The sequence below is a fragment of the Burkholderia arboris genome (assembly GCF_038723655.1).
In the GTDB taxonomy this organism is placed as follows: domain Bacteria; phylum Pseudomonadota; class Gammaproteobacteria; order Burkholderiales; family Burkholderiaceae; genus Burkholderia; species Burkholderia arboris.
The window spans coordinates 2496088-2725735 of sequence record NZ_CP109821.1; the positions used below are offsets into that span (position 1 = coordinate 2496088).

The 229648-nt window shown below is 65.4% G+C and carries 206 protein-coding genes, 5 tRNA genes, 3 rRNA genes and 2 pseudogenes (2 of these 216 running past the window's edge); 90 read left to right on the forward strand and 126 right to left on the reverse strand.

From position 1 onward, the window contains the following. A protein-coding gene (locus tag OHZ10_RS11695) for a CaiB/BaiF CoA transferase family protein (protein WP_256085067.1) crosses the window boundary here: on the reverse strand, positions 1 to 533 show its 5' portion. It extends 685 nt beyond the left edge of the window; the window shows 533 of its 1218 coding nt (coding positions 1-533); it begins with the start codon at positions 531 to 533; its stop codon lies off the left edge, out of view. Next, a complete protein-coding gene (locus OHZ10_RS11700; protein ID WP_342702521.1) occupies positions 530 to 2281 on the reverse strand; it encodes an acyl-CoA dehydrogenase family protein in 1752 nt (583 codons plus the stop codon). The genes OHZ10_RS11695 and OHZ10_RS11700 overlap by 4 nt, the downstream gene beginning before the upstream one ends. Before the next feature lie 173 nt (positions 2282 to 2454). Between OHZ10_RS11700 and OHZ10_RS11705 the strand changes: the two genes are divergently transcribed. From OHZ10_RS11705 to OHZ10_RS11740, 8 genes are all read left to right on the forward strand, one after another. Further along, positions 2455 to 3357: a LysR family transcriptional regulator gene (locus tag OHZ10_RS11705; protein WP_342702522.1), complete on the forward strand. Its 903-nt coding sequence runs from the start codon at positions 2455 to 2457 to the stop codon at positions 3355 to 3357. 98 nt (positions 3358 to 3455) lie between these two features. Then, positions 3456 to 3530, forward strand: a tRNA-Val gene (locus OHZ10_RS11710). 134 nt (positions 3531 to 3664) lie between these two features. After that, complete coding sequence (locus OHZ10_RS11715) at positions 3665 to 4708, forward strand: site-specific integrase (protein ID WP_342702523.1); 1044 nt, start codon at positions 3665 to 3667, stop codon at positions 4706 to 4708. Positions 4709 to 4786: 78 nt separating this feature from the next. Next, positions 4787 to 5008, forward strand: coding sequence for a hypothetical protein (locus tag OHZ10_RS11720; protein ID WP_342702524.1), 222 nt, complete (start codon positions 4787 to 4789; stop codon positions 5006 to 5008). Further along, positions 5005 to 5238 (forward strand): hypothetical protein, encoded by a 234-nt coding sequence (locus tag OHZ10_RS11725; protein WP_175784135.1) that lies wholly within the window; start codon positions 5005 to 5007, stop codon positions 5236 to 5238. Before OHZ10_RS11720 ends, OHZ10_RS11725 begins: the two co-directional genes overlap by 4 nt. A gap of 96 nt (positions 5239 to 5334) precedes the next feature. Continuing rightward, positions 5335 to 6741 carry a hypothetical protein gene (locus tag OHZ10_RS11730; RefSeq protein ID WP_342702526.1) on the forward strand — a complete coding sequence of 469 codons (1407 nt, stop codon included), beginning with the start codon at positions 5335 to 5337 and terminating at the stop codon, positions 6739 to 6741. Between the two features lie 10 nt (positions 6742 to 6751). After that, a complete protein-coding gene (locus OHZ10_RS11735; RefSeq protein ID WP_342702528.1) occupies positions 6752 to 7069 on the forward strand; it encodes a hypothetical protein in 318 nt (105 codons plus the stop codon). Continuing rightward, positions 7066 to 9357 (forward strand): DotA/TraY family protein, encoded by a 2292-nt coding sequence (locus OHZ10_RS11740; protein WP_342702530.1) that lies wholly within the window; start codon positions 7066 to 7068, stop codon positions 9355 to 9357. The genes OHZ10_RS11735 and OHZ10_RS11740 overlap by 4 nt, the downstream gene beginning before the upstream one ends. 35 nt (positions 9358 to 9392) lie before the next feature. Here OHZ10_RS11740 and OHZ10_RS11745 read toward each other — a convergent pair whose 3' ends face one another. Next, on the reverse strand, positions 9393 to 9656 hold the full coding sequence (locus tag OHZ10_RS11745; RefSeq protein WP_041493856.1) for a hypothetical protein: 264 nt from the start codon (positions 9654 to 9656) through the stop codon (positions 9393 to 9395). After that, a complete protein-coding gene (locus OHZ10_RS11750) occupies positions 9653 to 9892 on the reverse strand; it encodes a hypothetical protein (protein ID WP_080422238.1) in 240 nt (79 codons plus the stop codon). Before OHZ10_RS11750 ends, OHZ10_RS11745 begins: the two co-directional genes overlap by 4 nt. A gap of 149 nt (positions 9893 to 10041) precedes the next feature. Here OHZ10_RS11750 and OHZ10_RS11755 point away from each other — a divergent pair, with 149 nt between their 5' ends. Together OHZ10_RS11755 and OHZ10_RS11760 are read left to right on the forward strand one after the other, a co-directional pair. After that, positions 10042 to 10302, forward strand: coding sequence for a hypothetical protein (locus tag OHZ10_RS11755; protein WP_342702533.1), 261 nt, complete (start codon positions 10042 to 10044; stop codon positions 10300 to 10302). Positions 10303 to 10687: 385 nt separating this feature from the next. Then, positions 10688 to 11590 carry a hypothetical protein gene (locus OHZ10_RS11760; RefSeq protein WP_342702534.1) on the forward strand — a complete coding sequence of 301 codons (903 nt, stop codon included), beginning with the start codon at positions 10688 to 10690 and terminating at the stop codon, positions 11588 to 11590. Positions 11591 to 11735: 145 nt separating this feature from the next. On the opposite strand, the gene OHZ10_RS11765 is transcribed toward OHZ10_RS11760, so the two are convergent. Continuing rightward, positions 11736 to 12302, reverse strand: coding sequence for a hypothetical protein (locus tag OHZ10_RS11765; protein WP_175784141.1), 567 nt, complete (start codon positions 12300 to 12302; stop codon positions 11736 to 11738). Positions 12303 to 12399: 97 nt separating this feature from the next. Between OHZ10_RS11765 and drt3a the strand changes: the two genes are divergently transcribed. Beyond that, a complete protein-coding gene (gene drt3a, locus OHZ10_RS11770; protein WP_342702537.1) occupies positions 12400 to 13764 on the forward strand; it encodes an antiviral reverse transcriptase Drt3a in 1365 nt (454 codons plus the stop codon). After that, positions 13757 to 15730, forward strand: a complete 1974-nt coding sequence (gene drt3b / locus OHZ10_RS11775) for an antiviral reverse transcriptase Drt3b (RefSeq protein WP_342702539.1) — start codon at positions 13757 to 13759, stop codon at positions 15728 to 15730. The genes drt3a and drt3b overlap by 8 nt, the downstream gene beginning before the upstream one ends. Before the next feature lie 2631 nt (positions 15731 to 18361). Here the strand turns inward: drt3b and OHZ10_RS11780 are convergent. Next, complete coding sequence (locus OHZ10_RS11780) at positions 18362 to 19279, reverse strand: plasmid-related transcriptional repressor protein (protein WP_342702541.1); 918 nt, start codon at positions 19277 to 19279, stop codon at positions 18362 to 18364. Positions 19280 to 19770: 491 nt separating this feature from the next. Between OHZ10_RS11780 and OHZ10_RS11785 the strand changes: the two genes are divergently transcribed. Beyond that, complete coding sequence (locus OHZ10_RS11785; RefSeq protein ID WP_342702542.1) at positions 19771 to 20445, forward strand: hypothetical protein; 675 nt, start codon at positions 19771 to 19773, stop codon at positions 20443 to 20445. Positions 20446 to 20845: 400 nt separating this feature from the next. Here the strand turns inward: OHZ10_RS11785 and OHZ10_RS11790 are convergent, their stop codons facing one another. The 4 genes from OHZ10_RS11790 to OHZ10_RS11805 all read right to left on the reverse strand — a co-directional run bounded on the left by OHZ10_RS11790 (position 20846) and on the right by OHZ10_RS11805 (position 23433). Beyond that, a complete protein-coding gene (locus tag OHZ10_RS11790) occupies positions 20846 to 21283 on the reverse strand; it encodes a DUF4279 domain-containing protein (RefSeq protein WP_340624613.1) in 438 nt (145 codons plus the stop codon). Next, positions 21273 to 22025 (reverse strand): hypothetical protein, encoded by a 753-nt coding sequence (locus OHZ10_RS11795; protein WP_340624281.1) that lies wholly within the window; start codon positions 22023 to 22025, stop codon positions 21273 to 21275. The genes OHZ10_RS11790 and OHZ10_RS11795 overlap by 11 nt, the downstream gene beginning before the upstream one ends. A gap of 108 nt (positions 22026 to 22133) precedes the next feature. After that, positions 22134 to 22556: a hypothetical protein gene (locus OHZ10_RS11800; RefSeq protein WP_342702545.1), complete on the reverse strand. Its 423-nt coding sequence runs from the start codon at positions 22554 to 22556 to the stop codon at positions 22134 to 22136. Between the two features lie 16 nt (positions 22557 to 22572). Beyond that, on the reverse strand, positions 22573 to 23433 hold the full coding sequence (locus OHZ10_RS11805) for a hypothetical protein (RefSeq protein ID WP_342702547.1): 861 nt from the start codon (positions 23431 to 23433) through the stop codon (positions 22573 to 22575). 829 nt (positions 23434 to 24262) lie between these two features. Here OHZ10_RS11805 and cysC point away from each other — a divergent pair. Further along, positions 24263 to 24805 (forward strand): adenylyl-sulfate kinase, encoded by a 543-nt coding sequence (gene cysC, locus OHZ10_RS11810; protein ID WP_059233686.1) that lies wholly within the window; start codon positions 24263 to 24265, stop codon positions 24803 to 24805. A gap of 163 nt (positions 24806 to 24968) precedes the next feature. On the opposite strand, the gene OHZ10_RS11815 is transcribed toward cysC, so the two are convergent. The 10 genes from OHZ10_RS11815 to hutH all read right to left on the reverse strand — a co-directional run bounded on the left by OHZ10_RS11815 (position 24969) and on the right by hutH (position 37512). Further along, the gene (locus tag OHZ10_RS11815) at positions 24969 to 26354 is read right to left on the reverse strand and encodes an aspartate aminotransferase family protein (RefSeq protein ID WP_342702550.1); all 1386 of its coding nucleotides are present in this window, start codon (positions 26352 to 26354) and stop codon (positions 24969 to 24971) included. Positions 26355 to 26382: 28 nt separating this feature from the next. Further along, the gene (locus OHZ10_RS11820; protein WP_059233684.1) at positions 26383 to 27720 is read right to left on the reverse strand and encodes a glutamine synthetase family protein; all 1338 of its coding nucleotides are present in this window, start codon (positions 27718 to 27720) and stop codon (positions 26383 to 26385) included. A gap of 12 nt (positions 27721 to 27732) precedes the next feature. Next, entirely contained in the window at positions 27733 to 28539 is an 807-nt protein-coding gene (locus OHZ10_RS11825; protein WP_059233683.1) for a gamma-glutamyl-gamma-aminobutyrate hydrolase family protein, read from the reverse strand. A 740-nt stretch (positions 28540 to 29279) separates the two neighbouring features. Continuing rightward, the gene (gene hutG / locus OHZ10_RS11830; RefSeq protein WP_059233682.1) at positions 29280 to 30077 is read right to left on the reverse strand and encodes an N-formylglutamate deformylase; all 798 of its coding nucleotides are present in this window, start codon (positions 30075 to 30077) and stop codon (positions 29280 to 29282) included. A gap of 59 nt (positions 30078 to 30136) precedes the next feature. After that, positions 30137 to 31513: a formimidoylglutamate deiminase gene (locus tag OHZ10_RS11835; RefSeq protein ID WP_342702552.1), complete on the reverse strand. Its 1377-nt coding sequence runs from the start codon at positions 31511 to 31513 to the stop codon at positions 30137 to 30139. Positions 31514 to 31718: 205 nt separating this feature from the next. Continuing rightward, entirely contained in the window at positions 31719 to 32942 is a 1224-nt protein-coding gene (gene hutI, locus OHZ10_RS11840) for an imidazolonepropionase (protein WP_059233680.1), read from the reverse strand. A 4-nt stretch (positions 32943 to 32946) separates the two neighbouring features. Continuing rightward, complete coding sequence (locus OHZ10_RS11845) at positions 32947 to 33558, reverse strand: HutD family protein (RefSeq protein WP_342702554.1); 612 nt, start codon at positions 33556 to 33558, stop codon at positions 32947 to 32949. Positions 33559 to 33560: 2 nt separating this feature from the next. After that, on the reverse strand, positions 33561 to 35249 hold the full coding sequence (gene hutU / locus OHZ10_RS11850) for a urocanate hydratase (RefSeq protein WP_059233678.1): 1689 nt from the start codon (positions 35247 to 35249) through the stop codon (positions 33561 to 33563). Positions 35250 to 35288: 39 nt separating this feature from the next. After that, positions 35289 to 35984, reverse strand: coding sequence for a histidine utilization repressor (gene hutC / locus OHZ10_RS11855; protein WP_011352609.1), 696 nt, complete (start codon positions 35982 to 35984; stop codon positions 35289 to 35291). A 4-nt stretch (positions 35985 to 35988) separates the two neighbouring features. After that, the gene (gene hutH, locus OHZ10_RS11860; RefSeq protein ID WP_059233677.1) at positions 35989 to 37512 is read right to left on the reverse strand and encodes a histidine ammonia-lyase; all 1524 of its coding nucleotides are present in this window, start codon (positions 37510 to 37512) and stop codon (positions 35989 to 35991) included. Positions 37513 to 37725: 213 nt separating this feature from the next. Between hutH and OHZ10_RS11865 the strand changes: the two genes are divergently transcribed. Beyond that, the gene (locus tag OHZ10_RS11865) at positions 37726 to 38646 is read left to right on the forward strand and encodes a glutamate/aspartate ABC transporter substrate-binding protein (RefSeq protein WP_342702556.1); all 921 of its coding nucleotides are present in this window, start codon (positions 37726 to 37728) and stop codon (positions 38644 to 38646) included. Positions 38647 to 38668: 22 nt separating this feature from the next. On the opposite strand, the gene OHZ10_RS11870 is transcribed toward OHZ10_RS11865, so the two are convergent. Both OHZ10_RS11870 and OHZ10_RS11875 read right to left on the reverse strand, forming a co-directional pair. Next, positions 38669 to 39424, reverse strand: a complete 756-nt coding sequence (locus OHZ10_RS11870; protein WP_342702558.1) for a 4'-phosphopantetheinyl transferase family protein — start codon at positions 39422 to 39424, stop codon at positions 38669 to 38671. A gap of 126 nt (positions 39425 to 39550) precedes the next feature. After that, positions 39551 to 40588 carry an alpha/beta hydrolase family protein gene (locus tag OHZ10_RS11875; protein ID WP_342702559.1) on the reverse strand — a complete coding sequence of 346 codons (1038 nt, stop codon included), beginning with the start codon at positions 40586 to 40588 and terminating at the stop codon, positions 39551 to 39553. A gap of 352 nt (positions 40589 to 40940) precedes the next feature. Between OHZ10_RS11875 and OHZ10_RS11880 the strand changes: the two genes are divergently transcribed. The 3 genes from OHZ10_RS11880 to OHZ10_RS11890 all read left to right on the forward strand — a co-directional run bounded on the left by OHZ10_RS11880 (position 40941) and on the right by OHZ10_RS11890 (position 43393). After that, positions 40941 to 41882 (forward strand): LysR substrate-binding domain-containing protein, encoded by a 942-nt coding sequence (locus OHZ10_RS11880; RefSeq protein WP_342702561.1) that lies wholly within the window; start codon positions 40941 to 40943, stop codon positions 41880 to 41882. 165 nt (positions 41883 to 42047) lie between these two features. After that, positions 42048 to 43280, forward strand: coding sequence for an MFS transporter (locus OHZ10_RS11885; protein ID WP_342702563.1), 1233 nt, complete (start codon positions 42048 to 42050; stop codon positions 43278 to 43280). Further along, positions 43271 to 43393, forward strand: coding sequence for a hypothetical protein (locus OHZ10_RS11890; protein WP_059233671.1), 123 nt, complete (start codon positions 43271 to 43273; stop codon positions 43391 to 43393). The genes OHZ10_RS11885 and OHZ10_RS11890 overlap by 10 nt, the downstream gene beginning before the upstream one ends. A gap of 22 nt (positions 43394 to 43415) precedes the next feature. Here OHZ10_RS11890 and OHZ10_RS11895 read toward each other — a convergent pair whose 3' ends face one another. Continuing rightward, on the reverse strand, positions 43416 to 44894 hold the full coding sequence (locus OHZ10_RS11895) for a cryptochrome/photolyase family protein (RefSeq protein ID WP_059233670.1): 1479 nt from the start codon (positions 44892 to 44894) through the stop codon (positions 43416 to 43418). 326 nt (positions 44895 to 45220) lie between these two features. Between OHZ10_RS11895 and OHZ10_RS11900 the strand changes: the two genes are divergently transcribed. After that, complete coding sequence (locus OHZ10_RS11900) at positions 45221 to 45700, forward strand: SRPBCC domain-containing protein (RefSeq protein ID WP_059236682.1); 480 nt, start codon at positions 45221 to 45223, stop codon at positions 45698 to 45700. Between the two features lie 13 nt (positions 45701 to 45713). Then, complete coding sequence (locus OHZ10_RS11905; protein ID WP_174994628.1) at positions 45714 to 46166, forward strand: nuclear transport factor 2 family protein; 453 nt, start codon at positions 45714 to 45716, stop codon at positions 46164 to 46166. Between the two features lie 60 nt (positions 46167 to 46226). Here OHZ10_RS11905 and OHZ10_RS11910 read toward each other — a convergent pair whose 3' ends face one another. Genes OHZ10_RS11910 through OHZ10_RS11925 form a run of 4 tightly spaced genes read right to left on the reverse strand, consistent with a single transcriptional unit; the run spans position 46227 to position 50357 of the window. Continuing rightward, entirely contained in the window at positions 46227 to 47207 is a 981-nt protein-coding gene (locus OHZ10_RS11910) for a hypothetical protein (RefSeq protein WP_059236680.1), read from the reverse strand. Between the two features lie 17 nt (positions 47208 to 47224). After that, complete coding sequence (locus tag OHZ10_RS11915; RefSeq protein WP_174994629.1) at positions 47225 to 48016, reverse strand: SDR family oxidoreductase; 792 nt, start codon at positions 48014 to 48016, stop codon at positions 47225 to 47227. A 41-nt stretch (positions 48017 to 48057) separates the two neighbouring features. Beyond that, positions 48058 to 49251 carry a sulfotransferase family protein gene (locus OHZ10_RS11920; RefSeq protein WP_059233667.1) on the reverse strand — a complete coding sequence of 398 codons (1194 nt, stop codon included), beginning with the start codon at positions 49249 to 49251 and terminating at the stop codon, positions 48058 to 48060. Further along, a complete protein-coding gene (locus OHZ10_RS11925; protein WP_059233666.1) occupies positions 49248 to 50357 on the reverse strand; it encodes a DUF1214 domain-containing protein in 1110 nt (369 codons plus the stop codon). Before OHZ10_RS11925 ends, OHZ10_RS11920 begins: the two co-directional genes overlap by 4 nt. Before the next feature lie 214 nt (positions 50358 to 50571). Here OHZ10_RS11925 and cysD point away from each other — a divergent pair, with 214 nt between their 5' ends. The 5 genes from cysD to OHZ10_RS11950 all read left to right on the forward strand — a co-directional run bounded on the left by cysD (position 50572) and on the right by OHZ10_RS11950 (position 57416). After that, entirely contained in the window at positions 50572 to 51468 is an 897-nt protein-coding gene (gene cysD, locus OHZ10_RS11930) for a sulfate adenylyltransferase subunit CysD (protein WP_256085076.1), read from the forward strand. Further along, positions 51468 to 53390: a sulfate adenylyltransferase subunit CysN gene (cysN, locus tag OHZ10_RS11935; RefSeq protein WP_174994632.1), complete on the forward strand. Its 1923-nt coding sequence runs from the start codon at positions 51468 to 51470 to the stop codon at positions 53388 to 53390. Before cysD ends, cysN begins: the two co-directional genes overlap by 1 nt. A gap of 129 nt (positions 53391 to 53519) precedes the next feature. Continuing rightward, positions 53520 to 54707 (forward strand): helix-turn-helix transcriptional regulator, encoded by a 1188-nt coding sequence (locus OHZ10_RS11940; RefSeq protein WP_059233663.1) that lies wholly within the window; start codon positions 53520 to 53522, stop codon positions 54705 to 54707. Positions 54708 to 55012: 305 nt separating this feature from the next. Further along, a complete protein-coding gene (locus OHZ10_RS11945) occupies positions 55013 to 56380 on the forward strand; it encodes an MFS transporter (RefSeq protein ID WP_256085077.1) in 1368 nt (455 codons plus the stop codon). After that, positions 56367 to 57416, forward strand: coding sequence for a lactonase family protein (locus OHZ10_RS11950; protein WP_342702569.1), 1050 nt, complete (start codon positions 56367 to 56369; stop codon positions 57414 to 57416). The genes OHZ10_RS11945 and OHZ10_RS11950 overlap by 14 nt, the downstream gene beginning before the upstream one ends. Positions 57417 to 57437: 21 nt before the next feature. On the opposite strand, the gene OHZ10_RS11955 is transcribed toward OHZ10_RS11950, so the two are convergent. Further along, positions 57438 to 58475, reverse strand: coding sequence for an AraC family transcriptional regulator (locus tag OHZ10_RS11955; protein ID WP_059233660.1), 1038 nt, complete (start codon positions 58473 to 58475; stop codon positions 57438 to 57440). Between the two features lie 200 nt (positions 58476 to 58675). On the opposite strand from OHZ10_RS11955, the gene OHZ10_RS11960 reads away from it, so the two are divergent. Further along, entirely contained in the window at positions 58676 to 59785 is a 1110-nt protein-coding gene (locus OHZ10_RS11960; protein WP_342702571.1) for a fatty acid desaturase, read from the forward strand. 15 nt (positions 59786 to 59800) lie between these two features. Here OHZ10_RS11960 and OHZ10_RS11965 read toward each other — a convergent pair whose 3' ends face one another. The 14 genes from OHZ10_RS11965 to OHZ10_RS12030 all read right to left on the reverse strand — a co-directional run bounded on the left by OHZ10_RS11965 (position 59801) and on the right by OHZ10_RS12030 (position 75118). Further along, entirely contained in the window at positions 59801 to 60421 is a 621-nt protein-coding gene (locus tag OHZ10_RS11965) for an HAD family hydrolase (protein WP_059233658.1), read from the reverse strand. A gap of 136 nt (positions 60422 to 60557) precedes the next feature. After that, positions 60558 to 61430, reverse strand: coding sequence for a hypothetical protein (locus tag OHZ10_RS11970; RefSeq protein WP_340624297.1), 873 nt, complete (start codon positions 61428 to 61430; stop codon positions 60558 to 60560). Positions 61431 to 61481: 51 nt separating this feature from the next. Continuing rightward, positions 61482 to 62138 carry a TerD family protein gene (locus tag OHZ10_RS11975; RefSeq protein WP_059233656.1) on the reverse strand — a complete coding sequence of 219 codons (657 nt, stop codon included), beginning with the start codon at positions 62136 to 62138 and terminating at the stop codon, positions 61482 to 61484. A 100-nt stretch (positions 62139 to 62238) separates the two neighbouring features. After that, entirely contained in the window at positions 62239 to 63255 is a 1017-nt protein-coding gene (locus OHZ10_RS11980) for a DUF475 domain-containing protein (RefSeq protein ID WP_059233655.1), read from the reverse strand. A gap of 43 nt (positions 63256 to 63298) precedes the next feature. Then, positions 63299 to 64039: a VWA domain-containing protein gene (locus OHZ10_RS11985; RefSeq protein WP_059233654.1), complete on the reverse strand. Its 741-nt coding sequence runs from the start codon at positions 64037 to 64039 to the stop codon at positions 63299 to 63301. 20 nt (positions 64040 to 64059) lie between these two features. After that, on the reverse strand, positions 64060 to 65163 hold the full coding sequence (locus OHZ10_RS11990) for a toxic anion resistance protein (RefSeq protein WP_342702573.1): 1104 nt from the start codon (positions 65161 to 65163) through the stop codon (positions 64060 to 64062). Positions 65164 to 65250: 87 nt separating this feature from the next. Further along, positions 65251 to 65559: a hypothetical protein gene (locus tag OHZ10_RS11995; RefSeq protein ID WP_342702575.1), complete on the reverse strand. Its 309-nt coding sequence runs from the start codon at positions 65557 to 65559 to the stop codon at positions 65251 to 65253. A gap of 33 nt (positions 65560 to 65592) precedes the next feature. Next, a complete protein-coding gene (locus OHZ10_RS12000; RefSeq protein WP_342702577.1) occupies positions 65593 to 66930 on the reverse strand; it encodes a virulence factor in 1338 nt (445 codons plus the stop codon). A 47-nt stretch (positions 66931 to 66977) separates the two neighbouring features. Next, positions 66978 to 67241: a PAAR domain-containing protein gene (locus OHZ10_RS12005; protein ID WP_081051805.1), complete on the reverse strand. Its 264-nt coding sequence runs from the start codon at positions 67239 to 67241 to the stop codon at positions 66978 to 66980. 9 nt (positions 67242 to 67250) lie between these two features. Then, positions 67251 to 68732, reverse strand: a complete 1482-nt coding sequence (locus OHZ10_RS12010; protein ID WP_256085084.1) for a virulence factor — start codon at positions 68730 to 68732, stop codon at positions 67251 to 67253. Then, positions 68729 to 70990, reverse strand: coding sequence for a T6SS effector phospholipase Tle3 domain-containing protein (locus OHZ10_RS12015; protein ID WP_059233650.1), 2262 nt, complete (start codon positions 70988 to 70990; stop codon positions 68729 to 68731). The genes OHZ10_RS12010 and OHZ10_RS12015 overlap by 4 nt, the downstream gene beginning before the upstream one ends. Positions 70991 to 71013: 23 nt before the next feature. After that, on the reverse strand, positions 71014 to 73791 hold the full coding sequence (locus OHZ10_RS12020; RefSeq protein WP_342702579.1) for a type VI secretion system Vgr family protein: 2778 nt from the start codon (positions 73789 to 73791) through the stop codon (positions 71014 to 71016). 238 nt (positions 73792 to 74029) lie between these two features. Next, the gene (locus tag OHZ10_RS12025; protein WP_059233648.1) at positions 74030 to 74443 is read right to left on the reverse strand and encodes a hypothetical protein; all 414 of its coding nucleotides are present in this window, start codon (positions 74441 to 74443) and stop codon (positions 74030 to 74032) included. 45 nt (positions 74444 to 74488) lie between these two features. After that, entirely contained in the window at positions 74489 to 75118 is a 630-nt protein-coding gene (locus tag OHZ10_RS12030) for a LysE family translocator (RefSeq protein ID WP_342702581.1), read from the reverse strand. A 349-nt stretch (positions 75119 to 75467) separates the two neighbouring features. Between OHZ10_RS12030 and OHZ10_RS12035 the strand changes: the two genes are divergently transcribed. Together OHZ10_RS12035 and OHZ10_RS12040 are read left to right on the forward strand one after the other, a co-directional pair. Beyond that, on the forward strand, positions 75468 to 77648 hold the full coding sequence (locus OHZ10_RS12035; protein ID WP_342702582.1) for a TonB-dependent siderophore receptor: 2181 nt from the start codon (positions 75468 to 75470) through the stop codon (positions 77646 to 77648). Between the two features lie 57 nt (positions 77649 to 77705). Further along, a tRNA-Ser gene (locus OHZ10_RS12040) sits at positions 77706 to 77796 on the forward strand. 241 nt (positions 77797 to 78037) lie between these two features. Here OHZ10_RS12040 and OHZ10_RS12045 read toward each other — a convergent pair. Further along, positions 78038 to 78250, reverse strand: coding sequence for a hypothetical protein (locus OHZ10_RS12045; RefSeq protein ID WP_256085085.1), 213 nt, complete (start codon positions 78248 to 78250; stop codon positions 78038 to 78040). Positions 78251 to 78461: 211 nt separating this feature from the next. On the opposite strand from OHZ10_RS12045, the gene OHZ10_RS12050 reads away from it, so the two are divergent. Both OHZ10_RS12050 and OHZ10_RS12055 read left to right on the forward strand, forming a co-directional pair. Then, the gene (locus OHZ10_RS12050; protein ID WP_059233645.1) at positions 78462 to 79082 is read left to right on the forward strand and encodes a DUF2939 domain-containing protein; all 621 of its coding nucleotides are present in this window, start codon (positions 78462 to 78464) and stop codon (positions 79080 to 79082) included. A gap of 99 nt (positions 79083 to 79181) precedes the next feature. After that, positions 79182 to 79784 carry a hypothetical protein gene (locus OHZ10_RS12055; protein ID WP_059233644.1) on the forward strand — a complete coding sequence of 201 codons (603 nt, stop codon included), beginning with the start codon at positions 79182 to 79184 and terminating at the stop codon, positions 79782 to 79784. Between the two features lie 28 nt (positions 79785 to 79812). On the opposite strand, the gene OHZ10_RS12060 is transcribed toward OHZ10_RS12055, so the two are convergent. The 3 genes from OHZ10_RS12060 to acs form a co-directional block, all read right to left on the reverse strand. Next, positions 79813 to 81828 (reverse strand): sodium:solute symporter family protein, encoded by a 2016-nt coding sequence (locus tag OHZ10_RS12060; protein WP_059233643.1) that lies wholly within the window; start codon positions 81826 to 81828, stop codon positions 79813 to 79815. Positions 81829 to 81831: 3 nt separating this feature from the next. After that, positions 81832 to 82176: a DUF4212 domain-containing protein gene (locus OHZ10_RS12065; protein WP_342702584.1), complete on the reverse strand. Its 345-nt coding sequence runs from the start codon at positions 82174 to 82176 to the stop codon at positions 81832 to 81834. An 83-nt stretch (positions 82177 to 82259) separates the two neighbouring features. After that, entirely contained in the window at positions 82260 to 84242 is a 1983-nt protein-coding gene (acs, locus tag OHZ10_RS12070) for an acetate--CoA ligase (protein WP_174994536.1), read from the reverse strand. 318 nt (positions 84243 to 84560) lie between these two features. Between acs and OHZ10_RS12075 the strand changes: the two genes are divergently transcribed. From OHZ10_RS12075 to OHZ10_RS12115, 9 genes are all read left to right on the forward strand, one after another. Beyond that, a complete protein-coding gene (locus tag OHZ10_RS12075; protein ID WP_174994537.1) occupies positions 84561 to 85469 on the forward strand; it encodes a DMT family transporter in 909 nt (302 codons plus the stop codon). A gap of 113 nt (positions 85470 to 85582) precedes the next feature. After that, entirely contained in the window at positions 85583 to 86191 is a 609-nt protein-coding gene (locus OHZ10_RS12080; RefSeq protein ID WP_059233639.1) for a TIGR00645 family protein, read from the forward strand. Between the two features lie 34 nt (positions 86192 to 86225). Beyond that, the gene (locus OHZ10_RS12085; RefSeq protein ID WP_006762441.1) at positions 86226 to 87749 is read left to right on the forward strand and encodes a fumarate hydratase; all 1524 of its coding nucleotides are present in this window, start codon (positions 86226 to 86228) and stop codon (positions 87747 to 87749) included. A gap of 193 nt (positions 87750 to 87942) precedes the next feature. After that, positions 87943 to 88419: a bacterioferritin gene (gene bfr / locus OHZ10_RS12090; protein WP_043188739.1), complete on the forward strand. Its 477-nt coding sequence runs from the start codon at positions 87943 to 87945 to the stop codon at positions 88417 to 88419. 28 nt (positions 88420 to 88447) lie between these two features. Further along, the gene (murI, locus tag OHZ10_RS12095) at positions 88448 to 89311 is read left to right on the forward strand and encodes a glutamate racemase (RefSeq protein WP_059233638.1); all 864 of its coding nucleotides are present in this window, start codon (positions 88448 to 88450) and stop codon (positions 89309 to 89311) included. Between the two features lie 151 nt (positions 89312 to 89462). Further along, positions 89463 to 89699, forward strand: coding sequence for a (2Fe-2S)-binding protein (locus OHZ10_RS12100; protein WP_039370093.1), 237 nt, complete (start codon positions 89463 to 89465; stop codon positions 89697 to 89699). Positions 89700 to 89917: 218 nt separating this feature from the next. Then, complete coding sequence (locus OHZ10_RS12105; protein ID WP_342702593.1) at positions 89918 to 90646, forward strand: TonB family protein; 729 nt, start codon at positions 89918 to 89920, stop codon at positions 90644 to 90646. 36 nt (positions 90647 to 90682) lie between these two features. Continuing rightward, positions 90683 to 91414 carry a MotA/TolQ/ExbB proton channel family protein gene (locus tag OHZ10_RS12110; RefSeq protein WP_059233636.1) on the forward strand — a complete coding sequence of 244 codons (732 nt, stop codon included), beginning with the start codon at positions 90683 to 90685 and terminating at the stop codon, positions 91412 to 91414. A gap of 13 nt (positions 91415 to 91427) precedes the next feature. After that, positions 91428 to 91856 carry an ExbD/TolR family protein gene (locus OHZ10_RS12115; RefSeq protein WP_006478310.1) on the forward strand — a complete coding sequence of 143 codons (429 nt, stop codon included), beginning with the start codon at positions 91428 to 91430 and terminating at the stop codon, positions 91854 to 91856. Positions 91857 to 92288: 432 nt separating this feature from the next. Here OHZ10_RS12115 and OHZ10_RS12120 read toward each other — a convergent pair whose 3' ends face one another. Beyond that, positions 92289 to 93263 (reverse strand): LysR family transcriptional regulator, encoded by a 975-nt coding sequence (locus tag OHZ10_RS12120; RefSeq protein ID WP_342702597.1) that lies wholly within the window; start codon positions 93261 to 93263, stop codon positions 92289 to 92291. 122 nt (positions 93264 to 93385) lie between these two features. Between OHZ10_RS12120 and OHZ10_RS12125 the strand changes: the two genes are divergently transcribed. From OHZ10_RS12125 to hemP, 3 genes are all read left to right on the forward strand, one after another. Continuing rightward, positions 93386 to 94258: a pirin family protein gene (locus OHZ10_RS12125; RefSeq protein WP_059233634.1), complete on the forward strand. Its 873-nt coding sequence runs from the start codon at positions 93386 to 93388 to the stop codon at positions 94256 to 94258. Between the two features lie 100 nt (positions 94259 to 94358). Next, the gene (locus OHZ10_RS12130) at positions 94359 to 94841 is read left to right on the forward strand and encodes an SRPBCC family protein (protein ID WP_059236679.1); all 483 of its coding nucleotides are present in this window, start codon (positions 94359 to 94361) and stop codon (positions 94839 to 94841) included. 139 nt (positions 94842 to 94980) lie between these two features. Next, positions 94981 to 95226: a hemin uptake protein HemP gene (hemP, locus tag OHZ10_RS12135; RefSeq protein WP_034190354.1), complete on the forward strand. Its 246-nt coding sequence runs from the start codon at positions 94981 to 94983 to the stop codon at positions 95224 to 95226. A gap of 274 nt (positions 95227 to 95500) precedes the next feature. Here hemP and OHZ10_RS12140 read toward each other — a convergent pair whose 3' ends face one another. From OHZ10_RS12140 to uvrB, 5 genes are all read right to left on the reverse strand, one after another. Beyond that, complete coding sequence (locus OHZ10_RS12140) at positions 95501 to 96898, reverse strand: 4Fe-4S binding protein (protein ID WP_342702599.1); 1398 nt, start codon at positions 96896 to 96898, stop codon at positions 95501 to 95503. Then, positions 96895 to 97737, reverse strand: coding sequence for an FTR1 family iron permease (locus OHZ10_RS12145; RefSeq protein ID WP_059233632.1), 843 nt, complete (start codon positions 97735 to 97737; stop codon positions 96895 to 96897). Before OHZ10_RS12145 ends, OHZ10_RS12140 begins: the two co-directional genes overlap by 4 nt. A 58-nt stretch (positions 97738 to 97795) precedes the next feature. Beyond that, complete coding sequence (locus OHZ10_RS12150; RefSeq protein ID WP_034190351.1) at positions 97796 to 98128, reverse strand: cupredoxin domain-containing protein; 333 nt, start codon at positions 98126 to 98128, stop codon at positions 97796 to 97798. A 55-nt stretch (positions 98129 to 98183) separates the two neighbouring features. Beyond that, on the reverse strand, positions 98184 to 98735 hold the full coding sequence (locus tag OHZ10_RS12155) for an iron transporter (protein WP_059233631.1): 552 nt from the start codon (positions 98733 to 98735) through the stop codon (positions 98184 to 98186). Between the two features lie 227 nt (positions 98736 to 98962). After that, positions 98963 to 101053: an excinuclease ABC subunit UvrB gene (gene uvrB, locus OHZ10_RS12160; RefSeq protein ID WP_340624307.1), complete on the reverse strand. Its 2091-nt coding sequence runs from the start codon at positions 101051 to 101053 to the stop codon at positions 98963 to 98965. 260 nt (positions 101054 to 101313) lie between these two features. Between uvrB and OHZ10_RS12165 the strand changes: the two genes are divergently transcribed. Further along, positions 101314 to 102513 (forward strand): amino acid aminotransferase, encoded by a 1200-nt coding sequence (locus OHZ10_RS12165; protein ID WP_059233629.1) that lies wholly within the window; start codon positions 101314 to 101316, stop codon positions 102511 to 102513. Positions 102514 to 102630: 117 nt separating this feature from the next. Here the strand turns inward: OHZ10_RS12165 and OHZ10_RS12170 are convergent, their stop codons facing one another. Continuing rightward, positions 102631 to 103419 carry a 3-hydroxybutyrate dehydrogenase gene (locus tag OHZ10_RS12170; protein WP_256085088.1) on the reverse strand — a complete coding sequence of 263 codons (789 nt, stop codon included), beginning with the start codon at positions 103417 to 103419 and terminating at the stop codon, positions 102631 to 102633. 165 nt (positions 103420 to 103584) lie between these two features. Here OHZ10_RS12170 and OHZ10_RS12175 point away from each other — a divergent pair, with 165 nt between their 5' ends. Both OHZ10_RS12175 and OHZ10_RS12180 read left to right on the forward strand, forming a co-directional pair. Next, positions 103585 to 104556 (forward strand): potassium channel beta subunit family protein, encoded by a 972-nt coding sequence (locus OHZ10_RS12175; protein WP_059233627.1) that lies wholly within the window; start codon positions 103585 to 103587, stop codon positions 104554 to 104556. Positions 104557 to 104667: 111 nt separating this feature from the next. After that, complete coding sequence (locus OHZ10_RS12180) at positions 104668 to 105513, forward strand: 23S rRNA (adenine(2030)-N(6))-methyltransferase RlmJ (RefSeq protein ID WP_059233626.1); 846 nt, start codon at positions 104668 to 104670, stop codon at positions 105511 to 105513. A gap of 15 nt (positions 105514 to 105528) precedes the next feature. Here the strand turns inward: OHZ10_RS12180 and OHZ10_RS12185 are convergent, their stop codons facing one another. The 8 genes from OHZ10_RS12185 to OHZ10_RS12220 all read right to left on the reverse strand — a co-directional run bounded on the left by OHZ10_RS12185 (position 105529) and on the right by OHZ10_RS12220 (position 112371). Next, on the reverse strand, positions 105529 to 105894 hold the full coding sequence (locus OHZ10_RS12185; protein ID WP_174994544.1) for a hypothetical protein: 366 nt from the start codon (positions 105892 to 105894) through the stop codon (positions 105529 to 105531). Between the two features lie 115 nt (positions 105895 to 106009). Then, entirely contained in the window at positions 106010 to 106156 is a 147-nt protein-coding gene (locus tag OHZ10_RS12190) for a DUF3563 family protein (RefSeq protein ID WP_006478295.1), read from the reverse strand. Between the two features lie 215 nt (positions 106157 to 106371). After that, positions 106372 to 106776, reverse strand: a complete 405-nt coding sequence (gene cueR, locus OHZ10_RS12195; protein WP_059233625.1) for a Cu(I)-responsive transcriptional regulator — start codon at positions 106774 to 106776, stop codon at positions 106372 to 106374. A gap of 286 nt (positions 106777 to 107062) precedes the next feature. Next, positions 107063 to 107175 (reverse strand): 5S ribosomal RNA (rrf, locus tag OHZ10_RS12200). Between the two features lie 228 nt (positions 107176 to 107403). Beyond that, a 23S ribosomal RNA gene (locus tag OHZ10_RS12205) occupies positions 107404 to 110285 on the reverse strand. Positions 110286 to 110580: 295 nt separating this feature from the next. Then, positions 110581 to 110656: transfer RNA gene (locus OHZ10_RS12210), tRNA-Ala, on the reverse strand. Between the two features lie 41 nt (positions 110657 to 110697). Next, a tRNA-Ile gene (locus OHZ10_RS12215) sits at positions 110698 to 110774 on the reverse strand. A gap of 64 nt (positions 110775 to 110838) precedes the next feature. Then, positions 110839 to 112371 (reverse strand): 16S ribosomal RNA (locus OHZ10_RS12220). Together the 16S, 23S and 5S rRNA genes with 2 tRNA genes alongside form the textbook arrangement of a ribosomal RNA operon. Before the next feature lie 568 nt (positions 112372 to 112939). Between OHZ10_RS12220 and OHZ10_RS12225 the strand changes: the two genes are divergently transcribed. From OHZ10_RS12225 to OHZ10_RS12240, 4 genes are all read left to right on the forward strand, one after another. Further along, on the forward strand, positions 112940 to 114157 hold the full coding sequence (locus OHZ10_RS12225) for a DUF2863 family protein (RefSeq protein ID WP_342702604.1): 1218 nt from the start codon (positions 112940 to 112942) through the stop codon (positions 114155 to 114157). A 211-nt stretch (positions 114158 to 114368) separates the two neighbouring features. Beyond that, positions 114369 to 115205, forward strand: a complete 837-nt coding sequence (locus tag OHZ10_RS12230) for a response regulator transcription factor (protein WP_059233623.1) — start codon at positions 114369 to 114371, stop codon at positions 115203 to 115205. Between the two features lie 75 nt (positions 115206 to 115280). Then, positions 115281 to 115955 carry an energy-coupling factor ABC transporter permease gene (locus OHZ10_RS12235; RefSeq protein ID WP_059233622.1) on the forward strand — a complete coding sequence of 225 codons (675 nt, stop codon included), beginning with the start codon at positions 115281 to 115283 and terminating at the stop codon, positions 115953 to 115955. A 142-nt stretch (positions 115956 to 116097) separates the two neighbouring features. Further along, positions 116098 to 116748, forward strand: a complete 651-nt coding sequence (locus tag OHZ10_RS12240; protein ID WP_174993831.1) for a BspC domain-containing protein — start codon at positions 116098 to 116100, stop codon at positions 116746 to 116748. Between the two features lie 89 nt (positions 116749 to 116837). Here OHZ10_RS12240 and OHZ10_RS12245 read toward each other — a convergent pair whose 3' ends face one another. Beyond that, positions 116838 to 117992 carry a M14 family metallopeptidase gene (locus OHZ10_RS12245; protein WP_342702607.1) on the reverse strand — a complete coding sequence of 385 codons (1155 nt, stop codon included), beginning with the start codon at positions 117990 to 117992 and terminating at the stop codon, positions 116838 to 116840. Positions 117993 to 118080: 88 nt separating this feature from the next. Beyond that, complete coding sequence (yaaA, locus tag OHZ10_RS12250; protein ID WP_342702608.1) at positions 118081 to 118863, reverse strand: peroxide stress protein YaaA; 783 nt, start codon at positions 118861 to 118863, stop codon at positions 118081 to 118083. 57 nt (positions 118864 to 118920) lie between these two features. Here yaaA and OHZ10_RS12255 point away from each other — a divergent pair, with 57 nt between their 5' ends. Both OHZ10_RS12255 and OHZ10_RS12260 read left to right on the forward strand, forming a co-directional pair. Continuing rightward, on the forward strand, positions 118921 to 119400 hold the full coding sequence (locus OHZ10_RS12255) for a putative toxin-antitoxin system toxin component, PIN family (protein ID WP_342702609.1): 480 nt from the start codon (positions 118921 to 118923) through the stop codon (positions 119398 to 119400). A gap of 28 nt (positions 119401 to 119428) precedes the next feature. After that, positions 119429 to 120601: a pyridoxal phosphate-dependent aminotransferase gene (locus tag OHZ10_RS12260; RefSeq protein ID WP_174993829.1), complete on the forward strand. Its 1173-nt coding sequence runs from the start codon at positions 119429 to 119431 to the stop codon at positions 120599 to 120601. A gap of 42 nt (positions 120602 to 120643) precedes the next feature. On the opposite strand, the gene OHZ10_RS12265 is transcribed toward OHZ10_RS12260, so the two are convergent. Next, entirely contained in the window at positions 120644 to 121300 is a 657-nt protein-coding gene (locus OHZ10_RS12265) for a glutathione S-transferase (protein ID WP_174993828.1), read from the reverse strand. A 202-nt stretch (positions 121301 to 121502) separates the two neighbouring features. Here OHZ10_RS12265 and OHZ10_RS12270 point away from each other — a divergent pair, with 202 nt between their 5' ends. Continuing rightward, positions 121503 to 122294 carry an oxepin-CoA hydrolase, alternative type gene (locus tag OHZ10_RS12270; protein WP_342702611.1) on the forward strand — a complete coding sequence of 264 codons (792 nt, stop codon included), beginning with the start codon at positions 121503 to 121505 and terminating at the stop codon, positions 122292 to 122294. Between the two features lie 208 nt (positions 122295 to 122502). Next, positions 122503 to 123195, forward strand: coding sequence for a glutathione binding-like protein (locus tag OHZ10_RS12275; protein ID WP_256085095.1), 693 nt, complete (start codon positions 122503 to 122505; stop codon positions 123193 to 123195). Between the two features lie 47 nt (positions 123196 to 123242). Here OHZ10_RS12275 and OHZ10_RS12280 read toward each other — a convergent pair whose 3' ends face one another. The 28 genes from OHZ10_RS12280 to OHZ10_RS12415 form a co-directional block, all read right to left on the reverse strand. Further along, the gene (locus OHZ10_RS12280) at positions 123243 to 123719 is read right to left on the reverse strand and encodes a MaoC family dehydratase (RefSeq protein ID WP_059233614.1); all 477 of its coding nucleotides are present in this window, start codon (positions 123717 to 123719) and stop codon (positions 123243 to 123245) included. Next, positions 123716 to 124177 carry a MaoC family dehydratase gene (locus tag OHZ10_RS12285; protein WP_059236673.1) on the reverse strand — a complete coding sequence of 154 codons (462 nt, stop codon included), beginning with the start codon at positions 124175 to 124177 and terminating at the stop codon, positions 123716 to 123718. Before OHZ10_RS12285 ends, OHZ10_RS12280 begins: the two co-directional genes overlap by 4 nt. Before the next feature lie 38 nt (positions 124178 to 124215). Then, positions 124216 to 125349: an acyl-CoA dehydrogenase family protein gene (locus OHZ10_RS12290; protein WP_342702615.1), complete on the reverse strand. Its 1134-nt coding sequence runs from the start codon at positions 125347 to 125349 to the stop codon at positions 124216 to 124218. Positions 125350 to 125368: 19 nt separating this feature from the next. After that, complete coding sequence (locus tag OHZ10_RS12295) at positions 125369 to 126565, reverse strand: acyl-CoA dehydrogenase family protein (protein WP_342702617.1); 1197 nt, start codon at positions 126563 to 126565, stop codon at positions 125369 to 125371. Positions 126566 to 126669: 104 nt separating this feature from the next. Next, a complete protein-coding gene (locus OHZ10_RS12300; protein WP_059233611.1) occupies positions 126670 to 127092 on the reverse strand; it encodes a DUF1178 family protein in 423 nt (140 codons plus the stop codon). A 136-nt stretch (positions 127093 to 127228) separates the two neighbouring features. Next, positions 127229 to 127819, reverse strand: coding sequence for an NUDIX domain-containing protein (locus OHZ10_RS12305; RefSeq protein WP_174993824.1), 591 nt, complete (start codon positions 127817 to 127819; stop codon positions 127229 to 127231). Between the two features lie 321 nt (positions 127820 to 128140). Further along, positions 128141 to 128437 carry a DUF2818 family protein gene (locus OHZ10_RS12310; protein WP_047898602.1) on the reverse strand — a complete coding sequence of 99 codons (297 nt, stop codon included), beginning with the start codon at positions 128435 to 128437 and terminating at the stop codon, positions 128141 to 128143. Next, the gene (nuoN, locus tag OHZ10_RS12315; protein ID WP_174993833.1) at positions 128437 to 129891 is read right to left on the reverse strand and encodes an NADH-quinone oxidoreductase subunit NuoN; all 1455 of its coding nucleotides are present in this window, start codon (positions 129889 to 129891) and stop codon (positions 128437 to 128439) included. Before nuoN ends, OHZ10_RS12310 begins: the two co-directional genes overlap by 1 nt. Positions 129892 to 129927: 36 nt before the next feature. After that, on the reverse strand, positions 129928 to 131418 hold the full coding sequence (locus tag OHZ10_RS12320) for an NADH-quinone oxidoreductase subunit M (protein WP_059233608.1): 1491 nt from the start codon (positions 131416 to 131418) through the stop codon (positions 129928 to 129930). Positions 131419 to 131433: 15 nt separating this feature from the next. Beyond that, the gene (nuoL, locus tag OHZ10_RS12325) at positions 131434 to 133488 is read right to left on the reverse strand and encodes an NADH-quinone oxidoreductase subunit L (RefSeq protein ID WP_011352693.1); all 2055 of its coding nucleotides are present in this window, start codon (positions 133486 to 133488) and stop codon (positions 131434 to 131436) included. Positions 133489 to 133505: 17 nt separating this feature from the next. Continuing rightward, complete coding sequence (gene nuoK, locus OHZ10_RS12330) at positions 133506 to 133811, reverse strand: NADH-quinone oxidoreductase subunit NuoK (protein ID WP_059233607.1); 306 nt, start codon at positions 133809 to 133811, stop codon at positions 133506 to 133508. An 18-nt stretch (positions 133812 to 133829) separates the two neighbouring features. Next, the gene (locus OHZ10_RS12335; protein WP_059233606.1) at positions 133830 to 134480 is read right to left on the reverse strand and encodes an NADH-quinone oxidoreductase subunit J; all 651 of its coding nucleotides are present in this window, start codon (positions 134478 to 134480) and stop codon (positions 133830 to 133832) included. Positions 134481 to 134592: 112 nt separating this feature from the next. Beyond that, positions 134593 to 135081 (reverse strand): NADH-quinone oxidoreductase subunit NuoI, encoded by a 489-nt coding sequence (gene nuoI, locus OHZ10_RS12340; RefSeq protein ID WP_014896508.1) that lies wholly within the window; start codon positions 135079 to 135081, stop codon positions 134593 to 134595. 10 nt (positions 135082 to 135091) lie between these two features. Then, positions 135092 to 136159, reverse strand: a complete 1068-nt coding sequence (gene nuoH / locus OHZ10_RS12345) for an NADH-quinone oxidoreductase subunit NuoH (RefSeq protein ID WP_059233605.1) — start codon at positions 136157 to 136159, stop codon at positions 135092 to 135094. Next, the gene (gene nuoG / locus OHZ10_RS12350; protein WP_059233604.1) at positions 136160 to 138490 is read right to left on the reverse strand and encodes an NADH-quinone oxidoreductase subunit NuoG; all 2331 of its coding nucleotides are present in this window, start codon (positions 138488 to 138490) and stop codon (positions 136160 to 136162) included. A gap of 82 nt (positions 138491 to 138572) precedes the next feature. After that, on the reverse strand, positions 138573 to 139883 hold the full coding sequence (gene nuoF, locus OHZ10_RS12355; protein ID WP_006478267.1) for an NADH-quinone oxidoreductase subunit NuoF: 1311 nt from the start codon (positions 139881 to 139883) through the stop codon (positions 138573 to 138575). Continuing rightward, positions 139880 to 140365 carry an NADH-quinone oxidoreductase subunit NuoE gene (gene nuoE, locus OHZ10_RS12360; protein ID WP_006756903.1) on the reverse strand — a complete coding sequence of 162 codons (486 nt, stop codon included), beginning with the start codon at positions 140363 to 140365 and terminating at the stop codon, positions 139880 to 139882. Before nuoE ends, nuoF begins: the two co-directional genes overlap by 4 nt. 172 nt (positions 140366 to 140537) lie before the next feature. After that, positions 140538 to 141791: an NADH-quinone oxidoreductase subunit D gene (locus OHZ10_RS12365; RefSeq protein ID WP_043188847.1), complete on the reverse strand. Its 1254-nt coding sequence runs from the start codon at positions 141789 to 141791 to the stop codon at positions 140538 to 140540. Between the two features lie 9 nt (positions 141792 to 141800). Beyond that, on the reverse strand, positions 141801 to 142403 hold the full coding sequence (locus OHZ10_RS12370; RefSeq protein WP_059233603.1) for an NADH-quinone oxidoreductase subunit C: 603 nt from the start codon (positions 142401 to 142403) through the stop codon (positions 141801 to 141803). Between the two features lie 21 nt (positions 142404 to 142424). Next, complete coding sequence (locus OHZ10_RS12375) at positions 142425 to 142904, reverse strand: NuoB/complex I 20 kDa subunit family protein (RefSeq protein WP_006398799.1); 480 nt, start codon at positions 142902 to 142904, stop codon at positions 142425 to 142427. Positions 142905 to 142966: 62 nt separating this feature from the next. Further along, positions 142967 to 143326 carry an NADH-quinone oxidoreductase subunit A gene (locus OHZ10_RS12380; RefSeq protein ID WP_006398798.1) on the reverse strand — a complete coding sequence of 120 codons (360 nt, stop codon included), beginning with the start codon at positions 143324 to 143326 and terminating at the stop codon, positions 142967 to 142969. Between the two features lie 154 nt (positions 143327 to 143480). Next, positions 143481 to 143565: transfer RNA gene (locus tag OHZ10_RS12385), tRNA-Leu, on the reverse strand. A gap of 111 nt (positions 143566 to 143676) precedes the next feature. After that, on the reverse strand, positions 143677 to 144057 hold the full coding sequence (gene secG / locus OHZ10_RS12390) for a preprotein translocase subunit SecG (RefSeq protein WP_342702623.1): 381 nt from the start codon (positions 144055 to 144057) through the stop codon (positions 143677 to 143679). A 72-nt stretch (positions 144058 to 144129) separates the two neighbouring features. Beyond that, positions 144130 to 144885, reverse strand: coding sequence for a triose-phosphate isomerase (gene tpiA / locus OHZ10_RS12395; protein ID WP_342702625.1), 756 nt, complete (start codon positions 144883 to 144885; stop codon positions 144130 to 144132). A 141-nt stretch (positions 144886 to 145026) separates the two neighbouring features. Continuing rightward, positions 145027 to 146046 (reverse strand): NAD(P)H-quinone oxidoreductase, encoded by a 1020-nt coding sequence (locus tag OHZ10_RS12400; protein ID WP_059233600.1) that lies wholly within the window; start codon positions 146044 to 146046, stop codon positions 145027 to 145029. Positions 146047 to 146194: 148 nt separating this feature from the next. After that, a complete protein-coding gene (gene pnp / locus OHZ10_RS12405; protein WP_059236671.1) occupies positions 146195 to 148342 on the reverse strand; it encodes a polyribonucleotide nucleotidyltransferase in 2148 nt (715 codons plus the stop codon). 290 nt (positions 148343 to 148632) lie between these two features. Further along, positions 148633 to 148902, reverse strand: a complete 270-nt coding sequence (gene rpsO, locus OHZ10_RS12410; RefSeq protein WP_043188860.1) for a 30S ribosomal protein S15 — start codon at positions 148900 to 148902, stop codon at positions 148633 to 148635. Between the two features lie 107 nt (positions 148903 to 149009). Further along, the gene (locus tag OHZ10_RS12415) at positions 149010 to 150269 is read right to left on the reverse strand and encodes a branched-chain amino acid ABC transporter substrate-binding protein (protein WP_059233599.1); all 1260 of its coding nucleotides are present in this window, start codon (positions 150267 to 150269) and stop codon (positions 149010 to 149012) included. A 169-nt stretch (positions 150270 to 150438) separates the two neighbouring features. Between OHZ10_RS12415 and OHZ10_RS12420 the strand changes: the two genes are divergently transcribed. From OHZ10_RS12420 to OHZ10_RS12430, 3 genes are all read left to right on the forward strand, one after another. Continuing rightward, positions 150439 to 150951 (forward strand): hypothetical protein, encoded by a 513-nt coding sequence (locus OHZ10_RS12420; RefSeq protein ID WP_174993819.1) that lies wholly within the window; start codon positions 150439 to 150441, stop codon positions 150949 to 150951. 383 nt (positions 150952 to 151334) lie between these two features. Then, complete coding sequence (locus tag OHZ10_RS12425) at positions 151335 to 151970, forward strand: carbonic anhydrase (RefSeq protein WP_059233597.1); 636 nt, start codon at positions 151335 to 151337, stop codon at positions 151968 to 151970. A gap of 39 nt (positions 151971 to 152009) precedes the next feature. Further along, positions 152010 to 153560 (forward strand): SulP family inorganic anion transporter, encoded by a 1551-nt coding sequence (locus OHZ10_RS12430; RefSeq protein WP_059233596.1) that lies wholly within the window; start codon positions 152010 to 152012, stop codon positions 153558 to 153560. 72 nt (positions 153561 to 153632) lie between these two features. Here the strand turns inward: OHZ10_RS12430 and OHZ10_RS12435 are convergent, their stop codons facing one another. The 6 genes from OHZ10_RS12435 to OHZ10_RS12460 all read right to left on the reverse strand — a co-directional run bounded on the left by OHZ10_RS12435 (position 153633) and on the right by OHZ10_RS12460 (position 160632). After that, positions 153633 to 155177: a 2-isopropylmalate synthase gene (locus tag OHZ10_RS12435; protein ID WP_059233595.1), complete on the reverse strand. Its 1545-nt coding sequence runs from the start codon at positions 155175 to 155177 to the stop codon at positions 153633 to 153635. A gap of 315 nt (positions 155178 to 155492) precedes the next feature. Beyond that, a complete protein-coding gene (gene pssA, locus OHZ10_RS12440; protein WP_059233594.1) occupies positions 155493 to 156365 on the reverse strand; it encodes a CDP-diacylglycerol--serine O-phosphatidyltransferase in 873 nt (290 codons plus the stop codon). A gap of 15 nt (positions 156366 to 156380) precedes the next feature. After that, complete coding sequence (locus tag OHZ10_RS12445) at positions 156381 to 157025, reverse strand: phosphatidylserine decarboxylase (protein WP_031401923.1); 645 nt, start codon at positions 157023 to 157025, stop codon at positions 156381 to 156383. Positions 157026 to 157152: 127 nt separating this feature from the next. Beyond that, the gene (gene ilvC, locus OHZ10_RS12450) at positions 157153 to 158169 is read right to left on the reverse strand and encodes a ketol-acid reductoisomerase (protein WP_014896490.1); all 1017 of its coding nucleotides are present in this window, start codon (positions 158167 to 158169) and stop codon (positions 157153 to 157155) included. A gap of 94 nt (positions 158170 to 158263) precedes the next feature. Continuing rightward, positions 158264 to 158755: an acetolactate synthase small subunit gene (ilvN, locus tag OHZ10_RS12455; RefSeq protein WP_006398781.1), complete on the reverse strand. Its 492-nt coding sequence runs from the start codon at positions 158753 to 158755 to the stop codon at positions 158264 to 158266. 113 nt (positions 158756 to 158868) lie between these two features. Then, entirely contained in the window at positions 158869 to 160632 is a 1764-nt protein-coding gene (locus OHZ10_RS12460) for an acetolactate synthase 3 catalytic subunit (RefSeq protein WP_059233593.1), read from the reverse strand. A gap of 355 nt (positions 160633 to 160987) precedes the next feature. On the opposite strand from OHZ10_RS12460, the gene OHZ10_RS12465 reads away from it, so the two are divergent. The 11 genes from OHZ10_RS12465 to OHZ10_RS12515 all read left to right on the forward strand — a co-directional run bounded on the left by OHZ10_RS12465 (position 160988) and on the right by OHZ10_RS12515 (position 170487). Then, complete coding sequence (locus OHZ10_RS12465) at positions 160988 to 161551, forward strand: RNA polymerase sigma factor (RefSeq protein ID WP_048249338.1); 564 nt, start codon at positions 160988 to 160990, stop codon at positions 161549 to 161551. Further along, positions 161548 to 161973 carry a DUF3619 family protein gene (locus OHZ10_RS12470; RefSeq protein ID WP_059233592.1) on the forward strand — a complete coding sequence of 142 codons (426 nt, stop codon included), beginning with the start codon at positions 161548 to 161550 and terminating at the stop codon, positions 161971 to 161973. Before OHZ10_RS12465 ends, OHZ10_RS12470 begins: the two co-directional genes overlap by 4 nt. A 26-nt stretch (positions 161974 to 161999) precedes the next feature. Continuing rightward, positions 162000 to 162761, forward strand: a complete 762-nt coding sequence (locus OHZ10_RS12475) for a DUF3106 domain-containing protein (RefSeq protein WP_059233591.1) — start codon at positions 162000 to 162002, stop codon at positions 162759 to 162761. 6 nt (positions 162762 to 162767) lie between these two features. After that, a complete protein-coding gene (locus OHZ10_RS12480; protein WP_342702635.1) occupies positions 162768 to 163274 on the forward strand; it encodes an RDD family protein in 507 nt (168 codons plus the stop codon). A gap of 225 nt (positions 163275 to 163499) precedes the next feature. Then, entirely contained in the window at positions 163500 to 164438 is a 939-nt protein-coding gene (locus tag OHZ10_RS12485) for a UDP-2,3-diacylglucosamine diphosphatase (RefSeq protein ID WP_059233589.1), read from the forward strand. A 30-nt stretch (positions 164439 to 164468) separates the two neighbouring features. Continuing rightward, positions 164469 to 165503 carry a glycosyltransferase family 4 protein gene (locus OHZ10_RS12490; RefSeq protein ID WP_059233588.1) on the forward strand — a complete coding sequence of 345 codons (1035 nt, stop codon included), beginning with the start codon at positions 164469 to 164471 and terminating at the stop codon, positions 165501 to 165503. Then, entirely contained in the window at positions 165500 to 166036 is a 537-nt protein-coding gene (locus tag OHZ10_RS12495; RefSeq protein ID WP_059233587.1) for a diacylglycerol kinase, read from the forward strand. The genes OHZ10_RS12490 and OHZ10_RS12495 overlap by 4 nt, the downstream gene beginning before the upstream one ends. Positions 166037 to 166245: 209 nt before the next feature. Continuing rightward, on the forward strand, positions 166246 to 167004 hold the full coding sequence (locus OHZ10_RS12500) for a TetR/AcrR family transcriptional regulator (protein WP_059233586.1): 759 nt from the start codon (positions 166246 to 166248) through the stop codon (positions 167002 to 167004). Further along, positions 167001 to 167582: a TIGR00730 family Rossman fold protein gene (locus tag OHZ10_RS12505; protein WP_059233585.1), complete on the forward strand. Its 582-nt coding sequence runs from the start codon at positions 167001 to 167003 to the stop codon at positions 167580 to 167582. The genes OHZ10_RS12500 and OHZ10_RS12505 overlap by 4 nt, the downstream gene beginning before the upstream one ends. 22 nt (positions 167583 to 167604) lie before the next feature. Then, positions 167605 to 168366: an SDR family oxidoreductase gene (locus OHZ10_RS12510; protein WP_340624323.1), complete on the forward strand. Its 762-nt coding sequence runs from the start codon at positions 167605 to 167607 to the stop codon at positions 168364 to 168366. A gap of 228 nt (positions 168367 to 168594) precedes the next feature. Continuing rightward, the gene (locus OHZ10_RS12515; RefSeq protein WP_342702638.1) at positions 168595 to 170487 is read left to right on the forward strand and encodes a glycosyl transferase; all 1893 of its coding nucleotides are present in this window, start codon (positions 168595 to 168597) and stop codon (positions 170485 to 170487) included. A 158-nt stretch (positions 170488 to 170645) separates the two neighbouring features. Here the strand turns inward: OHZ10_RS12515 and OHZ10_RS12520 are convergent, their stop codons facing one another. The 16 genes from OHZ10_RS12520 to OHZ10_RS12595 form a co-directional block, all read right to left on the reverse strand. Continuing rightward, positions 170646 to 171263 carry a DUF924 family protein gene (locus OHZ10_RS12520; protein WP_059233582.1) on the reverse strand — a complete coding sequence of 206 codons (618 nt, stop codon included), beginning with the start codon at positions 171261 to 171263 and terminating at the stop codon, positions 170646 to 170648. Beyond that, positions 171260 to 171991 (reverse strand): alanyl-tRNA editing protein, encoded by a 732-nt coding sequence (locus OHZ10_RS12525; RefSeq protein ID WP_174993816.1) that lies wholly within the window; start codon positions 171989 to 171991, stop codon positions 171260 to 171262. The genes OHZ10_RS12520 and OHZ10_RS12525 overlap by 4 nt, the downstream gene beginning before the upstream one ends. A gap of 105 nt (positions 171992 to 172096) precedes the next feature. Then, positions 172097 to 172507, reverse strand: a complete 411-nt coding sequence (locus OHZ10_RS12530) for a group II truncated hemoglobin (RefSeq protein WP_174993815.1) — start codon at positions 172505 to 172507, stop codon at positions 172097 to 172099. A 43-nt stretch (positions 172508 to 172550) separates the two neighbouring features. Continuing rightward, positions 172551 to 175166 carry an ABC transporter permease gene (locus OHZ10_RS12535; protein ID WP_342702640.1) on the reverse strand — a complete coding sequence of 872 codons (2616 nt, stop codon included), beginning with the start codon at positions 175164 to 175166 and terminating at the stop codon, positions 172551 to 172553. Next, complete coding sequence (locus OHZ10_RS12540; RefSeq protein WP_034190778.1) at positions 175163 to 175780, reverse strand: DUF4126 domain-containing protein; 618 nt, start codon at positions 175778 to 175780, stop codon at positions 175163 to 175165. The genes OHZ10_RS12535 and OHZ10_RS12540 overlap by 4 nt, the downstream gene beginning before the upstream one ends. A gap of 227 nt (positions 175781 to 176007) precedes the next feature. Further along, positions 176008 to 176328, reverse strand: a complete 321-nt coding sequence (gene sugE, locus OHZ10_RS12545) for a quaternary ammonium compound efflux SMR transporter SugE (protein WP_027786846.1) — start codon at positions 176326 to 176328, stop codon at positions 176008 to 176010. 153 nt (positions 176329 to 176481) lie between these two features. Next, positions 176482 to 176763, reverse strand: a complete 282-nt coding sequence (locus tag OHZ10_RS12550; RefSeq protein ID WP_059233578.1) for a putative hemolysin — start codon at positions 176761 to 176763, stop codon at positions 176482 to 176484. Between the two features lie 158 nt (positions 176764 to 176921). Continuing rightward, positions 176922 to 177620 (reverse strand): two-component system response regulator KdpE, encoded by a 699-nt coding sequence (kdpE, locus tag OHZ10_RS12555; RefSeq protein WP_059233577.1) that lies wholly within the window; start codon positions 177618 to 177620, stop codon positions 176922 to 176924. After that, positions 177613 to 180456 (reverse strand): DUF4118 domain-containing protein, encoded by a 2844-nt coding sequence (locus OHZ10_RS12560; RefSeq protein ID WP_342702645.1) that lies wholly within the window; start codon positions 180454 to 180456, stop codon positions 177613 to 177615. The genes kdpE and OHZ10_RS12560 overlap by 8 nt, the downstream gene beginning before the upstream one ends. Before the next feature lie 163 nt (positions 180457 to 180619). Continuing rightward, the gene (gene kdpC / locus OHZ10_RS12565; RefSeq protein ID WP_059233575.1) at positions 180620 to 181201 is read right to left on the reverse strand and encodes a potassium-transporting ATPase subunit KdpC; all 582 of its coding nucleotides are present in this window, start codon (positions 181199 to 181201) and stop codon (positions 180620 to 180622) included. A gap of 25 nt (positions 181202 to 181226) precedes the next feature. Beyond that, entirely contained in the window at positions 181227 to 183311 is a 2085-nt protein-coding gene (kdpB, locus tag OHZ10_RS12570; protein ID WP_059233574.1) for a potassium-transporting ATPase subunit KdpB, read from the reverse strand. A gap of 54 nt (positions 183312 to 183365) precedes the next feature. Continuing rightward, entirely contained in the window at positions 183366 to 185171 is a 1806-nt protein-coding gene (kdpA, locus tag OHZ10_RS12575) for a potassium-transporting ATPase subunit KdpA (protein ID WP_342702648.1), read from the reverse strand. Beyond that, positions 185168 to 185260 carry a K(+)-transporting ATPase subunit F gene (kdpF, locus tag OHZ10_RS12580; RefSeq protein ID WP_006752209.1) on the reverse strand — a complete coding sequence of 31 codons (93 nt, stop codon included), beginning with the start codon at positions 185258 to 185260 and terminating at the stop codon, positions 185168 to 185170. Before kdpF ends, kdpA begins: the two co-directional genes overlap by 4 nt. A 300-nt stretch (positions 185261 to 185560) precedes the next feature. Next, positions 185561 to 186535, reverse strand: a complete 975-nt coding sequence (locus OHZ10_RS12585) for a quinone oxidoreductase family protein (RefSeq protein WP_059233572.1) — start codon at positions 186533 to 186535, stop codon at positions 185561 to 185563. A 177-nt stretch (positions 186536 to 186712) separates the two neighbouring features. Next, positions 186713 to 187105 carry a methylglyoxal synthase gene (locus OHZ10_RS12590; RefSeq protein WP_059233571.1) on the reverse strand — a complete coding sequence of 131 codons (393 nt, stop codon included), beginning with the start codon at positions 187103 to 187105 and terminating at the stop codon, positions 186713 to 186715. A gap of 55 nt (positions 187106 to 187160) precedes the next feature. Then, a complete protein-coding gene (locus OHZ10_RS12595) occupies positions 187161 to 187940 on the reverse strand; it encodes an SDR family oxidoreductase (RefSeq protein ID WP_059233570.1) in 780 nt (259 codons plus the stop codon). A 209-nt stretch (positions 187941 to 188149) separates the two neighbouring features. Here OHZ10_RS12595 and upp point away from each other — a divergent pair, with 209 nt between their 5' ends. The 9 genes from upp (at position 188150) to rng (ending at position 196016) form a co-directional block, all read left to right on the forward strand. Further along, positions 188150 to 188800: a uracil phosphoribosyltransferase gene (upp, locus tag OHZ10_RS12600; protein WP_006481871.1), complete on the forward strand. Its 651-nt coding sequence runs from the start codon at positions 188150 to 188152 to the stop codon at positions 188798 to 188800. A 217-nt stretch (positions 188801 to 189017) separates the two neighbouring features. Then, positions 189018 to 189746: a YebC/PmpR family DNA-binding transcriptional regulator gene (locus OHZ10_RS12605; protein WP_059233569.1), complete on the forward strand. Its 729-nt coding sequence runs from the start codon at positions 189018 to 189020 to the stop codon at positions 189744 to 189746. A gap of 104 nt (positions 189747 to 189850) precedes the next feature. Continuing rightward, positions 189851 to 191131: a phosphoribosylamine--glycine ligase gene (gene purD / locus OHZ10_RS12610; protein ID WP_059233568.1), complete on the forward strand. Its 1281-nt coding sequence runs from the start codon at positions 189851 to 189853 to the stop codon at positions 191129 to 191131. A 118-nt stretch (positions 191132 to 191249) separates the two neighbouring features. After that, entirely contained in the window at positions 191250 to 192173 is a 924-nt protein-coding gene (gene hemF / locus OHZ10_RS12615; protein WP_342702655.1) for an oxygen-dependent coproporphyrinogen oxidase, read from the forward strand. Beyond that, on the forward strand, positions 192164 to 192913 hold the full coding sequence (locus OHZ10_RS12620; protein WP_404823587.1) for a nicotinate-nucleotide adenylyltransferase: 750 nt from the start codon (positions 192164 to 192166) through the stop codon (positions 192911 to 192913). The genes hemF and OHZ10_RS12620 overlap by 10 nt, the downstream gene beginning before the upstream one ends. A 4-nt stretch (positions 192914 to 192917) precedes the next feature. After that, complete coding sequence (gene rsfS, locus OHZ10_RS12625; protein ID WP_059233565.1) at positions 192918 to 193364, forward strand: ribosome silencing factor; 447 nt, start codon at positions 192918 to 192920, stop codon at positions 193362 to 193364. Between the two features lie 18 nt (positions 193365 to 193382). Beyond that, positions 193383 to 193853: a 23S rRNA (pseudouridine(1915)-N(3))-methyltransferase RlmH gene (gene rlmH, locus OHZ10_RS12630; protein ID WP_006484265.1), complete on the forward strand. Its 471-nt coding sequence runs from the start codon at positions 193383 to 193385 to the stop codon at positions 193851 to 193853. Positions 193854 to 193904: 51 nt separating this feature from the next. Further along, a complete protein-coding gene (locus OHZ10_RS12635) occupies positions 193905 to 194537 on the forward strand; it encodes a Maf family protein (RefSeq protein ID WP_059233564.1) in 633 nt (210 codons plus the stop codon). 9 nt (positions 194538 to 194546) lie between these two features. Next, positions 194547 to 196016, forward strand: coding sequence for a ribonuclease G (rng, locus tag OHZ10_RS12640; protein WP_059233563.1), 1470 nt, complete (start codon positions 194547 to 194549; stop codon positions 196014 to 196016). 77 nt (positions 196017 to 196093) lie between these two features. On the opposite strand, the gene OHZ10_RS12645 is transcribed toward rng, so the two are convergent. Then, the gene (locus OHZ10_RS12645) at positions 196094 to 196474 is read right to left on the reverse strand and encodes a DUF1493 family protein (RefSeq protein WP_059233562.1); all 381 of its coding nucleotides are present in this window, start codon (positions 196472 to 196474) and stop codon (positions 196094 to 196096) included. A 1-nt stretch (position 196475) separates the two neighbouring features. Continuing rightward, positions 196476 to 196906, reverse strand: a pseudogene (locus tag OHZ10_RS12650) (STM2901 family protein). A 295-nt stretch (positions 196907 to 197201) separates the two neighbouring features. On the opposite strand from OHZ10_RS12650, the gene OHZ10_RS12655 reads away from it, so the two are divergent. The 5 genes from OHZ10_RS12655 (at position 197202) to OHZ10_RS12675 (ending at position 202217) form a co-directional block, all read left to right on the forward strand. After that, a complete protein-coding gene (locus OHZ10_RS12655) occupies positions 197202 to 197537 on the forward strand; it encodes a YggL family protein (RefSeq protein WP_059233561.1) in 336 nt (111 codons plus the stop codon). A gap of 445 nt (positions 197538 to 197982) precedes the next feature. Next, a complete protein-coding gene (locus OHZ10_RS12660; protein WP_059233560.1) occupies positions 197983 to 199131 on the forward strand; it encodes a collagen-like triple helix repeat-containing protein in 1149 nt (382 codons plus the stop codon). A gap of 256 nt (positions 199132 to 199387) precedes the next feature. After that, a complete protein-coding gene (locus OHZ10_RS12665) occupies positions 199388 to 200350 on the forward strand; it encodes a PRC-barrel domain-containing protein (RefSeq protein ID WP_059233559.1) in 963 nt (320 codons plus the stop codon). Further along, positions 200347 to 201609, forward strand: a complete 1263-nt coding sequence (locus OHZ10_RS12670; protein WP_059233558.1) for an MFS transporter — start codon at positions 200347 to 200349, stop codon at positions 201607 to 201609. The genes OHZ10_RS12665 and OHZ10_RS12670 overlap by 4 nt, the downstream gene beginning before the upstream one ends. Before the next feature lie 41 nt (positions 201610 to 201650). After that, the gene (locus OHZ10_RS12675) at positions 201651 to 202217 is read left to right on the forward strand and encodes an FUSC family protein (RefSeq protein ID WP_059233557.1); all 567 of its coding nucleotides are present in this window, start codon (positions 201651 to 201653) and stop codon (positions 202215 to 202217) included. 64 nt (positions 202218 to 202281) lie between these two features. Here OHZ10_RS12675 and OHZ10_RS12680 read toward each other — a convergent pair whose 3' ends face one another. Further along, positions 202282 to 202662 (reverse strand): RcnB family protein, encoded by a 381-nt coding sequence (locus OHZ10_RS12680; RefSeq protein WP_059233556.1) that lies wholly within the window; start codon positions 202660 to 202662, stop codon positions 202282 to 202284. Positions 202663 to 202756: 94 nt separating this feature from the next. Beyond that, on the reverse strand, positions 202757 to 204538 hold the full coding sequence (gene msbA, locus OHZ10_RS12685; protein WP_059233555.1) for a lipid A export permease/ATP-binding protein MsbA: 1782 nt from the start codon (positions 204536 to 204538) through the stop codon (positions 202757 to 202759). Positions 204539 to 204732: 194 nt separating this feature from the next. Between msbA and OHZ10_RS12690 the strand changes: the two genes are divergently transcribed. From OHZ10_RS12690 to OHZ10_RS12700, 3 genes are all read left to right on the forward strand, one after another. Further along, complete coding sequence (locus tag OHZ10_RS12690; RefSeq protein ID WP_059233554.1) at positions 204733 to 205485, forward strand: glycosyltransferase family 2 protein; 753 nt, start codon at positions 204733 to 204735, stop codon at positions 205483 to 205485. Between the two features lie 120 nt (positions 205486 to 205605). After that, complete coding sequence (locus tag OHZ10_RS12695; RefSeq protein WP_256085109.1) at positions 205606 to 206448, forward strand: glycosyltransferase family 2 protein; 843 nt, start codon at positions 205606 to 205608, stop codon at positions 206446 to 206448. Between the two features lie 133 nt (positions 206449 to 206581). After that, on the forward strand, positions 206582 to 207862 hold the full coding sequence (locus tag OHZ10_RS12700) for an O-antigen ligase family protein (RefSeq protein ID WP_174993809.1): 1281 nt from the start codon (positions 206582 to 206584) through the stop codon (positions 207860 to 207862). A gap of 134 nt (positions 207863 to 207996) precedes the next feature. Here the strand turns inward: OHZ10_RS12700 and OHZ10_RS12705 are convergent, their stop codons facing one another. From OHZ10_RS12705 to dnaE, 3 genes are all read right to left on the reverse strand, one after another. Next, positions 207997 to 209175 (reverse strand): glycosyltransferase family 9 protein, encoded by a 1179-nt coding sequence (locus tag OHZ10_RS12705; RefSeq protein ID WP_340624330.1) that lies wholly within the window; start codon positions 209173 to 209175, stop codon positions 207997 to 207999. Positions 209176 to 209347: 172 nt separating this feature from the next. Continuing rightward, a complete protein-coding gene (locus OHZ10_RS12710) occupies positions 209348 to 210433 on the reverse strand; it encodes a glycosyltransferase family 9 protein (RefSeq protein WP_174993832.1) in 1086 nt (361 codons plus the stop codon). A gap of 308 nt (positions 210434 to 210741) precedes the next feature. After that, positions 210742 to 214272, reverse strand: a complete 3531-nt coding sequence (dnaE, locus tag OHZ10_RS12715) for a DNA polymerase III subunit alpha (RefSeq protein ID WP_059233551.1) — start codon at positions 214270 to 214272, stop codon at positions 210742 to 210744. 216 nt (positions 214273 to 214488) lie between these two features. Between dnaE and OHZ10_RS12720 the strand changes: the two genes are divergently transcribed. Further along, the gene (locus OHZ10_RS12720; protein ID WP_174993807.1) at positions 214489 to 215343 is read left to right on the forward strand and encodes a sulfurtransferase; all 855 of its coding nucleotides are present in this window, start codon (positions 214489 to 214491) and stop codon (positions 215341 to 215343) included. A 19-nt stretch (positions 215344 to 215362) separates the two neighbouring features. After that, a complete protein-coding gene (gene gluQRS, locus OHZ10_RS12725; RefSeq protein ID WP_174993806.1) occupies positions 215363 to 216256 on the forward strand; it encodes a tRNA glutamyl-Q(34) synthetase GluQRS in 894 nt (297 codons plus the stop codon). 267 nt (positions 216257 to 216523) lie between these two features. On the opposite strand, the gene OHZ10_RS12730 is transcribed toward gluQRS, so the two are convergent. From OHZ10_RS12730 to purT, 4 genes are all read right to left on the reverse strand, one after another. Next, complete coding sequence (locus OHZ10_RS12730) at positions 216524 to 218107, reverse strand: DEAD/DEAH box helicase (protein WP_059233548.1); 1584 nt, start codon at positions 218105 to 218107, stop codon at positions 216524 to 216526. 387 nt (positions 218108 to 218494) lie between these two features. Further along, positions 218495 to 218875 carry an MliC family protein gene (locus OHZ10_RS12735; protein ID WP_059233547.1) on the reverse strand — a complete coding sequence of 127 codons (381 nt, stop codon included), beginning with the start codon at positions 218873 to 218875 and terminating at the stop codon, positions 218495 to 218497. Positions 218876 to 218960: 85 nt separating this feature from the next. Continuing rightward, positions 218961 to 219146, reverse strand: a complete 186-nt coding sequence (locus OHZ10_RS12740) for a DUF6726 family protein (RefSeq protein WP_059233546.1) — start codon at positions 219144 to 219146, stop codon at positions 218961 to 218963. Between the two features lie 18 nt (positions 219147 to 219164). Beyond that, complete coding sequence (purT, locus tag OHZ10_RS12745; protein WP_342702664.1) at positions 219165 to 220379, reverse strand: formate-dependent phosphoribosylglycinamide formyltransferase; 1215 nt, start codon at positions 220377 to 220379, stop codon at positions 219165 to 219167. A gap of 213 nt (positions 220380 to 220592) precedes the next feature. On the opposite strand from purT, the gene OHZ10_RS12750 reads away from it, so the two are divergent. Together OHZ10_RS12750 and OHZ10_RS38630 are read left to right on the forward strand one after the other, a co-directional pair. Continuing rightward, positions 220593 to 221138 carry an META domain-containing protein gene (locus OHZ10_RS12750; protein WP_059233544.1) on the forward strand — a complete coding sequence of 182 codons (546 nt, stop codon included), beginning with the start codon at positions 220593 to 220595 and terminating at the stop codon, positions 221136 to 221138. A gap of 2960 nt (positions 221139 to 224098) precedes the next feature. Further along, positions 224099 to 225871, forward strand: a pseudogene (locus OHZ10_RS38630) (DNA translocase FtsK); the annotation flags it as partial. A 103-nt stretch (positions 225872 to 225974) separates the two neighbouring features. Here OHZ10_RS38630 and OHZ10_RS12760 read toward each other — a convergent pair. Continuing rightward, complete coding sequence (locus OHZ10_RS12760; protein ID WP_155627119.1) at positions 225975 to 227219, reverse strand: lactonase family protein; 1245 nt, start codon at positions 227217 to 227219, stop codon at positions 225975 to 225977. A gap of 165 nt (positions 227220 to 227384) precedes the next feature. On the opposite strand from OHZ10_RS12760, the gene OHZ10_RS12765 reads away from it, so the two are divergent. Together OHZ10_RS12765 and OHZ10_RS12770 are read left to right on the forward strand one after the other, a co-directional pair. Then, the gene (locus OHZ10_RS12765) at positions 227385 to 229214 is read left to right on the forward strand and encodes a glycoside hydrolase family 15 protein (RefSeq protein WP_174992917.1); all 1830 of its coding nucleotides are present in this window, start codon (positions 227385 to 227387) and stop codon (positions 229212 to 229214) included. Between the two features lie 223 nt (positions 229215 to 229437). Then, on the forward strand, positions 229438 to 229648 hold the start of the coding sequence (locus OHZ10_RS12770) for a polyhydroxyalkanoate depolymerase (protein ID WP_256085114.1). 1271 nt of this gene lie beyond the right edge of the window; only the first 211 of its 1482 coding nucleotides appear in the window; the start codon lies at positions 229438 to 229440; the stop codon falls past the right edge of the window.

A 229648-nucleotide genomic window follows, 5' to 3' on the forward strand; every position in this document is an offset into this window, starting at 1 on the left:
GTGACCATGTCGACGATCGGCAGGCCGATGCGCGTCGCGTCGCCATCGCGTTCGCCGTTCACGCTCATCAGCCCGGCCATCGCCTGGATCACGGCATCATAGCCCGGCAATCCGCCGAGCGGGCCGTCTTCGCCGAAGCCCGTCACCGCGCAGTGGATCAGGCGCGGGAAGCGCGGCTGCAGGTCGCGTGCGTAGTCCATCCCCCAGCGTGAAAGCGTGCCGGGTTTGAAGTTCTCGACGAGCACGTCGGCCTCTTCGAGCAGGCGCCACAGGATCGCGCGCCCTTCGTCGCGCGACAGGTCGAGCGCGAGCCCCTCCTTGTTGCGGTTGACGCCCATGAAATACCAGGCCGTATCGCCGAGGAACGGCGGCCCCCAGCCGCGCGTTTCGTCGCCGGCAGGCGGCTCGATCTTGACCACGGTCGCGCCGTGATCGGCGAGCGCCTGCGTGCAGTACGGCCCGCCGAGCACACGGCTCAGGTCGACGACTTTCAGGCCGTCCAGCGCGCCGCGGGTCGCGTTCGTCGTGCTCATCGCTCGACCTCCGGCAGCAGGTCGAGCGCCGTGTCGAGTGCGACCGGCAGGCCACGCAGCAACGCGTCGGACGCGGCCGATTCGTCGTCGCCCGACACCGGCGCGAACGGATCGACCGGCAGCAGCTTGTGGCGCACGATCAGGTGCGCAAGCGCGAGGCGCCTGAAATCCGGCGCGAGCCGCGCGCCCTCGCAGGCCATCAGCACGGCCGCGCTCGCGTAATACAACGCGGACGCGGCCTGCCGCACGCGCGCGTCGTCGCCTTCCGCCGCAACCCGCGCAAGCGCATCGCATGCGCGCCCGAGCACCCGCCGCAGCGCCGTGCGGCTCGCATCGGGCAGCGGCGCCGCACCCAGACGATCGCCAAGGAACGTGCGCAACGCATCGAGCGCATGCTCGCGCTGGGCCGCCCGCGCGACGTCGAGCGCGACGATGTTGCTCGTGCCTTCCCAGATCGAACCGAGATGCGCATCGCGCACGAGCCGCGCGTCGCTCCATTCCTCGATGTAGCCGGTGCCGCCGCGCACTTCCATCGCATCGCCCGTCACGCGACGCGCGTCGCGGCATGCGCGGAACTTGATCAGCGGCGTCAGGATCCGCACGCAGCGCGCGGCCTGCTCGTCACCGGCGTCGGCCTGCGGCAGCAGCAACGCAATCTGCATGAACATCGCGCGCGCCGCCTCGGCCGGCAGCAGCATCTTCATCAACTGGCGCTGCATCAGCGGCATCGAGATCAACTTGCGGCCGAACGCCTCGCGATGCGCGGCGACGTGCAGCGCCTCGTTCAGCGCGCGCCGCATCAGCCCCGCCGCGCGCACGCCGTTCGACAGCCGCGACATGTTGATCATGTCGGCCATCTGGTGAAAACCGCGGCCGATCTCGCCGATCAGCCAGGCCTGCGCACCTTCGAGCGCGATCTCGCCGCTCGCCATCGACCGGCTGCCGAGCTTGTCCTTCAGGCGCACGATCCGGTAGCGGTTGCGCGTGCCGTCCGGCAGCGTCTTCGGCAGCAGGAACAGCGCGAGGCCCTTGATGCCGTCCGGCGCACCGTCGGGCCGCGCAAGCACCATCGCGAGATCGGCGTCCGCGTTCGAGCAGAACCACTTGTCGCCGGTCAGGCGCCAGACGGTCTCGCCGCGCGCATCCGTCTCGCACGTCGCACGCGTCGCGATGCGCGCGACGTCGGAGCCGGCCGCCTGCTCGGTCATGAACATCGCGCCCTGGTACAGCGTGTCGAAATCACGCGACGCGAGCATCGGCAGGTAGCGCGCGACGAGCGCCGGATCGCCAAAGCGGCGCAGCGTGCGCGTCAGCGAATCGGTCATGCTGACCGGGCAGCACAGCCCGAATTCCGCCTGTACGAACAGGAACGTCAGCGCGTACTTGACGAGCGGCGGCACGGTTTCGGACCCGTGGCTGAGCGACGCGAGCCCGAGCTCCGCATAGGCGACGCGCTCGAGCGCGACATACGCGGGATCCTTGTCGATCCGCTGCACGGCCTCGCCGCGCCGGTTGCGATGCTCGAGCACGGGCGGATGCTTGTCCGCGCGCGACGCCCATTCGTCGAGTTCGCCCGACACGCGCGTACCGAGCGCGCGCAGCCGCGGTTCGAGTTCGGCATAGTTCGCGTCGCCGAGATGCAGCTTCAGCAACGCGCCGAGATCGGGATCGGCGGTAAAGAAATCGATCCCCCGGCTGTCGGGGATGTTGGATGCGCCGGCGTCCGGCGTGCGAGCGGTGTCGTTCATGCGTGCGTCTCCTGGGTTGCCTGCACGTCGGCTGGAGGCGCCGCTGCGGCGCCCGGCCAGTCCCGCGCAAAGCCTTCCGCAGAGCGTAGGCGCGCGATCGATAAGCGTCCAATACAGGATTTATCCGGTACGATAGATATCGCTTATCGATGCCGACGCCGGGAGGAGACATCGTGGAACTGAGGCAGTTGCGCTACTTCGTCGCGGTCGCCGAGGAGCTGCATTTCGGGCGCGCGGCGAAGCGCCTGTTCATCTCGCAGCCGGCGCTGAGTTTCGACATCCGCAAGTTCGAGGACGCGCTCGGCGTGCAGCTTTTCTCGCGCACCAACAAGACCGTCGCGCTGACCAACGCGGGCGAGGTACTGCTCGGCGAAGCCCGCCGGCTGCTGCTGCAGGCCGCCGAGGCTGAGCGCCTGACGGTGCGCTCCGCGTCGGGCCTCGCGGGCCGGCTGCGGATCGGCTTCGTTCATTCGATGCTGTATCGCGGGCTGCCCGACGCCGTGCGGCGCTTCGAGGCCGACTATCCGGGCGTCGAGGTCGTGCTGAGCGAGATGAACACGCACGCGCAGGTGCAGGCGATCCAGCGCGGCCAGATCGATCTCGGCTATGCGCACTGGGGCCACTTCCCGCCCGAGGTCGAGTCGGTGCCGGTCTATGCCGAGCCGTTCGTGTGCTGCCTGCCGGCCACGCATCCGCTCGCGCGGCGCAAACAAGTCGCGCTCGCCGCGCTCGCGGCGGAACCGTTCATCCTGTTTCCGCGCGAAGCCGCGCCGCACTATCACGACCTGATCATCGCGCAGTGCGTGAACGCGGGATTCAGTCCGCTGATCCGCCATGAGGCGCGGCTGTGGCAGACGATCCTGTCGATGGTCGAGTTCGGGATGGGCATCGCGTTGGTGCCACGCGTGCTGCAGCAGGCGAAAAGCGACCGCCTCGCGTTCCTGCCGCTGAAGGATGCGTCGCTCGAATCGCGCACGCTCGCGCTGAAACGCAGCGGCGCCGCCGAACCAGTTGCGCTGCGCTTTGCCGACTACGTGCGTGCGTCGATCGACGCGCTGCCCGCGCTCGCGGGGTGAGCCGGCGGACGCCGGACAGGTTCTTGCGCGTACCTGAAAAAAATTTGCAGAAAGGGCTTTACGAACCCCAAAAGCTCTGACATAATTTCAGCTTCTTTGGGCGGTTAGCTCAGCGGTAGAGCACTGCCTTCACACGGCAGGGGTCACTGGTTCGATCCCAGTACCGCCCACCAAAGATTCGAAGGGCCGGCAATCGCCGGCCCTTCTTGCTTTCCGGGTCAGCACTTGGCGAATTGTTCGTTAAGTGTCCTCTCGCCCAACCGGATTGTTGGCACATTCTTGTCACACTTCTTCTTCGAGGTGTCTGGTGCCAACCATTCGCAAACGCGGCGACTTCCAATTCCAAGCGATCGTCCGTCGCCAGGGCTTTCCCCCGCACTCCAAGACCTTTACTACCCGGAAAGATGCCGAGGCCTGGGCGGCCCGCATCGAATCGGAGATGCTTGCCGGTTCATTCTCAGACCTCACCGAAGCAAAGCGGACGTCCTTCGGCGATCTGCTTGCCAGGTATGGGCGCGAAATTTCGCCCCAGAAAAAAGGCGGCGCACTCGAACAACTTCGGATCCGAAAGCTCTTAGCCGACCCGATCGCGCAACTGAAGGTGTCTGCGCTCAGTGGCGTCACGTTAGCTCATTACCGCGATAGACGCCTCTCTGGTAGCTCGACGCAGAAAGCCGTCTCCGGATCGACCGTCAACCGGGAATTGACGCTACTGAGTCACGTTATAAGCGTGGCCAGCAAAGAATGGGGAATCCACGTCCCAATCAATCCCGTTTCCATGATCCGCCGGCCAAAGGAAAACCGAGCCCGAACCCGTCGGCTGTCGCGCGAAGAAGAACAGCGACTGCTCGCAGAATTGGCACCCAGTCCACGCGACGAAAGCGGCCGCTTTGAACGCGGCGGCAGCCGAAACGACTGGGTAAGACCGATTGTCATCATCGCGGTCGAGACCGCGATGCGGCGAAGCGAGATCCTGTCACTGCGCTGGCCAGATGTGTTTCTGAAGGATCAGTACGTCCGGCTGCACGATACGAAGAACGGTGAATCGAGGGACGTCCCACTATCGAGCCGCGCTGTTGCCACGTTGTCCGCCCTACCTCGCCACACCACCGACCGTGTTTTCCCTATCTCCGTCGACGCGCTGAAGAAAGCGTTTGTGCGCGCTTGCGATCGCGCTCAGTTGAACGACCTTCACTTCCATGATCTTCGTCGCGAGGCCACCACACGCATGGCTGATCTTGTGGGCAGCGTCCTGGACCTGGCCGCAATCACCGGACACCGCACCCTCAACGTACTGCACCGGGTCTACTACAAGCCGCGCGCCAGTGATTTGGCGCGAAAACTGGGCTGATCGCATCAAAAGCGGCGCGCCGGCCGGCTGCTACCGGCCAGCACGCCTGACCACAACCGATCTGATAGGAGATCGATCATGGCTGCTGCCATTGTCGCCGCTCGTCGGCACCCTCTGCAAACGCTCTCGATGAACAGTGACCTCGCGTTTGTGCTCGAGCTTGAAGACCCGCTGCTCATGACCGAGGAGCGACTCCAGTATTTGTTACAGGCGTCCAGAATAGGCGAAAACGTCAAGCCCGCAGTGTGGGGTTACCTCGTGGCCCTACTCGATCAGAAAATCTACGGGAGGCGCGCATGAAAGTCCACATTGCGTTCGTCATGCTGGTCGCTGCGTCACCGCTGACAGTGGCCCAGACGTCGCCGTCCGACCCACTCGCCGTCGAGCCGCCCGGTACGCCTCCAGACATCGTGGCTGTCTGGGAGCAGTACTACAACGAGCAGACCATGGAGGTGCAGGTCGTCAACGGCATCTGCGTGGAAACTCCCATGACACGGCGACAGTGGCTGACGCTGCATCGCGCGAGGTAATCAATGAGCCCCAACCACTTGCTGGACACAACCACGCGGCCGGCACACGGCATGCACCAAACATGCTGCGCACGAAGGAAAGGCCTGCTCACCAGAATGCTGATCGGCTCTCGCGGTCGGCAACGGGGATATTACGACCTGTTGTCGCTCGGCATTGGAGCAAGCATAGCAATCGCGTTCGCGACCGTTGGCCTGTGGCAGAAGCGCGAAGAGATGCTGTCACAGCAAATGGCCGCGCAAGGCGATGTACTTGCCGAAATCGGCAACAGCATTAACGGCAAATACCTGTCCATCTACTACTCGAATCTGGTCAATGGCACAGCCATTCCCGGCGTTGCGAACGAGTACGCACCGACGATGGCTGAGCTTGAAGCAATCAATGTCATCCCCGCCGGCTATTCAACGACGAGCGTGTATGGGGCTCCGTACGTCATATCCCTTGCGAAAACTCCTGCCGGGTGCGTCGCCCCCCGTTGTGACATCGCAGGCATGGTGTATATCGACGGCGCCCTTACTGATCCCTCGACCGGCCGCCCATTGACTCTCGATGACGGGGCGGCCGCGATCGGTGGTGACGGCGGCTATTCCGATATCGTGACGCCCGACATCATTGCGGGCCCAGATGGCGCCTGGTCACTGCCAAATCCGAAAGGCAACGTCGCAGGTGTACTTGCGATGCGTGTCGGTTACGGGTCGAGCGGATGGTCCGCCTTTGTTCGTCGGGATGGTTCGCTTCCGATGGAAGGCGACCTGAACTTCAAAGGCACGACCGGAACGCTGCACAACATCACCAACGGGAACTCGATTACGTCCCAGAGCCTGCAGACTCTCGCGGACGGTGCGTTCGGTGCGCCGTCCGTGTCTTTGGCCAATGGCAAAGTGATCGCCTTCAACCAAGTTCCGGAGGGCGGAGTGCTCGGCCTCGTAGGTGCCAATGGCCAAGCCGTTTATTTGCAGAGTTCCAACGGCAGATTCCGTCTGGTAAACAGCTCGTGGAACGGAGAGCTGTTTTCCGTTGATCAGGCAGGCAACGTGATTGCCAACGGGAACGTACAGATCAACGGCAACACTACGATGGGTGCCAACACCCAAATCTACAACCCCGGCACTCAGTACATTGAGACAGGCGGCGGCAACCTGTACCTGAAGCCATGGAACAGCTCGGGAGCGACGATTGTCGGCGGCGGTGGCGGAAGCGGCCAACTGATCACAACGGGGCGGTTTACCTCGAACGAATATATCCAGCCGAACGGCTGGGCGGCACCGGGTGGAGCCTGTTCTCCCAACGGGTTGATCGCCAATTCTGGAACCGGCCCACTGTTTTGCCAATCCGGTGTCTGGATAACGGCGGGCGACGGCGTGGCTTGGAGATGCGTTCAATACGATTCGTTCTGGGCTTCAGGCATCTTGCAAAACCACTACTTCAACGTCTTCAACTCCCCTTCCGATGTTTCGGGCGGCAGCGAGGGCAATGGGTGGGTCACTGTTTGCCGACAAAGCTAGAAGCGATGCCATGAAACGCAACCTCCGTCATTTCACACACGTGATCGCGGCCATTCCCGGTGCGATCCGCCGTCGCCGAGCACGGGGCCGCCTGACCCGCGAGCAACTCAAAGACGCGTGCCTGATCGTCCAGATCTGCGTACTCGTGCATTGCTTCGCGCTCGCCTCTTTATGGTGGGCGCGCAGCCACGACGGTGAGGCCGGAAGCTGGATGAATTGGGTCGGTGTCGCGATGGCCACCGCGTGGGTCGTCTATTTCTGGGGATTCCTCTTGAAACAGGCGCACATAGCGGCCGAGAACGCAGTCAAGCGAGAGATCCAACGATGAGCACCACATCGAAGAAAACATTGACCGGTCGCCGCTTGGCTCGGACCGGAATGTGCTACGACGATGCCATTTCGCACAGCCGAAGCAAGCAAGCCGCCGTCGCACTGGCGATCTTGCTTGCTTCGGCAACGTCGTTTGCACAGTCGCCCGTGTCCATGGGGGACATTCAAAACGCAGCGAACCGCGGCGGCGACAAGTCCATGTCGTTGCTGGAACTCGTCTACGGGTCCGTGGTACACAACCCGCTCGCAGCCGGCGGTGGATCGGGCGGCATGATCGCGCAACTGTTCCTGATAGTGAACGCGTGCATGCTCGCTGTCGGTGCGATATGGGCCATGTATCACTTTGGCTCCGCAATGATCGCAACCGGGCAGGATGGCGAGTTCATGGGACAAAAAAAATCCTCGCCGTGGTTCATCATACGCATGAGTGTCGGCTTCGCCGGCCTCGTTCCTGTCTTCGGCGGTTACTGTGGCGCGCAGATGGCGATGCTCTGGGGAACGATGCTCGGCGTGGGAATTGCGAACCTGTCGCTCGACGCTGCGGTGTCCGTGCTCAACAGCGGCGGATCGATGATCGCAACGCCAGCCTCGCCGCAGGCGACCACACTCGCGAAGGCTCTCTTTGAAGCGAACCTCTGCGCGCAAGCAGCTAACACGGCGATAGCCAACATGCCGAACGAAAGCGGCGTGTCTGTTGATGCAGGCGAAAATTTCAACGCGATCACGACGAGCAACAAGGTCGTGCTCATGAACCAGCGAGGGCTTTCGTGCGGCGGAGCGGAGATCAACATTACGCAACCGCCGACACTACCGTCGTATGACGGTATGGCCGTCTATTCGCTTGACCCCGGATCGATCTACTCGCAGATGCTTGGCGCGCACCAGAGCGCGCTGACCACGCTTCAGTCCACGTTGTCGTCCGCTGCGCAGGCTTACGTGTCGTCCGTGAATGGGCAGGCTCAGCCGGCAGATCCTCAGAACACGATCAATCGGGCCGCGCTCCAGTACGAGAAGACCGTTTCAGATGCGATCTCGAATTCCTCGAACGCGATCAACGGATTGGCAAGCGTAATACAGTCGAACCTGCAACGCGACGGCTGGATCATGATGGGGGCGTGGTATCAAACTTTTGCTCAGGCGAACTCGCAGGTAACGAGCCTCGCCAACGCGACGGCCGCCGCGGTACCAGGTACCGATCCCGACTACATGCCCTACCCGCAGCTATACCGAAGAGTAAGTGCGGCGTATTTGCAGCAAAACCAGCAGGATGCGTCGGTGTCCACTGCACAAAATGCCAACGGTATGTTCGGAAGCGGCGTTAGCGGCCTGACGGATGCGAAGAGCATTCTTGGGAAGATCTTCAACGGCCAGGGCATAGTGAAATGGGCGGTCAACCTCAACTCCGGCCAAGGCCCTGGAGGCACGACCAATCCACTGATCGGCATGAAGAATCTGGGCGACTATATCCTTGACGCCGGTTGGGTCGGTCTCGCCGGGTATGCAGCGTTGGAAGGGATAGCTGAGGCGAAGGAGACCACTGCAGGCAAGATCGCGTCGGCCGCTGCCGATGTCGCCACCTTGGGCATGTCCGATGTCATTGCAGGTGCAGCGAAAGGGATTCTAAAAGCGCTCGCGCCGTTCGTGGTTATCACGATCATCTCGCTATTCTTCTTCGGCGCGATGCTGTCGATCTACATCCCGATGCTTCCGTTCATCATTTGGTTCAGCGGCGTCGTGTCCTGGTACGCCGTCGTCGGGGAATCGATGGTCGCTTCGCCGTTATGGGCGATGACACACCTTGATGGCGAAGGTGAAGGGTTGGGACAACGACCTACACATGGCTACATCTTTCTGCTGAACGTCATGTTCCGACCGGTCTTCATGGAAATCGGTTTCGTCCTAGCGGGAGCGGGCATTGTGGTGCTCGGGACGCTGCTCAACTCGATGTTCGGTGTTGCCATGCAAAACGCCCAATACGACTCCACGACAGGCCTCGTGAGCATCATTGGCTACATCGTTCTCTACGTCGGTATGTGCCAAACGCTATGCAACAGCACGTTCAGCTTGATACACATCGTGCCTGACCAGGTGTTCTCATGGGTAGGCGGTCAGATGGCGTCGCGCATGCCGGAATTAGAGGATCGTGTGAATCGCCTGTTCGGCGCGGGTATCGGGCATGGCGGCAACACCGGTCGGAGCCAAGTTCCCTCTGTACTCGGGCGCGGAGATGGAGACCCGCCGAGGTCTATCGGTCCATCAGGGGTCGTGGGCCGAGACTTAGGCTGATTGAGAGCCGGTTTGAAAGCGCCTTTTCGTATGCGCTACGCGGCGCGACGATTGCCAGAGATCACAGCATCGAACTGCTCATCAAACAGCCGTTGTCGGTTATGTTGAGCCGTCAAAAAATGGGAGGGGTCAGCCTTGGCCAGTTCACGAATTGCGATTTCCTTGAGCACTTTGTGACCGGCAAGGTTGGCCTGGGCAACCAAAAGTTGCTGTTCAAGTTTTTTCGCATACGACTTCCAGTCTGCCGCATTCCGCTCGGCAGCAAACGCTCTGCCAAGCGCAGCTCCGTTGTCGCTCATTCTCCGCCCTCCTTTGAGTTTGCTTCGCGCTTCAATATATCGGTAACGCATCGCCCCTCGCAAGAGCCGTTTTTGCGCGATGCGTCTGCACCGACAATACGCCCGGCGTTTCGATCGACATACGCGGGCTGGATACCTTTCATTTCCAGTTCGCGCACAGACTTCGCGATAGCAGCGTTTGCGCGCGCCAGAAACTCGGGGCTTGTCATGAAACGACCTAGCTTGTCAGCGGACATCGCGTGCTCTCCTTTGCTGTGAGCATACGCCGACTGGCGGGCCCTCGAAAGGGCACTTTCACCGCATGTTTCGCTCAGGCGCGACCAAATAACCTCACGAGTGTCGCGCAGGCGGCTGGACATCCTTTCCATACAGCGACGGTCATCCTATGAGCACCAAGGCATCAATCAAATATCACCACGGCGAGGCCGGAGAGCCGTCCTGGCATCTTTATGCGGAAGCGTTCGAGAAAGACGACGTCGTCTATCTCGAACTGGAAGGTGTGCTGGCCGACGTAGTAATGATCGACAGCGCATGGACAAAGGCGGGCACGGTGGTTCTGCGCTTGCCAACCACCACGGCCAAGCAGCTTGGGCTGCTGCCGGCTGGCGATCCGGCAAACACGTGTAATCAGTCTATCCACCCATAGCGATCTTCTCGACGGCAGGTCCCTTGCTCGCCGCGAGGCGATTAGCGCGACCAGATAACCTCGCCTCCTCTGCCGTCAGCCGGGTTACGCGTCGGCACGTGTAGTAGTCCCTGTGAGTCGGCTTGGCCAGACGTTGCAACTGGTGACTACGTACAACGTCATGTTTATGACGATGGTGCGCCGTAGTCTGACATAAGCGCTATTATGTCTGGCTGCAGTTACTAGCGCTCGGGCCTGTTTTCACATTCGTGTGAAACCGTCGCAATAAGGCGCGTCAGCCACTTTTCTGCCGGCGATGTCGCCGGAATCTGCGTGAAACGTTGCTCGAGCTCGACTTGGCCGCGCCAAACCAATCACAATCATTCGCCCGCATGGGGAGCTGCTCATGTACTTGGGAATCGATCGGCAGTCTGGTCTCGTGTATGAAGGTCTGGGTGGTGCTGAGCTGCCGGCTGTGCCAACGCCCAACGTAACTCAAGCCAAGCTGATCGAGGCACCCAGCGATTGGGACAACCTGCCCTCTGGATTGACCTCGTCTCCGTTCTCCTGGATCTTCCGCGAAGATACCTTCGACGCAGTTTCGCGCACACGGCGCGGAAGGCTATATGAACCGATGGGTCATACACAACCGAGCTCGCAGCGCGTGGCGCCACATCCCTACGAAGACCCGCTAACACGTGCCTTCGGGCAAGGGGGGCGACTGCACAAGGATCTCTACATGTATACGACATGTAGCTCACTGCTATCCAAACCTCAGAAAGGGATGGGCTCGACCCTCGCGCTCGGAACACCCCGTGCTGCATCGGCATGGCGGATTGTTCAGACCGAAGTCTTAGCAAGCGGCTGCACCATGGTGACCCTCAAGTCACTGTCCGCCTTCGGTATTCTTCCCACCATCGACGGGGAAAAGGTTCCACCAGAATTCAAAGAATCGATTGCCCAAGCGATGGCTCGTGCGCTCGATTCCGCGTTTCGCGAAACGCCTATCTCTGTCGTAGACCATTGTCGCAATGCGCTTACGATCGTATTGTCGCGATGGCTGGTCGCAAACGGTCACGAACGCGACGTTCTCGCGAAGGATCTCCGGGACGTCGCCTTAGCAGTTGCAAAACCGCCCTACAAGAAGGAGTGTGTCAGTTGGCAGGCTCTGCTCGTCGCGCGACTTCACGTCCGCGGAAAAGGCAACGAGGTCCACTCACGCAGTCTGAGAGAGCCCATTGAGGAGGATGCGGAAGCCGCACTCCACGCGCTAGGTTTCGCTCTCCGTGATCTCGGCTGGGCAGCATGAAGACATCTGGAGCCTCACCATAGCTAGCTCGCCGAAAGCCTGCGGATAATTTGTCGCGACCGCGAACGTCTACATTGCAAAATAGTTTTCTCGGTGCGCCAGCCAGATCGCGCGCCCGAGCCATGCCGCGGTTCGCGAAGCCTTTCTAAAAGGACACCACACGCAACTCGGTCAGCAAGCCAGTCTTGCGCAGAAAGTCATCTCCTACAAGCATCGGCTTATATGCCATCCCCTTGAGCTCACCGGCGTAGCGAGTGATGGCTCCGCCGAGCATTTCCGGCCTTTTCTGCACCACTCCCATCGTAGTGGGCAGCGACATGTCAACGATTTCCATGCTCGGAAGTGTCAGCCAAGCATGCAGCTTGACTGTACCGCCTACGTAGCCAGTGCGTAGCATCTCGGCAATAAACGCCTCGTCAAAACGAAACATGCCCTCCTCTGTTTCGTCATCGATCCAACCAATCGTAAAGAAGACAGAACAACCAAGCCATGCGTTGAGCGCGGGTAACAATCGATAGTGGATAGCCATGCACTGTCCCACGACGTCTTCGAAATCGAGTTCACCCAGAGCATCCCTTACCACAAAGGGAAAGCGTGTGAGATTGTCCGCGTCAAACCATCTCTGTTTACTACTCACCGTAAATGCTGGAGGGACCAGACCGAAGCCCTTTGTCCTCTCTATTGCTGCCAGAAATTCTTGCTCGTACGTCATTTGCACTCCGCTCGCATGATTCAGCAACATTGGATACTATTGTTATCGGCAACCTGAAGGCCAACTTGATATCGGAAGCAGGGTTGGAGCGCCTCGATTGGGCAGCGAGTTGTACCTCCTCCCTCCGGCACTCGATCGGCCTCAGCAGTCCGAGGTCCGGAGTCGGCCGCGCAAAACAACGACGTTAATGGGGAAAGCCTTGTACGACCAATCATTTAGCTACTCTGCCGTCCGCAGTGTGCTGCGGAAGAGCGACTTCTCTACGCGAAAATATCTACGCAACCCGACTGAAAAAGATAAGGCTATTCGCGAGGCAATCCAGGCCGCATCATCAAACTTCAGCAATGCAAATCCGCTGACATTCATTCTATCCGGCGGAAAAAAGATTAATCGCATCGCCGAATTTAATGACCTCCTGGTGGTTCGAAAGATAAATCAGAATCTGCGATTTCATGCAAAAACATCGTTTCCGAGCAGAGCAATAATCACCTCAAACGTTCGCCCCATTTTAAGCGAGGGGGTTCCATACAAAGTATATCGCCTCGACATAAAATCTTTTTTTGAGTCATTCACGGATCAGCAAATATCATCCTGCCTCAATAAAATACCTCTCTTAGGCACACGAACCGTTGACCTAATCCATCACATTTTGACTCAAAATGGAACCGGCCTACCCCGTGGCCTATCCATCAGCTCCACGATTTCAGAGATGCTGATGGTCGACTTCGATCACAAAATACGCTCGCTACCACAGGTTTTCTATTATGCGCGCTTTGTCGATGACATTTTAATAGTAACCAGCGCAACAGAATCAGAAAAAGACTTCCTCGCGCTAATAGAGGAATTGCTTTATCCACACACTCTAAATCCACGAAAGCTCGAGAAACCGCCCGCACTCGCCTCTGTGAAACCCATAGACAAATCCAAAACGCCGGCCACTCAAAGCAGCTTACTAACGATCGAGTATTTGGGCTACAATTTCTCAGTCTTTGACCCCTGGCTCGACAAGGGAATAAAGAACAGCAATCACTTCCGTGATGTTCGCGTAGACATTGCAGAAGCAAAGGTCAAAAAGATAAAGACAAGAATTGTTGCATCATTGCGCAGCTACTGTAGCAATCTGAATTTTGATTTACTCGCGTCACGATTAAAGTTCCTTACCTGCAATTTCAGCGTCATCGATAAAAATCGCGATCAAAAACGATTGGCAGGCATCTACTACAACTATCATATGGTTACGCCTTCCGATAGCGATGCGCTCGTTGAGCTTGACAAATTTCTGCGCGCGGCAATTTTATCAGCACGCGGCTCAGTGTTCTCCGACTTCTTCTCAAAAACCACAAAATCGCAACGCAGGCAACTATTAAGAATTAGCTTTTCAAAAAATTTCCACAAGGAAGCGTTCGTCTACACCTCGCCAAAGATTCTCAATCAAATTCAAGAGTGCTGGTCGTATGCCTAACACCACAACCCGAAAGATAAAGCGCTCTGATTATGAGCGAGTTCTTGTTACCGAGACACTCCCCAACGAGGTCCCGATTATCGTTTCAAACGACGGTTTATACAAAAACAGCAAGTCTCTCGATACAGCCTCCATCATCTCCAAATTTATTTTTGAATATTTGGTGATTGGAATTGGCCGCCCCAAAGGCGCTGCGTACACGATCCCGTACTCGTACAAAATCAGGAAAAGCACCGACAGCTTTCGAAACCTGAGCCTCCCCCACCCCATTTCTCAGTGGGAGATGAAGAAATTTTATGAAAAGAATGACAAGCTGATTTGCCATTTTTGTGGAATAAGCCCCTGCACACTAAGAGCCCCCAAAAAAATTGCAAGCTCATATTTTTACAGCAATCCGCTGGAAAACCTAAATAAATTCAAACATTCGCCAGTTGAGGAAGAGAATCTCGATGAGCTGATGCGCTATAGCTCGTCGTACTTCAGCTACCAAGGATATGACAGACTATACAAATTTTTCAGATCAAGTCTTTTCTTGAAGCTCGAGAAAGATTTTCAGATATTAAAAACCCTCGACGTAACAAAATGCTTTGAGAGCATCTACACACATTCTATTTCGTGGGCAACAAAGGAAAAAACGTTTACGAAACATAATGTCGGCACTGGCTCGACGTTCGGGCAATCGTTCGACTCCCTGATGCAGCGATCCAACTACAATGAGACAAATGGAATTCTCATCGGCCCGGAGATCTCTCGAATATTTGCGGAGGTAATTTTCCAAAAAATCGATTGCAATGCGATTGAGAGCATCCGTGGAAAATACAAACTGCGACTTGGCCAGGAGTATGCGATCTTCAGATACGTTGACGACGTATATATTTTCGCCAAAACTGAAGACATCGCAACGAAAGCACTCGAGATATACACGGACGAGCTAGCCAAATTCAATTTGCACGCAAACAAACTGAAAGAAAAATACTATAAACGCCCATTTTTCACACAAAAATCGAGAGTGATCAAGGGCATCAATGCGATCATCAACGGGTTCATCGATAAATTCCTAGAGCGCCCATCTCCCGACACTCCCTCACTGATCCCCAAGGAAATATTTTTCCCGAACCGGTTAATCCGAAGCTTTATCGACGAGATCAAACTCGTCTGCTCGACGGAAAATCTACCTTACGATGAGATCTCCCCTTATGTCATCTCTTCTCTTTACAATAGAGCTCGATGGCTCATAAATTTAGACGCCGATAAAATAAGCGACAACAACTCTAGCAACATCAAAGATGCCTGCGTTGTTCTCATCGAGTTAATATTCTTCTTCTATGCCGTCGCGCCGACAGTGAGCGCGTCCTACAAATTGTGCTCGGCGATAATATTCGTGTCAAGGTTTGCAGAAACGACAATCAAGGTCCACGAGCATACTGTTAAACAAAGAATATTTGAGTTGTCGCTCGAGCTACTGTCAGGCGATATTGCAGCACTCCAAGCAGGGGTAGACAGATTCGTCTTACTCGAAGCTATTAATGTTCTACTGGCAACTCGTGATCTCGGGCCTGATTACCTTATGCCTGAGGCGATAATTGAAAAACTATGCAACACTGACGCCTCTTACTTTCACTTAGTCAGCTATCTTTTTTACATAAAGGATCACAGTCGATACGCCGCACTAAGATTACGAGTTATCGGCGCCATTGATGCCGCCCTTTCTAAGCTTGACGACGTTCACGTCGATTCGGAAAAAGCGTGCCTTTTGCTCGACGCTCTTGCCTGTCGCTTTATTCCTGAAAAGCAGAAGAAAAAATGGGTCGCCGGTTTATGCGCGGCGGCATCAAAGCCTCGACCGTCCACCGCCGACTTCGATGCCTTTTTTCTCGAAACAAACAATCGGCATTGGTTTGTCAATTGGGATCAGGTCGATCTGCTAAGCGCCCTTGAGAAGAAGGAGTTGAAGCGCGCGTATTGATCTGCTAGCATCTCAGCGGGGATAGTCGATATGCTCTCCACAGAGCTGTTCGAGTAATACTGTCATACGCCTCGGGCGCGATTGATGTTGGCCTTACAGCCTATCGGATTGAGCAAACGGGGCGAGCGTTGCTGTTCGGGCGCACACACTTAGAGATGAGGCTATTCCCACCCATCAATTGCCGCCACCGGCGAACCGCAAGCGTGATACTTACGTGGTAACCGGTCGCGATGTTGCTGCCAGCACCACTTGACGCACGCCTGTCGTCCATCCTGATCTGTCCGTGATGTTTAGCCGCGCCACGCCCAGCAGACGCATGGCCGCCTACCGGTGCCCAACTTTTCACTTCGCCTCCATCTGAACCAATTCAGGATGATTCGATGGCTCCTCCGCTACGCGGAGTCCAGCACGTCATCGTTCTTCGCTCAAACCCTGCACGTTGGACCGTGATGCTCACGGCCCAGGCAGAAGCAGCAATGCGTTGGCACGAAACCTCGGGCACGAGCATGGTTGTGATCCAGTCGGTCGCGCACGCAGCTCTACCGGACCTCGACCTTTTCGCGCTCCCAGGGCGCACTGGGTTGAACGGCACGCGGGCGCGGTCGCACCGGCTAGCGCTCCTCTCGCGGCCTGCGTGCACAGGCGAAGGGCCCCCCCCTCTGTTGCAGATACTGCGACCGAATCTACGAGGGTTGTCTGGTGGCCGCCTTGGCAGTCCGCCTTTCGTTTCCAGACGCCTACCCGAATTCTTCCTCTTGGACCATGGGGTGATTTGGTCGCGCGCACGGACGCGTCGAAAACGACGCAATATCGACGCAAGGACATGAACGCGACCTGCCCTCCTCGTCCGACGCATCGAAAACGACGCACTTTTGCGTCATGCCGGTTTCATTGTGCGTCGTTTCGCACTTGCCTTTTTGAATCGGGCAAGGCGATCGACTTTCGGCGAGTGCTTGATCGGACGTGCGGCGCTCACAAAGGGGGCTTTAACGCGCCCGACACGGCCTTTTCGTCCGTGGGCAGCATGTCCGTAAGAGCCTATTGAGTAATCACTCAGGTGACCCATGAATTTGGCAGCGTCCTCAAGGGTTATGTCGTCGTCAGACGTAGCGGCTTTCAAATCTGACGCCACTTGATGACGGAAACAGTACGGACTGATTCGCGTCCGCAACTTTGGGAATGCGCTTCTGCCGAGGGCCACTACGCTGTTGTACAAGTAATCTTTGTTATGCGTGATCGTGTGCTTGCCATCCCCGTTCACGGCGTTTCGGCCCACCAAGGCATGCAGAAAGAGCAATGCTGGGTTGGCGTTGGCGTCTATGCTAAACCCGATGTGCCTCGTCGGTTGGCCGCGCTGTCGGCCACCCGCGTCTATGCATTTCGCGCCCTTGATCTTCACTGCAAGTCGACTGGGCCCAGCGATAAGATCGATGCCCTGCTCAAGTTCGGCTGGCCGGCATCCAGTGATCCAGAGCACAGCAAGCGCAGGCATTAGCTGCGGCCGTGATTGCTGCCATTCCGGTGTCGATGCCGTCGCCCATACGGTTTCGCGCCAGTCTGGCGGAAGCAGCCTAAGTGCAGATTTCTTCGCCTTTCCCATCGTTCACGTCTCAATCGAATTTCTGACCACGTTTTGATTTCGGTGTTTGCCGAGGCCAGTGCGGTGAGATTTCGGCTAACCGATATCGACCTAACACCACCCCCGAGTCGCTACGCGCCTCGACCCCTGAGGGGTTGGGGCTCGTGCTGTTTCAGCCACAACTCGCCATGTCTCCGCATGTCGTTGTTGTGGCTGAAACAGCACGAGCCCCCTCTTGTCCGACATGCCGTCCGGACAAGAGACCGACACGATTTCGGCACGTTGGAAATCAGGATCAGTATGTGTTCAGTTGAGAAGAATTCGCACGAATCGTGGCCTCCGCGGTTGGGTCCCGTGCGTGCCGTTCGCTGCCCACAACCCGATGTTGTGCTGCTTCTATCGTCGTTCCCGCGCCCGCCCGTGGACGGCTGCACTGCCCACACCACGAGGGTATGGACAGCGCCGGCTCGTTGGCCGGCGTTCCGCAGCCGACCACCGGCTCCCCGCGACGCTTTGCCTTCGGCCTGACGCGCCCCAATGGGGCTTGCCCTAGCGATAACGACAATCCGACCGCAGCCCCATCCCTGCAAGCTATAGCGATTGGTGATCCAATCACGCACCTTGCGAGCACCGCGAGCCCGGATCGAGCCGCACGGGGACCCGCGCCGTAGGCGTGGGGAGAGCGGCGGCCCGGAGGGACGATCCGGCTGAGCGCTAATTCGACCGGCGAGGGGGCCCTCAAGGCGCGAAGCGCCGTTTCCGCCCCCGCTTGCGGGGGCGCGTTCAAAACATACACACGCGGGCATGCTGGTATCTCCTCGTTGGCATATTGGGGCGAGTCCGCAGAACGCCCCCAAGGCTCCCGACTTGTCCACAAGGGGCCGAGGTAGAAAAAAGGTAGAAGAAAGGTAGAGGGCGAAAGCGCGTCGGAAAATCCAATCGCAACAATGGGTTGCAAACGTGGTGTGCGACGTAACCCCGAAAAAGCGCGATGTAACCCCGATGAGCCACGACGTAACCCCGACGATGAAGCGATGTAACCCCGATGGTTTTCATAGCCTTGTCCACACCGTCTGAGGGCGCCCCTTCGTGCTCGTCTCGATCCGACCGCCGACGATAATTTCTAAGCGCTCAAGCTCGCGCATGGCGCGATCAAGCGCGTCAACAAAATCACGCATCCTCCCTGTGTATTCCAGCTTGCGTTTTAGCCACTCCACGGGGTTCCTTTGCACCGAGTCATTGGACGTGGCAACAAGCCGTTGAAGCGCCTTCGCCATATCCTGTCTCGGCCCGAACCGCAGCCGCTTATCCCAATCGATCAAAGCGAACTCGCGATTCTCGAACATCAACCGCCAACGTGGATCGACTCGCAGCGTGTACGATTCGGTTTCTTCGTCGTAGTCGAATCCATCAATCAGATGCAAAGCGCGCTTCTTGCCGATCTCGTATTTCGGTCTGCCGTCTTTTGTCACGTCGATCACGAGCATGGCGAACGTCAGCGCCTCGAATGTGCGAAGTAGCCATTTGTACTCGTAGTTCCCAACGTGTCGCCCGATGGAGCGCAGGAACCGGGCGCGCTTGACAATCACTGGGGCGCCTAACTGGTGGCTGCTCGCCTCGTGGATTGCCTGCATCCAAACGTCAGCCTGCGCCTCGTCCAACTGTTCACCCCAAAACTTGATGACGGCGTCGGCACGGCTGACGAGCACGGCGTCCTTGAGTATCTTTTTGCGACCTCGTGCCACGGGTGCGAACAGACTAGACCGGGCAATATGATTCGGCATCGCGCGCATGAATTCGTCTATGCCTGGCAGGAAAAGCTGCGTCGGCCCCTCCTGCGCACGTCGCACCTCTGTACGCGCCAGCGCCTCCGCCTCACGTTGCCGAAGGAGGTCGAGCGTGCTGATCGGCACACAACGGTCCGCGCGGGGCGTATTGCCAAATTCATCGGCGAGGAGCGGCTCAGCCATAGTCGGCGATCAAGACTGCGGCGCACGACCAAGTCGCGCCATTTCTTCCGCCTTTGTCGGCCGACCGCGCCGCGTGGGTCTAGCGGTTGCATTTGAATCGGCGCTGTCGGCAGCCGGACCGCGCATCCACCGCCTGATATCGCCGAGTCGCCACCGCAACCGGCGTACGCCCGGCATCGGCGAAGGCATGGACGCCACCTTGCGCTTACCAATGGTCGCCGGGCTCAGGCCAGACAGTGCGGCGACTTCCTCAGGTCCCACCAACAAATCGTCACCAGCTTTGCTCAACTTGGCTGCAAGGTCGTAGTTTCGCTCTTCCATGTTTCGGTTCCCCCGAAGTTCCTGTTGTGACCTGATCATCCTTCTCAGGCCGCCAGACAGGTGAGGACACTTAGCGCGCAGTTCCGTGGTTTTCAAATCGCTCTTGCGAGGTGGAGTACGGACTCCGTATCATCAATAGGGGGAACCAAAACGCAGATAGGGGAAGAAGGATGGCTCTCGACTACGCGAAAATGCCCGAACACGCGCTAGCAATGCTTTTTACGGCCGCACTACGCGATATCCGGAAAGACGAACTGAGAAAGGTCGATGAGGAAAGCCCGTGCGAGCGAATTCGCGATTTGCCGCTGCATGTATCTCAGGAACTAGCCGTACGACTGTGGCTCATCGCGGGAACACAGAAAGAAGTCGAACGACTGTTCTACGGTTACGAGGATACGGGCGACACCGCGGCGGAAGGACGAAAACAGCGCGAGTACGAATATTCGCGCCCAATGCCCATGCGGCGAGCGAGAAGCGCCATATCCTCTTGGGCGTGGGGCGCACTCCTCACTGATAACGACGACTGGTGGCGTGAGATCGGTAACTGGCGCACCCGCCTCGACGCAATCGAGGCCGCGAGACCCATCCTAAAGGGGCTAAAGAGGCGTACGGTCCCGTTGACACATGAGAGCGTAGAGAAAGTCTCGACGAAAGTCTTGGCCACGTTCCGTGCAACGCTGGAACGCGCTGCCGAAATTGAGGATGCAGAGAACCAGCTCAGACTGGCCCGCTTCATCGCAAGTGATCGCTGCCGCATCCAACGTCACCTCAAGCAGTTCAATCTTACGGTCACGGATCTGGAACGCGCCACGGGTCTCTCCCATGGCACAAATCTGGCACACTGAGCACGGGAGCCACGGTTACCGACAGGGAACTCAAGGGTGCAGCGGTCTTGAGTTTTCAAGGGAAGCCAAGTACAGTCCAGCGTAGTTAGTGCCAACTTTCCGATTCACACGGCAGGGGTCACTGGTTCGATCCCAGTACCGCCCACCAAAGAATTCAATGACTCACGGCCGATATGACGCGTCTCGTAACCTAAGCGTACGGAACGTCATACGGAAATTGTACGTGAGCTTCTCAGGCCAGTCCCGGCCGCAGCAAGCCCTTCCCTAGTTTTACATCGAACTTCGCGGCAGTCCGGTGGGCTTTCGCGCGCTCGTGCCTCTCGGCTCATCGTGCCGCAAATCAGAGGCGCGCCACCCTTTCAAGCACCGCGCCTCCCGGCCTGCTCACACGCCAGCACGTCTACCGATACTCATCGATTTCAACTACACCGCCAATCGATTCGATGAGCTTGCGGGTGTCCTCTGACACATACGGGACACGATCACCAGCTTCGTTGTCCCAGTAGCAGAAGAACCGCATCCGCGCGGCAGACTTTTCGATTCGCTCCCGGAGGCCATCGCGCGGCAACGAAAGGCGATCGATCAGGTAACGCAGGTGTGGCTCCAGCCTATCACTTTGAACAGCAGCCTTGCTTTCCAACGCCCAAAGATTGAGCTTGCCCGGCCGGGTGCTGAGGCGACCAGACGGCAGCAGATAGGGCTTTCCTCGCGTAATCGTCCGAGTTGGGAACACGCCAAAGAATGCAGTCCACACATCCGGGTGCGTGTCCTCCGACGAGATGATGAACGTCGCGTGTGCCAGCGCGCTTTCGGGAGGCGTAGGTGAGTCAGGGTGCATAGTCATGGATGTTGTCAATAATTACGCCTTTGAACTCGACATCTCCGCTGTCATGGAAGATGACATTGTCGGCAGGCCCTAAGCCGTTTGCTGGCTTCAGGATGTGCAGCATCTGCCCGAATGTCTTGCGATCGTACCCAAGCATCTTGGCCGCAAAGTTCGGGTTGTTGGTCGCGGCAGCGAGCGATTCGATGCTATCGCTGACTTGGCCTCCGATGTAATCGAACGGTTGCGCGTCGCCAAGCAAGGAGGATGCGCCGCCCGGCAAGGCCGATGCACCTCCCGCCCCCGCACCTGCGACGCCCTCCAGATAGCTCATCAACCCGCCTGCCGACACGTCACTAGGTGTCGCCCAACTCGGCATGGGCTTGTCGACCGGCAGCGCGGCCATTCCCGGCACGCTGGCGAATCTGTTGGCTTTTGGGAAAGGCGGTGTTGTGGGAGAGCCTCCGGCAGAGCCGCCACCGCCGCCACCCACCGGTCGATCTATGGACACAGACACTCGCCCGTCTTCTATGGCTGACTTTAGCGCGGCAACCGGATCGCTACTATGAAAGCCCAGGCCTAGCTCTCGAACGTAGTCGGAAGCTCCGCCCGTAAGGCCCGCGTACTTCGGCCAGTGCAGCATCAAGTCAGACACATCGCTGCGTTGGCTGGCCGTCCGATTCGCACTGCCAGAACCCGCCGCGCGCGTCAGCGTAGCGCGTTTTCCAAAACCCAGATCAATTGTCACTGAAGCCATGAATCTCGTTCTCCGTATCGGCTTCGCAGGACATAACGTTGCTCTCTCAACGTTAGGCCAAGCACTTCAAAGCCGATACTTTAGCAGGAGTGTCCGGACGGCTTCGCTTCAATGCCTCGTTCGATTCTTCTCGATGTGAGCCGCACCGACCTGACCGAACTGGCCCACCAGTTGGAGTTCCTTCATGGCCTTTAGGCGCTGGCTGGCTGGTGCAGTGTGATCTTGGGCGATCTCAGCCAAATTCTGCGTGGCCTTGTGTTCGTTCCACATACTCGAAACCGGCGCGAGACGGATCGCGGCATCCACTTCGTTGTACAAGGCGCAGTCGGCCAGGTGCGCGGCCCACCCAATCGGCATCCCGCAGAACTCAAACAAGCTTCCAAAGGCGATGTCGAACGCCGCGCGAGCGCCCTTGCCCTCTACTCGAAGGCGGATGTATTGATCGAAGTGGGCGCGGTGTTGCTCACGAAACTGCGTGTCGCGAAAGATGGTGTCGTGGTTGACGCGCTTGTCCGTGGATTTAAGCTTCATGTTTCGTACTCCATAGTTAAGTTGATAAATGCTTGTTGTTATATGGTCTTGTTCTGGCGCACAGCTGCGAATCGATCCAGAGTGCGGAAGACAACTGCAACGTGCCTTGCCGCTCGTTGAAGTCCGACGCACGAACCTTGATCAACTCGCCGGGTCGCGATGCCGTGTGCAGCAGCCCCTTGATGAATGTTGCGAGATCAGTCGCGCACGCCACGATGAGCGAGCGCCTTTGGTCGACAGTCAAATAGCCTTGCCTGCCCTTCCCTACGCCACGGAACGCGCTGACCCTGCGCCACGCTGCGTCGCTCGCGTAGAGGCCGTCCTTGAACGCGAGATTCATCGCTGCTTTGAATGAGGACAGGTGGCGGTTGGCTGTGTCCTTGGCTCGGCGGATCGCTTCCAGATCGTCCGATTTGGCCCTCTTAATCAGCCCGTCGCGCCAGTCGCTTATGTGAACGCTAGTGAGTTTGTCCAGAGCCACCTTAGCCACCGGCGCTTTGTACACGTGCGTTTCGAATCGTGCCTCAGCATCGTCCGCAGTCTTATCGCGCTTGTTTGCTCTCAGACGGGCGACATATCGCTTACATGCTTGCTCAACGTTCACCGATTCGAGCAGCACCACGCCGCGAGCCTCCGTGTCGGCCCACTCCCGCGCGGCGGTTGCCGCGTCTTCGAATGTCTCGACATGCCCTAACGACTGGTATTGCTGGCGGCCCGTGGACTCGTCGCGCTGGCGGGCGATCCATGTTCCCTCCCCCTCGGAAACCCGCCTGTACCCTACGGCCAGACCCTTACGAAGAACACACCAATACGGCTCGCGACGGACGGCCAAACGCGCCCTTGCGTCAGCGCTGATGATTGAAATTTGCTTGCTCATGACTACGGATTCCGTACGGAAAGAGCACGGAAAATCGCCTAAAGAGGCAGATCACCGTGCTCGATGGAAATTCGTAAGTCATTGATTCATTGTGATTCTCACTTCTTCGCGCATGGCTTTTCGGTCATCCACGCGCCTTCACACGGCAGGGGTCACTGGTTCGATCCCAGTACCGCCCACCAAAGAATTCAAGGGCCTGCGTCTCACGACGCAGGCCCTTTTCGTTTTGGCTCGCCGCCCTTTCACGACTGCCTACTTCGGAGCCTATGCCCCGATTGCGGAATCTCACCGCCGACTCCCTTCCCGTACAACCGCGGTAAATTCATCGCCTTTGCCGGCAACCATATTTCCGATCCAACCAGGCACCGGCATCACCCCGGCAAGCCCGTCCGGCGCCCTGAAGTTTTCCGGCCGCCATTCAATCCCTCACATCGGCACACTTCGCCGAAGTGCACTTTCTCAAACGCTTGTCCACCGACGCCACGCAATTCGCCCAACATTGGCAATTCGCATTGGCGAACAATCAGACGAATAAGACATTCACCATCTGATCGATTCCCTTTTCGCCAATCGGAAGCAGGCACGCCGGCGCGACCAGCGTACCCTGCATCGTCAAAAAGCCCATCAATTTCAATCGTGTAGCTACGGAACCTTCAATACGAAAGAGGGAAAACCGCGATTGTAATTATTGGTAATTGTTATGTAACATTTGTCCGAATTCGGATGCATAGAATCGTTTCGCCATATAACAGCCAGCCGAATCAGCATCGCATTTACGGCACGAAATCATGACTTGCGATGATGAGCTGGCGATAGAACCAGAATACCCATGTCATCAGAGAACAACGACTACACCCTGTGGCTGACCGGTTTGAGTGGCGCCGGCAAGTCGACCCTCTCGCACGAAATTGCCGGGCAGCTGCGCGCCCGCAATGTGCCGGTCTGCATCCTCGACGGAGACGAGTTGCGTGCAGGCGTTTCGCCGGATCTCGGCTTCACGCGCGAGGACCGTACCGAAAACTGTCGCCGCACGGCCGAAATCGCGAAATTGCTCAACAGGCAGGGGATCGTCGCAATCGTCGCGCTGATCTCGCCGTACGAGGCCGACCGGCAGCGGGCACGAGACATCATCGGGTCGAATCGGTTCGTCGAGGTCTACCTGAAAACCGATATTGCCACCTGCTCCGCGCGGGATCCGAAGCAGCTTTACGCAAAAGCGATCACCGGCCAGACGACGCAATTTACCGGCATTTCCGATCCGTACGAAGTGCCGGCCGCCCCCGATCTGATCGTGGATACGGGAACGCTCGATATCGCCGCATCGGTCGCGCTCGTGATGAATTTCGAGCGCCAGCGCTTCGCGACTGCGTAACCGCTGCCTGCCGTCATTTCGCTGCCGGGCGATACCTCACACTGCCCGCCGCCGAACGGGCCGCTTCGAAAGCCGGCCCGACCTCAGATCCCGTCCGAACGAGATTCCGTATGCCCCCGCGCACGATCGCAATCGCACCCGCGCGGGGTACCTCGCTTCACGACTACCCCACCCGCGCCGCCGTCGCGTCGAACGCGCGCTTTGCCTTGTCGACGATCTCGTCGACTTCTGCTTCGCGAATCACGAGCGGCGGCGACAGCAGCATCCGGTCTCCGGTCGCACGCATGATCAGGTTGCCGTTGAAGCAGAAGTCGCGGCAGATCGTGCCGATATCGGCGTCCGCGCCGAACCGCTCGCGCCGGTCGCGGTCGCGCGCCAGCTGGACGCCGGCGACCAGCCCCGCTCCCGCAATCTCCCCGACGACCGGATGATCGCCCAGCGCATCGCGCAGCCGCCGCTGGAAATACGGTCCGATATCGTTCCTCACGCGCTCGACGATCCCTTCGTCGCGCAGCAGCTTCAGGTTCGCGACCGCGACGGCCGCCGCCACCGGGTGGCCCGAGTACGTGAGGCCGTGATTGAATTCGCCGTTGTCGATGATCGGCCGCGCGACGCGCTCGTGAATGCCGACCGCCCCCATCGGCACGTAGCCCGACGTGAGGCCCTTCGCCATCGTGATCAGGTCCGGCTCGAAGCCGAAGTGCTGGTGTGCGAACCATTCGCCGGTGCGCCCGAACCCGCCGATCACTTCGTCGGCAACGAGCAGGATGTCGTACTTGCGGCAGATCCGCTGGATTTCCGGCCAGTAGGTCGACGGCGGGAAGATCACGCCGCCCGCGCCCTGGAACGGCTCGCCGATGAATGCCGCGACATTCTCCGCGCCGAGTTCGAGAATCTTCGCTTCGAGCTGCTGCGCACGCGCGAGACCGAACGCTTCCGGCGTTTCGCCCGGCTGCGCTTCGCCGAAGAAATACGGCTGGTCGATGTGCACGATGTGCTCGACCTTCGACGGCATCTGCTCGTGCATGTAGCCCATCCCGCCGAGCGTGCCGCCCGCGATCGTCGAGCCGTGGTAGCCGTTCTTGCGCGAGATCACGTACTTCTTCTGCGGCTTGCCCTGCACGCGCCAGTACCGGTGCACGAGGCGCAGCACGGTGTCGTTGCCTTCCGAGCCGCTGTTGCAGTAGAAGAAGTGGTTGAAGCCGGCCGGCGTCACTTCCGCGAGCATCGCCGACAGCTCGATCACCGGCGGGTGCGTGGTCTTGAAGAACGTGTTGTAGAACGGCAGTTCCTGCAGCTGGCGGTATGCGGCGTCGGCGAGTTCCTTGCGGCCGTAGCCGACGTTCACGCACCAGAGACCGGCCATCCCGTCGATCACCTTGTTGCCGTCCGAATCCCACAGGTAGACGCCGTCGGCCTTCACGATCACGCGGCTGCCCGCGCGGTTCAGCGCGCCCATGTCCGAGAACGGGTGGATGTGGTGCGCGGCGTCGAGCGCACGGTATTCGGCGGTCGAGTGCGGCGGAAAAGCTTCGTTTCGATCGGTCATGTTTCCTCCGTAAAACAGCGCCGCACGTTCACACGTGCAGCAGCAGATGCCTGCGTTCCCACGAACTGATCACGCGGAAGAACGCTTCATATTCGGTTTCCTTCAATGCCAGGTAGGCCTTCACGAACTTGTCGCCGAGAATGCCGGCGAGCGGTTCGCACGCGGCCATCAGCGAAATGCCCTCTTCGAGGTTGCGCGGCAGTTGGTAAGGCAGGTCGTAGCCGTCCGATGCGATCGGCTCGGTCGGCGCGAGCTGCTGCGTCATCCCGAGATAGCCGGCGGCGAGCGTTGCCGCGAACACGAGGTACGGGTTGCAGTCGACACCCGGAATCCGGTTCTCGATGCGGCGCGCGACGGGACTCGACTGCGGGATGCGGAAGCCGACCGTGCGGTTGTCGTAGCCCCACTGCACGTTGATCGGCGCAGCCATGAAGCGCGACAGCCGGCGATACGAATTGATGTACGGCGCGAAGATCGGCATCAACGCCGGCGTGTACTTCTGCAGCCCCGCGAGATAGCTGTGGAACAGCGGCGACACCGAGCCGTCATCGTCGGCGAACAGGTTCCGCCCGGTGTGCATGTCCGCCAGGCTCTGGTGAATGTGCATCGCGGATCCCGGCTCGTTTTCCATCGGCTTGGCCATGAAGGTCGCATACATGTTGTGACGCAGCGCGGCCTCGCGCACCGTGCGCTTGAACAGGAATACCTGATCGGCCAGCGGCAGCGCGTCGCCATGCACGAAGTTGATTTCCATCTGCGCAGCGCCGACTTCGTGGATCAGCGTCTCGATATCGAGGCCCTGCATTTCGCAGTACTCGTAGATATCCTCGAACAGCGGATCGAACTCGTTGACGGCCTCGATCGAATACGACTGGCGGCCGGTTTCCGCGCGCCCCGTGCGGCCGACGGGCGGACGCAGCGGCAGGTCGGGATCGGCGTTCATGTCGACGAGGTAGAACTCCAGTTCCGGCGCGACGACGGGCTTCCAGCCCTTTTCCTTGTACAGGTCGAGCACGCGGCGCAGCACGTAGCGCGGCGAGATTTCGACCGGCGAGCCGTCGAAGTGCACGCAGTCGTGGATCACTTGCGCGGTCGGATCGACGGCCCACGGAATCAGGCAGATCGTCGCCGGATCGGGCACGCACACCATGTCGGGATCGGTCACACCGGTCAGCGTGCCGTCCTCGGGATAGTCGCCGGTCACGGTCTGCACCATCACGGCCTGCGGCAGGCGCATCGATTCGCCGGATTCGAATTTGTTGCGCGGAATGATCTTGCCGCGCGCGATGCCGGCCATGTCGGGAATGATCGCCTCGACTTCGGTGATGCGGTGCTGTCGCAGGAATTCGCTCAGTTCGGGTTGCATGATCGGCCTCGTTCAGTCGACGTCGGATGCGGCCGGCGACGGCATCGCGCCGCCGGCCGCATGAAGGCGGTGCGTCATGCGCGCGCGGCACGCCGCGCCGAATGCCGCAAAAATATCGCGCGACAGCGGCTGTTCCGCGTAGCGCCATTCGGGATGCCACTGCACGCCGAGCGCGAACGCACGTGCACCGCGCACGCTGACGGCCTCGACCAGCCCGTCGGGCGCACTCGCTTCGACGGCAAGCCCCGCGCCCAGACGCGCAATGCCCTGGTCGTGCAGCGAATTGACCGTCGCCTCGTGCGCGCCGCGCGCGACCCGCTGCAGCAGGCCGCCCGGCGCGAGTCGCACGACATGCGCGGGACCGTATTGCCGTTCGAGCGGATCGGCGGGCCGTTCGCGATGATCGTCGAAGCCGTTCGTCGCGTGCAGCCGCTGATGCAGCGTGCCGCCATACGCGACGTTCAGTTCCTGCATGCCGCGGCAGATCGCGAGCACGGGCACGCCCGCGTCGATCGCCGCGCGGATCAGCGGCAGCGCGGTCGCATCGCGCGCCGGATCGTGCAGCGTATCGGGCGCACTCGCGTCACCGCCGTAATGATGCGGTTCGACGTTCGAATAGCTGCCGGTAAACAACAATCCGTCGACGGCCGCGACGATCGCATCGGCCGGCTGCCGCGCGCCGAGCGCGGGCAGCACGAACGCCAGCACGCCGGCGCCGTCGACGAGTGCGGCAAGGTACTTCTCGCCTGCCGTGTGGTTCGGATGCGCACCGCGCAGGATACGGTCAGCGGTGACGGCTACGATCGGTCGTGCGCGCATGGGCGTCTCTCCGGTAATCGCACACGACACGCTCGCGCGCGGAACGATGAAGGTCCGGGGAGGCGCCGCCTGCGCGCGCCATCGCGCAACGGATGCGCATGCGCAATCCTGCCGCGTGGACGATGCGGCAACAGGCGGTGCGGCCCGGGACGGATGCGGAAAAGGACGCTAGGGCAACAACGATGCGCTGCCGTCGCACTGCACCGCGCTGAACACGTGCGCGGATACGAGGTTGAAGCGGCGCAGGCCGCGATGGGAAATGGCGAAGAAACGAGGTTCGCGTAACGGGGCGGCACGCGTGCCGCGATCAGGGCGCCGGTTCGGCCCGGCCTGAGGCGGCGCGCCCGCCGACGGACTTCGCGTCCGGCGTATCGAAGGGCTGGCGGCTTTCACGATCGTACTCGACTGGCTGATGGAGGCAGGACACGTGTCGCAATGCCGCGCGGCGACACGTCAGCAAGATGTCTCGCAGCGGATGCCGGCGCAGTACAGCCATCGTCGATGGCCTCGCCGCCGGTGCGCGCGTGACGACTTCCTGACATTCAGCTTATATCACCTAAAAATTGCGTCAAATTTTCAGGTGCGGATGACGATATCGATCAGACGAAAAAAAGACAAAAAAAACGGCATCGATCCGTGAGATCGATGCCGTTTTGTGCATTGCGTCGGCTCGCACGGTGCGCACCGACGGATCGCGACGCCCCTGCTCCGCCGCGCTGCCGCACGCGTGCGGCCCGCGTTCAGCGATGCGCGAGCGCGGTTTCGACGAGCGTCTGCAGCAGCGGCACAATCCGCGCTGCACGTGCTTCGTCGTACGCGTACGGGCGCGTCTCTTCCATGTAGGTGATCTGCGACAGTTCGAGCTGCACGGCCTCGACACCGGTATCGGGCACGCCGTAGTGGCGCGTGATGTAGCCGCCCTTGAAGCGCCCGTTCGCGACGGCCGTATAGCTGCCGTGCGCGAGCACCCGTGCAGCCAGCGCCTCCGCGAGACCGGGCGTCGCGCTCGCACCGCTCGACGTGCCGAAATTGAAGTCCGGCAGGCGGCCTTCGAAGAAACGCGGCACGTGCGAGCGGATCGAATGCGCTTCCCACACGAGCACGCGGCCGTGTTCGCGCTTCAGGCGCGCGACCTCGCCCTGCAGCGCGCCGTGATACGGCAGCCAGTAGCGGTCGCGGCGGCGCATGATCTCGTCGTTGCCGGGCAGCGCATTCGCCGGATAAAGCGGCGCCTTGTCGAACGTATCGACCGGCACGAGCCCCGTCGTGTCCTGCCCCGGATACAGGTTCTCGTTGTCGGGCGGGCGGTTCAGGTCGACGACATAGCGCGCATGCGACGGTACGAGAATCGACGCGCCGAGGTCGGCCGCAAAACCGTACAGCCGCTCGAGATGCCAGTCGCAATCGTCGACGAAGCGCGCATCGGGCGTCATCGTCGCGGCGATGTCGTCGGGGATGTGCGTGCCTGCGTGCGGGATCGAGATCAGCAGCGGCAGCGTGCCCTGCTTCAGCGTGAATACAGCCGGTTGTTCAGTCATGTCGCCTCACCGTAAGAGTCCGCCGGCGCACACGTGCGGCGTGCGCCGGTTGCCGCGCGTCAGCGCAGCAGTTGCGCCAGCGCGGCGCGATAGTCGGCATACGCGACGGCTTCGTCGCGATGGCGGCGGCCGCTCACGATGCGTTCGCCGCCCGTGTAGACGTCGAGCACGGGCGTCTCGCCATGCTCGGCGAACACGATGCCCGACAGCCATGCCGTGCTGCCGTGTTCGGCGATCGCCGGATGGTCGGGATCGAGCACGAGCCAGTCGGCGCGGCAGCCTTCGCGCAGCGCACCGACGCGCCGCCCGCTCGCCTGCGCGCCGCCCGCGAGCGACGCGTCGAACAGGCGATCGGCGACGTGGGCCTGCGACTCGCTCGCCAGCACGTTGCGCGCGCGGTGCACGAGCCGCTGCCCGTATTCGAGCAGGCGCAACTCCGAGCGCCAGTCGACCGACGCGTGGCTGTCCGAACCGACGCCGATCACGCCGCCCTGCGCGAGATAGTCGACGGCAGGGAATACGCCGTCGCCGAGATTCGCTTCGGTCGTCAGGCACAGGCCGGCGACCGCGCGACGCTTCGCGAGTGCGGCCGTCTCGGCCGCGTCGACGTGCGTCGCATGCACGAGGCACCAGCGCGACCCGACATCGAAACGATCGAGCAGCCATTGTACGGGGCGCGCGCCGTAGGCGCGAACGCAATCGTCGACTTCGGCCGTCTGCTCGGCGATGTGGATATGCACGGGCGCATCGCCGGGCAACCCGTCGAGCAGCGCACGCAGCCCGTTCTCGGACACCGCGCGCAGCGAGTGCGGCGCGACGCCGTAGCGCAGCCCGCCATGCTCGGGCGCCGCGCGACGCATCGTGTCGAGCAGTTCGAGCAGGCCGTCGGGCGTGTTGATGAAGCGGCGCTGGTCTTCGCGCGGCGGCTTGTTGCCGAAGCCGGCGAACTGGTACGACACCGGCAGCATCGTGATGCCGATGCCCGCCGAACGGGCGGCATCGACCACGCGCGTGCCGAGTTCGGCGATCTGCGGATAGCGCGAACCATCCTGCGCGTGATGCACGTAGTGAAATTCGCACACCGACGTGTAGCCGCACTTGAGCATCTCGACATACAGCCAGCGCGCAATCGCCGCGAGCGCGTCGGGCGTGATCTTCAGCGCGAAACGGTACATCAGGTCGCGCCAGCTCCAGAAGCTGTCGGCAGGATTCGCCCGGTATTCGGTGAGCCCCGCCATCGCGCGCTGGAACGCGTGCGAATGCAGGTTCGGCATGCCGGGCAGCACCGGCCCGGCCGCACGCGAGATGCCTGCCGGCGCGTCGGTATCGGGCGTCACGCCGGTCAGCGTGCCGGCCGCATCCCAGCGCAGCAGCACGTTGCGGCGCCAGCCATCGGGCAGGTAGGCATGGTCCGCGAACAACATGGTGTCAGTCATTGCGAGTCCTTATTGACCGGATCAAGCGCTTCGGCGTCTCGTCCGGCCGCGTACCGCGGTCGGCAAGTGCGAGCGCATCAGCGCGCCTGCCCCTGCTTCGCGGCGATCGACCGGCGTGCGCGCTGGCGCGCACGGCCCGGTCCCATGCAAAGCGTCGATCGGGCCGGGCACGTCATTACCCGGCCCGGTCCGATCCATTGCAACACTATCCGTTCATCCGGCGGAATACCGTCGTGCCGCCGCGAACGACCTGCTCGCACAGCGGCCGGCCGATCCAGTACGCAAGCTCGGACAGCGAGCCGACCGACCACGCGGCGAAGTCGGCCTGGCGACCGACCTCGAGCGCGCCGTGGCGATCCGCACGGCCGAGTGCCGCAGCCGCATGGCGCGTGACGCCCTGCAGCACCTCGGGCACCGTCATGCGGAACAGCGTGCAGCCCATGTTCATCGTCAGCAGCAGCGATTCGAGCGGCGACGTGCCGGGATTGTGATCGGTCGCAAGCGCGATCGGCACGCCGTGCTTGCGCAGCAGCTCGATCGGCGGCAGTTGCGTTTCGCGGATGAAGTAGTACGCGCCGGGCAGCAGCACGGCGACCGTGCCGGCCGCCTTCATCGCCTCGATGCCCGCTTCGTCGAGAAATTCGAGATGGTCGGCGGACAGCGCGCGGTAACGCGCGGCGAGCGCCGTGCCGCCCGCGTTCGACAGTTGCTCCGCATGCAGCTTCACGGGCAGCCCGCGCCGCGTCGCAGCCTCGAACACGCGTTCGGTCTGCGCGAGCGAGAAGCCGATCCGTTCGCAGAACACGTCGACCGCGTCGACGAGCCCCTCGTCGGCCAGCGCCGGCAGCATCCGGTCGCACACTTCGTCGATGTACGCGTCCGCACGGCCCGCATATTCGGGCGGCAGCGCATGCGCACCGAGGAAGGTGGTATGGACGGTGACCGGGAAGCGTTCGCCGAGCTGGCGCGCGACACGCAGCATCTTGCGTTCGCTCGCGAGGTCGAGCCCGTAGCCCGACTTGATCTCGATCGCGGTCACGCCTTCGGCGAGCAGCGGTTGCAGGCGCGCGGCGGCCTGCACGAACAGCGTCGTCTCGTCGGCTGCGCGTGTCGCGCGCACCGTCGACACGATCCCGCCACCCTGCCGCGCGATTTCCTCGTAGCTGACGCCCGCGAGGCGCTGCGCGAATTCGTCGGCACGCGTGCCGCCGTACACGAGGTGCGTGTGGCAATCGACGAGACCCGGCGTCACCCACGCGCCGTGCAGGTCTTCGCGCTGCCAGTGCGCATAGCCGTGCGGCAGCGCGGACAACGCGCCGAGCCAGACGATCGTGCCGGTTTCGTCGGCGGCGATCGCCGCATCGTCGATCGTCTCGTCGGGATGGCCGTGCGGACACAGCCTCAGGTGATGCCAGACAGTCGGTTTCATGCGTTCAGTCTCGTTCGCCGATGGCGAGCGATACGGCGAGCAGCGCGCCGCTACCGCTCACGACGACGTCAAACGCACGCCGCGGCCCGTCGAGCCGCAACGTGTCCAGTTCTTCCAGCGCGTGGTGCGTGCCGTCGAGTTCAACGTCAACCGTACCGGCCGCGCAAAACAGCAGCACGGTATCGGCGTGCGCGATGCGGTGCGCGCCTGCGCGCCACACGTCGAGCGCGCCCCGTGCGGCCGAGCGGCGCGTCATCAGGTTGAAGTCGCGCGTCGCGCCGTCGTGCAGCGTCGCGTCGATCGCCGTCTCGCCCGCGAAATCCGCACGGGCCAGCGGTGCATCGAGCACGTGTTGCACTCCGCCCGCTTCGGCCAGCGTCATGCCGGCGCCGGACAGCAGCACGAGCGTGCGGTCGATCCCGTCGAAACGCGAGAACGGCCCGGCCATGCCGACATCCGCGACGCTCACGCGCCACGCGAACGCGTCGAGCGCGGCGCCCGGCGGGAACGCGCCGATCTCGCGCGTCACGCCGCCGCCGTTCTTCCACGGCGACGCGACGAGATCCGCCGCGCGGATCAGCGTCACGTTCACCGGCGCCTGGTCGAGCGCCGTCATGCTCAGCGGCCGAGCATCGGCAGCTTCAGGCCGGCTTCGCGGGCCGTCTGCTGCGCGAGCTCGTAGCCGGCATCCGCATGGCGCATCACGCCCGTCGCCGGATCGTTCAGCAGCACGCGACCGAGACGCTCGTGCGCTTCAGCCGTACCGTCGGCGACGATCACGACGCCCGAGTGCTGCGAGAAGCCCATGCCGACACCGCCGCCGTGGTGCAGCGACACCCACGATGCGCCGCCTGCCGTGTTCAGCAGTGCGTTCAGCAGCGGCCAGTCGCTGACCGCGTCCGAACCGTCCTTCATCGATTCCGTCTCGCGGTTCGGGCTGGCGACCGAACCCGTGTCGAGGTGGTCGCGGCCGATCACGATCGGCGCCTTCAGTTCACCGTTCTTGACCATCTCGTTGAACGCCTGGCCGAGGCGATAGCGATCCTTCACGCCGACCCAGCAGATCCGTGCCGGCAGGCCCTGGAACGCGATGCGCTCACGCGCCATGTCGAGCCAGTTGTGCAGGTGCGGATCGTCGGGGATCAGCTCCTTCACCTTCTGGTCGGTCTTGTAGATGTCTTCCGGATCGCCCGACAGCGCAACCCAGCGGAACGGGCCCTTGCCTTCGCAGAACAGCGGACGGATGTACGCCGGCACGAAGCCCGGGAAGTCGAACGCGTTCTCGACGCCCATTTCCAGCGCCATCTGGCGGATGTTGTTGCCGTAGTCGAGCGTCGCCGCGCCGCGTTCCTGCAGATCCAGCATAGCCTGCACCTGGACGGCCATCGACTGCTTCGCGACCTTCACGATGCTCTGCGGATCGACCTTCTGCGCTTCGCGCCATTGCGCGACGGTCCAGCCTTGCGGCAGGTAGCCGTTGATCGGGTCGTGCGCGCTCGTCTGGTCGGTCACGCAATCCGGCGTGATGCCGCGCTTGACGAGTTCCGGGAACACGTCGGCCGCGTTGCCGAGCAGGCCGATCGACACGGGCTTGCCCGTGCGCTTCGCTTCCTCGATCATGCCGAGCGCTTCGTCGAGCGTCGTCGCCTTCTTGTCGACGTAGCGCGTCTTCAGGCGGAAGTCGATGCGCGTCTCGTCGCATTCGACCGCGATCATCGAGAAGCCGGCCATCGTCGCGGCCAGCGGCTGCGCGCCGCCCATGCCGCCGAGGCCGCCCGTCAGGATCCAGCGGCCCGACGGGTCGCCGTTGAAGTGCTGGTTCGCGACCGAGAAGAACGTTTCATAGGTGCCCTGAACGATGCCCTGGCTGCCGATGTAGATCCAGCTGCCGGCCGTCATCTGGCCGTACATCATCAGGCCCTTGCGGTCGAGCTCGTGGAAGTGGTCCCAGTTCGCCCAGTGCGGCACGAGATTCGAGTTCGCGAGCAGCACGCGCGGCGCATCCTTGTGCGTGCGGAACACACCGACCGGCTTGCCCGATTGAATCAGCAGCGTTTCGTTCTCTTCGAGATCCTTCAGCGACGCGAGGATCTGGTCGTAGCATTCCCAGTTGCGCGCTGCACGGCCGATGCCGCCGTAGACGACGAGCGCATGCGGGTGCTCGGCGACTTCCGGGTCGAGGTTGTTCTGGATCATCCGGTAGGCCGCTTCGGCCAGCCAGGTCTTGCAGGTCTTCTCGCTGCCGCGCGGCGCGCGGATCGTGCGCGTCGGATCGAGACGGGGATCGATGTGTTTCGGATGGTTCATGACGACTGCTCCCGAAGGAAAATGACTATCAAATAGGAATCAGAAATGCCCGGTGAAGCGATAACGGCTGCCGGGATGCCACAGATTCGCCACCGAGGCGACGACGCCCTGCGACCAGGTGCGCCGATGTAAAACCAGACACGGCTCGACGTCGTCCATCCGCAGCTGCTCGCGCCGTTCCGGCGCCGGGGCCGCCGCTTCGATCCGGTACTCGACGCGCTGCAGCGGCGCCGCGCGCATCAGGTACAGGTTCGGCGTCGTGTTCGTGAAATCCTGCTCGGCGTAATCCGGCGCGACCGCCGGATTCACCCACCGTTCTTCGAGCTGCACGGGCTCGTCGTTCTCGAAGTGCAGCACCTGCGAATGAAACAGCTTCGTGCGCACGGCCACCTGCATCTCGTCGGCGAGCGCCTCGTCGGCGCGGATCGTGTCGAGACCGAGCACGCTGGCGTGATACGCGTGCCCGCGTGCGCCGACTTCCTCCGAGATGCTGCGGATCGCCACCAGCGTCGACTCGTACTTCGGCCGTGCGACGTAGGTGCCCGCGCCCTTCATGCGCGTGAGCACCTGCTCGGCCGTCAACTCGCGCAGCGCGCGGTTGACGGTCATGCGTGCCACCTTGAATTCGCGCGCCAGCTCGTTCTCGGACGGCACCTGGTCGCCCTCCTCCCACTCACCGGCGTGGATGCGGCCCAGGATGAAATCCTTGATTTCCTGGTAGACCGGCGCGCTCATCAGCTTACTGTTCCGATGCGAACGAGAACGGGCTGATCTTCGCGAACGCGCGCTCGCCGACGAGCTTCGCGATCGCTGCGATGTCCGGTGCGAAGTAGTGATCGAGCTCGTAGTGCGCAACCTTGCCGCGGATCGTTTCCATCGCGGGCGCCAGCTTCGGGCTCGTGTGATACGGCGCGCGCAGGTCGACGCCTTGTGCGGCAGCCAGCAGTTCGATCGCGAGGATGTGCTTCGTGTTGTCCGCGATGTCGGCGAGCTTGCGCGCGGCGAACGTCGCCATCGACACGTGGTCTTCCTGGTTCGCGGAAGTCGGCAGCGAGTCGACCGACGCCGGGTGCGCGAGCGTCTTGTTTTCCGATGCGAGTGCGGCCGCCGTCACGTGGGCGATCATGAAGCCCGAGTTCACGCCGCCGTCCCGCACGAGGAACGGGGGCAGGCCCGACAGCGTCGCATCGATCAGCAGTGCGATGCGGCGTTCGGCCAGCGCGCCGATTTCCGCTGCGGCGAGCGCGAGGTTGTCGGCCGCGAACGCGACGGGCTCGGCGTGGAAGTTGCCGCCCGACAGCACTTCGCCGGTGTCCGGGAAGATCAGCGGGTTGTCCGACACGGCGTTCGCTTCGACCAGCAGCACGTCGGCCGCATGGCGCATCTGGTCCAGGCACGCGCCCATCACCTGCGGCTGGCAGCGCAGGCTGTACGGATCCTGCACCTTGTCGCAGTCGCGGTGCGACTGGTTGATCGGCGAGCCTTCGAGCAGGTCGCGATACGACGCCGCTGCGTCGATCTGGCCCTGGTGGCCGCGCAGTTCATGGATGCGTGCGTCGAACGGCTTCACCGAACCGGCGGCCGCGTCGACCGACAGCGCGCCGGCGACGAGCGCCGTGCGGTACAGGTCTTCGATCGAGAACATGTTGTCGAGCGCCAGTGCGGTCGACGCCTGCGTGCCGTTCAGCAGCGCGAGGCCTTCCTTCGCCTGCAGCGTCAGCGGCGCGAGGCCCGCGACGCGCAGACCGTCGAGCGCGCTTGCACGCTCGCCGCGGATGAACACTTCGCCGACGCCGAGCAGCACGGCCGACATGTGCGCGAGCGGCGCGAGGTCGCCCGATGCGCCGACCGAACCCTTCACCGGGATCAGCGGCAGCACGTCCGCGTTGAACAGCTTGATCAGCGCGTCCATCACTTCGCGGCGGATGCCCGAGTGGCCGCGGCCGAGGCTCGACAGCTTCAGCGCCATCAAGAGGCGCACCGACGAACGCGCCATCGGCTCGCCGACGCCAACCGCGTGCGACAGCACCAGGTTCTTCTGCAGCAGCTCGAGCTGGTCGTGCGGGATATGCGTGCTGGCCAGGCGGCCGAAGCCCGTGTTGATGCCGTAGGCCGGCTCGCCCTTCGCGGCGATGTCGGCGACAGCCTTCGCGCCGGCGTCGATCTTCGCGAAGCTGGCCGGGTCGAGCGTCAGTTGCACGGATTCGCGTGCGATCTGGCGCAGTTGCGGGAGGGTCAGGTGGCCGGGGGTCAACGTAATCATGTGAGCAATCCTGTCTAGACAAGTTCGGAATGGATTGAAGTGTAGCCACGTCAACTTGTCTAGACAACCCGTTTTTCACCGATTTCGACTTGGGAGTTTCCCTGATGTCCGGCGCGGCCCGCCGGATCGGTCGACGGGATCCGGCGCTTAACATATGTTGCAATTATTTTGTCTTTGGCAACATACGGATCAGCATTCACCCCGGAGACCGCCATGCCTTTCCCGTCACGATTCGCCGGCCGGTTCGGCCGCCCCCTGCTCGTCGCCGCATGCACGCTCGCGTGCGGCGCCGCGCTCGCCGCCGAGCCGCTGTCCGGCACGCTCGACAAGATCCGGCAGAGCAACCTGATCTCGATCGGCCACCGCGAAACGTCGGTGCCGTTCTCCTACGTCGATGCGGGCGGCAAGGTGATCGGCTTCTCGCAGGACCTGTGCGACCGCGTGATCGCGGCCGTGAAGGCGCGCACCGGCAAGCCCGACCTGCAGGTGCGCTTCATCCCGGTCACGTCGCAGAACCGCATCCCGCTCGTTCAGAACGGCACCGTCGACCTCGAATGCGGCGTGACCACCAACCTCGCCGCGCGCCACGCGCAGGTCGCGTTCTCGACCACGTTCTTCGTCGCGACGACGCGGCTGCTCACGCGCACGACGTCGGGCACCCACGACTTTCCCGACCTCGCCGGCAAGACGGTCGTGACGAACCAGGGCACGACGTCGGAACGCCTGCTGCGCAAGATGAACGAGGAAAAGAAGATGAACATGCAGATCATCAGCGCGAAGGACTACGGCGAAGGACGCCTCACGCTCGAATCGGGCCGCGCGGCCGCGTACATGATGGACGACGTGCTGCTCGCGGGCGTGCGTCAGCTCGCCGCGAAACCGGCCGACTGGCAGATCGTCGGCACGCCGCAGTCGTCGGAAGCCTACGGGTTCATGCTGCGCAAGGACGATCCGCAGTTCAAGGCGCTCGTCGACGGCGTGCTCGTGCAGTTGATGAAGCGCGGCGAGATCAACGCGCTCTACGACAAATGGTTCATGAAGCCGGTGCCGCCGAAGGGGCTGTCGTTCGACTTCCCGATGAGCGACGTGATCAAGGCACGCTACGCGGCGCCGAACGATGCGCCGCTCGAGTGAGCGCCGCGCGGCGACATCGCGCTCATGCGCGCGTCCACGCGACGCACGCCGCGTAGCCGGGCGCCGCGTCGAGCCACGCCGCGTCGAACGCCGCGACGCCGGCGGCAGGCGCGGCCGGTTCGACGATCGTCGTCGCGGGTGTCGCCGCGTCGCGCGGCGGCACGACCGCGAACTCACGCAATCCGCCGACGATGCCGGTGCCGAGCGCCTTCAGCAGCGCCTCCTTCGCGGACCAGACGCGCAGGAATGCGCCCTCGCGCTCGCCGGGCGGCAGGCCGTCGAGATACGCGACCTCGGCAGGCGCGCAGACTTCGCGCGTCAGCGCGCGCCAGTCCACCGCGCGGTTGCCGCCCTCGATATCGACACCGACGCGACCCGCCGGCGCCCACGCGAGCAATGCATGCTCGCCCGCGTGCGACACGTTGAAATCGAGCGACGCGCGATGCGCGGGGTCCAGTGACGGCCGCCCCGATGCGTCGACGACGATCGCGACCGCATGCGGCGCGATACCGAGCGCCGCACCGAGTACGTCGCGCAGCGCGGCGCGCGTCGCGGCACTGCGCACCGCGTCCTCGTGCCGCAGGAAGCGCGCGGCCCGTGCGCGCTCGTCGTCGTTCAGCGCCGCATACGCGGGCGACACGAGCGGGACGCGCCAGTCGAAATCGACGCGCGCGATCCGCACGCCCGCGCGGGACGCGGCGCGCGGTGTGTCGAGTGCCAGCACACGCCACGCACGGGGCGTTTCTACCTGGAAAGCGGAAGCGGACGGAATGGACATCGGCGCGGCAGCCTGTGCTGGGGAATGAAACGTCCGATGTTAATCGATCGCGCCGGCACGCGGCCGCCGAAGCGGCATCGGGAAGCGAACGGGTACCGCGCGTTGCGTTCGTTCGCTTCCGCCGGGTCACCCGTTCGCGGCCACACCCGGCAGGCCGCCAACCGCCACCTGTCCGCGCGATGCGGGGTGAAGCGCATGCACGGCGCCCGGCGCGTCGGCCGGCAGCACCCCGTGTTGCAGCCAGTACAGCGCGACGGGCCACAGCGTGTCGGTGAAGCGGCTGTGGAAAAACGCGAAATGGCCGATCGCGTCGACGCCGATGTCGGCCGGCGCGATCCGCAGATGCGTGACGTGGCTGCCAGCGTAGTAGCCGACCAGCCGCTCGATCGCGTCGACCGTGCCGAACGCGTCGTCGTCAATGCCGATCGCGAGCATCGGCGCCGTCAGCCCCGCAAAACGCGCCGGCAACGCCGTGCGGCTCACGGCGCCGGCATCGAGCACGCCGCCGATGTAGCCATCCTCGAAACGCGGCTGCGCACGCGCCCAGGACAGCGCGACGCCGCGCGGCGTGTCCTCCATCCAGCCGAGCCGCTTCGCGGGTACGTAGCCGAATGCGGCCGCGAGCGCGGGCATCGCGACGTGCCACTTCCACCACATGCGGCGCCGTTCGGCCGGCAGATAGTCGCGCCAGTACGCATACTGCGCGCCGACGGTCACTGCATGCCGCACATGCACGTTCGATGCCGCGAGCCCGAGCAAGCAGCCACCGATGCTATGCGCGACGACGTCGAGCGGCTGGCCCGGAAACGCGTCGCGCGCGTACTGCAACGCGGCTTCGCAATCGAGCCGCCCCCAGTCGAGCCAGTTCGCGCGCAGCTTCGCGAGCCGCGCCGGGCGCGACCCGCCGATGCCGCGATAGTCGTAGACGAGCACGTCGCGCCCCTGCGCGAACAGCCAGGCCGCGAAACGGAAGTAGTAGTCGCAGCGCACCGACGTCGCGCAATTGATGACCGTCACGGGCCGCGCGGCGCCGCCGCCGCGATGACGCCAGACATGGCCGCGCAATTCGTAACCGTCGGCGGCGCGCAGCGTCACGGGCTCGGGCGGCAATGCGCCTGCCGCGCGACTACCCTGCGCCGCCCCGCTTCCTTCGTTCGACATCATCGTCCTGTCTCCTGTCGGTCCGAGTTAGTGCTTTAGCGCTTACCCGGACCCCATGCTTCGCGGTCGGTCCGAGTTAGTGCTTTAGCGCTGACTCAAACTCCATGTTTCGCGGTCGGCCCCAATAGCGCCTCAGCGCTTACTCGGATTTCATGCTTCGCGATCGGCCCAGTTTGCGCTTCAGACCTTGCCCAAGCCCTCATGCTTCGCGGTCAACCAGCGCAGGCGCATCGGCGCCTGAGCGGGCCCCGTGCCTCGCGAACCGCTGCCCGCGCCCACCGCCCAGCCTCCATTGAACTTGACGCGTGCCGCGTTCTCAACCAATCTTGCTGCTCCGTTCGCATGAGTCACGCGCATGTCAACGCCACTCGTCCGCCTCCCTTCGCTCGATCTCGTCCGCGGTTTCGTCGCCGTCGGCCGCCGCATGAGCATCACGCTCGCCGCGCAGGACCTGTGCGTCACGCAGTCGGCGGTCAGCCGCCAGATCCATGCGCTCGAAGCGCATCTCGGCGTCGCGTTGCTGCAGCGCGGCTACCGGAAGATCGCATTCACGCCGGAAGGCGAACGTCTGTTCCGCGTCGCGGATGCGGCGCTGTACGGGCTGCAGGACACCGTCGCGTCGCTCGCCGCCGCGCGCGAGCGCCAGCCCGTCACGATCACCGCGAGCATCGGCGTCACCGCGCTGTGGCTGCTGCCGCGGCTTGGGCGCCTGCAGGCGCGCCTGCCCGGGATCGACCTGCGTGTCGCCGCGAACGACAAGGTACTCGATTTGCGCGCCGAAGGCATCGACCTCGGCATCCGCTACTGCCCGCGCGAGCGCGCGCCGGCCGGAGCGCTGCGCCTGTTCGACGAGATCGTCGTGCCGGTCGCGCATCCCGCGCTCGCCACGCAGCCGGTCACGAACGCCGCCGCGATCGCCGGTCACGTGCTGCTCGAATTCGACGGGCCGCCGCAACCGCAACTGCAGTGGCATGCGCACCTGCACGCCGCCGGGCTCGGCGACGCGCGCCCGAAGGGCGTGCTGCGCTTCAACCAGTACGACCAGGTGATCCAGGCCGCGATCGCGGGCCAGGGCGTGGCGCTCGGCCGGCTCGCGCTCGTCGCGCCGATGCTCGCGGACGGCCGGCTCGCGGTGCTCGGGCCGCACACGCAGGCGCTGTCGGATACATATGGCTACTGGTTGTTCCAGCACGATCCGGCCCCGCGCCGCGAAGTCGCCGACGTGCGCGACTGGATGCTCGCGGAAGCGGCCGAATGCGATGCGGCCATGCGCGCGCACGGCACGGCATCGGCATGAGCCGGCTGTCCCGAGGCGCGTCACCGTGCGCTGTCGCCGTCACTCCTCCGCATTCCTGTCACGCATGTCAACCTGACCGAATGATCGCTTGAGCGACGGCGGCCCCGATCGTCTAATCGGATCGAGCGCGGCCGCTTCGCCGCGCGCCCTCATCCGGAGACACGCATGACCCCGATCGAGCAGGAAGTCCGGCGCCGCTGGCTGCCCGTGCTGGCAGGCGGCCTGATCATGGGCGCCGCGCTCGGCATCCGCCACGTGCAGGGCCTGTTTCTCGCGCCCGTATCGCTCGACCACGGCTGGTCGCGCGAGGCGTTCGGGCTCGCGCTCGCGCTGCAGAACCTGATCTGGGGCATCGCGCAGCCGTTCACGGGGATGATCGCCGACCGCTTCGGCTCGGTGCGCGTGATCGTCGCCGGGATGCTGCTGTATGCGGCCGGGCTCGTCACGATGGCGCATGCGGCCACCACCGGCCTGTTCACGGTCGGCGCCGGGCTCGTGATCGGCATCGCGCTGTCGGGCTCGGCGTTCGCGTCGATCTACGGCGCGTTGAGCCGCCTGTTTCCGCCCGACCGGCGCGGCTGGGCGCTCGGCGTCGCGGGCGCGATCGGCGGGCTCGGCCAGTTCTGCATGGTGCCCGTTGCGCAGGAACTGATCGGCGGCATCGGCTGGCGGCATGCGTTCATCGCGCTGGCGCTCGTCGCGGCGCTGCTCGCGCCGCTCGCCGTGCTGCTGCGCGACCGGCCCGCCCAGGCGGCCGGCGCGGACGCCGGCCCCGGCCAGTCGATCGGCGACGCCGTGCGCGAGGCGTTCGCGCATCGCGGCTTCTGGCTGCTGAACGCGGGCTTCTTCGCGTGCGGCTTCCAGCTCGCGTTCATCGCGACGCACCTCCCCGCCTACCTGCTCGACCACGGGCTGCCCGCGCGCCACGCGAGCGTCGCGCTCGCGCTGATCGCGTTGACCAACGTGGCCGGCACCTATGCGTGCGGCCATCTCGGCGGGCTGCTGCGGCGCAAGTACGTGCTGTCGGTGCTGTACCTCGTGCGTGCGCTCGCGATGGCCGCCTTCGTCGTCGCGCCGCTGTCGCCCGCGAGCGTCTACGTGTTCGCGGCCGTGATGGGGTTCACGTGGCTCGGCACGGTGCCGCTGACGAACGGCGTGATCTCGCAGGTGTTCGGCGTGCGCTACATCGCGACGCTGTTCGGCTTCGTGTTCTTCGGACACCAGCTCGGCAGCTTCTTCGGCGTCTGGCTCGGTGCGGTGGTGTACGACGCGACGCATTCGTACCTGCCGCTGTGGATCGGCTCGATCGCGCTCGGCGTGCTCGCGGCGCTGCTGCACCTGCCGATCGACGACGCGCGAGTCGCGCGTCCGGCATCCGGCAACGCGGCATGGGCATGATCCGTACGATGCTGGCCGCCGGCACGCTCGCGTTCGTCGCGTGGTGCGGCGCGGCCTACTTCGATTCGGGCGTCGCGTACGCGCTGCTCGAGCACGTCGCGTTCTGCAACTGATGCGGCAGGCCGGGGCAGGCAGTCAGCGGCGCTTCGGCAACGCGGCCAGCGCATCGAGCGCGCGGGCGCGCGCGGCCGCATGCTCGACGAGCGGCTCCGGATAGTCGACGCCGAGCCGCACGCCGGCCGCGTCGAGTTCCAGCGGCGACGCTTCCCACGGCGCATGGATCGATGCGTTGTCGAGGCCGGCAAGCTCGGGCACCCAGCGCCGCACATACACGCCGTCCGGATCGAACTTCTGCCCCTGCGCAACCGGATTGAAGATGCGGAAATACGGCGCGGCATCGGCGCCGCAGCCGGCCACCCACTGCCAGCTCGCCGCGTTGTTCGCGGGGTCCGCATCGACCAGCGTGTCCCAGAACCACGCTTCGCCCGCGCGCCAGTCGATCAGCAGGTGCTTGATCAGGAACGACGCGACGACCATCCGCACGCGGTTGTGCATCCAGCCGGTCGTCCACAGCTCGCGCAGGCCCGCATCGACGAGCGGATAGCCGGTCTGCCCGCACTGCCACGCGTGCAGCGCAGCAGGATCGTCGCGCCACGGCATCGCGTCGAACTGTGCGCGGAAGTTGTCGGTCGCGAGCGCCGGGAAGTGATACAGCAGCGTGTAGCTGAACTCGCGCCAGCCGAGCTCGCTCAGGAATTTTTCGGCGTCCGCCGCGTACGCCGCGCCGCCTGCGTGCGCGGCACCCTGCACCGCGTGCCACACCTGTCGCGGCGACACGTTGCCGAAGCGCAGGAACGGCGACAGCCGGCTCGTCGCGGGCCGGTCGGGACGATCGCGCGCATCCGCATAACCGGCGAGCGACGTGGTCAGGAAGGCGTCGAGTTGCGCGTGTGCGCCGGCTTCGTCGGGCGCGGGCCACGCATCGCGCAGGCCGCCGGCCCAGTCCGGCGCGCGCGGCAGCCACGCGAGCGCGTCGAGCGCCAGCGCCCGGTCGCGCACGGTCTTCGGCCACGGATGAAATGCAATCCGCTCGGGTTCCGGCAGCGGCACGGCAACCGTACGGTCGCGGCGCGCCGCACGCCAGTACGCAGTGAACACCTGATACGACCCGCCGCTGCCCGTCAGCACCTCCCACGGTTCGTTCAGCAGGCTGCCGTTGCTGCTTTCGACCGCGACACCGCGCGCCTTGAGCGACGTCTTCAGCGCCGCGTCGGCGTCGCGCTGCGGCTGTGCATAGCGGCGGTTCCAGTACACGGCTTGCGCGCCCGTATCGTGCACCACGCGCTCGATCTCGCGCTGCGCGTCGCCGCGCAGCAGCAGCAGGCGTCCGCCATGACGCGCGAGCGCGGCATCGAGCCCGGCCAGCGACCCGTGCAGCCACCAGCGCGCCGCGCCGCCGGGCGGACGCCCGGCACCGTCGCCGCTGTCGTCGACGAATACGCAGACGAGCGGCCGGCCCGATTCGACCGCGCGCGTCAGCGCGGGCTGGTCGGTCACGCGCAGATCGTCGCGGAACCAGACGATCGCAGGGGCAACGGACGACTTGGCAGGCACGGGTACCTCGATGGCGAAAGCGCGAAGAGATGCGTATTGTCGCGGCTGCGCGGCGTGGTGTCGACGCCGCCGACGGTCGCGCCAATTGCGCCGCCCGCCGCGCCCGGTGAAACGCCTTAGTCCATTCCGACGATTCTTCGCCGCGGGCACCGGCCTACGCTCGATGTCGGGTGCGCCGCGCCGCGCGAGTCGGACCGGCCGATACCGGCCCCGCGGGCGCCGGTCCGCACCCGTCACGTGCGCCGGCCGATGCCGGCGCGACGCCTTTCGACCGCCGCGACGCCTCCGGCCCTCCGGGCGCGCACGGCTTCATCCGATACGCCGCCATGACCAAACCCTCGAATCTCGTCACCTCGATCACCGTCGACATCGACGCGCCAGCCTCCGTCGTGTGGGAAGTGCTGACCGATTTCCCGCGCTACGGCGAATGGAACACGTTCTGCATCGGCTTCGAAACGACCGGCAAGCTCGGCGATTTCGTGCACATGCAGGTGCGCATTCCGGGCACCGAGACGGTGATTCCGGTCAGCGAGATCCTCGTCGCGTACGAGCCCGAACGCCTGCTGTCGTGGGAGCAGCGCCCGACCGACGACAACAAGGACGCCGCGCGCCGCGACCAGTACATCGACGCGAACGGCGCGGCGCGCTGCCGCTATTTCACGACCGACCAGTTCCTCGGCGTCAACGCGGACACGATCATGCAGCACCACGGCGCCTGGGTGAAACAGGGCTTCGACCAGTGCGCGCGCGACGTGAAGCAGCGCGCCGAAGCGCTGCATGCGGCACGCACGCGCAAAAGCGCGTGACCGGGAGCGGCCGATGCCCGATCTGCAAACGCTGTCCGACCACCACGACATCCGCGAGCTGGTCGTCGCGTATTCGAGCGCGATCGATGCGCGCGACTTCGATGCGCTCGACACGGTGTTCACGCCCGACGCGGCGATCGACTATCGCGCGATGGGCGGCATCGCCGGCCGCTTTCCGGACGTGAAGGCATGGCTGCGCACCGTGCTGCCGCAGTTTCCGCGGTACCAGCATCTGGTCGGCAACCTGTCGATCCGGCTCGACGGCGACACCGCGCGCGGCCGCACGATCTGCTTCAATCCGATGGAAGTCGCGCTGCCGGACGGCGGCACGCAGGTGATGTTTCTCGGGCTGTGGTACGTCGACCGGTTCGTGCGCACCACGCAGGGCTGGCGCATTGCCGAACGCGTCGAGGAGCGTTGCTACGGCCACAACGTGCCGGCCGTGCTCGCGGGCGCGACCGGCTGAACCGGCCGCGACGCGTGCGCCGTGCGAAAGCGGCACGGCGCACGCGCGGCCGTTGCGGCATCAGTCGAGCCGGAACGCGGCCTCGAAGCGCTCGGCGAATGCGTCGAACTCGGCTTCCGGCAGATGGTTGATGCCGCCCGCCCGCTTGCGCCCGCCGCCGGTCGCAAACCCGCGGCAGAACTCGTCCGCACCGATCGGCCGGCCGTCGGGCACGCGCACGCTGACGACCAGCCCGCCCTCCGCGCGCGGCGACAGCACCGCGAGCGCCGCATGCGGCGCATTGCGCATCCGCTCGTTCGCGAGCATGCCCGTCGCGCGCCGCGCCCACGGATGATCCGGCATCCGGACCAGCGTCGCGCCCGGCACCTCGCGCAGCGGCGCGAGCGCGCAGGCGCGCGCCATGTCATCGCGGTATCCATCGCGCAGCGCGGCGAACACGGCCGTTTCGCGCACGAAATCGAGCGGATCGGTGCACGGCAGCATCGCGTCGGCGAGCGCCGCCGGATCGAAATGCAGATCGCCGACGCATTCGCCGTACGCGTTGTAGTTCAGGTAGAGCCCGAGTTCGGCGAGCGTGCAACGCTCGGCCTCGCCGATCCCGTGCTCGCGCGCGAGCGCATCGCCGAGCGCCGGCAGTTCGTCGCCGAACGCCGCGACGATCGCCCAGCGCACGTGCCGGCCGCCGAGATGACGGTTCACGATCGCGCTCGTGCAGACGTCGGCCGCCGTGTCGATATGCGCGTCGAAGCGCGGATCGTCGGGCAGCTCGCCCGCGAAGTGATGGTCGAAATAGCGGACCGTCGTGCCGTCGCGCAGCAGCCGCGCGCACGCGTCGCGGTTCTGGTCGTGCGACACGTCGAGCACGGTGACGATGTCGCCCGCGCGCGCGTCGATCCGCTCGAGCAGCCTGATGTCGCGCTTCACGCCCGTTACGAGCGTGCCGCGCACGCCCTCCGCGAGCCGCAGTTGCTGAAGCGCGCACAGGCCGTCCGCGTCGCCGTTGAACGCGAAGAAATGCTGCGCGTGTCGAGTGTCCTGCATGATCCGTTGCTCCATCGTCAAGGCATGAAATCGCCGCCGTTCGCGTCGAGCGTCGCGCCCGTCACCGCATTCGCGTAATCGGACGCGAGAAACAGCGCCGCGCGCGCGCAATCGTCGTCGGTCGGCAGCTTCGCGAGCGCAATATTGGACGCGATCGGCGCGATGATCTGCTCCTCTGTCATCCCGTAGTCGGCCGCCGCCTGCCGGAAATACGTCTGCGTCGGCACGCCCCACATCCAGCCCATGTGGATGCTGTTCGCGCGAATGCCGTGCACGCCGAGTTCGCGCGCCAGGTATTTTGCCGCAACCGCGAGCGCGCCCTTCGATACAGCGTAGCCGCCTTCCCCTGCAAACGGCTTGCGGGTTGCCTGCGTGTTGATCATCACGATCGCGCCGCGCTTTTGCCGCTTCATGTGCGGCACGACTTCCTGCGTCAGCGCCATCGTGCCGAACACGTTGGTATCGAACACCGCGCGCCAGCCGTCGAGGTCGGCTTCTTCCACCGGCTCCGGGAACGTGCCGTGCACGAATGCGCTGTTCACGAGCGCGTCGATCCTGCCGAAGCGCTCGACGGCCTGGGTCGCGAGCTGTCTGCATTGCGCGCGGTCGGTGATGTCGGTCCTCACCTTCAGCACGTCGCAATCGACGCCGAGCGCCCGGATCCGTGTTTCCGCGTCGTCGAGCTTGTCCATCGTGCGCGCCGCGACGACCACGCCGCGTGCGCCCTCGCGCGCGGCCTCGACCGCGAGCTTCACACCGAGCCCCGGCCCGATCCCGGAAATCACGACGATCTTGTCCTTCATCAACATGCGTTGTCTCCTGGTTGTCGTTCGTCTCGCGGGTGCGGCCGTCAGCCGGCCGCCCGCAGGTGCCGCGCGCGATACGCGGCGAAGTCGTGCGCGAGCTGCGCATCGGTGAAGCCGAAGCGCGCGATCGAATAGTCGTGGGCCGCGCGCTTGTCGCGGCCGTTGCGCGCCATCCAGCCCGTCATCGCCGCGCGCTGCGCCGCATCGAGCGGCATCCCGGCGAACGCATAGACGGCTTCGGCCACGCCCAGCGGATTCGACACGGTGTCCTCGAATCGCACGTCGAGAAACCGGTCGGCCGGCAGCGCGTCGCGCGCGGTCATCGCCGCACCGATCGCGCGCGCCATCCCCGCGTTCCACTGCGCGCCGACGGCGAGCGGATCGGGTTCGTCCGCATACATCTGCCACAGCGTGTGCGCCATGCTCGCCATCGACGGAATCGTCTGCGCGGGATCGCGGTGCGTGAGCACGACCTGCGCGCGCGGAAACACGCGGCACAGCACGTCGATCGCATGCAGGTGCTGCGGTGTCTTCAGCAGCCAGCGCTGCGCCGGCGCCACGCCGCGCCGCGCCTTCTGCCACTGCAGGAACTGCAGCATCCGCTTCAGGTACGTGTAGACCGGCGTGAGATCCTGCCGCGCGAGCCACGCCGTATAGCGCGGCACGTTCGCGTACGAATCCATCGCGCACACGAACGAATGCTCCATCAGCATGAACTCCTCGTCGGCGAGCATCGCGTCGAGCGGATGGATCGTCAGGATCTGCGGAATGCACTCGATCATCGTCGCGACCTCGGCCTGCGCGCGCGCGATGCGCACGGCCGGCGCGTCGAGCGTCTCGCCGGCAAGCGGCGCCGGGTAGCGCGTTTCCCACCATGCAGCCGAATGAAAGCGCGGATCGACGGCCAGCAGCCGCTGCAGCAACGTCGTGCCCGTGCGCGGCAGGCCGACGATCACGAGCGGATCGTCGATCGCGATATCCGCGATCTCCGGGTGACGCCCGAAGTAATCCTCGACGACGAGCCGGTTCACGAGCTGGCCGACGAGCTTTTCGCGCATCATCTCCGCGCCGCGCGCGGACAGCGCCGCTTCGTCGATCAGCGATGCGCACATCACGTCGAGCGCCTCGCGATACGGCCCGTCGCCGAACGCGGTGAGCCCGCCCGTGCGCGACACGGCCTCGGCAATCAGGCCGTCGGGGGCCAGCAACGGACGAATCCGGTCGAGCGGCGCGTTCATGCGGCCTCCTTCAACGTTGCGCGCTTCACGACGCGCGTGCGCGGATGTACCGGTTGCGCAGCGCCGACCCAGCGCCAGCAGATCGTGCCCGTGCGATGTCCGGCCGTATCGAGCCAGTTCGCATCGCCCGGCTGCGCGGATGCGACCACGACTGTCACGCCACCGTCGGCATTCAAACGCGCGCTGTGCTTGTTCACGCAGATGTCGAAGTGCCGGTAGTCGAGCGACTCCATCCAGTAGTTGTTGAGCTGCACGTTCCAGAAGTCGCAGTCGGGCACCGTGTCGACATCGATCACGAGCGCCTCGTCGTCGGCCAGCTCCCAGCACGAGTGGTAGTAGTAGATGTTCGGGTCGCCGCCGACCGACTGGCACAGCGCCTGGTCGGCGGGCGGCAGCGCGTTCACGTGCGACCGGTAGCTCGCGGCCCAGTCCGCGAACAGCTTCGACGTCTGCTCGACGAACTGCGCGGCGCGCGTGAAGCCGCCCTGCAGCGCGAGCGGATCGAGCGGCGCCGGGCGATCGTCCGCGCCGATGCGCGCGATCTTCAGTTGTGCAGGCGTTTCAGCACGCCGGTCGAGGAAGGTCTGGCGCACGAGCAGCGCATTCGTGCCCGGCTCCATGCGCACCCAGTTGCCCTCGCGCGGCGTCTCGCTCAGCACGATCTCGAAGCTGCCGTCCGGTGCGATCTCGAGCTGCTTCGCATCGAGAAAGCCCGTCTGCAGCATCTTGCCGTCGGTCTCGTAGCCGCCCTTCTGCGTACCGAAGCTCAGGTACGCAACCGTGCCGCGCCGCCCCGTCACGCGGTATTCGCAGCGGCCGTCGAGGCGTGCGTACTGGTACAGGTTGTCAGGATTGTCGGCACCGATCTTCGCGGTCTCGTGCGACGGCGAGAAGAAGCCGGGCCAAGCGCCGTCCGCGAATTCGACGTGCATTTCGAGCGCGATGCGCATCAGCCGGCTCAGGTAGCGGAAGCCTTCCGCGCGCGTCAGCGGATCGTCCGGCGCTTCCGCGCGCAGGATCTGTTGTCCGCTGCGTTTCAGGGTGTCGCAGAAATCGGCCCAGGTCTGGCCCGAAAGCAATTGCGTGGCTCGTGTGTCGTCCGTCATGTGTCGTCTCCGCCGATGGTCGAGCGCTCACCTTAAGCGCCACCGCCGCGCGCCACTTCGTCCGGGTGGACTAAGGAAAGATCCGCTCCACCGCCGCATGCCGGTTTAGTCCACCCGGACGAAGAGCGGCACGCCGCTCGCTCGATACCGTTGGCGTCATGCACGAAACGCCGCACATGTCGCGCGGCACCGGCATGAAACAAGGAGACGAACGATGTTGACCCACTTGGAGCGGCTGGAGGCCGAAAGCATCCACATCCTGCGCGAGGTGGTGGCCGAGAGCGAGAACCCGGTGATGCTGTATTCGATCGGCAAGGACAGCTCGGTCATGCTGCATCTCGCGATGAAGGCGTTCTACCCGGCGAAACCGCCCTTTCCGCTGCTGCACGTCGATACGACGTGGAAATTCCGCGAGATGATCGCGTTTCGCGACGAGACGGCCGCGCGCCTCGGCCTCGACCTGCGCGTGCACATCAACCCCGACGGCATCGCGAACGATATCAATCCGTTCACGCACGGCTCGGCCGTGCACACCGACGTGTGGAAGACGCAGGGGCTCAAGCAGGCGCTCGACCACTACGGTTTCGACGCCGCGTTCGGCGGCGCGCGCCGCGACGAGGAAAAATCGCGCGCGAAGGAACGCATCGTGTCGCTGCGTTCGGAGCAGCACCGCTGGGACCCGAAGCGCCAGCGGCCCGAGCTCTGGTCGCTGTACAACGCGCGCAAGCGCAAGGGCGAAAGCCTGCGCGTGTTCCCGATCTCGAACTGGACCGAGCTCGACATCTGGCAGTACATCCAGCTTCACGACATCCCGATCGTGCCGCTCTACTACGCGAAGGAACGGCCCGTCGTCGAACGCGACGGCGCGCTGATCATGGTCGACGACGAACGGCTGCCGCTGCGTGACGGCGAGCACCCGCAGATGCGCAAGGTGCGCTTTCGCACGCTCGGCTGCTATCCGCTCACGGGCGCAATCGACAGCGATGCGACATCGCTCGACGACATCCTGCAGGAGATGCGCGAGACGCGCACGTCCGAGCGTCAAGGACGGCTGATCGACAGCGATTCGGCCGGTTCGATGGAGAAGAAGAAACAGGAGGGATATTTCTGATGGCACACGTACTCATTGCGCCCGACAAACACGCGCGCCACGCCCCCGACGCGCCCGCGACCGGTGACGCCCCCACGCAAACCCAGGACCTGCTGCGTTTCATCACGTGCGGCAGCGTCGACGACGGCAAGAGCACGCTGATCGGCCGCCTGCTGTACGAATCGAACATGCTGTTCGACGACCAGCTCACGCAGCTCGAAGCCGATTCGAAGAAGGTCGGCACGCAAGGCGGCGAGCTCGATTTCGCGCTGCTCGTCGACGGCCTGTCGGCCGAACGCGAGCAAGGAATCACGATCGACGTCGCGTACCGATTCTTCGCGACCGCACGACGCAAGTTCATCGTCGCCGATACGCCCGGCCACGAGCAGTACACGCGCAACATGATCACCGGCGCGTCGACCGCCGATCTCGCGGTGATCCTGATCGATGCGCGCAAGGGCGTGCTCACGCAGACGCGCCGCCACAGCCATCTCGTCGCGCTGATCGGCATCCAGCGCGTCGTGCTCGCGATCAACAAGATGGATCTCGTCGGCTACGACCAGGCCGTGTTCGACCGCATCGACGCCGACTATCGCGCGTTCGCGGCCGAACTCGGGCTCGCGGACATCGTCAGCATCCCGATGTCGGCGCTGCGCGGCGACAACGTGATCGCCCCGAGCGCGCGGATGCCGTGGTATGCCGGCCCGTCGCTGATGCAGCATCTCGACCGCCTGCCGCTCGCCGCACGCGTGACGCGCGACGAACCGTTCCGGCTGCCCGTGCAATGGGTCAACCGCCCGCACCTGAATTTCCGCGGCTACGCGGGCAGCATCGCGTCGGGCGAGATCCGCGTCGGCGAGCGCGTGCGCGTGCTGCCGTCCGGCAAGGAGAGCCGCGTCGCAACGGTGATCACGCAAAGCGGCGAAAGCGACATCGCGCGCGCCGGCGACGCCGTGACGCTGACGCTCGCCGACGAGATCGACATCAGCCGCGGCGACATGATCGCGCGCGCCGATGCGCCGCCGGAAGTCGCCGACCAGTTCGAAGCCACGCTCGTGTGGATGCACGACGAGCCGCTGCTGCCCGGCCGCCCGTACCTCGTGAAGCTCGGCACGCAGACGGTCGGCGCGACCTGCGCGACGCCGAAGTACAAGGTCGACGTGAACACGCGCGAGCACCTTGCCGCGCGTACGCTCGCGCTCAACGAGATCGGCGTGTGCAACCTGAGCCTCGACCGGCCCGTCGCGTTCGATCCGTACGACCGCAACCGCCATACGGGCGGCTTCATCGTGATCGACCGCTTCACCAACGACACGGTCGGCGCCGGGATGCTGCACTTCGCGCTGCGCCGCGCGCACAACGTGCACTGGCAGGCCGTCGACGTCGATCGCGACGCGCGCGCGGTGCAGAAGGCCCAGACGCCGCGCATCGTGTGGCTGACCGGGCTGTCGGGCGCCGGCAAGTCGACGATCGCGAATCTCGTCGAGAAGCGGCTGCACGCGCTCGGCAAGCACACGTACCTGCTCGACGGCGACAACGTGCGGCACGGGCTCAATCGCGATCTCGGCTTCACCGAGGCCGATCGCGTGGAGAACATCCGGCGCGTCGCCGAAGTCGCGCGGCTGATGCTCGACGCGGGGCTCATCACGCTCGTGTCGTTCATCTCGCCGTTCCGCGCGGAGCGCGACATGGCACGCGCGATGGTCGGCCCCGACGAGTTCGTCGAGGTATTCGTCGACACGCCGCTCGCGGTCGCGGAGGAACGCGATCCGAAGGGCCTGTACAAGAAGGCGCGGCGCGGCGAGCTGAAGCACTTCACGGGCATCGACTCGCCGTACGAGCCGCCCGCGCAGCCCGAACTGCGCGTCGACACGGTGGCCGAGTCGCCGGAGGAAGCGGCCGAGCGCATCGTCGCGTACCTGCTGCGCGAGCGTACGGCGTAGGCGCCGCAAGCGGGCAGCCCGGCGGTTGCCCGCTTGCCCGCGTCGCCTACTCCGTTCGGATGACGCGGGCCGCCAGCCGGCCGGTATGCTGGTCCGGGCCCCCTCACCCCGACCAAGGAGAACACGAGCATGCGGATCGCGCTGGCGCCTGGCGATACGGCCGCGCACGACGGCTTCGACGACGCGGCCTGGACGGCGCGCGAACTCAGCACGTGGCTCGGGCTCGTCTATCAGGGGCCATCCGAAGCGACGCCGTGGGCCGGCTTTCTCGAAGCGGTCCGCGTGCGGCTCGACGCGAGCTTCACGACGCTCGTGCTGCGCAATCCGGGCGGCGCACGGCACGGGCTCATCATCAATGCGTCGGCGCACGGCCCGCTGCTGCCCGGCGAGCCGTCGTACAGCGAGCAGTTCTATGCGCTGTGCCCGTTTCTCGACCACCCGCCCGGCCAGGTCTTCACGGCCGACCGGCTGTTCGGCGAAACCGCGTGGCGCGCGCACGATTTCTACCGGCAGTATCTGCAGCCGCTCGACCTGCGCTACATCCTCGGCGCGAACCTGCGCGGCGAGCGCGGCGTCGAGTGCGCGTTCTTCGTGAGCCGCGCGCACGGCAGCCGCGATTTCGACGCCACCGAGCGCGCGCAGGTCGCAACGCTGCTGCCGCACCTGCAGCGTGCAGTCGAGTTGCATGCGGCGTTCGACGTGCTCGATGCCGAACGCGCGCTGTACGCGGGCACCGTCGACCGGCTCGATGTCGGCACCGCGATCGTCGACGAGGACGGCCGTGTGATCAAGCGCAACCGCATCGCCGAGCGGCTGATCGAGCAGCAGGACGGGCTGTGCGTGCGCCAGGAGCGGCTCCACGCGTCATGCCCGCTCGACGAGCGCCGGCTGCAAAAGGCGCTGCAGGCCGCACTCGAGCATTTCCGCGCGGGGGCGCTCACGCGTATCGAAGCCACCACGCTGTCGCGTCCCGGCGGTGCCATGCCGCTGAGCGTGCTGCTGCGCCCGCTCGCGCCCTATCGCGGCGCCGAAGACCGCCAGCACCGGCCGGCCGTCGCGGTGTTCGTGCGCGATCCGGCGTCGTCGCCGCAGACATCGCGCGACATGCTGCACCGGCTGTTCCGGCTCACGCCGATGGAAACCGAAATCGCGCTGCTGCTCGTCGACGGGCTGACGCTCGACGAAGCGGCCGCCGCGACGGGCATCACGAAGAACACCGCGCGTGCCCACCTGCGCGGCATCTTCGCGAAAACGGGCGCAACGCGACAGGCCGTGCTCGTGAAGACACTGCTCAACAGCGTCGTGTCGATGGCGTAGCGCACCGGGGCAGCCATCGCCGGACCGCCCGTGCGGCTGCCCCACGACGCGGGGTACGAACCGGCAACGCGGTCTGGCAACGAGCATGATCTCATTTCATTTCATGTCATACGTCGTCAGACATTGAAAAATCATTCACCTGCCTGAAGGTATTCGCCAATATTTGAGAAATTTCCGGGTAAACCCGCGACGTCATCACCGGTACACCGGCGTACCATGTCATACGACGACATACTACATAGATCGCCACCCTGACGTGGACGCGGGCCGCCGCCCCGTCCGCCGCCGCCCGACCGGAGACACCCTTGAACCCGCCCTCGTCCGCCCTGCCCGGCCGCGACCCGCTCGCGTCCGCCGTCTCGAAAGTGAAGTGGCACGTGCTGCCGCTCGTGCTGATCATGTTCATCGCGAACTACATCGACCGCGTGAACGTCGGCTTCGTCGATCGCCACCTCGAAGCGTCGATCGGCATCGGCGCGGCTGCGTACGGGCTCGGCGCCGGGCTGTTCTTCGTCGGCTATGCGCTGTTCGAAGTGCCGTCGAACCTGCTGATGCAGCGCTACGGCGCACGCGTGTGGCTCGCGCGGATCATGGCGACGTGGGGCATCGTCGCGGCCGCGATGGCGTTCGTGTGGAACGACACGTCGTTCTACACGCTGCGCTTCCTGCTCGGCGTGGCCGAGGCCGGCTTCTTCCCCGGCGTCGTGCTGTACCTGTCGCAATGGCTGCCGCCGCAGGAGCGCGGCAAGGCGATGGCGATCTTCCTCGGCGGCTCCGCGTTCGCATCGGTGCTGTCCGGGCCCGTGACCGGCGCACTGCTGTCGATCCGCGGCTTCGGCCTCGAAGGCTGGCAATGGATGTTCCTGATCGAAGGGATGTTCTCGGTCGCGCTGTGCGGCGCGAGCTGGCTGTTGCTGAAATCGCACATCCGCGACGCGACGTGGCTCACGGCCGAAGAACGCACGGCGCTCCAGAACGCGCTCGACGAGGAACGCGCGACGCGCGACGTGCGCTCGAACGTGCCGGTGCGCGCCACCGCGCTACTGCGCGATCCGCAGATCATGCTGTTCTGCTTCCTGTACTTCTCGATCCAGCTGACGATCTACGCGGCCACGTTCTGGCTGCCGACGATCATCCGCAAGATGGGCGGCCTCACCGATTTCCAGGTCGGCCTGTACAACACGATTCCGTGGATGATCGCGATCGGCGCGATGTACGGCTTCGCGGTGCTGTCGTCGAAGTGGAAGCATCCGCAGCGCTGGCTCGCGTGCGCGCTCGTGCTCGCCGCCTGCGGGCTGTTCGCATCGACGTCGCACGATCCGGTCTGGTCGTTCGCGTCGATCTGCTTCGCCGCGCTCGGCTTCAAGGCCGCGTCGTCGCTGTTCTGGCCGATCCCGCAGGGCTATCTCGACACGCGCGTGGCCGCGGCCGTGATCGCGCTGATCAACTCGGTCGGCAACCTCGGCGGCTTCGTCGCGCCGACGGCGTTCGGCTATCTGAAGCAACATACGGGTTCGATCACGGGCGGCCTGTATGCGCTCGCGATCGCTTCGCTCGTCGCCGCGGCCGCCGCGCTGTTCGCGCGCACGCACCGGCGCAGCGATCCGCCGAGCGGCCTGCCGGCCGACGACTCCTTCACGAATGCTTCGATGCTCCGCCATGCCGAACACTGACCGCCTGACCGTCGTCGTCTCGAATGCCGCCGACGGCGACCTCGCCACGTTCTCCCTCGCCGGCGACGGCACGCTCGCGCCGCTCACCCGCTATCCGGCCGCCGACATCGCGATGCCGATCGCCGTGCAGGCCGACCGCGCGCGCCTCTACGTCGCGACGCGCGGCGAACAGCCGACGATCGTCGCGTTCCGCGTCGCCGCGGCCACGGGCGCGCTCGTGCGCATCGGCACAACGGCGATCGACGCGAGCCATGCGTACCTGTCGCTCGACCGCAGCGGCCGCTGGCTGCTTGGCGCGTCGTACGGCGGGAACTCGCTGAGCCTTTACGACGCCGCGCGCGTGCGCGACGGCGACGGTACGCCGCTGCAGGTCGCGGGCGGCATCGCGAACGCGCACGCGGTGATCGTGTCGCCGGACAATCGTTTCGCGTACGTCAGCTCGCTCGGCTCGGACCGCGTGTTCGGCTTCACGCTCGTCGAGGACGCGGCCGGCCTGCGTGCGGTCGAACACGGCGAAACGCGCGTGCCGGCCGGCTTCGGCCCGCGTCACCTGCAGTTCGCGGATGGCGGCCGCACGCTCGTGGTCGTCAGCGAATTCCAGGCCACGCTCGCGACCTTTGCACGCGACCCCGACACCGGCAGGCTCGGCGATGCACACGTGAGCGCGCGCCACCCGGCCGTCGCCGAACTCGCGCCAGGCCATGCGCGCCCGCCCGCCCCCGCCAAACCGTCCGTGTGGGCCGCCGACCTGCACCTGACGCCCGACGAACGCTTCGCGTATGTCAGCGAGCGCACGTCGAGCCAACTGCTCTGCTATCGCCGCGATGAAGCCGGGGCGTTCGAACCCGCACACGCGACGGCGACCGAGGCGCAGCCGCGCGGGTTCGCAATCGATCCGTCGGGACGCTGGCTCGTCGCCTGCGGCGAACAGTCGGAACACGTGGCCGTGTACGCGATCGCGCCGGACGACGGTGCGCTGACACTGCATGCGCGCGTGCCGGGCGGACGCGGCGCGAACTGGATCGCGATCGTCTGAGGAAGCGGCAAGTACCGGCGTTCAGCGCCGCTCGCTCGGCGCGACGCCCGTCCAGCGCTTGAACGCGCGCGTGAAATTGGCGCGGTCCGTATAGCCGACGCGCGCCGCGATCTCGTCGACCGGCAGGCGCGTGCCTTCGAGCAGCCGCAGCGCGTCGCGCAGCCGGATTTCGTCGAGCAGCGCCGAATAGGTCGCACCGAATTCGGCGAGCTTGCGCTTGAGCGTGCGCGCCGACACATGCAGTTCGCGCGCGACGTCGTCGACCGACGGATAGCCGTCATCGCCGCAGATCAGCAGGTTGCGCACGCGCTCGACGACGCTCTCGGCATAGCCGAGCCGCGCGAGTTCGGCCTCGCACTGCTGGACGATCATTTGCGCGGTCTGCGCGTTCGCGGTGCCGATCGGCTCGTCGAGCAGCGCGGCGTCGCAGCGGATGCGGTTCGCGCTCGCGTCGAAATGGCAGCGCGGCAGCCGCGCGCGATAACGCTCGAACCACGGCGGCTCGGGCCATTCGAAATGGAGTTCGGCGCGCGACTGCAGCGTGCGCCCCGGCGCCGGATACAGCAGCGAATTGAACAGGATCGCGGTCTCGACCAGGAAGTTCTCGACCGCGAACTGGCGCAGCCGGCCGAGCGGAAACGCTTCGAGCACGTCGATGTCGACGATGCCGTCGAGTTGCGCGAGCCGCACCGAGAAGAACGGCACGCGCGTCGGCAGGTAGCGGATGCCGAGCGCGATCGCCTCGCCGAGCGTCGCGCAGCTCATCAGCCCGAAGCCGATCAGCCCCGCTTTCGTCAGGCTGCTGCGCAGGCCGATCTCGATCGCGATCGACGGGTCGGCCGTCGCGTCGAGCAGGTTGAACACGATCGCCGCCTGCTGCATCGGCGTGATGCGCGCATCGGGCTGCGCGAGCCGGTCGCGCTCGACGCCCGAGCCGGCGAGAATGCGGCCGCCGTCGATGCCGCGCTCCTCGGCCAGCATCAGCATGAACAGCGCATACGCGGACGACACCGTCGCCTTGTTCAGCTGGCGCGCGGCATCCGGGACGGACAGGACCATGCGGCGGACTCCGGAGCGGTTTCGGCGGATTGTAGCGTCGCTGGCCCGCAATGACACCGCAGCGGCACTCTAGCCGGGCGGCCACCCTGGCCCGAAATGACACCGCCATTGGCACCGGCGGCCCTCGCGTGCGCTCCGGCGGGCGCCTATGCTTGTCACATCGGCATTGCGCCCCACTCTTTCCGCACGGATTCCGGTCGATGAGCCAACCCGCACGAACCGTCTTTCGCCACGATGCAGACAAGGTCGCGTACGTCCGCCGCGAGGTCAACGCCGCGAGCGACGCGATCCGCGCGCGCTTTCCGCTGCTCGACAACCAGAACCTCGTCGGCGCAACCGTGATGGCCGTATCGGTGAGCGCGATGCTCGCGATCGCGTGGCTGTATGCCCGCGGCGCGATCGCGTGGTACGTCGCGCTGCCGCTCGCCGCGTTCGTCACGTCGCTGATCCACGAGCTCGAGCACGACCTGATCCACCTGATGTACTTCAAGAAGACGCCGTGGGCCTATCACCTGATGATGGCGCTGTGCTGGCTCGCGCGGCCCGGCACGATCAACCCGTGGACGCGGCGGCGCATGCACCTGCATCACCACAAGGTGTCGGGCGGCGAATCGGATCTCGAGGAATTCGGCATCACGAACGGCGAGCGCTGGGGCGTGAAGCGCCTGCTGATGATCGCCGACGGCATGCTCGCCGTCGTGCTGCGCCCGGCCGCGATGCGTCGCAAGGTGAAGCAGTATGTGGCCGCGCAACCGGTGCAGGATCCGTCGGAACGCCTGCAGCTGCGCGTCGAGCAGGTGTCGTCATACATGCCGGTCGGCCACGTGTATTACGTGCTGTGGCACGCGTTCATCGTCTATCACGTCAGCCTGTTCGCGCTGCATGCGTTCGGCTACTCGGCGACGGTGCCGGCCGTCGTCGAACGCGCGATGAACGTCGTCGATTTCCTGGCGGTGGTATGGCTCGGGCCGAACTTCGTGCGCAGCTTCTGCATCAACTTCGTCAGCTCGAACATGCACTACTTCGGCGACATCGATTCGCGCAACGTGATCCAGCAGACGCAGGTGCTGAACCCGTGGTGGATGCTGCCGTTCCAGTTGTTCTGCTTCAATTTCGGCAGCACGCATGCGATCCATCACTTCGTCGTGCGCGATCCGTTCTACATCCGGCAGTTGACCGCACGCACCGCGCATGCGGCGCTGCGTGAGGTCGGCGTGCGCTTCAACGACGTCGGCACGTTCGCACGTGCGAATCGCTGGGGCGGCTATCGCCCGTCGCGCGGTACGCGCAACGCGCAGGCCGACACGTAACGCCGGCGCAGGCCATCAAGCGCCGATCGGCGGCATCGGCCCCTGCCCGCGGATCCACGACCAGTTCGCGAGTTCAGCCATTTCCTTGTCGCCGCGGCTGTCGCCGTATGCGAACAGTTGCTTCGGCGGCCGGTTGCCCCACCACCCGCGCAGCCGCACGACCTTCTGCGGTCCCCAGCAGTTCTCGCCGTCGAGCCGGCCGGCGAAGGTGCCGCGCTCGAACGCGAGCCGCGTCGCGAGCACCGCATCGAAGCCGGCCGTCTTCGCCCACTTCTCCAGATACAGCGACGGCGACGCGCTGACCAGCACGACTTCGTGCCCGCGCGCCCGATGTTCGCGAATGCGCTCGAGCATTTCCGGGCGCACGAGGCCCGGCAGATAGGTGTCGACGAACGTGCGCGCCTGCGCATCGAGCGCGTCCTCGCGGATCGGCCCGAATGCGAACGACGCGAACTTCGCCTTCGCGTCGCCGCGCGACAGCAGCCCGGCCTTCATCGCGACGATCCACGGCAGCGCGCGCAGCCCGGCCCATGCGAAACGCGGCGTGCCGACCGCATAGCGGACGAAATGGCGGAAGCTGTCGGTAGTCGTGATGGTGCCGTCGAAATCGAACGCGGCGACGATGCGGTCAGTCATGGAGAATCGGCGGGAAAGCGATGGAATGCCCCGGAAGATAGCAGACTCGCGGCGCCGCGCGCGAAACGGCGTGACGCAGCATGGCCAGCGGAGCGGCCACACCCGCCGCAGCGCGCGTGGCCGCCGTGTCGTTCGCTCAGCGCTGCGGCCGCGCGGCCAGCGCCGCCGGCAGCACGACGTTCATCAGGTGATCGGCGCGTGACAGCAGATCGGTCACGCGCTCGTCGAGCCCGCGCAGTTGCGCCGGCTGCATCCGGATTTGCTGGACCGCCTGCCCGACGATGTTGCGGCGGTCGAACAGCGTGCGCTCGACGCCGGCATCGTCCGGCGCACGCACTACGTCCGCCACCGCGCTCAGCGCCGCGAGCACGACCACGAGGTTTTCCTCCGCATGGCGGACCTTCGCGGCGAGTTCCTCGGTACGGCGCGGAAAGAACCCGAGCGACTGCTTGAGCGCGCCGATCGCCGCACGGTAATCGACATGCCCCGACGCCGCGCCGAACCAGCGTTCGAACATGCCGGCCTTGCGCGTCGCCTGCGCGAGCATCCCGGCCATCATGTCGGCCGCGCCGAGTTCGTTGAATTCGCGCGTCGTCGCCGCGACGGCTTCGACGAGGTTGCCCGCCGTTTCCAGCGCGCCGTCGCCGATCGTCGCGACCGTCGCGAGCTTGAGCGGCACCAGTTGCCGGATGTGTCGCTCGATGCGCGGCGCGTAGTCGGGATAGAGATTCGGAAAGCTGGCCTGCGCGGCGCGGAAGCACGCGTCGAGCTGCGGGTGGTTCGATTCGCCGAACAGCGCACGGCCGACCGCTTCGGCGGGCGCCGCGCGTACGGCGTGACCGGCCGCGGGCGCCGGCCCGAGGTCGAGCGCCTGCGGCGCGGGCCGCTCGGGCGCACGCGCGGCCTGCGCGCCGGCCGCGGGCGGTGCGTCGAACGCAAGACGCCCGGGCGTGCGCTCGGGCGTCGTATCGAACTCGAGCCGCTTCGGCTCATCGAACGGATTCGTCATCGCTGCTTCCTGCCCGGCGCGGCGGTGTTCCGCACGCCGGGCCGCCGCCAGTCAGACCGCGCCGCCGTATGCGCGCACGAAATCGCCGAGGCCGCGGTTGTAGCCGGCGCCGACCGCCTTGAACATGAAGTGGCCGTCGCGGCGATAGAAGCTGCCGACCTGCACCGACGTCTCCATCGAGAAGTCTTCCTCGAGTGCGTACTTCGCGATCACGGCGCCCGTCACCTCGTCGGCGATCTGGATGTAGCTGTTGCGAACCTGCCCGAAATTCTGGCGGCGCGCTTCGGCCTGGTCGATCGTCACGACCACCGAGATTTCCTCGACGTCGGCCGCAAGCTTCGTCACGTCGATGAAGATCACTTCGTCGTCGCCGTCGCCGCTGCCCGTGCGGTTGTCGCCGCTATGCACGACGCCCAGGCACTTCGACGCGGGCATCCCGCGCTTCGGGAAATCGTCGCCCGGCTGGATGAAGGTTTCCTTGCGCTCCATCGTGCGCACTTCGCTGTTGTAGAACACGAAGTGCTGATCGGAGATCAGCCTCGGATTGCTTTGCGTGTCGTACTTGCACAGGAACACCGACACGTCGAGGTCGAAGTCCGTGCCCGTGTCCGTTGCGTTCGCGTCCCAACCGAGACCGATGCGGAATTTCTGCGTGCCGGGCGCTTCCTTCGACAGGTTGACGCGACCGCCTTTCGACAAATTGATCATCTGAACCTCTTCTGCTGGAACCGCCGTTGCGCCGGCGGCAATGCCGGGCCGCACGGTGCGGCCCTTCGTTGATGGTGTTCGCGCCGCGCGTGACGCGTGCTTACTCGCCCGCCACCGCGGTGCGGTCTTCCCTGCGCTGCACGACGATCGACGACCATACGGCCGCGGCGATCATCGCTGCGCCGATCAGGCCCGTGACGACCTCGGGCACCTCGAACTTCACGCCGAGGAACATGATCGTTGCGAGCGCACCGATCGCCCAGAACGCGCCGTGCTCGAGAAAACGGTACTGCGCGAGCGTGCCCTTCTTCAGCAGCACGAGCGTCATCTCCCGGATGTAGGCCGCACCGACGCCGAGGCCGAGTGCGATCAGGAAGATGTTGTTCGACAACGCGAACGCGCCGATCACGCCGTCGAAGCTGAACGACGAATCGAGCACTTCCAGGTACATGAAACCCGCGACGCCTTCGCGCACCACGCGCGTGCCCGTCTCCCCGCCGCCGACCAGGTCGCCCACGCCGTGCGCGATCACGAAGCCGATCACGCCGAACGCGCCCGCGAGCAGGAAGCTGACCTGCTCGGCCGCCGGCACGTAGAACGACGCGACGATCACGATCGCGAGCGTCAGCGCCACTTCCAGTGCGGTGATGCGGCCGAGATGGCGCATCGGGCCTTCGAGGAAGCCGATCCAGTGTTCGTCCTTCTCGGTGTCGAGCATGAACTTGAAGAACACCATCAGCAGGAACGCGCCACCGAATGCCGACACCTCGTGATGCGCGGACGTCAGCACGGCCGCGTACTTCTCCGGCGATTCGATCGCGAGCGTCAGCGCATCCCACAGGCCGATGTGGCCGATCACCGCGACGATCAGCAGCGGGAACACGAGCCGCATGCCGAACACCGCGACCGGCAGGCCGAACACCATGAAGCGGTTGCGCCACTTCTCCGACCAGTTCTTGAGCACCGATGCGTTGACGACCGCGTTGTCGAGCGACAGCGAAATTTCGAGCACACACAGGACCGCGACGATCAGCATGTCCTTCACGCCGCCGAGGAGATAGGCGGCGATCAGCGCGAGCACCGTGAGCGACAACGGGATCTTGAAGTCTTTCAACATGATGGGGTAATCGAGTTCGGAAAAATGGGCGTGCGGGCCGCGCTTACTTCGCGCGCACCCAGTCGCAGAATTCTTGCGTGATCAGCTGTTCGTAGATCTGTTCGTCGCTGATATTCAGCGATTCGAGATGCAGGAAGCCGACGTTCGGCATTTCGTCCGCGATTTCCGCGAGGAAGCCGAATTCGCTCGGATCGCCGACGCCGACGAGCGACCAGTACAGCGGGAAGTGCTGCGACTCGGCCAGCAGCTGGCGCACGCGTTTGCGGTCGTTCTTCGGGTTCTGGCCGTCGGTGACGAACAGTACCCACGCGGGCAGATGGCCATTCGCCGGTGCGGAGGCGGCCGGCGTGGACGGTTCGTCCGTACTGCCGAACAGCCGGCTCAGGAAACCGCGCCTGGCTTCGCGCTTCGGCTCCGGCGCGCGAAAGAAGAAGTCGACGATGTCGTTCATCACCGGCGCGTACTGCGTGCCGCCCCACTTCTCGATCCGTGCTTCGAGCACGTGATCGGAGATGTACGAGCCGTAGTTGTCCGGCGTCGCGGTCGGCAGGCGGTCGTAGCCTTCGGTGAAGGTCCACGTGTCGACTTCGCCGTTGTCGTCGAACTTCAGTGCGATGCCGAGGATCCGGTCGTGCGTCTCCTGGATCACGCCCGACTGGTACAGCGGCTTCGCGGAGCCCGAGATGTCGAGCGCCGCGCCGACACGCACGACGGGCGGCTTCAGGATCTGGCGTTTTTCGAGGACGATCGCGACCTTCGCCGCGCGTTTCTCAAGCGTAATCATGCGGTGTTCTCTCAGTTCTCTCAGTTGTGCTTCGGAGCGAATCGGGTGATCAGGTCCTGTTCGAGCTGGCGCAGGCGCGGCGCGTCCTGTTCACGCTGGCGCTTGCCGTCGGCGATGATCTGCGTGATGTCGTCGAATGCGCCGAACAGCTGCTGCTGCGCGTATTCGAACGTGTCGGTCGAGATCACCGGACGCTGGCCGAGCTTCGCGACTTCCTGCGCGTTCTGGCGGTTCAGGTCGGCCTGCGCGCGGATCGCCTCGTCGGCCGCGTCGTACGTCGCGTTCGCGAGCGCCGCCGCGCGCTTCGTGCTGAGTTGCTCGAGATAGAGCGCGAACGCGTTGGTCCACGCGGGGATCAGCACGGTCTTGATCGTCATGAACTTCGACGTCAGCGTGCGTTTCTGGTCCTGCTCCATCCGGATCTGCGGCGCGAGCTGCTTCGACATCAGCATCGCGCGGTCGAGGTCGTCGAGCTTGCTTTCGAGTGCGTCGACCTTGCGCTTCACGTCGAGCAGGCGCTGTGCCGCGAACGCATCGTCCGCCGGCTGCTGGCCTGCCGCGAGGTGCGCGCGCAGCGTCGCGAGCGCCGTTTCGCCGTGCGCCTTCGACTGCGCGAGCTCCTGGTGCAGCGCGTAGTTGTCGTTGTACATCCGCTCGAGTTCGTCGATGCCGGCTTTCTGACGCTGCGCATGGTTCTCGAGCTCGACGACGAGCGTGTCCATCCGCTTGCTCACCGACTCGTATTGCGACAGCAGCTTCTCCTTGGTCGAGCGGAACAGCCGCGTGACCTGCGTGAGCAGCCCGCCCTTGTCGGCGCCGCGCGGGTCGAGCCCCTTCGCGGTCGCGATCAGTTCGTTGAGCTTGTCGCCGAACTGGTCGGCATCCGACGCGCGGACGCTCGCGAGAATCTGTTGGGAAAAGGCGGCGATCCGCGTGCCCTGCGTCGCGCCGAGCTGGTCGATCTCGTCGACGGTGATCAGGCGGACGTTCTCCGCCGGGCGTGCGGCCGGCGCGGCAACGGCGGCGGCGGGCACAACGGCGGGCGCTGTAACGGGTGACGAAGACGGGGTGGAAGGACGATCGCTGACCGCATCGGATTTCTTGTCATCGAATAGCGGCTTCATGTGGCTACCACGTTTCCTTTTCTGCTTTTTGCTACGTGTTGTCGTCGTGCGCGCAAGGCGCGCATCCGCGATTGCCGTCGTGCTCTCTCACGGGCGGCAGACGGACAATAAATGGCGACGGTGCGGTGCGTCAAGCGACGCAAATCTTTCAATCGCCATACGCTTTGTAATGTATTCGATGAAAACCTCGATGACGCTTCTGGTGACGCGGGGGCCAATGCCTTGATGGAGCGAGAATCCGGATTTCTCGGGAAGTACCAGCAACAAGAAATAGAAAGTAATTTGAAAGAATTTGCTTCTCGCTATTCCGCTGATTGTTACAGATTGCTTAACGCCGGAGGGACGTCGCACCGCATCGGTCGACGGCGTATCCGTCGATGCCTGACGTGCGGACATGCGATGTATTGCGGCAGTCGCCTGCGCCAGGTCCTACTCCGAATAGCCTTGCGACGCTGGACGCGCATCGTGACGACGGCCCCACCACGGCAAATACGCGTTGTTTCCGCCGCGAGCGCGGAACCAGTTTTTGCTGGCGTCGATCGGTGTCAGCTTCGATGGCGCGACCACCACCACTGCAGTCGGATGCTCGGCGTCGGTCGTTCCCGCCACGAGCACGTTTCCACCGAGGTGATTCGCGCGACCGATCGCGAGTGCCACATTGGTCAAGGCCGCACCGGCCCCCATGTCACCGAGCAATGCCGACGTGTTGAAGGTATTTCCGCGAAGGTCGTTTTCCGGCAAGGCTTCCGCGAGTCCTTGCGAGAAGGCCGCAGCCCTTGCCGACGCGGCATCGCTGCCCTTGCCCGCGTCATGAATGACATAGTTCAGCGACGAAACCGTGACGCCGGCATTGCTTGCTGCCGCATCGATAATCGTCGATCTCCACGCATGCGCCGCACGCATTGCATCGTTGCTCCCGTCGAAATCCCGAAGGTTGCCCCGTGCGGCCTTGCCGATCCAGGCGAGCGGCTCTCGTTCGGTCTTCAAACCCGGACCCGCGAGGAACAGCACCACCATGTTTTCGTTGATCTGTTCGTCCTGCGGCGGAAAGCTCGGCGCGTCCCAGTTCATCACCCATGCGCTTTTGTCGGGGTGCGCGGCGAGGTAGTCCAGCGCAGCGTTCAGCGACGTGAAGCCGGCATTGCCCCGACCCGAGGTCACGTGCACATCGGGCGGCGTGTCACGACTCCATAGATCTTTTGCGGAGGGGTTGCCGATTTCATACGCACTCACCATTTCGTCGCGCAAGAACGCTCCGGCAGCTACCGGGTCGAGCCGGCCGGCAGGAAGTGCTAATTCGACACGCACCCCGGCCAGTTCGCGCCACTCTCTCTTGTACTTCGAGCTGACGGTGTAAAAATAGTCCGGGTTCATCACATAGCGCGTCCGAAACAACACGAGAAGTTCGCTAATATATTTCTCGTAGAAACCCACGAACGACTCGCGCCCCCGCGCCCCATCCGCCACGATAGAGATCGCCTGCAACGTCGAGTATTTTTGGGGATTTGTCCGCACCATATCGTCGTCGACGTTCGGCTTCACCAACCCGAGCGTCCACAGCAATTGCCACTCGGTCGGATAGTCACGGCGCTGCAGCGGATTGAGCCATTCAAGTCCGACTACCTGGGCAACGAACGGCGCGGCAGCCCCCTCTTCGACAGATGGCGCCAGCGCAGTACTCGTCTCGGCCCGCAACGGCGAGCCCGACAGAAGTGCCGCCATGGCGAGTGAGACGAATCCAAAGCGTCCGGCAAGAATGCGATACATGAATATTCCTGGTCGAACCGGCCAACGACGGAGGCCGGTTCGACAATTCATCCCCGTCCGGACGACGCCAGGCTCGAAATCAGCGTCGCGCCACACGATGTCTTGTGGCCATCGAATGCAGCGGGTTTGCCATCGACGATGACCTGCGGATCGCCTTCGGCGATAAAGCAGGCCTGATGGCCCGCGATCGGGCAGACACACGTATCACCGAGTCGGGCGACCGGCCGCCCCATCACTTCACTGACCGCGCTGCCAGTTACGACCTGCCCACCATGGCTCGTCGCGTCGCCGACTCGAATGATTCCGCGCATGCGTGCTCCTTATTCCGAATAGCCTTGCGATGCCGGACGCGCGTCATGACGGCGGCCCCACCACGGCAAGTACGCGTTGTTCTCCCCGCGTGCGCGGAACCAGTCCTTGCCTGCGTCGATCGGCGTCAGCTTCGAAGGCGCAACGACTACCACTGCCGTCGGATGCTCGGTGTCGGTCGTTCCTGCGACAAGCACGTTGCCGCCGAGGTGATTCGCCCGGCCGATCGCCAGCGCCACATCGGTCAGCGCCGCGCCAGCTCCCATGTCGCCGAGCAACGCCGATGTGTTGAAGGTCTGCGTACGGAAATCGTATTCCGGCAGCACTTCCGTCAGCGTCTGCGACAGCGAGGCAATCCGTGTCGATGCAGCATCGCTGCCCTTGCCTGCGTCGTGCACGATGTAATTCACCGACGACACCGGCACGCCTGCATTGATCGCCGCTTTATCGAGCGTCGACTTCCATGCCTGCACCGCGCGGCTCGCGCCTTGCTTCGCCTCGAAATCCTTGACGTTGCTTCGCGCGGCTTTGCCGATCCACGCAAGCGGCTCACGTTCCGTCTTCAGGTCCGGACCCGCCAGGAACAGCACCACCATGTTCTCGTTGATCTGTTCATCCTTCGGCGGAAAGCTGGGGGCGTCCCAGTTCATTACCCACACGCTTTTGTCGGGGTGGGCAGCCAGATAGTCCAGTGCCGCGTTCAGCGACGTGAAGCCGGCATTCCCCTGGCCCGTCGTCACATGCACATCGGGCGGCGTATCGTGACTCCATAGGTCTTTCGCGGACGGATTGCCGATCTCATACGCATTGGTCATTTCGTCACTCAAGAATGATCCGGCAAGCACCGGATCCAGACGCCCCTTCGGAATGGCGAGCTCGACGCGGACACCAGCCAATTCGCGCCACTCCTTTTTATTATCAGACTTTACCGTATAAAAATAATCAGAACTCGTTACATATCGAGCACGAAAAAGCACGAGCAATTTTCTAACATACTTCTTATAAAACCCAACAAATGACTCACTACCCCATTGACCATCGGCCACAATAGAAATTGCTTGCAACGTCGAATATTTCTTCGGATTTGCCCGAACCATATCGTCGTTGTTGTTCGGCTTCACCAATCCCAGCGTCCACAACAATTGCCACTCTGTCGGATAGTCACGCCTCTGCAGTGGATTCATCCACTCAAGGCCCACCACTTGAGCCACGAAAGGCTTGGACGGCTCTGCCCCCGCACCTGCGGAAGCCGATCCGGCAGCCGGCGCAGCGATCGCTTTCGGTGCTACAAGAACGGTCGTCAACGCCAACACCACAATTGCCAGAAGTCCCGGCAGCAGCACCAGTCGCTTCATCAATTCCCCCAAATTCAATAGCCCACCAGTCGAATCACCGGTCGAAGTCGCCAGTACAAGCGAAACGATAGAGGTTACGATCATCACAACGCATGCCATTCCTACACGACGAGGCCATGTGGCGATGATCGCTCTCACAGAATACCCCCGATCTTCAGGAAAAGCCCTCCATCGCGTTCGTCATATATCTTAGATGGCATCATTGCATCCTTGTCCTTCTTCACCCAATTCTGAAGGAAATCCTTTTTATATTTACCGTACGAGAGATATTCAGAAAATTTCTGACTCGGATGACTGTCATCCAGATCACCGATAAACCTCCAGTCAGCCTCAATGCGAAGCTTATAGAAATCAAGCTCCGTCAGATAGCAAAGACCAATTGCCACATCATAAGCGAGTGCCTTTTCAGCATGGTCCTTGTTGGTCATGATGGTCGAATGGTTGGTGGGGTTATTTTTGTCCCCACCGTTCAGAATCTGAAAAATCTCCTTGTTCCGCCATTCGGTGTAGTCAGCACTTGCTGACTCTGGATTGTCCTCTCCGACTACCTTTCCATCTTTGTCGACCCAGCGGCGATTTCCGGATCTCCGCGCCTCCATACGGAGAATGGAGTGATCCTCGTACCGCTGCGCAGCCTCGGATGCGGCATCCCCCTGCGCTTTCAGCGCGTCGCTTTCGGTCGCAAATTTTTCCGACTTCGTGTCGAAGTTGTCGTATGGGTCGTCATCCCGCTTACCCTCCTTATTGGCATCGCGGCCAGCCGACGGCGGATCGTAACCCTCGTTGAAGCGCCCTTCCTCGATCGGTTTCCCGTGCGCATCACAAGCGCCTGATGGTTTGCCGTAACGCAACGCCTTTGGAAAGAAGCGTGTTTCCTTGTCGAGCATCGGAGCCGTAATCGGGATTTCCCATTCTTTCGGCGGCAGGGCATTGACCTCCATGTCCGACAAGTTGAACAGGTAGAGGGCGGGGCTCGTTACAAACGTGACAAACTTCGCGAACCACCCCTCGTTGGAATGCATGCCTCGCGCAAAACCGTATCGCGCGGGCGGTGACGGGGGATACCAAAACCCCTCCGTTTTGTTCTTGCCACTACGCCAGTCATCCTCCCAATACCGGTATAGCTTATTGTCACCGCCGACCTCGAAATTCGACGCGAACACACGTTGCGAGAAAACACCCCACGCGTTCGTCGCACTGATCTCTTCGATATTCATGCCGCGCCATCCGATCCCTTGAACGGTCAGGGCGGAAATGACCTGATCATGCGGACAGCAATACAGTGTCACTCTTCCGTAGGTATTCTTCTGGTACAACCCGTGCGCCTCCCGGTCCTTGGCTGCGCTATACGGCTTCCCCCCGCACTCCGACGGTCTGGCGTTTTCCATCGCGCGATCGAGATCCTCCGCAGGCATCTCCAGATCGGCTCGAGCGCGCAGGATATCGAAGTACTCCCTCAGCGTTTCCTTGCGGGCGACATAAGTCTCGCGCCCCACGTGTCCGTTCTTGTCGCGTACCCCGCGCTGTGCCCAGGTATCGGTGAAGTTGCTCTCCACCAGGCTGTACGGCGGATTGGCAAGAACATAAGTGTCCGCCACGCAGCGTCCTTTCTTGCCCCACCGGTCCTCCACCTCCGGCAACCGGTCGCCGAGGAACGCAGCGGCAAGACCGATCATGTTTCCCTGGCTGTGGCACACGATCGTGATCGGCACGTCGGCCTGGCGCTTGCGGATCGATTCGACCAGGCGCGCAAGCCGTAGCGCACCCAGCACGCCATAGGTACGCGGCGGCGTCGAATAGATCTTGCGGTTGCCGATCGAATTCATATGCTGGACGGTCAACCAGAGAAAAAGCCGGTCGTGCAACCCGTCGTTCCACAGATCCGGCAGACTCGAACACCCGCCCGCGAACGGCCCGCCGCCCCAGTAATTCTTCTCGTTGAGCATGATCTTGTCGCCATACTCCTTCAGCTCCTCAGCATTGGCGGCATAGCCCCACCGGAAATGAATGACGGGAGAAAAGGACGGATCGGGCTTGATGTACGTCTTCGACGTCATTTCCGGATTCAGGAAGCCGTCGGACGTCAGGCTCTCGATATAGCTGACCGGCGTCATCTGCCCGGCCACTGGCCCGAAATGGAACAGTTGATCGTCATAGCGCCCCATGCGCCGGTTCAATCCGGCGCACAGCCCCTGCTCGGCGTCCTTGAACCATTCGCCCTCAGAATTCACCCCGTGCACGAAGATGACCACACCCGGCAGCGGCATCTGCATCACGCATTCGAGGTCGTTGCGATTGAACAGCGTCGTCCCCGCCCCACCGCCCACTGAAGTCTGCGACGCATCGTCAGCCGACGTTTGCCCGCTCGGGTTCTGCGCAAAGTTGTAGTTGAACATGTTGTTTTTCTTGAAGACTCAGCTCAGGTTCTCGACTTGAAGAAGCGCACCGCCAGTTGTTCGAACTGATCGCTGCTGACCGGCGCCAGCTTGCCTTGCGCATCGGTCTTCCCCTTGATCAACTCGCCCGACGCCTTGCGCACCTCGGCTTCCATGCCCTCGACCGGCTGCCCGTCGGTAGCCCGGACCAGCTTCGGCACGCGCCCCAGCGAGCCCTGGTCGAACTTCGGAAAATCGGCGCTCATGCTCGCCGGCCCGGCCCACGTATGCGACGCGGATTTGACGGTGAAACTCCCCGGACACCCGAGCTCGATATCGCCGCCATGCAGCTTCAGATACGCGCCGCCCGACGTCACGAACACGACCTGCTCGCTGGCCATGCCCGCGAGCTTGCCGCCCCCCGCCGTCATCTGGATGTTCTTCGCCGAGTCGATCTGCGTATCGTCGTTCTGGCTCTGCAGCGCCACCTTCCCCTGGTTGGCGATCGCCGAGACTCCCTCGCTGTGCGCGAACATCGCCACGCCATGCCCGGCCTGCAGGTTGATCCGCTGACCGCTCGTGTACTGAAGGTGGTTCTGCGCGACGACATCGACGTTGCCGCCCGCATGGGTCGTGACGGTCTTCGGTGTCGCCATGCTGATGCCGGCCGGCGCGGTGATGCCGATCGCGGCCATCGACGCGCCCGACGATTCACCGCCGCCGGACGCCTCGCCATTCGGCCAGCCCTTCACCGTGGTCATGAGCGAGTCGTGCGGCTGCGTATCGGGCGCCACGCCCTGGTGCTGGCCCGCATAGTCGCCGAGGCTCTTGAACAGCTCGACGCATTCCTGCATCAATTGCAGATACTCGTCCCGCGCAAGATGCCCGTCGCTCGCGCGCAGCCGTTCCCATGCAGAAATCAGCATCGCCTTGCCGCTGCGAATCGCTACGTGCGCATCGCTGCGCAATTCGGCGCCCTCGCCGCGCGCCGCACCCTGCCCGTTGTCGCGCGGCTGCGTCAGATAGCCGAGGTTCAGCTGACTGTACGCGTGCTCGCTCGCCAGCTGGCTGCTGATCTGGCCAGGCGTATCGTCGAAGCGGATCTGGTTGTAGCGCTGCCCCTTGATTTCCTTCGTCTTCGTGCCGGACAAGTAACGGTTGCCCGGCAGCGCGCCCGTATGGCTGAAGGTCGCCGGCATGTTCGGCCCGTTGGCCAGCACGCCCATCACGACGAGCCGGTCCGGATCGCCGCCGATATGGCCGATCAGCACCTCCATGCCGACGCGCGGCAACGTATTCGCGCCGAAACTCGGCCCGGCGAGCGCGCAGGCGACGCGCACCGGCGCGCTGTCGGACGGCGTGCCGCTCGTGCCGGCGCCCTGCGCGTGCGCGTGATCGTCCGCATTCAGCCCCTGGATCCGCACACGGATGCGACCCATTTCATCGCAGAACACCTCCTCGCCCTCCGGGCCGACGACGACGGCCGTCATCGGATGCACGGGTGGCAGGTCGACGTGGGGATCGTAGGCAGGCGTCAGCGGTACGCCGCGCCGCACGCACGAGAACGTGTTCTCGTAGCGCCTGTCGCTTTCATCGCCCGGCTTGCCGCTCACGTCGGCCGGCACCGCGTTGAACAGCACGCGGCTTGCCGCGAACAACGACTGCGCGCGCTCGTTCAGTTCCTTCGGCAGGTTGTTCCGCACGCGATGGTGAAGCGACGTGACGACGAACTGCCGCTGTTCGGCCGGCAAGGTGTCGAGCTGCGGATGCTCGGCAAGCGCAAACCAGTGACCGACGGCCAGATCGCGCACATTGCTCACGCCGTCGACGGATTCGGCACGCAGTTCATGCGCCAGCATCCGGTCCTTGCCGATCCGGTCGAGGTCGGACGACGAATCCCCCGCGTGCGGGATATCGATGACGGCGTCGGCCAGCAAGTGCCCGAGGTCGTTGCCGCCGTCGCCCTGGTCGACGATCGTCGCCTGTTCGGTTTGCGACATCCGGCCGGTCTTGTAATCCCATGTCGGCCGGACGATCTTGCCTGGGATCAGGCTGCGGCTCGTCGCCCACAGCGTGATCGAGTCGCGCTCTTCGGTGGCGGCGTCGCGGTGGTAACGGATGGTACCGGCGGCCGTCTCCGGCAGCTTCATCGAGTCGTCGGCGAAGACGAGCGTGTGAACCGGCGTGTCATGCGCGTTGCCGCTTGCCCGCTCGCCGGCCTTGCCCGCCTTGACGAATACGGTCGCACCGTCGCGCCGCAACAGCCGCCGGATGAAATGCGCGTCCGACTCGTTGACCTGCCGCGTCAGCTCGCGCGCCGGGTATCGTTCACCCTGCAGGCCGGACAGGTCGAATTCGAATGCGCCGGCGAGCGCCGGGCTGCGCTGGCGCCACTCCTGAAGCAGCACGCCCAGGATGTCGGGCAGGCTCTTGGAGCGAAACAGCCGCGAATTGGTCCGCCGCTCCATCACGGACAGCACGTCGCGAATCGTCAGTTGGTAGCAGGTCAGCGAACCGTCCGACTGTCCAGTGCGAACATCGGTGACAATGCCGTTGATGGTGTGCAGACGCCCGCGATCGGTCGTCATCTCGACGGAAACCGGCAGCCCGATGAAGCTGCGGATCGGGAGATCGGTCCGCGCGGACACGCAGGTCAGATGCCCGTCGACGCCCGTCATCAACCCTTCGCGGATGTCGGCATACTGAAGCGCAAGCACCTGCTCGAGCGTCTTCTGAGCGGGCCCCCAGTTCATGCGAACCGGCCGATTGTTCTGATCGACCACCCCGGACGCAAACGTGCGTAGCAATTCGGCTGTATTCACAGCGTGACTCTCAGGATTTTGTTTTACTTCGTTATTCGTCGAGCAATCACGCACGCCGGTCCGTCCTGGGAGTGCCGCTCGTCTGGTTTTCGGCGAGCATAGCAAATTTGTCAGGTTGATGACGGCTTTTTGACAGGATTTAGAATCCTTGTTGCAAGGTGGCCGCCGGATTCAAAAATTCACAGTCTTTCGAATCGATTCGGGCATCATCCAGCGGCACCCGACCATCGTCTCGGTGTCATCCGCGTACGTGCCGCATGCCCAATCCGGGCAGGACGAACGGCACGGATCGGTCACGAATCGTGAAATCCCATCGCCCGTCGAACCCGACGAACGTCGCGCTGAAATGCCGGTCGTCGGCCCACGTCAGGTCGTCCAGATAGAACGACGCATACATCGCGCCGACCGTGCGCTGCGCGAGCACCTTCAGTGGATCCTTCGACACGAGCGTGAACGTGACGGCTTCCTCGAACGGGCAGTCGTAGTCGGTGACGAGCAGATACGCGGCCGGCGTTTCGAACTGGCGCAACAGCACATAGCCGGAAACGGCGAGCGCGGAACGCACGCCATCGACCCGCACACGCGTGCGCGGCGGCCACGCTTCATACGGCCCGTCGTGCGTCTCGAGCGCGAAGCGATCGACCGGCGTCATCGCCGCACGGCCTTCAGCGTGCCGCTTTCCCGCTGCATCGCCGCGTCAGTGCGCGACCTTGCGATACAGCGCAACGTACGCCGCGAGCATCAGCAGCAGCGACCCGCTGACACGGTTCAGCCACTTCTCCCCGGCCGCTTTCCACACGCGGACCGAATGCACGCCCAGCAGCGCGTAACCGGTCATCCCGATCACGTCGATCGCGACGATCGTCGCCGCAAGGATCGCGTACTGCGGCGCGATCGCCTGTGACCGGTCGACGAACTGCGGCAGCAGCGCGGACATGAACAGGTAGTACTTCGGGTTGCTCATCGCGACGAAGAAGCTCTTCAGGAAAGCGGTCCGGCGATCGGGCGTCGCGGGTACGCACGCCTGCGCATCGGCAGGGCTGCCGCTCGACATCAGCATCCGGATGCCCACGTACGCGAGCCACGCCGCGCCGAGCAGCTTCAGCGTCACGAACGCCGTTTCGGACGCCTCGAGCAGCACGCCGAGGCCGAACCCGACCAGCGCGACGAGCACGACGTCCGCCGTGACGGCGCCGAGCATCCCGACCATCGCGTGACGCAATCCGTACCGCGAGCCGTTGCTCATCGCGAGCAACACCGTCGGGCCAGGCGTCGCGACGCCGACGGACAGGATCAGGGCAAAGGCGAGCAAGGCGGAGAGCGACATGGCGTGGCGTTCCTTCTGAAGAGAGCGATCCGAGCGGATGGCATCGTCGTTCACCAGCCACGCGGACAGAAATCGACACGCGCGATTTGTTACGACGAATGCGGCCGGTCAATGATCGCATGTTCATCGCGATCCCTGCGCAGCGGCTGAGCGCCGTCGATCCTGCACGGCGACCGCCCGCCTTCTCGAATAGTCAGTCGATCATTTAGTAAACGACAATCATTCGCGTTTACGCTAGACTCCGCCGCTCGATAAAAACCGCGCCCGCGACAGTACGGACGCGCCACGCCGCCCGGATTCCGATTTGCCGCCCTGGGATGGATCACCGACCACATCCGAATTGCGTCCCATGTCGACACTTTCGTTACCCGTCCGGCGTCTCACGCCGATTGCCTTCGGCATTGCGCTCGCCTGTACCGTCCCTGCCGTCGCCCTGGCCCAGCAGGCCACTTCCGCCGTCGGCGCCGCACCCGACGCGGCCGTGCTGCCGTCGATCAACGTGACCGGCGCCGCCGAGCCGCTGCCTGGCGACCTCGCGCCGACCTACGCAGGCGGCCAGGTCGCGCGCGGCGCGGATTTCGGCGTGCTCGGCCGGCAAAAGGCCAGCGACGTGCCGTTCAGCATGACCACCTACACGTCGAAACTGATCGAGGACCAGCAGGCACACACGCTCGCCGACGTGCTCGACAACGATCCGGCCGTGCGCAGCGCGTCCGGCTACGGCAATTTCTCCCAGGTGTTCGTCATCCGCGGTTTCACGCTCGCCGGCGACGACGTGTCGCTGAATGGCCTGTATGGCGTCACGCCGCGTCAGCTCGTCGAAACCGAGGCGGTCGAGCGTGTCGACGTGTTCAAGGGCGCGAATGCCTTCCTGAACGGCGCGTCGCCGGGCGGCTCGGCGATCGGCGGCGGCGTGAACCTGCAACTGAAGCGCGCGGACGACAAGCCGCTCACGCGCGTCACCGTCGACGGCGCCACATCCGGTTCGCTCGGCACGCATGTGGACATCGGCCGCCGCTTCGGCAGCGAAGGCCAGTTCGGCGTGCGCGTGAACCAGTCGATCAACGGCGGCGATACGGCCGTCGACGGCGAGCGCCGCCGCGACAACGTGACGGCCGTGTCGCTCGACTGGCGCGGCGACAAGCTGCGCCTGTACGGCGACTTCCTGTATCAGCGGCAACGGATCGACAACGGCCGCCCGGTCGTGCTGATCAGCGGCAACCAGTTGCCGGCCGTACCGTCCGCGACGCACAACTATGCGCAGCCGTGGAGCTTCAGCGAGCTCGAGGACACGATCGGCATCGTGCGCGCCGAGTACGATTTCCTGCCCGCGTGGACGGCCTACGTATCGGCCGGCGCGCGCCATACGAACGAACACGGCGACTATTACACGCCGACCTACTCGTCGTCCGGCACGACCGGCTCGCGCCTGAGCGTGCCGCACAAGGAAGATGCGCAATCGGCCGAAGCCGGCGTGCGCGGGCGCTTCACGACCGGCCCCGTGTCGCACTTCGTGACGGCCGGCGCGTCGTTCATCCGCATCGACAGCCAGTCCGCGTACACGATGTCGAGCGCATTCCCGACGACGCTCTACGATCCGGCGCCGGTTGCGTTCCCGGCGACCGCCTACTCGGGCGGCGACATGAACGATCCGGGCACGATCACGAAGACCTGGCTGCGCAGCTTCGCGGTGTCCGACACGCTCGGCTTCCTCGACGACCGCGTGCTGTTCACGATCGGCGCGCGCCGCCAGTCGATTTCGGTCGACAACTTCGACTACACGGGCGCGGTCACCACCACGTACACCGACGCGATCACGACGCCGGTATTCGGTCTCGTCGTGAAGCCCTGGCGCAACGTGTCGATCTTCGCGAACCGCAGCGAGGCGCTCGCGCAAGGCGAAGTCGCACCGAACACCGCGCGCAATGCGGGCCAGGCGCTGTCGCCGTTCCGGTCGAAGCAATACGAAGCCGGGATCCGCTACGACACCGACAAGTACGGCGCGTCGCTCGCGCTGTTCCAGATCGAGAAGCCGATGGCGTACACCGACCCGGCGTCGCAGTTGTTCGGCGCCGACGGCACGCAGCGGCACCGCGGCATCGAGACGGCCGTGTACGGCGAGCCGTGGAAAGGCGTGCGGTTGATCGCCGGTGCGACGTACCTCAAGGCGACGCTGCAGAACACGGCGGGCGGCGCGAACGACGGCAACCGGCCGATCGGCGTGCCGTCGTTCCTGTTCAACGCGAACGCCGAATACGATGTGCCGATGCTGAACGGACTCACGCTGACCGCGCGCTGGATCCACACGGGGCCGCAGTACCTGGACGTCGCGAACACGATGTCGATCCATGCATGGGACCGCTTCGATCTTGGTGCGCGATACGCGACGGACGTGTTCGGCAAGAAGACGACATTCCGCGCAACCGTGCGCAACGTCGCCAACAAGGCGTACTGGTCGTCGGCGACCGGCGGGTATCTGACGCAGGGCGAGCCGCGGTCGGTGTGGCTGTCGATGACGACGGATTTTTGACGGGCACCGAAGGGAGTGGCGGGCTGCCGCCAGAGTTTGCTATACTCTCGGTCTTCCGGAGAGATGGATGAGTGGTTTAAGTCGCACGCCTGGAAAGCGTGTATAGGTTAATCGCCTATCGGGGGTTCGAATCCCCCTCTCTCCGCCAGGATTCAATGCCCGCGCCAGCGGGCATTTTCGTTTCCGGAGAGAAGCGAGCCGATCGTTCGGCCTGCGCGGGGGATTCGAAGGGATTCGCCTGCAAGCGAATCCGCGGCCCGCGCCCGTGTGGGCGAATCCCCCTCTCCGCCGGCACACGGTAAAAACGGGCCTCTCGGCACGTTTTTTTATTTCTCCCTGCGAAAACGCACGCCAGTCGTCGGCGCAGGCTGCCCCGACGGGCTCTTGCTTCATTGTTCGCCCTCCCGCCGCGCGTCGTCGAACAGGGTCGAGGGAGCTGCCAATCCGGGTGACGGCACGCCTTTCGTCCACGTCTTCAATTCCGATTCGCCACGCTCACCCGCGCGGGCCACGCAGTTCAACTGCGGTTTCCATCGCGGCAATATCGTTTCAGCCTCGATGCGCCAATTAATCCGCCATTCAAAATCGAACGGCGATCGCATTCCGACGACTCATCCGGCCGCTTGGCACGATACGAACGCAGCATTGCATCCGACAGGACGATATCTCCCCCACCGCAGGCACGGCCGCCCTTCCAGCCATCATGCGAAACCGCGCAGCGATTCCCCGCGCGAACAGTCAACGCCTCAAACTTTCCGGCGCACGACCGTTAAACTGCTTTCCCGATAAACAATATCGACACACGCCGAGACCATGAAAAAGAAAACACGAATCGTGATCGCAGGAATCGCCATCGCCGCAGGCGTCGCTTCCAGTTACGCGAGCCCATACATCACGATGTATCAAATGCGATCGGCCATGACGGACAAGGATGCCGACTCGTTTTCGTCGCACGTCGACTTTCCGTCGCTGCGTGAAAGCCTGCGTGGTCAATTCTTGACCATGGTGCAATCGAAACTGGCGAATTCGCCCGATATGAAAGGCAATTCATTCGCCGGTCTGGGAATGATGGTGGCGATGGGTTTCGCGAATCAGCTCATCGACACGATGGTGACGCCGGCCGGCGTCATGACCATGATGGCCCAGGGAGCGGCCAAACCCACGCACCCCGCCGGTGTCCCGGCTGCCCCCGCATCGTCTGCCGCCCCGACGGAAGCGACTCACGCGGGTTCCGACAGCGGCGCGGCGCCGCACGAAGCCAACACGGCGCCGAAGGTCGACTATTCGGTACGCTACAAGAACTGGTCGACCGTCACCGCGACTGCGCGGAAAGGAACCGTCGACCAGGTGACGCTCGTATTCAAGCGTGACGGCCTCTGGTCGTGGAAGCTGAGCGGCATCGACCTGCCGATCGACCAGTTCGGTTCGAACTGATCGCCGGGCGTGCGACGCACGGCAGATCCCGAGCGCCGCACGCTAAAGATCCGCATTGATCTGACGATATAGGAGGTTTCGGCTCCGCGAGTCACGTCCATGCGATTCAGCCTGCGGTTCGTCATGACGGCCGGCATCTCGGCCATGCTGTCGGCGTGCGCGACGGTAACGTCCGCCCCGACGATCAGTACCACCGTGGCCGTCACATCGGCTCCGTCATCGCAGAAAGTACTACGCGACGGCGGGTCCGCAACCGACCTGTCGGTCGTCGGTCAGCCTGCGCCGACGTTCCACACGCTCCTTTCCGTTCGCGAATGCGTTGCCGGCAAATGCACCGCCGGCATCGCAAAGCCGGCGGTCGCGGTGACCGTCCAGCGCGTGTCCGAAGGGCAAGCGACCCTACGCTTCGCGGTGACGATGGATATCGCCGGCAGCCAGACGCTGAAATCGCAAACCGGCCAGGCAACGTCGGAAGTGACCCTGTCGATCCCGGCGGGCGCGACGCCGATTACCGATCAGTTTGCCGTTGACCGGGTCGCGACGATCAAGGTGGGCGAGTTTCGGCACGTGGCATTGCCACACGGCATTCGTGCCTATGTCTGCGTCGCGATCCCCAACGCAAACGGCATGACGGATGGAAGCTGCGATGTCGGTCGTGTGCAAACGGCCAAGAGTGCCGAACTCGGGACTTCCGCGCTCTGACCCGCGCCATACGACGCCCGCCCCTGCGTCACGGATGCCGGATGTAATCCACCAGCGCCCGCGTATATTCATCCGGCTTTCGATCGAGCAGACTCACGACGATCGCCACCGCAAACCCCGCCGGCACGCCGAACACGCCTGAGCTGATCGGCTCGATCCCGAACCACGTGCGCCCGGCGAACCCGGTCAGCTGCGTGAAGTACGGATAAGTCGACACGATGTAGTACACGCACACCGTCAACCCCGTCACCATCCCGGCGATCGCCCCGCGCGTCGTCGTGCGCTTCCAGAACACCCCGAGCACCAGCACCGGAAAGAAGCTCGACGCCGCCAGCGAAAACGCGGCACCGACGAGAAACAGGATCTTCCCCGTATTGAGCGACGCGACGTACGACGCGAACAGCGCGACACCGAGCAGCAGCACCTTCGAGATCGTCACGCGCCGCTGGCTCGACGCATCGGGCGCGACCATGCAGTAATAGACATCGTGCGACAGCGCGTTCGCGATCGTCAGCAACAGCCCATCCGCGGTCGACAGCGCCGCGGCCAGCGCACCGGCCGCGATCAGCCCCGACACGACATACGGCAGCCCCGCGATCTCCGGCGCGGCCAGCACGACCATGTCCGGCTGCATCTGGATTTCCGACCAGTGCACGATGCCGTCGCGAATCACCTCGACGACGCTGATCAGGTCCGGCTCGAAGTGATGCCATTGCGTGACCCACGCCGGCAATTCCGCGAACGGCCGCCCGACGAGGTTCGCGAGGATCTCGTACTTGATCAGCACCGCGAGCACCGGCACGCTCAGGTAGAACAGCGCGATGAAGAACAGCGTCCAGCCGACCGAGCGCCGTGCGGACGCGACCGACGTGGTCGTGTTGTAGCGCGTCAGGATGTGCGGCAGGCTCGCGGTGCCGAGCGACAGGCACAGCAGCAGCGCGAGAAAATTCCGCTCGCGCGGCTTGCGTTCGTCGTCGCTCGCGGCGGGAAACGGCTCGTGCATCGGCACGGGCGGCTCGGCACGGGCAAGCAGGTCGTCACGCGCCTGCGTCCACGCGACCCGCGCCGCCGCCGGATCGCGCGGGAAATCGGCCAGCTCGCGCTCGCGCTGGCTGATCTCGCGCAGCGGCCCGTTGTGACGCCGCAGGTCGGCGAGCTGGTCGGCAAGATGCCTGCGTGCGTCCGCATAGGACGCCGGCAGCCGGTCGAGCCGCGTCTGGATGTCCGCGGCTTGCCGGCGGTACGCGTCGCGCACCTGCTGCTCCCCGGACGCATCGCGCACCTGCGCCTCGCGCGCCGCGACGCGCTCCATCAGCTTGCCGTAGCTGAATTGCGGCACGGGACCGAGCCCGTTCTTCATCGCGATCAGCGACACCGGAATCAGGATCGCGCTGATCAGGATGATGTACTGCGCGACCTGCGTCCACGTGACCGCGCGCATCCCGCCGAGAAACGAGCACACGAGAATGCCCGCGAGCCCGCAGAAGATCCCGATCGCGAAATCGACGCCGATGAAGCGCGTCGCGATCAGGCCGATCCCCTGGATCTGCGCGACCAGATACACGAACGAGCACAGGATCGCCGCGCCGGCCGCGAGCGCGCGCACGGCCGTGCTCGAAAAGCGCGTGCCGAGAAAATCGGGAATCGTGTAGCGCGCGAGCTTGCGCACATACGGCGCGAGCAGGAACGCGACGAGGCAGAACCCGCCCGTCCAGCCCATCACGTACGCGAGCGCATCGTAGCCGGTGGAATAGAGCGATCCGGCCAGGCCGATGAACGACGCGGCCGACAGCCAGTCGGCCGCCGTCGCCATCCCGTTGAACGCGGACGGCACGCGCCGCCCGGCCACGTAGTATTCGACGAGATCGGACGTGCGCGACAACAGCCCGATCACCGCATACACGGCGATCGGCACGAACAGGAACACGTAGCCGATCCAGACGCCGGAGCCGGTCGCGCGCTCGATCCGCCACATCAGCAGCACGAACCCGAGAAAACCCAGCGTATAGAGCGCGTACGCGCGGATCAGTCGATGCGTCAGCATGAATCAGCGCCCGCCGTTCGGCGTGCCGGCGTGCGCCGCGTGGTCGTCGTATGCCCGGCGCAGCGCGCGGTCCGCGCGCTGCATCAGCCCGATGTAGACGACGATCAGCACGAGATACACGAGAATCGCCCCCTGCGCGCCGACATAGAACGGCAGGCTGAAGCCGGCGAAGTGGACGCCCGCGAGCGCGGGCCCGAAGAACGGCACGATGAACGACACCGAGAACCCGATCACCATCAGCACCGCGATCAGCGCGACGTTGAAACGCCAGTAGCGCGCATGGGCACGCGCGAGCGGCTCGGGAACGGGCGGTGGCGCAGCAGGCGCCGAACGGGTCGGAACGGTCATGCCGTTATGTAGCAAAAAGCCCCTGCGCGGGCAATCGGGATTGCCGCGCAGGGGCTCGTGCGCGAGACGCGCAGCCGGTACGATCAGCGCACTTCGGTGAGCTGTTCGAGGATGGCCGGGTTCTCGAGCGTGGACGTATCCTGCGTGATCGCCTCGCCCTTCGCGAGCGAACGCAGCAGGCGCCGCATGATCTTGCCCGAACGCGTCTTCGGCAGGTTGTCGCCGAAGCGGATGTCCTTCGGCTTCGCGATCGGCCCGATCTGCTTGCCGACCCAGTCACGCAGCGTCTTCGCCAGTGCCGCCGCTTCCTCGCCTTCCGGGCGCGAACGCTTCAGCACGACGAACGCAACGACCGCCTCGCCCGTCGTATCGTCCGGACGGCCGACCACGGCCGCCTCGGCCACGAGCTCGTGCGACACCAGCGCCGATTCGATCTCCATCGTGCCGAGCCGGTGACCCGACACGTTCAGCACGTCGTCGATCCGGCCCATGATCGTGAAGTAGCCGGTGTCCTTGTCGCGCACGGTGCCATCGCCGGCGAGATACAGGCGGCCGCCGAGTTCCTCGGGGTAGTAGCTCTTCTTGAAGCGCTCCGGGTCGCCCCAGATCGTGCGGATCATCGCAGGCCACGGACGCTTGACGACGAGGATGCCGCCCTGCCCGTTCGGCACGTCCTGGCCCGTCTCGTCGACCACCGCGGCCATGATGCCCGGCAGCGGCAGCGTGCACGAACCGGGCACGGTCGGCGTGGCGCCCGGCAGCGGCGTGATCATGTGGCCGCCCGTCTCGGTCTGCCACCACGTATCGACGATCGGGCAGCGCTCCTGGCCGACGTGCTTGTGATACCACATCCACGCTTCCGGATTGATCGGCTCGCCGACCGTGCCGATGATGCGCAGGCTCGACAGGTCGTAACTCTTCGGATGCACCTTGTCGTCGGCTTCGGCCGCCTTGATCAGCGAACGGATCGCGGTCGGCGCGGTGTAGAACACGGTAACCTTGTGATCGCCGATCATCTTCCAGAAACGGCCGGCGTCCGGGTAGGTCGGCACGCCTTCGAACACGACCTGCGTGCCGCCGCATGCGAGCGGACCATAGGTGATGTACGTGTGGCCCGTGACCCAGCCGATGTCGGCCGTGCACCAGAATACGTCGTCGGGTTTCCAGTCGAAGGTCCACTTCATCGTCTGCGCGGCCCACAGCAGGTAGCCGCCCGTGCTGTGCTGCACGCCCTTCGGCTTGCCGGTCGAGCCCGACGTATACAGGATGAACAGCGGATGCTCGGCGCCGACCCACTCCGGCGCGCACGTGTCGGACTCGCCGTCCGCGATGTCGTGCATCCACAGGTCGCGGTCCGCGTGCCAGTCGATCTTGCCGCCGGTGCGGCGATAGACGATCACGCTCTTCACCGCTTCGCAGCCGCCCATCGCGATCGCCTCGTCGGCGATGCTCTTGAGCGGCAGCGTCTTGCCGCCGCGTGCCTGCTCGTCGGCCGTGATCAGCGCGACCGCGCCGACGTCGACGAGCCGCTCGTTCAGCGATTTAGCGGAGAAGCCGCCGAACACGACCGAGTGCGTCGCGCCGATGCGCGCGCAGGCCTGCATCGCGACGATGCCTTCGATCGACATCGGAATATAGATGACGACGCGATCGCCCTTGCCGATCCCGCGCTTCTTCAGCGCATTCGCGAAGCGCGACACGCGGCCGAGCAGATCCGCATAGGTGACGCGCGTGACCGTGCCGTCGTCGGCCTCGAAGATCACCGCGACGCGCTCACCGTTGCCGGCTTCGACGTGACGGTCGAGGCAGTTGTACGACGCGTTCAGCTCGCCGTCGTCGAACCACTTGTAGAACGGCGCGTTGCTCTCGTCGAGCACCTTCGTGAACGGCTTGTGCCACGCGAGGCCTTCGCGCGCGAGACGCGCCCAGAAGCCCTCGTAATCCTGCTCGGCCTCGGCGGCGAGCGCACGGTAGGCCGGCATGCCGGAAATGGTCGCCGCCTTCTCGAGCGCCGCGGGCGGCGCGAACTGACGGGTTTCGTGAAGAACCGATTCAATCGCAGACATCGACTACCCCTTGGTGAACATGAATCCTCTGCATGGCGGCGCGATCATGCGCGCCGCGTGTCTTGGCCGGCGCATGCGCGCCGCTGTCTCCCACCCACCCGCACGCGGCCACGAAGGCTGCGCACGATGCTGCACCGCACCACATCACGCGAACGTGACCATGCGGCCCGGCAGTGTCCACGATAAGCGCTCGAACTTACCCGTCACTTACGCGGCAAGGTCGTTTCGTGCACCGGACGACATCGCATGACGGCCAGCTTTACGCTGTTACAACCGCGACCCTACAATCGTAACTGAACTCGCCTTCCGGATTCCAGCTTGAATCGCTACGCCCTCTTCCTCATCCTGTCGATGCTGTTCGTCGGCAGCAACGTCGGTATCGGTAAATCCATCGTTGCATTCGTCCCCGTCGCCATCCTCGCCACGCTGCGCTTCGTGATCGCGATCGCCGTGCTGTGGCCGCTGTTCAGCCCCGTGAAGATGCGCGCGGTCAAGCGCGGCGAGTGGCTGAACCTGTTCCTGCAGGCCTTCTTCGGCACCTTCATGTTCACGCTGCTGATGCTCAACGGCGTGCAGCGCACGAGCGCGGTGGCGGCCGGCGTCATCACGAGCACGATCCCGGCGATCGTCGCGCTGTTCGCGTGGCTGATCCTGCGTGAAAAACCGAACGGACGTGCGCTCGTGTCGATCGCGCTCGCGATCGCCGGCGTCGTGACGATCAACCTCGCCAACGGCGGTACAACCGGGCATGGCGCCCACGGCGACGCATCCGGCTCGCTGACCGGCAACCTGCTGATCCTCGGCGCGGTGTGCTGCGAATCGATCTACGTGATCCTGTCGCGCCGGCTCACGCAGACGCTCGCGCCGATCGACATCTGCGCGTATACCCATCTGTTCGGGCTGTGCCTGATGCTGCCGCTCGGCGCGACGGCGCTGTGGCATTTCGATTACGCGAGCGTGCCGGCCGGCACCTGGGCGCTCGTGGTCTGGTACGGCCTGTCGGCCAGCATCTTCTCGTTCTGGCTGTGGATGAAGGGCATCCGCCACGTGCCGGGCAGCCTCGCCGGCGTGTTCAGCGCGGTGCTGCCGATCGCTGCGGCCGCCTACGGCATCGCCTTCCTCGGCGAGCGCCCGACGCTCGCGCACGGCATCGCGCTCGCCTGCGTCGTCGCCGGCATCGTGCTCGCGAGCCTGCGCGTGAAACGCGTGCCGGCCGCCGCGTCCTGATCCGTCCCCGGCACCGCCGGCGCGTCGCTGCAGCCGCGCCGGCCGACGCGTTACAATAGCGCGCCTTTTCAAGATTACCCCCGATACCTGCGCACCGCGCCCGCACCGCCATCATGTCCGCCCCGCATTCGCCCGGCCGCCCCGCCCGTCGCCCGCTTCGTCCGCTTCCCGCCTTGATTTTCATGAGCCGCTGGCTCCAGGTTCCGCTTTACCTCGGCCTGATCGTCGCGCAGGCCGTCTACGTGTTCCTGTTCCTGAAGGAAGTCTGGCACCTGCTGTCGCATGCGACGGGCCTCGACGAAATCAGCGTCATGCTCGCGGTGCTCGGCCTGATCGACGTGGTGATGATCTCGAACCTGCTGATCATGGTGATCGTCGGCGGGTATGAAACGTTCGTGTCGCGCCTCGGCATCGAGGGCCATCCCGACGAGCCCGAGTGGCTCGACCACGTGAACGCGGGCGTGCTGAAGGTCAAGCTGTCGATGGCGCTGATCAGCATTTCGTCGATCCACCTGCTGAAGACCTTCATCAACCCCGACCAGCACACGATGCACGCGATCATGTGGCAGGTGATCATCCACGTGTCGTTCCTCGTGTCGGCGCTCGTGATGGCGTGGGTCGACCGCCTGACGACGCACACGCACCCGGCCCATTTCCACGAGACGCATGCGCCCGTCGCGGCTGCGTCCCGCAAGACGGCCGAAGCAGCCGTCAACGCATAAACGCATTCCCCACAGTCCTCACAGAGTCTCAGCCATGACCGTCATCAAACAGGAAGACCTGATCCAGAGCATCGCGGATTCGCTGCAGTACATCAGCTACTACCACCCGCTCGACTACATCCAGGCCCTCGGCCGCGCGTACGAGCTGGAAGAGAGCCCGGCCGCGAAGGACGCGATCGCGCAGATCCTCACGAACAGCCGCATGTGCGCGGAAGGCAAGCGCCCGATCTGCCAGGACACCGGCATCGTCACGATCTTCGTGAAGGTCGGCATGGACGTGCGCTGGGACGGCGCGACGATGGGCCTCACCGACATGATCAACGAAGGCGTGCGCCGCGGTTACACGCACCCAGACAACGTGCTGCGCGCATCGATCGTCAATCCGCCGGAAGGCGCCCGCAAGAACACGAAGGACAACACGCCGGCCGTGATCCACTACGAGATCGTGCCGGGCGACAAGGTCGACGTGCAGGTCGCGGCGAAGGGCGGCGGCTCGGAGAACAAGTCGAAGTTCGTGATGCTGAACCCGTCCGACTCGATCGTCGACTGGGTGCTGAAGACGGTCCCGACGATGGGCGCGGGCTGGTGTCCGCCCGGCATGCTCGGGATCGGCATCGGCGGCACCGCCGAGAAGGCGATGCTGATGGCGAAGGAATCGCTGATGGAGCCGATCGACATCCAGGAAATCATCGCGCGCGGCCCGAAGGACTGGGTCGAGGAACTGCGCGTCGAGCTGCACGAGAAGGTCAACGCGCTCGGCATCGGCGCACAGGGCCTCGGCGGCCTGGCAACCGTGCTCGATGTGAAGATCATGGCGGCACCGACGCACGCGGCCTCGAAGCCGGTCGCGCTGATCCCGAACTGCGCGGCCACGCGCCACGCGCACTTCGTGCTCGACGGTTCGGGCCCGGCCAAGCTCGAAGCGCCGTCGCTCGACGCCTGGCCGAAGGTCCAGTGGGAACCGAACACGGAAACCAGCAAGCGCGTCGACCTGAACACGCTGACGCCGGAAGAAGTCGCCAGCTGGGCACCGGGCCAGACGCTGCTGCTGTCGGGCAAGATGCTCACCGGCCGCGACGCCGCACACAAGCGCATCGCCGACATGCTCGCGAAGGGCGAGAAGCTGCCGGTCGACTTCACGAACCGCGTGATCTACTACGTCGGCCCGGTCGATCCGGTGCGTGACGAAGTGGTCGGCCCGGCCGGCCCGACGACGGCCACCCGCATGGACAAGTTCACCGAGACGATGCTCGCGCAAACGGGCCTGATCTCGATGGTCGGCAAGGCCGAGCGCGGCCCGGTCGCGATCGACGCGATCAAGAAGCACAAGGCTGCATACCTGATGGCGGTCGGCGGCGCGGCGTATCTCGTGTCGAAGGCGATCCGCGGCGCGAAGGTGCTCGCATTCGAAGACCTCGGCATGGAAGCGATCTACGAGTTCGACGTACAGGACATGCCGGTGACGGTCGCCGTCGATTCGTCGGGCACGTCGGTGCACCAGACCGGTCCGAAGGAGTGGCAGGCGAAGATCGGCAAGATCCCGGTCGCGACCGCTTAAGCGCGATCGAACGATAGGCCGGACGGAAGTCCGGCCTTTTTACTTCTCATTCTCATTATTGTGTCCGGCCGGTCATTCGAGGCTGATTCTCATTACACGCAAAAGGCAGGCCAGACAAGGCTTTGAGGCTTGGCTTTTCTCGTTCGAGCGATTATCGTTCGGTTTCTGAAGCCCCACTGAACAAGGAACAGCCATGCAAGGCGACAAGAAAGTCATCGAATATCTGAACGCCCAACTGAAGAATGAGCTCACGGCGATCAACCAGTACTTCCTGCATGCCCGCATGTACAAGCACTGGGGCCTCGAGAAGCTCGGCAAGCACGAGTACGACGAGTCGATCGGCGAAATGAAGCATGCCGACTGGCTGATCGAGCGCGTGTTCATGCTCGACGGCCTGCCGAACCTGCAGGATCTGCACAAGCTGCTCGTCGGCGAGGAAACCGAAGAGATCCTGAAGTGCGACCTGAAGCTCGAGCAGATCTCGCAGTCCACCTGCAAGGAAGCGATCGCCTACTGCGAATCGGTTCGCGACTACGTGTCGCGCGAGATCTTCGAAAAGATCCTCGACGACACCGAAGAGCACATCGACTGGCTGGAAACGCAGATCGACCTGATCGGCAAGGTCGGCCTGCAGAACTACCAGCAAACGATGATGGGTTCGGCCGAGTAATCGGCCCGTCCGCCGCCGCACCGTCCGCATGACGATGACGAACCATCCAGCCGCTCCCGCGATGCGCGCCGCCGCTCCTGTCGGAATCTTCGACTCGGGGATCGGCGGCCTGTCGGTGCTGCGCGCCGCGCGCGCGCACCTGCCCGGCGAGTCGTTCGTCTATACGGCCGATACGCGCTACATCCCGTACGGCGAACGTGACGACGCGTTCATCACCGAGCGCACGCTCGCGATCGGCGAATGGTTCGTCCGGCAGGGCGCGAAGGCGCTCGTGGTCGCCTGCAATACGGCGACGGCCCAGTCGATCGCGGCGGTACGCGAGCATCTCGCGATTCCGCTCGTCGGCGTCGAGCCGGGCATCAAGCCGGCCGTCCAGCAATCCGCGAGCGGCGTCGCCGGCGTGCTCGCCACCCAGTCAACGCTGCGCAGCGCCCGGTTCCAGACGCTGCTCGAGCGCCATGGCGCCGGTTGCCGCTTCATCTGCCAGCCGGGCCACGGGCTCGTGCAGGCGATCGAGAGCGGCGACACGGACTCGCCCGCGCTGCGCGCGCTGCTCGACAGCTATCTGCAACCGATGCTCGACGACGGCGCCGATACGGTCGTCCTCGGCTGCACGCACTACCCGTTCCTCACCGCAACGATTCGCGACATTGTCGGCGACCGCATGGCGATCATCGACACGAGCGACGCGATCGCACGCCAGCTCGTGCGCGTGCTCGACCAGCACGGCCTGCGCGCACCTGCAGGCACGCCGGTCGCCCCGCCCCGCTTCTGCTCGACCGGCGACGGCCGGCAGTTGCAGGCGCTCGCGTCGACATTGCTCGGCCTCGATGCGCCGGTCGAATCCGTCACCATTTCCTCGCCGAACGCGCAAGCCTGCGCAACCGCCTGACGCGGGCCCGCACGCCCGCTCCTGCCGCGGCTCCGCCGCTCCCCGCCGTTTCAAGGGTCCGATGACCTTAAAAAAAGCCCGACCCAGGCTTGTCAACGCCCGCAAATTTAATGATAATAATTCGCATTAACGTTAGCTATCGCAACTCACCATGATCGTCTGCGTGTGCAAGTCTGTTTCCGATCGCAAGATTCGCGCGTCCCTCGCAGAGGGCGTGAACTCTTTCGATGAACTCCAGTTCGAGCTCGGCGTGGCCACGTGCTGCGGCAAGTGCGAGGAGTCCGTACGCGACCTCATGGCCGAACAAGGCGTCTGTGCGAGCCGGTGTGGCGTCGAGCATCACGCTCACCCGATCCCGGTCACCTTCTACGAACGCAAGGCTGCCTGACCCGCGCCGAGTGTGCGCATGCGGCCCAGGCCGCATTTTTTGTCTTGACCGTCAGCAAGCCATCGTCTGCGCGAGCCAGCGGCTTACCTGCCAAGGAGCCTGTCATGGAATTGCTGATCGGATTTGTGACCACCGTTTGCATCTCGCTGCTGATCTTCCGCAAGTGATGCCGATTCACCCGCCGCGCCCCGGGTGCGACATCGTTCTTTCAAGCTAACATGCAGGCTTCGCATCTCGCTCCTGCCGGCGCCTTGCCGGCTGCACCACGTATGAATCCCCGAGTGATCGTCGTCGCGGTCGGTGTGCTTGCCGCACACGCGATCATGCTGACGGCCGCCTGGCTCCATCGCAACGCGCCGCCACCGAAATCGGTCGAGGTCCAGACGATCACCGCGCAGCTCATCACGCCGGCGCCGATCGCCCAGCAGGTCGCGGCCGAATCGATTCCGCAGCCTACGCCGCCGAAGCCGACACCCGTCAAGCAGAAGGTCCAGCCGCCGGTACCGAAAGTGGCAAAGCCGACGCCTCAGCCGGTCACCCCATCGCCGACCCCGTCGCCGACGCCCGCACCAGCGGCCGCCGATCCGACGCCCTCGCCTGCCGCGCCTGCTCCCACAGCACCGGCCGCCACGCCCGCCCCGGCACGCGAAACGATGCAGGTCAGCGCGCCGAAGAACGTGCCGACGCTCCAATGCAACTTCGTGAAGCCCGACTACCCGTCGATGTCGCGCCGCCGCGGCGAATCGGGTACGGCCTATGTCCACTTCGTCGTCGGCGTGACCGGCAAGATCGAAAGCATCGATCTGCAGAAGAGCAGCGGCTACCCGCGCCTCGACGATGCCGCACTCGACGCGATGCGCTCGACCACCTGCCGTCCGTACATCGAGAACGGCCAGGCGATCCGCGCCGCCCGCACACAGCCCTACAGCTTCGGGCTCACCGACTAACCTGCCTCATCCGGAAGATTCAAAGGAAACAAAAAAATGCAAAGCTACGGTATCGCGCACGTCTGGGCGCAAGGTGATTTCGTCACGCGCGCCATCGCGATCACGCTGCTCGTGATGTCGGTCCTGTCGTGGATGGTGATCGTCATCAAGGGCTGGAACGTGATCCGCCTGAACCGCCTCACGAAGAATGCCGAACAGGCGTTCTGGCATTCGGACGATTTCGACGACGGCATCAAGAAGCTCGGCCTCGCCGCGTCGACGCCGAACGACAACCCGTTCCTCGCGCTCGCGCTGTCGGGCAAGGAAGCCGCCGACCATCACCACCAGACGCAACCGCACCTGCACGACCGCATGGACGTGTCGGACTGGGTCACGCGCTGCCTGAAGGACACGATGGACGAAGGCATCTCGCGCATGCAGAGCGGTCTCGCGATCCTCGCATCGATCGGCAGCACGGCACCGTTCGTCGGCTTGTTCGGCACGGTGTGGGGCATCTATCACGCGCTGCTCGCGATCGGCGCCACCGGTCAGACGTCGATCGACCAGGTTGCGGGCCCCGTCGGCGAGTCGCTGATCATGACGGCCTTCGGCCTGTTCGTCGCGATTCCGGCCGTGCTCGGCTACAACGCACTGACCCGCGCGAACAAGGGTATCGTCAGCAAGCTGCGCCGCTTCGCGCACGGCCTGCACGCATACTTCGTGACGGGCGCGAGCCTCGCATCGTCGTCGACGCGCGACGGCCTGCGTCTCGCGACGCGCGCCAGCTGAGACGAGGTGAACCATGGCCATGAACACCGGTTTCAGCGACGATGACGACGATGCCGTGATGAGCGAGATCAACATGACGCCGCTCGTCGACGTCATGCTCGTACTCCTGATCATTTTCCTCGTGACGATCCCGGCGATGCAGCATGCGGTGAAAATCGACCTGCCGCACGCCAGCAGCCAGCCCGTCGACGAAAAGCCGCAGACGGTCGACGTCGCAATCCAGGGCGACGGCACGATCCTGTGGGACGACCACACGGTCACACGTGAACAGCTGCAAGCCCGCATCGCGGAAGCCGCGAAGCGCACGCCGCAGCCCGAGTTGCACCTGCGCGCGGACCGCAAGGTTGCCTACGAGCACGTCGCGGAAGTGATGTCGGATGCGCAGGCCGGCGGCCTGACGAAGCTCGGCTTCGTGACGGAGCCGGGCGCGAAAGCGAAGTAACGCGCGCACGTCTTGCGGTGACGCATCGCCGGCCGCACCTTGCCGGCCACACCTCGCCGGCCACACCTCGCCGGCCGCACCTCGCCGGCCGCACCTCGCCGGCCGCACACAAAGTAAAAGGCCTTCATCGCCAGATGAAGGCCTTTTTTCATGCGCACGCGGGCGCCTTCGGGCGGCGGGCTCTTTGGCGGTATCGGTTGCGCCTCGAGCAACGCAAATGCGACTCTGCCGTGGTCTGCACGGACTGCGCGTTCTGCCCTATCTGGCTCACAATATATGCGGCCACCTGATTTCGCTCAGAACTTCCTTCACGAAATGGGATTTCAATATAGGCCCGCGCGCGCGCGCATTCAAGGTTCCGGCGATTGAAACTTGCGATTGCAGGCGACGCTTCAATGACAAAACAAATTTGCGTCGTCGTGCACGCCGTGTTCAGGTCGCCGAAACATCGGCCGCAGCTTCCTTCTTCGCGCGCTCGGGGCAACCGGGTTCCTTGTACGCGCCGTGGTCGAGCTTCTCGACCAGGTAGTCGACGAACGCACGCACCGCGGGCGGCATCCCCTGCCGCGACACGAACACCGCATACAGCTGCGGCACCGGCAACGTCCAGCCCGGCATCACGGGCGACAGCTGCCCCGCACGCAGCGCGTTGCCGTACATCATCTCCGGCAGTGCCGCGATGCCCAGGCCGTCGAGCACGGCCTCGCGTATCGTCATCAGGTCGGCCGTCACGAGCCGCGGCTCGTGCTCGTGCACGTGACGCGTCCCGTCCGGTGCAATCAGGTTGAACACGTGCCGCCCGTCGACGCTCGGCGTATCGAGCGTCTCGAAGCCGGTCAGATCATCCGGCACCAGCGGCGGCGCATTCTGGCTCAACAGGCTCGGTGCGCCGACCAGCATCTGCTCGGTGCGCCACAGCGGCCGCACGACGATGTTGGCGTTCTGCGGCGGCTCCGAACGCACGCGCAACGCAACGTCGATCGAATCCTCGAACAGGTCGATCACGCGATTCGTCACGCGGACGTGCACCCTCACCTCGGGATAGCGGCGCAGGAATTCGGGCAGGATGCGCGACAGCATCGTCTGCGACAGCGTCACCGGCACGCTGACCCGCACCGAGCCGCGCGGCGACGCGCGCAACTGCTGCACGGCGTTCATCGCGGCCTGCGCTTCGGCGAGCATCGCCTGGCAATGCTGGTAGAACAGTTCCCCCGCCTCGGTCAGCGCGAGCTTGCGCGTCGAGCGCTGTAGCAGGCGCACGCCGAGCACCGCCTCGAGCTCGGTCAGGCGCCGCGACAGACGCGATTTCGAGATGCCCAGCACGCGCTCCGCGGCCGAGAAGCCGCCATGTTCGACGACCTGCGAAAAGTACATCAGGTCGTTCAGGTTATGTGCATCGATATTCATCTCATCGTTCCAATTTCAGAACAATCCATTGCGGAGCACCGCAAATCGAACGGTAAAACGCCCAATATAATAGCGCTATGTTTCAAAAATAACGCTATTCCGACGATTTCGAGGGCTTCCCCATGACGACCGCTCGCTCGCTTGACCGTACCTACCCCGCCCTTCGCACGACCGAAGGCGGTGGCTTCGTGGTTCACCGTCCGTTCCCGACGCGGCTGCTGATGGATTTCGATCCGTTCCTGCTGCTCGATGAAATGGGCCCCGTCGACTACGCGCCCGGCGAAGCCGTGGGCGCGCCCGACCATCCGCATCGCGGCTTCGAGACCGTGACCTATGCGCTCGACGGGCGCTTCCGTCATCGCGACTCGTCCGGTCATGCGGGCACGCTCGGCCCCGGCGACGTGCAGTGGATGACGGCCGGCGCCGGCGTCGTGCACAGCGAGATGCCCGATCCCGCGTTCGCGCAGACAGGCGGCCGCTCGCACGGCTTCCAGCTGTGGGTCAACCTGCCGCGCCGCGACAAGATGATCGCACCGCGCTACCAGGAGATCCCGGCCGGCCGCATCCCGACCGCGACGTCACCGGACGGCCGCGCGCGCGTCCGCGTGATCGCCGGCGAAGCATTCGGCGTCCAGGCCGCGATCGAGACGCGCACGCCGATCCTCTACCAGCATTTCACGCTGGAACCCGGCGCAACGGTCACGCAGCCCGTGCCGGCCGGCTATCGCGTGTTTGCCTATCCGATCGACGGAACGGGCCTCTACGGGCCCGACAGGCAGGCTGTCGACGCACGGCACATGATCGTCTACGGTGACGACGGCGACACCGTCGCGTTCGCCGCTGGCGACACGTCGCTCGACCTGTTGCTGATCGGCGGCGTGCCGCTCAACGAACCGATCGTCCGCTACGGCCCGTTCGTGATGAATACCGAAGAAGAGATCCGGCAGGCTGTCGTCGACTACCAGACGGGCCGCATGGGCCGCATCGAAGCATGACGCCCGATCGGGGACGGCAGGTGCCGCGAAACGAGTCGTTTTGCGTCACAATAACTTCTTGAACCATGTGGCCGCCCGCCACCAGAAGGAACCCGTCCCCTTGAACTTCGAACATCTGATCCAGATCAACGCCGACGATCCGGCCGTGCCGACCCTCACCCGCGACCAGCTCTGGGAAGGCCTCGTGCTGCGCGCCGAACAGCCGCAACTGTTCGTGCTCGGCCTCGACAGCTGCGTCGTCCTTGAACGGACGGACACGACGCTCGAACGTGAACTGCACTACGGCCATGCGACCGTGCGCGACCACGTGACGTTCACGCCGAACCAGCAGGTCCGCTACGACATCCTTGCGGCCGACGGCGAGATCGGCGGTTCGCTGACGATGACGATCGAGGAGCGCGACGACCACGAGCTGTTCCTGCGCTTCGAGTACCGCACGACGCTGACCGTCACGGACGACAGCGAGGACGCGCGACAGACGCACGGGATCGTCAAGGAGGCGTACCGCACGTCCGACATCGACACGGTGCGCCTGATCCGCGAATACGCGCAGGGCCGCAAGGCGCCCGATCCGCTGCACTGAACCCGGCGGCGGCCTGCGGGCCGTCCCTTTGATTCAAACTATCAAGTCTGATGTTTCGATCGATAAAGAGTTTTTGTAAATGGGAATAGTTATCATTTAGAATTCATTCCATCGTATCGACAGTCACCGATCAAACCGAATGACCGACACCATGCGCCCGACCACGCTGACCCTGCGCCGCACGACCGGCACTGCAGCCAGCAGCCGTCAGAAGACGGCAGCGGTCACCACGCCGGCGAAACCCGCCGGCAACCGCGATACAGGCACGCGGGTCGTGAACAGCGACGCGCTGTTGCAAGGCCACAGCCACATCAGCATCGCGCATAACGGAGAGACGTATCAGTTGCGCGCCACACGGCTCGGCAAACTGATCCTGACGAAGTAAGACAGCGTATTGTGGGGACCACCTCCCTGAGAGGTGTTGGGCAGTAGCCAGCGTAACGGCTTGCACGCGAGATCTAGACCCCTTCGTGCAAACACACTCAAGCAGCCGTTGCAGCAAGCCAAGCCACTTTTTTTGGTTCTCGCACAAGGTAGGAAAAAAAGCGGCACGTCGAAGGACGTGCCGCTTTTTTGTTTGGGCGGCCCATGCGTGAAGCATGCCGCCCGTGTGCGTTACTGCATCGATGCGTGACAACCGAAGCGGCATGCGAGCCGCTTCAGAACCCCCAGAACATCAACCACCATGCGCTGTCGACGACGACCAACCCGGCGGCAAACCACGCGAATGCCGCCAGCCGGCGCGGCCATGCCGCGTAGCGCCCCGTCACTTTCCACGCGAGCCACGCACTCCACGTGTTGGCGCCGACCAGGATCGCGACGCGCACATCGGTTGCCCAGCCGAGCGGCACATGCTCGGCGCGCAGCAACGACAGCGTCGTGGCCGACAGCCCGAGGAACACGCCTGCGCCCGCGATCGGGATCAGCGCCTGCGCGAGGTGATGCAGCCGCACGCGATCGAAGCGGCCGAGCATCAGCGTGGCGCCGGCCAGCAGCACCAGCAGCGCCGTGCCGTACACGAGCCCCGTCCCGACGATGTAGCTGACGACCAGCCCGCCATCGAGCCAGGAGAACACGTCGTTGCGATCCGGATAGTGCGTGAGCAGGAACCACGGCGCATTGGTTTCGAGCGGCCACGTGATGTCGCGGTCGATCAGCCAGCCTGCGAGCCATTGCTTGATCTGCACGAACCACGGGCTGACGGTCCAGTGGAATGCGCCGATCGCAACGCCGAGCAGGCCGTACAGGATCAGCGAGGTGTCCCACGGGTTCGCCTGCTGCGCACCGAGGTTCACGACTTCGTCGGACGGCGAGCGCAGCGACAGCGAGATCGCGTCGCGGTGCCCGCTGCAGCGGCCGCACATATGGCAATCGGCCGCGCCCTTCATGTTGCGCAACGGCACGAGCGGCGCGCAGTTGATCGGAATCACGCGATGGCCATGCTCGCCGTTCTTGTACGAACGGCGCCACGCATCCTCGTCGACCTTGTAGCGCATCGGCGCGAGCCGCGCGAGCAGCCCGAACACGCCGTTCACGGGGCACAGGTACTTGCACCACACGCGCTTCTCGCGGCCGTACAGCACGCCGATCACGATCGCGCCGACGGTCGAGCCGCCGAGCACGAACAGCACCGCGAGCGGGTACTGGTACACGCTCACCATCTGTCCGTAGATCGTCGTGATCCCGAACGCGACGAACGGCCAGCCGCCCCACCGGATCCAGCGCGGGATCGGGCCGCCGCGGCCGAACTTGCTCGCGTATTCGGTAAGGGCGCCTTCCGGGCACAGCACGCCGCACCAGACGCGGCCGAGCATCACCATCGACAGCAGCACGAACGGCCACCAGATGCCCCAGAACGCGAACTGCGCGATCAGCGTGAGGTTGTTCCACAGATGCGCGGAATCGTCCGGCAGCGGCAACACCGCCGGCACGATGATCAGGAATGCGTAGACCGCGACGACGATCCACTGGATACCGCGGATCAGCGCGCCGTGGCGCTGCATCCACTGGCCGGCCTGTGCAAGCCAGCCCGGCTTGGCTGCGGCGACTACGCTCATGCCGCGCGGCCTGCGGCAACGGCCGGACGACGGCTCGCGCGCTTCATCAGCAGCCAGACGACGGCCCAGTACACCGCATATGCGACCAGGTTGGTCAGTGCCGGGTGCGCGCGATAGCCGGTCAGCGTCGCGACGAGCGAGCCGAAGGTGCCCGAGTCATCGAGGATCGCGGACGTATCCCACACCTGCGAGATGCCGAGCGGCAGGATTTCCTTGTCGATCAGCTTGTCGACACCGGTCTGGAACAGGCCCGCGCCGAGGAACAGCAGCATCACTTCGGTGACGCGGAAGAAATGCCGCCACGAGAAGTACTTGCCGCCGAGCTGCAGCAGATAGAACGTGAAGAACGCCAGGCCGAGACCGATCAGCACTGCGAGCATCTGGCTGCCGTCGACGTGACCCGACTGGCCGAAACCGAGGCCGTACAGGAAGATCACCGTCTCGCTGCCTTCGCGCGCGATCGCGAGCGCGACCAGCACGGCGACGCCCCACCAGTTCGAATCGCGCGTGCTCTGCTGCAGCGATTGCTCCATGTCGCGCTTCAGCGTGCGGCCGTGCCGGCGCATCCACAGCACCATCTGCACGATCAGCACGCATGCGATCAGCACCATCGCGGTCTGGAAGTAGTCCTGCGCGTCGCCGGACAACACTTCGGTGAACCCGACCAGCGCGGCGCCGAGGCCGACGGCCATCAGCAGGCCGACACCGACGCCGGCCCACAGGAAAGGCAGGCCGCGGCGCGCGTCGTCGTCGCCGTTTTTCAGCCATGCATAGAGAATGCCGACGACGAGCAGCGCTTCGACGCTCTCCCGCCAGACGATGAACAAGATCTGACCCATCGATACCTCCTGACGCGCGGAGCAAGGGACTGGTGCACCCGCGCGCAGATAAAACGCGTTACTTCGCGACGATCACGCCCTGTGCCTGCTGGTGGAAATCGTCGAAAAACTTGTATTCGCCCGGCGACAGCGGAGCGACGACCACGAACGAATCGGCACCCGGTGCGAGCACCTTCTCCTTGCGCAACTGCACGCTCTCGAATTCGGCGGCGCCCTTGCCGGTGTTCTTGATCTCGATCTTGAAACGCTGGCCGGCCGGCACTTCGATGCGGGCGGGATTCAGCTTGCCGTCCGTCATCTCGAGCTTGAACGTCGGCAGGTCGGCAGCATGCGCTGCGCCGGCAAGCCACAGCGCAGCGGCTGCGGCAACGATTTTCTGGGGAATTTTCATTCTGGGTTCTCTACGCCAACGGCGCGCCGAAGCGCGCCGTTCGTGATGCCACCGATCAGTAACCGCCCTTCTTGCCGATACCGGCGAACGGGAAGTCGTACTCGAGCGTAACGGGCTTGAACCACGCGCCCACGCCCGTTTCCTTGTCGATGTGACGGCCGAACGCCATGTGACCCGACTGCATCGGCGGCTTGACGACCATCGTCAGGTGATACTTGCCCGGGCCGTTCAGCTTCACGTTGTCGCCATAGTGCGGGCCGTCGCTCGCGACCATGCCCATCAGGTCGCCTTCAGCCTTCCACTTCGTGTCGCCCTGCTTCGTCAACTTGTACGTGACCTGCAGGTACGGCATCCAGTCGCCTTCCGCGAAACCCGTCGGGTTGTTCTTGACCGCATGGATGTCGGCCTCGAGGTGGATGTCGGAATCCGACGCCTTGCGCATCATCCCTTCCGGGTCCATCGTGATCGGCTGCAGGTACACCGCGCCGATTTCCATGCCGCCCTGGATCTGCTGCTTGCCGATCGGATATTCGGCAGCCGAGGCCGACATCGCGGCAAGCGCCGCCGCTACCGCAACCGTCGTGCGGATGAACGAAGAACCCAACATGGACACTCCTTGTTATTTGTCTGACTATCTTGACGACACGCGGGCCGTCGCCGGGGCCGCCCGCTGGAAACACTAACGCGACGAAGAACGTTAATGCGAACAATTCTCAATAATTGCGAAGTTTAGCACCGAACCGGTTTCGGAACAAACGAAGAGCCGTGTAAACCCCTGATCCGACAAGGCTTACAGGCTCGTTACCAACCCGTTTCGGTGACGCTTGGAAAGATTTACCGGCCGCCGCTGATGTGGTCGCCGACGTTCGCGCCGAACACGCGCTCGCGCAGCACCGCAAGCTGGTCGCGGGTCGCGGCCGCCTTCTCGAACTCGAGGTTCTTCGCGTAGTCGGCCATCTGCTTCTCGAGACGCTTGATTTCCTTCGCGAGCTGCTTTTCCGACATGTCCTCGAATTTCGCGCGCTGCTGCGCCTCCTTCAGCTCCGCGCGCGCCTCGTCCGCGTTGTAGACGCCGTCGATGATGTCCTTGATGCGCTTCACGACGCCGCGCGGCGTGATGCCCATCTTTTCGTTGAAGGCCATCTGCTTCGCACGGCGGCGCTCGGTCTCGCCGATCGCGCGCGTCATCGAATCGGTCATGTTGTCCGCGTAGAGGATCGCCTTGCCATTCACGTTCCGCGCGGCCCGGCCGATCGTCTGGATCAGCGAGCGCTCGGCGCGCAGGAAGCCTTCCTTGTCCGCGTCGAGGATCGCGACGAGCGACACTTCCGGAATGTCGAGGCCCTCGCGCAGCAGGTTGATCCCGACCAGCACGTCGAACGTGCCGAGCCGCAGGTCGCGGATGATCTCGACGCGCTCGACCGTGTCGATGTCGCTGTGCAGGTAGCGCACCTTGACGCCGTGGTCGGCCAGGAACTCGGTGAGCTGCTCGGCCATGCGCTTCGTCAGCACGGTGATCAGCACGCGCTCGCCGGCCTTCACGCGCGCATTGATCTCGGTCAGCACGTCGTCGACCTGCGAGCTCGCCGGGCGCACCTCGATTTCCGGATCGACGAGCCCCGTCGGCCGCACGACCTGCTCGGCGATCTGCCCCGTCACGCGCTTCTCGTAGTCGGCCGGCGTGGCCGACACGAACACGACCTGGCGCATCTTGCGTTCGAACTCGGGGAATTTCAGCGGCCGGTTGTCCAGCGCCGACGGCAGGCGGAACCCGTAATTGACGAGGTTTTCCTTGCGTGCGCGGTCGCCGTTGTACATGCCGTTCAGCTGGCCGATCAGCACGTGCGACTCGTCGAGCAGCATCAGCGCATCGGGCGGCAGGTAGTCGACGAGCGTCGGCGGCGGATCGCCGGGTTCCGCCCCCGAGAAATGCCGCGAGTAGTTCTCGATGCCCTTGCAGAAGCCGAGCTCCTGCAGCATCTCGAGATCGAAACGCGTGCGCTGCTCGAGGCGCTGCGCCTCGACGAGCTTGCCGTCGCGGTGGAAGTACTCGAGGCGTTCGCGCAACTCGTCCTTGATCGTCTCGACCGCCCGCATCACGGTATCGCGCGGCGTCACGTAGTGCGACGACGGATACACGGTGAAGCGCGGAATCTTCTGCCGCACGCGCCCCGTCAGCGGGTCGAACAGTTGCAGCGTCTCGACCTCGTCGTCGAACAGTTCGACGCGCACGGCCATTTCCGCGTGTTCGGCCGGGAAGATGTCGATCGTGTCGCCGCGCACACGGAACGTGCCGCGCTGGAAATCCTGCTCGTTGCGCGTGTACTGCATCGCGATCAGCCGCGCGATCACGTCGCGCTGGCCGAGCTTGTCGCCGGAGCGCAGCGTCAGGATCATCTGGTGGTATTCGGACGGGTTGCCGATACCGTAGATCGCCGACACCGTCGCGACGATCACCACGTCGCGGCGCTCCATCAGGCTCTTCGTCGCCGACAGCCGCATCTGCTCGATGTGCTCGTTGATCGACGAATCCTTCTCGATGAACAGGTCGCGCTGCGGCACGTAGGCCTCAGGCTGGTAGTAGTCGTAGTACGAGACGAAGTACTCGACCGCGTTGCGCGGGAAGAACTCGCGGAACTCCGCATAGAGCTGCGCCGCGAGCGTCTTGTTCGGCGCGAACACGATGGCCGGGCGGCCGAGCCGCGCGATCGTGTTGGCCATCGTGAAGGTCTTGCCCGACCCCGTCACGCCGAGCAGCGTCTGGAACGACAGGCCGTCCTCGACCCCTTCGACGAGCGTTGCGATCGCGGTCGGCTGGTCGCCTGCGGGCGGATACGGCTGGTACAACTGGAAGGGCGACCCTTCGAAGGTAGCGAATTTGGATTCGTCGAGCGCGTCGCCGACTTCAGCATGATGTTCGGACATGGAATGCGGCCGGAGCAAGGGCAAAGAAAGCATTCTAGCGCTTCGCGGCCGCGCGAACTGCTGCCGGCTCCTGACGCGCGACGGCTGCCCGAAATCGCGAATCGCCGCCGAATCGCGACGGATTCACCGCCCCCGCCAGCGCGAATTCGCTACAATATCAGGCTGCTGCGCTTTCCGGCGTCGCGCCGTTGGCGCGCGGTCCGCTGCGCCCGCCCCGCCGGCTGAAAGCCTGACCCTCTTTTCACTACTGCCGAATCATCATGTCGCTCTTCTCCGCTGTCCAGCTTGCCCCCCGCGACCCGATCCTGGGCCTGAACGAAGCCTTCAACGCCGATGCGCGTCCGACCAAGGTCAACCTCGGCGTCGGCGTGTACACGAACGAAGAAGGCAAGATTCCGCTGCTGCGCGCGGTCCGCGAAGCCGAGAAGGTGCGTGTCGAGGCCGGCCTGCCGCGCGGCTACCTGCCGATCGACGGGATCGCCGCCTACGATGCGGCCGTGCAGAAGCTGCTGCTCGGCAACGATTCGCCGCTGATCGCAGCGGGCCGTGTGGTCACGGCCCAGGCACTGGGCGGCACGGGCGCACTGAAGATCGGCGCCGATTTCCTGCGCACCGTGAACCCGAACGTGAAGGTCGCGATCAGCGATCCGAGCTGGGAAAACCACCGCGCGCTGTTCGAAGCAGCCGGCTTCGAAGTCGTCGCGTACCCGTACTACGACGCGGCCACCAACGGCGTGAACTTCGAAGGCATGCTGTCGGCGCTGAACGGCTACGAAGCCGGCACGGTCGTCGTGCTGCACGCGTGCTGCCACAACCCGACGGGCGTGGACCTGACCGAAGCGCAATGGCAGCAAGTCGTCGACGTCGTGAAGGCGCGCAACCTCGTGCCGTTCCTCGACATGGCGTACCAGGGCTTCGGCGAGAACATCGAAGCCGATGCCGCCGCCGTGCGCCTGTTTGCCTCGGCCGACCTGAACGCATTCGTGTCGTCGTCGTTCTCGAAGTCGTTCTCGCTGTACGGCGAGCGCGTCGGCGCGCTGTCGATCATCACGTCGAGCAAGGAAGAAGCCACGCGCGTGCTGTCGCAACTGAAGCGCGTGATCCGCACGAACTACTCGAACCCGCCGACCCATGGCGGCGCCGTCGTCGCTGCCGTGCTCGCGTCGCCGGAACTGCAGGCTTCGTGGGTGCAGGAACTCGGCGAGATGCGCGATCGCATCCGCGCGATGCGTAACGGTCTTGTCGAGCGCCTGAAGGCGAGCGGCGTCGATCGCGACTTCAGCTTCATCAACGCGCAACGCGGGATGTTCTCGTATTCGGGCCTGACCTCGGCGCAAGTCGATCGCCTGCGCGACGAGTTCGGCATCTATGCGGTCGGCACGGGCCGGATCTGCGTCGCCGCGCTGAACACGCGCAACCTCGACGCGGTCGCCAACGCAGTCGCAGCCGTCCTGAAGTAAAGCGGCGCCGGGCGGCCGCCGTCACCGGCTCCGCCCTGCCGACATGAAAAACGCGCTCCACGGAGCGCGTTTTTTTTGGCCGTTCGACAGCGGGCAGCGACGCCGCCCGCGCCGGCGTTACTGCATGAACCAGCCGTGGCTGACGACGACCGACTGCCCCGTGAGCGCGGCGCTCGGGAACGCCGACAGGAACAGCACCGTCTGCGCGACGTCCTGCACCGTCGTGAACACCCCGTCGACCGTGTTGCCGAGCATCACCTTCTTCACCACTTCCTCTTCGCTGATGCCGAGCTCCTTCGCCTGCTCCGGAATCTGCTTGTCGACCAGCGGCGTGCGCACGAAGCCCGGACACACGACGTGCGAGCGCACGTTGTGCTTCGCGCCTTCCTTCGCCAGCACCCGTGCCAGACCGAGCAGGCCGTGCTTGGCCGTCACGTATGCCGATTTCAGCGGCGACGCTTCGTGCGAGTGCACCGAACCCATGTAGATCACGACGCCGCCGCGATCGTCCTTGTACATGTGCTTGAGCGCGGCCTTCGTCGTCAGGAACGCGCCGTCGACGTGGATCGCCTGCATCTTCTTCCAGTCGGAGAACGCATAGTTCTCGATCGGGTTGACGATCTGGATGCCCGCGTTCGACACGAGGATGTCGACCGAGCCGAACGTTTCGGCAACCTTGTCGATGCCGCTGTTCACGGCTTCCTCGTTCGTCACGTCCATCGCGACGCCGATCGCCTTGCCGCCTGCCTTGTTGATCTCGTCGGCGACCGCGTTCGCGCCGTCCTGGTTCAGGTCGGCGATCGCGACGGCCGCGCCTGCCTTGGCGAGCTCGAGTGCGATTTCCTTGCCGATGCCGCTCGCGGCGCCCGTGACGACTGCGGTCTTGCCGCTCAGATCTGCTGCCATGTCCGTCTCCTCCCGTTTGTCGGATCGATAAATCATGCGCCCGCCGCATCCGCGCTCGTCGCGAACTCGTAACGGCGTGCCAGCCGTCATTGTGCACGATCGGCCCCGCCGTTCGCGCGCAAAACGTCTAAGCTTAAGGTCGGTTCCGTTACGCAGGAGATTCGCATGCACTATCGACGGCTAGGCCGCTCCGGCCTGCAGATCAGCGAGCTTTCCCTCGGTTCGTGGGTGACATACGGCAACCAGGTCGACCAGCGGGTCGCGCGCGAATGCCTCGCCGCGGCGCGCGACGCGGGCGTCAATTTCTTCGACAACGCCGAGGTCTACGCCGGCGGCAAATCCGAGGAAATCATGGGTCAGGCGCTCAAGTCGCTCGACTGGCCGCGCGTCAGCTATATCGTGTCCACGAAGTTCTTCTGGGGGCTCGCGGAAGCGCCGAACCAGTACCACACGCTGAACCGGAAATACCTGTTGAATGCGCTCGACGGCTCGCTGCGCCGGCTGCAGCTCGACTATGTCGATCTCGTCTATTGCCATCGCCCCGATCCGAACACGCCGATCGAGGAAACCGTGTGGGCGATGAGCGACATGATCGCGCGCGGCAAGGCGCTGTACTGGGGCACGTCGGAATGGAGCGCCGACGAGATCCGCGCCGCATGCGAGATTGCCGAGCGGCATCACCTGCGCAAGCCGGTCGTCGAACAGCCACAGTACAACCTGTTCCACCGCACGCGGGTGGAGCAGGAATATGCGCGGCTCTACGACGATTACGGTCTCGGTCTCACGACCTGGAGCCCGCTGGCATCGGGCCTGCTTACCGGCAAGTACCGCGACGGCGTACCGACCGGCAGCCGCGCGCAGTTGCAGGGCTACGACTGGATGCGTGAACGCCTGACCGACCGGACCGCCAACGACATCGTCGAACGGCTCGGCGGGATCGCGGCCGAACTCGGCTGCAGCACGGGCCAGCTCGCGATCGCGTGGGTGCTCGCGAATCCGCGCGTGAGTTCGGTCATCACCGGTGCATCGCGGATCGAACAGATCGGCGACAACATGCGCGCGATCGACGTTGCCGCGAAGCTTACGCCGGATGTGAAGCAACGCATCGAGGAGCTGGTCGGCGACGCATACGAGTAAGGCGACTTGCGGCCACTCGCGTACAATACGCGGCCGCATCGGCGCCCGGCCTGACGGCCGCGCACGATCGACCGCTTTCATCGATTCACCTTTCGTTTCAGGCAGCCAGCCATGCTCAGTTATCGTCACGGTTTTCACGCAGGCAACCACGCGGACGTGCTCAAGCACGCCGTCGTCGTCCAGCTGCTGCGCTACCTGAACAAGAAAGACAAATCGTACTGGTACATCGATACGCACGCAGGTGCCGGCGTGTACTCGCTGCGCGACGGCTACGCGGCGAAGACGTCGGAATTCGACACCGGCATCGGCCGGCTGTGGAACGAAAGGAATCTGCCGGAAGCGCTGGGCGAGTATGTCGACGAAGTCCGCGCGCTGAACGACGATGGCGAGCTGCGCTTCTATCCGGGTTCGCCGTACATCGCATGGAGATCGATGCGCGAGCAGGATCGCATGCGCCTGTTCGAAATGCACACGACCGAAATCGACGTGCTGCGCCACAATTTCCGCGACGCGGGACGGCGCGCGATGATCTTCGCCGGCGACGGTTTCGAAGGGATCAAGGCGCTGCTGCCGCCGGCGCCGCGACGTGCACTGGTGCTGATCGACCCGTCCTACGAGGACAAGAAGGACTACGCGCGCACGGTGAGCTGCGTGACGGAATGTCTGAAGCGATTCGCAACGGGCTGCTATGCGATCTGGTACCCGCAGGTCACGCGGCTGGAGTCACAGCGCTTTCCCGAGCAGCTGAAGCGCCTGCAACCGAACAACTGGCTGCACCTGACGTTGACGGTATCGAATCCACCGACGGATGGATTGGGCCTCTTTGGCAGCGGGATGTTCATCCTGAATCCGCCGTATACGCTCGCGCAGAGCATGAACGAGGCACTGCCCTATCTGGTCGAGACGCTGGGACAGGATAGCGGCGCCCGCTTTCAGATCGAGCAACGCGGCAACTGACCGGGCAACCGGCCGTTACTGCGGCCTCGGCGCGAGCCTCGGCTGGTTGGCTGGCTGCCCGCCCCATGCGGGAACGTTGATATACGGCGCGACGAACAGCGGAACCGACGTGTTCGGCGCCTGCCCGGCCGGGGCGCGCATGCCCGCCGGCTCGACGATCGGCTCCGAGGACAACGGGGCCGTCTGCAACACCAATCCGCCCTTGCCGTCCTGGATACCACGTTGCGTATCGAGAACCAGCGGTTTGGACGACGTCGCGGCACCGGCCGCGAGGCCATGGACAAGCACGGCCGCGCCCAGCACGAGACGCGCGCGGGCACGGCGACGCACATCGAGACGCAAACGCATGATCGTGTCCTTCAGGATGAAAAGCAGGCTCATACCATAGCGCTGCACTGACGATTTCGCCAGATCCGGCGCACAAAAAAACAAAGCCCCGTCAAATACGGGGCTTGCTTATCGTTCGGTGCCACACGGCACCTGACGGTGACTCCGATTACAGCGAGTAGCCGTTGGTTTCGAGCGAGCGGATGCGGCTCTCGAGCTGGACGATGTCCGACGACGTGGCGAGGTAAGCCTCACGGCGCTCACGTTCTGCGGATTCGAACCAGTTGCTCAGCTTTTCGACGATGTAGGCAATCATGACATTCTCCAAGGAAGAGGGACCCCTGGTGAACCGAGATTCAGGGATTTCCCGTATAGGGTTATCCCGAATTATAGCGATGCCGCACCAAGATGCTAGTGAAATACTTGCATGGAAACCATTCCAGAATGGAATGATCGCCCACCAACACACTGTAACCCATTGATTTTTATAGATATTGAATCGAAGCCCATTTTGAGGCTCGAGGGCGCGCACTAATTTGGTTCAACGATGGGGTCGGCTAGGCGCGCCAAAATCGGGCATTCGGGCCGTCCGTCACCATGGCAGTGCGCGGCCAGGTCGGCCAGCGTGTCGCGCATGTCGCTCAGCTCCGCGATGCGTTTGTCGAGTTCGGCCACGTGCTCGAGGGCGATCGACTTCACTTCGGCGCTCGCGCGGGAGCGATCCTGCCAGAGCATCAGCAGCTTGCGGATATCCTCGACGAGAAAGCCAAGCCGCCGGGCCTGGCGAATGAAGCGCAGGATGTGGATTTCGTCCGCGCCATAGATCCGATAGCCGGCATCGGTCCGCTTGCTCGGTGCAAGCAGGCCAACCTGTTCGTAGTACCGGATCATTTTTGCGCTGACTCCGGATTCGCGCGACGCGTCGCCGATATTCATTCCCTGCCCTCTCCATCAAGCCCCGGTTTCGACCGTGAACGTCGACGAATGCAATCGCCGACGACACTTCGATCGTATCAAATCACGTGACTTCGTTCCGCGATGAAGGCTGCCAAGCGGGATGGAAGGTGGCGAATCTGGCGGGTGGCGTGGATGCGGCCTCGGTCCGAATCGACGCCCGTCGGCGCCGCAGCGCCGGCCGCATTTCGCGTGGCCGGCATCGAACATTTCCGCCGCCGAAATGCAAAAACCCCCGCCTTTCGGGCGGGGGTTTCTGGCTTAGGGAGCCTGACGATTACCTACTTTCACACGGGAATCCGCACTATCATCGGCGTAGAGTCGTTTCACGGTCCTGTTCGGGATGGGAAGGGGTGGGACCGACTCGCTATGGTCATCAGGCAAAGAGGGTTGTTGCGCTGCTTCGCAGCACAACCAATCTTGGAAGAAGCAGTAATTTTGAGTTGTGTGTATCACACACGAGAATCCAACTTGTCTCGTCTTGCTACGCAGGTCGCCGGCACTTCAACCGGCGCTCCGCATCGATCAGCTTCGCTGCTCGATGCTCTGCGTGGGATGCTCGTAAGTGCTGAAGCACTAACGATCATCGACACAAGGCAGACTTGTTATAGGATCAAGCCTTACGGGCAATTAGTATCAGTTAGCTGAACGCATTACTGCGCTTACACACCTGACCTATCAACGTCCTGGTCTCGAACGACCCTTCAAGGGGATCTAGTCCCCAGGGATATCTCATCTTAAGGCGAGTTTCCCGCTTAGATGCTTTCAGCGGTTATCTCTTCCGAACATAGCTACCCGGCGATGCCACTGGCGTGACAACCGGTACACCAGAGGTTCGTCCACTCCGGTCCTCTCGTACTAGGAGCAGCCCCCTTCAAATATCCAACGCCCACGGCAGATAGGGACCAAACTGTCTCACGACGTTTTAAACCCAGCTCACGTACCTCTTTAAATGGCGAACAGCCATACCCTTGGGACCGGCTACAGCCCCAGGATGAGATGAGCCGACATCGAGGTGCCAAACACCGCCGTCGATATGAACTCTTGGGCGGTATCAGCCTGTTATCCCCAGAGTACCTTTTATCCGTTGAGCGATGGCCCTTCCATACAGAACCACCGGATCACTATGACCTGCTTTCGCACCTGCTCGACTTGTCGGTCTCGCAGTTAAGCACGCTTATGCCATTGCACTATCAGCACGATTTCCGACCGTACCTAGCGTACCTTCGTACTCCTCCGTTACGCTTTGGGAGGAGACCGCCCCAGTCAAACTGCCTACCATGCACTGTCCCCGACCCGGATCACGGGCCAAGGTTAGAACCTCAAACAAACCAGGGTGGTATTTCAAGGACGGCTCCACCGAAACTAGCGTTCCGGTTTCATAGCCTCCCACCTATCCTACACAGATCGGTTCAAAGTCCAATGCAAAGCTACAGTAAAGGTTCATGGGGTCTTTCCGTCTAGCCGCGGGTAGATTGCATCATCACAAACACTTCAACTTCGCTGAGTCTCGGGAGGAGACAGTGTGGCCATCGTTACGCCATTCGTGCAGGTCGGAACTTACCCGACAAGGAATTTCGCTACCTTAGGACCGTTATAGTTACGGCCGCCGTTTACCGGGACTTCAATCAAGAGCTTGCACCCCATCATTTAATCTTCCGGCACCGGGCAGGCGTCACACCCTATACGTCCACTTTCGTGTTTGCAGAGTGCTGTGTTTTTATTAAACAGTCGCAGCCACCAGTTTATTGCAACCCCTTCACCCTTTGCCCGCAGGGGCATCAAGCTACAAGGGCGTACCTTATCCCGAAGTTACGGTACCAATTTGCCGAGTTCCTTCTCCCGAGTTCTCTCAAGCGCCTTAGAATACTCATCTCGCCCACCTGTGTCGGTTTGCGGTACGGTCATCGTTAGACTGAAGCTTAGAGGCTTTTCTTGGAACCACTTCCAATTGCTTCGCTCCCTAAGGAGCTCGCGCCACACCCTTGAATTCCGCGCCCGGATTTGCCTAAGCGCCTTCTCCAATGCAGCGACCGGGACTTCCAACACCCGGACAACCTTCCGCGATCCGTCCCCCCATCGCATCTAACAATGGTGCAGGAATATTGACCTGCTTCCCATCAGCTACGCATTTCTGCCTCGCCTTAGGGGCCGACTCACCCTACGCCGATGAACGTTGCGTAGGAAACCTTGGGCTTACGGCGAGGGGGCCTTTCACCCCCTTTATCGCTACTCATGTCAGCATTCGCACTTCCGATACCTCCAGCACGCTTTTCAACGCACCTTCGCAGGCTTACGGAACGCTCTCCTACCATGCGTGCAAAGCACGCATCCGCAGCTTCGGTATATAGCTTAGCCCCGTTACATCTTCCGCGCAGGACGACTCGATCAGTGAGCTATTACGCTTTCTTTAAAGGGTGGCTGCTTCTAAGCCAACCTCCTGACTGTTTTAGCCTTCCCACTTCGTTTCCCACTTAGCTATATTTGGGGACCTTAGCTGGCGGTCTGGGTTGTTTCCCTCTTGACACCGGACGTTAGCACCCGATGTCTGTCTCCCGTGATTGCACTCTTCGGTATTCGGAGTTTGCTATGGCGGGGTAATCTGCAATAGACCCCCCAACCATGACAGTGCTCTACCCCCGAAGGTGAGACACGAGGCACTACCTAAATAGTTTTCGGAGAGAACCAGCTATTTCCAAGTTTGTTTAGCCTTTCACCCCTATCCACAGCTCATCCCCTAACTTTTCAACGTTAGTGGGTTCGGACCTCCAGTACGTGTTACCGCACCTTCATCCTGGCCATGGATAGATCACTTGGTTTCGGGTCTACGCCCAGCAACTGAACGCCCTATTCGGACTCGCTTTCGCTACGCCTGCCCTATACGGTTAAGCTTGCTACTGAACGTAAGTCGCTGACCCATTATACAAAAGGTACGCCGTCACCCCTTACGAGGCTCCGACTGTTTGTATGCATGCGGTTTCAGGATCTATTTCACTCCCCTCCCGGGGTTCTTTTCGCCTTTCCCTCACGGTACTGGTTCACTATCGGTCGATCACGAGTATTTAGCCTTGGAGGATGGTCCCCCCATCTTCAGACAGGATTTCACGTGTCCCGCCCTACTTGTCGCACACCTAGTTCTTTCATACTGTTTTCGCCTACGGGGCTATCACCCGCTATGGCCGCACTTTCCAGAGCGTTCGGCTAACAATACAAATAAAGAGTGCAAGGCTCATCCCATTTCGCTCGCCACTACTTTGGGAATCTCGGTTGATTTCTTTTCCTGCGGTTACTTAGATGTTTCAGTTCACCGCGTTCGCTTCGCATGGCCTATGTATTCAGCCATGGATACTCCAAAAGGAGTGGGTTTCCCCATTCGGACATCTACGGATCAAAGCTCGTTTGCCAGCTCCCCGTAGCTTTTCGCAGGCTACCGCGTCCTTCATCGCCTGTGATCGCCAAGGCATCCACCACATGCACTTGTTCGCTTGACCCTATAACGAGTCTGTCTCATCTTTCGACGTTACAGTCGCTACAGGTTGAGTTCTCGCATTTGTGCCGTATTCCAATTGAGTCAAACATAGAGTTCGAATCATCTTGAGATACATCGATACAATCACAACCCGGATAGTTTTCACGTCCATCTCAAGACGCTTCCGCTATCCAAATTACTTACTTCTTCCAGATTGTTAAAGAACGACAGCCGATATCTGTTGATATCCTCTGACTGGCTCAATCGCCAATGCAAAGCGCTCGCTGAATTTTCAGCAAACTCTTAGCATTGAGGATTGGTGGAGGCAGACGGGATCGAACCGACGACCCCCTGCTTGCAAAGCAGGTGCTCTCCCAGCTGAGCTATGCCCCCATGTACAGATGACCTCAGGTACCTACAGTCAGACAAGACATTGGTGGGTCTGGTTGGATTCGAACCAACGACCCCCGCCTTATCAAGACGGTGCTCTAACCGACTGAGCTACAGACCCCTGAGTCTGTCTTTAAATTTACAGCCGATAAGCGTGAGCGCTCAACTTTGCGAGATAGCTCTGGAAAGGAGGTGATCCAGCCGCACCTTCCGATACGGCTACCTTGTTACGACTTCACCCCAGTCATGAATCCTACCGTGGTGACCGTCCTCCTTGCGGTTAGACTAGCCACTTCTGGTAAAACCCACTCCCATGGTGTGACGGGCGGTGTGTACAAGACCCGGGAACGTATTCACCGCGGCATGCTGATCCGCGATTACTAGCGATTCCAGCTTCATGCACTCGAGTTGCAGAGTGCAATCCGGACTACGATCGGTTTTCTGGGATTAGCTCCCCCTCGCGGGTTGGCAACCCTCTGTTCCGACCATTGTATGACGTGTGAAGCCCTACCCATAAGGGCCATGAGGACTTGACGTCATCCCCACCTTCCTCCGGTTTGTCACCGGCAGTCTCCTTAGAGTGCTCTTGCGTAGCAACTAAGGACAAGGGTTGCGCTCGTTGCGGGACTTAACCCAACATCTCACGACACGAGCTGACGACAGCCATGCAGCACCTGTGCGCCGGTTCTCTTTCGAGCACTCCCACCTCTCAGCAGGATTCCGACCATGTCAAGGGTAGGTAAGGTTTTTCGCGTTGCATCGAATTAATCCACATCATCCACCGCTTGTGCGGGTCCCCGTCAATTCCTTTGAGTTTTAATCTTGCGACCGTACTCCCCAGGCGGTCAACTTCACGCGTTAGCTACGTTACTAAGGAAATGAATCCCCAACAACTAGTTGACATCGTTTAGGGCGTGGACTACCAGGGTATCTAATCCTGTTTGCTCCCCACGCTTTCGTGCATGAGCGTCAGTATTGGCCCAGGGGGCTGCCTTCGCCATCGGTATTCCTCCACATCTCTACGCATTTCACTGCTACACGTGGAATTCTACCCCCCTCTGCCATACTCTAGCCTGCCAGTCACCAATGCAGTTCCCAGGTTGAGCCCGGGGATTTCACATCGGTCTTAGCAAACCGCCTGCGCACGCTTTACGCCCAGTAATTCCGATTAACGCTCGCACCCTACGTATTACCGCGGCTGCTGGCACGTAGTTAGCCGGTGCTTATTCTTCCGGTACCGTCATCCCCCGACCGTATTAGGGTCAAGGATTTCTTTCCGGACAAAAGTGCTTTACAACCCGAAGGCCTTCTTCACACACGCGGCATTGCTGGATCAGGCTTTCGCCCATTGTCCAAAATTCCCCACTGCTGCCTCCCGTAGGAGTCTGGGCCGTGTCTCAGTCCCAGTGTGGCTGGTCGTCCTCTCAGACCAGCTACTGATCGTCGCCTTGGTAGGCCTTTACCCCACCAACTAGCTAATCAGCCATCGGCCAACCCTATAGCGCGAGGCCCGAAGGTCCCCCGCTTTCATCCGTAGATCGTATGCGGTATTAATCCGGCTTTCGCCGGGCTATCCCCCACTACAGGACATGTTCCGATGTATTACTCACCCGTTCGCCACTCGCCACCAGGTGCAAGCACCCGTGCTGCCGTTCGACTTGCATGTGTAAGGCATGCCGCCAGCGTTCAATCTGAGCCAGGATCAAACTCTTCAGTTTAAACCTGTTACTGTTTTCGGTTCGGTTAAGAACCGGTCGCTCACTCAAAGCTGACAGGAATATGAATCACTTCATAAACCTGACTTACTTTAGTGTGAGACTCTTGATACTTTCGCCATCTGATCCGAAAATCAGCTCGCTTCCATCAAGCGCCCACACTTATCGGCTGTTAATTTTTAAAGAGCATTTCTGCGAGGAACTTCGTGTTTCTCAGCAGCGCTGCGTTTTCAGCAGCAGAGAAGCGAGATTATGAACCGTGTTTCGCAGCTCGTCAACAACTTTTTTACTACACCGTTGCGACTGCGGGGCTCAACTTCCTGTACCGCCGAGGCCGCTACCACCGGACCTCAACAGCACCGCTTCCCTTCCTCCCGCGCCGTGTTTCCGTTAGCGCGAAAGAGGCGTGATTCTATGCAGCTCCTGACAATCGCGCAAGGGGTTCGACGCAACTTTTTTACGAACGCTGCAAATTCGGCCGCCCTGCCTTGCCCGGGCACGAGACCGCTTATGGTGCAAAGAACGGACTAGAATGTGAGGTTCTTCGCCTCCTTCTATATACGTCTTTAATATGCGCCAGCGAATCGCCAAACGCCTCCCCCCCGATGCCGACAAACTAGTCGGTCTGTCGCTTGCGCTCTTCGCCTCGGGCAGCCGCATCGAGGATCGCTTCTGGGAAGCGAAGCTCGATGCGCTGCTCGCCAAGATTGTCCGCAACGGCAACCAGACCACGCTCGACGCAGCGCTCGACCATCTTCAGCAGAATCATCCCGATGCCTATGGCGCACTCGCCGACATGGCGGAAACGCACAGCGAGTCGCTGGTGATCGAGCACGACGGCCAACCGTACGATGCACTGCTGGTCGCCGTTCCGGTTCTGGCCTGGACGCGCTATATGATCCCGTCGGGTCCGCTCAAGGGCGACGTAGCCGACGCGCTGCGCACCCATCTGCAGGCCCACGTGCTTGCGAACGGCACCCTGGTCGGGCTTGCGCCGTTCCTCTACAGCATCGACCAGTTGCCGCGGCACCACGTGGAAACCTACCGGCTTGCCCAGCAGCTCGCGCATGCGGCGATCAGCCAGCACACCCCGAAGCTGAGCTTCGGCGATCTGCCGGAAACCTCGCCGATCCTGGCCGACCCGCGCTTCCTGCTCGCAGTCGTCGCCGCGCCCGCCGGTGCGTCGCTGTTCCGCTGGCAAGAAGAAGAAAACGGCAGCCGGATCGAGCGCGGCCAGTGCCTCGAGCAATGGACGGCGCAGGGCGGCCCGAACCTGTCGATCGCACTGCCCGGCTGCGAGTTCGAATGCCTGCTTCCGGACGCGTACTACTCGGCCTGTCGGGATGCGGACGAGCGCATTCGTCCGCACACCGTTCGAACCGCCATTCGTTATCTTTTCGACACACTTGGTGCGGCGCCGCAGGAGCTGCGCGCGGTGGTCGCCGGCTTCGGCGAACGCCGTATCGACGAGTATCGTGTCGGCTTCACGCGGCGTGCCAGCAACGACGTGATCTACGGTGTCGTGTGGCCGCTCTACGGCCGTGAAAACGGCGACGTCTCGATGGACAGCGCGACGCTCGAGGGCGAAGCGCCGATCGACGGGCCGCTCGAGGAAATCGTGAGCCTGCTGAAGGAATGCGGCGTAACCGACGTCCGACGGCACGCGGGCCGCTTCGAACCCGAATACTGCGACGACTGCGGCGTGCCGCTCTACGCGGATCCGCTCGGCGAAATCGTCCATGCGGAAATGCCGGAAGACGCATCGCCCGCCCAACCGCACTTCCACTGATCCGCACCGCAGGCCCTGACAGCCTGCCCGCCCGAAGCCGCTTCCGGTTCCTGCCGAAGCGGCTTTTTTCTTGTCCGATCCACCGCCGCGCGAAATTTCGAACATTTCCTAAGCCTTTCAGCCGAGCAGACATCGTGTAAGGTCTTTGTCATTATCGGGGCCAGCACATACCCGACAGCAACTCAATGACTCACCCTTACGGAGGTTGAATATGCGGTTCTTGGTGCTTAACTCAGATGCCGAGCGGCGTGACGGACTGAAGGCCCTGCTGCGGCAGATCGACCGGCACGCCAGCATCAACGATGCGCCGGACAGTTTCCAGGCGCGCCGGCTGCTGCGCACCCAGCGTTTCGACCTCGTCGCGATCGACTGGCTCGACGTGGGCCGGCTCAGCGAGCTTCAGGCGCTCTGCAGTGCGTGCTCGCCGACACCGGTCGCCGTCCTGGTCGACGAGGTGTCGCCTGAAGCGATTCAGCGCTTCTTCCACTACGGGGTCGCGGGCGTGATTCCGCATTCCACGCGGCCACACCTGATCGTGCGCGCGCTCGAGATCGTGCTGCTGGGTGGGCACTACATTCCGCCAGGCGCGCTCAGCCTGTTGCCCTCGGCGGCTGCGGCGCGACACGATGCCCATTTCCAGACGCTCGCCGGTTCGCTTCCCCGTCGCCCGCCGAGCGGCCTCCTGTCGCCGCGGCAAGCGCAGATCATGCGGTTCGTCCACATGGGCAGCACGAACAAGATGATCGCCCGTACGCTCGGCATCAGCGAAGGCACCGTGAAGATCCATCTCGCCAGCATCTTCCAGCAGCTTGGCGCCGCAAACCGCGCCGCCGCGGTCGCGATCTACAACGGCTGGCTGTCGCCCCATCTCGAGGTACTGCTGGCGAACCGCAGCCGAGCCCGCAAGCCGGCCATCGGCGAACACGGCCCGGCTCCGCTGCGTACACAACGGAACGACCGTCCCTATCCGTTGCCTGCCGCCAATACGGGCACGCAGGACTTGCCGCTCGCTGCCGAGCCGCCTGCACGATTCCGGCGCGGACGCTAGGCAAACAGTCTCGATATTGCGACGGTCGGCAAGTGCGGATTCCCACCTTTGATGCTCAACGAGTAATATGAACGCATGGGTTTTCTTTTCACACCGCTTCCGCTCTGGGTTGGCATCGGTGGCTGGATCGCTGCCGTGGCCTTGCTCGCGCTCGCGATCTGGAATCGTCCCTTCGTACGCCTGCAAGACGCCACGCTCCAGCACGTGTGGCTCGCGCTCGTCACCGCGATCGCGGTTCTCTGGGCCTCGAATGCGTGGCTCGAAGATGGCATCGTCATGCATCTGCTTGGCGCAACGCTGCTCGTCACGCTATTCGACTGGACGCTCGCACTGATCGCAATGGGCGCCGTCACGGCGGTAGCCGCGATCATCTTCGACGCGCCGTGGCAAGGCATTGGCCTGACCTATCTGATCTACGGCGCACTGCCTGTCGCTGTGTCGGCGTTGCTGCAGCGCGCCGCGCTCGCATGGCTGCCGCACAACCTCGCGTCATTCATCACCGGCCAGGGCTTCCTGTCGCCGGCCATCGCGATCGTCACAGTCGCCGCCGCGGCTGCCGGTGTTCAGCTCGCGCTCGCGGATGGCGTGCCCGTCGTGATCCCGGCCGGCTATCTGCTGAACACCGCGCTGCTCGCACTCGGCGAAGCGTGGTTCACCGGCATGGCAACGGCACTCATCGCCGTCTATCGCCCCGCCTGGGTCACGACCTTCGACGTCCGGCGCTATCGCCTCGGCGGCCCGCGCGCCTGAATTTCCCTCCGGATCGGGGCACCGTCGACGCGCGCCCCTTCGACGCCTTCCGCAGCGCGGCAGAATACGTGATCTACTGCCGCACAACTTTTTTACGCTAAGATTGAACTCCTGTTCTTCATCGGGCATCTATACGTGCCCGATGTCTCCTTCGCTCCTCACCAATAACCAGATGGACAGCTCTCCTGCCTCGCTCCGGATTTTCCGGGCGCTCGGCAAGCTGGCAGCCTGTATCGCGGGCCTGTCGCTTGCGCTTCCCACACCGGCACTCGCCGACCTGCTCGACCAGCGCTCCGAACTGATCAACAAATTCGTCAACGAGATGCATGCCGATCCGCTCGCCGCCGATTGTGCCGCGCACGGCAGCTTCATCGCCAGCACGTCGACGGCATTCGATCGCGTCGACTTCGCACCGAACGCATTCGACAGCGGCAACGCGACGATCACGCCATGGAACGACTCGTTCGACCAGGGCAAGCAGCGCGTGAAGGTCGACAACATCGTCACGGTCGACGGGCTCGGCATCCACACCGATGGCAGCGATCCGACGCCGCTGAAATTCCGCTGCGGCTATGTCGGCCAGCAAATGCTTGCGTTCAGCTGGAACGACCCCGTTCCGCCGCTGAAGCCGCGCGTCGAGCGCTCGTCGTCGTCGAAGAAGTTCAAGGGCAAGTCGCATCGCGGCAAGGCCAAGGCGAAGGCATCGGGCCGCACGAGCAAGAAGGCCGTCGCCACGAAGAAGTCGAGCGGCCAGAAGAAAGCCGTCAAGAAAAAAACCGCGAAGAAGTCCTGATACGACGGAGCGGCAACGACAGCCGCAAAAAAAGAAAGCCGGAGCATCCTGAGATGCCCCGGCTTTTTTTCATGCGCCAACGGATGCGCTTACGCGAACGTGTCGACGTGCACCAGGATCGCCGCCAGCATCGCCGCGCCGAGCGCTGCGCTACGCTCACCGTTCCAGCCGACGCGCTCGTCGGGCAGGTTCGCGTTGTCCTTGAACGGCATCTCGAGCGTCAGCGACAGGCAACCGAACTGATGGCCGATGTACTTCGACGCGAGCTTGAGCGCATCTTCCTTGTACTTGCTCGCTGCGTAGCCATGCTCGGTCTGGAAGTCGGGGCTCGCGACCTTGAACGCGTCGATGAATGCGGTCTGCTCCTTGCCCTGCTGCTCGGTGAAGCTCGGCAACATCTCCGAACCGGCGACGAACACGTACGGCAGATCCTCGTCGCCGTGAATGTCGAAGAACATGTCGCAGCCGATCGCATGGATCGCATCGCGCACGGCCAGCACTTCGGGGCTGCGCTCGGCATCGGGCGCCATCCACTCGCGGTTCAGGTTCGCACCTGCCGCATTAGTGCGCAGGTTGCCGTGCACGCTGCCGTCCGGGTTCATGTTCGGAACGATGTAGAACGTCACGTGATCGTAGAGCTTGCGCGCGACCGGATCGCCGGCCCAGCCCCCCCATCCGGCCAGCCGCTTGACGAGCCCCTCGACGAACCACTCTGCCATCGACTCGCCCGGATGCTGACGCGCGACGATCCACACCTTCTTCTTCGACGCACCATCGGCTTCCGGCGTGCCGAGCGTCAGCAGCGACATCGGGCGGCCTTCGACCGTGCGGCCGAGCTCGACGACGCTCGCCTGCGGCAACTGCTGTACCGCACCGAGAAACGCTGCGTGACGCTCCTCCGAATACGGTTCGAAATACGCGTAGTAGATGCTGTCGAACTCCGGCGTATGGTCGATGGTCATCGTCTTGCCGTCGAACGTCGTCGGCACGCGGAACCAGTCGACCCGATCATAGCTCGCCACCGCGTGGTAGTTGCGCCAGCCCGACGGATACGCGCATTCGGCCGCGTTCTCGAACGTCATCACGCATCGCTCGCCGCGCGCGCCCGTCAAGCGGTAGTAAAACCATTGCGCGAATTCCGAGCGATTGTCGCCGCGCACGCGCAGGCGGATCGCGTCGGGGCTGTCGCACGACACGACGTCGATTGCGCCTGCGTCGAAATTGCTGGTGATCGAAAGGGTCATCTGTCTCTCCTTGGGCGACCGGTTCGGGCGGTGTGCCGCCTGTCCGGCCTCATGCATGCGCCGGCCGTCTCGTGAACGGCCGGCTGGGTCACTCGCCGACGCGCCGGCGATATACGTAAGTCGAATCGTTCGACGCAGCCGCATCGAACGCATAGCCTTCCGTCGCGAATTCCTTCAGCGCCTTCGGGTCGGTAATCCGGTTCTCGACGACGAAACGCGCCATCAGGCCGCGCGCGCGTTTCGCGTGGAAGCTGATGATCTCGTAGCGGCCGCCCTTCCAGTCCTCGAACACCGGCGTGATGACCGGCGCGGCCAGCAGCTTCGGCTTGACCGACTTGAAGTATTCGGTCGACGCGCAGTTGACCAGCACGCGTGCCGCGCCGCTGCGCGTCTCGAGCTGCTCGTTCAGCGCCCGCGTGATGCGGTCGCCCCAGAACGCGTACAGATCCTTGCCGCGCGCGTTCGCGAAACGCGTGCCCATCTCGAGCCGGTACGGCTGCAGCAGGTCGAGCGGACGCAGCAGCCCGTACAGGCCCGACAGCACGCGCACGTGCTGCTGCGCGTAGTCGAGATCGGTGGACGACAGCGTTTTTGCGTCAAAACCCTCATAGACGTCGCCGTTGAACGCGAGCACGGCCTGCTTCGCATTGGCCGGCGTAAAGGTACGCGACCAGTCGGCGTAGCGCTGGAAATTCAGGCGTGCGAGCGGATCGGAAATATCCATCAGCGTCGCGATGTCCTGCGGTGAAAGCTTGCGCAGGCCGTCGATCAGCTCCGACGCGTCGTCGACGAATGCAGGCTTCGTGTAAGACTGGACGTGCGCGGGCGTATCGTAGTCGAGGGATTTGGCTGGAGAGAGAACGATTATCATAGAGGCTCGCTGGCACGCCGTGCCTTGCGGTCAGACGAAAACCACCGATTGTAACGAATGACCCGCTCTCTCGCCCCGCATGCCGCACACCGCGTCGTGCTCGACTCGAACGTCTGGATCGACATCCTCGTATTCGACGACCCCGCTACACGCCCGATCCGCGCTGCGCTGGAGCGCGGCACGCTGGCTGCCGTGATCGACAGCCGCTGCCTGACCGAACTCGAGTACGTGCTCGATTATCCGCAATTCCAGTCGCGCGCGATCGACAAGGCGGCCGCCCTCGCGACCGTTGCCCGCCTCGCAAGCCTCGTCGAACCGCCGCCCGTCGACGCCGACGCGCCGCCGCTGCCGAAGTGCAAGGACCGCGACGACCAGAAGTTTCTCGAACTCGCCCGTGCCGCGCAGGCCGAGTGGCTCGTGTCGAAAGACCGCGCGCTGCTGAAGCTCGCGAAGCGCACCGCACGCGACTTCGGCTTCCGGATCGCGCAGCCTGCGCCGTTTACCGAGGCCTGCGCACTCGACGCCACGCCGGCCTGACGCATACCAACCGATTTCGACCGTATCGATGAACGCTCCTTCAGACATGCCAACGACTCCCGTTTTCCCCTCGCGCCTGCCGAACGTCGGCACGACGATCTTCTCGGTCATGAGCGCGCTTGCCGCCGAAAAAGGGGCGGTGAACCTCGGCCAGGGCTTCCCGGATTTCGATTGCGACCCGCGCATCGTCGACGCGGTCGCGGCCGCGATGCGCAACGGGCACAACCAGTATCCGCCGATGGCCGGCGTCGCGCCGCTGCGCGATGCGATCGCCGACAAGATCGCGCAGGTCTACGGCCGGCGTTACGATCCGGCTACCGAAATCACGGTGACGGCCGGCGCCACGCAGGCGCTGCTAACGGCGATCCTGTGCGCGGTGCATCCGGGCGATGAAGTGGTCGTCGTCGAGCCGACCTACGACAGCTACCTGCCGTCGATCGAACTCGCGGGCGGCAAGCCCGTGTTCGTCACGCTGGAAGCACCCGACTACGCGATCCCGTTCGACCGTCTCGCGGCCGCGATCACGCCGAAGACGCGGATGATTTTGATCAACACGCCGCACAACCCGACAGGTACCGTGTGGCGCGAGGCGGACATGCGCAAGCTCGAGGACATCGTGCGCGGCACCAACGTGCTGATCCTGTCGGACGAGGTGTACGAGCACATGGTCTACGACGGCGCGCGCCACGAGAGTGTCGCGCGCTACCCTGAACTCGCCGCACGCAGCTTCATCGTGTCGAGCTTCGGCAAGACCTACCACGTGACGGGCTGGAAGGTCGGCTATGTCGCGGCGCCTGCCGCGCTGACCGCGGAATTCCGCAAAGTCCACCAGTTCAACGTGTTCACGGTGAACACGCCGATGCAGATCGGGCTCGCCGACTACCTGCGCGACCCGGCGCCGTACCTGTCGCTGGCCGGCTTCTACCAGAAGAAACGCGACTTCTTCCGGGCCGGCCTCGAGCGCTCGCGCTTCAAGCTGCTGCCGTGCCCGGGCACGTACTTCCAGTGTGTCGATTACTCGGCGATCAGCGACCTGCCCGAAGCGGAATTCTCGAAGTGGCTCACGTCGGAGATCGGCGTGGCTGCCATTCCGGTCTCGGCGTTCTATCACGAGCCGCACGAATCGGGCGTCGTGCGCTTCTGCTTCGCGAAGCAGGAAAGCACGCTCGCGTCCGCGCTCGAACGACTCGCCCGCCTGTAAGGCCCGCACGGGCGGCCGCACGCCGCCCTGCGGAAACCGCGCTTACGAACGCGCGACGCTCGTCGCTTCGATGTACGCCTTGCGCTCGGCGGCCACGCGCTGCGCGGCCGGACGCTCGGCAACCTGCTTCGCATGCGCCTTCCAGTCGATGCCGGCGTCGAGCAGGAAATCGCGCCCGAATATGGCCTTCGTCGCCATCCCGATGACCGGCAGATGGACCCACGCGGCGATGTCCGCGAGGCCGAACGAGCCGCCGAGAACATACGGCGAAAACTGCGTCATCTGCTTGAACGCATCGATCGCACGCGGCAGGCGCTTCTCGACGTGCGCCTTCATCCCGTCGCTGACCTTGCCGCCGAAAAACGCTTCGGTATAGACCTCGCGCGCCATCCATTCGAGATACAGCTCGAGCGTCTCGACCAGTTCGCGCACCTTCGCGGCCGCGAACGGGCTCGCCGGGAAAATGCCTTTCTCGGGATAGCGCGCCGCCAGGTATTCGATGATCACCTGCGACTCGAACAGCGCGCCTTCTTCGGTCTTCAGAAAGGGAATCTTGCCGAGCGGCGAATCGGCGAGCTGCGCCGCGTCGCTGATCGGCAAACCGCATACCGCTTCCTCGAACGGAATGTCGTGCTCGAGCAGGACGAACTTCACCTTGTTGTAGTAGTTGGACAACGGAATACCGCACAGCTGTAGCATCGGAGTCTCCTTCCTTGCTGAAGCGCAGCCGCAACGGTGCCGGCCGCATCGGGATTCATCGCGCTGAAAAGCACGTTCGTGCTAGTCTAAAGCAAGTTTTGCGTTCGTCACGACAACATTACATCCGCTGCGGCTGCAGCTCCGCCTGCCCGTGCAACACACCCGGCGCCGCAGCCCCGCCATCCGATGGAGACACACTCGCATGAGTGCTGAACTGCTGGCCTCGCGTCCGCCCGAGAGCGAATCGACGCTCGTCCTCACGCTATCCAATCCCGGCGCGCGCAACGCGCTGCATCCCGACATGTACGCGGCCGGCATCGAAGCGCTCGCCACCGCCGAGCGCGATCCGGCGATTCGCGCCGTCGTGCTGACCGGGGCCGATCGCTTCTTCTGCGCAGGCGGCAACCTGAACCGGCTGCTCGAGAACCGCTCGAAAGACCCGTCCTACCAGGCCGACAGCATCGACCAGCTCGCCGCATGGGTCACGGCGATCCGCGCATCGACGAAACCGGTGATCGCGGCCGTCGAAGGCGCCGCGGCCGGCGCGGGCTTCTCGCTCGCGCTCGCGTGCGACCTGATCGTCGCCGCGCACGACGCGAAATTCGTGATGTCGTATGCGCGCGTGGGCCTCACGCCGGACGGCGGCGGTTCGTGGTTCCTCGCGCGCACACTGCCGCGCGCGATGGCAGCCGAGATCCTGTTCGAAGGCAAGCCGGTCACGGCCGAACGCCTGCATGCGCTCGGCGTCGTCAACCGGCTCGCAGTGCCCGGCACGGCACTGAACGACGCGCTCGCCTGGGCCGACGCACTCGCCGGCATCTCGCCGAATGCGCTCACGCGCATGAAGTCGCTGCTCGACGACGCGACGGCGCAACCGCTCGATGCGCACCTCGGCACCGAGCGCGATCATTTCGTCGCCTCGCTGCATCATGCGGACGGCCTCGAAGGCATCACCGCCTTTCTCGAGAAGCGTCAGCCGCACTACAAACGCTGATCCGCCCCACCGCCCATCGCAACGACGCAACGCCGCCGCATCCGGACGATGGGGCGCGCAGCGTCGACAGCGACCTTCCGCTGCGGCTGCACGCATCCGTCTGCCCGCTCGTTTCCGTCGCCAGCAGCCCGCGTCGATCCATGCTCTAATGGCCGCCTGTCGCGGCGCTGCCGGCGCCGTTTTCGCGCATGCCACCAAGGAGTTGACGATGATCGACGTCTATAGCTGGGCGACCCCGAACGGCCACAAGGTGCACATCATGCTCGAGGAAACTGGCCTCGCGTATCGTGCCCATCCGGTCGATATCGGTGCAGGCGACCAGTTCCAGCCCGAGTTCCTGAAGATCAGCCCGAACAACAAGATCCCCGCTATCGTCGATCCGGACGGCCCCGGCGGCCGGCCGATCTCGCTGTTCGAATCGGGCGCGATCCTGATCTACCTCGCGGAGAAAACCGGCAAGTTCCTGCCGGCCGATCCGGCCGCGCGCTATGCAACGCTCGAATGGCTGATGTTCCAGATGGGCGGTATCGGCCCGATGCTCGGGCAGGCGCACCACTTCCGCCTGTATGCACCGGAGAAGATCGAGTACGCGGTCAACCGCTACACGAACGAAGCGAAGCGCCTGTACAACGTGATGGAGAAGCGCCTCGGCGAATCCGAATATCTCGCAGGCGACACGTACACGATCGCGGACATTGCGACGTTCCCGTGGACGCGCTCGTGGCAAAACCAGGGCATCGTGCTCGACGAATTGCCGAACGTGAAGCGCTGGCACGACGCGATCGCCGCACGACCGGCCGTGCAACGCGGCGTCGAGGTACTCGCATCGATGCGCAAGCCGCTGCAGGACGACAAGGCACGCGAGGTGCTGTTCGGCGCGACGCAATACGCGAAGCACTGACACGTGCGTGACGCGCGGAGCGGCATCCGTACCTGCCGCTCCGCCCTTCAGAAGTAGTGCAACGTGATGAACTCCGCCGCGCATACCGGCCGCGGCGCATCGGGATGCTCGACCTCGATCGACACCGACCACGTCACCTGTATGCCGCCCCGCGCGGCCTCGGCCGTTTCCTTCACCGCGAACAGCGCGCGCACGCGCGCACCGACCGGCACCGGCTTCAGAAACCGCACGCGGTTCAGCCCGTAGTTCACCCCCATCTTCTGCTCGAAGCGCATCGCGTCGGTCATCAACGCGGGAATCAGCGACAGCGTCAGGAACCCGTGCGCGATCGGTCCGCCGAACGGCGACTCGCGCCGCGCGCGTTCGGGATCGACGTGAATCCATTGATGATCGCCGGTCGCGTCGGCAAAGCCGTCGACGCGCGGCTGGTCGATCTCGATCCAGTTGCTCGCGAGCGGCGCCGCACCGACTCGCGCCTGCAGCGCCTGCGCCGATGCGATCAGTGGCAAGGTCGCATCGGTCATGCGTTCGCCCGTCCCGGATGGCGCAGCCCGAAGAGCACCTTCGTGTGCACGCTGATCACCGTCTCGCCGGCTTCGTTCACGCCGACCCACTCCGTCGACACGATGCCGCGGTCGGGCTTGCTCTCCGACACGCGCTTGTCGTGGACCTTCTGGTACATCGTGATCGTGTCGCCGGCTCGCACCGGCTTGAGCCAGCGGATCGAGTCGATGCCCGGCGAACCCATGCTGGTCGAATCCGGCCCGAGCTTCTTGATGAGCAGGCTCATGAACACCGAGCACGTATGCCAGCCGCTCGCGACGAGCCCGCCGAAGTGCGATGCCTTCCCGGCTTCCTCGTCGAGATGGAACGGCTGCGGGTCATAGCGTTTCGCGAACGCCTTGATGTCGTCGGGCTCGAACGTGTAGCTGCCCACTTCGGTGGTGCTGCCGACCACCAGGTCTTCGTAACTGATACCCACTTGCAAGTCTCCTTGTCTGGCGCGCTCGCGCGTCGCCGTCATGCCGCGTCGGCCTGCGCGAAATCGGGCAGCGCCGCGATGCGGGCCAGATGATGATCGGTATCGCCGAGCGTCGTCTCGATGATCGTCAGCCGCTTGAACAAATGCGCGGCGGCGACCTCGTTGGTCACGCCCATGCCGCCGTGCAACTGGACGGCCTGCTGGCCGACGAAGCGCGCGGCCGCACCGACACGCGCCTTCGCGGCCGACACGGCCTTGCGCCGCGCGTCGGCGTCGCCGCTCGCGTAGCGCACCGCCGCCAGATAGGTCAGCGAACGCGCCTGCTCGGCGTGAATCAGCATGTCGACCATCCGGTGCTGCAACGCCTGGAAACGCGCGATCGGCACGCCGAACTGCTCGCGCGTCTTCGTGTATTCGACCGTCGCGCGATTCAGCTCGTCGAGCGCGCCGACTGCTTCCGCGCACAGCAGGAACGTCGCGTAATCGGCAATCTGCTCGAGCGCCGCCGCGTCGCGCGCACCGCCCGACAGCAGCCGGGCCGGCGTTTCGTCGAATTCGAGCGTCGCGGCACGCTGGCCGTCGATCGTCCGGTAGTCGGCCACCTTCGCGTTCGCTGCGTCGCGTTCGACGACGAAGAGGCCGATGCCGCCGCTGTCGACACGCGCCGGCACGATCCACGCGTGCGCCTGTGCGCCATGCTGGACGACCGACTTGGTACCGGTCAGCCGGTACGTGCCGCCCTGCTCGCGTGCGTGCGTGTCGAGTTCGTACAGGTCGTAGCGCGCGCGCGGTTCGTGGAATGCGACCGCGACACGCTTCTGTCCTTGCGCGACCGCCTCCAGCAGCGCGGCATCCTCGCCTGCGCCGGAGCCGGCGACGCGCAATGCCTCGACGCCGACCGCCGTGGCCCAGTACGGCTCGATCACGAGCGCTCGGCACAGCTCCTGCATCACGACCAGCATGTCGACCGGGCCGCCGCCGAAGCCGCCCTGTGCGTCGGGCACGGGCAACGCGGTCAACCCCAGTTCGGTGAAGGCGCTCCACTGCGTGTCCGATACGCCCGCGTCGCTGCGCACGATCGCCTGGCGCGCTTCGAAGCCGTATTGCTCGCCGAGATAACGGCGCAGCGCGTCCGTGAACTGCTGCTGCTCATCGGTAAAGCTGAAATCCATGGTTGTCTCCGTTGCCTGATCACAGCCCCAGAATCATCTGCGCGATGATGTTTTTCTGGATCTCGTTCGAGCCGCCGTAGATCGACGTCTTCCGGTAATTGAAGTAGTACGCGGCAAGCGGCGCCGCATCGTCGTCGCCCGCGATGCTGTGCTCGCGCTCGCCGTCGAGGAACGGCACGTCGAACGGTGCAGCGAGCGGGCCGATCGCTTCGACCATCAGTTCGGTGAGCGCCTGCTGCACCTCGGTGCCCTTGATCTTCAGCATCGATGCTTCGGGGCCGGGCCCCTTGCCGCTCGTCTCGCGACTGACGACGCGCAGCACCGTCACCTCGAGCGCCATCAGCTCGACTTCGAGCGCCGCGACCTTCGCGGCGAACACCGGATCGGCGAGCAACGGCTTGCCGTTCTTGCGCTGGGTCGACGCCACGCGCTTCAGGAACGCGAGTTCGCGCTTCGACGCGCCGACGCGCGCGATGCCGGTGCGTTCATGACCGAGCAGGTATTTCGCGTAGGTCCAGCCGCGGTTCTCGTCGCCGACAAGATTCTCGACCGGCACCTTCACGTCCTCGAAGAACACCTCGTTGACCTCGTGGTCTTCGTCGAGCATGACGATCGGGCGCACCGTGATGCCGGGCGTCTTCATGTCGATCAGCAGGAACGAGATGCCCTCCTGCTTCTTCGCGGCCGGATCGGTGCGCACGAGACAGAACATCATGTCCGCGTACTGGCCGAGCGTGGTCCAGGTCTTCTGGCCGTTGACGACGTAGTGGTCGCCGTGGCGCTCGGCGCGCGTGCGCAGCGACGCGAGATCGGAGCCGGAACCCGGCTCCGAGTAGCCCTGGCACCACCAGTCCGAGCCGTCGAGAATGCGCGGCAGGTAATGGCGTTTCTGCGCTTCGCTGCCGTATTTCATCAGTACCGGCGCGACCATCGATACGCCGAACGGCAGCACGGTCGGCGCACCGATCCGTGCGCACTCCTCGTCCCAGATGTGCCGCTGCGTCGCATTCCAGCCCGGGCCGCCGTATTCGACGGGCCAGGCAGGCGCGGACCAGCCGCGCTGGCCGAGAATCCGGTGCCAGCTCGCGAAATCCTCGCGGTCGAGTCGTTTGTGATCGAGTACTTTGGCGCGCAGTGCGTGAGGCAGGTTGGCCTCGAGCCAGGCGCGGACGTCAACGCGGAACGCGTCGTCGGCGGGGGAATAATCCAGATCCATGCGCAGTGTCTCCTGTCGACCGGAGTTCGCGCTTTAGCGGTTACTCCGGTCCCATGCAGACGCTCGCCGCGGTCGTTCAGCCGGGCAAGGACCCACTGCGTACGTCATTGCAGCGGTTCTTTCAGCGCGGCGGGAATCGGCAGCGGCATCACGTCGATGCCTTCTTCGGCCAGGGATTGCGCATCTTCAGGCGTCGTGACGCCACGAATGCTGCGCGCGGGCGCCTCGTTGTAATGGATGCGCCGCGCTTCCTCGGCGAAGCGCTCGCCCACGTTCTCGGTCTTCTCCAGCACCTCGCGCAGTGCGCGCATCACCTGCGCCTGCAGCGCACGCGGATCGGCCGGCTGGGCCTGCGACGCGCCCGACAGGTTCAGGCGCGGCGCCGACGGCAGACGGTTGACCTCGGTCGTCCCGCACACCGGACATTCGACCAGCTTGCGGGACAACTGCGCTTCGAATTCATCGGCGGAAGCGAACCAGCCTTCGAACCGATGACCGTGCGGGCACTGTAAATCGAGGACCTTCATGTTGAATCAGGGCGTGTGACGAGTGTAGCGCAAAATGCGGTTTTGTGAACGATCGTGCTAAATCCAGATCGTGCGGCGCGAACGCGCCGCATCGAGGGATTGTAACGCCGCGCCCCACCCGCCGCTGACGCGACGCTCAGGGCGTCTGGATCGGCCCGAGCGGCCACGTGCCGGACAGCACCTTGTCGAGCCACATCGTGCCGATGATCGTCTTCACGTCCGAGATCTGGCCCGTGCGCACCCATTCCTGCAGGTCGGCCAGCGTCGCGGTGAAGGTTTCGAGGAATTCGCCCTCGTCGAGCTTGCGCTCGCCGGCCGTCAGCCCGCGCGCAAGGTACAGGTCGATGAATTCGGTCGAGTAGGAAATGATCGGGTGAATGCGGGCCAAAAACACATACTCGCGTGCCGTGTAACCCGTTTCCTCGCGCAGTTCGCGCACCGCGCATGCGAGTGCGCCTTCGTTCGGATCGAGCTTGCCGGCCGGGAATTCGGCCATCACCTTGCCGATCGGATAGCGAAACTGGCTTTCCATCAGCACGCGGCCGTCGTCGAACAGCGGGATCACCATCACCGCGCCCGGGTGCTGGACGTATTCGCGCACGGCCTTCTTGCCGTCCGGCAGACGGACGGTATCGCGCTTGAGCTTGAGGAACGCGCCTTCGAAAATCGCCTCGCTCTCGAGGCAGGTTTCGGTCAATGCGGCGTCGTGATTGGGTAGTTCGGCCATCGGCGGCTCCAAAATTGAGCGCGACGGCCAAGGGCCTGTCCGCGCTAATAACGAGCTTGCGCTGGCCGCCAGAAGGGCCGAGCGCAAGGATTGCGACGAAGCGGATACTCGACGTATTCGCAAGGAGCATGACGCCGCGATCGGCCCTTCTGGCGGCCAGCCCCGCGAATGATTTTTCCCAATCTGGGGAACGCGCCTTGCCGGCCGCCCTGCGGCGTCGATCGTCGCTTGTTTGGCGCGGCCAAACGGCGCTCACCACTCCTTGCATTGCAGCCGGCAAGGCGCATTCGCAAGCTCGTTATTGGCGCGAACAGGCCCTTGTCAGCGTCGTTTGACGAGATACTGGAACGTGAAGCCGGGGAACGCGAACACGATGAAGAGACTGAACGTGATCGCGTAAAACTGCCAGCCCTGTTCGAAGCGGTTGCCGGCGCGCGACTCGAGCCAGAAGCCGAGCGCACCGACGATGAAGTACAGCACGATCAGCTCGCCGATCCGCACCCACGCGCTCTTCTTCGCCGCGCCGAACGGCACGACGGCGAAGAGGCGTTGGTTCAGGAACGGCAGGTTGGCGCACACGAGCGCCAACAGCACGATAAACCAGCCGGCTGCCGACATTACAGCGGCAACGTGTTACGGATTGCCTGCAGGCAGGCCGTCAGCAGCGGGCTCGGGATCAGGCCGAGCACGACGACCGCCAGGCCGTTCAGCACGAGAATCGTGCGCTTGCAGAAGTCACCCGAGATCGGCGTCGCATCCTGCGGCGCATCGAAGTACATCAGCTTCACGATGCGCAGGTAGTAGAACGCGCCGAACAGCGACGTGATCACGGCCAGCACGGCCAGCCACGTCAGGCCCGCGTTGACGGTAGCCTCGAGCACGGCCAGCTTCGCGTAGAAGCCGACGGTCGGCGGGATGCCGGCCAGCGAGAACATCATGACCATCATCACGAACGCGAACACCGGGCTGCGCTTGTTGAGGCCCTTGAAGTCGTCGATCGTTTCCGCTTCGAAATCTCGGCGTGCGAGCAGCATCACCACGCCGAACGAGCCGAGCGTCGTGATCAGGTAGACGATTGCGTAGAACATCGCCGAGCTGTAGGCGTTCGCCGGTGCCGACGCGTCGCCCTTCACGATGCCCGCGAGCAGGCCGAGCAGCACGAAGCCCATGTTCGAGATCGCCGAGTACGCGAGCATCCGCTTGATGTTGCGCTGGACGATACCGGTGATGTTACCGACGATCAGCGACAGCGCAGCGAGGATCACGAGCGCGGTCTGCCAGTTCTGTGCGAGCGGCAGCAGGCCCATCACCAGGAAGCGCAGGCCCCACGCGAATGCGGCAACCTTCGGACCGCCGCCGACGAACAGCGTCATCGCGGTCGGTGCGCCCTGGTAGACGTCCGGCACCCACATGTGGAACGGCACGGCGCCGAGCTTGAACGCGATACCGGCGACGATGAAGATCACGCCGAACATCAGCACGGCTGCGTCGGTATTGCCGCCGACTGCCTTGTACACCTCGCCCAGCTCGAGCGAGCCGGTCGCGCCGTAGAGCATCGAGATGCCGTACAGCACGAAGCCCGACGCGAGCGCGCCCAGCACGTAGTACTTCATCGCTGCTTCGCTCGACTGCGCGGCGTCCTGGCGCAGCGCGATGACCGCGTACAGCGACAGCGACATCAGTTCGAGACCGAGGTACAGCGTCAGGAAGTTGTTGCCCGACACCATGACCAGCTGACCGAGCAGCGAGAACATGCCGAGCAGGAACACGTCGCCGCGGAACATGTCGCGATCTTCGAGGTACTTGCGCGAGTAGACGAGCGAGACCGCGAAGCCGAACGACACGACCGCCTTCATCGTGCTCGCGAACGAGTCGACGACGATCATCTTCGAGAAGAAGTAGTACTGATGCGGGTCGAGCGCCTGCACCGAGAACCACACGCCGGCGACGACCGACGAAACGACCGCGATCAGATAGGTCAGGCGGCGGCCGGAAGCACCGGTAAAGGTATCGTTCAGCCATGCGACGACGATGGCGGCCATCACCAGCGCGTCAGGCAACAGGACATTCATAGGAGCGTTCATGATCTTGAGTTCCTCCGCTCGCGATTACTGGGCCAGCGGCAGCTTCGACTGCGCGACGTGGGAGAGGAGGTTTTCCACGGAAACGTGCATCACGTCGGTGAAAGGCTTCGGATACAGGCCCATCAGCATCGTGAACGCGGCAAGCACGGCCAGCATCAGGAATTCGCGACGGCCGATGTCCTTCAGCTTGGCAACGTGATCGTTCGCCACCGCGCCGAAGTACACGCGCTTGTACATCCACAACGTGTAAGCCGCGCCGAGGATCAGCGTGAACGCCGCGCCGAAGGCGATCCAGAAGTTGTACTGGACGGCCGCGAGAATCACCATGAACTCGCCGACGAAACCCGAGGTACCCGGAAGACCGCAGTTGGCCATCGAGAACAGCATCGCAAACGCCGCGAACTTCGGCATCACGTTGACGACGCCACCGTAATCGGCGATCTGGCGCGAGTGCACGCGGTCGTACAGCACGCCGATGCAGAGGAACATCGCGCCCGACACGAAGCCGTGCGAGATCATCTGGATGATCGCGCCTTCGACGCCGAGCTGGTTGAAGATGAAGAAACCCAGCGTGACGAAGCCCATGTGCGCGATCGACGAATACGCGACCAGCTTCTTCATGTCGGACTGCACCATCGCGACGAGGCCGATGTAGATCACCGCGATCAGCGACAGCGTGATCACGACCGGTGCCAGGAAGTGGCTCGCGTCAGGCGTGATCGGCAGCGAGAAGCGCAGGAAACCGTACGCGCCGAGCTTCAGCATGATCGCAGCCAGCACGACCGAGCCGCCCGTCGGCGCTTCCACGTGCGCGTCCGGCAACCACGTGTGCACCGGCCACATCGGCACCTTCACCGCGAAGGCGAGGAAGAATGCGATGAACAGCAGGATCTGCGGCGTCATCGCGATCTTCGCGTTCTGCCACGTCGCGAGGTCGAACGAGTGCGTTTCCGTGTACAGGTAGATCAGCGCGACCAGCATCAGCAGCGAGCCGGCCAGCGTGTACAGGAAGAACTTGAACGCCGCATACACGCGGTTCGGGCCACCCCACACGCCGATGATGATGTACATCGGGATCAGGGTCGCTTCGAAGAACACGTAGAACAGCAGGCCGTCGGCCGACGAGAACACGCCGATCATGATCCCGGACAGGATCAGGAAGGCCGCGAGGTACTGCGCGACGTTCTCGGTGATCACCTCCCACGCGGCGATCACGACGATCACCGTGATCAGCGCGGTCAGCACGACGAACCACATCGAGATGCCGTCGACGCCGAGGTGATATGCGATGTCGAAACGTTCGATCCAGGTCGACTTCTCGACGAACTGCAGCGCAGCCGTGCTCGAGTCGAAGCCCGTGATCAGCGGGATCGTGACCGCAAGACCGAGCAGCGAGCCGATCAGCGCGACCCAGCGGGCCGTCCCCGGATTTTTGTCGTTACCCACCGCAAGCACGAGGAGGCCGAAAACGATCGGCAGCCAGATCGCGGTACTGAGAATCGGAAAAGCGTGCATTAGTTGTCCCCCGCCTTATTTGCCGCCGAGCGTTACAAACAGGGTCAGGAGCCCCAGCATGCCGATGATCATGGCGAACGCGTAGTGATAGATGTAACCGGATTGGAGGAAGCGGATCACGCCGGCGAACCAGCCGATGAACCGGGCGCTGCCGTTGACGAGGCCGTCGATCACGACGACGTCGCCTTCCTTCCACAGGCCGCGGCCGATCGCCACCGAACCACGGGCGAACACCACTTCGTTGATCTTGTCCATGTAGTACTTGTTGTCCAGCAGCGTGTAGATCGGGCCGAACGCGCGGCGGATCGACGCCGGCAGTTCCGGACGCTTCAGGTACAGGAACCAGGCGACGACGACACCGGCGAGCGCGAGCCAGACCGGCAAGCCCGACACCGAGTGCAGGCCCATGCCCACCCAGCCGTGGAACTCTTCGGCCATCTCGGCCAGCGCCGGATGGTTTTCGCCGATGAAGATCACCTTGTCGAACGCGACGCCGTGCTGGAAGAAATCGCCGAACAGCATCGGGCTGATCGCGAACGCACCGATGATCACCGACGGGATCGCCAGCAGGACCAGCGGCACCCACACGACCCACGGGGTCTCGTGCGGCTCGTGCGCGTGGTCGTCATGACCGTGGCCATGGCCGTGGTCGTCGTGGCCGTGTGCGGCCGCCATGCCCATCGGCGATTCCGGATGCTTCGGCTTGCGGAACCGCTCTTCGCCGTGGAACACCAGGAAGTACATGCGGAACGAATACAGCGCCGTGACGAACACGCTCGCGACGACCGCGAAGTACGCGAAGCCCGAACCCGGCAGGTGCGACAGCTTCACCGCGTCGATGATCGAGTCCTTCGAGTAGAAGCCCGAGAAGAACGGCGTACCGATCAGCGCCAGCGAACCGACGAGCGACGTGATCCACGTGATCGGCATGTACTTGCGCAGGCCGCCCATGTTGCGCATGTCCTGGTCGTGGTGCATGCCCATGATGACCGAGCCGGCGCCAAGGAACAGCAGCGCCTTGAAGAACGCGTGCGTCATCAGGTGGAACACGGCGACCGGGTAAGCGGACACGCCGAGCGCGACGGTCATGTAGCCGAGCTGCGACAGCGTCGAGTACGCGACCACGCGCTTGATGTCGTTCTGGACGATGCCGAGGAAGCCCATGAAGAGCGCCGTGATCGCGCCGATCACCGTGATGAACGACAGCGCGGTGTCCGACAGCTCGAACAGCGGCGACATGCGCGACACCATGAAGATACCGGCCGTCACCATCGTCGCCGCGTGAATCAGCGCCGAGATCGGGGTCGGGCCTTCCATCGAGTCCGGCAGCCACACGTGCAGCGGGAACTGCGCCGACTTGCCCATCGCGCCGATGAACAGGCAGATACAGGCAACCGTCAGCAGGCCCCAGTCGGTACCCGGGAAGTGCAGGCTCGCGAGTTCCGCGCGCTTCGCGAACACTTCGCCGTAGTTCATCGAGCCGGCGAACGCGAGCAGCAGGCCGATGCCGAGCAGGAAGCCGAAGTCGCCCACGCGGTTCACGAGGAACGCCTTCATGTTCGCGTAGATCGCGCTCTCACGCGTGAAGTAGAAGCCGATCAGCAGGTACGACACCAGACCCACCGCTTCCCAGCCGAAGAACAGCTGCAGGAAGTTGTTGCTCATCACGAGCATCAGCATCGAGAACGTGAACAGCGAGATGTACGAGAAGAAGCGCTGGTAGCCGTCTTCTTCCGCCATGTAGCCGATCGTGTACACGTGCACCATCAGCGAGACGAAGGTCACGACGACCATCATCATCGCGGTCAGCGAATCGACGAGGAAGCCGACTTCGAGTTTCAGCGAACCGACGTTCATCCATTCGTAGACGGTCGCGTTGAAGCTTGCGCCGCCCATCACGTCGAAGAAGACTTTCGCCGACAGGAGGAACGCGATCATCACGCCGAGGATCGTGATCCGGTGTGCGCCCTTGCGCCCGACTGCGTTCCCGAACAGCCCCGCAATCAGCGAGCCGGCCAGCGGAGCGAGCGGAATCGCCAGCAGCAGGTTTTCATTGAGTGTCGTTGACATAACAGCGTTGCCTGAAATTAACCTTTGAGCTGATCGAGATCCTCGACATTGATCGTGTCGAGCTTACGGAACAGGGTCACCAGAATCGCGAGACCGATCGCGGCTTCCGCTGCGGCGACCGTCAGCACGAAGAACACGAAGATCTGGCCGTGCACATCGCCGAGGTAATGCGAGAACGCGACGAAATTGGTATTCACCGCCAGCAGCATCAGTTCGATCGACATCAGGATGATGATGATGTTGCGGCGGTTCAGGAAGATCCCGACGATCGCGATCGCAAACAGGATCGCGCCGAGCACGAGGTAGTGAGCAAGAGTCAGCATGATTTTCTTTTCCTCCGCTTAGCCGTTGGTGCCCGAACCGGCTTCGCTCTGCGCCGCTTCCGGCTGCGGCTTTTCCGCTTCCATCTTCACGAGGCGCACGCGGTCGTTGCGTTGCACCTTGACCTGATCCGACACGCGCTGGCGCTTGCTGTCCTTGCCCTTGCGCTCGGTCAGCCCGATCGCGGCAATGATCGCGACCAGCAGCACGAGGCCGGCGATTTCAAACGCGAAGATGTAGTCGGTGTAGATCACCTTGCCGATCAGGCGCGTGTTCGACCAGTTGGCCATCTCGCCCGTCGCCATCGCGTGCACCGTGTGCGTGTCGCCGTAGCCGCGCCACAGGATCAGCGCGGTCTCGATCACGATGATCGCGCCCACCACGGTCGCCATCGGTACGAAGCGCTTGAAGTCGCGGCGCAGGTAGTCGATGTTGATGTCCAGCATCATCACGACGAACAGGAACAGCACCATCACGGCGCCCACGTAGACCAGCACCAGCAGGATCGCGAGGAACTCCGCTTCCAGCAGCATCCAGATCGCGGCGGCGTTGAAGAACGCCAGCACAAGGAAAAGCGCAGACGCCACCGGGTTGCGCGAAGTGATCACCTTCAGCCCTGATACCACCAGGAGCAGCGCGAAGATGTAGAACAGTACGGTCGTGAATTCCATGATTACCGGTTCATCGTTAGGCCATAGTCAGGCGCGGCTTGCGGGACGCTCTCGCGTGCCGCACCCGTCGCGGCGGCTCGGCCCGTGCTTCGGGCCGGCACTGCAAACACAATCAACGATACGGCGCGTCGGCGGCCTTCGCCGCGGCGATGTCCTTCTCGTAGCGATCGCCCACCGCGAGCAGCATTTCCTTCGTGAAATACAGGTCGCCGCGCTTTTCGCCGTGGTACTCGAGAATCTGCGTCTCGACGATTGAATCGACCGGGCAGCTCTCTTCGCAGAAACCGCAGAAGATGCACTTCGTCAGGTCGATGTCGTAGCGCGTCGTGCGGCGCGTGTTGTCCGCGCGCGTTTCCGATTCGATCGTGATCGCCATGGCGGGGCACACGGCCTCGCACAGCTTGCACGCGATGCAGCGCTCCTCGCCGTTTTCATAGCGGCGCAGTGCATGCAGCCCGCGAAAACGCGGCGAGATCGGGGTCTTCTCTTCCGGGAACTGCACGGTGACCTTGCGCTTGAACGTATAACGACCGGTCAGCGCGAGCCCTTTCAGCAGCTCGGTCAGGAAGAAAGTCTTAAAGAAGTGTTGGATAGCCGTCATGATTTCGTCCTTACTTCACCCAGATGTTCAGCGGCGACATCATCCAGAAGCCGACCACGATCACCCAGATCACGGTGACGGGGAGGAACACCTTCCAGCCCAGACGCATGATCTGGTCGTAACGGTAGCGCGGGAACGTCGCGCGGACCCAGATGAACACCGACAGCAGCGCGAAGACCTTCAGCACCAGCCAGAAGATGCCCGGGATGAACGACAGGAATTCGAACGGTGCATCCCAGCCGCCGAGGAACAGCGTCGCAGCCAGCGCCGAGATCACGATCATGTTGATGTACTCGGCGAGGAAGAACAGCGCGAACGCCATACCCGAGTAATCGATCATGTGACCTGCGACGATCTCCGACTCCCCTTCCACCACGTCGAACGGGTGGCGGTTCGTTTCGGCGATGCCCGAGATGAAGTACACGACGAACGCCGGCAGCAGCGGCAGCCAGTTCCACGACAGGAAGTTCACGCCGTGGCCCGCGAAGAAGCCGTGCTGTTGCGAACCGACGATTTCCGACAGGTTCAGGCTGCCGGCCGTCATCAGCACCAGCACCAGCGCGAAGCCCATCGAGATTTCGTACGACACCATCTGTGCCGCCGCGCGCATCGCGCCGAGGAATGCGTACTTCGAGTTCGATGCCCAGCCCGCGAGAATCACCGCGTACACGCCGATCGACGAGATCGCCATCGCGTACAGCAGGCCCGCGTTCACGTTCGCGAGGACCGCTTCGGCCTGGAACGGGATCACGGCCCACACGGCGAACGCCGGCACGACGGTCATCACCGGCGCAATCAGGTACAGCCAGCGGCTGGCGGCGCTCGGCTGAATGACTTCCTTCAGCAGCAGCTTCAGCACGTCGGCGATCGGCTGCAGCAGGCCGCCGGGGCCGACGCGGTTCGGGCCGAGACGCACGTGCATCCAGCCGATCAGCTTGCGTTCCCACAGAATCAGGTACGCGACGCACAGCAGGATGACGACGGAGACGACGAGGATGCGCACGACTGCCCACACCGTCGGCCATGCGAAGCCGAGAAGCTCGGCCCCGCCCGCGTTGATCGTATCGAACAAGCTCATTTACGCCTTCTCCACCACCAGTTCACCGGACAGGCTGCCGAGCGCTGCGCCGGCAGGCGTCGCCGCCGACACGCGAACGACCGTCTCCGCAAGATTCGCGTCGCGCACGGCCGGCAACTGCACCGCACGCTCGCCCTGGCGCACGCGCACGGCGTCGCCTTCCTTCAAGCCCAGCTTGTCGAACAGCGCGGCCGGCAGGGCTGCGGCATTCGCCGCCTTCGCAGCGGTCGTCAGGTGCAGCGCACCTGCACGGCGCACGAGCGCGTCGGCGTGATAGATCGGCACATCGGCCAGGCGCTCGAAGCCGCCGTTCGCGGCATTCGCCGCGGCACGCACCGGGGCGACCGACGTCTGGTTCGACAGGCGGCCTGCAACGCCGGCGTCGCCGAGCGCGGCGAGACGCACTTCTTCCGAGGTCTCGTATTCGAAGTTCGGCAGGCCCAGCAGGCTGCCGAGCACGCGCAGCACCTTCCAGCCCGGACGCGTGTCGCCGAGCGGGCGCACGACGCCGTTGAAGCTCTGCACGGTGCCTTCGGCGTTGACGTACGTACCGGCCGTTTCCGTGAACGGCGCAACCGGCAGCAGCACGTCGGCGTAGTCGAGGCCGTGCTTGAACGGCGACATCACGACGACCATTTCCGCCTGGTTCAGCGCAGCCAGGGCCTGTGCCGGATCGGCGGTATCGAATTCCGGTTCGACGTTCAGCAGCACATAGCCCTTGCGCGGCTGCGCGAACGCTTCGCGTGCGTTCAGGCCGCCTTCGCCCGGCAGTGCGCCGACGACGTGCGCGCCCACCGTGTTCGCCGCTTCCGTCAGGAAGCCGAACGTGGCGCCGGTGTTGTCGGCGATCCACTTGGCGACGGCATGCAGCTTCGCGAATGCCGGATGGCGGACCGCGACGTTGCCGAGCAGCACCGCGCGGCGTTCGCCGTTCGACAGCGACTGCGCGACAGCCTGCGCGGCCGGCGATGCGGTGACGCCTGCCAGTGCGTCGGGCAGCGCGACGCCGCGCAGTTGCGCGACAGCCGCGGCGATGCCGGCGAGTTCGTCGAGCCATGCGGACGGTGCAGCGACGATGCGCTGCGCGGTCGGGATCAGTGCGTCGTCACCGGTCGCGTGCAGGAAGTGCAGCTTCGCGCCGTTCTTCGCAGCCTGACGCAGGCGCGACGCAAACAGCGGGTGGTCGCGACGCAGGAACGAACCGACGACGAACGCGGCGTCCACGTTCGACAGGTCGGCGATCGGCATGCCGAGCCACGGTGCGCCCTGGACCGGCGCCGAGAAATCCTGCTGACGCAGACGGAAGTCGACGTTCGGCGTCTTCAGCTCGTTGGCGAGCTGCTTCACGAGGAACAGCTCTTCAGCGGTGCTGTGCGCGCTCGCGAGCATCGCCAGCGCGTTCGCGCCGTGATCCGCGGCGATGCCCTTCAGGCCCTTCGCGACGTATTCGAGCGCGGTCTGCCAGTCGGTTTCGATCCACTGGCCGCCCTGCTTCAGCATCGGCTTCGTCAGGCGCTCGTCGCTGTTGAGGCCTTCATACGAGAAGCGGTCCTTGTCCGAGATCCAGCATTCGTTGATCGCTTCGTTCTCGAACGGCAGCACGCGCATCACGCGGTTGTTCTTCACCTGCACGACGAGGTTCGCGCCGACGGAATCGTGCGGGCTCACCGACTTGCGGCGCGACAGTTCCCACGTCCGGGCGCTGTAGCGGAACGGCTTGCTGGTCAGCGCGCCGACCGGGCACAGGTCGATCATGTTGCCCGACATTTCGGAATCGACCGTCTTGCCGACGAACGTCGTGATTTCCGAGTGCTCGCCACGGCCCAGCATGCCGAACTCCATCACGCCGGCGATTTCCTGGCCGAAGCGGACGCAGCGCGTGCAGTGGATGCAACGCGACATTTCTTCCATCGAAATCAGCGGGCCCACGTTCTTGTGGAACACCACGCGCTTTTCTTCCGAGTAGCGCGACGACGACTTGCCGTAGCCGACCGCCAGATCCTGCAGCTGGCATTCGCCGCCCTGATCGCAGATCGGGCAATCGAGCGGGTGATTGATGAGGAGGAATTCCATCACCGACTGCTGCGCCTTCACGGCCTTGTCGGACTGCGTGTGGACGATCATGCCGGCCGACACGGGGGTCGCGCAGGCAGGCACGGCCTTCGGCATCTTCTCGACTTCGACGAGACACATCCGGCAGTTGGCCGCAACCGACAGTTTCTTGTGATAGCAGAAGTGAGGAATGTACGTATCCGCCTTGTGCGCAGCCTGGATCACCATGCTGCCTTCGGGCACCTCGACCTTCTTGCCGTCTATTTCAAGTTCAACCATGATGGTGAATGGTCCTTAACCTATTTCCGCCCGTTCGCGCCTTCGCCCGACCGTGCGCTCAAATTCCGCAACCGGGTTCGCTTCAGGCCGCCGCCGCGTGCGCGTGGCCGCCGACCATGCAGTGCTTGTGCTCGACGTGGTACGCGAATTCGTCCCAGTAGTGCTTGAGCATCCCGCGTACCGGCATCGCCGCCGCATCGCCGAGTGCACAGATCGTACGGCCCATGATGTTCTCGGCAACCGAGTTCAGCAGGTCCAGATCTTCCTGGCGCCCTTCGCCGTGCTCGATACGATTCACGACGCGATACAGCCAGCCGGTGCCTTCGCGGCACGGCGTGCACTGACCGCACGATTCCTCGTAATAGAAGTACGACAGGCGCAGCAGCGAGCGCACCATGCAACGCGTCTCATCCATCACGATCACCGCGCCGGAGCCGAGCATCGAGCCGGCCTTCGCGATCGAATCGTAGTCGAGATCCGTCTGCATCATGATGTCGCCCGGGATCACCGGCGCCGACGAACCGCCCGGGATCACGGCCTTGATCTTCTTGCCGCCGCGCATCCCGCCGGCGAGCTCCATCAGCGTCGCGAACGGCGTGCCGAGCGGCACTTCGTAGTTGCCCGGACGCTCGACGTCGCCCGATACCGAGAAAATCTTCGTGCCGCCGTTGTTCGGCTTGCCGATCTCGAGGTAATTCTGCGGCCCGATGGACAGCAGGAACGGCACCGCGGCGAACGTCTCGGTGTTGTTGATCGTGGTCGGCTTGCCGTACACGCCGAAGCTCGCCGGGAACGGCGGCTTGAAGCGCGGCTGGCCCTTCTTGCCTTCGAGCGACTCGAGCAGCGCCGTTTCCTCGCCGCAGATGTACGCGCCGTAACCGTGGTGCGCGTGCAGCTGGAACGAGAATTCCGAGCCCATGATGTTGTCGCCGAGGAACCCGGCTGCGCGCGCTTCATCGAGCGCGGCTTCGAAGCGTCGATACACTTCGAAGATTTCGCCGTGGATGTAGTTGTAGCCGACGGTGATGCCCATCGCGTACGCGCCGATGGCCATGCCTTCGATCAGCGCATGCGGGTTCCAGCGCAGGATGTCGCGATCCTTGAACGTGCCCGGCTCGCCTTCGTCCGAGTTGCAGACGAGGTACTTCTGCCCCGGGAACTGGCGCGGCATGAAGCTCCACTTCAGGCCGGTCGGGAAGCCCGCACCGCCCCGGCCACGCAGGCCCGACGCCTTCACGTCGGCGATCACCTGCTCGGGCGGAATCTTTTCTTCGAGAATGCGGCGCAGCTGCTTGTAACCGCCGCGCGCAACGTAATCTTCGAGATGCCAGTTCTCGCCGTTCAGACCAGCGAGGATCAGCGGTTTGATGTGACGGTCGTGGAGGGACGTCATTTCGAGAGCTCCTCAAGCAGCTGGTCGATCTTCTCGCGGCTCATGAAGCTGCACATTCTGTGATTGTTCACCAGCAGCACCGGCGCATCGCCGCACGAGCCCATGCATTCGCCTTCCTTCAGCGTGAACTTGCCGTCGGGCGTGGTCTCGCCGAAGCCGATGCCGAGCTTCTGTTTCAGGTAGTCGGCAGTCGCTTCCGCGCCACCGTGCGGGCCAAGCTGGCACGGCAGGTTCGTACAGAGCGTGATCTTGTGCTTGCCGACCGGGTTGAGCTCGTACATCGTGTAGAACGTCGCGACTTCCTGCACGGCAACGGCCGGCATGCCGAGATAGTCCGCGACGAACTGCATCAGTTCGGGCGACAGCCAGCCGTGCTCTTCCTGAGCAACGGCCAACGCCGACATCACGGCGGACTGTTTCTGATCGGCGGGATACTTCGTCAACGCTCGATCGATTTCCTTCAGGCCTTCAGCTGAGATCATTTTCAGACACGACTCTTTCAATTCCTACCGAACGAACAACCTGCCGCACACTGGGGTGCATGGACGGCAGACCTGGCGCTCACTCTGTTGACAGCTTGCGAAGCCGCGCCGGTTCAGCGCGCATCGCATGTGATTGACTGCCCACCGCCCGCTCGCGCGGGCGGCGCAACCATTAGCGATCGATCTCGCCGAACACGATGTCCTGCGTACCGATGATCGTGACGGCGTCGGCGATCATGTGACCGCGCGCCATTTCGTCGAGGGACGCCAGGTGAGCGAAACCCGGTGCGCGAATCTTGAGGCGATACGGCTTGTTGGCACCGTCCGACACGAGGTAGATGCCGAACTCGCCTTTCGGATGCTCGACCGCCGCGTACGCTTCGCCTTCCGGCACATGGAAACCTTCGGTGAAGAGCTTGAAGTGGTGAATCAAGTCTTCCATGTTGGTCTTCATGCCGACGCGCGACGGCGGGGCAACCTTGTGATTGTCCGTCATCACCGGGCCCTGATTCTTGCGGAGCCACTCAATACACTGTTTCGCGATGCGGATCGACTGGCGCATTTCTTCGACGCGCACCAGATAGCGGTCGTAGCAATCGCCGTTCACGCCGACCGGCACGTCGAAATCCATGCGATCGTACACTTCGTACGGCTGTTTCTTGCGCAGATCCCATGCGATACCCGAGCCGCGCAGCATCGGGCCCGTCAGGCCCATCTGCAGCGCACGTTCGGGGCTGACCACGCCGATCCCGACCAGACGCTGTTTCCAGATCCGGTTGTCGGTGAGCAGCGTTTCGTATTCGTCGACGCACTTCGGGAAGCGCGTGAAGAAGTCGTCGATGAAGTCGAGCACCGAGCCGCTGCGCGCTTCGTTCATCTTCGCGAGCGCCTTCTCGTTGCGAATCTTCGACGCCTTGTATTGCGGCATTGCGTCAGGCAGGTCGCGGTAGACGCCGCCCGGACGGTAGTACGCCGCGTGCATCCGGGCGCCGGACACCGCTTCGTACACGTCCATCAGGTCTTCGCGTTCGCGGAAGGCGTACAGGAACACCGCCATCGCGCCGACGTCGAGTGCGTGCGCGCCGATCCACATCAGGTGGTTCAGCACGCGCGTGATCTCGTCGAACAGCACGCGGATGTACTGCGCGCGCTCGGGCACTTCGATGCCGAGCAGCTTCTCGATCGCAAGCACGTAGCCGTGCTCGTTGACCATCATCGACACGTAGTCGAGACGATCCATGTAGGGCACGGACTGGATGAACGTTTTGGATTCCGCGAGCTTTTCCGTCGCGCGGTGCAGCAGGCCGATGTGCGGATCGGCACGCTGGATGACTTCGCCGTCGAGCTCGAGCACGAGGCGCAGCACGCCGTGCGCTGCCGGGTGCTGCGGGCCGAAGTTGAGCGTGTAGTTCTTGATTTCTGCCATGACGCCCCCTTAATGTTTCAGACCGCCATAGCGATCCTCGCGGATCACGCGCGGCGTGATTTCGCGCGGCTCGATCGTCACCGGCTGGTACACCACCCGCTTCTCTTCCGGGTCGTAACGCATTTCGACGTAGCCCGACACCGGGAAGTCCTTGCGGAACGGGTGGCCGATGAAGCCGTAGTCGGTGAGGATGCGGCGCAGGTCGGGGTGGCCTTCGAACACGATGCCGTACAGGTCGAACGCTTCGCGCTCGTACCAGTTCGCGGAGGTCCAGATGTCGACCAGCGATGCAACGATCGGCAGGTCGTCGTCCGGCGCGAATGCGCGCAGGCGCAGACGCCAGTTGTTCGTGACCGACAGCAGATGCGACACGGCCGCGAAGCGCGGGCCGTCGTAGGCACCGTCGCCGAAGGTCTGGTAGTCGACGCCGCAGAGATCGAGCAGCTGCTCGAAGCGGAGCTTCGGATCGTCGCGCAGCGTCTTTGCGACTTCGAGGTAATCGCTCGCCTTCACGACGAGCGTCAGTTCACCGATTGCTTCGGTGAGGCTCACCACGCGCGCGCCGAGCGCGGCTTCGAGGTTTGCCTTGAGGGTCTCGATTTTGCTTGCCATATTGAGGGGACGCTCGGGGCTTTATTGACGGGCGATGGTATTGGTGCGGCGGATCTTCGCCTGAAGCTGGATCACGCCATAGACCAGCGCCTCGGCCGTGGGCGGACAGCCCGGCACGTAGACGTCGACCGGCACGATCCGGTCGCAGCCGCGGACCACCGAGTACGAGTAGTGGTAGTAGCCACCGCCGTTCGCGCACGACCCCATCGAGATCACCCAGCGCGGCTCGGCCATCTGGTCGTACACGCGGCGCAGCGCGGGCGCCATCTTGTTGCACAGCGTGCCGGCGACGATCATCACGTCCGACTGACGCGGACTCGGACGAAACACGACGCCGAACCGGTCCAGGTCATAACGGGCCGCGCCCGCATGCATCATCTCGACGGCACAACACGCGAGCCCGAACGTCATCGGCCACAGCGAGCCGGTACGCGTCCAGTTGATCAGCTTGTCAGCCGTCGTGGTGACAAACCCTTCCTTCAAGACCCCTTCGATACTCATTTGCTTTCCACTCCAGACGAGCGACCGAGCGTGGCCGCCCATGCAAACCGGCGATTAACCCATCACTCCCAGTCGAGCCCGCCCTTCTTCCAGATATAGGCAAAGCCCAGCAGGAATTCGAGCAGAAAAATCATCATTGCGATGAAACCCGGCCAGCCGATGTCCCGGAGCGCGACGCCCCACGGAAACAGGAATGCGGTTTCGAGATCGAAGATGATGAACAGGATGGCGACGAGGTAATACCGGACGTCGAATTTCATCCGGGCGTCTTCAAAGGCTTCGAAGCCGCACTCGTACGGTGCGTTCTTCTCGACGTCCGGCTTGTTGGGACCAAGGAGCTTGCCGATGCTGACCAGCGCTATACCTAAACCAGTGCCCACGAGGAGGAACAACAAGACGGGGTAATAGGCTGCGAGGTTCAAGGCAATCCTCTATCGGTTGGTTCTGAGCGTCCGGAGAATACCACTATCCGGCGGAAGGGATCATTTCGGAGTGCAGGCGATCGCAAGACAACCGCAAGCACACCCCAGAAATGAAAAATGCCAGCCACTAGAAGCGGCTGGCATTGAGTAACTTTGGTGCCGACGGCGAGACTCGAACTCGCACAGCTTTCGCCACTACCCCCTCAAGATAGCGTGTCTACCAATTTCACCACGTCGGCACTGCATGCAACTCGGGTTGTGTTGCTTGTTTCCCGCGAATCGCTTCAAGAATTAAATTCTAACCCGAGTTCCAGATTTGTTCAACGCACAAACGCGAAAAATTTAACTTTTTATTTCGGGACGTCCTGGCCCGGCGCGCTCGCAGCCGAGCCCGCAGCGGCACCGGATGCCGCGACAGCCGGTACCGATGCTGCAGGCGCCGATGCCGGTGCGGTCGCTGCCGCGCCGAGCACGCCGGCCGACGGCGTCGACTTGTACGAACCGAGGTAGGTCAGCGCGAGCGTCGCGACGAAGAAGATCGTCGCGAGAATGCCCGTCGTACGCGACAGGAAGTTCGCCGAGCCCGTCGCACCGAACAGGCTGCCCGACGCACCGCTGCCGAACGCAGCGCCCATGTCGGCACCCTTGCCGTGCTGCAGCAGCACGAGACCAATCACACCGAGCGCAGACAACACCTGCACCACAATAATCAGCGTCTTGAATAACAGCATCACACCCACCCGATTGGATCGGGCGACCGGACCGTCCGGCCGCCGTCATGGTTCAATTCGATCTCGGACCGCTTATCGCGCGGCCCGGCAGATCGCCAGGAAATCTTCCGCCTTCAGCGACGCGCCGCCGATCAGGCCACCGTCGATGTCCGGTTGCGCGAACAGCTCTTCCGCGTTGTCCGGCTTCACGCTGCCGCCGTACAGCACGGACACGTCCGCCGCCCCCTTCGCCGCGAGACGCGTGCGCAGGAACGCGTGCACGTCCTGTGCCTGCGCGGAGGTCGCGCTCTTGCCCGTACCGATCGCCCAGACCGGCTCGTACGCGACGACGATGCGTACAGCCTCGTCGGCCGTCAGCGCGGCCAGCACCGCATCCAGTTGCGCACCGACGACCTGCTCGGTCGCACCCGACTCGCGCTCGTCGAGCGTCTCGCCGACGCACACGACCGGCGTGAGGCCGGCTGCGAGCGCGCGCTGCGCCTTCGCCGCGACCGTCTCGTTGCTTTCGCCGTGATACGCGCGACGCTCCGAGTGACCGACGATCGCATAGCGTGCGCCGAACTCCGCAACCATCGCGGCCGCCACTTCGCCGGTGAACGCGCCCTGTTCGTGCGCGGACACGTCCTGCGCGCCCCAGGCGACACGGCCGCCGTCGAGCTGCGCGTGAACCTGCGCGAGATACGGGAACGGCACGCACACGCCGACCGACGTTTCGGCCGCCACCGCGCCCGCGCCCTGCACCACTTCGTTCAGCAACGCCTGGTTGCCGGCCAGCCGGCCGTGCATCTTCCAGTTGCCGATCACCCGCTTAGTTCTCTGTTTCGACATCGTGTCTGTCTCGTCACCGCTGTGTCATTAACGCGCCGGAAACCGGCCGTCAGGTTTGATCTGGCGAAGCAAACCCGCGATTTTACTGCGCACGGCTTGAACCGGTCAAACCGCGCATGTCAAGCCCGGCCACACGGGCCGTCACGCGTTCGTACCCCAATCGAGGACGATCTTGCCGGTGTGCTCGCTGCTTTCCATCAGCGCATGGGCCTGCGCGGCGTCCGCGGCCGGCAGCACGCGATAGATCACCGGCTTGATGCGGCCTTCGGCGATCAGCGGCCACACGCGCGCCTTCAGTTGTGCAGCGATGCGCGCCTTGAACTCGACCGGACGCGGGCGCAGCGTCGAACCCGTGATCGTCAGCCGGCGGCGCAGGATCTCGCCGAGGTTGACGTCGGCCTTCGCACCGCCGAGCAGTGCGATCAGCACGAGACGGCCGCCGTCCGCGAGCGCGGACAGCTCGCGCGGCACGTACGAACCGGCCACCATGTCGAGAATCACGTCGACGCCGCGATCGTGCGTCAGCGACTTCACGACCTCGACGAAGTCTTCGGTCTTGTAGTTGATCGCGCGCTCGGCGCCGAGCGCCTCGCACGCGCGGCACTTGTCGGCGGTGCCGGCCGTCGCGAACACGCGAAAGCCGAGCGCATGCGCGATCTGGATCGCCGTCACGCCGATGCCGCTCGAGCCGCCCTGCACGAGCAGCGTCTCCTGCTCGCCGCCCTCGCCCGCGCCGAGCTGCGCACGGTCGAACACGTTGCTCCACACGGTGAAGAACGTTTCGGGCAGCGACGCGGCCTCGATGTCGGTGAGCCCGTCGGGCACCGGCAGGCACTGCGGCAGCGGCGCAACTGCGTATTCGGCATAGCCGCCGCCTGCGAGCAGCGCGCACACGCGATCGCCCAGCTTCAGGCCGAACGGGTTCAGCGCGGCATCGGACAAATCGCCGCCGACGATCTCGCCCGCCACCTCGAGCCCCGGCAGATCCGACGCCCCCGGCGGCGGCGCATAGGCGCCCTTGCGCTGGAACACGTCGGGCCGGTTCACGCCGGAAGCCGCCACCTTGATCAGTACCTCGCCGCGCTTCGGTTCGGGGCGCGGACGCTCCGCAAGCTTCAGCACGTCGGGGGCGCCGAATTCGGTGATTTCGATGGCTTTCATGGTGAGGTGGGCTCCAGGAACGGAATCGGATGGCACGCACGCGCGCACGGCGCGGGCGCGTCGCCGGCGCTGCTGCGCCGCACAACGATGCTACAGAAAAAACGGCCGGCACGCTTTCGCACTGCCGGCCGCTGGTCCGCCTGTCCGCTTACTGCTGCGGCGGCGTATCCGACTGCGTTGCCGCGGCTGCTTCGTTCAGCAGCGCCTTGGCGGACAGTCGCACACGACCCTTCTCGTCCGTCTGAATGACCTTGACCTTAACCTGCTGACCTTCCTTCAGGTAGTCGTTGATGTCCTTCACACGCTCGTTGACGATTTCCGAGATGTGCAGCAGGCCGTCCTTGCCCGGCAGCAGGTTCACGATCGCGCCGAAATCGAGCAGCTTGAGCACCGTGCCTTCGTACACCTGGCCGACTTCGATCTCGGCCGTGATTTGCTCGATGCGCTTCTTCGCTTCGGCCATGCCGTCGCTGTTCGTGCTCGCGATCGTCACGACGCCGTCGTCCGAGATGTCGATGGTCGTGCCCGTTTCTTCCGTCAGCGCGCGGATCACCGAACCGCCCTTGCCGATCACGTCGCGGATCTTTTCCGGGTTGATCTTGATCGTGATCATGCGCGGCGCGAATTCCGACAGTTGCGTGTTCGCACCCGAGACTGCCGACGTCATCTTGCCAAGGATGTGCATGCGGCCTTCCTTCGCCTGCGCGAGCGCGACCTGCATGATTTCCTTCGTGATGCCCTGGATCTTGATGTCCATCTGCAGCGCCGTCACGCCTTGTTCCGTGCCGGCCACCTTGAAGTCCATGTCGCCGAGGTGATCTTCGTCGCCGAGGATGTCGGTCAGCACCGCGAACTTGTTGCCTTCGAGGATCAGGCCCATCGCGATACCCGCGACGTGCGCCTTCATCGGCACGCCGGCGTCCATCAGTGCGAGGCAGCCGCCGCACACCGATGCCATCGACGACGAACCGTTCGATTCGGTGATTTCCGACACGACGCGGATCGAGTAGCCGAATTCGTCGGCGCTCGGCAGGCACTTGACCAGCGCGCGCTTCGCGAGACGGCCGTGGCCGATTTCGCGGCGCTTCGGCGAGCCGACGCGGCCCGTTTCGCCGGTCGCGAACGGGGGCATGTTGTAGTGGAGCATGAAGCGCTCGCGGTATTCGCCTTCGAGCGCATCGATGATCTGCTCGTCACCCTTCGTGCCGAGCGTCGCGACGACCAGCGCCTGCGTCTCGCCGCGCGTGAACAGCGCCGAGCCGTGGGTACGCGGCAGCACGCCGGTGCGGATTTCGATCGGGCGCACGGTGCGCGTGTCGCGGCCGTCGATACGCGGCTCGCCGTTCAGGATCTGCGAACGGACGATCTTTGCTTCGATGTCGAACAGCACGTTGCCGACGGTGGCCTTGTCGGCCGCGACCGTACCGGCCGCCTGTGCGTCTTCCTCGAGCTTCGCCGACGTTGCCGAGTAGACTTCCTTCAGCTTCGCCGAACGCGCTTGCTTGTCGCGGAGTTGGTAAGCGGCGAGCAGGTCGTTCTGCGCCAGCTCGGTCACGCGTGCGATCAGCGGCTCGTTCTTCGGCGCCGGCTGCCAGTCCCACTCGGGCTTGCCGCCTTCGCGCACCAGTTCGTGGATCGCGTCGATCGCGATCTGCATCTGCTCGTGACCGAACACCACGGCGCCCAGCATCACTTCTTCCGACAGCTGGTCGGCTTCCGATTCGACCATCAGCACGGCGCGTTCCGTACCCGCGACGACGAGGTCGAGGCTCGATGCCTTGATCTGGTCACGCGTCGGGTTCAGCACGTATGCGTTGTCGATGTACGCCACGCGTGCGGCACCGACCGGGCCGTTGAACGGCAGGCCCGACACGGCGAGCGCAGCCGATGCGCCGATCAGCGCGGGGATGTCCGCCGGGACTTCCGGGTTCACGGACAGCACGTGGATCACGACCTGGACTTCGTTGTAGAAGCCTTCCGGGAACAGCGGGCGCAGCGGACGGTCGATCAGGCGCGACGTCAGCGTCTCATGCTCCGACGGACGGCCTTCGCGGCGGAAGAAGCCGCCCGGGATCTTGCCGGCCGAGTAGGTCTTCTCGAGGTAGTCGACGGTCAGCGGGAAGAAATCCTGGCCCGGCTTTGCCGACTTCGCGCCGACGACGGTTGCCAGCACGACGGTATCTTCGACGTCGACGATCACCGCACCGCTCGCCTGGCGAGCGACTTCACCGGTTTCGAGGCGCACCTTGTGCTGGCCCCACTGGAATTCCTTCACGACCTTGTTGAACATGGACATGGTTGCTCCTTTGAATTCATGCATTTCATTCGCCGCGCCGGCCATCCGGCACGGCGGCGTCCCGACCGAATCACCCGGAGCAAGGTGTGTTTTTTATGCCATTCCAGCGCGGCGCTCATGCAGCGACGCGCTGGAATGACACAAATCCTGCCCCGGTATCAGTCGTTGCGGCAGCCCCGCACAAACGTGCCGGACAGCCTGCGATGCGCGTGACGCTACGCACCGCGCAAAAACAAAATGCCTGTATCAGCGGACTGACACAGGCATCTTGCTGGCGGCAATCGCCTCGATTACTTACGCAGACCCAGCTTCTCGATCAGTGCGCGGTAACGGTCGGCATCCTTGCCCTTGAGGTAGTCGAGCAGCTTGCGGCGGCGGCTCACCATGCGCAGCAGGCCGCGGCGGCTGTGGTGATCCTTCGCGTGGGTCTTGAAGTGACCCGTCAGTTCGACGATACGTGCGGTCAGCAGTGCGACCTGGACTTCGGGCGACCCCGTGTCGTTGGTAGCGCGGGCGAACTGGGCAACGACTTCCGACTTCTTGATATCTGCAACAGACATGTGATTTCCTTTCTAACTGAACAGGCGGACACGGAAGAATGGCCGTGCCGTGACTTACAACCGGCGGGCATTGTAGCACAACTCCGCGCCGTTCTTGCCGCCCCCTGTCACGGGCGCGTCATCGAGCACGTCGACGGCATTTCCGTACGCGGCGCCGGCACCGCCAGCACCGTCCGGAAGCCATAGCCCGACCCCTCGTTGTCGAAGCGCACGCCGGGCGTGCCGGCCTTGTCCATCTCCATCACGTAAAGGGGCTGGATCAGCTGGTGATCCTGCGCGCGCATCCGCGACGCATGGAAGCCGTCGTCGAACGACAAACCCTCGAGCGCTCGTGCAACCGCAACGGGGTCGGCCGAACCCGCGCGGCTCATCGCCGCGGCCAGCATGTCGATCATCAGGCTCATCCGCCGCACCGGATAATCGTCCTGCGCGGCCGGGAAACGGGTCCGGAACGCGCGGTAGAACGCGTCCGATTTCGCGCCGCCCGCATTCGGGTGCCAGTCGGCCACGGCCACGACGCGTCCGACACCGGCGTCGCCGAGGGCCGCCGGCGCGCCGAGGCTGTTGCCGTAGAACGTATAGAACTTCGCGTTCAGCCCCTGTTCGCGCGCGGCCTTCACGAGCAGCGTGAGGTCGTTGCCCCAGTTGCCGGTCACGACGGCGTCAGCGCCGCTCGCACGGATCTTCGCGATATACGGCGCGAAATCCTTGATCCGGCCGATCGGGTGGAATTCGTCGCCGGCGATCGTCACGTCCGGGCGCCGCGCCGCCAGCGCCTGTCGCGCGAGCGTGCTGACGTCGTGGCCGAAGCTGTAGTCCTGGTTCAGCAGATAGACCTTGCGCAGCGCGCGATCGCGCGCCATCACGTCCGCGAGCGCGGCCATCCGCATGCCGGCATGCGCATCGAAACGGAAATGCCAGAAGCTGCAGCGCGCGCCAGTCAGCGCCGGATCGTCGGCCGAATAGTTCAGGAACAGCATCCGGTTGTCCGGGTCGCGTGCGTTCAGCTTGTCGAGCGCCGCGACGAGCGCGGCCGCGACGGCCGAGCTGTTGCCTTGCGCAACGAAGCCGATATGCCGGTCGGCGGCCGCGCGCAACTGCACGAGCGCCTCCTCCGGGCTGCCCTTGCTGTCGAGCACGACGAGTTCGAGCGGGTGCGCGCCGTCGCGCAGCTTCACGCCGCCCGCCGCGTTGACCTGCTCGACGCCGAAGCGCAGGTTGCGCTCGACGGCCGCGCCCGCATTCGCGAACGGGCCCGACATCCCTTCGATCAGCGCGATCCGCACCGGCTCGCCGCCGGCAAACGCGGACGACACCAGCATCCACCCTGCGCTCAGCGCGAGCGCGCACCGCTTCCAGCCCTGCATCGGCCACCTGCCCTTCAATCTGCCCGAGAAGCGCGGATCATAGGCCGGCGCACCCGTCGCCCGCAAGCGTGGCCATGCCGGCGATCCGCACCGATTTTTTCCGCACAATGCGCCGTCGCGCGCCGTCCGTGATAAAACGGGACTTGTTTCCGTGTTCTGGAGAATCCCCATGCGCATTCGCATTTCCGCGCGCCTGCCGGTGCTGGCCGCCTGCGCCGCCGCGCTGCTGGCCGGTTGCGCGCAACCGTGGCAGCAATACCAGGCCGGCCAGGACGAGTCGGCGATCGTCGCGCGCATGGGCCCGCCGCGCGAGATCTACGACCTGCCCGGCGGCGGCAAGCGCCTGATGTGGCCGACCCAGCCGATGGGCGAAGTCACGGTCGCAGCCGACGTCGACGCGGCCCACAAGATCGTCAACGTGCGCCAGGTGCTGCAGCCGAGCGAGTTCTATCGCGCCGAGATCGGCAAGTGGACGAAGACTGACGTGCTCGTCAATTTCGGACGCCCCGTCGAGACGTCCTACTTCCCGCTGATGAAGCGCGAGGTGTGGACGTACCGGTATCTCGAGGACAACGTCTGGTACATGATGTACAGCTTCTACTTCGATCCGCAGGGCATCCTGCGCATCACGCAGAAAACACCGGATCCGCTGCACGACCCCGATCGCCGCAACCTGTTCTGACCGATTACGCATTTACGCGCAATGTTCACAATGGCCATTCACGAATTATTGCGTGAATGGCCATTTCTTTTTTTCCGTTTAATTATTTAACCCGTGAAATAAGACGGAAAAGTTTTCCGGTCGATGACAGCCCGATGGCAATTCGCTGAGCGCCCCGTCATGCGGGCCTTTACGCGGAAACAGGCACGCGCAGTGCATGTCATGCGTCGGCTTGGTGCATGCAATGCACTCTGCCAAATCAATTTGAAACAATTTGTTTCAACACCCCCGGAGTGCTAGGGCATACCCCTAATATCAGTCCAAATCGAACCTTTCAATTTAGAAAGATTGCAATTGCGTCATTTCGGCCGATATTTATTTGCCTTCATCACAAAGGAGTCCTCATGAATCGCCCCAAGAGCATGCTGGTTGCCAACATCGCCTGGGCCCGCGAAACGCGCGAACACACGCCCGGCTTCTTCGACGCGCTCGCGCGCGGCCAGAATCCGCGCGTCCTGTGGATCGGCTGTGCGGACAGCCGCGTGCCGGCCGAAACCATCACGCACTGCGCGCCCGGCGAACTGTTCGTCCATCGCAACATCGCGAACCTGTTCCACCCTGACGACGACAACTCCGCCAGCGTGCTCGAGTACGCAGTGCGCGTGCTGAAGGTCGACCACGTGATCGTGTGCGGGCACTACGGCTGCGGCGGCGTGCGCGCATCGCTGCTGCCGCCGCCGGCCGACCTGCCGCACGTCGCGCGCCGCATCGCGCCGCTTTGCGCGCTCGCGCGCCGCCATCGCGACACGCTCGACGGGCTCGACGACACGGCCGCCGCCGACCGCCTCGCCGAGCTTAACGTGCTCGAACAGGTTCGGCTGCTGCGCGCGTCGCCGATCGTGCGCGGCCGCGAACGGCCGCCGCTCGTGCACGGCTGGATCTTTTCGCTCGCCGACGGCCGCCTTCTGGAGCTCGATTCCGGCTACGCGGCGCCGCCCGCCGACGTCGAACCCGCGCTGGCCGCCGCCGCGCTCGGCTGATTCATCCCCCGCCCCAACGCCAATGAAATCGCCCCAACCATGAAACTGAACGAGCGCCTGTCCACCCTGCCGCGCGACATCGTCGCCGGCATCGTCGTTTTCCTCGTCGCGCTGCCGCTCTGTCTCGGCATCGCCAATGCCTCCGGCGTCGAGCCGTTCGCCGGGCTCGTGTCCGGCATCGTCGGCGGCATCGTCGTCGCGCTGCTGAGCGGCTCGTCGCTATCCGTCAGCGGGCCGGCCGCCGGCCTCGTCGTGATCGTCGTCGAAGGGATCGCACAACTCGGCAGCTTCTCCGCGTTCCTGCTCGCGGTGCTGCTGTCCGGCGTGCTGCAGTTCGGGTTCGGCATGCTGCGCGCCGGCCGCTTCGCCGCCTACGTGCCGTCGCCCGTCATCAAGGGCATGCTCGCCGCGATCGGCCTGCTGTTGATCGTGAAGCAGATTCCGTTCGCGTTCGGCATCGGCGGCTCGGCCGCGCAATCGTTTGCGAACTGGCCGAACCTGCCGGTCGCATGGGCTGCCACGGCCATCGCGCTCGCGTCGCTCGCCCTGCTGATCGCGTGGGACACGCCTGCACTGCGCCGCTTCGCGCTAGTACGCTCGGTGCCCGCGCCGCTCGCGGTCGTCGTGCTCGGGATCGGCGCGACGCTCGTGCTGGGCTTCGTCGCGCCAGCCGTTGCGCCGGGCGCCGCCCATCGCGTGACGCTGCCCGAACTCGGATCGTTCGCGGCGTTCGCCGCTTCGCTCAAGCACGCGGAGCTCGGGCCGAACTTCGCGCAGCTGGTCAATCCGGACGTGTGGCGCGTCGCGATCACGCTCGCGGTCGTCGCAAGCCTGGAAACGCTGCTGAGCCTCGAAGCGGTCGAGCAGATCGACCCGAAGCGCCGGCCGACCCAGCCCGACCGCGAACTGAAGGCCCAGGGTGTCGGCAATCTGGTCGCGGGTGCGGTCGGCGGCCTGCCGATCACGTCGGTGATCGTGCGCAGCTCGGTGAACGTCAATGCGGGCGCGCAAAGCCGGATGTCGGCCATCGTGCACGGGATGCTGCTGCTCGCGAGCGTGTTCGCGCTCACCGGCCTCATCAACCTGATCCCGCTCGCGAGCCTGGCCGCGATCCTGATCCACACCGGCTTCAAGCTCGCGAAACCGGCGCTGTTCCGCTCGGTGATGAAACAGGGGCCGGCGGCATTCGTGCCGTTCGCCGCGACGATCGTCGGCGTGCTCTCGGTCGACCTGCTGTTCGGCATCGCGCTCGGCCTCGCGTGCAGTGTGCTGGCGGTCGCCGTCGCGAACCTGAAGAGTCCCGTCACGCTCGCGCAGCATGACGACCACTTCCTGCTGTCGTTCCGCAAGGACGTGTCGTTTCTCGGCAAGGTGCAGGTCAAGCATCACTTACGGCACATTCCGGACCGCGCGGCGGTGATCATCGACGCAACGCGCGCCGACTACATCGATCACGACGTGCTCGAATTGCTCGAGGCGTTCGTCGCCGATGCGCCGCGGCGCGGGATCGCCGTCGAGTTCCGCCGGCGCAGCCCGGCGCCGCGCCCGGCGACGCGCCGCTGGCTGTTCCGCGCGCCGGCCGCCGAATGAGCGACAGATGAAAAAACGCCCCGGCGGCGCAGGGCCGCACGGGGCGTTCCGGTCATGCGCAGCGCGCGGCGCTTACGAGCGCTGCGGGTTGAGTTTGTCGTCCTTCGAATGCAGCTTGTTGAGCGCGGAGATGTACGCCTTCGCCGATGCGGCAACGATGTCCGGATCGGTGCCGACGCCATTGACGATCCGCCCGCTCTTCGACAGCCGGACGGTCACTTCGCCCTGTGCCTGCGTGCCGGTCGTGATCGCGTTCACCGAATACAGCAGCAGTTCGGAACCGCTGCCGACTTCGCCCTCGATCGCGTTGAAGGTCGCGTCGACCGGGCCGTTGCCGCGCGCCTCGCCGGTCACTTCCTTGCCTTCGACCGCGAACACGATCTTCGCCTGCGGCTGCTCGCCCGTTTCCGAACGCTGCGACAGCGACACGAACTTGAAGTGTTCCTGCTCGTGCGCGAGCGCCGATTCCTCGGACACGATCGCGATGATGTCCTCGTCGAAGATCTCCGCCTTGCGGTCGGCCAGATCCTTGAAACGCATGAACGCGGCGTTCAGTTCGGTTTCGCTGTCGAGCGACACGCCGAGCTCCTGCAGGCGCTGCTTGAACGCGTTGCGGCCCGACAGCTTGCCGAGCACGATCTTGTTCGCGGTCCAGCCCACGTCTTCCGCACGCATGATCTCGTAAGTGTCGCGCGCCTTCAGCACGCCGTCCTGGTGGATACCCGACGCATGCGCGAACGCATTCGCGCCGACCACCGCCTTGTTCGGCTGCACGACGAAACCGGTGATCTGCGACACGAGCTTCGACGTCGGCACGATCTGCGTCGTGTCGATGCCGACGTCGAGGCCGAAGTAGTCCTTGCGCGTCTTCACGGCCATCACGATTTCTTCCAGCGACGTGTTGCCCGCGCGCTCGCCGAGACCGTTGATCGTGCATTCGATCTGACGCGCGCCGCCGATCTTCACGCCGGCGAGCGAGTTCGCGACGGCCATCCCGAGGTCGTTATGGCAGTGCACCGAGAAAATCGCCTTGTCCGAGTTCGGAATGCGCTCGCGCAGCGTCTTCACGAGGTTGCCGTAGAGCTCCGGCACGCCGTAGCCGACGGTGTCGGCAATGTTGATCGTGGTCGCACCTTCGGCGATCACGGCTTCCAGCACGCGGCACAGGAAGTCGAGATCGGAGCGGCTGCCGTCTTCCGGCGAGAACTCGACGTTGTCCGTGAACTTGCGCGCGAAACGCACTGCGAGGCGCGCCTGCTCGAACACCTGGTCGGGCGTCATCCGCAGCTTCTTTTCCATGTGCAGCGGCGACGTCGCGATGAACGTGTGGATCCGGAAGCTGTTGGCCGGCTTCAGCGCGTCGGCCGCGCGCTGGATGTCCTTGTCGTTGGCCCGCGCCAGCGAACAGATCGTGCTGTCCTTCACGAGACCGGCGATCGTGTGGATCGCGTCGAAATCGCCGTTCGAGCTGGCCGCGAAGCCGGCTTCGATCACGTCGACCTTCATCCGCTCGAGATGCTTCGCGATGCGGATTTTCTCTTCCTTCGTCATCGACGCGCCGGGCGATTGTTCGCCGTCACGCAACGTCGTATCGAAAATGATCAGCTTGTCTGTCATGGGGGGGCTCCAGGGCTCTTTATACGGAAGTCAAACGTAATGAGATCGCGCCACCGCTGGCGACGCTCAACAACAGACGAGGCTTGAGACGGGGGGCGAGAACGGTCAGCGCGGCAGGCGCGCCAAAGCTAGCGCGCGTAGCGGCGCACCGGCTAGAAGGAGGGAGAGGCGGGACAATGCAGTCATGCCGAAGACTATAGCGGCATTCCGTTGGGTGCGCAATCGGACGGCACCCGGGAATTCCGGCGCTCGGGCCGAATAAGGGGCAAATGAAAACGGCGGCCCCGAGGCCGCCGTTTCCGCGCAGATCGCACGTCAGTGATCGCGTTGCGACGAGCGCGCCGGATTCGCGCGCCCGCGGATCGCCATGTAGGCCCAGAACACGTAGCCCGACAGCCCGTACAGCACGAACAGGCAGAACAGCATCAGCGGCGGATCGGACGACACGAGCACGAACGCGACGACCACCAGCAGGATCGCCGCGAACGGCACGCGGTGCCGCACGTCGAGCGCCTTGCCGCTGTAGAACGGCGCGTTCGACACCATCGTCACGCCCGCGTAGATCGTCAGCACGAACGCGACCCACGGCAGCCAGCCGAGCTTCATCGGCACGCGGTTGTCGGTCGCGAGCCACACGAAGCCCGCGATCAGCGCGGCGGCGGCCGGGCTCGGCAGCCCCTGGAAGAAGCGCTTGTCGACCACGCCGATGTTCGTGTTGAAGCGCGCGAGACGCAGCGCGGCGCCCGAGCAGTAGACGAACGCGGCGAGCCAGCCCCAGCGGCCGAGATCCTTCAGCACCCACTCGTACATCACGAGCGCGGGCGCGACGCCGAACGAGACCATGTCCGACAGGCTGTCGAACTGCTCGCCGAACGCGCTCTGCGTATGCGTCATGCGTGCGACGCGCCCGTCCATCCCGTCGAGCACCATCGCGACGAAAATCGCGATCGCGGCAATTTCGAAACGGACGTTCATCGCCTGCACGACCGCGAAGAAGCCGCAGAACAGCGCGGCGGTCGTGAACGCGTTCGGCAACAGGTAGATGCCGCGCGTCTTCAGGAACCGCTGGCGCGCGGCGCGGCGGCTCTCGAGCGGCGCCGGATCGGGCGCCATCACCTTGTTGCGGCGAAACGGACGTGGCGTCTGGCCGGAGCCGTTACGCGGCCGACGCGGTTTGAATGCGGCCATCGTGCGCCCCGCCGCTTACTGCTCGAGCTCGGCGAGGATCGTCGACGACGCGTAGACCTTCTCGCCGATCGACACCTTCGCGCGGCTGCCGAGCGGCAGGTACACGTCGACGCGCGAACCGAAGCGGATGAAACCGTAGCGCTGGCCGCGCGACAGCGGCTCGCCGGCACGGACGTAGCAGAGAATCCGGCGGGCCACGAGGCCTGCGATCTGCACGGCGGTGACGGTCTTGCCGCTTGCCGTCTGGATCACGACCGCATTGCGCTCGTTCTCGGTCGACGCCTTGTCGATCGCCGCGTTCAGGAATGCGCCCGGGAAGTACTCGACCTTGGTGATCGCGCCATCGACCGGGGAACGCTGCGAATGGACATTGAATACATTCATGAACACGCTGATCTTCAGCGCTTCACGGTTCGCGTACGGGTCTTGTGCGGTCTCGACCGCGACGATGCGGCCGTCTGCCGGACACAGCACCGCATTCGGCTGCGCGGGGATCGGGCGCTGCGGATCTCGGAAGAACTGGACGACGAAGACGAGCAGCAGCCAGAACGGCCACGCGAAGCCGAAGCCCCCGACGGCGTGGATCAACAGCGCGATGACGGCAGCAATCGCGATGAACGGCCAGCCTTCGCGCGCGATGATCGGATGAGGATAGTTCATGGATTCGTTCTGTGTTCGGTGAATTGCAAAGCCCGTAGGATAGCAAAAGCCGCCCGGGGCACTGCTGCCTTCGGACGGCTTTTTGATACCGACCCTCCTCTCGAAGGGCCGGAACAGCACGCGGTGCTTAGTTCTTCGTCTGGTCGACGAGCTTGTTCTTCGCGATCCACGGCATCATCGCACGCAGCTTCGCACCGACCTGTTCGATCTGGTGCTCGGCCGTCAGGCGACGGCGCGACTGCAGCGTCGGTGCGCCTGCCTTGTTCTCGAGAATGAAGCTCTTGGCGTACTCGCCCGTCTGGATGTCGGTCAGGCACTGCTTCATCGCCTTCTTCGTCTCTTCCGTGACGACGCGCGGGCCCGTCACGTACTCGCCGTACTCGGCGTTGTTCGAGATCGAGTAGTTCATGTTCGCGATGCCGCCTTCGTAGATCAGGTCGACGATCAGCTTCAGTTCGTGCAGGCACTCGAAGTACGCCATTTCCGGCGCGTAGCCTGCTTCGACCAGCGTTTCGAAGCCAGCCTTGATCAGCTCGACGGTACCGCCGCACAGCACGGCCTGCTCGCCGAACAGGTCGGTTTCGGTTTCTTCACGGAAGTTCGTCTCGATGATGCCGGCACGGCCGCCGCCGTTCGCTGCCGCGTACGACAGCGCGATGTCGCGTGCCGCGCCCGACTTGTTCTGCGCAACCGCGATCAGGTGCGGCACGCCGCCACCTTGCGAGTACGTGCCGCGCACGGTGTGGCCCGGTGCCTTCGGCGCGATCATGATCACGTCGAGGTCGGCGCGCGGGATCACCGCGCCGTAGTGGACGTTGAAGCCGTGCGCGAACGCCAGCGCTGCGCCCTGCTTGATGTTCTCGTGAACTTCCTTCGCGTACACGTCGGCGATCTGCTCGTCCGGCAGCAGCATCATGACGACGTCTGCGCCCTTCACCGCTTCCGCGACTTCCTTGACCGACAGGCCGGCGTTCTCGGCCTTGCTCCACGACGCGCCGCCCTTGCGCAGGCCGACCGTCACGTTCACGCCGCTGTCCTTCAGGTTCAGCGCGTGTGCATGGCCTTGCGAGCCGTAGCCGATGATCGTGACTTGCTTGCCCTTGATGAGGGAGAGGTCAGCGTCTTTGTCGTAGAAAACGTTCATGATGGTTCCTTCGCTAATTCAAAAATTCAACAATTCGTTCGGATGGAGTACTGCGGGCCGGGACATGACGGCGCACCCGGCGTGCCTTTGGGCATCACACCTTCAGGATGCGCTCGCCGCGTCCGATGCCGGAGCTGCCGGTGCGCACGGTCTCCAGGATCGCGCCCGCGTCCAGCCCCTGGATGAATGCGTCGAGCTTGTCGCTCGCGCCCGTCAATTCGATCGTGTAGGTCTTTTCGGTCACGTCGATGATGCGGCCGCGGAAAATATCCGACATCCGCTTCATTTCTTCACGCTCCTTGCCCACTGCACGTACCTTGATCAGCATCAGCTCGCGTTCGATGTGTGCACCGTCGGTCAGGTCCACCACTTTCACCACCTCGATAAGGCGGTTCAGATGCTTCGTGATCTGTTCGATCACGTCGTCGGAGCCAATGGAAACGATGGTGAGCCGCGACAGCGATTGGTCTTCGGTCGGCGCCACCGTCAAGGTTTCGATGTTGTAGCCGCGCGCGGAAAACAGGCCGACCACGCGCGACAGCGCGCCCGGTTCGTTCTCCAGCAGGACGGAAATGATGTGTCTCATGTTCGCTTCTTCCAGAATGTGTCCGTGTCGATTCACTCGCGCCGCGCGCCGCCGCGTGCCGCACCGCCCTTCGTGAAGGCGGCCGCATCCGGGCCCAAGCGCGCGTCGCGCCGTTACAGATCTTCCGATCCGAGCAGCATCTCGGTGATGCCCTTGCCGGCCTGTACCATCGGCCAGACGTTTTCGGTCGGATCGGTCTGGAAGTCGAGAAACACGGTGCGATCCTTCAGGCGCAGCGCTTCCTTCAGCGCCGGCTCCACATCCGAAGTCTTTTCGATTCGCATCCCGACATGGCCGTACGCTTCGGCGAGCTTCACGAAATCCGGCAGCGCATCCATGTACGAATGCGAATAGCGCTTGCTGTATTCGATCTGCTGCCACTGGCGAACCATGCCGAGGTAGCGGTTGTTCAGCGAAATGATCTTCACGGGCGTGTCGTACTGCAGGCAGGTCGACAGTTCCTGGATGCACATCTGGATCGAGCCTTCGCCCGTGATGCACAGCACGTCGTCGTCCGGGTGCGCCATCTTGACGCCCATCGCTGCCGGCAGGCCGAAGCCCATCGTGCCGAGGCCGCCGGAGTTGATCCAGCGACGCGGCTTGTTGAAACGGTAGAACTGCGCAGCCCACATCTGGTGCTGGCCGACGTCCGAGCACACGAACGCATTGCCGTCCGTCAGCTCCCACGCCTTCTCCACCACGTACTGCGGCTTGATGATCTCGCTTTCGCGATCGAACTTCAGGCAGTCCTTCGAGCGCCAGCCCTCGATGTCCTTCCACCATTGCGCGAGCGCCTCGGTGTCGGGGCCATGCTCGGCCGTCTGCAGCTGTTCGATCAGCTCCTTCAGCACTTCCTTCACGTCGCCGACGATCGGGATGTCGACCTTCACACGCTTCGAGATCGACGACGGGTCGATGTCGATGTGGATGATCTTGCGCGGACGCGACGCGAAGTGCGCCGGGTCGCCGATCACGCGGTCGTCGAAGCGGGCACCGATCGCGATCAGCACGTCGCAGTGCTGCATCGCCATGTTCGCTTCGTAGGTGCCGTGCATGCCGAGCATGCCGAGGAATTTCTTGTCCGACGCGCGATAGCCGCCGAGGCCCATCAGCGTGTTCGTGACCGGGTAGCCGAGCAGGTCCGCGAACTGGTTCAGTTCACGCGACGCGTCGGCGAGGATGATGCCGCCACCCGTATAGATGTAAGGACGCTTCGCCGTCAGCAGCAGCGACACGGCCTTGCGGATCTGGCCCGAATGGCCCTTCGTGACGGGGTTGTACGAACGCAGCGACACGCTCTTGACGGGCTCGTACTGGCACGGCGTCTTCGAGATGTCCTTCGGGATGTCGATCAGCACCGGGCCCGGACGGCCGGTACGGGCGATGTAGAACGCCTTCTTGACGGTTTCCGCGAGGTCGCGCACGTCCTTCACGAGGAAGTTGTGCTTCACGCACGGACGCGTGATGCCGACGGTGTCGCATTCCTGGAAAGCGTCCTGGCCGATCGCGGCAGTCGGCACCTGGCCGCTGATCACGACCATCGGGATCGAATCCATGTAGGCCGTTGCGATGCCGGTCACCGCGTTGGTGACACCGGGGCCCGACGTCACGAGGCAGACGCCGACATTGCCGGTGGAGCGCGCATACGCATCGGCTGCGTGCACGGCCGCCTGTTCATGGCGCACCAGCACGTGCTGAATCTTGTCTTGCTTGTACAGCTCGTCGTAGATGTAGAGAACCGAGCCGCCGGGGTAGCCCCAGATGAATTCGACGTTTTCGTCGGCCAGTGCCTTCATGAGCACGGTACCGCCGATGGAGTCGCTATCGGGAGGGGAAAGGGGTTCCGACGTGGAGAATTCCGCGCTGGGCATGTTCATTTTGACCTTTCGAATTTTCGGCAAAAAATTGATCGGGTGCTCTCTGCCGGGCTTGTGGCTCGGGTTCAAGCGGCGCGTCCAGTTTGAAGGGCGGGCTTCTTGGGCCAGCCTCAAATGAGACCATCACTTCATGTTGCGAATCATTGACGATAGCGGGTCGCGATGGGGTCGTCAAGCAAAATATCCCGCACCGCATCATGCGCGCCGCCCGGCGCCCCGCCGCCGCGGCTCGCGCGCAACGTGCCGCCCCCAACCCGGTGCCAAGCGGCACGAAAATTTGATAGCATCCGCGGGTTTTACGAAATTTTTCGACCTTTTACACCACGCAGCGGCCCGCAGCGCATACCTTCACGGAATGGCATCAGACAAGGAACTCGCCGACTTTCTGGCGGGCGTCGAAAGGCGCGCGTTCAAGCAGGCTGCGTACGCCGTGCGTGACGACGATGCGTCGCTCGACATCGTGCAGGACGCGATGATCAAGCTCGCAGAGAAGTACGGCGACCGGCCGGCGGCCGAATTGCCGCTGCTTTTTCAGCGGATCCTGCAGAACGCGATCCACGACTGGTTCCGCCGGCAGAAAGTCCGCAATACGTGGGTGACGCTCTTCTCGTCGCTGAACAATACCGACGACGACGACTTCGACCCGCTCGAAACGCTCGAATCCGCGGACGACAACGCGGGCGTCGAGAGCAGCGAGCACCGCCTCGAAAGAGAGCAGGTTCTGGCCCTGATCGACGAAGAAATCCAGAAACTTCCAGCGCGTCAACGGGAAGCGTTCCTGATGCGTTATTGGGAAGATATGGATGTCGCCGAGACTGCCGCCGCAATGGGGTGCTCCGAAGGCAGTGTGAAAACGCACTGCTCTCGCGCCACTCACACGCTGGCGCACGCGCTCAAGGCCAAAGGAATCACGCTATGAGCTCCGCTCCCGAAAACCGAGAACACGAATTCGCGCTGAAGGTGCGCCGCGCGCTGGACGAGCGCGCGACCGCCCTGCCGGCCGCGACCACCGACCGTCTGGCCGCCGCCCGCCGGGCTGCGCTCGCGCGCAAGAAGCCCGAAGCCGCGACCGCGCCGGTGTTCGTGCCGGCCTTCGCCGGCGCGGCCGGTGCGTACGGCACGGCGCCCGTGAACCGCCCGCAAGGGTCGTTCGCGCGCCGCCTGCTGCGCGCGTGGCCGCTCGCGCTGCTGCTCGCGGGGCTCGTCGGCATCGCCTACTGGGAAGACATGCAGCGCACCGCCGAACTCGCCGACATCGACGCGGCGATGCTCAGCGACGACCTGCCGCTCAACGCGTATCTCGACCACGGGTTCAACGCGTATCTTTCGCGCGCCCACTAACAGACAAGAACGAGGGGATCGCACGGGTGAGTCAGAAGCGCGGCCTGGCCGTATTTTTCGGATGCGTGATCGCAATCGCCGTTTCCTACGTCGCCACCTATCCCCGATTCCACCCGGCCCCCGCGACGACCACCGTCGCGGCCAACAGCCCTGCCGCGCCCGCTTCGGCCGCGACCGGGCTGACCACCGAACTCCCTGCGCTGCCCCTGCCGCTGCCGGCCGCCAACGGCCCGCTGTCGTGGGCGCGCCTCACGCCGGCGCAGCGCGCGGCACTCGCGCCGTTCGCCGACCAGTGGGACGGCTTCAGCGACGCCCGCAAGCGCAAATGGCTGAAGATCGCATCGCGTTTCGCGAAGTTGTCGCCCGATGACCAAAAGCGCCTGCAGGACCGGATGGCCGAATGGGCCAAGATGACGCCCGAGCAGCGCCGCGTCGCGCGCGAGAACTACCAGAGCGCGAAGGAGCTGTCCGCGCAGGCACGCGAGCGCGCGTGGAAGGCCTACCAGCAACTCCCCGAGGAGCAGAAGGAACGTCTCGCGGCCGCCGAGCGCCGTCGCAAGCCGAGCGTCGTCAGCGCACCGCCGACCGTCGCCGACCGTGACGTCCGCCGCCTCGTCAATTCGCACGAACACCCGGCAAGCGGCGCGACCACCGCACCGGCGCCCGCCTCGGCCGGCGCCGCCGCGCAGCCGGTGCCCGCGTCGTCGACCTCTGGCGCGGCGTCCGCGCCGGCCGCCGTGGCGCCGGTATCGCCCGCCGACGCGCCTTCGCTGTTCAAGGGCTCCTGAGCGGCCGTGGCAGACGCCCGCGCATCCGGGACTCCGACCGCCGCGCCGTCCGTGCGGCGGCGCCTCGCTGCGCTGCTCTACGAAGGCGTGCTGCTGTTCGGCGTCGTGTTCTTCGCCGGGCTCGCATTCAGCCTCGCGACCCAGCAACGCAACGGCCTCGTCCATCACAACCTGCTTGCCGCGTGGATCGCGCTCGTCGTCGGCGCGTACTTCGTGTGGTTCTGGACGCATGGCGGCCAGACGCTGCCGATGAAGACCTGGCGGCTGCGCCTCGAATCGTCGAGCGGCCGGCCGCTGAGCGCCAGCCACGCGCTCGTCCGCTATGCGCTCGGCTGGCTGTGGTTCCTGCCGCCGCTCGCGCTGCACCCGCTCCTCGGCCTGTCGGTGCCCGTCACGCTCGCGCTCACGGCCGCGTGGATCGTCGTCTGGGCCGGCGCCGCGCGGCTCCATGCCGGCCGCCAGTTCCCGCACGACCGGATCGCGCGCACGCGCGTCGTCGCGATACCGCGCTGACGCACCGCATTCGCCAGACGAAAACCGCTCGTCCCGCCCTCCGTCACCCGGCCCGGCGGCCTTGCCGGACAACCATCAACCGTTCCGTGCGGCAGGTTACGCAACGCCGTTTCATTCACTGCTAAACACCCTACAACGGTCGTAATAAGAACGTCTCGTGACTGTCACGGCACAGTCACGCCCGCATGGCGGAATGCCGGTAATGTCAACCGGCGCGAGTCATGCATGGGCCAGAAAACGTCCGCGACCTCACTGTTCCGTCACCCCATCGGCGCCCGCGCCGCCACTGCCTTCCTGTCCGGCTCGGCTGCAAGCGACAGCCTGGCGTCGCAAGAACCGCCTGCCGCGCATTCCACGCAGCACGAGGACCCCGACGCGCCCGCCCATCGCTACCGCACCATCTGGCTGTCCGACATCCACCTCGGCTCGAGCGGTTGCCAGGCGCCGTACCTGCTCGACTTCCTGCGCCACAACGATTCGGAATACCTGTACCTCGTCGGCGACATCATCGACGGCTGGCAGCTGAAGAAGGGCTGGTACTGGCCGCAGGCGCACAACGACGTCGTGCAGAAGATCCTGCGCAAGGCGCGCAAGGGCACGCAGGTCGTCTACATCCCCGGCAACCACGACGAAGGCGCGCGGCAGTTCTGCGACCTCGCGTTCGGCGACATCCAGGTGCGCGGCGAGGCGTTCCACACGACGCTTGCGGGCAAACGTTTGTGGATCGTGCACGGCGACCTGTTCGACGGCGTGATCCAGCACGCGAAATGGCTCGCGTATCTCGGCGACACGCTCTACACGCTGATCCTCGTGCTGAACCGCTGGTTCAACCGGATCCGCAGCCGGCTCGGCTTCCAGTACTGGTCGCTGTCGCAGTACCTGAAGCACCAGGTCAAGAACGCGGTCAACTTCATCTCGCAGTTCGAGACCGTGATGACCGACGAGGCGCGCCGCCGCGGCTGCGACGGTGTCGTGTGCGGCCACATCCACAAGGCCGAGATCCGCGACATCGACGGCGTGCTGTATTGCAACGACGGCGACTGGGTCGAAAGCCTGTCCGCGCTCGTCGAAACGATGGAAGGCGAACTGAAGATCGTCTACTGGACGGTGATGCGCACCGCGCCGTCGGAGACCACGTCGCGCAAGGCCAAGGCCACTGCCTGACACAACCCTACTTACAGGACACATGCCGCGATGAAGATCATGATCGTCACCGACGCGTGGGAACCGCAGGTCAACGGCGTCGTGCGCACGCTGAAGAGCACGTCGCGCGAACTCACGGCGCTCGGCCACCGCGTCGAAATGCTGACGCCGCTGGAATTCCGCACGGTGCCCTGCCCGACCTACCCCGAGATCCGCCTGTCGATCCTGCCGTACCGCAAGCTGCGCGCGCGGATCGATGCGTTCGCACCCGACGCGCTGCACATCGCGACCGAAGGCCCGCTCGGCCTCGCCGCGCGACGCTATGCACGCGCCCGCAAGCTGCCGTACACGACCGCGTACCACACGCGCTTTCCGGAATACGTGCAGGCGCGCTTCGGCATCCCGCTCGCCGCGACCTACCGCTTCCTGCACTGGTTCCACGGCCCGTCGCTCGCCGTGATGGCGCCGACGCCGGTCGTCAAGCAGGACCTCGAGAAATTCGGCTTCACGAACGTCGTGCTGTGGACCCGCGGCGTCGACCTCGACGTGTTCCGGCCGATGGAATCGAAGGTGCTCAACACGGCGCGGCCGATCTTCCTGTACGTGGGCCGCGTCGCGATCGAGAAGAACGTCGAGGCGTTCCTGCGCCTCGACCTGCCGGGCTCGAAGTGGGTCGCGGGCGAAGGCCCCGCGCTCGCGGAACTGAAGTCGCGCTATCCGGAGGCGAACTATCTCGGCGTGCTGTCACAGGCCGAGCTTGCGAAGGTGTATGCTGCGGCCGACGTGTTCGTGTTTCCGAGTCGCACCGACACGTTCGGCCTCGTGCTGCTCGAGGCGCTCGCCTGCGGCACGCCGGTGGCCGCGTATCCCGTCACGGGCCCGATCGACGTGCTCGGCGGGGGCGATGCCGGCGCGATGCACGAGGACCTGCAGGAAGCCTGCCTCGAGGCGCTGAAGATCGAACGCACGACTGCGCGCGCGTGGGCCGAACGCTTCTCGTGGCGCGCGGCATCCGAGCAGTTCGCGTCGCATCTGAAGCCGCTGCCGAAGACCGCGTACTCGCCAGCCGAAGGTGCCGCCGTTTGAAACGAGACCTGAACGACAAGACCCCGCCCCCCGACGCCACGCCGCAACGGCACCGCCCGTTCGACGAGGAAGAGCCGCACGCCGAAGCGGACGTGCACGCGCACGAGCCGCTCGGCCCCGACGATCAACTGTCGCCGCTGCCGCCGAACCCGTACAAGCGCCATCGCGGCATCACGCGCGCGTGGTTCGCCCTCAAGCATTCGCTGAACGGCTTTCGCGTCGCGATCCGCGAGGAAAGCGCATTTCGCCAGGAGCTCACGCTGGCCGCGCTGATGCTCCCGATCGGCGCATTCGCGCCGGTGCCGGCCGCGTCGCGCGCGCTGCTGATCGGCTCGGTGCTGCTCGTGCTGATCGTCGAGCTGCTGAACTCGAGCGTCGAAGCCGCGATCGACCGCATCTCGCTCGAGCGCCACGAACTCTCCAAGCGCGCGAAGGACCTCGGCAGCGCGGCCGTGACGGTCGCGCTGTTCGCGTGCGTGACGACGTGGGGCTTCGTGCTCGGCCCGGTCGTCGCACGCTGGCTCGGCTTCTAGCCGACGACCGCCCGGCAAACGCCTTTCGCCCCGCCCGCGTGCGGCGCTGCACCATGCGCCGCGCGGGGCCGCGATCACGAAATGCGCCCGATGTGGCGAAACCCCGGTTTATAATCGTCCGCTAGACATAGAACAGCAACCCGCGCCGGACGAATCACGCAGCATCGATTGCAGCGCCCGCCAGTCCGGCACACACAGGGCCGGACGACATGGAAGCGAAACCTCCCCGCCGCACCCGCGAACGGATTCTCGAGTTGTCGTTGAAACTCTTCAACGAGATCGGCGAGCCGAACGTCACGACCACGACGATCGCCGAGGAAATGGAAATCAGTCCAGGCAACCTGTACTACCATTTCCGCAACAAGGACGACATCATCAACAGCATCTTCGCGCAGTTCGAGCAGCAGATCGAACGGCGGCTGCGCTTTCCCGAAGATCATCGTCCGACGATCGACGAAACCTGGTCGTACCTGCAGTACATGGCCGATTTCATGTGGACCTACCGGTTCCTGTATCGCGACCTCAACGACCTGCTCGCCCGTAACCGCACGCTCGAGACGCACTTCAAGCAGATCATCAGCCACAAGGTGCGCTTCGCGCACGACATGTGCGAGCTGCTCGTGTCCGACGCGGAAATGGTCGCGACGCCCACCGAGATCGAAGTCATCGCGACCAACATGGCCGTCATCTCGACCTACTGGCTGTCGTATCAGTACGTGATGCATCCGCGCAAATACAACGACCAGGACGCGATCCGCGAGGAACTGCACCAGGTCAGCATGCACGTGATCTCCGTGATGGCGCCGTACCTGCGCGGCCGTTCGCGCCAGCTGTTCGACGACCTGGTCTCCGGCAAGCTGCCCAAGCGCCAGTTCACCGACTACCTGCCGCCGCGCGACGGCTCGCCGCGCCCGGCCGGCAGCCCGGTCACCACCGGGCAGCCCCCCGCCAAGGATTCCAAGCAATGAAGGCAGTCTGTGTTTACTGCGGCTCGTCGCCCGGCGTGCGGCCCGTCTATGCCGACGCCGCGCGCGCCTTCGGCCGCGCGCTCGTCGATGCGGGCCTCACGCTCGTCTACGGCGGCGGCCGCGTCGGCCTGATGGGCGTGATCGCCGACGAAGTGATGGCGGCCGGCGGCCGTGCGGTCGGCGTGATCCCCGAACTGCTCGTCGACAAGGAAGTCGGCCATACGGGGCTGTCGGAACTGCACGTCGTGCCCGACATGCACCACCGCAAGAAAATGATGGCCGACCTCTCCGACGCGTTCGTCGCGATGCCCGGCGGCGCCGGCACGCTCGAAGAGCTCTTCGAGGTCTACACGTGGGCGCAGCTCGGCTATCACCGCAAGCCCGTCGCGGTCTACAACATCGATTCGTTCTACGATCCGTTGATCTCGCTCTTGCGTCATACGGTCGACGAGGGCTTCATGCGTCCGGCCTATTTCGATGCACTGTGCGTCGAATCCGATCCCGTCGAGCTGATCGAGCGGCTGCGCAGCTACCAGCCGCCCGCCCACGACAAGTGGGCGCCCGACGCAGCAAAGTAACCGTCACCCGAACCCGCGCACCATGACCGCACCGTCCGATCGCAAGGCAGTCCTCATCACCGGCGCAAGTCGCGGCATCGGCCGCGCGACCGCCGTGCTCGCGGCCAAACGCGGCTGGGACGTCGGCATCAACTATGCGCGCGACGCGGCAGCGGCCGAACTGACCGCGCAAGCCGTCCGCGACGCGGGCGGCCGCGCGTGCATCGTCGCGGGCGATGTCGCGAACGAGGCGGACGTCGTCGCGATGTTCGATACCGTTGCCGCCGAGTTCGGCCGTCTCGACGCGCTCGTCAACAATGCGGGTATCGTCGCGCCGTCGCTGCCGCTCGCCGAGATGCCGGTCGACCGGCTGCGCCGGATGTTCGACACCAACGTGCTCGGCGCGTATCTGTGCGCACGCGAAGCCGCACGCCGGCTGTCCACCGACCGCGGCGGCCACGGCGGCGCGATCGTCAACGTGTCGTCGATCGCGTCCCGGCTCGGTTCGCCGAACGAGTACGTCGACTACGCGGGGTCGAAAGGCGCGGTCGACTCGTTGACGATCGGTCTTGCGAAGGAACTCGGCCCGCACGGCGTGCGCGTCAACGCGGTGCGCCCCGGACTGATCGAGACCGAAATTCACGCGAGCGGCGGCCAGCCGGGCCGCGCGGCCCGCCTCGGCGCGCAAACGCCGCTCGGCCGCGCCGGCGACGCGCAGGAGATCGCCGAGGCGATCGTCTGGCTGCTCGGCGACGCGGCGTCCTACACGACGGGCGCCCTGCTCGACGTCGGCGGCGGCCGCTAACCTGACGCACGGCGCAACAAATTCGCCGCGGAAAACAATCTGTCGTCACGGCACCACAAATCTCCACAATTTCGTGACGGTTTCAGTAAACATCCGTAATAGTTCCGTGCTCTACTAGCGACCAGTCAGACAGGCGTCATAAACGTCTGTGCTTTGCCGCCTTGATGCGGCCCTTAATGGTCCGACCCATGTCGCCGGACCACCTCGACTCGACCCGAGATCTTTTCCATGCCTGGAACCGCAGCGCCCAGCCGGCGACGCACGCCCGTGCCCGCCTCGGCCGCGCACACCCGCTCGACCGCCGACACCGACGTCACCGCGACGCTCGACGCCGCCGGCACGCCCGTCGTGGCCTCGACCACCTCCGCCAGCACCGCGCGCGACCGCTCGCTCCTGCTCGGCTGGCGGGCCTGGCTGTTCGTCGCTGCGCTGGTGTGTGCGTATACGCTGCCGGGCGTGCTCGGCCACGATCCGTGGAAACAGGACGAAACCTACACGTTCGGCATCATCCAGCACATGCTCGAGACCGGCGACTTCGTCGTGCCGACCAATGCCGGCCTGCCGTTCATGGAAAAACCGCCGCTTTATGCGTGGGTCGCGACCAGCCTCGCCTGGCTGCTGCAGCGCGTGATGCCGCTGCACGACGCGGCGCGGCTCGCGAGCGCGCTGTTCGCCGCGCTCGCATTCGGCTGCATCGCGCGCGCGGCGCGCGTGGCCAGCCGCGCGGACTCCTGGTTCGACCTGCGCGTGATCGGGCCGGTCGTGCTGAGCGCAGGCACGCTCGTCGTCATCAAGCACGTGCACGACATGATGACGGACGTCGCGTTGTTCGCGGGCACGGCGATGGGGTTCTGCGGGCTGCTCGAACTCGTGACGCAGCAGGTCGCGCGCGCGCAGCAGATGCGGCACGGGCTGCCGGTACGCCCGTCGGCCCGCTGGGCCGCGCCGATCTTCGGCGCGGGCGTCGGCATCGCGCTGATGACAAAGGGGTTGTTCGTCCCGCTCGTGTTCGCGGCCACGCTCGTCTGCACCCTGCTGCTCTACCCGGCCTGCCGCACCCGCTCGTTCGCACGCAGCCTCGGCATCGCCGCGCTCGTGTTCGCGCCGTTCGCGCTGATCTGGCCGACCGCGCTGTTCCTGCGCTCCGAACCGCTGTTCATGACGTGGTTCTGGGATAACAACGTCGGCCGCTTCTTCGGGTTCTCCGTTCCCGAACTGGGCGCGGAAAACGACAAGCCGTTCTTCATCCTGCGCGCGTTCCTGCTCGTCGGCTTCCCGGTCGCACCGCTCGCGATCGTCGCGCTGGCCCGCGGCGCATGGCGCGACTGGCGCACGCCGCGCATCGCGCTGCCCGTACTGTTCACCAGCATCGGGCTCGTGGTGCTGCAAGTGTCCGCGACGTCGCGCCAGCTCTACATCCTGCCGTTCTTCGCGCCGCTCGCGCTGGTCGCCGCGCAGGCGATCGAACGCCTGCCGCGCCGGCTGCATCTCGCGTGGGATTACTTCAGCCGCGTGCTGTTCGGCACGACCGTCGCACTCGCATGGGCGATCTGGGCCGTCATGGCCGATCCGGCCGCGTCGCGTGCGGATCTCGCGTGGCTCGGCCGCTGGCTGCCGCTCGACTGGACGATGCCGATCCAGCCCGCGCTCGTGATCGGCGCGCTCGCGCTGACCGTCGGCTGGCTGACGCTGCTGCCGAAGCTGCGCACGACGGGCATGTGGCGCGGCGCGCTGTCGTGGGGCGCCGGCGCGCTCGTCGCATGGGGCCTCGTCTATACGCTGCTGCTGCCGTGGCTCGACGTCGCGAAGAGCTATCGTTCGGTGTTCGACGACCTGAACGCGCATCTCGCACTCGAATGGAACGACGGCGATTGCATGGCGAGCCTGCACGGGCTCGGCGAATCGGAAGCGCCGATGCTGTACTACTTCTCCGGCATCCAGCACACGCCGATCGACGACGCAAAGTCGACGCGCTGCACGTGGATGATCGTCCAGGGTGTGCGGGCCGTCGATCCGGCGCCCGGCAGCGAATGGAAACTGTTCTGGACGGGCGCCCGCCCCGGCGACAACGAGGAACTGCTGCGCGTGTACGTGCGTACGCCCGAACAGCACCTGCAGTGACGCAGGACGGCGCGATGCGCCGTCCTGCTTGCCTTCGACTTTCGCCGCGGTAGCCCGCTCCCGTCCGACCGGTGCGCAACCCTTGCGCGATACCCGTCCTTGAGGCACCCGCGTCAATCCGCGGGTTCGCTCCCCTCTTTAGACCACTGCCCGAATCGTCAGAACGACGAACCGGGCTCGCGCAGAAACGCGGTTTCCTCGTCGGTCGATGCACGACCGAGAATCGCGTTCCGGTGCGGAAATCGTCCAAAGCGCTCGACGACGGCCGCGTGCAGCAGCGCGAAGCGGTGATAGCTCTCGCACCCGGCCTCGTCGCGAATGCCTGCGCACAGGCGCACGGCTTCACTTTGGCTCTCGACCGATTCATCGTGCTCGAACGGCAGATACGCGAACGCGCGGTGATGCCCGCCCGGCAACTGCGCATCCCAGCCGGCCGCGACGACGCGGCGTGCGAGCGCCAGCGCCTTCGGATCGGCGGCAAACGCGCGCGGCGTGCCGCGATGGATGTTGCGCGAGAACTGGTCGAGCACGACGATCAACGCCAGCGCACCCGACGGCGACCCGGCCCAGTGATCGCACGCGCCGTCGCACGCAGCGTCGAGCAGCGCGCCGTAGCGCGTGCGCAGCACGTCGTCGAACGCCGCGCCGCCGTTGAACCACACCTTGCGTTCCTGCCCGAATTCGGCCGAACCCGGCTCGCCGAACCAGAAATCCAGAATCTCCCGTGCTTGCGGATCGAGCGCTGCCGCGCCCGTTTTCCCGGTATCGATCGTCATGCAAACTCCAGTACGAGGCGCCGTGTACGCGCACTCTTCTTTTCCAGTTTCGCGACCCGCAGCCCGCCGATTTCGGACGTGTTGCGCACATGCGTGCCGCCGCACGGCTGCAGGTCGACGCTTTCGATGCGCAACAGCCGCACGCGGCCGAGGCCCATCGGCGGCTTCACGCTCATCGTGCGCACGAGTTCGGGCCGCTCGGCCATCTCGTCGTCGGTAATCCATTCGGTCGTGACCGGATGCGCGCCGCCGACCAGGCCGGCGAGACGCCGCTCGACGTCGTCGCGGTCGATCGAATCGGACGTCGCGAAATCCAGCCGCACGTAGTCGGCCGTCACGCTGCAGCCGTCGACCGCGTACGGCAGCACCGCGCACATCAGGTGCGCGGCCGTGTGCAGGCGCATGTGCCGGTAGCGGCGCAGCCAGTCGATCTCCGCGACCACCCGCGTGCCGGGCGCGAGCGTCGCGACGCTCGCTTCCTGCCCCGGCGCCGGCACGTGCACGGCGTCGTCGGGCGTCGCGCCGTCGAACTTCGCCTTGCGCGTATCGGCGATCGCGATCGTGCTGCCGTCGGGCAGCGTCAGCGTGCCGGTGTCGCCGGCCTGGCCGCCGCCGAGCGGATAGAACACCGTGCGGTCGAGCCGGATGCCGTCTTCGCCGACGGCCTGGACGACCGCGTCGCATTGCGTGAGGTACGCGTCTTCGCGAAACAGCGCTTGTGTCGTCATCGGGCGAGCCTCGTATCGATTGGGGAAAACGGCCAGTGTCGCGCCGGGCTGCACGCGCGCCCAGACGCAGATCGTCCCGCGTACGGGCAGCGGCGTACCGGTCGATCAACCGGGCCGGTTGCGCATCCAGTCGGCCGTGTCGTAGAACGAATGCATCAGCCGCTCGCGCAGCGGCTCGGGCAACCCGACATCCTCCATCGCCCACGCCATGCAGCGCAGCCACTGGTCGCGCTCGACCGACGCGATCGGGAACGGCAGGTGCCGCGCGCGCAGCCGCGGATGGCCGAACCGGCTGATGTAGTGGTCGGGGCCGCCAAGCCAGCCGCACAAGAACCAGAACAGCTTGTCGCGCGAGCCGTCGAGCGACTGCGGATGCAGCGCGCGAATCTCCGCAAACTCGGGCTCGAGGTCCATCAGGTCGTAGAAGCGGTCCACCATTTCGCGCACGCGGGCTTCGCCGCCCACGAGCTCGAACGCCGTCGGCTGGGACGGCGCATCGTCATTCACATCGGTCATACGGATAGTCGGAAAACAGGATCGTCGGGGCCGCCGGCGACGCTCATGCGTCGCGCAGCGACTGCAGCGCGGGGCGCCGCAACACATTATGCAGGCTCAGCCAGCCGGCCGCACCGGCGCAGGCAACGCCGGCCGCGATGCCGGCCGGCACGAGCCACGGATCGACGGCAAGCTGGAAGTCGAATACGCGCGACGCAAGCACCCAGCCGACCGCGATCGCGCCCGCCGATGCGAGCACGCCGGCCAGCGCGCCGACCACGACGAATTCCGCGCGCTGCACCGCATTGACCTGCGCGCGCGACGCGCCGAGCGCGCGCAGCAGCGCGGCCTCGCGTACGCGCTCGTCGCGCGAGCCGGCGAGCGCCGTGTACAGCACGAGCACGCCGGCCGCGAGCGTGAACGCGAACAGGAACTGCACCGCGCCGACCACCTGCAACATCATCCGCTGCAATTGCGCGAGGATCGGCGCGACGTCGATCGCGGTCAGGTTCGGATAGCGCGCGATCAGTGGATCGAGCAGCGCGGCATTCGATGCGGGCAAATGGAAGCTCGTCAGGTAGACGGCCGGGAAATCCTTCAGCACCGGCGGCGGCATCAGCACGAAGAAATTGACGCGGAACGAGCCCCAGTCGAGCTTGCGCACGCTCGTGACCGGCGCATCGACCGTCAGCCCCGTCACGTCGAAGCGCAACGTGTCGCCCGGCTTCACGTTCAGCGTCTTCGCGAGGCCGGCCTCGATCGAGATCTGCGGCGTGGCCGCGGTGCCGAACCAGTCGCCTTCGACGATCCGGTTGTCGGACGGCAATTCGGTCGTATACGACAGGTTGAACTCGCGGTCGACGAGCCGGCGCGCCTCCTCGGACGGATACGCATCCGGATTCACCGGCTTGCCGTTGATCGCGACGAGGCGGCCGCGCACCATCGGCGCGGGCACCGCGTCGCGCACGCCGTGCGCGGCCAGATAGGCGGCAACGTCGTCGCGCTGGTCGGGCTGGATGTCGATCAGGAACTGGTTCGGCGCGTCGGGCGGCGTCGACTGCCGCCAGCCCGCGACGAGATCGTTGCGCGTGATCGCGATCAGCAGCAGGCACATCAGGCCGAGCGCCAGCGCGGTGATCTGCAGCGCGCTGGCCGTGCCGCGCCGGTGCAGCGACGCGAGCGCGTAGCGCCAGCCGACGCCGGCGGCCACGCGCGCGTTGCGTACCGCACGGGCGGCCGCGAACAGTACGAGCCGCGCGATCAGCGCAAAGCCGACCAGCGCGCCGGCGAAGCCGCCCGCGACGATCAGGCCAAGCTTCAGGTTGCCGGCCGCGACGATCAGCAGCCCCGCGAACAGCACGACGCCGATCGCATACGCAGCCCACGCGGTGCGCGACGCATCGCCCCACTCGCGTCGCAGCACACGCACCGGCGGCACGCGCGTGAGCGGCACGAGCGGCGGCAGCGCGAAGCCGAGCAGCAGCACGAGCGCGGCGCCCATGCCGATCAGCGCCGGCCACAGCGTGGGCGGCGGCAGCGCGACGTCGATCAGGCTGCCGAGTGCGGCCAGCAACGCCCAGTGGCCGCCGTAGCCGAGCACCGCGCCCGCCGCGCCCGATACGATGCCGATCCCGGCGAATTCGAGTGCAAACAGCGCGCCGAGCGTGCGGCGGCTCACGCCGAGGCAGCGCATCGTCGCGCAGCCGTCGAGATGGCGCCGCATGTAGCGTTGCGCGGCCATCGCGATCGCGACCGCCGCGAGCAGCGCGGTCAGCAGCGCGACGAGCGTCAGGAAATGGCGTGCGCGATCCAGCGTCTGCCGCACCTGCGGCTGGCCTTCCTGCAACGACTCCAGCCCGACGCCGCGCAGTTTCCCGCCGTCGACGCGTGCATGCGCAAACGCTTCGAAACGCGCGACGGCCGGTGCGTCGCCGGCGACCAGCAGCCGGTAGGTGACGCGGCTGCCGTAACCGGTGAGCCCCGTCGCAGCGAGGTCGTCCGCGCGCATCATCAGCCGCGGCGAAAAATTGACGAACGAAAAGCCGCGATCGAGCTCGCGGGAAATCGACGCGGCGACCGTGAACGTGCGTAACCCGACGCGCACCGTATCGCCCGCCTTCAGGTGTAGCGCATCGAGCAGCGCGGGGTCGGCCCACACGGTGCCGGGCGCGGGAATTGCCGCGGCCTTCTGCGCGACGGTGGCGCCAGCCGGCACGATGTCCACCGCACCGCGCAGCGGATAGCCGGGCGACACGGCCTTCACGGCCGCAAGACGCGACGGTGCGGCATCGGCTGCCTGCCCGCCCGCGGCGGCCGCGATCATGCTGGGGAAAATGGCGGTCGTCGCGGTACGCAGGCCGAGCGCCTGGGCCTGCCGGCCGAACGATGGATCGACGGGGCGATCGGCGCGCACGACGAAATCGGCGCCGAGCATCTGGCGCGCATCGCGTTCGAGCCCCTGACGCAGCCGGTCGGCGAGAAAACCGACGCTCGTGAGCGCCGCGACCGCGAGCACCAGCGCGAGGACGAGCAGCGTCAACTCGCCCGCGCGCCAGTCGCGCGCGGTCATCCGGGCAGCCTGGCGGATCAGGTCGCGCAGGCCGAAGCGGCCGGCCTGCGCGCGCCCGTCATGGCCGGATTGTCCGGCCGGCGGCTGCGCCGCGTGTTGCGGCCCCTTCAATCGCGCTTCCCTCCGATCGAATTGAGCCGCGACACCATGTGGTTCGCCATCCCGCGAAAACCGCCCGACACGCCGCGCCACAGGCGCGGCAGCGCCCACGCCGACGCGGCGATGAACGCGGCGAGCAGTACGAGGAACGCGAGCGGAACGAAGAATGCGAGGACAAGCCCGCCGACCACGAGGCCGTCCTCGGTCGACGACGCGACCCAGTTCGAAATCGGTTCGGGAGACAGGTTGATCAAGGCGCGCGTACCGGCCTTCGCGACGTGCGCGGCGCCGGCCAGCGAGCCGCCGGCGAGCCCCGCGACCGCGAGCACGGTCGGATCGGCATGGCCGAGTGCACCGGCTGCCAGTACGGCGCCGGCCGGAATGCGGATGAAGGTATGCACGGCATCCCACAGCGAGTCGAACGCGGGGATCTTGTCGGCCAGGAATTCGGTGAGGGTGAGCACGGCCGCCGCGCCGATGACCCACGGCGACATCAGGACGGCCAGCGTATCGGGCAGATGGAGCCAGCCGACCCGCGCGAGCACGCCGGCGATCAGCACCGTCAGGTACAGGCGCAGCCCGCTCGCCCACGCGAGCCCCGCGCCGAGCGAAATGGCTTCGATCATCGCCCTCTCCTTGCACTTTCCGTGCGTTTTGCCGATTGACCGGATCGGGTCGGACAGACCGGCCGCGCGGCGCGTGGCGACCGGCACCGTGTGCCGCGAGAAGCACGACGGTATTCAGGCCCGAATGCGTTCCATTATAGACAGGCTATCCGGGTGACCGGCGCAATTCCGCGGTGCGGCACCCGGGGCGCATGCGCGCCCGGGATGCCGATACCCGGATGCCGGCGTCAGGCGGCCGACGACAGCTTGAGGCCGATCAGCCCTGCGACGATCAGCGCGGCGCTCGCGACGCGCGCGGCGGTCAGCGCCTCGCCCATCATCACGATGCCGAACACGAACGCGCCGACCGCGCCGATGCCCGTCCACACCGCGTACGCGGTGCCGAGCGGCAACTGGCGCATCGCCACCGCGAGCAGCCCGAAGCTGGCCAGCGCCGTCACGATCGTAAATACCGACGGACCGAGCTTCGTGAAGCCATCCGACGATTTCAAGCCGGCCGCCCAGGCCACTTCCAGCAAACCGGCGATCAACAACCATACCCACGCCATCTCGACGTACTCCGTATCGGATGGGGCCGTCCCCGTTGAAACGAATGACCCGGGGTCGTCCCCGGGCGGCGCCGAGTATAACAAGATGCTTACGGACACGCCGGCTGCGGGCCACGCCGGTGGCCGATCCGGGGCGCGATCGGCCGGGCCTGGTCAGTTCGACACGCGCTTCGGCGCGACACCGCCGACGCAGCGGTCGTCGCGGTACAGCGCCCACTCCTCGCAGACGCGGCCATCCTTGAACATGCACATCCCGACCTGCCCGCTCGGCAGGCTGCGGACCACGTGGCGGCCGCCGAGCTTCTCGCAGTTGACCGACGCGGGATTGGCCATCGCCGCCTGCGCGGGCGGCTGCTGCGCGGGCGGCAGCGGTTGGGCGAACGCGCCGGGCGCAGCGAGCGCCAGCGCACAGATGACGACCAGACGGACGGACATTGCACGCTCCTCGTTTTTGTTCGCGGAACGGTCAGGATAACGGGGAATGAGCGCGGAGTGTGCAAGGCCGGCGCAGGTCGCGAGACTGTCGCGCCGACGCAACCCTGCCGGCGCGCGACGTCATGTGCCGGTACGCCGCTGCCGCCCGGCCCGCTCCGTCACGCGGCGCCGACGAGCCGGTAGCCGACGCCCGTTTCGGTGACGATGTGCTCGGGCTGCGCGGGGTCGAGCTCGAGCTTCTGGCGCAGGTGCGCCATGTAGATGCGCAGGTAGTGATGGCTTTCGACGTGCGAAGGCCCCCACACGTCGCGCAGCAATTGGCGGTGCGTGAGCACGCGCCCCGCGTGACGCACGAGCGTCGCGAGCAGCCGGTATTCGAGCGGCGTCAGGTGCACGATCTCGTTGTCGCGCCACACCTGGCGCAGCGCGAGATCGACGGTCACCGTGCCGAAGGTCACCTTCGGCGATTCGTTCGCGCCGCCCTGGTTGCGCCGGCGCAGCTGCGCACGAATCCGCGCGCGCAGTTCGGACACGCCGAACGGCTTGGTCAGGTAGTCGTCGGCGCCCGCGTCGAGCGCGGCGACCTTCTCCTCTTCCTGCGTGCGCGCGGACAGCACGATCACCGGCACCTCGGACCAGCCGCGCAGTTCGCGGATCACGTCGAGGCCGTCGGTGTCGGGCAGGCCGAGGTCGACGATCACGAGGTCGGGCTTGCGCGTCGCCGCGTCGATCAGCCCTTGCTTGCCCGTCTCGGCCTCGAACACCGCGATGTCCTCCTCTTCGAGCGCGGCGCGCACGAAACGGCGGATCTGCTTTTCGTCCTCGATCAGGACGACGGTCAGGCTGGGTTCACTCATGGTCTGGCAATGACTCGGATGGGGACGATGCGCCCGGCACATCGGATTCTTCGTCGGGCACGGCCGGCGCGGCCGGTGGCGTTTCGACCGGCAGCGTGAACCAGAAGCGCGCGCCCGTCACGTGGCCGTCGGGCGCGGTGCGGTTGAGCGCGCCGACTTTACCGCCGTGCGCTTCGACGATCGCACGGCAGATCGCAAGGCCCAGGCCGATGCCCGGCGTCGCCGATTCCTTTTCGCCGCGCGTGAATTTGTCGAAGATGCGCGTTTCCATTCCGGCCGGCAGGCCCGGGCCGTGATCGTCGACATGGACGCGCACGAACGGCAGCCCGTCGTCGGTCACGCGTTCCGCGCCGATGTCGATCGGCGTATCGGGCGGCGTGTACTTCGCCGCGTTCTCGAACAGGTTGGTGAACAGGCGCTCCATCAGCACCGCGTCCATCTGCAGCAGCGGCAGGTCGGCCGGCAGCGTGACGCGCGCCGGATGACGCGCAAGCACACGCTTGCATGCGGCGAGCGCGGCGCCGACGGTTTCCTCGAGCAGCGACCACTGGCGCTTGAGCTGCAGGCTGCCGGCCTGCAGCCGCGCCATGTCGAGCAGGTTCGTGACGATGCCCGTCATGCGCAGCGCCTCGTCGTGGATGGCGTCGACGAGTTCGCCTTCGCGCTGCGCGAACCGCTCGGCCGCCGTGGCGTCGCCGCCCTGCGCGGCCGCGCGCCCGTTCGCGAGCATCGACGAGAAACCGACGATCGTCGTGAGCGGCGTGCGCAGGTCGTGCGAGATCGCCGACAGCAGCGAGTTGCGCAGCCGTTCGGACTCCATGTTGACGAGCGCATCGCGCGCGATGTCGACGTAGTGCACGCGTTCGAGCGCGAGCGCGATCTGCGCGGCGAACGCGTCGAGCATCCGCTGCTGCTCGGGCACCTCGAGTTCGCGCGGCTCGCGCGACGCGACCGCGAGCACGCCGCGCGTACGCATCGGCGCCTTCAGCGGCAGGTACAGCGCGGCCGTCGCGGGCAGCGTGTCGGTGCCGCGGCCGGCCGGCTTCTGCTGGTCGTACACCCACTGGCCGACGTCGCTGTCGAGATCGGCGCCCGTCAGCGTGACGGCCGCGTCGGGGTCCTCGATCTTCTGCCGCACCTTGTCGGCGCTGTCGGGCAGCAGGAACGCGACGCGCGCGCGAAACACCTCGCCCACGTGGCGGCTGCCGATCTCGACGATCTGCTCGGTCGTCAGCGCCGCGCCAAGCTCGCGCGCCATCGCATAGATCGCGCCGGTGCGGCGCTCGCGGCGCTGCGCGACGCTCGCCTGGCGCGTCAGCGTCGACGTCAGGTGGCTGATCACGAGCGACGTCAGCAGCATCCCGAAGAAGGTCAGCAGGTATTGCGTGTCGCTGACCGAGAACGACATGCGCGGCGGCACGAAGAAGTAATCGAACGCGGCCACCGACAGGAACGACTGCAGCACGCCCGGCCCGCGCCCGAGCCGCACGGCCGAGAACACCACGCCGAGCAGGTACAGCATCACGAGGTTCGTCAGGTCGAGCCGCTCGGATACGAGGTTCGCGACAACGGTGATCGCCGCGCAGATCGCGGCGGCATACGCGTAGTGCCGCGGCGGCGAACGATGCGTGCCGAACTGCGCAAACGCATCGCGCCAGTCGCGCACCCGCGCATCGAGCGGCGCGGCGCGCGCCTCGTCGCTCGCGGACGCACGGATCAGCATCAGGTCGACATCGCCCGCGCGTTCGGCGAGCTGCTCGCCGAACGGCCGCGCGAGGCGGCGCACGAGTCCGGCCTTCGGCGAGCCGCCCGCGACGATCTTCGATACGTTGCGCACCTTCGCATAGCCGATCAGCGCGGCCACCGCGTCGGCGCCGGCGAGCGTGGCCGTCTCCGCGCCGAGTTCGGCCGCGAGCTTCAGCGCATCGAGCGTGCGCTGGCGCCGCGCATCGGGCAGCCGCTGCAGGCGCGGCGTCTCCACGTACACGGCGAGCCAGTCGGCCTTCAGGCTCGCGGCGAGCCGCGCGGCCGCGCGCACGAGCGTCGGCGCTTCGGGGCCGGGCCCGACGCACACGAGCAGCCGCTCGCGCGCCTGCCAGATGCGCTGGATCGAACGGTCGGCGCGGTATTCGCGCATCTGCGCGTCGACGCGATCGGCCGTGCGCCGCAGCGCCAGTTCGCGCAGCGCGATCAGGTTGCCCTTGCGGAAGAAGTTGCGCACCGCGCGCTCGGCCTGCTGCGCGAGATAGACCTTGCCGTCGCGCATCCGCTCGAGCAGCTCCTCGGCCGGCAGGTCGACGAGCGTGACTTCGTCGGCCGCATCGAACACGCGGTCGGGCACGGTCTCCCACACGCGGATGCCGGTGATCGCACCGACCACGTCGTTCAGGCTTTCGAGATGCTGGACGTTGACGGTCGTATAGACGTCGATGCCCGCGTCGAGCAATTCGTAGACGTCCTGCCAGCGCTTCAGGTGCCGCGCGCCCTGCACGTTCGAATGCGCGAGCTCGTCGACGAGGATCAGTTGCGGCTCACGCGCAAGCGCGCCGTCGAGATCGAATTCAGCGAGCGTGCGGCCGCGATAGTCGATGCGCGCGAGCGGCAGCACGTCGAGGCCGTCGAGCAGCGCGGCGGTTTCGCTGCGGCCGTGGGTCTCGACGATGCCGACGACGACGTCGACGCCTTCCTGCAGGCGCTGGCGCGCGGCCTGCAGCATCGCGTAGGTCTTGCCGACACCGGCGGAAGCGCCGAAGAAGATCTTGAGCTGGCCGCGCCGCTGCTTTTCTTCGTCTCGCTGCAGCTTGTCGAGGAGTTGGTCTGGATCGGGACGGTTCATGCGTCAGGAAAGCGGAGCGCCCGGATGCGCGCGAGTACGAGCATTGTTGTTCCAAATCGCCGCAAAAGGCAAAGACGGCGCATGCGCCGTCGGGAAAAAAGCATGTCCGGCGCGGATCGTGCCGCGCCGGACGCCGGTTGCCACCGGAAGCCCGGCCGCGCGCTCAGTGCGCGGCCTGCGCCGCGTCGAGTGCGAGGTTCAGCTTCAGCACGTTCACGCGCGGCTCGCCGAGCACGCCGAACTGGCGGCCCGTCGTGTTCGCGGCCACGAGCTGCGCGACCGCATCCGGCGCCAGGTTGCGCGCCTTCGCGACGCGCTCGACCTGGTACGCGGCGGCGGCCGGCGTGATTTCCGGATCGAGGCCGCTCGCCGACGCCGTCACGAGATCGACCGGCACGGGCTTCGACATGTCGGTGCCGGCATCGTGCAGCGCGGCGATGCGCCCCTTCACCTGGTCGGCGAGCGACGGGTTCAGCGGGCCGAGGTTCGAGCCGCCGGAGCCGGTCGCGTTGTACGGCATCGGCGACGTGGCCGAGAGCCGGCCCCAGAAGTACTTCGGCGCGTCGAACGGCTGGCCGATCAGCGCGGAGCCGACCGCCTTGCCGTCCTTCTCGATCAGGCTGCCGTTCGCCTGCGACGGGAACACGGCCTGGCCGAACACGGTCATCACGGCCGGGTAAGCGAGCCCCGTCACGGCGGTCAGGACGACAAAGAGCACGACGAGCGGGCGAATCAACGTTTTCATGATGTTTCCTTCAAATGCGGCCGGCTCAGGCCCAGCCGAGTGCGGCGAGCGTCATGTCGATCAGCTTGATGAACGGGAATGGCAGCAGCACGCCGCCGAGGCCGTAGACCAGCAGGTTGCGGCGCAACAGCGACGCGGCGCCGAGCGGCCGGTACGTGACGCCCTTCAGCGCGAGCGGAATCAGCGCGACGATGATCAGCGCGTTGAAGATCACCGCCGACAGGATCGCCGACGCCGGCGACGTCAGGTGCATGATGTCGAGCACGCGCAGCTGCGGGTAGGTCGTCACGAACGCGGCCGGGATGATCGCGAAGTACTTCGCGATGTCGTTCGCGATCGAGAAGGTCGTCAGCGAGCCGCGCGTCATCAGCATCTGCTTGCCGATCTCGACGATCTCGATCAGCTTCGTCGGGTTCGAATCGAGGTCGACCATGTTGCCGGCCTCCTTCGCCGCCTGCGTGCCGGTGTTCATCGCCACGGCCACGTCGGCCTGCGCGAGCGCCGGCGCGTCGTTGGTGCCGTCGCCCGTCATCGCGACGAGCCGGCCGGCCGCCTGGTGCTCGCGGATCGTCGCGAGCTTGGTTTCCGGCGTCGCTTCCGCGAGGAAGTCGTCGACACCCGCCTCCGCCGCGATCGCCGCGGCCGTCAACCGGTTGTCGCCCGTCACCATCACGGTCTTGATGCCCATCTTGCGCAGTTCCGCGAAGCGCTCCTTGATGCCGCCCTTCACGATGTCCTTCAGCTCGATCACGCCGAGCACGCGCGCCGCCCCTTCATGCAGGTCGGCCACCACGAGCGGCGTGCTGCCGCGGCGCGCCACCTCGTCCACCGCGCGGCGCACTTCTTCCGGGAAGCGGCTGCCGTGCGTCTCGACGTAGCGGCGGATCGCGTCGGCCGCACCCTTGCGGATTTCACGGCCCGGCAGGTCGACGCCGCTCATCCGCGTCTGCGCGGAAAAGCCGATAAACGCCGCATGCAGCTGCGCCATGTCGCGCTGGCGAATGTTGAAGCGCTCCTTCGCGAGCACCACGATGCTGCGGCCTTCGGGCGTTTCGTCGGCAAGCGACGACAGTTGCGCGGCATCGGCCAGCGCTTCCTCGGTCACGCCCGGCGCCGGCACGAACGTCGACGCCTGGCGGTTGCCGAGCGTGATCGTGCCGGTCTTGTCGAGCAGCAGCACGTCGACGTCGCCGGCCGCTTCCACCGCGCGGCCCGACGTCGCGATCACGTTCGCCTGCATCATCCGGCTCATCCCGGCCACGCCGATCGCGGACAGCAGGCCGCCGATCGTCGTCGGGATCAGGCACACGAGCAGTGCGACGAGCGCGGTGATCGTCACCACGTGGCCGGCCTTCATCGCTTCGACCGAGAACATCGAGAACGGCAGCAGCGTTGCGGTGGCCAGCAGCATCACGATCGTCAGCGCAACGAGCAGGATCGTCAGCGCGATCTCGTTCGGCGTTTTCTTGCGCTTCGCGCCTTCGACCATCGCGATCATCCGGTCGAGGAACGCCTCGCCGGGGTTCGCGGTGACCTTGACGACGATCCAGTCGGACAGCACGCGCGTGCCGCCCGTCACCGACGAAAAATCGCCGCCCGATTCGCGGATCACCGGCGCGGATTCGCCGGTGATCGCCGATTCGTCGACGGATGCGACGCCGTCCACGACCTCGCCGTCCGCCGGGATCACGTCGCCGGCCTCGACCAGCACGACGTCGCCACGGCGCAGCTCGGTCGCGGTCGTGATGCGGATCGGCGACTTCGGATGCGGCTCGTTGAGCTTCTTCGCCATCACGTCCTTCTTCGCGCTGCGCAGCGATGCTGCCTGCGCCTTCGAGCGCCCTTCGGCGAGCGCTTCGGCGAAGTTCGCGAACAGCACGGTGAACCACAGCCACAGCGCGATCGCGAGGATGAAGCCCGCGGGCGCCTCGGCCTGGCCGGCGAGCGCCGCGATCCACAGGATCGTCGTCAGGATGCTGCCGACGTACACGCAGAACATCACCGGGTTGCGGAACTGCGTGCGCGGCGTGAGTTTCTTGAACGAGTCCACGATCGCCGGGCGCAGCAGCGCCGGATCGAACATGGACCGTGTTGCGGAATGTTGAGTCATTGCGATCTCTTCAATCTCTTCAGTCTTTTCAAGGTGTCGCCATGCGGGCGCGCGTTACGCGCCCAGCCACATCATCAGGTGCTCGACGCCCGGGCCGAGCGCGAGCGCCGGCACGTAGGTCAGCGCGCCCACCAGCAGCACGGTGCCGAGCAGCAGCACGACGAACAGCGGACCGTGCGTCGGCAGCGTGCCGCTCGTCACCGCGATGCGCTTCTTCGCGGCGAGCGAACCGGCGATCGCCAGCACCGGCACGATCGTGCCGAAGCGGCCGAACCACATCGCGATCGCGGTCATCCAGTTGTAGAACGGCGTACCGACCGTCAGGCCCGCGAACGCGCTGCCGTTGTTGTTCGCGGCCGAGCTGAACGCGTACAGGATTTCCGAGAAGCCGTGCGGGCCCGGGTTCGCGATGCCGGCCTTGCCCGCATCGGCAAGCACGGCGATCGACGTGCCGACCAGCACGAGCAGCGGCGTGAGCAACACGATGATCGACACCATCTTCATCTCGTACGCTTCGATCTTCTTGCCGACGTATTCCGGCGTGCGGCCGATCATCAGGCCGGCGACGAACACCGCGAGCAGCGCGAACACGAGCATCCCGTAGAGGCCCGAGCCGACCCCGCCGTAGACCACCTCGCCCAGTTGCATCAACAGCATCGGCACGAGGCCGCCAAGCGGCGTCAGCGAATCGTGCATCGTGTCGACCGCACCGCACGACGCGGCCGTCGTCGCGACCGTGAAGATGCCGGTCTGCGCGATGCCGAAGCGCGTTTCCTTGCCTTCCATGTTGCCGCCCGGCTGCAGCGCGCTCGCCGACTGGTCGACGTGCAGCGCGGCAAGGGTCGGGTTGCCGCCCTGCTCGGCGCTTACCTCGACACCGATCGCGATCACGAACGCGACCGTCATCGCCGCAAGCACCGCGATGCCCTGCCGGCGGTCGCCGATCACGCGGCCGAACACGAGACACAGCGCGGCCGGGATGATCAGGATCGCGAAGATCTGGATGAAGTTCGCGAACGGCGTCGGGTTCTCGTACGGGTGCGCGGAGTTCGCGTTGAAGAAGCCGCCCCCATTGGTGCCGAGCATCTTGATCGCTTCCTGCGACGCGACCGGGCCCATCGCGAGCGTCTGCTTCGCGAGCGGGGTCGGCACCGTGACCGCATTGCCCTTGTCGTCCTTCACCGGGTTGCCCTGCGCATCGAGCTTCGGCGCCGCGTAGGTGCTCGCCTGCAGCACCGGCACGTCCTGGTACGCCTTCATGTTCTGGATCACGCCCTGGCTCATCAGCAGCGCGGCGATCACGACCGACATCGGCACGAGCACGTACATCGTCACGCGCGTCAGGTCGACCCAGAAGTTGCCGATCGTCTGCGCGGTGTGACGTGCGAAGCCGCGGATCAACGCGATCACGACGACGATGCCGGTCGCCGCCGACAGGAAATTCTGCACAGTGAGGCCGAGCATCTGCGTCAGGTAGCTGACGGTCTGCTCGGGCGTGTAGTCCTGCCAGTTCGTGTTGGTGACGAAGCTGACGGCCGTGTTGAATGCGCCGTCGACCGTCATCGGGCCGAACTGCTGCGGATTGCCCGGCAGGAAGCCCTGCAGGCGCAGCAGGCCGTAGAGGAACAGTGCGCCGAGCGCGTTGAACGCGATCGTCGCGATCGCATACTGCTTCCAGTTCATCTCGCTGCCGGCGTCGACGCCGGCGATGCGGTACAGCACGCGTTCGAGCGGCCCGAACACGCGCACGACCCGCGAGCTGCCGTCCATCACCGCCGACAGGTAGCGCGCGACCGGCACGGCCGCCGCGAGCAGCACGACGATGAACAGCAGCGTCTGCAACAGGTTGTTCGCGTTCATTCGATGTCCTCCGCGCGCAGCAGCGCAAAGACGAGATACGCAAACAGCAGCGCCGTCGAGGCGCCCGCCAGCCAAAGCATCCAGGTCATGCTCGCCCCCCGCGACCGTATTGCACAAGCTTGTCGCAACCGGCGACCAAACCGAGGATCAACGCGGTGAAGAGCACCAGAGCGCCGATGAAAACCCCATCCATTTTTGTGTTCTCCGTCGTCGAAATCAGACGACTAGAACCTTATGGGAACGCACGTAAAGGACGGGTCAAAGGTATCGGGGCGGATATAAAAAACGTGTAAACGCGCGGACGGGGCAAACCGGGAGGCGGGACGGACGGCGCCACGGCGCCGCCCGCGGGGGTGCGTGCCGGCATGGCGCCGGCACGGGGGGATGGATCAGGGAACGAGGATCGTCGAGCCGGTGGTCTTGCGCGCTTCGAGATCGGCATGCGCGCGGCCGACTTCCGCGAGCGGATAGCGCTGGTTGATGCTGGTCTTCACCTTGCCCGACAGGATCACGTCGAACAGCTCGGCGGCCGCGGCTTCGAGATCGGCGCGCTTCGCGATGTACGAGAACAGCGTCGGCCGCGTGAAGAACAGCGACCCGCGCGACGAGAACTCCTTCGAGTCGATCGGCGGCAGCGGGCCCGACGCGTTGCCGAAGCTGACGAAGTAGCCGAGCGGCGCGAGGCAGTCGAGCGAGCCGATGTAGGTATCCTTGCCGATCGAATCGTAGACGACCGGCACGCCGGCGCCGTTCGTGATCTCCTTCACGCGCTGCGTGAAGTTCTCGCGCGTGTAGACGATCGGGTGATCGCAGCCGTGCGCCTTCGCGAGTTCGGCCTTTTCGTCGGAGCCGACCGTCCCGATCACGGTCGCGCCGAGCGCCTTCGCCCACTGGCACACGAGCAGGCCGACACCGCCGGCCGCCGCGTGGATCAGGATCGTGTCGCCGGCCTTCACCGGATACGTGCGGCGCAGCAGGTAGTGCGCGGTCAGGCCCTGCAGCATCACCGAGGCGGCATCGTCATAGCTGATGCCGTCGGGCAGCTTCACGAGCCGCTCGGCCGGCATCACGCGCTCCTGCGCGTACGCCCCCGGCGGCTGCCCGACATACGCGACGCGGTCGCCGGCCTTGAGCGCGGTCACGCCGTCGCCGACGGCCGTCACTTCGCCGGCCGCCTCCATCCCGAGGCCGCCGGGCAGCGGTTGCGGATAAAGGCCGGTGCGGAAATACACGTCGATGTAGTTGAGCCCGACCGCGTGCTGCCGGATGCGGACCTCGCCCGCCTTCGGCTCGCCGACCTCGACATCGACCCACTTCATCACGTCCGGGCCGCCCGGCTGGTCGTATCGGATTGCTTTCGGCATCGTTTCGCTCCTCGTCTGTCAATCGGTCAGGAAAAATTCCGGGTCGCCGATGCGCGGGCCGGCCGATTCATGCGGGAACCGGGCCGCGGGCGCGTATCGCGACGCACGATTCTCGCGCGTCGCCGCCGTCCGTGCATGGCCCTGCCGCGAACAGGGGCAATCGGGCGCGGCGCGCGCCTAACAAACGTCCTGCATGTTGCGCGCCAGATCGTCGAGCAGCATCCGCGCGGTGGCGACGTTGGTCGCAACCGGCACGTCGTGCACGTCGCATGCGCGCACGAGCGCGGTGATGTCGGGGTCGTGCGGCTGCGCGGTCATCGGGTCGCGCAGGAACACGACGATGTCGACGCGGCCCTCGGCCAGTTCCGCGCCGATCTGCAGGTCGCCGCCGAGCGGCCCCGACAGCTTGCGCTCGACCTCCAGCCCGTGCGCGGCTGCGATGCGGCCGCCCGTCGTGCCGGTCCCGACCAGCCGGCATTGCGCGAGCGTCGCGCGGTATTCGCCCGCGAGCGCGACGATCTCGTCCTTCTTCGCGTCGTGCGCAATCAATGCGATGCGGGGTTTGCTCATCTCCAGTTCCTTCGTCGTTCGGTTGTTGTCGTGATCGTGAAGCGAAACGCGCGGGTCAGAACGTACCCGGGTACGCACCGCCGTCGAGCAGCCAGTTCTGCCCGGTGATATAGCCGGCATGCACGCTGCACAGGAACGCGCAGGCCGCGCCGAATTCCGCGCGCGTGCCGAGGCGGCCGGCCGGGATGTCGTTCGCGCGCCGCGCGCGCATTTCGTCGACCGTCACGCCCTGCGCCTTCGCCGAGGCGGCGAGCGTCGTCGCGATCCGGTCGGTGTCGAACAGCCCCGGCAGCAGGTTGTTGATCGTCACGCCCTGGCCGGCGACCTTGCGCGACAGCCCCGCAACGAAGCCCGTCAGCCCCGAGCGCGCGCCGTTCGACAGCGCGAGCACGTCGATCGGCGCCTTCACGGCCGAACTGGTGATGTTGACGACCCGGCCGAAGCGGCGCGCGATCATCCCGTCGAGGGTCGCGCGGATCAGCTCGATCGGCGTCAGCATGTTCGACTCGAGCGCGCGGATCCAGTCGTCGTGCGAGAAATCGCGGAAGTCGCCGGGCGGCGGGCCGCCGGCATTCGTCACGAGAATGTCCGGCTGCGGGCAGGCGGCGAGCGCGGCCGCGCGCCCGTCCGGCGTCGTGATGTCGCAGGCGACTGCCGTGACCGACACGTTCGCGCCGGCGCGGATCTCCTCCGCGGTCTCCTCGAGCGTGTCGCGCGTGCGCGCGACGATCACGAGGTTCACGCCCTCGGCGGCCAGCGCTTCCGCGCAGCCGCGCCCGAGACCCTTGCTTGCCGCGCATACGAGCGCGGTCTTTCCTTCGATACCGAGATCCATCGTCGACTCCCTGGTGGCGACGCGCGCCGGGACGGCCCCGCGCCGCCGGGGGGCGGGCGAACGGGCGGGCGCGGCGCGCGGATTGTCGTGAGACGTCGATAATATCCGGATCATGCGGCGCGCCTTGGTAAAATTGCGGCCATAAGCGACGGCCGGCTTGCGCCCGCCGCCGCCCCCCGATCCCCTTTTGCCGCCAAGGCGCCCCCGTCATGAAACAGGACAGCCGTTTCCCGAATCTCTTCATCACCGATCACCCGCTGATCCAGCACAAGCTCACGCACATGCGCGACAAGGACACGTCCACGCGCACGTTCCGCGAGCTGCTGCGCGAGATCACGCTGCTGATGGGCTACGAGATCACCCGCAACCTGCCGATCACGACCAAGCGGGTCGAAACCCCGCTGGTGGCGGTCGACGCCCCCGTGATCGCGGGCAAGAAGCTCGCGATCGTGCCCGTGCTGCGCGCGGGCATCGGGATGTCGGACGGCCTGCTCGACCTGGTGCCGTCCGCGCGCGTCGGCCATATCGGCGTGTACCGCGCCGACGACCACCGCCCGGTCGAATACCTGGTGCGCCTGCCGGACCTGGAAGACCGCATCTTCATCCTGTGCGACCCGATGGTCGCGACCGGCTATTCGGCCGTGCACGCGGTCGACGTGCTCAAGCGCCGCAACGTGCCGGCCGCGAACATCATGTTCGTCGCGCTGGTCGCCGCGCCCGAGGGCGTCCAGGTGTTCCAGGACGCGCACCCCGACGTGAAGCTGTTCGTCGCGTCGCTCGATTCCCACCTGAACGAGCACGCGTACATCGTGCCGGGCCTCGGCGACGCGGGCGACCGCCTGTTCGGCACCAAGAACTGAGGGCCGGCACGGCCGCGCGGCGCGCGGCCCGGTCCGCGGCGGCCTGCCCGGCCGTTCGGCCAGATGCGGCGGCCCCGAACCGGCGGTCGCCGCGTGATAAAATCACGCTCCACTCGACACGCGCGGCCCCGCGGCTTCATGCCCGCCGAAACGGCCGCCGATTCAACGACACATTGAAACAATCGCCCGCGCTGCGCGCCCGGGCACGGAGAAAGGTATGGCTGGTCATTCGAAATGGGCCAACATCAAGCATAAGAAGGCAGCGGCCGACGCGAAGCGCGGCAAGATCTGGACCCGCCTGATCAAGGAAATCCAGGTTGCGGCGCGCCTCGGCGGCGGCGACGTCAACTCGAACCCGCGCCTGCGTCTCGCGGTCGACAAGGCTGCCGACGCGAACATGCCGAAGGACAACGTCAAGCGCGCGATCGATCGCGGCGTCGGCGGCGCGGACGGCGCGAACTACGAAGAGATCCGTTACGAAGGCTACGGCATCAGCGGCGCGGCGATCATCGTCGACACGCTGACCGACAACCGCACGCGTACGGTCGCGGAAGTTCGCCATGCATTCTCGAAGTTCGGCGGCAACATGGGCACCGACGGCTCGGTCGCGTTCATGTTCGATCACGTCGGCCAGTTCCTGTTCGCGCCCGGCACGTCGGAAGACGCGCTGATGGAAGCCGCGCTCGAAGCCGGCGCGAACGACGTGAACACGAACGACGACGGCTCGATCGAAGTGCTGTGCGACTGGCAGGAATTCTCGAAGGTGAAGGACGCGCTCGAAGCCGGCGGCTTCAAGGCCGAACTCGCCGAAGTGACGATGAAGCCGCAGAACGAAGTCGAATTCACCGGTGACGACGCGGCGAAGATGCAGAAGCTCCTGGACGCGCTCGAGAACCTCGACGACGTGCAGGACGTGTATACGAACGCCGTCATCATCGAGGAATGAGATGCCGGCCGCCGCGAGCCTGTCGCGGCGGCGGCCTGACCGATTCCGCGGCCGGCGCGCCTGAGCGTGCCGGCCGCCCTGTTTTCTAGTCTGCGGGGAATCCCATGAAACTACTCGTCGTCGGTTCCGGCGGCCGCGAACATGCGCTGGCGTGGAAGCTCGCGCAGTCGCCGCGCGTCCAGATGGTCTACGTCGCGCCCGGCAATGGCGGTACGGCGCAGGACGAGCGTCTGAAGAACGTCGATATCACGTCGCTCGACGAACTCGCCGATTTCGCGGAAAGCGAAGGCGTCGCGTTCACGCTCGTCGGGCCGGAAGCACCGCTCGCGGCCGGCATCGTCAACCTGTTCCGCGCACGCGGCCTGAAGGTCTTCGGCCCGACCCGCGAAGCCGCGCAGCTCGAAAGCTCGAAGGATTTCGCGAAGGCGTTCATGAAGCGCCACGGCATCCCGACGGCCGACTACGAAACCTTCGCCGATGCGGCGGCCGCCCACGCGTACATCGACGCGAAGGGTGCGCCGATCGTCGTGAAGGCCGACGGCCTCGCGGCCGGCAAGGGCGTCGTCGTCGCGATGACGCTCGAAGAGGCGCATGCGGCCGTCGACATGATGCTGTCGGGCAACAAGCTTGGTGACGCCGGTGCGCGCGTCGTGATCGAGGAGTTCCTCGACGGCGAGGAAGCGAGCTTCATCGTGATGGTCGACGGCAAGCACGCGCTGGCACTGGCTTCCAGCCAGGACCACAAGCGCCTGCTCGACGAAGACCGCGGCCCGAACACCGGCGGCATGGGCGCGTATTCGCCCGCGCCGATCGTCACGCCGCAGATGCACGCACGCGTGATGCGCGAGATCATCATGCCGACGGTACGCGGGATGGAGAAGGACGGCATCCGCTTCACGGGCTTCCTGTACGCGGGCCTGATGATCGACAAGGACGGCAATCCGCGCACGCTCGAGTTCAACTGCCGGATGGGCGACCCGGAAACGCAGCCGATCATGGCGCGCCTGAAGAGTGATTTCTCGAAGGTCGTCGAGCAGGCGATCGCGGGCACGCTCGACACGGTGGAGCTCGACTGGGACCGTCGTACCGCGCTCGGCGTCGTACTGGCCGCGCACGGCTATCCGGACGCGCCGCGCAAGGGCGACCGCATCAACGGGATCCCGGCCGAGACCGAACAGGCCGTGACGTTCCACGCAGGCACGACGCTCGGCGACGGCGACAAGCTCGTGACGTCCGGCGGCCGCGTGCTGTGCGTGGTCGGCCTCGCCGATTCGGTGCGCGAAGCCCAGCAGCATGCGTACGACACGATCAACCAGATCAATTTCGAAGGCATGCAGTACCGCCGCGACATCGGTTTCCGCGCGCTCAACCGCAAGAGCGTGTGACGTCGCAACTGCCGCCCCGCCCCAGCGCGGTGGCGGCCCCTCTGCCGGGGTTCGATAGAATGCCCGGCAGATGCCTTTTTTACGGCCCCCGCTTCGGGCGGGGGCACCCAGTCCAGACATGACCGATTCGACCTACGACGTGGCGCGCGTGCGCACGTACCTCCAGGGCCTGCAGACACGCATCGCCGACGCGCTCGGCGCGCTCGACGGCACGCCGCTCGCGACCGATGCGTGGCAGCGCGGGCCGGCCGAACGCCTGCGCGGCGGCGGCTGCACGCGGATTCTCGAAGGCGGCCGCGTGTTCGAACGCGCGGGGATCGGCTTTTCCGACGTCGCGGGCGACGCGCTGCCGCCGTCGGCGAGCGCGGCGCGCCCGCAGCTCGCGGGCCGCGGCTTCGAGGCGCTCGGCGTGTCGCTCGTGCTGCACCCGCGCAATCCGTACTGCCCGACCGTCCACATGAACGTGCGGATGCTGATCGCGACGAAACCGGGCGAGGAGCCCGTGTTCTGGTTCGGCGGCGGCATGGATCTGACACCGGTTTACGGTTTCGAGGACGACGCGCGGCATTTTCACCAGACCTGCAAGGATGCGCTCGACCCGTTCGGCGTCGCGCTCTATCCGCGCTTCAAGAAGTGGTGCGACGAGTATTTCTTCCTGAAACACCGCAACGAGATGCGCGGCATCGGCGGGATCTTCTTCGACGATTTCTCGGAACCCGGTTTCGAACGCTCGTTTGACATGTTGCAAAGCGTCGGCGATGCGTTCCTGCAGGCGTACCTGCCGATCGTCGAGCGCCGCGCCGAGCTGCCGTACGGCGAGCGCGAGCGCGACTTCCAGGCATACCGACGCGGCCGCTACGTCGAATTCAACCTCGTGTTCGACCGCGGTACGCTGTTCGGCCTGCAAAGCGGCGGCCGCACCGAATCGATCCTGATGTCGATGCCGCCGGTCGCGAACTGGCGCTACAACTGGCAGCCCGAGCCGGGTTCGCCGGAAGCGCGCCTGTACAGCGACTTCATCGTGCCGCGCGACTGGGTCTGAGCCCGCGCGCCCCGCTGCCCCAAGGAAAGGACGCGTTTCTGGACACCACCGCCCGCCCCGCCCCGCTGCCGCGTCGTATCGGCTTGCTGGGCGGTACTTTCGACCCGATCCACGACGGCCATCTCGCGCTCGCGCGCCGGTTCGCCGAACTGCTCGGCCTGACCGAACTCGTGCTGCTGCCCGCCGGGCAGCCGTACCAGAAGCGCGACGTATCGGCCGCCGAACACCGGCTCGCGATGACGCGCGCGGCCGCCGGCTCGCTGTCCGTGCCGGGCGTGACCGTGACCGTCGCCACCGACGAGATCGAGCACACCGGCCCGACCTACACGGTCGAGACACTCGCGCGCTGGCGCGAGCGGATCGGTCCGGATGCGTCGCTGTCGCTGCTGATCGGCGCCGACCAGCTCGTGCGCCTCGATACGTGGCGCGACTGGCGCAAGCTGTTCGATTACGCGCACATCTGCGTGTCGACGCGCCCGGGTTTCGACCTGGGCGCGGCGCCGCCGGACGTTGCGCAGGAAATCGCCGCGCGGCAGGCCGGCGCCGACGTGCTGAAGGCCACGCCGGCCGGCCGCCTGCTGATCGATACGACCCTTTCGTTCGACATCGCCGCGACCGACATCCGCGCCCACCTGCGCGAATGCATCGCGCGCCATGCGCAAATGCCCGATGCGTCGGCCGAACATGTGCCGGCCGCCGTATGGGCCTATATTCTTCAACATCGCCTCTACCATTCCTGAATCCATGGATATTCGCAAACTGCAGCGCGTGATCGTCGACGCCCTCGAAGACGTCAAGGCGCAAGACATCAAGGTGTTCAACACCAGCCACCTGACCGAACTGTTCGACCGCGTGGTCGTCGCCTCGGGCACCTCCAACCGCCAGACCAAGGCGCTCGCGTCGAGCGTGCGCGACAAGGTCAAGGAAGCCGGCGGCGACATCGTCAGCTCCGAAGGCGAAGACACCGGCGAATGGGTGCTGGTCGACTGCGGCGACGCAGTCGTGCACATCCTCCAGCCGGCCCTGCGCCAGTACTACAACCTCGAGGAAATCTGGGGCGACAAGCCCGTGCGGATGAAGCTCGGCGGCGGCAAGGCCAACGGCTTTGCCACGGCCAGCGAAGGCGACGAAGACGAAGAGGAAGCCGCACCGGCCCGCCCGGCGCGCAAGACGGCCGCCCGCCGCCGTTAAGCCGTCGCGCGTCATCCGATGAAGCTTTTCATCCTCGCGGTCGGCCACAAGATGCCGGGCTGGATCGCATCCGGCTTCGACGAATACACGAAGCGGATGCCGCCCGAGCTGCGCATCGAGTTACGCGAAATCAAGCCTGAACTGCGTTCGGGCGGCCGCAGCGCCGAAAGCGTGATGGCGGCCGAGCGGCAGAAGATCGAGGCTGCGCTGCCGAAGGGCGCGCGCCTCGTCGCGCTCGACGAGCGCGGCCGCGACTGGACCACGATGCAGCTCGCGCAGGCACTGCCCGGCTGGCAGCAGGACGGCCGCGACGTCGCGTTCGTGATCGGCGGCGCCGACGGGCTCGATCCGGAACTGAAAGCGCGCGCCGACGTGCTGCTGCGCATCTCGAGCATGACGCTGCCGCACGGGATGGTGCGTGTGCTGCTCGCCGAACAGCTTTACCGTGCGTGGAGCATCACGCAGAATCACCCCTACCACCGCGCATGACGTGTCGTCCTCGAGACGGGCGCCGTGCGCGCCCAACGAGATAACGACACCATGCCGTCCAGCACGCCCCCCGCGCTTTTCCCGACTCTTTACCTCGCTTCGCAAAGCCCGCGCCGCCAGGAGCTGCTGCAGCAGATCGGCGTACGCTTCGAGCTGCTGCTGCCGCGCCCCGACGAGGATGCCGAAGCGCTCGAGGCCGAACTGCCCGGCGAAGCCGCCGATGCGTACGTGCGGCGCGTGACCGTCGCGAAGGCCGAAGCCGCGCGTGCGCGCCTCGTCGCGAGCGGCAAGCCGGCCGCGCCGGTGCTGGTCGCCGACACGACCGTGACGATCGACGGCGCGATCCTCGGCAAGCCGGCCGACGCCGACGATGCGCTCGCGATGCTCACGCGCCTCGCGGGGCGCGAGCACGCGGTGCTGACCGCCGTCGCCGTCATCGACGCCGGCGGCGAACTGCTGCCGCCCGCGCTGTCGCGCTCGCTGGTGCGCTTCGCGGCCGCGTCGCGCGACGACTATGCGCGCTACGTCGAAACGGGCGAGCCGTTCGGCAAAGCCGGCGCGTACGCGATCCAGGGGCGCGCGGCAGAATTCATCGAGCGAATCGACGGATCCCATTCAGGTATCATGGGTCTGCCCCTTTTTGAGACCGCCGCGTTGCTGCGCACCGCACGCGTCTCCTTCTGAACTGCACCCATGAACGAAGAAATCCTGATCAACCTCACGCCGCAGGAAACGCGGGTCGCACTCGTCCAGCAAGGCGCGGTGCAGGAGCTTCACGTCGAGCGCACGCTGTCGCGCGGGCGGGTCGGCAACATCTATCTCGGCAAGGTCGTGCGCGTGCTGCCCGGCATGCAGTCGGCGTTCATCGACATCGGCCTCGAGCGTGCGGCATTCCTGCACGTCGCCGACATCTGGCATCCGCGCCTCGCGGGCGAGCCGCAGTCGGGCACGCCGCACCAGCCGATCGAGAAGATCGTGTTCGAGGGCCAGACGCTGATGGTCCAGGTGATCAAGGATCCGATCGGCACGAAGGGCGCGCGGCTGTCGACGCAGGTCAGTATCGCGGGCCGCACGCTCGTCTACCTGCCGCAGGAGCCGCATATCGGCATCTCGCAGAAGATCGAGAGCGAGGCCGAGCGCGAGGCCGTGCGTGCGCGCCTGACGGCCGTGATCCCGCCGGACGAGAAAGGCGGCTACATCGTGCGCACGATTGCCGAGGATTCGACCTCCGACGAACTGGCCGGCGACGTCACGTACCTGCGCAAGACGTGGGCGACGATCGTTGCTCAGGCGCAGCGGCTGCCTGCGACGAGCCTGCTGTACCAGGATCTCGATCTCGCGCAGCGCGTGCTGCGCGATTTCGCGAACGACGACACGACGCGCATCCAGGTCGATTCGCGCGAGACGTACCAGCGCCTCGCGGAATTCGCGGGCGAGTTCACGCCGGCCGTGAGCCCGAAGCTGCACCACTACACCGGCGAGCGGCCGCTGTTCGACCTGTACAACATCGAGACGGAGATCCAGCGTGCGCTGTCGCGCCGCGTCGACCTGAAGTCGGGCGGTTACCTGATGATCGACCAGACCGAGGCGATGACGACGATCGACGTGAACACGGGCGGCTACGTCGGCGCGCGCAACTTCGACGACACGATCTTCAAGACCAACCTCGAGGCCGCGCACACGATCGCGCGCCAGCTGCGGCTGCGCAACCTCGGCGGGATCATCATCATCGACTTCATCGACATGGAGAACGCCGAGCATCGCGATGCGGTGCTGTCCGAGCTGAAGAAGGCGCTGTCGCGCGACCGCACGCGCGTGACGGTCAACGGCTTCTCGCAGCTCGGCCTCGTCGAAATGACGCGCAAGCGCACGCGCGAATCGCTCGCGCACGTGCTGTGCGAACCGTGTCCGACCTGCCAGGGCAAGGGCCAGGTGAAGACGTCGCGCACCGTGTGCTACGACATCCTGCGCGAGATCCTGCGCGAGTCGCGGCAGTTCAACCCGCGCGAATTCCGCGTGATCGCCGCGCAGCAGGTGATCGACCTGTTCCTCGACGAAGAGTCGCAGCATCTCGCGATGCTGATCGACTTCATCGGCAAGCCGGTGTCGCTGCAGGTCGAGTCGAATCTGAGCCAGGAGCAGTACGATATCGTGCTGATGTAACGGCCGTTCGAGTGCGAATGCGCGAAATCCCCGGGCGCGGTACGGATTTCGCGCATCCTGCATGCATCTGCGGACGACTATTCCACGCGAGTTGCTTCCCATGCAAAGCGCTCGATCGCATCGATATCCCATCGGCCGATGCGCATCGCTTCCTCCAGCATGCCGAGCGTAAGTGGCACGAGTTCCGGGGCACGATATTTCGACGACAACAGGCCAACGAACGTTCGGACCATATCCAGCGTGTCCGGACCGATGTATCGCCGATACGGGAAATGCTCGACGTCGATCCCGAAAGTCTCGCCCCACTTGTCGATGAATTCGATCGCGTCGATTTCCGTGATGCGGAGGTCCTCTTCCATCCGGCTTGAACGTGACAGCTTCAACGGACCGCCAAAGAGCGGGCGCCCAAGTTCCTCACGCGCAAACGCTTCGAGCCGATCCCATGCCGTGTCGGTCATATCAGAGCACCCTGTCTTCCGGTTTTGCAATGCTGTTGTAGACCTGCACCGTGTTCCACATGACGACTGCCGCACCGGTGGCAAGCACAATAGCGCCGACAACCGGCACTGCACGCCCGACAAACGCACCAAGATTACGGGTCGTCGCGATTCGCACACCACCTGCACCGGCTTTCGTGATGGCCGGCAGCCGAATTCCGACGTTGAACGGCAGCGTCTTGCGGGCGGCAATCGACACAACGGATGTACCGGCCACCGCACCGCGCAGCTTGCCGGGAATCGGTACATCGTTCTGTCCCAACAGGACAGCAGCCGCGGCGCCGAGGTCGTAAAAGCCAAACCGTTTGCAAACCTGATTCACGGCAACCCAAAAAACAGATCCCCAGGCGTGAGATCCACACACCCCTCGTACGCACAGCGATTGCCCGACATACGGCCCTCGTTGCTGTTCGAATAACCGCCGACCTTAGCAAAGCCGAACGCGCTCGCCATCCCTGTATCATTCGGTCATGCGTGCAACGGTCCGCTTGACCAGGCCACACGGCGAAAGGCGCATCGAGCAATGGTTTAAGAACAGTTTCCAGACGAGCCCCGCGACAACGACACGTCGCGACGGCTCGACGCTCCACCCTTTCGCCGACAGCCCCGGCCATGCGGCACGTCGACATGGTGTCCGCGCCAGCCGCCGCGCTATCCTTTCCCACCTCTCATTCATTCATCACACACCATGAGCCAAGGCCACAACCGCCGCCAGCGCAAGAAACTCCACATCGGCGAATTCCAGGAACTCGCGTTCAACGCCACCGCGCATTACCGCAACGAAATGACCGACCTCGAACGCGGCGAGCTGATCGACGCGTTCATCGACTTCGTCGAAGCGAACGGGCTGATGACCGTCGCGTCCGCGGACGAAGGCATCGGCGCCTACGTGATCTCCGGCGCGCCGCGCGGCACCACGACCGACGCCGATCGCGAGCTCGTGCGCGGGTGGCTGGCCGCCCGTCCGGAACTGACGGACGTCAAGGTCAGCGAATTCACCGACGCGTGGTATCCGGACGCCTGATCGCCAGGCTTCACGCTGCGCCAGGCAGCGCCCGTGCCTGCCCGCCCTGACGGCGGGCAGGCCGCTACCGCCCCTCCCTCGCCCGCCCCCACCTCCTCCCCCACTCACACGATTCACCCCGTGTCGACCGTGATTACCCCGATTTCCGTATTGAATCGGACGCTTACTTCAATTTAACGATCATTAAAAGACGTCTCGCACTGGCGGACCTACTCTGATCGCCAGGAATCCGGTGTTTTCCGGCGCGATCGGCAAGCAAGACGAAAGAATGCGAACTGCCCGCCCGACAAGTGCTCCGGATTCCGGTACGGGCGAAAACGCGACACGGCGACAGGCAATCAGGGAGACAACCGACCACGCGCCAGCCGCTTCCCGTTCGCAGCGGCGACACATCGGCGCACGCGACGGCCGCCTGACCCACTCCATCAAACGATACGAGGACGACATGACTACGCCGACCATTCATCAAGCAGGACTCCGAATGATCATGATCGCGGCCGGCGTTGCGGCGCTGATGTCGCTGTCCGCGTGCGGCGGCTCCGGCTCGCTGAGCCAGGGCACCGGCGGCGGATCGGGTTCGGGCGACACGACGGCGACGACCGGCGGCACGGGCAACGGCTCCGGCGGCACGTCGGCCAATGGGGTTGGCCAGACGACCGCGGCGTCGAGCAACGTCGTGACGGCCGCAGGCGGCACCGTGTCGGGCGTCGGCACGGTCATCGCCGGCCAGTCGCTGCCCGGCACGAACGCGGCGACCACGCAGGGGCTTGGCACCGTCGTACAGGACGCCGGCGCGGCCGTCACCACGCTCGGCACCGGTCTCGGCTCAGGGCTCGGCCAGCTCGGCGCGTCGTCGAATCCGGTCGGCACGACGGTCGCGAGCACGGGCGGCGTGGTCACGAATCTCGGCGACGCGGTCGCGGCGACCGGCGGCGTCGTGTCCAGCCTCGGCGCCAGCGGGTCGGCGCTGGCGCCGCTCGCGCCCGTCACGTCGCCCGTCGGCGGCGCAATCACGACCCTCGGCAACACGATCGCGGGTGGCGGCGCCACGCTCGGCACGCAGTTGTCGACCGGCCCCGTCGCGCAGGTCACGGGCGCCGCCAGTTCGGCGATCACGCCGATCACGTCGCAGGTCGGATCGGTCACGCAGACCGTTGCGTCGAGCACGCCGCTCGGCGCGCCGCTCACGAACCTCGTGACGACGGTCGGCAACGGTGTCGCGAACGCCGGCACGACGATCGCGAAGACCGGCGGCAATCCGGTGACGACCGGCGTCGGCAACGTGGTGACGGCGACCGGCAACACGGTCGCGACGGCCGGCACGACGCTGCTCGGCGGCGGTGCCGCGACGAATCCGCTCGCACCGGTCACGGGGCTCCTGTCGACCGGCGCGCTCGGCGGCGCAACGGGCGGCGGCAATCCGGCAGGCGCGCTCACGTCGGCGGTCGGCACCGTAACGAGTGCCGTGTCCGGCGCGGCCGGCGGCTCGCCCGTCGCGGGGCTGACGGGCGGCAGCGGCAGCGGCGCGCTCTCAAAGTCGGGCGGCGGCGTGCTCGCTCCCGTAACGACGACGCTCGGGTCGCTGGTCAAGTAAGCCGCACGCCCCTGCGGCGCCCGATCGTCACCGACGATCCGGGCGCCGCAGCCGCAATCCCGGCCGGCTTCCGCTCGCGTCCGCCCCGCCTCCGATCCCTACCTTTTCCCCACAGTCCGCCTGCAACCGGCCATCGAAATCGGTCCTGAAAGCAAGACACGTTAAAATCTCACCTCGCGTGGTGCGCCGCCCGCACCCGCCATCCATCGCCAGCCGCGTGCCCTCGGGCCGCCCCCGACCCATGGAGTGAGTGTCAATGAGCGGCGGACTCCCGTTTCCCGCATCCCGCAAGTCGTTACCGTCCTCGACGGTCTTCCTGATTCTCGCCGCCGCCGCGCTGCTGTCCGGCTGCGGGCTGCTGCCGGTCCAGAACCCGCCCGCGCCGATCAGCGAGGCGCTCGTCGAGCCCATCGCGGAAACCGCCGGCGAGCCGCTGACGATGCCGCCCGTGCCGGCGCCGACGCAGCCGGAGGAACCGGAAGCGCCGAAGAAGCCGCGTCGCGAGGTGACGCGGCCGAAGCCCCCGCAGCGCCCCGAATCGCCGACACCGCCGCCGCCGCCCCCCCCGCCGATCGTCGCGACGCGCCCGCTCGACCGCACCCAGATCCATGCGCTGCTCGACAGCGAAGTCGCGCGCCGCAACGGCAAGGTGATCGGCCGCGCGGTCGACATGGTGACCGACGCGAGCGGCAAGCCGCGCGAGATGATCGTCAACCTGCAGGGCTTCATGGGCATCGGCGACCGCAAGGTCATCTTCCCGTGGGCCGTGTTCCGCTTCACGCCGGGCGGCAAACAGGAGCCGATCGTGCTCGACGTGCCGTCGGGCGACCTGCCGCCGGCCGCGCGGCCGAAGGCCGTGCCGCTGTCGGGTTCGGCCGCGGCCTCGCCTGCGACGCGGCTGCCGATGCTCGACAGCGATGTCGAGCGCCCGAACGGCACGAAGATCGGCCGCATCGTCGACGTGCTGATCGACCGCGCCGCGCAGCCGCAGGCTGTCGTGCTCGACCTCGGCGGCCTCGTCAATACCGATCGCCGTTCGATCGCCGCGAGCTGGGGCGCGCTGCGCTTCGTCACGCGCGACAAGGCGCTGCACCCGCAACTCGACCTGAACGACGCGCAGATCAAGGCATCGCCGCCCTACGCGGCCGACAAGCCGGTCATCGCGGTCTTCCCGCCCGTTGCTCCGGCCCCGGCTTCATCTGCGAGTGCCACCCGATGACGATCAAGCATTCCGTCAGCGCTCGCAGTCTGCGGTCCCTCGACTGGCTCAACTTCTTCGTTGCAAACGTTCAGACCGGGTTCGGTCCGTTCATCGCGTCCTACCTCGCGTCGCACAAGTGGACGCAAGGCGAGATCGGCATGGTGCTGTCGATCGGCACGATCAGCGCAATGGTCAGCCAGGTGCCCGGCGGCGCGGCCGTCGATGCGCTGAAGAACAAGAAAGGCGCGGCCGCATGGGCGATCGCAGCCATCATCCTGTCCGCGGTGCTGCTCGCGTCGAGCCCGACGATCGTGCCGGTGATCGCCGCCGAGGTGTTCCACGGTTTCGCGAGCTGCATGCTCGTGCCGGCGATGGCCGCGATCTCGTTCTCGCTCGTCGGCCGCGCCGACCTCGGCGACCGGCTCGGCCGCAATGCACGCTGGGCATCGATCGGCAGCGCGGTCGCGGCGGGCCTGATGGGCCTCACCGGCGAATACTTCTCCGCGCGCGCGGTGTTCTGGCTGACCGCCGTGCTGGCGCTGCCCGCGCTGTTCGCGCTCGCGATGATCCAGCCGACGCATCAGGTGATTCCGCAGTCGTCGAAGCCCGACGATCAGCACGACGAAGCCGGCGAACGCGAAACGCTGCTCGAACTGCTGCGCGACCGCCGGATGCTGATCTTCGCGGCGTGCGTCGTGCTGTTCCACCTGTCGAACGCGGCGATGCTGAATCTCGCGGCCGGCGAAGTCACGGCCGGGATGGGCGAAAACGTGCAGCTCGTGATCGCCGCGTGCATCATCGTGCCGCAGGCGATCGTCGCGATGCTGTCACCGTGGGTCGGCCGCTCCGCGCAGCGCTGGGGGCGCCGGCCGATCCTGCTGCTCGGCTTCTCCGCGCTGCCGGTGCGCGCGCTGCTGTTCGCCGGCGTGAGCAGCCCGTACCTGCTCGTGCCCGTGCAGATGCTCGACGGCATCAGCGCGGCCGTGTTCGGCGTGATGCTGCCGCTGATCGCGGCCGACGTCGCGGGCGGCAAGGGCCGCTACAACCTGTGTATCGGGCTGTTCGGGCTCGCGGCCGGGATCGGCGCGACGCTCAGCACGGCCGTGGCCGGCTACGTCGCCGATCACTTCGGCAACGCGGTCAGTTTCTTCGGGCTCGCGGCCGCAGGGGCGCTCGCGGTGCTGCTGGTCTGGCTCGTGATGCCCGAAACGCGCGTCGACAACGGCGATGCGGCGGCCGACGAGCCGGCGGCCGCCTCGCCCGAACAGGCGCACTGACGGCAGCGCGCCGCCGAATCCCGCTTCTTGGCCGACTCGCAATGGATACGATCAGGACACTCAACGAAGCCCGCCAGCAGATCCAGCAATCGATCTTCGATCTGTTCAAGGGGCTGTCATTCAGCGAACGGCTCGCGCAAGGCGGGCTGATGGCGTTTCAGGCCGTCTGCGGCGCGTGCCTCGCCTATGCGATCGGCCACGCGGTGCACTCGGAGCAGGCCGTGTGGGCGGCAATCACCGCGATCGCCGTCACGCAGCACAACTACTCGGACACGATGTCGCTGTCGCGCGACCAGTTCATCGGCGCGATGGTCGGTGGCGTACTTGGCTTCGCGGGTGCGGCGCTGGGCGGCGATCGTCTCGTCGCGTACGCGATCACGGTCGCGATCGTGATCGTGTGCTGCTGGTGCCTGAACGTTGGCAGCGCGGCCCGGCTCGGCGGCGTGACCGCGACGATCGTGTTGCTGTTTCCGGGCAATGGCCCGCTGTGGGACGTTCCGCTGATACGGCTCGGCGAAGTGACGCTCGGCACCGTGTGCGCGCTGGGGGTGTGCTGGGTGATGTCGAGAATCGAGCGGCGCTGGTTCCGCCACGCCGCGGCAAAGTGACGCGGTGTACCGGTTGCCCGGCGCGCATCGCGGCATGGCGATACGTGCCGGGCGATCGGCAAGGTCAGTCGCCGATCCGCAGCACGATGCCGGACCCGATCTGCACCAGCAGGTGATCTCCGCCGACGCCGACCCATTGATAGCCGCGCGGCGGCTGGCTCAGGTGATAGCCGCGCCAGTCGTCGATCACGTACTGGCGATCGCGGAACTCGGGGGGTAGCCGGTCGCCCTTGTGCCATTCGCGACGCGGCTGGTCGGCCCAGCGCGGCGGCACGTCGTCCTCATGACGCATCTGGCCGGGTGGCATGTGTTTCGGGCCGTGGCCACGCTGCATGCCGTGGCCGCCTTGGTCGTTGTGGTTGTCGTGATCCTGCGCCATCGCGGCCGGCGCGGCGAGACTCGCCGCGATCGCTGCGGCCAGCATCATCCCGTGCATCTTCTTCATTGTGCTTTCCCTCCGTGTTTTCACGTCGAACGAAACCACTCGAACTACCCGATGAAGACTAGCACACGGCATCGCGCGGCCGCATGACCGCGTGTTACGCCGCCTGCTGCTGGTACTGGATCCGGTGCAGGTGTGCGTAGAGGCCGCCGTGACGCAGCAGTTCGTCATGGCTGCCCTCTTCGACGATCTTGCCGGCCTCGAGCACGAGGATGCGGTCCGCGCGCTCGATCGTCGACAGCCGGTGTGCGATCACGAGCGTCGTGCGGCCTTCCATCAGCCGCTCGAGCGCCGCCTGCACATGGCGCTCCGACTCCGAATCGAGCGCCGACGTCGCTTCGTCGAGGATCAGGATCGGCGCATCCTTGTAGATCGCGCGTGCAATCGCCAGCCGCTGGCGCTGGCCGCCGGACAGCCGCATCCCGTTGCCGCCGACCAGCGTGTCGAGCCCGTTGGGCATCGCGGCGACCGCATCGGCGAGGTTCGCGGCCTCGAGCGCGGCCTGCACGCGCGCGCGGTCGGGCGTCTGCCCGTACGCGACGTTCGCGGCGATCGTGTCGTTGAACAGCACGACGTCCTGGCTGACCATCGCCATCTGGCCGCGCAGCGCGTGGAGGTCGTAGTCGGAAACCGGCACGCCGTCGACCAGGATCGCGCCGTCCGTCGGGTCGAAGAAGCGCGGCAGCAGGTTCACGAGCGTCGTCTTGCCGCTCCCGGACGGGCCGGCCAGCGCGATCATTTCACCCGGCGCGACCTTGAACGAGATGCGGTCGAGCGTCGGCCGCTCGGCCGCGCCGTAGTCGAACGACACGTTGCGGAATTCGATCTCGCCGCGCGCCTGCGCCAGCGGCCGCCCGCCGCCCTGCGGCTCGGCCGGCTCGTCGATCAGCCCGAAGATCAGCTCGGCAGCCGTCATCCCGCGCTGCAGCGGCTGGTTGACGTCGATCAGGTGCTTGAGCGGCGAGATCACGAGCAGCATCGACGTGACGAACGCGACGAAGCCGCCGACCGTCGTCTGGTCGTTCGACGATTGCACGACCGCGATCGTGATCACGACCGCAAGCGCGATCGACGCGAGGAACTGCGTGAGCGGCTGCGCGAGGCCGCCCGAGATCGTCATGCGCATCGCGTAGCCGCGCAGGCGCTTGCTCATCGACGTGAAGCGGTCCATCTCGTACGCTTCGCCGTTGTGCACCTTGACGACCTTGTAGCCGCCGACCGTCTCCTCGACGATGTACGACAGCTCGTTGGTGAGCGTCTGGTGCTCGCGGTTCAGGCGGCGCAGGCGGCGGTTGATCTTGCTGACGAGCCAGCCGATGCCGGGCAGGATCACCGCGACGATCAGCGTGAGCCGCCAGTTCAGGTAGAACAGGTAGCCGAGCAGGAAGATCACCGTCAGCGAATCGCGCACGAGCGTGACCATCACGCCGGTCAGCACCGACAGGATCTGGTTGACCTCGAACACGATCGCGTTGATCACCGTGCTCGCGGTTTCGCGCTGGAAGAACGACGCGCCGGTGTGGAGCATCCGCTGGAACATCTCGAGCCGCAGTTGCAGCAGGATGCGGTTCGATACGTAGTTGAGCAGGTAATTGGATGCGTACTGCGACACGCCGCGCACGAGTGCGAGGCCGATCACCGCGATCGGCACGTACCATTTCGCGCTGTCGCTGCCATGCGCGCCGAAGCCGTGGTCGAGCAGCGGCTTGAGCAGCGCCGGAATACCGGCTTCGGTGGCCGCGACGACACCCATCGTCATCACGGCGAGCACGACGATGCCGATCAGCGGCCGGATGTACGGCCACAGGCGCTTGAGGACCGTGACCGGCGAGGTGCCGGTGCCGTCTATCGGTTTGCGAAGAGTGTTCTGGGTTTCCAAGGCAATCCTTCTTGAGCCGCGATGCGGCGCCCGGTGCGTGGCCGCCCGGGCGGTCGCCCCTGTCGGGCGGGTGCCGAAAAGGGCTCAACATTATAGCCGCACCGCCCCGGCGGCACGGGCATGGCCGATGCGGCCGGCGGCGGGGCCGCGGGTATACTGCCGCTCACCGTTTTCTCCGCCTTTCCGACGACTTCATGGCTGAACCCTCCCTCGGCGTCGCCCTCATCGCCCTCAACGCGTCCGCGCGGCTCGCGCAATGCCTCGATGCGCTGTCGTTCGCCGACGACGTCGTCGTCATCGACGGCGGCAGCACCGACGATACCGTCGCGATCGCGCAGGCACACGGTGCGCGCGTGATCGTCGAGCGCGACTGGCCGGGCTTCGGCCCGCAGAAAAATCGCGCGCTCGACGCGCTCGGCACCGACTGGATCCTGTCGCTCGATACCGACGAAGTCGTCACGCGGGAGCTCGCGCAGTCGATCCGCGACACGATCCGCGCGCCGGCCGCGCAGGTCTATGCGGTCGACCGGCTGTCGAGCTTCTGCGGCCAGTGGATCCATCACAGCGGCTGGTATCCGGACTGGGTGCCGCGCCTGTTCCGGCGCGGCACCGCGCGCTTCTCGGACGATCTCGTGCACGAACGGCTCGTGTTCGACGGCGCCGCGCAGCGCCTGTCCGGCAAGCTGATGCACTATTCGTACGAGGACTTCGAAACCGTCGTGCGCAAGCTCGACGCGTATTCGACGGCCGGCGCGCGCCAGCGCCGCGCGGCCGGCCAGCGCGGCGGCTTCGGCAAGGCGCTCGCGCGCGGCGCCTGGGCCTTCGTGCGCACCTACGTGCTGCGGCGCGGGTTCCTCGACGGCCGCGCCGGCTTCATGATCGCCGTGTTCAACGCGGAAACCGTGTATTACCGCTTCCTGAAGCTCGGCCACGAAACGGCGCGCTAGGCGCCCGCCCGGCGCGCGGCCGGCCCGGCGTTACAATGCCGGGTTGCGCGCACCGTGCGTGCCCGCCCGAGCGGCTGCGCTGCGTGCCGCCCGCCACGACGACCACCGAATCCGACCGCCATGTTCTCCATCATCATTCCGACCTGGAACAACCTGCCGTACCTCAAGCTCGTCGTCGACAGCCTGCGCCGCCACTCCGCGTACGACCACCAGATCATCGTGCACGTGAACGACGGCTCGGACGGCACGCTCGACTGGGTGGGCAGCGAAGGGATCGAGCACACCGCATCGCCGACCAACATCGGCATCTGCCACGCGGTCAACCTGGCCGCCGCGCGCGCCACGCGCGACTACGTCGTCTACATGAACGACGACATGTTCTGCTGCCCGGGCTGGGACGCGGCGCTCGTGCGCCGCATCGAACAGATGCCGACCGACCTCTTCATGCTGTCGGGCACGATGATCGAGCCGGTCGACACGCGCAACCCGTGCGTCGTCGTCAGCAATTTCGGCCGCGACGCCGAGCAATTCGATGCGGCCGGCCTGGTCGCTGCGACCCCGAAGCTCGCGCGCGCGGACTGGCTCGGCTCGACCTGGCCGCCGACACTCGTGCACCGCGACTGGTGGAACCGGATCGGCGGCTACAGCAGCGAACTGTCGCCCGGCATGAGCAGCGACAACGACTTCTCGATGAAATTCTGGGACGCCGGCTGCCGGATCTTCCTCGGTGTCGGCGACAGCCTCGTCTACCACTTCCAGCAGAAAAGCACCGGCAAGATCGTCAAGAACGACGGCCGCCGCCAGTTTCTGAACAAATGGGGTATGACCCAAGCCACGTTCGACCGCTATTACCTGCATCGCGGCGCGCCGGCCGGCACGCAAATCGCGCTCGACACACCGGCCGTGGAAGGCCGCCTGAAGCGCGCGCTGCTGCGCTCGCGGATCAAGCGCGCCTTCAGCTGATCGCACCCCGAAAACAGCACGGAAACACCGTCTGCTTCGCGTATACTGCGCCGTTCGTCCCGGATCTCCCGCCGGGATGCGCGGTGCGGCGCACGATGTCCGCAAGCCGCGTTCGTTCATTCGACAGGTTCCGATGCTTTCGTTTTCCGCTCCCGCCACGCGGCGCCTGACCGCCGCCCGTGCATTCGCCGTCGCCGCGCTCTGCATGGTGCCCGTCTCGACCGCACTGACCAACGTGTTCTGCGGGCTGTTCGCCGCGGCGCTCGTGATCTCCCCCGAATTCTGGCGTGACCTGCGCTCGTTCGTCACCGATCCGGCTTCGCTCGCGGCACTGCTGATCCTGGCCGCACTGACCGTCAGCGTCACGTATACGGTTGCGCCGCACAACAAGGCGTGGAACTGGGTCGCGAAGTACGACAAGCTGCTGCTGCTGCCATTCGCCGTGCTCGCGTTCCGGCATTCCAGCTGGGCGCCGATCGTGCGGCGCTGCTGGTTCGGCACGCTGTGCGTGATCCTGTTGCTGTCGACGACCAACTATCTCGGCCTGACCGCGATCGGGCCCGCGCACGCGACCGAGCTGCCGCTGTCGCGCGCCTGGGTGTTCAAGAACCACATCGCCGCCGGCATGTTCGGCGCGCTGCTCTTCTACCAGGCGGCCGATCTCGCGCTGGCGGCCCGCACGGCGTTCTCGCGGATCGCCTATGCGGGCATCGCCGCGTGGTCGCTCGTCAACGTGTTCGTCATGCTGCAGGGGCGCACGGGGCAGGTCATCGCGCTGCTGCTGATCCTCGTCGTCGCCGTGCGTTTTGTGCTGTTGCTGCGCCGCCAGTCGGCGCTGCGCGCGGGGCTTGCCGCCGGCGTGCTCGTCCTGGCCGGCGTCGCGCTCGTGGTCGCCGCATGCACGGTTCACAACGGCCGGCTGACCAAGGTCGTGACGGAAGTACAGCAATATCGTCAGAGCGACGCGGCCACGTCGACCGGGCTGCGCCTCGAGTGGTACAAGAAGGGGCTCGAACTGTATCGCCAGCGCCCGGTGATCGGCTACGGCGCGGGCGGCCTCGAATCCGAATTCGAGCGGCTCACGGCCGGCAAGACGGCGGCCGAAGGCCAGCTCACGTCGAACCCGCACAACGAATACCTGCTGATGGCCGTGCAGCTCGGCACGCTCGGCGTGCTGCTGTTCATCAACCTGATCGTGCAGATCGCGCGCGGCAGCCGCGCGCTCGATCCGCGCTCGCGGCACCTGCTGCTCGCGTGGCTCGCGATCTTCACGATCGGCAGTCTCGCGAATTCGCTGCTGCTCGATTTTGCAGAAGGGCACCTGATCGTGCTGCTGGCCGGCATCCTGCTCGGTTGCGGCGAACGCAGCGAGGCGCTGCCGCGCGAGACGTCGGCGATCCGCCGCAGCGCGTAACCCACGCCGGACGGCGCGCTGCCGGCGTGCCGGTCAGGTCCGGCGGCGGACACCCGCCGTCGACGCGCGCGCCAGGCGACTCGCCGCGAAACCGGCTCCCCCGAGCAAGAAGAAAAACGCGCGTCGCTCGCGCGTCAGTCGGATCCGGCGCGATGCAGCCGCGACGTGTCGACGATCGCGTCGGCCGGGCCCGGCGGATTCAGCCCGAGCATTTCGGCCGCCGCGGCCTTCACGCGCTGCGTGCCGAGATTGACGAGGCAGTCGCTGCGGCTGTCGACGTGGCGCTCGCAGCCCTCGTGCCGGCACGGCACGCAGTCGCCCTCCCCTTGCAGCAGCCACACGTTCCCGTGCCGCCCCGAGCCGCGCAGCGACCACGGATTCTCGGTCGCGGGCCAATGCTGCGGCCACGGCCCCCAGCGCACGGGATCGGACGGACCGAACAGCGCGATCGTGGCGGTGCCCGTCGCGGCCGCGACGTGTGTCGCGCCCGTGTCGGGCCCGATGAAGAGCCGCGCGCGCCGCACGAGCTCCGCGCTCTCGCCGAACGTCAGGCGCCCGACCAGGTTCAGCAGGTCGCCGCCCGCTTCGGCCGCGACCTGCTCCGCATACTCGCGCTCGCTGTCGCCCGGGCCGCCGGACAGCGCGACCGCGAAGCCCTGCTCGCGCAGCCAGCCGATCATCTCGACCCAGCCGTCGAGCCGCCACTGCTTGTAACGGAACATCGGATACGGATGCAGCACGACCAGCGGCTTGCCGGCGCGGATCGCCGGCGATTCGGCAAGCCGCGCGTCGAAGCGCGCGCGCCGCGCGGGATCGTCGCCGATGCCGGGCGCGACGACCTCGGACACCGGCTCGATGCCGATCACCGGCGCAAGTGCCAGCGTACTGACGACCGTATGCGCGGATTCGTGGTGATTGATCGCGATCCCGTTCAGCATCATCCGCGTGAGCCACGTGACGCGATTCGGATCGACGAGGCCGACCCGCTTGCGGCCGGCGAACCAGCTATAGAAACGCGGCCGGTCGGAACTCAGCGCCGCGCACGCGAGATCGTAGCGGCGCCACATTGACAGCGCGTCGCGCAGCCGCTCGCGGAATCCCGCGCGCTGCGCGACGACGATCACGTGCCGCACGTCCGGATTGTGCTCGAGTACGCCCTCGGTACCGCGAAACACCAGCATGTCGATCTGCGCGTCCGGCCAGCGGGCCTTCAGCGAACGCACGAGCGGCGTCGTCAGCAGCACGTCGCCGATACGGCGCGGTGCGGCAACGAGGATGGTTCTGGGCGGGTGGGCGGAAGAAAACAGGGCCACGGCGATCGTCTAGCTGGCTGAACAAGGCTGGCAATGTACAGGATTTTGCAGCAGCCGGCGCGGCATGGCGCGCCGGCCGTGCAGGCGGCCCCGATGCGGCCCTCCCAGTGGCCCTCCAGTGGCCCTTCCAGCGGGCCGCGCCGACGGTCGCGACGTGCGGGGTGCGCCCGCGTTAAGAGGCGATCGTCATGGCCGCGGGCGCGGCAACTGCCGGTCGCGCGCGTCGCATGTCGGTCACCGGTTCGTCGCGTTGGCCGGCCGGCGGCAGCAGATGGCGCACGGCGCGATCGACCGCGTCGACGCCGATCGCGTCGACGGTCGCACCGGCGCGCAGGATCACGTGCGGCACGCCGAGCGGGTGCCAGCGCAGGTATTTCTCGGGACGGTCCTCGAACAATGCGGCAACCGGCACGCCGAGCGCCGACGCGAGATGCACGGGTGCGCTGTCGGCCGAGACGATGACGTCGAGCAGGCTCGCGGCGGCCACCAGCTCGGCAACCGACGATGGCGCCACATGCTGCGCGTTCACGTCGCGCCACGCATCGTCCTCGGCAGACTTGCCGATCGCCGGATCGCGAAACACGATCACGTCGGCGAACGGCGCAAGCCGCACGCCGAGGTCGCGCCAGCGGTCTGCCGGCCAGCGGCGCTCGGCCGCCTTGTTCGACACGAACAGCCCGACACGCGGCTTCGTGCGTGCGCCGAGCAGGCGATACCACGTATCCTGCAGCGTACGGTCGGGATGAACCGACAGTTCGAGGCGGTCGAGATCGGCCCGGCCGAGTTCGGGCACGAGCCGGAAACCCGACAGCGCCTCGTGGCACATCTGCCGCTGCGCGACATGCTCGGGCTTGCGATCGTCGAATTCGGTCTCGGCATCGTGCCAGCGGCAATCCTTCGCGCGAAGCTGGCGCGCGAACTGCATGCTGCTGCGGTGCATGCCGCCGTTCGGCACGACCACGAGGTCGAACCGCAAGCGGCGCAGGCGGCGCACGAGTCGCATCCGGTCGAAGAAGGCGCGCATCCGCCCGGGACGGTCGTTGCGCTCGCACTGGCGGCTGTAGACGTACGTGTGGATCGCGTGCACGTCCGGGTTGCCGGCCAGCGCGGCCGCGTTGTAGCGGTTCGCGACCACATGCAGCTCCGCACCGGGCCAGCGCTCCTTCAACGCGCCGAGAAACGCCGTCGTGCACAGCATGTCGCCCAGAAAATCAATCCGGATCACGAGGATCCGCTGCGTCGGGTTCCCATTGGCCATGGTCATGTGGTGACAGTCAGTTTTTATCGTCGCGACGGGCCGTTTCACGGCATCCTGGACCGGCGCGGCCGTGACGCGCATTGCTGCCCGCCCTACGGATCCGCCCCTGTTTATGCGCACGAGACCGGCGCCGCTCGCCGGGCAAACCCGCGGCTGGGCGCCGCGTTCGTGCGGCTAGCGCCGGATTGTATAGCGTCCGGATGGCCAGCCCAAGGCCCGATTACCCTCAGACGTGAAAACGGCCCGCCGCACCGCGCGATGGCGATGCGGCGGGCCGCCTGTCGCGACAGCCGTCGAAACGGGACCCGTCAGTAGGTGATTTCGACGACGCTGCCGTCGAACGCCTCACGCAACTCCGCCAGCAGCACGTCGCTCGGCTTCACGCGCCACGCGTCGCCGAGACGCATTTCGCCCTGCGCCCGCGCATTGCTGTAGTGGATCTGGACCGCGAGCCCGTTCGGCAGCGGCGCCTGCGGGCGGCGGCCGCCATCGCGCCCGCCGCCGCGCGGCGCGGGCGCGTCGACCGCATTCGCGGCCGGCTCGTCCTTCGACACGTGCGGCTCCAGCACGCGGCGCAGCGCGACCGCGTCGGCGTTGCCGTTCATCGTCAGCCGCACGGCCTGCGCATAGCGGCTGCGCGCGCGTTCGAGATCCATCACGGTATCGGTCGTGAAGCGGATGCCGCCGGTGAACGCGTCGTTGCGCGCCTGCCCCTGCACGATCAACAGCTCGTCTTCCTTGAACAGCGCCTTGTTGGCCTCGAACTGTTCGTTGAAGATCGTGATCTCGCACTGGCCCGACCCGTCGTCGAGCAGCGCGATCAGCATCTTGCCGCGCTGGGTCATCTGCGTGCGCAGCGACGCGATGATGCCCGCGACGAGCTTGTCGCGCCCTTCCTTCAGGTCGCCGACCTTCTGCCGCACGAAGCGGCGCACTTCATCGCGATAGGCGTCGAACAGGTGGCCGGACAGATAGAAGCCGAGCGCGCCCTTTTCTTCCTGCAGGCGGCGCTTGTCGTCCCACGCGGGTTCGTCGACGAGCGCATGCGCGTGCGGCGACTCGGCGCCCATGTCGAACAGGCCGGCCTGCATCGCGTTCGCTTCGGCCTGGTCGGCCGCTTCCATCGCGAGCGGCACCGACGCGATCAACTGCGCACGGTTCGCGTTCAGCGAGTCGAACGCGCCGGCGCGGATCAGCGCCTCGACCGTGCGGCGATTGACGACGCGCCGGTCGATCCGTTCGCAGAAGTCGAACAGGTCGGTGAATGCCTTTTCCTCGCGGGCGCGCAGGATTTCCTCGATCGCATTCTGGCCGCTGCCCTTCACCGCGCCGAGGCCGTAGCGGATCGTGCGCGAGCGCTTGCCGTCGGCTTCGGCGACCGGCTCGAACCGGTAGTGCGACTGGTTGATGTCCGGCGGCAGCACGACGAGGTTGTTCACGGCGCAGTCGTCGAACAGGATCTTCACCTTGTCGGTGTCGTCCATCGCGAGCGTCATGTTGGCCGCCATGAATTCGGCCGGATGATGTGCCTTCAGCCACGCTGTGTAATACGCGAGCAGTGCGTACGCGGCCGCGTGCGACTTGTTGAAGCCGTAGCCCGCGAACTTCTCCATCAGGTCGAAGATCTCGTCGGACTTTTCGCGCGTGAGGCCGTTCGTCGCCGCGCCCTCGGCGAAGATCTCGCGGTGCTTGGCCATCTCCTCGGGCTTCTTCTTGCCCATCGCGCGACGCAGCAAGTCGGCGCCGCCGAGCGAGTAGCCGCCGATGATCTGCGCCATCTGCATCACCTGCTCCTGATAGACCATGATGCCGTAGGTCTCTTTCAGGACGGGTTCGACGCGCGGATCCGGATAGTCGACCTTCTCGCGGCCGTGTTTCCGTGCGCAGAAGCTCGGGATCAGGTCCATCGGGCCCGGACGGTACAACGACACGAGCGCGATGATGTCCTCGAAGCGGTCGGGCTGCGCATCCTTCAGCATGCCCTGCATCCCGCGGCTTTCCAGCTGGAACACCGCGACCGTGTTGGCCTTCTTCAGGATCTGGAACGACGCGGCGTCGTCGAGCGGCACCTGCGCGAGCGACCAGTCGGCCTTCGACGGATCGAGGCGGCGGATGTAGCGCTCGGCCCAGTCGAGGATCGTCAGCGTCGTGAGACCCAGAAAGTCGAACTTCACGAGGCCGACGGCTTCGACGTCGTCCTTGTCGTACTGGCTGACCACGCCGCCGTCGTCGCCCTGCGTGTACAGCGGGCAGAAATCGGTCAGCTTGCCGGGCGCGATCAGCACGCCGCCCGCGTGCATCCCGACGTTACGCGTGAGACCCTCGACGCGCTGCGCGAGATCGAGCAGCTGGTGCACTTCGTCCTCGTGGTCGTAGCGCTCCTGCAGCTGCGGCTCCTCTTTCATCGCGTCGGCGATCGTCACGTGCTTGCCCGGCTTGAACGGGATCAGCTTGGCGATGCCATCGGTGAACATGTAGCCGAGGTCAAGCACGCGGCCGATGTCGCGCACGGCCGCCTTCGCGGCCATCGTGCCGAAGGTGGCGATCTGCGACACGGCGTCGGCGCCGTACTTCTCCTTCACGTACTGGATCACGCGGTCGCGGCCGTGCTGGCAGAAGTCGATGTCGAAGTCGGGCATCGACACGCGTTCCGGGTTCAGGAAGCGCTCGAACAGCAGGTTGTAGCGCAGCGGATCGAGATCGGTAATGCCGAGCGCGTACGCGACCAGCGAACCGGCGCCCGAGCCACGGCCCGGACCGACCGGCACGCCGTTGTTCTTTGCCCAGTTGATGAAGTCCGCGACGATCAGGAAGTAGCCGGGGAAACCCATCTTCGTGATGGTTCCGCACTCGAATTCGAGACGCTTGTAGTACGTGTCGCGCTGCGCGTCGCGTTCGGCTTCGGCCGGATACAGCTGCGCCAGACGGGTCTCGAGCCCTTCCTTCGACAACTGGACGAGGTAATCGTCGAGCGACATGCCGTCCGGCGTCGGGAACAGCGGCAGCTTCGGCTTGCCGAGCTCGAGCTTCAGGTTGCAGCGCTTCGCGACTTCGACCGTGTTCGCGATCGCCGACGGCAGGTCGGCGAACAGCGCGGCCATGTCGTCCTGCGTGCGGAAATACTGGTCGGTCGTGAAACGCTTCTGGCGCCGCGGGTTCGCGAGGATGTCGCCTTCCGAGATACACACGCGCGCCTCGTGCGCGGTGAAATCGTCGTCGGTCATGAACTGCGTCGGGTGCGTCGCGACGACCGGCAGCTTCAGCGCCGCGGCGAGCGTCGCGGCCTGCTGGATGTACGCCTCGGCACCCGGCTGGCCGTAACGCTGCAGCTCGATGTAGAAGCCGCCCGGGAACACTTTCGCCCAGCGCTCGGCGTGACGGCGCGCGGCTTCCTCGTTGCCTGCGGCGAGCGCGAGCCCGATGTCGCCCTGTTGCGCCCCCGACAGCGCGAGCAGCCCCTGCGCGAGCTCGCCGTCGAGCCAGCTCGCGTCGAGCTCCGCGCGGCCGCGGTACTGGTTCGTGAGCCACGCCTTCGACAGCAGCTCGCAGAGATTCAGGTAGCCGACCTTGTCCTTGACGAGCAGCAGCAGCCGCGACGGCTTGTCGCGATCGTCCGGATTGGTGATCCAGACGTCGCAGCCGGCGATCGGCTTGATGCCCTTGCCGCGGGCTTCCTGGTAGAAACGGACGAGGCCGAATGCGTTGCCGAGATCGGTGAGCGCGAGCGCGCCCTGACCGTCTGCGGCCGCCGCCTTGACGATGTCGTCAATGCGCACGATGCCGTCGGCAATCGAGAATTCGGAGTGAACGCGAAGATGGACGAAGCGGGGATCTGACATGGGCGCTATTGTAGCCGCCCCGCCGCGCAGGCTGCCCAAAAAATCCCCGCGCCGGCCGTTCGGCCGATGCACGCGGCGACGCGTCACGCGGCTGGCCAAACGGCCGGATGCCGATGCACGCGCGGTTTGCGGGATAATACGGTTTTTCGAATCAACGCCCCGGCTTCGCACCCTTTTTTGCGGGCCGCCGTGCGGCCGTTTTCCCGTCGGACCATCATGACCATCGTCAACCTCGCCGCCTACCACTTCGTGTCGCTCGACGCGACCGAGCAATGGCGCCCGCTCGTCACCGCACGCTGCAACGAACTCGGCCTGCGCGGCACGATCCTGCTCGCGCCGGAAGGCATCAACCTGTTCATCGCCGGCACGCGCGAAGCCACCGACGCATTCATCGCGTACCTCCGCCACGATCCGCTGTTCGAAGGCAAGTTCGCGACGCTGCAGTTCAAGGAAAGCCTGTCCGACTCGCAGCCGTTCCGGCGCATGCTCGTGCGCCTGAAGCGCGAGATCATCACGATGAAGAAGCCCGCGATCAAGCCGGAACTCGGCCGCGCGCCGTTCGTCGACGCGCAGACGCTGAAGACATGGCTCGACCGCGGCCACGACGACACGGGCCGCCCGGTCGTGATGCTCGACACGCGCAACGCGTTCGAGGTCGACGTCGGCACGTTCGACGACGCGCTCGATTACCGGATCGACAAGTTCAGCGAATTCCCGGAAGTGATCGACGCGAACCGCGCCGACCTCGAAGGCAAGACGGTCGTGTCGTTCTGCACGGGCGGCATCCGCTGCGAGAAGGCCGCGATCCACATGAAGGAAATCGGCATCGAGAATGTGTACCAGCTCGAAGGCGGGATCCTGAAGTATTTCGAGGAAGTCGGCGGCGCGCACTACCACGGCGACTGCTTCGTGTTCGACTACCGCACCGCGCTGAACCCGCAACTCCAGCCCACCGAGAACGTCACGTGCTTCGCGTGCCGTGCGGTCGTCACGCCGGAAGCGCAACAATCGCCGAGCTACGTGCCCGGCAAGTCGTGCCCGGCCTGCGCGCAGGCAGCCAGCGCCGCATAAGCGCGCGCCCCGCGCCCCGATGAACGGCTATCGCGGCCGCTTCGCACCGTCGCCCACCGGCCCGCTGCATTTCGGCTCGCTGGTCGGCGCGCTCGCGAGCTGGCTCGACGCACGCGCGCACGGCGGTGCATGGCTCGTGCGCATCGAGGATCTCGACGGCCCGCGCACGGTACCCGGCGCGGCCGACGACATCCTCGCGACGCTCGCGCATTTCGGCATGACGCCCGACGAGCCGCCCGTGTGGCAAAGCACGCGCGATGCGGCCTACGCGGCTGCGCTCGAGCCACTCGTCGCGGCGGGGCGCGTCTATCCGTGCGGTTGTACGCGCAAGGAAATCGCCGACTCGCTGCGCGCCGCGCATGAGCGCCACACGACACTCGCGTATCCAGGCACCTGCCGCACCGGCCTGCACGGCAAGCCCGCGCGCGCATGGCGGCTGCGCGTGCCCGACGGCGACGACGCGATCGTCACGTTCGACGACCGCTGGCAACACACGCAATCGCAGAACCTCGCAACCGAAGTCGGCGATTTCGTGCTGAAACGCGCGGATGGCCAATGGGCCTATCAGCTCGCGGTCGTCGTCGACGATGCCGACGCCCGCATCACGCATGTCGTGCGCGGCGCCGACCTGCTCGATTCGACCGCGCGCCAGATCCATCTGCAACACTGCCTCGGCGTGCCGACGCCCGCGTACCTGCACGTGCCCGTCGTCGTCGATGCGAACGGCGAGAAACTCAGCAAGCAGACGGGTGCGACAGCGCTCGAACGCGACGATCCGCTGCCGGCGCTGCGGGCTGCCGCCGCGCATCTCGGCCTCACGGACGATGGCGATCTGTCGAGCCAGACAATGGACGCGTTCTACGTGGCCGCGACCGATGCGTGGGCGCGTCGCTTCGGGCTTCGCGCCGGTTGAATCGCTGGCAGGAACGGGGCCCGTACCGGCCGCGTTTCTGTCTCCGTCAGCGCCGAACCCGATCGCATGAATACGTGACGGATGCCCGGGCGCCACGCCCGCCGGCGACCCGCCATCGAAATCCCCCTGCCCCGCGCGGCCAGCCATCGCCGTCCCGCGCACGCCCCATCCCGATCGCGTCGCCCAATGAAAAACGGGCACATGCTCATCGCATGCACCCGTTTCCGCGGCAGTGTTCGCGCACCGCCGACCGCTTGAACCGTCCGGTTACGCCGTCGGCTTGCGCGGCATCCCGAACCCGCCGAGCAGCGCGGCAACCTGGCGCTTCGGCCCTTTCTTCTCGGGCTGCTGCGCGGGCTGTGCGTCGTCCGCCTGCTTCGCCGGCGCCGACGGCTCGTACGGCTTCAGGAAGAAATCGTCGACCGGCGCTTCGTGGCGACGGGGACGACCACCGCGCTCGGCAGCGGCCGACCGGTGTCCCGACGCCCCGCGATGCTCGTCGCGATCGCGACGACCGCCCCGTTCGCCACCGCGTTCGCTGTGGCGATCGCCGCCACGGTCGCCGCCACGCTCACCACCGCGCTCACCGCCACGGTCGTCGTGACGCTGGCGTGCCGGCTTGTTGAGCGTGAGCGTCTGCACTTCAAGCGGACGCTTGATCAGCTTCTCGATATCGGCAAGCTGCTTGCGCTCGTTCGGGCTACACAGCGACAGCGCGTCGCCCGTCGCACCCGCACGGCCGGTACGGCCGATCCGGTGCACGTAGTCTTCCGCACTGAACGGCAGGTCGAAGTTGATCACGGCCGGCAGCTCGGCGATGTCGAGGCCGCGGGCGGCCACGTCGGTCGCGACCAGCGCCTCGATCTCGCCGCGCTTGAACGCGTCGAGCGCCTGCATCCGCTCGAGCTGCGTCTTGTCGCCGTGGATCGCCGACGCGACCACGCCATCGCGTTCGAGGTTGCGCGCCAGGCGGCTTGCGCCGATCTTGCTGTTGCAGAACACGATCACCTGCTTCAGGCCGCGATCGCGCAGCAATTGCACGACGGCCGCCTGCTTGTCGCCTTCGGCGACGTCGTAGACGATCTGCGTGACGTTCGCGTTCGTCGAGTTGCTGCGTGCGACCTCGATCGTCTGCGGGTTGCGCAGGTAGGTCGATGCGAGCTTCTTGATTTCGCCCGAGAACGTGGCCGAAAACAGCAGCGTCTGGCGTTCCTTCGGCAGCAGGTTCAGGATGCGCTGCAGATCGGGCAGGAAGCCCATGTCGAGCATCCGGTCGGCTTCGTCGAGCACGAGAATCTGCACCTGGCCGAGGTTCGCCGTCTTCTGCTGCACGTGGTCGAGCAGACGGCCCGGCGTCGCGATCAGGATTTCGACGCCGCGGCGCAGCTCGGCCGATTGCGGGTTCATGTCGACACCGCCGAACACGACCGCGCTGCGCAGCGGCGTGTGCTTCGCATACGCGTGCACGTTCGCGGCGACCTGGTCGGCGAGTTCGCGGGTCGGCGTGAGGATCAGCGCACGCACCGGGTGGCGCGCCGGTGACGCGCTCGTGTTGGCTTGCGGCAGCAGGCGCTGGATGATCGGCAGCGAGAAACTCGCGGTCTTGCCGGTACCCGTTTGCGCGGCGCCCATGACGTCGCGGCCGGCGAGCACGACCGGAATGGCCTGTGCCTGGATCGGCGTCGGCGTCGTATAGCCCTGCTCCGCAATGGCTTTCAGGATATCGGCGGCAAGGCCGAATTGATCGAAGGTTGCGTCGACGGGCTTGGCGACAGAATCGGACATGGTGGCGTTTCGCTCAAAAGGCGCGGCGGGGACATCGTGCGTCAGGCCAGCCGGGCCTGCGCTCATCACAATTCGGAAATAGACGGAGCCACGGCGCGCCGCGCGGCGCCGCTCTGGCGCTTGGGACCGGTTCAATGCGAACGCTGGACGCCAGGCCGTGCGGACTCCGTTCGGCGCGAATGCCGACGGAAAGGGCCGTATTGTAGCACTGCGCGGCCAACTGTCCGTGACAACGCCGCGAACGGCCGCAACGGCGGTTCGCACGGCGTGCCCGTGCAGGCCCGCGCGGGCGACGGATGACCCGATCGGGTTATCCCGATCGGCCGGCGAGCAATATCAGGGGTCCGATCCCGGATGATCGTATCCCGACGCCTGCCGCTGCCCGCGCACCGGGCCTTCAGGCCCGGTTCGCGGTCAACCCACGTGACTCCGCTCCGCGATCGCGCCCGGCGCTCAGCCCTTCTTCTTTTTCTTCTCGACCTGCACGCAGTCGCCGAGCAGCGGCGGCGACTTCTCGTCGGCGATCTCGTCGCGCAGCGTCGCTTCCTTGCCCTTCGTCCACCACGTATAGCGGCCGGCCTGGTAGCGCGCGCCCGACGCCGACACGGTGTCGACGAACAGCATCTGCTTCCCGTTGACCGGCACGAGCGCGAAGCTCTGGCCGTTGCCCGCGAGCCAGTACGACACGCGCACGGGCTGCTTCTGGTTCGCGCACTGGTAAATGGTCTGCTGGCGCGCATCGGCGTCGATTTCCTCGACGGTCAGTTGCGCGGCATGCGCGACGGAAACGGCGGTGCCGGCCAGCGCGAGCGCGGCGAGGGTTTGGCGAATCATGCAGGTCCTCTCACGAGACGGATGGAAACGCGCCCTCGCGGGGCGCGCGGTTATTGTTGATGGGCGATCGCGCCGGTTGCGGGGATCAGGGATCGATGACGCCCGCGCACGCATCGGTCGGCGCCGCGGCGACATGGCCGACGAGCGGCACGATCTTGAGCCCCGCCGAGGCCACGCGGCACGGTGCGGCCGCGAGGCCGCAACCCGCGAGATTCGCGACGAGCACCAGCGCGACGCCCAGCTTTCCGATACTCAACCACCTCGACACCATCGTCCTCTCCTCGTTCCATCAGCGGGCCGACACTGGCCGGACGGCCGCGGCGGCGCGCTTCGCGCGTTCGCGGGCTTCGTCGACGGTCGCGCCGGTCGCCAGCGCGACGCCCATGCGCCGCTTCGCAAAACTTTCCGGTTTGCCGAACAGGCGCAGGTCGGCCCCCGGCACCGCGAGCGCGTCGCGCACGCCTTCGAACGCGATCCCGCGCTCGTCGAGCCCGCCGTAGATCACGGCCGACGCAGCCGGCGTCCCGAGCGCCGGATCGACCGGCAGCCCGAGAATCGCCCGTGCGTGCAATTCGAATTCCGACTGGCGCTGCGATGCGAGCGTGACGAGGCCCGTATCGTGCGGCCGCGGGCTCACTTCCGAGAACCACACGTCGTCGCCGCGCACGAACAGTTCGACGCCGAACAGCCCGCGCCCGCCGAGCGCCTCGGTGACCTTGTGCGCGATCTCGCGCGACTTCTCGAGCGCCGCCGCGCTCATCGGCTGCGGCTGCCACGACTCGACGTAGTCGCCCGCGACCTGCACGTGGCCGACCGGCTCGCAGAAGTAGGTGCGCGTGGCGAGCGTCACCGGATCGATCGCGCGCACGGTCAGCTGCGTGATCTCGTAGTCGAAATCGACGAAGCCTTCGACAATCACGCGGCCGTGATTCACACGTCCGCCCGCCATCGCGTAATCCCATGCGGGCTTCACGTCGGCTTCGGTCTTCACGACCGACTGCCCCTTGCCCGACGACGACATCACGGGCTTCACGACGCACGGCATGCCGATCTTCGCGATGGCCGCGCTGAAGGCCTCGAACGAATCCGCGAACGCATACGGCGACGTCGGCAGGCCGAGTTCCTCGGCCGCAAGCCGGCGGATCCCTTCGCGGTTCATCGTGAGCTGCGTCGCGCGCGCGGTCGGGATCACTTCGGCGAGGCCGGCCGCCTCGATCGCGGCGAGCGCGTCGGTGGCGATCGCCTCGATCTCGGGGACGATCAGGTGCGGGCGCTCGGTCTCGACGATCGCCCGCAACGCGGCGGCGTCCGTCATGTCGATCACGTGCGCGCGATGCGCGACCTGGTGGCCCGGCGCATCCGGATAGCGGTCGACCGCGATGACTTCGACACCGAGACGCTGCAACGCGATGATGACTTCCTTGCCGAGCTCGCCGGCGCCGAGCAGCATGACGCGCGTGGCCGAGGGTGAAAGCGGCGTACCGAGCCGCTGACCGATCTGCATGTGATTTCCCGCTTCAGGTGGAGGACGAAAACGGCTCCGATGTTAACACGTGCGATCGCGCCGGTTTTGGGCGTTTCGGCGCGCCGGCGCCCGGCCGCTCGCGGCTTGTGGACGGGCTGCGAACGTTTTCATCCGCGAAGTGTCGGCTCGCCTGCCGCGGGGCGGGTGCGTTACTCTTACGCCTTGATCAGAATCCGATGAGGAACGAGGCTCATGTCCCACCTGTCCGCAGCCGCACGCGCGCGCACCGGCCTGCTTCGCCCGTTGCGCGCGCCGTTCTGCGCGTTGACGCTTGCCACGCTTCTCGCCGCCTGCGCGATGCCGACCCATCCCGATTCCGCCGCCCCCGCGCCCGACCCGTACAACCCGGCCGCCGTCCAGCTGCTCGACGACACCAGCTGGGAGCTCACCAGCTGGGTGAACGCCGACGGCTCGCAACGTGCGATCCCGCACGGCGACAACGGCGAGCCGATCAAGCTCGCGCTGTCGACCGAATCGGGCATCCGGCGCGCCAGCGGGTTCTCGGGCTGCAACCGCTACATGGGCACCTACGCAATCAAGAACGGCTTGCTGAGCTTCGGCCCGCTCGCCGGCACGCGGATGGCGTGCCCGAACACGCTCGGCGGCCAGCTCGAGCACGCGTACCTCGACGCGCTTGCGCACGTCGACAAGACCGGCGTGCAGATGCGCGAGCCGCAGCAACTGCAGATCGTGACCAACGCCGGCGCCACGCTGACCTTCACGCACCGGAGCCCCTGATGCATCGCGCACGCGAAGGCCGGCCGACCGCCTTCGCGTCGCGCGCGTGTGCCGGACGCACATGCCGCACGGCGTGAAACGAATTCACGCCGCCCGAGAATCTTGTTCGCCGGCCGGTTAAACTCGGCGGGTCGCGCCTCGCGCGCCCCTCCCCACTCCTGTTTCAAAGCATGCACACGGTTGTCTTCGGCTGGTTCGGCATCTCCGCCGTCTGGTTCCTCCTTCTCTTCTGGCGTCTCGTACAGGCGATGCTGCCCGGCGGCGGCGGGCTCGCCGGCCGCGGCTCGATCCGCCTGTGGCTCGGCTTCGCCGCGGTATTCGCCGCAAGCTGCACGCTGACGAGCCCGCTGTCGGGTCCCGACACGAATGCGCTCGGCCATGCGTTCTCGGCCGGCTTCGCCCACGTGCTCGGGCCGATCGGCACGCCGGTCGCGATGGTCGTGCTGTTCTTCGCCGGGCTGCCCTGGCTGACCGGTATCGGCTGGCGGCAGTTCGCCGCGTGGGTCGACACGTCGTTCGGCGTCAAGCTGTCGCGCGACGGCGGCGACGACGACGTGCGTGGGATCGCCGACCTGCCGCGCAGCGCGCTGCATCGCGACGACGACATCGTGCAACCGACCACCGCGCACACCGTCAACTCGATGGCGCCGCGCCAGAACGGCCGTTATTCGCGCCCGACGCTGTGGAAACCCGACCCGCAGGCGCGGACGAAGCCACGTAGCAAGACGCCGCAGCGTCCGCTCGCGGAACCCGTCGCGCCATCGGGCTGGCTGAAGCCGACCGCACCCCAGCGCACGCCGGTGGCGCCACCCGCGCCGATCCCGGCCAGCGCGATGCCGCCGCCCACGACCGGCAGCACCGCCAGCCTCGCGCGCGCGGCGGCGAACGCGCAGGTGCCGCGCCCCGACCCGGCCCCGCTTCCTGCCGGATTCGAACCCGTCCGGCCGCGGCCGACCGCCGCGCGACCGGCAGCCACGGCTGCGCTGAAGCAGACTGCTCCGCGCACCTCGGTCACGCCCCGGCCGGTTGCCGGTGCGCAACCGCCGCGTCCGCCGGTGCGCCCGGCCACGGGCACGGCCGCCGCCGGCCAGCCGCCGGACGCGGCACGCCGCCGCCCGTCGCCGCCACAACCGGCGCGCGCGCCGCTCTATGCGTGGACGGAAAAGCCCGCCGCACCGATCACGCCGGCACCGAGCGTTCACGACACGCTGCGCTCGATCGAGGCCAGCACCGCGCAATGGGCGACGATCGGTAGCGCGCAGTCGGCCGATGGCACACACGCGGCGGCGGCAGCCGCAACCGTGGCGGGTATCGCCGCGGCAGCCGGCAGCGTGGCCGCCCCCGCGTCGGCAGCCGTGTCGAACGCGTTCGCCTCCGCGGCGCACGGCATCGCAGCCCATGACGCCGGCGTTCCGCTCGAACACGATGCAGCGCCCGCCTACGACGACCACGCACCGATCGTGCTCGACGCATTCATGCCGGCAGAATCCGGTATCGCGCACGCTCCCGTTGTCGATTCGGGCACCTCGGCATTCGACGACGCCGCACGGCACGCAGTGCCGGATACCGGCATCGACGATGCCGTGTTCCCGCATCGCGCGGGCGACGCGATCCGTCACGTCGACGATGCGCCCGCCGCACACGCATCCGGGATCACACCCGCGCCGTCGTTCGATGCACCGATCGACCTCGCGCCGTGGGAAGACGTCGCCCGCCCGCCGGTTTTCGCCGCGCTCGACGTACCAGTCGCGCATCCGATCGCCGAGTCGCCGCTGGACGCGGCAGGATCGAAGCCCGTCAATGCCGCCTTCGCACAACCGCAAGGTGACGCGGTTCGCGACTTCGCGGCAAGCAACCCGGCGGCGTCCGTCGATATCGACGACACGCACAACGCGCGACCGGATCCTGCGATCGATCCCAGGCCGCAGGACGTCGCCGATCCGCTGACCGGCGTGAAACCCGCCGGCAGCCTTGCTCCGTTCGCTGCCCTGCCCTCTTCGTCGATCGCCGGCGCATCGGCGCACGCGCTTTCCGGAACCACGCCGGTTGCGGCCACGTCCGCACCGGCTGCAACGAGCCCCGCACTGGAAGCCCTCAAGCCGGTCGAGGCGGAACGCGAGGCACCGCTGTCGGCCATTGCCCAAGGCACCACGACCGCCACACATTGGGCGCCGCCGCCCCCGCCGACGGTACAACCTGCAACGACGCATACGGCCGCCTCGGCCGGACTGCCGCAATCGCCGGCAGTTCAGCCGTTTGCCGCAGCATCGACGGCCTCGGCCGCCGCTGCCTCGCCGCTGGTCGGCACGGCCAACGGCTCGACGGCCCGGGCGCCCGTCGCCGCATCGAGCATCGCGCCCGTCTCCGCAGCCGTTTCACCGGTCGGTGCGACCGGCACGGCCTCGGCTTCGCCGTCGCAACCGGCCGCATCGGTATCGCACGTTGCTTCCGCCGTATCGACCGCACCGGCCAGCGTCACGGGCATGACCTACGGTTCGCTTCCGCGCGCTTCGATGCCCGCATCGACCGATGCGCCCGCCGTGACGCCATCGACGAGCAGCGCATCGGGACCGACGTTCGGCTCGCCCCTGCAGACTTCCGCCACGCCGGCGCCCGCTGCCGCGACGCCCGCGACCTTCACGTCCGCACCGGTTATCGCCCCCTCTTCGGTGCCTGCATCGACGCTGTCGCCCGACACGGCAACCCCGTCGGCCGGCACCGCATTCGGCACCTCCGGCGCTGCCGCTCCGCAGCCGGCAATCAGCCTGTCCGTACCGCCTGCCGCCCCCGCCGCGACGTCGCTGCCGATGTCGACGTCCTCCGGCACGATCGCTTCGACGACCACCGCCGCAGCGACGCCTGCCCACCCGGTCGCAGGCTCGCCTGCCGCCGCGCTCGGATCGCTGGTGTCCATCGGTGCGGCAGCCGCCACGCAGGTTCCGTCGATCGCGTCCGCGCCCGCCGCAACCGCGACCCCGGCGTTCACGACATCGCCCGCCCCTGCCACAACGTCGACAAGCTGGTCCATGTCGAATGACCTGTCCGTCACGCCGGCGGCCGCATCGACCGTGGCGCCGCAGCCGGCAGCAATCGTCCCCGGCGCGAGCCTGTCGATGCCGCCGGCGGCCATCGCCTCCGCGCCGATCGGCGCAAGCGAACCGGCCGCGCCTGCGATTGCCGACACCGCGCCCCCCGACACCCCCGCGCGCCAGCCGCGCCCGAACGCGTTCGAATTCCACGCACCGGCGTCGTTCAGCGTCGAACTGCCGACGCTCGACCTGCTCGAACCGGCGTCCGACGACGTCGAAACGATCACCGAGGAACATCTCGCGCAAACCGCCCAGGTGATCGAACAGCGGCTGCAGGAATTCAAGGTCCCGGTGACGGTCGTCGGCGCATCGGCCGGCCCCGTGATCACGCGCTTCGAGATCGAGCCCGCGCTCGGCGTGCGCGGCAGCCAGATCGTCGGGCTGATGAAGGATCTGTCGCGCGGCCTCGGCCTCACGTCGGTCCGCGTCGTCGAGACGATTCCCGGCAAGACCTGCATGGGCCTCGAACTGCCGAACGCGAAGCGCCAGATGATCCGCCTGTCGGAAATCCTCGCGTCGCGCGAGTACCAGCATTCTCAATCGCAACTGACGATCGCGATGGGCAAGGACATCACGGGCCACCCGGTCGTCACCGATCTCGCGAAGGCGCCGCACATGCTCGTCGCCGGCACGACGGGTTCGGGCAAGTCGGTCGCGATCAACGCGATGATCCTGTCGCTGCTGTACAAGGCGACGCCGGAAGACGTGCGGCTCATCATGATCGACCCGAAGATGCTGGAGCTGTCGGTCTACGAAGGCATCCCGCACCTGCTCGCGCCGGTCGTCACCGACATGAAGCTCGCGGCGAACGCGCTGAACTGGTGCGTCGGCGAGATGGAGAAGCGCTACCGGCTGATGTCGGCCGTCGGCGTGCGCAACCTCGCGGGCTTCAACCAGAAGATCCGCGACGCGGAAGCGAAGGAAAAGAAGATCGGCAATCCGTTCTCGCTGACGCCCGAGGATCCCGAGCCGCTGTCGAAACTGCCGCTGATCGTCGTCGTGATCGACGAGCTGGCCGACCTGATGATGGTCGCCGGCAAGAAGATCGAGGAGCTGATCGCGCGCCTCGCGCAGAAGGCGCGTGCGGCCGGCATCCACCTGATCCTTGCGACGCAGCGTCCGTCCGTCGACGTGATCACGGGTCTGATCAAGGCGAACATCCCGACGCGCGTCGCGTTCCAGGTGTCGTCGAAGATCGACTCGCGCACGATCCTCGACCAGATGGGCGCCGAGTCGCTGCTCGGGATGGGCGACATGCTGTTCCTGCCGCCGGGCACCGGCTATCCGCAGCGCGTGCACGGCGCGTTCGTCGCCGACGAGGAAGTGCACCGGATCGTCGAGTACCTGAAGCAGTTCGGCGAGCCGCAGTACGAGGAAGGCATCCTCGACGGCCCGGCCGCCGACGGCGCGACGCAGGACCTGTTCGGCGAAGCGCCGGACGCGGAAGCCGATCCGCTGTACGACGAAGCCGTCGCGTTCGTCGTGCGCACGCGGCGCGCGTCGATCTCGTCGGTGCAGCGGCAACTGCGCATCGGCTACAACCGCGCGGCACGCCTCGTCGAGCAGATGGAAGCGGCCGGGCTCGTGTCGGCGATGGGCATCAACGGCAGCCGCGAGGTGCTCGTGCCGGCCGCGGCCGACTGAGCGCGGCGGCCGGGCAGCCGCCGTCGATCGATACGGGCGCACCGGCGCCCCGAAAAAAAGGGCGCTGCATCGGCAGCGCCCTTTTCATTTGCGGCTTTGGCCTTTACTGCACCGGCACCAGCTTGAAGTCGACCGGCTTGCCGACCGCAACCTTCTGCGGATTCGCGCCGAGCTGCCCCGTTTCGACATCGCGGCTGAACACGTAGAACGTGTCGCTGTCCTGGTTGCCGACGATCAGCCACTTGCCGGTCGGATCGATCAGGAACTCGCGCGGCGTCTTGCCGAGGCTCGACTGGCGGCCGACCTGCTTGAGCCGGCCGTCGGCCTTGTTCACCGCGTAGATCACGAGGTCGTTCGCATCGCCGCGGTTGCTTGCGTACAGAAAGCGGCCGTCCGGCGACAGGTGGATCGCGCCGCCGCCGACCTTGCCCTTGAAGCCCGGCGCCGTCATCGATACCGTCTCGACCGGCGTCAGCTTGCCGTCGTGATAGCCGAACACCTCGACCGACGCGTTGAGCTCGCTCGTCACGTACGCGAACCGGCCGTCGGCGCTGAACACCATGTGACGCGGGCCCGAGCCGGCCTTCACCGGCGTGTAGCGCGTGTCGGTCGGGCTGATCAGCCCGCGGCTGCCGTCCACCGTGTAGCGGTAGCCGTAGATCTTGTCCGCGCCGAGATCCTGCACGAACAGGTAGCGGCCGTCCGGCGAAAACACCGTCGAATGCACGTGCGCGCCGTCCTGGCGGCCTTTCACGGGCCCCGTACCTTCGTGGTGCACGGTCAGCACGGCCTGGCCGACCGCGCCGTCGTCACGCAGCGGAAACACCGCGAAGCTGCCGCCCGGATCCTTCGCGACCGAGTAGTTGGCCGTCACGAGGTACTTGCCGTCCGGCGACAGCGCGAGATAGCAAGGATCGTTCCCTTCCGACGACACGCGGTCGATGAAGCTCAGCGCACCCGTCTTCGCGTCGAAGCGGAACGCGCTGACGCCGCCGCGCTGCGACGCCGGCCCGTCGTCGCCGGGCAGTTCGTTGACCGCGTAGACGGTGCGACCGTCGCGGCTCGGCAACAGGTACGACGGGTTGACGGTCTTCGCCGACGATACCGGCGCAACGCTGCCGTTTTTAGTATCGAAGCGGTAAACATAGATGCCGTCGCTGCCGCCGCCGGTATAGGTGCCGACCAGCAGGTTGTAGACGCCGTCGGCCGGTGCGGGCGATTGCTGCGCAAATGCGTGGGTCGCGGACAGGGAGAGCACGATCGCGAAACCTTTCATCCAGTGAGCGAGCCTAAGCGGGAACCCTCGTGTCGAAGCGCGTGCGTCACGCTCGCGTAAACGGTTGGGCATTGAATCCTCCTTGCATCGAGTCGCTTCAAGTGTTGAGATAGGACGAAACGCCGGCCGTTCATGCGCTCCGCCGCCCGGCCGAGTATACGGGGCGCGACGCCCGGGCGTGAAGCCCGGGCGCCGCCGTCCGCATTGTGAACTCGAATACCCAAGGATCGCCTGCCCATGCCCGCCCTGATCGAAGACTACGCCCTCGTCGGCGACGGCCACACGGCCGCGCTGATCTCGAAAGACGGCTCCGTCGACTGGCTGTGCTGGCCCCGCTTCGATTCGGGCGCCTGCTTCGCGGCGCTGCTCGGCACCCCCGAGCACGGCCGCTGGCTGCTCGCTCCCGCTGCCGACGCCGCGATCACGCACACCACGCGCCGCTATCGCGGCGACACGCTGATTCTCGAAACCGATTACGAAAGCGCCGACGGCGCCGTCACCGTGATCGACTTCATGCCGCCCGGCAACGGCTGGTCCGAGCTGGTACGGATCGTCGTCGGCCGCCACGGCACGATGAAGATGCGCATGGAACTCGTGTTGCGCTTCGACTACGGCTTCTCGATCCCGTGGGTCACGCAACTGGCCCGCGAGGACGGCATGAAGGCGATCGCCGGCCCCGACACCGTCGTGCTGCGCACGCCGGTGCCGCTCACCGGCAAGAACCTCCATACGCTCGCGGAATTCACGGTCAGCGCCGACGAGCGCGTGCCGTTCTCGCTCAGCTACGCGGCGTCGCACATGCGGCTGCCGCCCGCGCGCGATCCGCTGTCGATGCTCGCGCGCACCGAGAACTACTGGCTCGAATGGTCGGGCCGCTGCCAGGTGCAGGGCCGCTACGCGGCGGCCGTGCGCCGTTCGCTGATCACGCTGAAGGCGCTCGCGTACGAGCCGACCGGCGGCATCGTCGCGGCGCCGACCACGTCGCTGCCCGAGAAGATCGGCGGCAACCGCAACTGGGACTACCGCTTCTGCTGGCTGCGCGACGCGACGATCACGCTGCTCGCGCTGATGCGCGGCGGCTACTACGACGAGGCGCGCGCCTGGCGCACGTGGCTCGGCCGCGTGATGGCCGGTTCGCCCGAGCAGATCCAGATCATGTACGGGATCGCCGGCGAGCGCCGGCTGCCGGAAATGGAGCTCGACTGGCTGCCCGGCTACCAGGACTCGAAGCCGGTGCGCGTCGGCAACGGCGCCGCGAACCAGCTCCAGCTCGACGTATTCGGCGAGGTGATGGCTGCACTGCACCTTGCACGCGTGGGCGGCCTGCAGGCCGACGACACGGTCTGGTCCGTGCAGTGCGCGCTGCTCGACCATCTCGAGAAGATCTGGCAGGAACCCGACGAAGGCATCTGGGAAACGCGCGGCGGCCGCCTCCATTTCACGTTCTCGAAGGTGATGGCGTGGGTCGCGTTCGACCGCGCGATCAAGTCGGCCGAAATGTTCCGGCTGCCCGGCTCGCTCGACCGCTGGCGCGCGCTGCGCGAGCAGATCCATGCCGACGTCTGCGCCAACGCGTGGCACGAGGGCAAGCAGGCGTTCGCGCAGAGCTACGGCAGCGACGAGCTCGACGCGAGCGTGCTGCTGATGCCGCTGCTCGGCTTCCTGCCGCCGGAAGACCCGCGCATTGTCGGCACGGTCGAGGCGATCGAGCGCGAATTGCTGCATGACGGGCTCGTGATGCGCTACCGCACGACCGATTACGACGACGGCCTGCCGCCCGGCGAAGGCACGTTTCTCGCGTGCAGCTTCTGGCTGGTCGACAACTACGCGCTGCTCGGCCGGATCGACGACGCGCACCGGCTGTTCAGCCGGCTGCTCGCGCTGTCGAACGACCTCGGGCTGCTCGCGGAGGAGTACGACCCGGTCGCCGGACGGCTCGTCGGGAACTTCCCGCAGGCGTTCTCCCACGTGGCGCTCGTGCATACCGCGATGAACCTGATGCACCACGAGGAGGCGATGGCTCGGGCAGCCGGCCAGCCCGCGCCGGCCGTGGCGACGGGGCGTTGACGGGGGGCTGAACGGGGGCGCGGGCGGCTTGGTCAGAGATCGTCAAATCGCAAAATTTTGATGAAAAATCGGGGAAATGTTGCATTGCACCACCCATCGTTGTCCGATATGATCGACGCGATTGTCCGGCCGCACTGCAACATGGCCGGCCGCTGACCCATACGGCACGCCGCGACGCCCCACGCCGCCCTTGCGCACCGTCCCCCACGCGGGAGTAGCCTGCATGCTTTACCAACTGCACGAATTCCAGCGCGCCATGCTGAGCCCGCTGACGGCCTGGGCCCAGGCCGCGTCCAAATCGTTCGCCAATCCGTCCAGCCCGTTCTCGCTGATGCCCGGCGCGACCCGCATGGCCGCCGCGTACGAACTGATGTACCGGCTCGGCAAGGATTACGAGAAGCCCGAATTCAACATTCATCAGATCGTCAAGGACG

Coding starts and splice junctions, on each gene's coding strand:
- OHZ10_RS11700 (WP_342702521.1), bottom strand. CDS start 2,281: ATGAACGACACCGCTCGCACGCCGGACGCCGGCGCATCCAACATCCCC.
- OHZ10_RS11720 (WP_342702524.1), top strand. CDS start 4,787: ATGGCTGCTGCCATTGTCGCCGCTCGTCGGCACCCTCTGCAAACGCTC.
- OHZ10_RS11725 (WP_175784135.1), top strand. CDS start 5,005: ATGAAAGTCCACATTGCGTTCGTCATGCTGGTCGCTGCGTCACCGCTG.
- OHZ10_RS11730 (WP_342702526.1), top strand. CDS start 5,335: ATGCTGATCGGCTCTCGCGGTCGGCAACGGGGATATTACGACCTGTTG.
- OHZ10_RS11735 (WP_342702528.1), top strand. CDS start 6,752: ATGAAACGCAACCTCCGTCATTTCACACACGTGATCGCGGCCATTCCC.
- OHZ10_RS11740 (WP_342702530.1), top strand. CDS start 7,066: ATGAGCACCACATCGAAGAAAACATTGACCGGTCGCCGCTTGGCTCGG.
- OHZ10_RS11745 (WP_041493856.1), bottom strand. CDS start 9,656: ATGAGCGACAACGGAGCTGCGCTTGGCAGAGCGTTTGCTGCCGAGCGG.
- OHZ10_RS11750 (WP_080422238.1), bottom strand. CDS start 9,892: ATGTCCGCTGACAAGCTAGGTCGTTTCATGACAAGCCCCGAGTTTCTG.
- OHZ10_RS11755 (WP_342702533.1), top strand. CDS start 10,042: ATGAGCACCAAGGCATCAATCAAATATCACCACGGCGAGGCCGGAGAG.
- OHZ10_RS11760 (WP_342702534.1), top strand. CDS start 10,688: ATGTACTTGGGAATCGATCGGCAGTCTGGTCTCGTGTATGAAGGTCTG.
- OHZ10_RS11765 (WP_175784141.1), bottom strand. CDS start 12,302: ATGACGTACGAGCAAGAATTTCTGGCAGCAATAGAGAGGACAAAGGGC.
- drt3b (WP_342702539.1), top strand. CDS start 13,757: ATGCCTAACACCACAACCCGAAAGATAAAGCGCTCTGATTATGAGCGA.
- OHZ10_RS11780 (WP_342702541.1), bottom strand. CDS start 19,279: ATGGCTGAGCCGCTCCTCGCCGATGAATTTGGCAATACGCCCCGCGCG.
- OHZ10_RS11785 (WP_342702542.1), top strand. CDS start 19,771: ATGGCTCTCGACTACGCGAAAATGCCCGAACACGCGCTAGCAATGCTT.
- OHZ10_RS11790 (WP_340624613.1), bottom strand. CDS start 21,283: ATGCACCCTGACTCACCTACGCCTCCCGAAAGCGCGCTGGCACACGCG.
- OHZ10_RS11795 (WP_340624281.1), bottom strand. CDS start 22,025: ATGGCTTCAGTGACAATTGATCTGGGTTTTGGAAAACGCGCTACGCTG.
- OHZ10_RS11800 (WP_342702545.1), bottom strand. CDS start 22,556: ATGAAGCTTAAATCCACGGACAAGCGCGTCAACCACGACACCATCTTT.
- OHZ10_RS11805 (WP_342702547.1), bottom strand. CDS start 23,433: ATGAGCAAGCAAATTTCAATCATCAGCGCTGACGCAAGGGCGCGTTTG.
- cysC (WP_059233686.1), top strand. CDS start 24,263: ATGTCATCAGAGAACAACGACTACACCCTGTGGCTGACCGGTTTGAGT.
- OHZ10_RS11815 (WP_342702550.1), bottom strand. CDS start 26,354: ATGACCGATCGAAACGAAGCTTTTCCGCCGCACTCGACCGCCGAATAC.
- OHZ10_RS11820 (WP_059233684.1), bottom strand. CDS start 27,720: ATGCAACCCGAACTGAGCGAATTCCTGCGACAGCACCGCATCACCGAA.
- OHZ10_RS11825 (WP_059233683.1), bottom strand. CDS start 28,539: ATGCGCGCACGACCGATCGTAGCCGTCACCGCTGACCGTATCCTGCGC.
- hutG (WP_059233682.1), bottom strand. CDS start 30,077: ATGACTGAACAACCGGCTGTATTCACGCTGAAGCAGGGCACGCTGCCG.
- OHZ10_RS11835 (WP_342702552.1), bottom strand. CDS start 31,513: ATGACTGACACCATGTTGTTCGCGGACCATGCCTACCTGCCCGATGGC.
- hutI (WP_059233680.1), bottom strand. CDS start 32,942: ATGAAACCGACTGTCTGGCATCACCTGAGGCTGTGTCCGCACGGCCAT.
- OHZ10_RS11845 (WP_342702554.1), bottom strand. CDS start 33,558: ATGACGGCGCTCGACCAGGCGCCGGTGAACGTGACGCTGATCCGCGCG.
- hutU (WP_059233678.1), bottom strand. CDS start 35,249: ATGAACCATCCGAAACACATCGATCCCCGTCTCGATCCGACGCGCACG.
- hutC (WP_011352609.1), bottom strand. CDS start 35,984: ATGAGCGCGCCGGTCTACCAGGAAATCAAGGATTTCATCCTGGGCCGC.
- hutH (WP_059233677.1), bottom strand. CDS start 37,512: ATGATTACGTTGACCCCCGGCCACCTGACCCTCCCGCAACTGCGCCAG.
- OHZ10_RS11865 (WP_342702556.1), top strand. CDS start 37,726: ATGCCTTTCCCGTCACGATTCGCCGGCCGGTTCGGCCGCCCCCTGCTC.
- OHZ10_RS11870 (WP_342702558.1), bottom strand. CDS start 39,424: ATGTCCATTCCGTCCGCTTCCGCTTTCCAGGTAGAAACGCCCCGTGCG.
- OHZ10_RS11875 (WP_342702559.1), bottom strand. CDS start 40,588: ATGATGTCGAACGAAGGAAGCGGGGCGGCGCAGGGTAGTCGCGCGGCA.
- OHZ10_RS11880 (WP_342702561.1), top strand. CDS start 40,941: ATGTCAACGCCACTCGTCCGCCTCCCTTCGCTCGATCTCGTCCGCGGT.
- OHZ10_RS11885 (WP_342702563.1), top strand. CDS start 42,048: ATGACCCCGATCGAGCAGGAAGTCCGGCGCCGCTGGCTGCCCGTGCTG.
- OHZ10_RS11890 (WP_059233671.1), top strand. CDS start 43,271: ATGGGCATGATCCGTACGATGCTGGCCGCCGGCACGCTCGCGTTCGTC.
- OHZ10_RS11900 (WP_059236682.1), top strand. CDS start 45,221: ATGACCAAACCCTCGAATCTCGTCACCTCGATCACCGTCGACATCGAC.
- OHZ10_RS11905 (WP_174994628.1), top strand. CDS start 45,714: ATGCCCGATCTGCAAACGCTGTCCGACCACCACGACATCCGCGAGCTG.
- OHZ10_RS11910 (WP_059236680.1), bottom strand. CDS start 47,207: ATGCAGGACACTCGACACGCGCAGCATTTCTTCGCGTTCAACGGCGAC.
- OHZ10_RS11915 (WP_174994629.1), bottom strand. CDS start 48,016: ATGTTGATGAAGGACAAGATCGTCGTGATTTCCGGGATCGGGCCGGGG.
- OHZ10_RS11920 (WP_059233667.1), bottom strand. CDS start 49,251: ATGAACGCGCCGCTCGACCGGATTCGTCCGTTGCTGGCCCCCGACGGC.
- OHZ10_RS11925 (WP_059233666.1), bottom strand. CDS start 50,357: ATGACGGACGACACACGAGCCACGCAATTGCTTTCGGGCCAGACCTGG.
- cysD (WP_256085076.1), top strand. CDS start 50,572: ATGTTGACCCACTTGGAGCGGCTGGAGGCCGAAAGCATCCACATCCTG.
- cysN (WP_174994632.1), top strand. CDS start 51,468: ATGGCACACGTACTCATTGCGCCCGACAAACACGCGCGCCACGCCCCC.
- OHZ10_RS11940 (WP_059233663.1), top strand. CDS start 53,520: ATGCGGATCGCGCTGGCGCCTGGCGATACGGCCGCGCACGACGGCTTC.
- OHZ10_RS11950 (WP_342702569.1), top strand. CDS start 56,367: ATGCCGAACACTGACCGCCTGACCGTCGTCGTCTCGAATGCCGCCGAC.
- OHZ10_RS11955 (WP_059233660.1), bottom strand. CDS start 58,475: ATGGTCCTGTCCGTCCCGGATGCCGCGCGCCAGCTGAACAAGGCGACG.
- OHZ10_RS11960 (WP_342702571.1), top strand. CDS start 58,676: ATGAGCCAACCCGCACGAACCGTCTTTCGCCACGATGCAGACAAGGTC.
- OHZ10_RS11965 (WP_059233658.1), bottom strand. CDS start 60,421: ATGACTGACCGCATCGTCGCCGCGTTCGATTTCGACGGCACCATCACG.
- OHZ10_RS11970 (WP_340624297.1), bottom strand. CDS start 61,430: ATGACGAATCCGTTCGATGAGCCGAAGCGGCTCGAGTTCGATACGACG.
- OHZ10_RS11975 (WP_059233656.1), bottom strand. CDS start 62,138: ATGATCAATTTGTCGAAAGGCGGTCGCGTCAACCTGTCGAAGGAAGCG.
- OHZ10_RS11980 (WP_059233655.1), bottom strand. CDS start 63,255: ATGTTGAAAGACTTCAAGATCCCGTTGTCGCTCACGGTGCTCGCGCTG.
- OHZ10_RS11985 (WP_059233654.1), bottom strand. CDS start 64,039: ATGATTACGCTTGAGAAACGCGCGGCGAAGGTCGCGATCGTCCTCGAA.
- OHZ10_RS11990 (WP_342702573.1), bottom strand. CDS start 65,163: ATGAAGCCGCTATTCGATGACAAGAAATCCGATGCGGTCAGCGATCGT.
- OHZ10_RS11995 (WP_342702575.1), bottom strand. CDS start 65,559: ATGTCCGCACGTCAGGCATCGACGGATACGCCGTCGACCGATGCGGTG.
- OHZ10_RS12000 (WP_342702577.1), bottom strand. CDS start 66,930: ATGTATCGCATTCTTGCCGGACGCTTTGGATTCGTCTCACTCGCCATG.
- OHZ10_RS12005 (WP_081051805.1), bottom strand. CDS start 67,241: ATGCGCGGAATCATTCGAGTCGGCGACGCGACGAGCCATGGTGGGCAG.
- OHZ10_RS12015 (WP_059233650.1), bottom strand. CDS start 70,990: ATGTTCAACTACAACTTTGCGCAGAACCCGAGCGGGCAAACGTCGGCT.
- OHZ10_RS12025 (WP_059233648.1), bottom strand. CDS start 74,443: ATGACGCCGGTCGATCGCTTCGCGCTCGAGACGCACGACGGGCCGTAT.
- OHZ10_RS12030 (WP_342702581.1), bottom strand. CDS start 75,118: ATGTCGCTCTCCGCCTTGCTCGCCTTTGCCCTGATCCTGTCCGTCGGC.
- OHZ10_RS12035 (WP_342702582.1), top strand. CDS start 75,468: ATGTCGACACTTTCGTTACCCGTCCGGCGTCTCACGCCGATTGCCTTC.
- OHZ10_RS12045 (WP_256085085.1), bottom strand. CDS start 78,250: ATGCGATCGCCGTTCGATTTTGAATGGCGGATTAATTGGCGCATCGAG.
- OHZ10_RS12050 (WP_059233645.1), top strand. CDS start 78,462: ATGAAAAAGAAAACACGAATCGTGATCGCAGGAATCGCCATCGCCGCA.
- OHZ10_RS12055 (WP_059233644.1), top strand. CDS start 79,182: ATGCGATTCAGCCTGCGGTTCGTCATGACGGCCGGCATCTCGGCCATG.
- OHZ10_RS12060 (WP_059233643.1), bottom strand. CDS start 81,828: ATGCTGACGCATCGACTGATCCGCGCGTACGCGCTCTATACGCTGGGT.
- OHZ10_RS12065 (WP_342702584.1), bottom strand. CDS start 82,176: ATGACCGTTCCGACCCGTTCGGCGCCTGCTGCGCCACCGCCCGTTCCC.
- acs (WP_174994536.1), bottom strand. CDS start 84,242: ATGTCTGCGATTGAATCGGTTCTTCACGAAACCCGTCAGTTCGCGCCG.
- OHZ10_RS12080 (WP_059233639.1), top strand. CDS start 85,583: ATGTCCGCCCCGCATTCGCCCGGCCGCCCCGCCCGTCGCCCGCTTCGT.
- OHZ10_RS12085 (WP_006762441.1), top strand. CDS start 86,226: ATGACCGTCATCAAACAGGAAGACCTGATCCAGAGCATCGCGGATTCG.
- bfr (WP_043188739.1), top strand. CDS start 87,943: ATGCAAGGCGACAAGAAAGTCATCGAATATCTGAACGCCCAACTGAAG.
- murI (WP_059233638.1), top strand. CDS start 88,448: ATGACGATGACGAACCATCCAGCCGCTCCCGCGATGCGCGCCGCCGCT.
- OHZ10_RS12100 (WP_039370093.1), top strand. CDS start 89,463: ATGATCGTCTGCGTGTGCAAGTCTGTTTCCGATCGCAAGATTCGCGCG.
- OHZ10_RS12105 (WP_342702593.1), top strand. CDS start 89,918: ATGCAGGCTTCGCATCTCGCTCCTGCCGGCGCCTTGCCGGCTGCACCA.
- OHZ10_RS12110 (WP_059233636.1), top strand. CDS start 90,683: ATGCAAAGCTACGGTATCGCGCACGTCTGGGCGCAAGGTGATTTCGTC.
- OHZ10_RS12115 (WP_006478310.1), top strand. CDS start 91,428: ATGGCCATGAACACCGGTTTCAGCGACGATGACGACGATGCCGTGATG.
- OHZ10_RS12120 (WP_342702597.1), bottom strand. CDS start 93,263: ATGAATATCGATGCACATAACCTGAACGACCTGATGTACTTTTCGCAG.
- OHZ10_RS12125 (WP_059233634.1), top strand. CDS start 93,386: ATGACGACCGCTCGCTCGCTTGACCGTACCTACCCCGCCCTTCGCACG.
- hemP (WP_034190354.1), top strand. CDS start 94,981: ATGACCGACACCATGCGCCCGACCACGCTGACCCTGCGCCGCACGACC.
- OHZ10_RS12140 (WP_342702599.1), bottom strand. CDS start 96,898: ATGAGCGTAGTCGCCGCAGCCAAGCCGGGCTGGCTTGCACAGGCCGGC.
- OHZ10_RS12145 (WP_059233632.1), bottom strand. CDS start 97,737: ATGGGTCAGATCTTGTTCATCGTCTGGCGGGAGAGCGTCGAAGCGCTG.
- OHZ10_RS12150 (WP_034190351.1), bottom strand. CDS start 98,128: ATGAAAATTCCCCAGAAAATCGTTGCCGCAGCCGCTGCGCTGTGGCTT.
- OHZ10_RS12155 (WP_059233631.1), bottom strand. CDS start 98,735: ATGTTGGGTTCTTCGTTCATCCGCACGACGGTTGCGGTAGCGGCGGCG.
- uvrB (WP_340624307.1), bottom strand. CDS start 101,053: ATGTCCGAACATCATGCTGAAGTCGGCGACGCGCTCGACGAATCCAAA.
- OHZ10_RS12165 (WP_059233629.1), top strand. CDS start 101,314: ATGTCGCTCTTCTCCGCTGTCCAGCTTGCCCCCCGCGACCCGATCCTG.
- OHZ10_RS12170 (WP_256085088.1), bottom strand. CDS start 103,419: ATGGCAGCAGATCTGAGCGGCAAGACCGCAGTCGTCACGGGCGCCGCG.
- OHZ10_RS12175 (WP_059233627.1), top strand. CDS start 103,585: ATGCACTATCGACGGCTAGGCCGCTCCGGCCTGCAGATCAGCGAGCTT.
- OHZ10_RS12180 (WP_059233626.1), top strand. CDS start 104,668: ATGCTCAGTTATCGTCACGGTTTTCACGCAGGCAACCACGCGGACGTG.
- OHZ10_RS12185 (WP_174994544.1), bottom strand. CDS start 105,894: ATGAGCCTGCTTTTCATCCTGAAGGACACGATCATGCGTTTGCGTCTC.
- OHZ10_RS12190 (WP_006478295.1), bottom strand. CDS start 106,156: ATGATTGCCTACATCGTCGAAAAGCTGAGCAACTGGTTCGAATCCGCA.
- cueR (WP_059233625.1), bottom strand. CDS start 106,776: ATGAATATCGGCGACGCGTCGCGCGAATCCGGAGTCAGCGCAAAAATG.
- OHZ10_RS12225 (WP_342702604.1), top strand. CDS start 112,940: ATGCGCCAGCGAATCGCCAAACGCCTCCCCCCCGATGCCGACAAACTA.
- OHZ10_RS12230 (WP_059233623.1), top strand. CDS start 114,369: ATGCGGTTCTTGGTGCTTAACTCAGATGCCGAGCGGCGTGACGGACTG.
- OHZ10_RS12235 (WP_059233622.1), top strand. CDS start 115,281: ATGGGTTTTCTTTTCACACCGCTTCCGCTCTGGGTTGGCATCGGTGGC.
- OHZ10_RS12240 (WP_174993831.1), top strand. CDS start 116,098: ATGTCTCCTTCGCTCCTCACCAATAACCAGATGGACAGCTCTCCTGCC.
- OHZ10_RS12245 (WP_342702607.1), bottom strand. CDS start 117,992: ATGACCCTTTCGATCACCAGCAATTTCGACGCAGGCGCAATCGACGTC.
- yaaA (WP_342702608.1), bottom strand. CDS start 118,863: ATGATAATCGTTCTCTCTCCAGCCAAATCCCTCGACTACGATACGCCC.
- OHZ10_RS12255 (WP_342702609.1), top strand. CDS start 118,921: ATGACCCGCTCTCTCGCCCCGCATGCCGCACACCGCGTCGTGCTCGAC.
- OHZ10_RS12260 (WP_174993829.1), top strand. CDS start 119,429: ATGAACGCTCCTTCAGACATGCCAACGACTCCCGTTTTCCCCTCGCGC.
- OHZ10_RS12265 (WP_174993828.1), bottom strand. CDS start 121,300: ATGCTACAGCTGTGCGGTATTCCGTTGTCCAACTACTACAACAAGGTG.
- OHZ10_RS12270 (WP_342702611.1), top strand. CDS start 121,503: ATGAGTGCTGAACTGCTGGCCTCGCGTCCGCCCGAGAGCGAATCGACG.
- OHZ10_RS12275 (WP_256085095.1), top strand. CDS start 122,503: ATGATCGACGTCTATAGCTGGGCGACCCCGAACGGCCACAAGGTGCAC.
- OHZ10_RS12280 (WP_059233614.1), bottom strand. CDS start 123,719: ATGACCGATGCGACCTTGCCACTGATCGCATCGGCGCAGGCGCTGCAG.
- OHZ10_RS12290 (WP_342702615.1), bottom strand. CDS start 125,349: ATGGATTTCAGCTTTACCGATGAGCAGCAGCAGTTCACGGACGCGCTG.
- OHZ10_RS12295 (WP_342702617.1), bottom strand. CDS start 126,565: ATGGATCTGGATTATTCCCCCGCCGACGACGCGTTCCGCGTTGACGTC.
- OHZ10_RS12300 (WP_059233611.1), bottom strand. CDS start 127,092: ATGAAGGTCCTCGATTTACAGTGCCCGCACGGTCATCGGTTCGAAGGC.
- OHZ10_RS12305 (WP_174993824.1), bottom strand. CDS start 127,819: ATGGCCGAACTACCCAATCACGACGCCGCATTGACCGAAACCTGCCTC.
- OHZ10_RS12310 (WP_047898602.1), bottom strand. CDS start 128,437: ATGTCGGCAGCCGGCTGGTTTATCGTGCTGTTGGCGCTCGTGTGCGCC.
- nuoN (WP_174993833.1), bottom strand. CDS start 129,891: ATGAATGTCCTGTTGCCTGACGCGCTGGTGATGGCCGCCATCGTCGTC.
- OHZ10_RS12320 (WP_059233608.1), bottom strand. CDS start 131,418: ATGCACGCTTTTCCGATTCTCAGTACCGCGATCTGGCTGCCGATCGTT.
- nuoL (WP_011352693.1), bottom strand. CDS start 133,488: ATGTCAACGACACTCAATGAAAACCTGCTGCTGGCGATTCCGCTCGCT.
- nuoK (WP_059233607.1), bottom strand. CDS start 133,811: ATGCTGACTCTTGCTCACTACCTCGTGCTCGGCGCGATCCTGTTTGCG.
- OHZ10_RS12335 (WP_059233606.1), bottom strand. CDS start 134,480: ATGGAATTCACGACCGTACTGTTCTACATCTTCGCGCTGCTCCTGGTG.
- nuoI (WP_014896508.1), bottom strand. CDS start 135,081: ATGACGGCTATCCAACACTTCTTTAAGACTTTCTTCCTGACCGAGCTG.
- nuoH (WP_059233605.1), bottom strand. CDS start 136,159: ATGAGCTTGTTCGATACGATCAACGCGGGCGGGGCCGAGCTTCTCGGC.
- nuoG (WP_059233604.1), bottom strand. CDS start 138,490: ATGGTTGAACTTGAAATAGACGGCAAGAAGGTCGAGGTGCCCGAAGGC.
- nuoF (WP_006478267.1), bottom strand. CDS start 139,883: ATGACGTCCCTCCACGACCGTCACATCAAACCGCTGATCCTCGCTGGT.
- nuoE (WP_006756903.1), bottom strand. CDS start 140,365: ATGATCTCAGCTGAAGGCCTGAAGGAAATCGATCGAGCGTTGACGAAG.
- OHZ10_RS12365 (WP_043188847.1), bottom strand. CDS start 141,791: ATGGCAGAAATCAAGAACTACACGCTCAACTTCGGCCCGCAGCACCCG.
- OHZ10_RS12370 (WP_059233603.1), bottom strand. CDS start 142,403: ATGGCAAGCAAAATCGAGACCCTCAAGGCAAACCTCGAAGCCGCGCTC.
- OHZ10_RS12375 (WP_006398799.1), bottom strand. CDS start 142,904: ATGAGTATCGAAGGGGTCTTGAAGGAAGGGTTTGTCACCACGACGGCT.
- secG (WP_342702623.1), bottom strand. CDS start 144,057: ATGCTGTTATTCAAGACGCTGATTATTGTGGTGCAGGTGTTGTCTGCG.
- tpiA (WP_342702625.1), bottom strand. CDS start 144,885: ATGTCGAAACAGAGAACTAAGCGGGTGATCGGCAACTGGAAGATGCAC.
- OHZ10_RS12400 (WP_059233600.1), bottom strand. CDS start 146,046: ATGAAAGCCATCGAAATCACCGAATTCGGCGCCCCCGACGTGCTGAAG.
- pnp (WP_059236671.1), bottom strand. CDS start 148,342: ATGTCCATGTTCAACAAGGTCGTGAAGGAATTCCAGTGGGGCCAGCAC.
- rpsO (WP_043188860.1), bottom strand. CDS start 148,902: ATGTCTGTTGCAGATATCAAGAAGTCGGAAGTCGTTGCCCAGTTCGCC.
- OHZ10_RS12415 (WP_059233599.1), bottom strand. CDS start 150,269: ATGCAGGGCTGGAAGCGGTGCGCGCTCGCGCTGAGCGCAGGGTGGATG.
- OHZ10_RS12420 (WP_174993819.1), top strand. CDS start 150,439: ATGCGCATTCGCATTTCCGCGCGCCTGCCGGTGCTGGCCGCCTGCGCC.
- OHZ10_RS12425 (WP_059233597.1), top strand. CDS start 151,335: ATGAATCGCCCCAAGAGCATGCTGGTTGCCAACATCGCCTGGGCCCGC.
- OHZ10_RS12430 (WP_059233596.1), top strand. CDS start 152,010: ATGAAACTGAACGAGCGCCTGTCCACCCTGCCGCGCGACATCGTCGCC.
- OHZ10_RS12435 (WP_059233595.1), bottom strand. CDS start 155,177: ATGACAGACAAGCTGATCATTTTCGATACGACGTTGCGTGACGGCGAA.
- pssA (WP_059233594.1), bottom strand. CDS start 156,365: ATGGCCGCATTCAAACCGCGTCGGCCGCGTAACGGCTCCGGCCAGACG.
- OHZ10_RS12445 (WP_031401923.1), bottom strand. CDS start 157,025: ATGAACTATCCTCATCCGATCATCGCGCGCGAAGGCTGGCCGTTCATC.
- ilvC (WP_014896490.1), bottom strand. CDS start 158,169: ATGAACGTTTTCTACGACAAAGACGCTGACCTCTCCCTCATCAAGGGC.
- ilvN (WP_006398781.1), bottom strand. CDS start 158,755: ATGAGACACATCATTTCCGTCCTGCTGGAGAACGAACCGGGCGCGCTG.
- OHZ10_RS12460 (WP_059233593.1), bottom strand. CDS start 160,632: ATGAACATGCCCAGCGCGGAATTCTCCACGTCGGAACCCCTTTCCCCT.
- OHZ10_RS12465 (WP_048249338.1), top strand. CDS start 160,988: ATGGCATCAGACAAGGAACTCGCCGACTTTCTGGCGGGCGTCGAAAGG.
- OHZ10_RS12470 (WP_059233592.1), top strand. CDS start 161,548: ATGAGCTCCGCTCCCGAAAACCGAGAACACGAATTCGCGCTGAAGGTG.
- OHZ10_RS12485 (WP_059233589.1), top strand. CDS start 163,500: ATGGGCCAGAAAACGTCCGCGACCTCACTGTTCCGTCACCCCATCGGC.
- OHZ10_RS12490 (WP_059233588.1), top strand. CDS start 164,469: ATGAAGATCATGATCGTCACCGACGCGTGGGAACCGCAGGTCAACGGC.
- OHZ10_RS12500 (WP_059233586.1), top strand. CDS start 166,246: ATGGAAGCGAAACCTCCCCGCCGCACCCGCGAACGGATTCTCGAGTTG.
- OHZ10_RS12505 (WP_059233585.1), top strand. CDS start 167,001: ATGAAGGCAGTCTGTGTTTACTGCGGCTCGTCGCCCGGCGTGCGGCCC.
- OHZ10_RS12510 (WP_340624323.1), top strand. CDS start 167,605: ATGACCGCACCGTCCGATCGCAAGGCAGTCCTCATCACCGGCGCAAGT.
- OHZ10_RS12515 (WP_342702638.1), top strand. CDS start 168,595: ATGCCTGGAACCGCAGCGCCCAGCCGGCGACGCACGCCCGTGCCCGCC.
- OHZ10_RS12520 (WP_059233582.1), bottom strand. CDS start 171,263: ATGACGATCGATACCGGGAAAACGGGCGCGGCAGCGCTCGATCCGCAA.
- OHZ10_RS12525 (WP_174993816.1), bottom strand. CDS start 171,991: ATGACGACACAAGCGCTGTTTCGCGAAGACGCGTACCTCACGCAATGC.
- OHZ10_RS12530 (WP_174993815.1), bottom strand. CDS start 172,507: ATGACCGATGTGAATGACGATGCGCCGTCCCAGCCGACGGCGTTCGAG.
- OHZ10_RS12540 (WP_034190778.1), bottom strand. CDS start 175,780: ATGATCGAAGCCATTTCGCTCGGCGCGGGGCTCGCGTGGGCGAGCGGG.
- sugE (WP_027786846.1), bottom strand. CDS start 176,328: ATGGCGTGGGTATGGTTGTTGATCGCCGGTTTGCTGGAAGTGGCCTGG.
- OHZ10_RS12550 (WP_059233578.1), bottom strand. CDS start 176,763: ATGTCCGTCCGTCTGGTCGTCATCTGTGCGCTGGCGCTCGCTGCGCCC.
- kdpE (WP_059233577.1), bottom strand. CDS start 177,620: ATGAGTGAACCCAGCCTGACCGTCGTCCTGATCGAGGACGAAAAGCAG.
- OHZ10_RS12560 (WP_342702645.1), bottom strand. CDS start 180,456: ATGAACCGTCCCGATCCAGACCAACTCCTCGACAAGCTGCAGCGAGAC.
- kdpC (WP_059233575.1), bottom strand. CDS start 181,201: ATGAAAACGTTGATTCGCCCGCTCGTCGTGCTCTTTGTCGTCCTGACC.
- kdpB (WP_059233574.1), bottom strand. CDS start 183,311: ATGACTCAACATTCCGCAACACGGTCCATGTTCGATCCGGCGCTGCTG.
- kdpA (WP_342702648.1), bottom strand. CDS start 185,171: ATGAACGCGAACAACCTGTTGCAGACGCTGCTGTTCATCGTCGTGCTG.
- kdpF (WP_006752209.1), bottom strand. CDS start 185,260: ATGACCTGGATGCTTTGGCTGGCGGGCGCCTCGACGGCGCTGCTGTTT.
- OHZ10_RS12585 (WP_059233572.1), bottom strand. CDS start 186,535: ATGCCGAAAGCAATCCGATACGACCAGCCGGGCGGCCCGGACGTGATG.
- OHZ10_RS12590 (WP_059233571.1), bottom strand. CDS start 187,105: ATGAGCAAACCCCGCATCGCATTGATTGCGCACGACGCGAAGAAGGAC.
- OHZ10_RS12595 (WP_059233570.1), bottom strand. CDS start 187,940: ATGGATCTCGGTATCGAAGGAAAGACCGCGCTCGTATGCGCGGCAAGC.
- upp (WP_006481871.1), top strand. CDS start 188,150: ATGAAACAGGACAGCCGTTTCCCGAATCTCTTCATCACCGATCACCCG.
- OHZ10_RS12605 (WP_059233569.1), top strand. CDS start 189,018: ATGGCTGGTCATTCGAAATGGGCCAACATCAAGCATAAGAAGGCAGCG.
- purD (WP_059233568.1), top strand. CDS start 189,851: ATGAAACTACTCGTCGTCGGTTCCGGCGGCCGCGAACATGCGCTGGCG.
- hemF (WP_342702655.1), top strand. CDS start 191,250: ATGACCGATTCGACCTACGACGTGGCGCGCGTGCGCACGTACCTCCAG.
- rsfS (WP_059233565.1), top strand. CDS start 192,918: ATGGATATTCGCAAACTGCAGCGCGTGATCGTCGACGCCCTCGAAGAC.
- rlmH (WP_006484265.1), top strand. CDS start 193,383: ATGAAGCTTTTCATCCTCGCGGTCGGCCACAAGATGCCGGGCTGGATC.
- OHZ10_RS12635 (WP_059233564.1), top strand. CDS start 193,905: ATGCCGTCCAGCACGCCCCCCGCGCTTTTCCCGACTCTTTACCTCGCT.
- rng (WP_059233563.1), top strand. CDS start 194,547: ATGAACGAAGAAATCCTGATCAACCTCACGCCGCAGGAAACGCGGGTC.
- OHZ10_RS12645 (WP_059233562.1), bottom strand. CDS start 196,474: ATGACCGACACGGCATGGGATCGGCTCGAAGCGTTTGCGCGTGAGGAA.
- OHZ10_RS12655 (WP_059233561.1), top strand. CDS start 197,202: ATGAGCCAAGGCCACAACCGCCGCCAGCGCAAGAAACTCCACATCGGC.
- OHZ10_RS12660 (WP_059233560.1), top strand. CDS start 197,983: ATGACTACGCCGACCATTCATCAAGCAGGACTCCGAATGATCATGATC.
- OHZ10_RS12665 (WP_059233559.1), top strand. CDS start 199,388: ATGAGCGGCGGACTCCCGTTTCCCGCATCCCGCAAGTCGTTACCGTCC.
- OHZ10_RS12670 (WP_059233558.1), top strand. CDS start 200,347: ATGACGATCAAGCATTCCGTCAGCGCTCGCAGTCTGCGGTCCCTCGAC.
- OHZ10_RS12675 (WP_059233557.1), top strand. CDS start 201,651: ATGGATACGATCAGGACACTCAACGAAGCCCGCCAGCAGATCCAGCAA.
- OHZ10_RS12680 (WP_059233556.1), bottom strand. CDS start 202,662: ATGAAGAAGATGCACGGGATGATGCTGGCCGCAGCGATCGCGGCGAGT.
- OHZ10_RS12690 (WP_059233554.1), top strand. CDS start 204,733: ATGGCTGAACCCTCCCTCGGCGTCGCCCTCATCGCCCTCAACGCGTCC.
- OHZ10_RS12695 (WP_256085109.1), top strand. CDS start 205,606: ATGTTCTCCATCATCATTCCGACCTGGAACAACCTGCCGTACCTCAAG.
- OHZ10_RS12700 (WP_174993809.1), top strand. CDS start 206,582: ATGCTTTCGTTTTCCGCTCCCGCCACGCGGCGCCTGACCGCCGCCCGT.
- OHZ10_RS12710 (WP_174993832.1), bottom strand. CDS start 210,433: ATGGCCAATGGGAACCCGACGCAGCGGATCCTCGTGATCCGGATTGAT.
- dnaE (WP_059233551.1), bottom strand. CDS start 214,272: ATGTCAGATCCCCGCTTCGTCCATCTTCGCGTTCACTCCGAATTCTCG.
- OHZ10_RS12720 (WP_174993807.1), top strand. CDS start 214,489: ATGACCATCGTCAACCTCGCCGCCTACCACTTCGTGTCGCTCGACGCG.
- gluQRS (WP_174993806.1), top strand. CDS start 215,363: ATGAACGGCTATCGCGGCCGCTTCGCACCGTCGCCCACCGGCCCGCTG.
- OHZ10_RS12730 (WP_059233548.1), bottom strand. CDS start 218,107: ATGAGCGCAGGCCCGGCTGGCCTGACGCACGATGTCCCCGCCGCGCCT.
- OHZ10_RS12735 (WP_059233547.1), bottom strand. CDS start 218,875: ATGATTCGCCAAACCCTCGCCGCGCTCGCGCTGGCCGGCACCGCCGTT.
- OHZ10_RS12740 (WP_059233546.1), bottom strand. CDS start 219,146: ATGGTGTCGAGGTGGTTGAGTATCGGAAAGCTGGGCGTCGCGCTGGTG.
- purT (WP_342702664.1), bottom strand. CDS start 220,379: ATGCAGATCGGTCAGCGGCTCGGTACGCCGCTTTCACCCTCGGCCACG.
- OHZ10_RS12750 (WP_059233544.1), top strand. CDS start 220,593: ATGTCCCACCTGTCCGCAGCCGCACGCGCGCGCACCGGCCTGCTTCGC.
- OHZ10_RS12760 (WP_155627119.1), bottom strand. CDS start 227,219: ATGCCCAACCGTTTACGCGAGCGTGACGCACGCGCTTCGACACGAGGG.
- OHZ10_RS12765 (WP_174992917.1), top strand. CDS start 227,385: ATGCCCGCCCTGATCGAAGACTACGCCCTCGTCGGCGACGGCCACACG.